This window comes from Thauera sp. K11, from assembly GCF_002354895.1.
In the GTDB taxonomy this organism is placed as follows: domain Bacteria; phylum Pseudomonadota; class Gammaproteobacteria; order Burkholderiales; family Rhodocyclaceae; genus Thauera; species Thauera sinica.
The window spans coordinates 2,293,288-2,521,693 of the sequence record NZ_CP023439.1 but is presented as its reverse complement, the minus strand read 5'-3'; the positions used below and the strand labels follow the sequence as shown (position 1 = coordinate 2,521,693).

At 65.8% G+C, this 228,406-nt stretch carries 203 protein-coding genes, 4 tRNA genes and 4 pseudogenes (2 of these 211 running past the window's edge); 112 read left to right on the top strand and 99 right to left on the bottom strand.

The features are described 5' to 3' along the window. A protein-coding gene (locus CCZ27_RS11015) for an EAL domain-containing protein (protein ID WP_096448150.1) crosses the window boundary here: on the bottom strand, positions 1–2,218 show its 5' portion. Its footprint begins 1,109 nt before the window's first position; only the first 2,218 of its 3,327 coding nucleotides appear in the window; it begins with the start codon at positions 2,216–2,218; its stop codon lies off the left edge, out of view. A 150-nt stretch (positions 2,219–2,368) separates the two neighbouring features. On the opposite strand from CCZ27_RS11015, the gene CCZ27_RS11010 reads away from it, so the two are divergent. Further along, positions 2,369–4,267 carry a SurA N-terminal domain-containing protein gene (locus CCZ27_RS11010; protein WP_096448148.1) on the top strand — a complete coding sequence of 633 codons (1,899 nt, stop codon included), beginning with the start codon at positions 2,369–2,371 and terminating at the stop codon, positions 4,265–4,267. A gap of 96 nt (positions 4,268–4,363) precedes the next feature. Here the strand turns inward: CCZ27_RS11010 and fabI are convergent, their stop codons facing one another. Then, positions 4,364–5,155: an enoyl-ACP reductase FabI gene (gene fabI, locus CCZ27_RS11005; RefSeq protein WP_096448146.1), complete on the bottom strand. Its 792-nt coding sequence runs from the start codon at positions 5,153–5,155 to the stop codon at positions 4,364–4,366. A 218-nt stretch (positions 5,156–5,373) separates the two neighbouring features. On the opposite strand from fabI, the gene CCZ27_RS11000 reads away from it, so the two are divergent. The 4 genes from CCZ27_RS11000 to CCZ27_RS10985 all read left to right on the top strand — a co-directional run bounded on the left by CCZ27_RS11000 (position 5,374) and on the right by CCZ27_RS10985 (position 11,752). Next, positions 5,374–7,548 (top strand): ABC transporter substrate-binding protein, encoded by a 2,175-nt coding sequence (locus CCZ27_RS11000; RefSeq protein WP_232516663.1) that lies wholly within the window; start codon positions 5,374–5,376, stop codon positions 7,546–7,548. Further along, complete coding sequence (locus tag CCZ27_RS10995) at positions 7,548–8,525, top strand: ABC transporter permease (protein ID WP_096448144.1); 978 nt, start codon at positions 7,548–7,550, stop codon at positions 8,523–8,525. Before CCZ27_RS11000 ends, CCZ27_RS10995 begins: the two co-directional genes overlap by 1 nt. Positions 8,526–8,536: 11 nt before the next feature. Continuing rightward, entirely contained in the window at positions 8,537–9,976 is a 1,440-nt protein-coding gene (locus CCZ27_RS10990) for an ABC transporter permease (protein ID WP_096452425.1), read from the top strand. A gap of 198 nt (positions 9,977–10,174) precedes the next feature. Beyond that, entirely contained in the window at positions 10,175–11,752 is a 1,578-nt protein-coding gene (locus CCZ27_RS10985) for a protein adenylyltransferase SelO (protein ID WP_096448142.1), read from the top strand. A 48-nt stretch (positions 11,753–11,800) separates the two neighbouring features. Here CCZ27_RS10985 and smpB read toward each other — a convergent pair whose 3' ends face one another. Further along, entirely contained in the window at positions 11,801–12,247 is a 447-nt protein-coding gene (gene smpB / locus CCZ27_RS10980) for an SsrA-binding protein SmpB (protein WP_096448140.1), read from the bottom strand. 128 nt (positions 12,248–12,375) lie between these two features. Between smpB and CCZ27_RS10975 the strand changes: the two genes are divergently transcribed. Beyond that, the gene (locus CCZ27_RS10975; protein ID WP_096448138.1) at positions 12,376–12,813 is read left to right on the top strand and encodes a type II toxin-antitoxin system RatA family toxin; all 438 of its coding nucleotides are present in this window, start codon (positions 12,376–12,378) and stop codon (positions 12,811–12,813) included. Between the two features lie 2 nt (positions 12,814–12,815). Continuing rightward, positions 12,816–13,136: an RnfH family protein gene (locus CCZ27_RS10970; protein ID WP_096448136.1), complete on the top strand. Its 321-nt coding sequence runs from the start codon at positions 12,816–12,818 to the stop codon at positions 13,134–13,136. A gap of 118 nt (positions 13,137–13,254) precedes the next feature. Here the strand turns inward: CCZ27_RS10970 and CCZ27_RS10965 are convergent, their stop codons facing one another. Continuing rightward, positions 13,255–13,743, bottom strand: a complete 489-nt coding sequence (locus CCZ27_RS10965; RefSeq protein WP_096448134.1) for a DUF4124 domain-containing protein — start codon at positions 13,741–13,743, stop codon at positions 13,255–13,257. Positions 13,744–13,822: 79 nt separating this feature from the next. Between CCZ27_RS10965 and guaB the strand changes: the two genes are divergently transcribed. From guaB to CCZ27_RS10950, 3 genes are all read left to right on the top strand, one after another. After that, positions 13,823–15,286 (top strand): IMP dehydrogenase, encoded by a 1,464-nt coding sequence (gene guaB, locus CCZ27_RS10960; RefSeq protein ID WP_096448132.1) that lies wholly within the window; start codon positions 13,823–13,825, stop codon positions 15,284–15,286. Between the two features lie 74 nt (positions 15,287–15,360). After that, positions 15,361–16,926 carry a glutamine-hydrolyzing GMP synthase gene (guaA, locus tag CCZ27_RS10955; RefSeq protein ID WP_096448130.1) on the top strand — a complete coding sequence of 522 codons (1,566 nt, stop codon included), beginning with the start codon at positions 15,361–15,363 and terminating at the stop codon, positions 16,924–16,926. Positions 16,927–17,223: 297 nt separating this feature from the next. Next, positions 17,224–18,483, top strand: a complete 1,260-nt coding sequence (locus CCZ27_RS10950; protein WP_096448127.1) for a tyrosine-type recombinase/integrase — start codon at positions 17,224–17,226, stop codon at positions 18,481–18,483. Positions 18,484–18,610: 127 nt separating this feature from the next. On the opposite strand, the gene tcmP is transcribed toward CCZ27_RS10950, so the two are convergent. The 5 genes from tcmP to CCZ27_RS10925 form a co-directional block, all read right to left on the bottom strand. Continuing rightward, on the bottom strand, positions 18,611–19,795 hold the full coding sequence (gene tcmP / locus CCZ27_RS10945; RefSeq protein ID WP_157748548.1) for a three-Cys-motif partner protein TcmP: 1,185 nt from the start codon (positions 19,793–19,795) through the stop codon (positions 18,611–18,613). Positions 19,796–19,834: 39 nt separating this feature from the next. Next, complete coding sequence (locus tag CCZ27_RS10940; RefSeq protein ID WP_096448123.1) at positions 19,835–21,109, bottom strand: three-Cys-motif partner protein TcmP; 1,275 nt, start codon at positions 21,107–21,109, stop codon at positions 19,835–19,837. A gap of 8 nt (positions 21,110–21,117) precedes the next feature. Beyond that, complete coding sequence (locus tag CCZ27_RS10935) at positions 21,118–21,864, bottom strand: DUF5131 family protein (protein ID WP_096448121.1); 747 nt, start codon at positions 21,862–21,864, stop codon at positions 21,118–21,120. Between the two features lie 36 nt (positions 21,865–21,900). Further along, positions 21,901–22,353: a LexA family protein gene (locus CCZ27_RS10930; RefSeq protein ID WP_157748547.1), complete on the bottom strand. Its 453-nt coding sequence runs from the start codon at positions 22,351–22,353 to the stop codon at positions 21,901–21,903. A 223-nt stretch (positions 22,354–22,576) separates the two neighbouring features. Continuing rightward, positions 22,577–23,053: a helix-turn-helix transcriptional regulator gene (locus tag CCZ27_RS10925; protein WP_096448117.1), complete on the bottom strand. Its 477-nt coding sequence runs from the start codon at positions 23,051–23,053 to the stop codon at positions 22,577–22,579. Positions 23,054–23,376: 323 nt separating this feature from the next. On the opposite strand from CCZ27_RS10925, the gene CCZ27_RS10920 reads away from it, so the two are divergent. From CCZ27_RS10920 to CCZ27_RS10870, 11 genes are all read left to right on the top strand, one after another. Next, entirely contained in the window at positions 23,377–23,955 is a 579-nt protein-coding gene (locus CCZ27_RS10920) for an RNA polymerase sigma factor (protein ID WP_096448115.1), read from the top strand. 61 nt (positions 23,956–24,016) lie between these two features. Beyond that, positions 24,017–24,862, top strand: coding sequence for a ParA family protein (locus tag CCZ27_RS10915; protein ID WP_096448113.1), 846 nt, complete (start codon positions 24,017–24,019; stop codon positions 24,860–24,862). Next, positions 24,859–26,166, top strand: a complete 1,308-nt coding sequence (locus CCZ27_RS10910) for a ParB family protein (protein WP_096448111.1) — start codon at positions 24,859–24,861, stop codon at positions 26,164–26,166. The genes CCZ27_RS10915 and CCZ27_RS10910 overlap by 4 nt, the downstream gene beginning before the upstream one ends. After that, on the top strand, positions 26,166–26,708 hold the full coding sequence (locus CCZ27_RS10905) for an STY4526/YPO1902 family pathogenicity island replication protein (protein ID WP_157748546.1): 543 nt from the start codon (positions 26,166–26,168) through the stop codon (positions 26,706–26,708). The genes CCZ27_RS10910 and CCZ27_RS10905 overlap by 1 nt, the downstream gene beginning before the upstream one ends. After that, entirely contained in the window at positions 26,705–27,079 is a 375-nt protein-coding gene (locus CCZ27_RS10900; protein WP_157748545.1) for a hypothetical protein, read from the top strand. The genes CCZ27_RS10905 and CCZ27_RS10900 overlap by 4 nt, the downstream gene beginning before the upstream one ends. An 18-nt stretch (positions 27,080–27,097) precedes the next feature. Continuing rightward, positions 27,098–28,513, top strand: a complete 1,416-nt coding sequence (locus tag CCZ27_RS10895) for a hypothetical protein (RefSeq protein ID WP_096448105.1) — start codon at positions 27,098–27,100, stop codon at positions 28,511–28,513. Positions 28,514–28,515: 2 nt separating this feature from the next. Further along, a complete protein-coding gene (locus CCZ27_RS10890; RefSeq protein WP_096448103.1) occupies positions 28,516–29,454 on the top strand; it encodes a PFL_4669 family integrating conjugative element protein in 939 nt (312 codons plus the stop codon). Positions 29,455–29,504: 50 nt separating this feature from the next. Next, the gene (locus CCZ27_RS10885; RefSeq protein WP_096448101.1) at positions 29,505–29,840 is read left to right on the top strand and encodes a hypothetical protein; all 336 of its coding nucleotides are present in this window, start codon (positions 29,505–29,507) and stop codon (positions 29,838–29,840) included. A 119-nt stretch (positions 29,841–29,959) separates the two neighbouring features. Next, positions 29,960–30,400 (top strand): DUF3577 domain-containing protein, encoded by a 441-nt coding sequence (locus tag CCZ27_RS10880; protein WP_096448099.1) that lies wholly within the window; start codon positions 29,960–29,962, stop codon positions 30,398–30,400. Between the two features lie 88 nt (positions 30,401–30,488). Next, positions 30,489–31,082: a RadC family protein gene (gene radC / locus CCZ27_RS10875; RefSeq protein WP_096448097.1), complete on the top strand. Its 594-nt coding sequence runs from the start codon at positions 30,489–30,491 to the stop codon at positions 31,080–31,082. A 134-nt stretch (positions 31,083–31,216) separates the two neighbouring features. Then, the gene (locus tag CCZ27_RS10870; protein WP_096448095.1) at positions 31,217–32,281 is read left to right on the top strand and encodes a DUF932 domain-containing protein; all 1,065 of its coding nucleotides are present in this window, start codon (positions 31,217–31,219) and stop codon (positions 32,279–32,281) included. 470 nt (positions 32,282–32,751) lie between these two features. Here the strand turns inward: CCZ27_RS10870 and CCZ27_RS23515 are convergent, their stop codons facing one another. Together CCZ27_RS23515 and CCZ27_RS10865 are read right to left on the bottom strand one after the other, a co-directional pair. After that, on the bottom strand, positions 32,752–32,982 hold the full coding sequence (locus tag CCZ27_RS23515) for a hypothetical protein (protein WP_157748544.1): 231 nt from the start codon (positions 32,980–32,982) through the stop codon (positions 32,752–32,754). Positions 32,983–32,998: 16 nt separating this feature from the next. Then, positions 32,999–34,861, bottom strand: coding sequence for a DEAD/DEAH box helicase (locus tag CCZ27_RS10865; RefSeq protein ID WP_096448093.1), 1,863 nt, complete (start codon positions 34,859–34,861; stop codon positions 32,999–33,001). A gap of 454 nt (positions 34,862–35,315) precedes the next feature. On the opposite strand from CCZ27_RS10865, the gene CCZ27_RS10860 reads away from it, so the two are divergent. Then, positions 35,316–35,570 (top strand): hypothetical protein, encoded by a 255-nt coding sequence (locus CCZ27_RS10860; protein ID WP_157748543.1) that lies wholly within the window; start codon positions 35,316–35,318, stop codon positions 35,568–35,570. Positions 35,571–35,687: 117 nt separating this feature from the next. Further along, positions 35,688–36,140, top strand: coding sequence for an H-NS histone family protein (locus CCZ27_RS10855; RefSeq protein WP_096448089.1), 453 nt, complete (start codon positions 35,688–35,690; stop codon positions 36,138–36,140). Positions 36,141–36,189: 49 nt separating this feature from the next. Here the strand turns inward: CCZ27_RS10855 and CCZ27_RS10850 are convergent, their stop codons facing one another. Both CCZ27_RS10850 and CCZ27_RS10845 read right to left on the bottom strand, forming a co-directional pair. Then, the gene (locus CCZ27_RS10850; RefSeq protein WP_096448087.1) at positions 36,190–37,023 is read right to left on the bottom strand and encodes a transposase; all 834 of its coding nucleotides are present in this window, start codon (positions 37,021–37,023) and stop codon (positions 36,190–36,192) included. Positions 37,024–37,269: 246 nt separating this feature from the next. Beyond that, the gene (locus CCZ27_RS10845; RefSeq protein ID WP_096448085.1) at positions 37,270–38,175 is read right to left on the bottom strand and encodes a LysR family transcriptional regulator; all 906 of its coding nucleotides are present in this window, start codon (positions 38,173–38,175) and stop codon (positions 37,270–37,272) included. Positions 38,176–38,337: 162 nt separating this feature from the next. Here CCZ27_RS10845 and CCZ27_RS10840 point away from each other — a divergent pair, with 162 nt between their 5' ends. The 23 genes and pseudogenes from CCZ27_RS10840 to CCZ27_RS24825 form a co-directional block, all read left to right on the top strand. Beyond that, positions 38,338–40,026 carry a DUF1302 domain-containing protein gene (locus CCZ27_RS10840; RefSeq protein ID WP_096452423.1) on the top strand — a complete coding sequence of 563 codons (1,689 nt, stop codon included), beginning with the start codon at positions 38,338–38,340 and terminating at the stop codon, positions 40,024–40,026. A 32-nt stretch (positions 40,027–40,058) separates the two neighbouring features. Continuing rightward, positions 40,059–41,414: a DUF1329 domain-containing protein gene (locus CCZ27_RS10835; RefSeq protein ID WP_096452421.1), complete on the top strand. Its 1,356-nt coding sequence runs from the start codon at positions 40,059–40,061 to the stop codon at positions 41,412–41,414. 135 nt (positions 41,415–41,549) lie between these two features. Then, positions 41,550–42,665, top strand: a complete 1,116-nt coding sequence (locus CCZ27_RS10830; RefSeq protein ID WP_096448083.1) for a WD40/YVTN/BNR-like repeat-containing protein — start codon at positions 41,550–41,552, stop codon at positions 42,663–42,665. Then, positions 42,665–45,064, top strand: coding sequence for an efflux RND transporter permease subunit (locus CCZ27_RS10825; protein WP_096448081.1), 2,400 nt, complete (start codon positions 42,665–42,667; stop codon positions 45,062–45,064). The genes CCZ27_RS10830 and CCZ27_RS10825 overlap by 1 nt, the downstream gene beginning before the upstream one ends. Positions 45,065–45,082: 18 nt before the next feature. After that, positions 45,083–46,117, top strand: a complete 1,035-nt coding sequence (locus CCZ27_RS10820; protein ID WP_096448079.1) for a universal stress protein — start codon at positions 45,083–45,085, stop codon at positions 46,115–46,117. A 169-nt stretch (positions 46,118–46,286) separates the two neighbouring features. Beyond that, complete coding sequence (locus CCZ27_RS10815; protein WP_096448077.1) at positions 46,287–47,981, top strand: sigma-54-dependent Fis family transcriptional regulator; 1,695 nt, start codon at positions 46,287–46,289, stop codon at positions 47,979–47,981. Between the two features lie 355 nt (positions 47,982–48,336). Then, entirely contained in the window at positions 48,337–49,266 is a 930-nt protein-coding gene (locus tag CCZ27_RS10810; RefSeq protein ID WP_096448075.1) for a catechol 2,3-dioxygenase, read from the top strand. Between the two features lie 11 nt (positions 49,267–49,277). Next, positions 49,278–49,562 carry a phenol hydroxylase subunit gene (locus tag CCZ27_RS10805; RefSeq protein WP_004252880.1) on the top strand — a complete coding sequence of 95 codons (285 nt, stop codon included), beginning with the start codon at positions 49,278–49,280 and terminating at the stop codon, positions 49,560–49,562. Positions 49,563–49,609: 47 nt separating this feature from the next. Next, on the top strand, positions 49,610–50,602 hold the full coding sequence (locus CCZ27_RS10800) for an aromatic/alkene monooxygenase hydroxylase subunit beta (protein WP_096448073.1): 993 nt from the start codon (positions 49,610–49,612) through the stop codon (positions 50,600–50,602). 9 nt (positions 50,603–50,611) lie between these two features. After that, entirely contained in the window at positions 50,612–50,881 is a 270-nt protein-coding gene (locus CCZ27_RS10795; protein WP_004252884.1) for an MmoB/DmpM family protein, read from the top strand. A gap of 14 nt (positions 50,882–50,895) precedes the next feature. Next, positions 50,896–52,413, top strand: coding sequence for a YHS domain-containing protein (locus CCZ27_RS10790; RefSeq protein ID WP_096448071.1), 1,518 nt, complete (start codon positions 50,896–50,898; stop codon positions 52,411–52,413). Between the two features lie 72 nt (positions 52,414–52,485). Continuing rightward, a complete protein-coding gene (locus tag CCZ27_RS10785) occupies positions 52,486–52,842 on the top strand; it encodes a phenol hydroxylase subunit P4 (protein ID WP_096448069.1) in 357 nt (118 codons plus the stop codon). A 10-nt stretch (positions 52,843–52,852) separates the two neighbouring features. Beyond that, positions 52,853–53,914: an NADH:ubiquinone reductase (Na(+)-transporting) subunit F gene (locus CCZ27_RS10780; protein ID WP_096448067.1), complete on the top strand. Its 1,062-nt coding sequence runs from the start codon at positions 52,853–52,855 to the stop codon at positions 53,912–53,914. A gap of 222 nt (positions 53,915–54,136) precedes the next feature. Next, positions 54,137–55,597 (top strand): 2-hydroxymuconic semialdehyde dehydrogenase, encoded by a 1,461-nt coding sequence (locus CCZ27_RS10775; protein WP_096448065.1) that lies wholly within the window; start codon positions 54,137–54,139, stop codon positions 55,595–55,597. 8 nt (positions 55,598–55,605) lie between these two features. After that, positions 55,606–56,403 (top strand): 2-oxopent-4-enoate hydratase, encoded by a 798-nt coding sequence (dmpE, locus tag CCZ27_RS10770; protein WP_096448063.1) that lies wholly within the window; start codon positions 55,606–55,608, stop codon positions 56,401–56,403. Then, entirely contained in the window at positions 56,400–57,203 is an 804-nt protein-coding gene (gene dmpH / locus CCZ27_RS10765) for a 2-oxo-3-hexenedioate decarboxylase (RefSeq protein ID WP_096448061.1), read from the top strand. Before dmpE ends, dmpH begins: the two co-directional genes overlap by 4 nt. 9 nt (positions 57,204–57,212) lie before the next feature. Next, positions 57,213–57,458: a tautomerase family protein gene (locus CCZ27_RS10760; RefSeq protein WP_385961808.1), complete on the top strand. Its 246-nt coding sequence runs from the start codon at positions 57,213–57,215 to the stop codon at positions 57,456–57,458. Continuing rightward, positions 57,455–58,369: an acetaldehyde dehydrogenase (acetylating) gene (locus CCZ27_RS10755; RefSeq protein ID WP_096448057.1), complete on the top strand. Its 915-nt coding sequence runs from the start codon at positions 57,455–57,457 to the stop codon at positions 58,367–58,369. The genes CCZ27_RS10760 and CCZ27_RS10755 overlap by 4 nt, the downstream gene beginning before the upstream one ends. Beyond that, positions 58,369–59,427 (top strand): 4-hydroxy-2-oxovalerate aldolase, encoded by a 1,059-nt coding sequence (gene dmpG, locus CCZ27_RS10750; RefSeq protein ID WP_096448055.1) that lies wholly within the window; start codon positions 58,369–58,371, stop codon positions 59,425–59,427. The genes CCZ27_RS10755 and dmpG overlap by 1 nt, the downstream gene beginning before the upstream one ends. 79 nt (positions 59,428–59,506) lie before the next feature. Continuing rightward, on the top strand, positions 59,507–60,268 hold the full coding sequence (locus tag CCZ27_RS10745) for an SDR family NAD(P)-dependent oxidoreductase (protein ID WP_096448053.1): 762 nt from the start codon (positions 59,507–59,509) through the stop codon (positions 60,266–60,268). 59 nt (positions 60,269–60,327) lie between these two features. Next, positions 60,328–60,762, top strand: coding sequence for a tautomerase family protein (locus CCZ27_RS10740; protein WP_096448051.1), 435 nt, complete (start codon positions 60,328–60,330; stop codon positions 60,760–60,762). Positions 60,763–60,822: 60 nt separating this feature from the next. Then, complete coding sequence (locus CCZ27_RS10735; protein WP_004252905.1) at positions 60,823–61,137, top strand: 2Fe-2S iron-sulfur cluster binding domain-containing protein; 315 nt, start codon at positions 60,823–60,825, stop codon at positions 61,135–61,137. A 289-nt stretch (positions 61,138–61,426) separates the two neighbouring features. Beyond that, positions 61,427–61,621, top strand: a pseudogene (locus CCZ27_RS24825) (TOTE conflict system archaeo-eukaryotic primase domain-containing protein); the annotation flags it as partial. Between the two features lie 527 nt (positions 61,622–62,148). Here CCZ27_RS24825 and CCZ27_RS24820 read toward each other — a convergent pair. After that, entirely contained in the window at positions 62,149–62,349 is a 201-nt protein-coding gene (locus CCZ27_RS24820) for a hypothetical protein (RefSeq protein ID WP_503660838.1), read from the bottom strand. A 152-nt stretch (positions 62,350–62,501) separates the two neighbouring features. Then, positions 62,502–62,930, bottom strand: a complete 429-nt coding sequence (locus CCZ27_RS10720) for an Xre family toxin-antitoxin system antitoxin (protein ID WP_096448049.1) — start codon at positions 62,928–62,930, stop codon at positions 62,502–62,504. Positions 62,931–63,183: 253 nt separating this feature from the next. Here CCZ27_RS10720 and CCZ27_RS24735 point away from each other — a divergent pair, with 253 nt between their 5' ends. Next, the gene (locus CCZ27_RS24735; RefSeq protein ID WP_096448047.1) at positions 63,184–63,762 is read left to right on the top strand and encodes a TniQ family protein; all 579 of its coding nucleotides are present in this window, start codon (positions 63,184–63,186) and stop codon (positions 63,760–63,762) included. Here the strand turns inward: CCZ27_RS24735 and CCZ27_RS10710 are convergent. The 3 genes and pseudogenes from CCZ27_RS10710 to CCZ27_RS10695 form a co-directional block, all read right to left on the bottom strand. Beyond that, positions 63,758–64,426: pseudogene (locus CCZ27_RS10710) on the bottom strand (transposase); the annotation flags it as partial. The gene CCZ27_RS24735 and the pseudogene CCZ27_RS10710 overlap by 5 nt on opposite strands. Positions 64,427–64,499: 73 nt before the next feature. After that, positions 64,500–65,960: a 2-hydroxymuconic semialdehyde dehydrogenase gene (locus CCZ27_RS10700; protein WP_096448045.1), complete on the bottom strand. Its 1,461-nt coding sequence runs from the start codon at positions 65,958–65,960 to the stop codon at positions 64,500–64,502. Between the two features lie 223 nt (positions 65,961–66,183). Further along, on the bottom strand, positions 66,184–67,269 hold the full coding sequence (locus tag CCZ27_RS10695; protein WP_232516626.1) for a GlxA family transcriptional regulator: 1,086 nt from the start codon (positions 67,267–67,269) through the stop codon (positions 66,184–66,186). Between the two features lie 44 nt (positions 67,270–67,313). Between CCZ27_RS10695 and CCZ27_RS10690 the strand changes: the two genes are divergently transcribed. Next, positions 67,314–68,027 (top strand): NAD(P)H-dependent oxidoreductase, encoded by a 714-nt coding sequence (locus tag CCZ27_RS10690; protein WP_096448041.1) that lies wholly within the window; start codon positions 67,314–67,316, stop codon positions 68,025–68,027. Between the two features lie 70 nt (positions 68,028–68,097). On the opposite strand, the gene CCZ27_RS10685 is transcribed toward CCZ27_RS10690, so the two are convergent. The 5 genes from CCZ27_RS10685 to CCZ27_RS10665 all read right to left on the bottom strand — a co-directional run bounded on the left by CCZ27_RS10685 (position 68,098) and on the right by CCZ27_RS10665 (position 72,419). Continuing rightward, complete coding sequence (locus tag CCZ27_RS10685) at positions 68,098–69,159, bottom strand: NADH:ubiquinone reductase (Na(+)-transporting) subunit F (RefSeq protein WP_096448039.1); 1,062 nt, start codon at positions 69,157–69,159, stop codon at positions 68,098–68,100. Between the two features lie 13 nt (positions 69,160–69,172). Beyond that, positions 69,173–69,529 carry a phenol hydroxylase subunit P4 gene (locus CCZ27_RS10680; RefSeq protein WP_096448037.1) on the bottom strand — a complete coding sequence of 119 codons (357 nt, stop codon included), beginning with the start codon at positions 69,527–69,529 and terminating at the stop codon, positions 69,173–69,175. An 83-nt stretch (positions 69,530–69,612) separates the two neighbouring features. Next, on the bottom strand, positions 69,613–71,133 hold the full coding sequence (locus CCZ27_RS10675) for a YHS domain-containing protein (RefSeq protein WP_096448035.1): 1,521 nt from the start codon (positions 71,131–71,133) through the stop codon (positions 69,613–69,615). A gap of 14 nt (positions 71,134–71,147) precedes the next feature. Next, on the bottom strand, positions 71,148–71,417 hold the full coding sequence (locus CCZ27_RS10670) for an MmoB/DmpM family protein (RefSeq protein WP_096448033.1): 270 nt from the start codon (positions 71,415–71,417) through the stop codon (positions 71,148–71,150). 9 nt (positions 71,418–71,426) lie between these two features. After that, positions 71,427–72,419, bottom strand: coding sequence for an aromatic/alkene monooxygenase hydroxylase subunit beta (locus CCZ27_RS10665; protein WP_096448031.1), 993 nt, complete (start codon positions 72,417–72,419; stop codon positions 71,427–71,429). 100 nt (positions 72,420–72,519) lie between these two features. Here CCZ27_RS10665 and CCZ27_RS24630 point away from each other — a divergent pair. The 5 genes and pseudogenes from CCZ27_RS24630 to CCZ27_RS10640 form a co-directional block, all read left to right on the top strand. Further along, positions 72,520–72,732, top strand: a pseudogene (locus CCZ27_RS24630) (tyrosine-type recombinase/integrase); the annotation flags it as partial. Between the two features lie 253 nt (positions 72,733–72,985). Beyond that, positions 72,986–73,129 carry a tyrosine-type recombinase/integrase gene (locus CCZ27_RS24625; RefSeq protein WP_332460901.1) on the top strand — a complete coding sequence of 48 codons (144 nt, stop codon included), beginning with the start codon at positions 72,986–72,988 and terminating at the stop codon, positions 73,127–73,129. 106 nt (positions 73,130–73,235) lie between these two features. Next, positions 73,236–73,685 (top strand): antitoxin PaaA2 family protein, encoded by a 450-nt coding sequence (locus CCZ27_RS10650; RefSeq protein ID WP_157748541.1) that lies wholly within the window; start codon positions 73,236–73,238, stop codon positions 73,683–73,685. After that, positions 73,682–73,987 (top strand): type II toxin-antitoxin system RelE/ParE family toxin, encoded by a 306-nt coding sequence (locus CCZ27_RS10645; protein ID WP_096448027.1) that lies wholly within the window; start codon positions 73,682–73,684, stop codon positions 73,985–73,987. The genes CCZ27_RS10650 and CCZ27_RS10645 overlap by 4 nt, the downstream gene beginning before the upstream one ends. Continuing rightward, positions 73,980–76,376 carry a TOTE conflict system archaeo-eukaryotic primase domain-containing protein gene (locus CCZ27_RS10640; RefSeq protein WP_096452419.1) on the top strand — a complete coding sequence of 799 codons (2,397 nt, stop codon included), beginning with the start codon at positions 73,980–73,982 and terminating at the stop codon, positions 76,374–76,376. The genes CCZ27_RS10645 and CCZ27_RS10640 overlap by 8 nt, the downstream gene beginning before the upstream one ends. Before the next feature lie 442 nt (positions 76,377–76,818). Here the strand turns inward: CCZ27_RS10640 and CCZ27_RS10635 are convergent, their stop codons facing one another. The 12 genes from CCZ27_RS10635 to CCZ27_RS10580 all read right to left on the bottom strand — a co-directional run bounded on the left by CCZ27_RS10635 (position 76,819) and on the right by CCZ27_RS10580 (position 101,550). Next, positions 76,819–77,445: a class I SAM-dependent methyltransferase gene (locus tag CCZ27_RS10635; RefSeq protein ID WP_096448025.1), complete on the bottom strand. Its 627-nt coding sequence runs from the start codon at positions 77,443–77,445 to the stop codon at positions 76,819–76,821. 551 nt (positions 77,446–77,996) lie between these two features. Next, positions 77,997–78,182, bottom strand: a complete 186-nt coding sequence (locus CCZ27_RS10630; protein WP_096452417.1) for a helix-turn-helix domain-containing protein — start codon at positions 78,180–78,182, stop codon at positions 77,997–77,999. A gap of 479 nt (positions 78,183–78,661) precedes the next feature. Continuing rightward, positions 78,662–79,528, bottom strand: coding sequence for a phage integrase N-terminal domain-containing protein (locus tag CCZ27_RS10625; RefSeq protein ID WP_096448023.1), 867 nt, complete (start codon positions 79,526–79,528; stop codon positions 78,662–78,664). Positions 79,529–80,473: 945 nt separating this feature from the next. Beyond that, entirely contained in the window at positions 80,474–81,901 is a 1,428-nt protein-coding gene (locus CCZ27_RS10620) for a UvrD-helicase domain-containing protein (RefSeq protein ID WP_096448021.1), read from the bottom strand. Beyond that, complete coding sequence (locus CCZ27_RS10615; RefSeq protein WP_198363324.1) at positions 81,888–83,603, bottom strand: ATP-dependent nuclease; 1,716 nt, start codon at positions 83,601–83,603, stop codon at positions 81,888–81,890. The genes CCZ27_RS10620 and CCZ27_RS10615 overlap by 14 nt, the downstream gene beginning before the upstream one ends. Before the next feature lie 17 nt (positions 83,604–83,620). Next, positions 83,621–85,633 (bottom strand): DEAD/DEAH box helicase, encoded by a 2,013-nt coding sequence (locus CCZ27_RS10610; protein WP_096448017.1) that lies wholly within the window; start codon positions 85,631–85,633, stop codon positions 83,621–83,623. Further along, positions 85,630–86,943: a BREX system ATP-binding protein BrxD gene (brxD, locus tag CCZ27_RS10605; RefSeq protein ID WP_096448015.1), complete on the bottom strand. Its 1,314-nt coding sequence runs from the start codon at positions 86,941–86,943 to the stop codon at positions 85,630–85,632. Before brxD ends, CCZ27_RS10610 begins: the two co-directional genes overlap by 4 nt. Next, complete coding sequence (gene pglZ, locus CCZ27_RS10600) at positions 86,940–89,639, bottom strand: BREX-2 system phosphatase PglZ (protein WP_096448013.1); 2,700 nt, start codon at positions 89,637–89,639, stop codon at positions 86,940–86,942. The genes brxD and pglZ overlap by 4 nt, the downstream gene beginning before the upstream one ends. Continuing rightward, positions 89,636–93,331 (bottom strand): DUF6079 family protein, encoded by a 3,696-nt coding sequence (locus CCZ27_RS10595; RefSeq protein WP_096448011.1) that lies wholly within the window; start codon positions 93,329–93,331, stop codon positions 89,636–89,638. The genes pglZ and CCZ27_RS10595 overlap by 4 nt, the downstream gene beginning before the upstream one ends. Before the next feature lie 82 nt (positions 93,332–93,413). Continuing rightward, on the bottom strand, positions 93,414–97,034 hold the full coding sequence (gene pglX / locus CCZ27_RS10590) for a BREX-2 system adenine-specific DNA-methyltransferase PglX (protein ID WP_096448009.1): 3,621 nt from the start codon (positions 97,032–97,034) through the stop codon (positions 93,414–93,416). A gap of 47 nt (positions 97,035–97,081) precedes the next feature. Next, positions 97,082–101,332: a BREX system serine/threonine kinase PglW gene (gene pglW / locus CCZ27_RS10585; RefSeq protein WP_096448007.1), complete on the bottom strand. Its 4,251-nt coding sequence runs from the start codon at positions 101,330–101,332 to the stop codon at positions 97,082–97,084. Further along, positions 101,329–101,550 carry a helix-turn-helix domain-containing protein gene (locus CCZ27_RS10580; protein WP_096448005.1) on the bottom strand — a complete coding sequence of 74 codons (222 nt, stop codon included), beginning with the start codon at positions 101,548–101,550 and terminating at the stop codon, positions 101,329–101,331. Before CCZ27_RS10580 ends, pglW begins: the two co-directional genes overlap by 4 nt. Positions 101,551–101,677: 127 nt before the next feature. On the opposite strand from CCZ27_RS10580, the gene CCZ27_RS10575 reads away from it, so the two are divergent. Then, positions 101,678–101,959 carry a hypothetical protein gene (locus CCZ27_RS10575; protein WP_096448003.1) on the top strand — a complete coding sequence of 94 codons (282 nt, stop codon included), beginning with the start codon at positions 101,678–101,680 and terminating at the stop codon, positions 101,957–101,959. A gap of 1 nt (position 101,960) precedes the next feature. Here CCZ27_RS10575 and CCZ27_RS10570 read toward each other — a convergent pair whose 3' ends face one another. Genes CCZ27_RS10570 through CCZ27_RS10475 form a run of 20 tightly spaced genes read right to left on the bottom strand, consistent with a single transcriptional unit; the run spans position 101,961 to position 120,986 of the window. Beyond that, a complete protein-coding gene (locus CCZ27_RS10570; RefSeq protein ID WP_096448001.1) occupies positions 101,961–104,903 on the bottom strand; it encodes a conjugal transfer protein TraG N-terminal domain-containing protein in 2,943 nt (980 codons plus the stop codon). 27 nt (positions 104,904–104,930) lie between these two features. Further along, positions 104,931–106,403, bottom strand: coding sequence for a conjugal transfer protein TraH (locus CCZ27_RS10565; protein ID WP_096447999.1), 1,473 nt, complete (start codon positions 106,401–106,403; stop codon positions 104,931–104,933). 10 nt (positions 106,404–106,413) lie between these two features. Beyond that, positions 106,414–107,262, bottom strand: coding sequence for a conjugal transfer protein TraF (gene traF / locus CCZ27_RS10560; protein WP_096447997.1), 849 nt, complete (start codon positions 107,260–107,262; stop codon positions 106,414–106,416). After that, positions 107,263–107,661 (bottom strand): hypothetical protein, encoded by a 399-nt coding sequence (locus tag CCZ27_RS10555; RefSeq protein WP_096447995.1) that lies wholly within the window; start codon positions 107,659–107,661, stop codon positions 107,263–107,265. It lies immediately after the preceding gene. Further along, positions 107,658–108,869, bottom strand: coding sequence for a conjugal transfer protein TraN (locus CCZ27_RS10550; protein WP_157748540.1), 1,212 nt, complete (start codon positions 108,867–108,869; stop codon positions 107,658–107,660). The genes CCZ27_RS10555 and CCZ27_RS10550 overlap by 4 nt, the downstream gene beginning before the upstream one ends. Next, the gene (locus CCZ27_RS10545; RefSeq protein WP_096447991.1) at positions 108,866–109,855 is read right to left on the bottom strand and encodes a hypothetical protein; all 990 of its coding nucleotides are present in this window, start codon (positions 109,853–109,855) and stop codon (positions 108,866–108,868) included. The genes CCZ27_RS10550 and CCZ27_RS10545 overlap by 4 nt, the downstream gene beginning before the upstream one ends. Before the next feature lie 2 nt (positions 109,856–109,857). Continuing rightward, positions 109,858–110,556 carry a type-F conjugative transfer system pilin assembly protein TrbC gene (gene trbC / locus CCZ27_RS10540; protein ID WP_096447989.1) on the bottom strand — a complete coding sequence of 233 codons (699 nt, stop codon included), beginning with the start codon at positions 110,554–110,556 and terminating at the stop codon, positions 109,858–109,860. Beyond that, positions 110,540–111,583 carry a conjugal transfer pilus assembly protein TraU gene (gene traU / locus CCZ27_RS10535; protein WP_096447987.1) on the bottom strand — a complete coding sequence of 348 codons (1,044 nt, stop codon included), beginning with the start codon at positions 111,581–111,583 and terminating at the stop codon, positions 110,540–110,542. The genes trbC and traU overlap by 17 nt, the downstream gene beginning before the upstream one ends. Further along, positions 111,570–112,235, bottom strand: coding sequence for a type-F conjugative transfer system protein TraW (traW, locus tag CCZ27_RS10530; protein ID WP_096447985.1), 666 nt, complete (start codon positions 112,233–112,235; stop codon positions 111,570–111,572). The genes traU and traW overlap by 14 nt, the downstream gene beginning before the upstream one ends. Then, positions 112,222–112,776 (bottom strand): S26 family signal peptidase, encoded by a 555-nt coding sequence (locus CCZ27_RS10525; RefSeq protein WP_096447983.1) that lies wholly within the window; start codon positions 112,774–112,776, stop codon positions 112,222–112,224. The genes traW and CCZ27_RS10525 overlap by 14 nt, the downstream gene beginning before the upstream one ends. 17 nt (positions 112,777–112,793) lie before the next feature. Beyond that, the gene (locus CCZ27_RS10520; protein WP_157748539.1) at positions 112,794–113,132 is read right to left on the bottom strand and encodes a hypothetical protein; all 339 of its coding nucleotides are present in this window, start codon (positions 113,130–113,132) and stop codon (positions 112,794–112,796) included. A gap of 23 nt (positions 113,133–113,155) precedes the next feature. Next, on the bottom strand, positions 113,156–115,723 hold the full coding sequence (gene traC, locus CCZ27_RS10515) for a type IV secretion system protein TraC (protein WP_096447979.1): 2,568 nt from the start codon (positions 115,721–115,723) through the stop codon (positions 113,156–113,158). Between the two features lie 3 nt (positions 115,724–115,726). Then, positions 115,727–116,317, bottom strand: coding sequence for a type IV conjugative transfer system lipoprotein TraV (traV, locus tag CCZ27_RS10510; protein ID WP_096447977.1), 591 nt, complete (start codon positions 116,315–116,317; stop codon positions 115,727–115,729). Beyond that, positions 116,314–117,144 (bottom strand): DsbC family protein, encoded by an 831-nt coding sequence (locus CCZ27_RS10505; protein WP_096447975.1) that lies wholly within the window; start codon positions 117,142–117,144, stop codon positions 116,314–116,316. The genes traV and CCZ27_RS10505 overlap by 4 nt, the downstream gene beginning before the upstream one ends. Next, the gene (locus CCZ27_RS10500) at positions 117,131–118,531 is read right to left on the bottom strand and encodes a TraB/TrbI/VirB10 family type IV secretion system protein (protein ID WP_198363323.1); all 1,401 of its coding nucleotides are present in this window, start codon (positions 118,529–118,531) and stop codon (positions 117,131–117,133) included. The genes CCZ27_RS10505 and CCZ27_RS10500 overlap by 14 nt, the downstream gene beginning before the upstream one ends. Continuing rightward, a complete protein-coding gene (locus tag CCZ27_RS10495) occupies positions 118,524–119,261 on the bottom strand; it encodes a type-F conjugative transfer system secretin TraK (RefSeq protein ID WP_096447971.1) in 738 nt (245 codons plus the stop codon). Before CCZ27_RS10495 ends, CCZ27_RS10500 begins: the two co-directional genes overlap by 8 nt. After that, positions 119,194–119,817 (bottom strand): type IV conjugative transfer system protein TraE, encoded by a 624-nt coding sequence (traE, locus tag CCZ27_RS10490; protein ID WP_096447969.1) that lies wholly within the window; start codon positions 119,815–119,817, stop codon positions 119,194–119,196. Before traE ends, CCZ27_RS10495 begins: the two co-directional genes overlap by 68 nt. Continuing rightward, positions 119,814–120,104: a type IV conjugative transfer system protein TraL gene (traL, locus tag CCZ27_RS10485; protein ID WP_198363322.1), complete on the bottom strand. Its 291-nt coding sequence runs from the start codon at positions 120,102–120,104 to the stop codon at positions 119,814–119,816. The genes traE and traL overlap by 4 nt, the downstream gene beginning before the upstream one ends. 12 nt (positions 120,105–120,116) lie before the next feature. Next, entirely contained in the window at positions 120,117–120,413 is a 297-nt protein-coding gene (traA, locus tag CCZ27_RS10480; RefSeq protein ID WP_198363321.1) for a TraA family conjugative transfer protein, read from the bottom strand. A 48-nt stretch (positions 120,414–120,461) separates the two neighbouring features. Then, positions 120,462–120,986, bottom strand: a complete 525-nt coding sequence (locus CCZ27_RS10475) for a lytic transglycosylase domain-containing protein (protein ID WP_232516625.1) — start codon at positions 120,984–120,986, stop codon at positions 120,462–120,464. Between the two features lie 301 nt (positions 120,987–121,287). On the opposite strand from CCZ27_RS10475, the gene CCZ27_RS10470 reads away from it, so the two are divergent. The 8 genes from CCZ27_RS10470 (at position 121,288) to CCZ27_RS10435 (ending at position 132,745) form a co-directional block, all read left to right on the top strand. Further along, complete coding sequence (locus CCZ27_RS10470; RefSeq protein WP_096447965.1) at positions 121,288–122,412, top strand: TraI domain-containing protein; 1,125 nt, start codon at positions 121,288–121,290, stop codon at positions 122,410–122,412. Beyond that, positions 122,412–124,412 (top strand): type IV conjugative transfer system coupling protein TraD, encoded by a 2,001-nt coding sequence (traD, locus tag CCZ27_RS10465; RefSeq protein ID WP_198363320.1) that lies wholly within the window; start codon positions 122,412–122,414, stop codon positions 124,410–124,412. Before CCZ27_RS10470 ends, traD begins: the two co-directional genes overlap by 1 nt. Next, complete coding sequence (locus CCZ27_RS10460) at positions 124,402–125,115, top strand: IncC plasmid conjugative DNA transfer DtrJ family protein (protein WP_096447961.1); 714 nt, start codon at positions 124,402–124,404, stop codon at positions 125,113–125,115. The genes traD and CCZ27_RS10460 overlap by 11 nt, the downstream gene beginning before the upstream one ends. 147 nt (positions 125,116–125,262) lie before the next feature. Next, positions 125,263–125,568 (top strand): helix-turn-helix domain-containing protein, encoded by a 306-nt coding sequence (locus CCZ27_RS10455; protein ID WP_096447959.1) that lies wholly within the window; start codon positions 125,263–125,265, stop codon positions 125,566–125,568. A gap of 42 nt (positions 125,569–125,610) precedes the next feature. Beyond that, the gene (locus tag CCZ27_RS10450; RefSeq protein WP_096447957.1) at positions 125,611–126,639 is read left to right on the top strand and encodes an AAA family ATPase; all 1,029 of its coding nucleotides are present in this window, start codon (positions 125,611–125,613) and stop codon (positions 126,637–126,639) included. After that, complete coding sequence (locus tag CCZ27_RS10445; protein ID WP_096447955.1) at positions 126,617–129,106, top strand: S8 family peptidase; 2,490 nt, start codon at positions 126,617–126,619, stop codon at positions 129,104–129,106. The genes CCZ27_RS10450 and CCZ27_RS10445 overlap by 23 nt, the downstream gene beginning before the upstream one ends. A 28-nt stretch (positions 129,107–129,134) precedes the next feature. Continuing rightward, positions 129,135–130,409: an SH3 domain-containing protein gene (locus CCZ27_RS10440; protein WP_157748538.1), complete on the top strand. Its 1,275-nt coding sequence runs from the start codon at positions 129,135–129,137 to the stop codon at positions 130,407–130,409. 38 nt (positions 130,410–130,447) lie between these two features. Next, complete coding sequence (locus tag CCZ27_RS10435) at positions 130,448–132,745, top strand: PDDEXK family nuclease (protein ID WP_096447951.1); 2,298 nt, start codon at positions 130,448–130,450, stop codon at positions 132,743–132,745. A 1,062-nt stretch (positions 132,746–133,807) separates the two neighbouring features. Here the strand turns inward: CCZ27_RS10435 and CCZ27_RS24295 are convergent. Then, a pseudogene (locus CCZ27_RS24295) lies at positions 133,808–134,284 on the bottom strand (transposase); the annotation flags it as partial. 38 nt (positions 134,285–134,322) lie between these two features. Between CCZ27_RS24295 and CCZ27_RS10425 the strand changes: the two are divergent. Further along, on the top strand, positions 134,323–134,934 hold the full coding sequence (locus CCZ27_RS10425) for a DUF932 domain-containing protein (RefSeq protein WP_096447947.1): 612 nt from the start codon (positions 134,323–134,325) through the stop codon (positions 134,932–134,934). 165 nt (positions 134,935–135,099) lie between these two features. On the opposite strand, the gene CCZ27_RS10420 is transcribed toward CCZ27_RS10425, so the two are convergent. Next, on the bottom strand, positions 135,100–135,966 hold the full coding sequence (locus CCZ27_RS10420; protein ID WP_096447945.1) for a phage integrase N-terminal domain-containing protein: 867 nt from the start codon (positions 135,964–135,966) through the stop codon (positions 135,100–135,102). Positions 135,967–136,800: 834 nt separating this feature from the next. Here CCZ27_RS10420 and CCZ27_RS10415 point away from each other — a divergent pair. The 3 genes from CCZ27_RS10415 (at position 136,801) to CCZ27_RS10405 (ending at position 138,974) form a co-directional block, all read left to right on the top strand. Next, positions 136,801–137,997 (top strand): IS256 family transposase, encoded by a 1,197-nt coding sequence (locus CCZ27_RS10415; RefSeq protein WP_096447943.1) that lies wholly within the window; start codon positions 136,801–136,803, stop codon positions 137,995–137,997. A 70-nt stretch (positions 137,998–138,067) separates the two neighbouring features. Next, entirely contained in the window at positions 138,068–138,271 is a 204-nt protein-coding gene (locus CCZ27_RS23975) for a hypothetical protein (RefSeq protein ID WP_198363318.1), read from the top strand. Continuing rightward, positions 138,261–138,974 carry an IncC plasmid conjugative DNA transfer DtrJ family protein gene (locus tag CCZ27_RS10405; protein WP_157748537.1) on the top strand — a complete coding sequence of 238 codons (714 nt, stop codon included), beginning with the start codon at positions 138,261–138,263 and terminating at the stop codon, positions 138,972–138,974. The genes CCZ27_RS23975 and CCZ27_RS10405 overlap by 11 nt, the downstream gene beginning before the upstream one ends. Before the next feature lie 84 nt (positions 138,975–139,058). On the opposite strand, the gene CCZ27_RS10400 is transcribed toward CCZ27_RS10405, so the two are convergent. The 4 genes from CCZ27_RS10400 to CCZ27_RS10385 are packed head-to-tail and all read right to left on the bottom strand — an operon-like array spanning position 139,059 to position 142,083. After that, positions 139,059–140,075, bottom strand: a complete 1,017-nt coding sequence (locus tag CCZ27_RS10400; protein WP_096447937.1) for a CBASS cGAMP-activated phospholipase — start codon at positions 140,073–140,075, stop codon at positions 139,059–139,061. Further along, entirely contained in the window at positions 140,065–140,499 is a 435-nt protein-coding gene (locus tag CCZ27_RS10395; RefSeq protein ID WP_096447935.1) for a type II CBASS E2 protein, read from the bottom strand. The genes CCZ27_RS10400 and CCZ27_RS10395 overlap by 11 nt, the downstream gene beginning before the upstream one ends. Position 140,500: 1 nt before the next feature. After that, the gene (locus CCZ27_RS10390) at positions 140,501–141,703 is read right to left on the bottom strand and encodes a nucleotidyltransferase domain-containing protein (protein WP_096447933.1); all 1,203 of its coding nucleotides are present in this window, start codon (positions 141,701–141,703) and stop codon (positions 140,501–140,503) included. 17 nt (positions 141,704–141,720) lie between these two features. After that, positions 141,721–142,083: a metal-dependent hydrolase gene (locus CCZ27_RS10385; protein WP_096447931.1), complete on the bottom strand. Its 363-nt coding sequence runs from the start codon at positions 142,081–142,083 to the stop codon at positions 141,721–141,723. A gap of 82 nt (positions 142,084–142,165) precedes the next feature. Between CCZ27_RS10385 and CCZ27_RS10380 the strand changes: the two genes are divergently transcribed. Both CCZ27_RS10380 and CCZ27_RS10375 read left to right on the top strand, forming a co-directional pair. Continuing rightward, positions 142,166–143,395, top strand: coding sequence for a helix-turn-helix domain-containing protein (locus tag CCZ27_RS10380; RefSeq protein WP_198363316.1), 1,230 nt, complete (start codon positions 142,166–142,168; stop codon positions 143,393–143,395). 24 nt (positions 143,396–143,419) lie between these two features. Further along, on the top strand, positions 143,420–143,929 hold the full coding sequence (locus tag CCZ27_RS10375) for a PIN domain-containing protein (protein WP_096447927.1): 510 nt from the start codon (positions 143,420–143,422) through the stop codon (positions 143,927–143,929). 245 nt (positions 143,930–144,174) lie between these two features. On the opposite strand, the gene CCZ27_RS10370 is transcribed toward CCZ27_RS10375, so the two are convergent. Then, complete coding sequence (locus CCZ27_RS10370; protein ID WP_198363315.1) at positions 144,175–145,317, bottom strand: tetratricopeptide repeat protein; 1,143 nt, start codon at positions 145,315–145,317, stop codon at positions 144,175–144,177. Positions 145,318–145,453: 136 nt separating this feature from the next. Between CCZ27_RS10370 and CCZ27_RS10365 the strand changes: the two genes are divergently transcribed. The 7 genes from CCZ27_RS10365 (at position 145,454) to pstB (ending at position 151,949) form a co-directional block, all read left to right on the top strand. Continuing rightward, on the top strand, positions 145,454–145,735 hold the full coding sequence (locus tag CCZ27_RS10365) for a type II toxin-antitoxin system RelE/ParE family toxin (RefSeq protein WP_198363314.1): 282 nt from the start codon (positions 145,454–145,456) through the stop codon (positions 145,733–145,735). A 10-nt stretch (positions 145,736–145,745) separates the two neighbouring features. After that, entirely contained in the window at positions 145,746–146,066 is a 321-nt protein-coding gene (locus CCZ27_RS10360; RefSeq protein ID WP_096447925.1) for a HigA family addiction module antitoxin, read from the top strand. 632 nt (positions 146,067–146,698) lie between these two features. Continuing rightward, complete coding sequence (locus CCZ27_RS23505) at positions 146,699–147,112, top strand: hypothetical protein (protein WP_157748536.1); 414 nt, start codon at positions 146,699–146,701, stop codon at positions 147,110–147,112. 146 nt (positions 147,113–147,258) lie between these two features. Beyond that, on the top strand, positions 147,259–148,290 hold the full coding sequence (locus CCZ27_RS10350) for a substrate-binding domain-containing protein (RefSeq protein WP_096447921.1): 1,032 nt from the start codon (positions 147,259–147,261) through the stop codon (positions 148,288–148,290). A 66-nt stretch (positions 148,291–148,356) separates the two neighbouring features. Then, positions 148,357–149,733 carry a phosphate ABC transporter permease subunit PstC gene (gene pstC, locus CCZ27_RS10345; RefSeq protein WP_096447919.1) on the top strand — a complete coding sequence of 459 codons (1,377 nt, stop codon included), beginning with the start codon at positions 148,357–148,359 and terminating at the stop codon, positions 149,731–149,733. 3 nt (positions 149,734–149,736) lie between these two features. Next, positions 149,737–151,095 carry a phosphate ABC transporter permease PstA gene (pstA, locus tag CCZ27_RS10340; protein ID WP_096447917.1) on the top strand — a complete coding sequence of 453 codons (1,359 nt, stop codon included), beginning with the start codon at positions 149,737–149,739 and terminating at the stop codon, positions 151,093–151,095. Continuing rightward, on the top strand, positions 151,092–151,949 hold the full coding sequence (gene pstB, locus CCZ27_RS10335; protein ID WP_443081558.1) for a phosphate ABC transporter ATP-binding protein PstB: 858 nt from the start codon (positions 151,092–151,094) through the stop codon (positions 151,947–151,949). Before pstA ends, pstB begins: the two co-directional genes overlap by 4 nt. Before the next feature lie 385 nt (positions 151,950–152,334). On the opposite strand, the gene CCZ27_RS10330 is transcribed toward pstB, so the two are convergent. Further along, positions 152,335–155,454, bottom strand: coding sequence for a UvrD-helicase domain-containing protein (locus CCZ27_RS10330; protein WP_096447915.1), 3,120 nt, complete (start codon positions 155,452–155,454; stop codon positions 152,335–152,337). A 199-nt stretch (positions 155,455–155,653) separates the two neighbouring features. Here CCZ27_RS10330 and CCZ27_RS10325 point away from each other — a divergent pair, with 199 nt between their 5' ends. The 20 genes from CCZ27_RS10325 to CCZ27_RS10230 all read left to right on the top strand — a co-directional run bounded on the left by CCZ27_RS10325 (position 155,654) and on the right by CCZ27_RS10230 (position 174,009). Beyond that, positions 155,654–156,607: a DUF72 domain-containing protein gene (locus tag CCZ27_RS10325; protein ID WP_232516624.1), complete on the top strand. Its 954-nt coding sequence runs from the start codon at positions 155,654–155,656 to the stop codon at positions 156,605–156,607. Between the two features lie 136 nt (positions 156,608–156,743). After that, a complete protein-coding gene (gene rpsT / locus CCZ27_RS10320) occupies positions 156,744–157,010 on the top strand; it encodes a 30S ribosomal protein S20 (RefSeq protein WP_096447911.1) in 267 nt (88 codons plus the stop codon). Positions 157,011–157,353: 343 nt separating this feature from the next. Next, a complete protein-coding gene (gene tpiA, locus CCZ27_RS10315; RefSeq protein WP_096447909.1) occupies positions 157,354–158,088 on the top strand; it encodes a triose-phosphate isomerase in 735 nt (244 codons plus the stop codon). A 33-nt stretch (positions 158,089–158,121) separates the two neighbouring features. Next, complete coding sequence (gene secG / locus CCZ27_RS10310; RefSeq protein ID WP_096447907.1) at positions 158,122–158,481, top strand: preprotein translocase subunit SecG; 360 nt, start codon at positions 158,122–158,124, stop codon at positions 158,479–158,481. Between the two features lie 69 nt (positions 158,482–158,550). Continuing rightward, positions 158,551–158,635, top strand: a tRNA-Leu gene (locus tag CCZ27_RS10305). A 97-nt stretch (positions 158,636–158,732) separates the two neighbouring features. Beyond that, entirely contained in the window at positions 158,733–159,107 is a 375-nt protein-coding gene (gene ndhC, locus CCZ27_RS10300) for an NADH-quinone oxidoreductase subunit A (protein WP_096447905.1), read from the top strand. A 3-nt stretch (positions 159,108–159,110) separates the two neighbouring features. Next, positions 159,111–159,587 (top strand): NuoB/complex I 20 kDa subunit family protein, encoded by a 477-nt coding sequence (locus tag CCZ27_RS10295; RefSeq protein WP_096447903.1) that lies wholly within the window; start codon positions 159,111–159,113, stop codon positions 159,585–159,587. A 15-nt stretch (positions 159,588–159,602) separates the two neighbouring features. Further along, entirely contained in the window at positions 159,603–160,208 is a 606-nt protein-coding gene (locus tag CCZ27_RS10290) for an NADH-quinone oxidoreductase subunit C (RefSeq protein ID WP_096447901.1), read from the top strand. Further along, entirely contained in the window at positions 160,201–161,454 is a 1,254-nt protein-coding gene (locus tag CCZ27_RS10285) for an NADH-quinone oxidoreductase subunit D (protein WP_096452407.1), read from the top strand. Before CCZ27_RS10290 ends, CCZ27_RS10285 begins: the two co-directional genes overlap by 8 nt. A gap of 53 nt (positions 161,455–161,507) precedes the next feature. After that, positions 161,508–161,987 (top strand): NADH-quinone oxidoreductase subunit NuoE, encoded by a 480-nt coding sequence (gene nuoE, locus CCZ27_RS10280; RefSeq protein ID WP_096447899.1) that lies wholly within the window; start codon positions 161,508–161,510, stop codon positions 161,985–161,987. Between the two features lie 11 nt (positions 161,988–161,998). After that, a complete protein-coding gene (gene nuoF, locus CCZ27_RS10275; protein WP_096452405.1) occupies positions 161,999–163,303 on the top strand; it encodes an NADH-quinone oxidoreductase subunit NuoF in 1,305 nt (434 codons plus the stop codon). Then, on the top strand, positions 163,297–165,633 hold the full coding sequence (nuoG, locus tag CCZ27_RS10270; RefSeq protein WP_096447897.1) for an NADH-quinone oxidoreductase subunit NuoG: 2,337 nt from the start codon (positions 163,297–163,299) through the stop codon (positions 165,631–165,633). The genes nuoF and nuoG overlap by 7 nt, the downstream gene beginning before the upstream one ends. Further along, entirely contained in the window at positions 165,633–166,682 is a 1,050-nt protein-coding gene (gene nuoH / locus CCZ27_RS10265; protein ID WP_096447895.1) for an NADH-quinone oxidoreductase subunit NuoH, read from the top strand. The genes nuoG and nuoH overlap by 1 nt, the downstream gene beginning before the upstream one ends. A gap of 10 nt (positions 166,683–166,692) precedes the next feature. Continuing rightward, the gene (gene nuoI / locus CCZ27_RS10260; RefSeq protein WP_096447893.1) at positions 166,693–167,178 is read left to right on the top strand and encodes an NADH-quinone oxidoreductase subunit NuoI; all 486 of its coding nucleotides are present in this window, start codon (positions 166,693–166,695) and stop codon (positions 167,176–167,178) included. 33 nt (positions 167,179–167,211) lie between these two features. Continuing rightward, a complete protein-coding gene (locus tag CCZ27_RS10255; protein ID WP_096447891.1) occupies positions 167,212–167,814 on the top strand; it encodes an NADH-quinone oxidoreductase subunit J in 603 nt (200 codons plus the stop codon). A gap of 58 nt (positions 167,815–167,872) precedes the next feature. Continuing rightward, positions 167,873–168,178, top strand: coding sequence for an NADH-quinone oxidoreductase subunit NuoK (gene nuoK / locus CCZ27_RS10250; RefSeq protein WP_096447889.1), 306 nt, complete (start codon positions 167,873–167,875; stop codon positions 168,176–168,178). Between the two features lie 12 nt (positions 168,179–168,190). Further along, on the top strand, positions 168,191–170,206 hold the full coding sequence (gene nuoL / locus CCZ27_RS10245) for an NADH-quinone oxidoreductase subunit L (protein ID WP_096447887.1): 2,016 nt from the start codon (positions 168,191–168,193) through the stop codon (positions 170,204–170,206). 80 nt (positions 170,207–170,286) lie between these two features. Continuing rightward, on the top strand, positions 170,287–171,768 hold the full coding sequence (locus CCZ27_RS10240) for an NADH-quinone oxidoreductase subunit M (protein WP_096447885.1): 1,482 nt from the start codon (positions 170,287–170,289) through the stop codon (positions 171,766–171,768). Between the two features lie 53 nt (positions 171,769–171,821). Continuing rightward, entirely contained in the window at positions 171,822–173,297 is a 1,476-nt protein-coding gene (nuoN, locus tag CCZ27_RS10235; protein ID WP_096447883.1) for an NADH-quinone oxidoreductase subunit NuoN, read from the top strand. A 157-nt stretch (positions 173,298–173,454) separates the two neighbouring features. Then, positions 173,455–174,009: an NUDIX domain-containing protein gene (locus tag CCZ27_RS10230; RefSeq protein WP_096447881.1), complete on the top strand. Its 555-nt coding sequence runs from the start codon at positions 173,455–173,457 to the stop codon at positions 174,007–174,009. Positions 174,010–174,033: 24 nt separating this feature from the next. On the opposite strand, the gene CCZ27_RS10225 is transcribed toward CCZ27_RS10230, so the two are convergent. Further along, complete coding sequence (locus CCZ27_RS10225) at positions 174,034–175,188, bottom strand: GNAT family N-acetyltransferase (protein WP_096447879.1); 1,155 nt, start codon at positions 175,186–175,188, stop codon at positions 174,034–174,036. A gap of 72 nt (positions 175,189–175,260) precedes the next feature. Between CCZ27_RS10225 and CCZ27_RS10220 the strand changes: the two genes are divergently transcribed. Further along, on the top strand, positions 175,261–176,889 hold the full coding sequence (locus CCZ27_RS10220; protein ID WP_385961785.1) for an NAD+ synthase: 1,629 nt from the start codon (positions 175,261–175,263) through the stop codon (positions 176,887–176,889). A gap of 49 nt (positions 176,890–176,938) precedes the next feature. Next, positions 176,939–177,277, top strand: coding sequence for a P-II family nitrogen regulator (locus tag CCZ27_RS10215; RefSeq protein ID WP_096447877.1), 339 nt, complete (start codon positions 176,939–176,941; stop codon positions 177,275–177,277). A gap of 17 nt (positions 177,278–177,294) precedes the next feature. Here CCZ27_RS10215 and CCZ27_RS10210 read toward each other — a convergent pair whose 3' ends face one another. Both CCZ27_RS10210 and trxB read right to left on the bottom strand, forming a co-directional pair. After that, on the bottom strand, positions 177,295–178,380 hold the full coding sequence (locus CCZ27_RS10210; RefSeq protein WP_096447875.1) for a Smr/MutS family protein: 1,086 nt from the start codon (positions 178,378–178,380) through the stop codon (positions 177,295–177,297). A 12-nt stretch (positions 178,381–178,392) separates the two neighbouring features. Continuing rightward, positions 178,393–179,346, bottom strand: a complete 954-nt coding sequence (gene trxB, locus CCZ27_RS10205; RefSeq protein ID WP_096447873.1) for a thioredoxin-disulfide reductase — start codon at positions 179,344–179,346, stop codon at positions 178,393–178,395. Between the two features lie 200 nt (positions 179,347–179,546). Here trxB and CCZ27_RS10200 point away from each other — a divergent pair, with 200 nt between their 5' ends. From CCZ27_RS10200 to CCZ27_RS10185, 4 genes are all read left to right on the top strand, one after another. Then, a complete protein-coding gene (locus tag CCZ27_RS10200) occupies positions 179,547–180,218 on the top strand; it encodes a Crp/Fnr family transcriptional regulator (RefSeq protein WP_096447871.1) in 672 nt (223 codons plus the stop codon). 143 nt (positions 180,219–180,361) lie between these two features. Continuing rightward, positions 180,362–182,653 (top strand): DNA translocase FtsK, encoded by a 2,292-nt coding sequence (locus CCZ27_RS10195; RefSeq protein WP_096447869.1) that lies wholly within the window; start codon positions 180,362–180,364, stop codon positions 182,651–182,653. Continuing rightward, entirely contained in the window at positions 182,650–183,327 is a 678-nt protein-coding gene (gene lolA / locus CCZ27_RS10190; protein ID WP_096447867.1) for an outer membrane lipoprotein periplasmic chaperone LolA, read from the top strand. The genes CCZ27_RS10195 and lolA overlap by 4 nt, the downstream gene beginning before the upstream one ends. Before the next feature lie 11 nt (positions 183,328–183,338). After that, the gene (locus tag CCZ27_RS10185) at positions 183,339–184,706 is read left to right on the top strand and encodes a replication-associated recombination protein A (protein ID WP_096447865.1); all 1,368 of its coding nucleotides are present in this window, start codon (positions 183,339–183,341) and stop codon (positions 184,704–184,706) included. Here the strand turns inward: CCZ27_RS10185 and CCZ27_RS10180 are convergent. Beyond that, positions 184,678–184,941: a hypothetical protein gene (locus CCZ27_RS10180; RefSeq protein WP_096447863.1), complete on the bottom strand. Its 264-nt coding sequence runs from the start codon at positions 184,939–184,941 to the stop codon at positions 184,678–184,680. The genes CCZ27_RS10185 and CCZ27_RS10180 overlap by 29 nt on opposite strands. Positions 184,942–185,207: 266 nt before the next feature. Between CCZ27_RS10180 and serS the strand changes: the two genes are divergently transcribed. Continuing rightward, complete coding sequence (serS, locus tag CCZ27_RS10175; protein WP_096447861.1) at positions 185,208–186,500, top strand: serine--tRNA ligase; 1,293 nt, start codon at positions 185,208–185,210, stop codon at positions 186,498–186,500. A 29-nt stretch (positions 186,501–186,529) separates the two neighbouring features. Here serS and CCZ27_RS10170 read toward each other — a convergent pair whose 3' ends face one another. From CCZ27_RS10170 to CCZ27_RS10155, 4 genes are all read right to left on the bottom strand, one after another. Next, positions 186,530–187,558, bottom strand: coding sequence for a DnaJ C-terminal domain-containing protein (locus tag CCZ27_RS10170; RefSeq protein WP_096452401.1), 1,029 nt, complete (start codon positions 187,556–187,558; stop codon positions 186,530–186,532). Positions 187,559–187,691: 133 nt separating this feature from the next. Then, a tRNA-Arg gene (locus tag CCZ27_RS10165) sits at positions 187,692–187,768 on the bottom strand. A 47-nt stretch (positions 187,769–187,815) separates the two neighbouring features. After that, positions 187,816–187,892: transfer RNA gene (locus CCZ27_RS10160), tRNA-Arg, on the bottom strand. A gap of 262 nt (positions 187,893–188,154) precedes the next feature. Then, entirely contained in the window at positions 188,155–189,075 is a 921-nt protein-coding gene (locus CCZ27_RS10155) for a YihY/virulence factor BrkB family protein (protein WP_096447859.1), read from the bottom strand. Positions 189,076–189,183: 108 nt separating this feature from the next. Here CCZ27_RS10155 and CCZ27_RS10150 point away from each other — a divergent pair, with 108 nt between their 5' ends. Further along, positions 189,184–189,735, top strand: a complete 552-nt coding sequence (locus CCZ27_RS10150) for a DUF2242 domain-containing protein (protein ID WP_096447857.1) — start codon at positions 189,184–189,186, stop codon at positions 189,733–189,735. A 28-nt stretch (positions 189,736–189,763) separates the two neighbouring features. Here the strand turns inward: CCZ27_RS10150 and CCZ27_RS10145 are convergent, their stop codons facing one another. Then, on the bottom strand, positions 189,764–191,377 hold the full coding sequence (locus tag CCZ27_RS10145; RefSeq protein ID WP_232516659.1) for a glycoside hydrolase family 13 protein: 1,614 nt from the start codon (positions 191,375–191,377) through the stop codon (positions 189,764–189,766). A 221-nt stretch (positions 191,378–191,598) separates the two neighbouring features. On the opposite strand from CCZ27_RS10145, the gene CCZ27_RS10140 reads away from it, so the two are divergent. Together CCZ27_RS10140 and CCZ27_RS10135 are read left to right on the top strand one after the other, a co-directional pair. Beyond that, the gene (locus CCZ27_RS10140) at positions 191,599–192,705 is read left to right on the top strand and encodes a glycoside hydrolase family 5 protein (protein ID WP_096447853.1); all 1,107 of its coding nucleotides are present in this window, start codon (positions 191,599–191,601) and stop codon (positions 192,703–192,705) included. A 5-nt stretch (positions 192,706–192,710) separates the two neighbouring features. Further along, positions 192,711–193,934 carry a glycoside hydrolase family 2 TIM barrel-domain containing protein gene (locus CCZ27_RS10135; RefSeq protein ID WP_385961791.1) on the top strand — a complete coding sequence of 408 codons (1,224 nt, stop codon included), beginning with the start codon at positions 192,711–192,713 and terminating at the stop codon, positions 193,932–193,934. Between the two features lie 48 nt (positions 193,935–193,982). Here CCZ27_RS10135 and CCZ27_RS10130 read toward each other — a convergent pair whose 3' ends face one another. The 9 genes from CCZ27_RS10130 to CCZ27_RS10095 all read right to left on the bottom strand — a co-directional run bounded on the left by CCZ27_RS10130 (position 193,983) and on the right by CCZ27_RS10095 (position 200,029). Then, positions 193,983–194,219, bottom strand: a complete 237-nt coding sequence (locus tag CCZ27_RS10130; protein WP_232516623.1) for a hypothetical protein — start codon at positions 194,217–194,219, stop codon at positions 193,983–193,985. Continuing rightward, on the bottom strand, positions 194,206–195,069 hold the full coding sequence (locus CCZ27_RS10125) for a Fic family protein (RefSeq protein ID WP_198363313.1): 864 nt from the start codon (positions 195,067–195,069) through the stop codon (positions 194,206–194,208). The genes CCZ27_RS10130 and CCZ27_RS10125 overlap by 14 nt, the downstream gene beginning before the upstream one ends. Before the next feature lie 46 nt (positions 195,070–195,115). Next, positions 195,116–195,286, bottom strand: coding sequence for a hypothetical protein (locus CCZ27_RS23500; protein WP_157748535.1), 171 nt, complete (start codon positions 195,284–195,286; stop codon positions 195,116–195,118). Between the two features lie 171 nt (positions 195,287–195,457). Then, positions 195,458–195,547 (bottom strand) — tRNA-Ser (locus CCZ27_RS10120). A 46-nt stretch (positions 195,548–195,593) separates the two neighbouring features. Then, positions 195,594–195,944 (bottom strand): carboxymuconolactone decarboxylase family protein, encoded by a 351-nt coding sequence (locus CCZ27_RS10115; RefSeq protein WP_096447851.1) that lies wholly within the window; start codon positions 195,942–195,944, stop codon positions 195,594–195,596. Positions 195,945–196,097: 153 nt separating this feature from the next. Then, the gene (gene folE2, locus CCZ27_RS10110) at positions 196,098–196,907 is read right to left on the bottom strand and encodes a GTP cyclohydrolase FolE2 (protein WP_096447849.1); all 810 of its coding nucleotides are present in this window, start codon (positions 196,905–196,907) and stop codon (positions 196,098–196,100) included. A gap of 64 nt (positions 196,908–196,971) precedes the next feature. After that, positions 196,972–198,834, bottom strand: coding sequence for a 1-deoxy-D-xylulose-5-phosphate synthase (dxs, locus tag CCZ27_RS10105; protein ID WP_096447847.1), 1,863 nt, complete (start codon positions 198,832–198,834; stop codon positions 196,972–196,974). Between the two features lie 23 nt (positions 198,835–198,857). Next, positions 198,858–199,775, bottom strand: coding sequence for a polyprenyl synthetase family protein (locus CCZ27_RS10100; protein ID WP_096447845.1), 918 nt, complete (start codon positions 199,773–199,775; stop codon positions 198,858–198,860). After that, positions 199,772–200,029 (bottom strand): exodeoxyribonuclease VII small subunit, encoded by a 258-nt coding sequence (locus tag CCZ27_RS10095; protein WP_096447843.1) that lies wholly within the window; start codon positions 200,027–200,029, stop codon positions 199,772–199,774. Before CCZ27_RS10095 ends, CCZ27_RS10100 begins: the two co-directional genes overlap by 4 nt. A gap of 128 nt (positions 200,030–200,157) precedes the next feature. On the opposite strand from CCZ27_RS10095, the gene CCZ27_RS10090 reads away from it, so the two are divergent. Continuing rightward, entirely contained in the window at positions 200,158–201,264 is a 1,107-nt protein-coding gene (locus CCZ27_RS10090; protein ID WP_096447841.1) for an aromatic ring-hydroxylating oxygenase subunit alpha, read from the top strand. 493 nt (positions 201,265–201,757) lie between these two features. Here the strand turns inward: CCZ27_RS10090 and ispH are convergent, their stop codons facing one another. From ispH to tsaE, 7 genes are all read right to left on the bottom strand, one after another. Then, positions 201,758–202,702, bottom strand: a complete 945-nt coding sequence (gene ispH / locus CCZ27_RS10085) for a 4-hydroxy-3-methylbut-2-enyl diphosphate reductase (protein WP_096447839.1) — start codon at positions 202,700–202,702, stop codon at positions 201,758–201,760. Positions 202,703–202,729: 27 nt separating this feature from the next. Then, the gene (locus CCZ27_RS10080) at positions 202,730–203,158 is read right to left on the bottom strand and encodes an FKBP-type peptidyl-prolyl cis-trans isomerase (protein ID WP_096447837.1); all 429 of its coding nucleotides are present in this window, start codon (positions 203,156–203,158) and stop codon (positions 202,730–202,732) included. After that, positions 203,155–203,706: a signal peptidase II gene (gene lspA / locus CCZ27_RS10075; protein ID WP_096447835.1), complete on the bottom strand. Its 552-nt coding sequence runs from the start codon at positions 203,704–203,706 to the stop codon at positions 203,155–203,157. The genes CCZ27_RS10080 and lspA overlap by 4 nt, the downstream gene beginning before the upstream one ends. After that, the gene (gene ileS / locus CCZ27_RS10070; protein ID WP_096447833.1) at positions 203,699–206,503 is read right to left on the bottom strand and encodes an isoleucine--tRNA ligase; all 2,805 of its coding nucleotides are present in this window, start codon (positions 206,501–206,503) and stop codon (positions 203,699–203,701) included. The genes lspA and ileS overlap by 8 nt, the downstream gene beginning before the upstream one ends. Continuing rightward, positions 206,496–207,485, bottom strand: coding sequence for a bifunctional riboflavin kinase/FAD synthetase (locus CCZ27_RS10065; protein ID WP_096447831.1), 990 nt, complete (start codon positions 207,483–207,485; stop codon positions 206,496–206,498). Before CCZ27_RS10065 ends, ileS begins: the two co-directional genes overlap by 8 nt. Before the next feature lie 96 nt (positions 207,486–207,581). Further along, on the bottom strand, positions 207,582–208,934 hold the full coding sequence (locus CCZ27_RS10060; protein ID WP_096447829.1) for an N-acetylmuramoyl-L-alanine amidase: 1,353 nt from the start codon (positions 208,932–208,934) through the stop codon (positions 207,582–207,584). Further along, positions 208,874–209,404: a tRNA (adenosine(37)-N6)-threonylcarbamoyltransferase complex ATPase subunit type 1 TsaE gene (gene tsaE / locus CCZ27_RS10055; RefSeq protein WP_096452397.1), complete on the bottom strand. Its 531-nt coding sequence runs from the start codon at positions 209,402–209,404 to the stop codon at positions 208,874–208,876. Before tsaE ends, CCZ27_RS10060 begins: the two co-directional genes overlap by 61 nt. On the opposite strand from tsaE, the gene queG reads away from it, so the two are divergent. Together queG and CCZ27_RS10045 are read left to right on the top strand one after the other, a co-directional pair. Continuing rightward, positions 209,387–210,478, top strand: coding sequence for a tRNA epoxyqueuosine(34) reductase QueG (queG, locus tag CCZ27_RS10050; RefSeq protein WP_096452395.1), 1,092 nt, complete (start codon positions 209,387–209,389; stop codon positions 210,476–210,478). The genes tsaE and queG overlap by 18 nt on opposite strands. Positions 210,479–210,507: 29 nt before the next feature. Further along, positions 210,508–210,708, top strand: coding sequence for a SlyX family protein (locus tag CCZ27_RS10045; RefSeq protein ID WP_096447827.1), 201 nt, complete (start codon positions 210,508–210,510; stop codon positions 210,706–210,708). Positions 210,709–210,753: 45 nt separating this feature from the next. On the opposite strand, the gene CCZ27_RS10040 is transcribed toward CCZ27_RS10045, so the two are convergent. The 8 genes from CCZ27_RS10040 to CCZ27_RS10005 all read right to left on the bottom strand — a co-directional run bounded on the left by CCZ27_RS10040 (position 210,754) and on the right by CCZ27_RS10005 (position 220,448). Continuing rightward, complete coding sequence (locus CCZ27_RS10040; RefSeq protein ID WP_096452393.1) at positions 210,754–211,023, bottom strand: hypothetical protein; 270 nt, start codon at positions 211,021–211,023, stop codon at positions 210,754–210,756. A 195-nt stretch (positions 211,024–211,218) separates the two neighbouring features. Then, on the bottom strand, positions 211,219–212,184 hold the full coding sequence (gene corA, locus CCZ27_RS10035) for a magnesium/cobalt transporter CorA (RefSeq protein ID WP_096447825.1): 966 nt from the start codon (positions 212,182–212,184) through the stop codon (positions 211,219–211,221). Between the two features lie 10 nt (positions 212,185–212,194). Continuing rightward, positions 212,195–215,632 carry a transcription-repair coupling factor gene (mfd, locus tag CCZ27_RS10030; RefSeq protein WP_096447823.1) on the bottom strand — a complete coding sequence of 1,146 codons (3,438 nt, stop codon included), beginning with the start codon at positions 215,630–215,632 and terminating at the stop codon, positions 212,195–212,197. Positions 215,633–215,879: 247 nt separating this feature from the next. Beyond that, positions 215,880–216,515 carry a dienelactone hydrolase family protein gene (locus CCZ27_RS10025; protein ID WP_096447822.1) on the bottom strand — a complete coding sequence of 212 codons (636 nt, stop codon included), beginning with the start codon at positions 216,513–216,515 and terminating at the stop codon, positions 215,880–215,882. 94 nt (positions 216,516–216,609) lie between these two features. Beyond that, positions 216,610–217,683: an AmmeMemoRadiSam system radical SAM enzyme gene (gene amrS, locus CCZ27_RS10020; RefSeq protein ID WP_096452391.1), complete on the bottom strand. Its 1,074-nt coding sequence runs from the start codon at positions 217,681–217,683 to the stop codon at positions 216,610–216,612. Positions 217,684–217,709: 26 nt separating this feature from the next. Further along, positions 217,710–218,279 (bottom strand): AmmeMemoRadiSam system protein A, encoded by a 570-nt coding sequence (gene amrA, locus CCZ27_RS10015; protein WP_096447820.1) that lies wholly within the window; start codon positions 218,277–218,279, stop codon positions 217,710–217,712. Then, on the bottom strand, positions 218,260–219,084 hold the full coding sequence (gene amrB, locus CCZ27_RS10010; RefSeq protein ID WP_096447818.1) for an AmmeMemoRadiSam system protein B: 825 nt from the start codon (positions 219,082–219,084) through the stop codon (positions 218,260–218,262). Before amrB ends, amrA begins: the two co-directional genes overlap by 20 nt. A gap of 101 nt (positions 219,085–219,185) precedes the next feature. Next, positions 219,186–220,448, bottom strand: coding sequence for an MgtC/SapB family protein (locus tag CCZ27_RS10005; RefSeq protein ID WP_096447816.1), 1,263 nt, complete (start codon positions 220,446–220,448; stop codon positions 219,186–219,188). Positions 220,449–220,591: 143 nt separating this feature from the next. Here CCZ27_RS10005 and ispD point away from each other — a divergent pair, with 143 nt between their 5' ends. From ispD to thpR, 3 genes are read left to right on the top strand one after another with little or no spacing between them, the layout of a single operon-like run. Continuing rightward, positions 220,592–221,302 (top strand): 2-C-methyl-D-erythritol 4-phosphate cytidylyltransferase, encoded by a 711-nt coding sequence (ispD, locus tag CCZ27_RS10000; RefSeq protein WP_232516622.1) that lies wholly within the window; start codon positions 220,592–220,594, stop codon positions 221,300–221,302. After that, positions 221,299–221,784 carry a 2-C-methyl-D-erythritol 2,4-cyclodiphosphate synthase gene (gene ispF / locus CCZ27_RS09995; protein ID WP_096447812.1) on the top strand — a complete coding sequence of 162 codons (486 nt, stop codon included), beginning with the start codon at positions 221,299–221,301 and terminating at the stop codon, positions 221,782–221,784. The genes ispD and ispF overlap by 4 nt, the downstream gene beginning before the upstream one ends. Beyond that, on the top strand, positions 221,781–222,329 hold the full coding sequence (gene thpR, locus CCZ27_RS09990) for an RNA 2',3'-cyclic phosphodiesterase (protein ID WP_096447810.1): 549 nt from the start codon (positions 221,781–221,783) through the stop codon (positions 222,327–222,329). The genes ispF and thpR overlap by 4 nt, the downstream gene beginning before the upstream one ends. A 129-nt stretch (positions 222,330–222,458) precedes the next feature. On the opposite strand, the gene CCZ27_RS09985 is transcribed toward thpR, so the two are convergent. Continuing rightward, entirely contained in the window at positions 222,459–222,899 is a 441-nt protein-coding gene (locus CCZ27_RS09985; protein WP_096447808.1) for a host attachment protein, read from the bottom strand. A gap of 264 nt (positions 222,900–223,163) precedes the next feature. Next, the gene (locus CCZ27_RS09980; protein ID WP_096447806.1) at positions 223,164–223,970 is read right to left on the bottom strand and encodes a M90 family metallopeptidase; all 807 of its coding nucleotides are present in this window, start codon (positions 223,968–223,970) and stop codon (positions 223,164–223,166) included. A gap of 155 nt (positions 223,971–224,125) precedes the next feature. Here CCZ27_RS09980 and CCZ27_RS09975 point away from each other — a divergent pair, with 155 nt between their 5' ends. After that, entirely contained in the window at positions 224,126–226,327 is a 2,202-nt protein-coding gene (locus tag CCZ27_RS09975; RefSeq protein WP_096447804.1) for a RelA/SpoT family protein, read from the top strand. Positions 226,328–226,384: 57 nt separating this feature from the next. Here the strand turns inward: CCZ27_RS09975 and ppk1 are convergent, their stop codons facing one another. Next, positions 226,385–228,406, bottom strand: the 3' portion of a protein-coding gene (gene ppk1, locus CCZ27_RS09970) for a polyphosphate kinase 1 (protein ID WP_096447802.1). 60 nt of this gene lie beyond the right edge of the window; only the last 2,022 of its 2,082 coding nucleotides appear in the window; its start codon lies off the right edge, out of view — the gene reads right to left on this strand; the stop codon is at positions 226,385–226,387.

The following is a 228,406-nucleotide window of genomic DNA, read 5'->3' as shown; positions in this document are numbered from 1 at the left end:
GGGCGAGCAGATCCTCGCCGCGGATGCAGTCGGCCAGCCGGCGCGCGACGGCCGCGAGCAGGCGGTCGCCGATCGGATGGCCGAGCGAATCGTTGACCGTCTTGAAGTTGTCGAGGTCGAGGAACAGCACCGCGAGCGCGTCGCCATGGCGCTGGGCCGCGTGCAGGGAACTGCGAGCCCGCTCCTGCCAGGCGCTGCGGTTGGGCAGGCCGGTCAGCGTGTCGTAGTGCGCGAGGTACTGGATCTGCGCCTGGGCTTCGCGTGCGCTCGTCACGTCCTGCGCCGTGCCGCGGATGCGGACGAGGCGGTCCGCGAGCCACTCGCTTTCGACGCGGAATTGCAGGATGCGCGGCGGCAGGCCGCTCACCTTGCAGTCGAGCGTCATGCGGCCGGGCATGTGCGACAGGGATGCGATCGCATTGCCGAGAAATACCCGGCTTTCCGGCGCGACGGCAAGGACGAGATCGTCGATCGTGGCCAGGTCGGCCTCGTCGCAGCCCAGAAGCTGGTACAGCACAGCCGATGCCTGCAGCCCCTCGCGGCCCGATACGGTTTCCCAGCTTCCCAGGCGCGCGATGCGCTGCGCGTCGGCCAGCGCCTCCTGCTCTTCGTGCAGGCGGGCGCCGATGGCCTCCAGTTCGGCGGTGCGCCGTTCGACGAGTGCGGTGATGCGGCGGCGGCTGCCGGTGGTGATCAGCAACAGCGCGCCGAGCATGCCGGTGGCGAGCAGGCCGGCGGCGATCGTTGCCCAGGCCGCCCAACTGCGCAGGGCGTCGAGGTAGACCGGGGTCGCGCGGCTGCGCAGTTCCCAGCTGCGGCCGGCGAAGGTGAGGCGGCTGCGGTGCGTGACCGCACGATCCATCCACGCCGGCGCCTGGCAGCCCGGGGTACCGGACAGCCGGGCGGATTCGCCGCTCGCGCCGAGGTCCGCCAGACAGAGTTCGATGCCCGCGGCAACCGCGCCGCTGGTCGCTGCCGCGAGCACGTCGTCCATGCGCAGGGCGGTGGAGATCACCCCCAGCATGTTCCCGGTGCCGGGCTGGCGCACGGCGCGATAGATCATCACGCCCTGCTGCGATCCGCTTTCCTGGACGAGGCGCAGGGCAGCGGTGGCGGCCGGCTGCCCGGTCGTCCTGGTCTTTTCCAGGGCTTCGGCCGCGGCCGCGAGGGACAGCGGATTCAAGCCGATGACGCTGCGATTGGCGGCCAGCGGTTCCACGTAGATGCTGGGCAGGTACTCCGCGTGCTCGGCGGCCGGGAAGGTACGGCCGTCCGTGTCGCGGTCGAGGATCCCGAACCCCTCCGGCCTCTCGGCGCGCATCCGCGCCTCGAAGGCGGCGCGGTCGTCGTGCCGCACCAGCGGGCTCCAGTTCAGGCTCTGTGTTCCGGGATGCGTCTGCAGCCAGGGGGTGACGTACTCCTTGAAGTCATCCCGGCTGATCTCCTTGCCCACCGCCATCAGGCGCTCGATGGCGAGCAGCACGTCCAGTTGCACATTGAGGCGTCTCTGCATCCGGTCGGCGGCATGCTCGGCATCGCGCGCGAATTGCGATTCGATGCGCAGGTCTTCCCAGTGCATGACCTGGCGGTATGCCAGCGCCAGCAGGACGAGCGCGACCGCCAGCGGTACGATGACCCCGAGGCGGCGGGGTCGCCAGGCGGCCGCCGGCCGGCCGGCGAGGACGAACATCAGCGGCGCGGCGATCAGCACGCCCAGCGTGTCGCCGGTCCACCATGTCCACCAGTTGAAGGCGGCTTCGGCCGGCGGGATGATGCCGGCACGGACGAGGGCGGGGACCGCGATGGAAGGGCTGATCAGCGAGCTCAGTGGCGCGGCGACCGCCAGGAAGAGCACCACCGGGCGCGGCGTGTCCAGCGCGTTCGGGAAGGCGATGAGGCGCCGGGCGAGGAGCGCGCCCGCGACTGCCTGCAAGGTCGCGCCGGCCGGGACGATCAGGGGGCCGAGGACGCTCCAGCCCGGGGTGCCGAGCAGTGGCCAGGCGGCCGAGAACTGCACGAGCAGCGATCCCAGGCAGACCGCCGGCCAGGTGCGCAGGCCGAAGATGAGCAGGGCGGACAGCGCGATGCCGGCAGGTGGAAACGCCGGCGCCGTATAGCCCGGCGGTACCGCGAGCTGAAGCGATGCGAAGCCGGTCAGCCAGTATGCGAGGCAGATTACGAGGCAGACCTGGAGGTTTCGCGGAAGGGTGGCGCGCATCCCGGCAATATATCCCGCGGACAATGCCGCCGAGTGTGACGCACCGCATGCGGACGGCCAGAATGGCGGCACATTGCGCTACACTCGCGCTCTTTGGCGCCCCTCCTCCGGGTCTCGCCGGTTCCTTCCCTGGCTCATACGGAATTCAAGATGTTCGAGGCTGTTCGTAAAAACCAGCGTGTCGCCCAGATCATTCTCGCGTTGCTCATCATCCCGTTCGCATTCTTCGGCATGGACGCCTATTTCCGGGATGCGCCCGGCGGCGGAGAAGTGGCGGTGGTCGATGGTACGCCGATCACCGAAGGGGAGTTCGACCGTGCGCTGCGCGAACAGCAGGATCGCCTGCGCAGCGCGGCCGGCGGGCAGGTTGACCGCGCGATGCTCGAATCCGAGGAATTGCGCCGCGCCGTGCTCGAGAATCTGGTGAATCAGCGGGTGCTCGCGCTGTATGGCATGGAGAGCCGTCTCAACGTGACGCCGGCCCAGCTCCAGCAGACCATCGCCGGCCTCGAGAGCTTCCAGCAGGACGGCCGCTTTTCGCTGGAGCGCTACGAGGCGCTGCTGCGCGCGCAGGGCATGAGCCCGGCGATGTTCGAAACCCGCGTCGCGCACGATGTGCGCATCCAGCAAGTGGCGACGGCGGTGGGCGAGGCGGGCTTCGTGCCGACGGCCTCGGCGAGCCGTTTCCTCGCCGCCCAGCTCGAGGAGCGCACCATCGGCGAGATGCGCTTCCCGGCCGCCCGCCATGTGGCGGACATCAAGCCGACGGACGAGGAGATCAACCAGTTCTACGAGTCCAACGCGGCGAGCTTCGAGCGGCCGGCCCGGCTGAAGGCGGAATACGTGGTGCTCGACCATGCCGCGGTGGAAAAGCAGGTCGCCGTGAGCGAAGAGGAAGTCCGCGCGGCCTACGACAGCAACCCCCAGCGCTTCGGCCAGCCGGAGACGCGCCAGGCGCGCCACATCCTGCTCCAGATCGAGCCCGGCGCCGCTGAAGGAGAGGTGCAGAAGGTGACGGCGCGTGCGCAGGAACTGGTCGCCGAACTGCGCAAGGACCCGTCGCGGTTCGCCCGCCTCGCCAGCGAGAATTCCCAGGACCCGGGCTCGGCCGGCCGTGGCGGCGATCTCGGCTTCTTCGGCCACGGCGTGATGGTGAAGGCGTTCGAAGAGGCCGCCTTCGCGCAGAAGAAGGACGAGATCGGCGACCCCGTCCGCTCGGAGTTCGGCCTGCACATCATCCAGGTCACCGCGATCAAGCCTTCGAGCATCCGTCCGTTTGCCGAGGTGCATGACCAGATCGCGGCCGAACTGCGCACGCAGGCTGCCGGACGCCGGTTCGCCGAACTGGCGGAACAGTTCTCGAACACGGTGTATGAGCAGTCCGACAGCCTGGCGCCGGTCGCCGAAGCGCTCAAGCTGGAAATCCGGCGCACCGACTGGATCGCACGCGGCGCCGATGCGCTCGGCGGCCATCGCAGCGAGCGCCTGATGAACGCGCTCTTCGCCGACGAAGCGGTGAGGAACCACCGCAACACGGAGGCCGTCGAGGTCGGCAACAACACGCTGGTGGCGGCGCGCGCGGTCGAGTTCGAGCCGGCGCAGCGGCTGCCGCTGGAGGAAGTGAAGGCGCGCATCGCCGACCAGTTGCGCAACGAAGCCGCGGCGAAGAAGGCGGTGGAGCAGGGCGAGGCGGTGCTGGCCGCGCTGAACAAGGGCGAATCGGCCACCGGCGCATGGAGCGAGTCCCGCAGCCTGCAACGCGCCGCGCCCGGCCTGCCGGCGGCGGCGATGGCGGCGGTGTTCTCCGCCCCGACGGCGAAGCTGCCGGCCTACGTCGGCCTGGCCGTGCCGGGCGGCGACTACACGATCTATCGCATCGAGGCGGTGAAGCGCCCGGAGCTGGCGAACGACGACCCCCGCGTCGCGGCGGTGGCCGCACAGTATCGCCGGCTGATCGCCGAGCGGGATTTCAGCGCCTTCCTCGCCGAACTGCGCGGCCGCTACAAGGTGGAACTCAAGCTGCGGCCGGCGGCAGGCGCCGCGGGCTGATGCCGCTTTCCGCAGTGCTGCCGTAGACGCGGAAACGCCCGGGATTCCCGGGCGTTTCCGTTTCGATCGGCCGCCGCCGGCACGGCGCGCCTGCGATCAGGGTTGTTCGGCGTTGCCGAGCGCGGTGGTGTTGAAGCCGCCGTCGACGTACATGATTTCGCCGGTGATGCCGCTGGCCAGGTCGGAGCACAGGAATGCGGCGGCATTGCCGACCTCCTCGATCGTCACGTTGCGGCGCAGCGGCGCGTTGTGCTCGTTGAAGGCGAGCAGCTTGCCGAAGTTGCCGATGCCGGAGGCGGCGAGCGTCTTGATCGGCCCTGCGGAGACCGCATTCACGCGCGTGCCCTCGGGGCCCAGGGTGACGGCCATGTAGCGCACCGCCGCCTCGAGGCCGGCCTTGGCCATGCCCATGATGTTGTAGTTGGGCATGGTGCGTACCGCACCCAGGTAGGACAGGGTGAGCAGCGAGCCGTTGCGCCCCTTCATCATCGGCCGTGCGGCCTTGGCCAGCGCCGGGAAGCTGTAGGCGCTGACTTCCTGCGAGACGCGGAAGGCGTCGCGCGACAGGCCGTCGAGGAAGTCGCCCTCGAGCGCCTCGCCCGGGGCGTAGGCGATGGAATGGACGAGGCCGTCCAGCCCGTCCCAGTGCTGCCCGAGCTGCTCGAACAGGCCGGCGATCTGCGCGTCCTCCTGGACGTCGAGCGGGAAGATCAATTGGCTGTCGAAATCCGCCGCCATCTTGGTGACGCGGTCATGGAAGCGGTCGTTCTGGTAAGTGAAGGCGAGTTCCGCACCCTCGCGGTGCATGGCCTTGGCGATGCCGTACGCAATCGAACGGTTGCTGAGCAGTCCAGTGATGAGAATTCGTTTGCCGGCTAGAAAGCCCATGAGTACGACTCCAAATAACAGATCGGCGGATTATACCCAAAGGCGCCGTGGTCAATCTGTCCATGCGGCTGCGGGCGAAACCTGACAGAATCCGGCCTTCGGTCACGATCATCGCCCGCATTCCGCTCCTTCCGCCGATGCGTTTTCCGCCGTCCCGCTCCCGTAGCCGCCGCCGTCCCGACCCGTTCCGCATCGCCGCGCTGGCGTGTGCCGCCGGCATGCTGCTGGGTGGATGCGGACCGGTCTGGAACGACCCTTATCCGGCTTCGGAGCGCGGCCGGAACATCCTGTACACCGCCTTCACCGAGCGGCCGAAGCATCTCGATCCGGTGCAGTCCTACGTCGAGGACGAGGCGACGTTCCTGTACCAGATCATGGAGCCGCCGCTGCAGTACCATTACCTGAAGCGCCCGTACGCGCTGGAGCCGGGCGTGGCGGCCGAGATGCCGCTGCTGCGGCGCTACGATGCCGTCGGGCGCCAGTTGCCGGACACCGCCGATGCGGCGCGCGTGGCAAAGAGCGTCTATGAGATCCGCATCCGTCCGGGCGTGCTGTACCAGCCGCATCCGGCCTTCGCCAGGGCGGAGGACGGCATGCCGCGCTACCTGGCGCTGGCGCCGGAGGATCTGCGCGGCATCCGCGGCGTGGGGGACTTCGCCGCGACCGGCACGCGTGAGCTGGAGGCCGCCGACTTCGTGCACCAGATCAAGCGCCTGGCGCATCCGCGCCTGCATTCGCCGATCTTCGAACTGATGGCGGAGTATCTGCCCGGCCTGAAGGATCTCCAGGTACGGCTGGCCGAGGAAGCGAAGAAGAACCCGGGCTGGCTCGACCTGGCGAAGTTCGAACTGCCGGGCGTGGAGGTGGTCGACCGCCACACCTACCGCATCACGCTGCAGGGCGCCTATCCGCAGTTCCTGTTCTGGCTGTCGATGCCCTTCTTCGCACCGGTGCCGCCGGAGGCCGACCGCTTCTTCGGCCAGCCGGGCATGGCCGAGCGCAACCTGACCCTGGACTGGTGGCCGGTGGGCACCGGTCCCTACATGCTGGCCGAAAACAATCCGAACGCCCGCATGGTGCTGGTGCGCAACCCGAACTACCGCGCCGACACCTATCCCTGCGAGGGCGGGGCGGACGACCGCGGGAACGGCCTGCTGGCCGATTGCGGCAAGCCCGTGCCGTTCATCGACGAGGTGGTGTTCTCCCGCGAGCGCGAGGGCATCCCCTACTGGAACAAGTTCCTGCAGGGCTATTACGACGCCTCGGGCGTGTCGTCGGACAACTTCGACCAGGCGGTGACGATGAGCAGCCAGGGCGAGGTCACGCTGTCGGACGACATGGAAGCGCGCGGCATCCGGCTGCTGACCTCGGTGTCGCCCTCGATCTACTACCTCGGCTTCAACATGCTCGACCCGCTGGTGGGCGGCGGCGATACGAGGGAAGGCCGCGAGCGTGCGCGCAAGCTGCGCCAGGCGGTGTCGGTCGCGCTGGACATGGAGGAGTTCGTGTCGATCTTCCTCAACGGCCGCGGCGTGCCGGCGATGAGCCCCATCCCGCCGGGGATGTTCGGCGCGCGCGAGGGCGAGGCCGGCATCAATCCGGTGATCTACGAATGGCGCGACGGCCAGCCGCGGCGCCGCGGGCTGGACGTCGCCCGTCGCCTGCTGGCCGAGGCGGGCTGGCCCGACGGCCGCAACGCGAAGACGGGCGAACCGTTGATCCTGAACCTGGACACCACGCCCGGCGGGCTGGGCGACAAGTCGCGCTCGGACTGGCTGGCGAAGCAGTTCCGCGAACTCGGCGTGCAGTTCGTGGTGCGGCCGACCGATTTCAACCGCTTCCAGGACAAAGTGCGCCAGGGCAATGCCCAGCTCTTCTTCGTCGGCTGGAACGCGGACTACCCCGACCCCGAGAACATGCTGTTCCTGCTCTACGGGCCCCAGGGCAAGGTGAAGTTCCACGGCCAGAACGCGTCGAACTACGAGAATCCGGAATACGACGCGCTGTTCGAGCGCATGAAGGCCATGCCCGACGGCCCCGAGCGCCAGCGCATCATCGACCGCATGGTGGGCATCCTGCGCCACGACGCCCCCTGGCTGTTCGGCTTCCACCCCAAGTCCTATTCGCTGCAGCATGGCTGGATACATAACCGCAGGCCCGGCAACATCGTGCGCAACACGCTGAAATACCAGCGCATCGACGTCGCCCGGCGGGAGGCGGCGCGCGCCGCCTGGAACCGGCCGGTGCCGTGGCCGCTGGTCGTCGCGGCATTGCTGCTCGCCGCCATCGTGGCACCGGCCGTGCGGCACTGGCGCCGCCACGAGCGCGCCACCGCGGCGGGTGATGCCGCGGGTCCGGCCGGGGCGCTGCGCACCGGCGGGGGAGGGCGCTGATGTTCGCCTACCTGATCCGCCGCGTGCTGTACGCGATTCCCATCCTGATCGGCGTGAATCTGCTGACCTTCGTGCTGTTCTTCGTGGTGAATTCGCCCGACGACATGGCGCGCATGCAGATCGGGGTCAAGCGCGCCACGCCGGAGGCGATCGAGCGCTGGAAGGTGGAGCGCGGCTACGACAAGCCCATGTTCTTAAATTCCGAGGCCGGCGGCACGGCGCGGGTGACCGACACGATCTTCTTCGACAAGTCGCTGCGCATGTTCGCGTTCGACTTCGGCCGCGCCGACGACGGCCGCGACATCGCCCGGGAGATCCGCGACCGCATGGGGCCGTCCCTGGCGATCGCGCTGCCGACCTTCGCACTCGGGCTCTTCGCGGCGATCAGCTTCGCGCTGCTGCTGGTGTTCTTCCGCGCCACCTATCTGGATTTCTGGGGCGTGGTGGGCTGCGTGGCGATGATGTCGGTGTCGGGGCTGTTCTACATCATCGGCGGCCAGTGGCTGGTGTCCAAGCTGTGGTCGCTGGTGCCGATCTCGGGCTATGCGAGCGGGCTCGACGCCGCGCGCTTCCTGGTGTTGCCGGTGGCGATCAGTGTGATCGCGGGCATCGGTTCGAGCACGCGCTGGTACCGCACGATCTTCCTTGAGGAGATCTCGAGGGACTACGTGCGCACGGCGCGGGCGAAGGGGCTGTCGGAACTGCGCGTGCTGTTCCGCCACGTGCTGAAGAACGCGATGATCCCCATCCTGACCGGCGTGGTGGTGGTGATCCCGCTGCTCTTCATGGGCAGCCTGCTGGTGGAATCCTTCTTCGCCATCCCTGGGCTGGGCAGTTACACGATCGATGCCATCAATGCGCAGGATTTCGCGGTGGTGCGGGCGATGGTGTTCATCGGCTCGGTGTTGTACATCGTCGGCCTGATCCTGACCGACATCTCGTACACACTGGTCGATCCGCGTGTGAGGCTGGAGTAGGCGGCATGGGCATGAGCTTTCAGCCGGTGATCCTGTGGACGGATGCGCTGCTCTTCCTGCTGTTGCTGGCCTGTGTGCTCGCCGCGCTGCACGTGCGCGGCACCGAGCCGCTGCGCGACGCATGGCGCAAGGTCGGACGCCGTCCGGCCGGCATGGCGGCGGCGACCGTGCTGCTCGCCTTCGTGCTGGTCGGCCTGCTCGACAGCCTGCACTACCGCCCCCGCCTGCCGGACGTGGCGCCCGCCGCGCAGCCCGTGCAGGGCGCCGGGGGCGAGGCGAACGGCGCGATGTATTCGTCCGAGGTCCTGTCGGTGCTCGATGCGCTGCTGGCGCCGCTGCGGCTGCAGACGGAAAAGACGTATTCGGCCCCCTTCGCGGCCACGCTGTACCAGCGCGAGACGGTCCAGTTGCCCGGCGGCGGCCAGCAGCGAACGTATCCGCGCCTGCTCCATGGCGCCGCGCACCTGGCCGAACCCGATGTCGAGCGCGGCGGCGACGTCGCGCTCCGGATGCTGTCCGCCCTGGGCGTGGCCGCGCTGGGCTGGGCGGGCGCCTTCGTGCTGGTCGCGCGGGGCGTGGCCCGTGCCGGGCGCCTGCCCTGGGGCGAGGCGATGTCCGCGGTGCTGCGGGGCCGTACCGTGCTGGCCTGGCGCGCGGCGCTCGTGACGCTGGCGGTGCTGCTGGCGATCGCCTCTGCGTGGATCATGCTGGCGTCGCACTACCATGTCCTGGGTACCGACAAGGTGGGTCAGGACGTGCTGTATCTGGCCTTGAAGGGCGTGCGCACGGCGCTGGTGATCGGCACGGTCACGACGCTGGTGACGATGCCTTTCGCGGTGGCGCTGGGGATCGCCGCGGGTTATCTGGGCGGCTGGGTGGATGATGCGGTGCAGTACGTCTACACGGTGCTCAACGCGATTCCTGGCGTGCTGCTGATTGCGGCGGCGGTGTTGATGATGCAGGTGGTGATCGACACGCATCCGCAGTGGTTCGATACGGCGGCGCAGCGCTCGGATGCGCGGCTGCTGGCGCTGTGCTTCATCCTCGGCATCACGAGCTGGACCGGGCTGGCGCGGCTGCTGCGCGGCGAGGCGCTGAAGCTGCGGGAGCTGGAGTACGTGCAGGCGGCGCGGGCTTTCGGCGTGGGGACGGCAGCGATCCTGCGGCGGCACATCCTGCCCAACGTGATGCACATCGTGCTGATCGCGCTGGTGATGGATTTTTCCGGCCTGGTGCTGGCGGAGGCGGTGCTGTCCTACGTGGGCATCGGCGTGGATCCGACGACGATCAGCTTCGGCACGATGATCAATATGGCGCGCGCCGAACTCGCGCGCGAGCCGATGGTCTGGTGGTCATTGGCGGCGGCTTTCGTGTTCATGTTCGTGCTGGTGCTGGCGGCGAACCTGTTTGCCGACGTGGTGCGGGATGCGTTCGATCCTCGGCGTTCCTGATTCTTGACTTTGTGTGGATTCTTGATGGGGGCGGGGATTTGACCGGAGCGCGGGGCATTCCCTCCGCCGGCTGCGGAACTCGCCCTCGCTGCGCTCGGTGCTCGGACAGTCCTCGCCGGCTCCGGGAATGCCCCGCGCTCCGGTCAGCGTGGTTTGGAGGCCATGGGCTGTATTCAGACTCGAGAGAATCTTTTTTCCATGAAAGAACTGACATTCGACAACCGCTTCGTCCGCGAACTGCCGGCCGACCCGGAACCGGGCGTGCATGTGAGGCAGGTGCATGGCGCGTGCTATTCGCGCGTGATGCCGACGCCGGTGCGAAAGCCGCAGTTGCTGGCGTGGTCGCCTGAAGTCGCCGCGCTGCTGGGGCTGGAGGAGGCCGATGTCCGCGCCCCGGATTTCGCCGACGTGTTCGGCGGCAATGCCTTGCTGCCGGGCATGGAGCCCTACGCCGCCTGCTACGGTGGCCACCAGTTCGGCAACTGGGCGGGGCAACTCGGCGACGGTCGCGCGATCACGCTGGGCGAGGCGGTCAACGGGCGCGGCGAGCGCTGGGAGCTGCAGTTGAAGGGCGCCGGGTCGACGCCTTATTCACGCCATGCCGACGGCCGGGCAGTGCTGCGTTCGTCGATCCGCGAGTTCCTGTGCAGCGAGGCGATGCATCACCTCGGCGTGCCGACGACGCGGGCGCTGTGCCTGGTGGGGACGGGCGAAAAGGTGGTCCGCGACATGTTCTACGACGGCAATCCGCAGCCGGAGCCGGGCGCGGTCGTGTGCCGCGTGTCGCCGTCCTTCATCCGCTTCGGCAATTTCGAGATCTTCGCCTCGCGCGGCGAAGGGGAGCTGCTCGGCAGGCTGATCGATTTCACGATCGCCCGCGATTTCCCCGGGATCGAGGGCGACGCGGACGAAAGGCGCATGCGCTGGTTCGAGGAGGTCTGCCGGCGCACCGCGGTGTTGATGGCGCATTGGACGCGGGTGGGTTTCGTGCACGGGGTGATGAACACCGACAACATGTCCATCCTCGGCCTGACGATCGACTATGGCCCCTACGGCTGGATCGACGACTTCGATCCGGACTGGACGCCGAACACCACTGATGCGGCCGGCCGGCGCTACCGCTTCGGCCACCAGCCGCAGGTGGCGCACTGGAACCTGTGGCAACTCGCCAATGCCGTGTATCCGGTGATCGGCAAGGTGGAGCCGCTGGAGGCGGCGCTGCTCGGCTATGCCGACATCTACGAGGCGGAGAACCGGCGCATGACGATGGCCAAGCTCGGCTTCGCCGACTGGCAGGAAGGAGATTCGGCGCTGGTGGCGGACCTGCACCGGCTGCTGCGCGATGGCGAGATGGACATGACGATCTTCCATCGCCGGCTGGCCGGGTTCGATGCGGAGCCGGCCGAGGTGCCGGGCGGATCGGCGCTGGCGCTGTTTGCCGATGCTTTCTACAGCGACGATCGGCGCGAGGCGGTGCGTGAAGAATTCACCGCGTGGCTGCGGCGCTACGCGGCGCGTCTGCGGCAGCAGGCGGTACCGCAGGACCGGCGCAAGGTGGAGATGAACCGGGCCAATCCGCTCTACGTGCCGCGCAACTACCTGGCGCAGCAGGCGATCGACGCGGCCGGGGAGGGGGATCTGTCGCAGGTGGAGGAACTGCTCGACGTGTTCCGCAAGCCTTACGAGGAACAGGCCGGCCGCGAGCGCTTCGCCGCGAAGCGACCCGACTGGGCGCGGCATAAGGCGGGGTGTTCGATGCTGTCGTGCAGTTCCTGAAGGAACTGCGCACTCACCACCGGTCGCCGGGGGACGGGGCGGGAGCGCTCAGACCTTCACCCGCATCAGCCGCTGTTTTTCGCGTTCCCAGTCCCGCCTCTTCTCGTCCTCGCGCTTGTCGTACAGCTTCTTGCCCTTGGCCAGGCCGATCTCGATCTTGATGCGGCCTTTCGAGTAGTGCAGGTCCAGCGGGACCAGGGTGAAGCCGGCGCGTTCGACCTTGCCGATCAGCCTGGCGATCTCGCCCGCATGCAGCAGCAGCTTGCGGGTGCGCGTCGGGTCGGCGTGGATGTGGGTGGAGGCGCTGGCGAGCGGCGTGATGTGCATGCCGAAGATGAAGATTTCCTCATCGCGGACGACGACGTAGGCTTCCTTGATGTTCGCCCGCCCGGCACGGATCGCCTTCACTTCCCACCCTTCGAGGACGAGGCCCGCCTCGTATTTTTCCTCGATGAAGTAGTCGTGGTAAGCCTTGCGGTTGTCGATGATGCTCATGTCACGAGAATCCAGTCAGGGCGCATGCCCCGCTGCCCGGCAGCGAACGGGCCGGCTGCATGCGGTAGAATCGCGCATCTTAGCAGTTCGGCACAGGCGCCGACTTCGACTTTCATCCCTCCGTTTACATGGCCGACGTCAAGAAGCTTGTCCTGATCGAATTCACGCCCGAACAGATGTTCGAACTCGTCGACCGCTGCGAGGACTATCCGGGCTTCCTGCCCTGGTGCGGCGGTGCCGAGGTCCATGAGCGCACCGAAACGCTCACATCGGCGACGATCCACATCAACTACCACGGCATCAAGGCCCATTTCAGCACCGAGAACACGAAAGTGTGGCCGCGCGAAATGCACCTGCGCCTGACCGACGGCCCCTTCACCCATCTCGACGGCGAATGGCGCTTCACACCGCTCGGCGACACGGCGTGCAAGGTGGAGTTCAGCCTGCGCTACCAGTTCTCGAGCAAGCTGCTGGAGAAGGTGCTGGGGCCGGTCTTCAACCACATCGCCAACACCTTCGTCGATTCCTTCGTCAAGCGCGCCGCGCAGATCCATGCAAAGGGCTGATCATGGCCGGGCACATCCGCGTCGAAGTCGTCTATGCCCTGCCGCAGCGCCAGGAACTGGTGCAGCTTCAGCTTGAGGAGGGGGCGACGGCACGTGAGGCGGTCGAGGCGTCGGGCCTGCTGCAGAAGTACCCGGACATCGAACTCGACGGCCACAACAAGCTCGGCATCTTCGCCAGGCTGACGAGGCCGGACACGGTGCTGCGCGACCGCGACCGCGTCGAGATCTACCGTCCGCTGATCGCCGACCCCAAGGCGGTGCGCAGGAAGCGCGCGGACGAGGGCAAGACTACGAAGAAGGGCGGCGGGCTCGCCGGGGAATAGCTCCGGGGAACAGGTCGGGGACGGCCCGCGGAACCGGACCGGGACGTACGAAAGTCGCGCCTTCGGCGCTCGCCGGAGCGTTCCGGCGGCAGCACCCGGCGGGCGGCGGGGATGGATCTCAGGGGCAGTGCTGGTCGATCTGCTGCTGCAGGCGGGCGGCTTCCTGCGCGCGCGCGGCGTCGTCGAGGAATTCGCGTTCGCCGGCGGCATTCGGCCGTGCGACGCGCTGGCCCGACTGCAACGCGCTGAGCTGGCTGCGCGCCTGCTGGCAGAAGCGTTCGCGCTCCGTTTCCGTCGCGGCTTCCTTTTCCGCCTTGGCCTGCGTTTCGGCTTCTGCGGTGCGGCGCTGGCGGAATTCCAGGTCGCGGTCGGCGACGGACTTGGGCTTTGCCGTGTCGGATGCGGTGCCGGCGGAAGGCGGCGCGGCGCCGTTGGCGGGCACGGCCGGGGGCGGGGTTCGGCCCGGCTGCAACACCTTCACTTCGCCGCTGGGCGGCGGCAGGTCCGAATACACCGCACGGCCGTCCTTGTCCTTCCAGTTGTAGATCTGTGCGGCCGCGGGCAGGGCGGCGAGGAAGGCGAGAAGCGCGGCGGCGCTGCGTATCATCGATCAACTCCGGGTGACGCCGCTTACACGGCACGGAACGCATCTGTATAATACGGATTTGGTTGAAAGGAAAGAAGCCATGCGAGTGATTCAGAAGGCGCTGACGTTCGATGACGTCCTTCTCGTTCCCGCCCACTCCACGGTCCTCCCACGCGACGTGAGCCTGCAAAGCCAGATCACTCGCCGCATTCGCCTCAATATCCCCCTGGTATCCGCCGCGATGGATACCGTCACCGAAAGCCGCCTGGCCATCGCGCTGGCCCAGGAAGGCGGCATCGGCGTCGTACACAAGAACCTCACCCCGGCCGAGCAGGCGGCCGAAGTACACAAGGTCAAGCGCCACGAATCCGGCGTGCTGAAGGACCCGATCACCGTTCCGCCGACGATGACGGTCGGCCAGGTGATCGCGCTGCAGCGCCAGCACCGTTTTTCCGGCCTGCCGGTCGTGGAAGGCGGCAAGGTCGTGGGCATCGTCACCAATCGCGACACCCGCTTCGAGACCAAGTTCGACCAGCTCGTGTCGGAAATCATGACGCCGCAGGCGCGGCTCGTCACCGTGCGCGAAGGGGCCAGCCTCGACGAGGCGCGCGAACTGCTGCGCGTGCACCGCCTGGAGCGCGTGCTGGTGCTCAATGACAGCGGCGAGCTGTGCGGCCTCATCACGGTGAAGGACATGATGAAGTCCACCGAGCATCCGTCCGCCGCCAAGGACGAGCAGGGCCGCCTGCGCGTGGCGGCGGCCATCGGCGTCGGTGCCGGCACCGAGGAGCGCGTCGAGCGCCTGGCCGAGGCCGGCGTGGACATGATCGTGGTCGATACCGCCCACGGCCACTCGCAGGGCGTGCTGGACCGCGTCGGCTGGGTCAAGAAGCAATTCCCGCAGATCGAAGTGGTCGGCGGCAACATCGCCACCGCGAATGCGGCGCGCGCGCTGGTCGATGCCGGCGCCGACGGCGTCAAGGTCGGCATCGGGCCGGGGTCGATCTGCACCACCCGCATCGTCGCCGGCGTGGGCGTGCCGCAGATCTCCGCGATCGACAACGTCGCCAATGCGCTCGCCGGCACCGGCGTGCCGATGATCGCCGATGGCGGCATCCGCTTCTCGGGCGACATCGCCAAGTCCATCGCCGCGGGTGCCAACGTCGTGATGCTGGGCGGGCTGTTCGCCGGCACCGAGGAGGCGCCGGGCGAGACGGTGCTTTTCCAGGGCCGTTCGTACAAGTCCTACCGCGGCATGGGATCGCTCGGCGCAATGGAGAAGGGCGCGGCCGACCGCTACTTCCAGGAAGAGAACACCAGCAACATCGACAAGCTGGTGCCGGAAGGCATCGAGGGCCGCGTGCCGTACAAGGGGCCGGTGGCCGCGGTGATCCACCAACTGGTCGGCGGTTTGCGCGCGTCGATGGGCTACCTTGGCTGCGCCGACATCCCGGCGATGCACGAGCGCGCCGAGTTCGTCGAAATCAGTTCGGCGGGCATGCGCGAGTCGCATGTCCATGACGTGCAGATCACCAAGGAAGCGCCGAACTACCAGATCAGTTGATCGCGTTCCACCGACGTGTTCCGGGCGGCTGCGAGGCCGCCTTTCCTTTTCTTGACGCTAGAGACGTTCGCGCCATGGTTCACCAGAAAATCCTCATCCTCGACTTCGGTTCCCAGGTGTCGCAGCTCATCGCGCGCCGCGTGCGCGAACAACAGGTCTATTGCGAGCTGCATCCCTTCGATGTGTCGGACGAGTTCGTGCGCGGCTTCGGCGCCCAGGGCGTCATCCTGTCCGGCGGCCCGAACTCCGTCTACGAAGCCGACGACTGGCGCGCACCGCAGGCGGTGTTCGAACTCGGCGTGCCGGTGCTCGGCATCTGCTACGGCATGCAGACCATGGCCAGCCAGCTCGGCGGCAAGGTCGAAAGCTCGGCCAAGCGCGAGTTCGGCTATGCCGAGATGCGCGCCCGTGGGCATTCGAAGCTGTTCGAGGGCATCGAGGATCGCGTCAACGCCGAAGGCCACGGCCTGCTCGACGTGTGGATGAGCCACGGCGACAAGGTCACCGAAATGCCGCCCGGCTTCGGCGTGATCGGCAGCAACGAATCCACCCCGATCGCCGCGATGGCCGACGAGTCGCGCTGCTTCTACGGCGTGCAGTTCCATCCGGAGGTCACGCATACGATCAAGGGCAAGGAGATCATCGCCCGCTTCGTGCACGATATCTGCGGCTGCGGCCACGACTGGAACATGCCCGGCTACATCGACGAGGCGGTGCGGAAGATCCGCGAACAGGTGGGCGACGAGGAGGTCATCCTCGGCCTGTCGGGTGGTGTGGATTCGTCGGTTGCGGCGGCGCTGATCCATCGCGCCATCGGCGACCAGCTCACCTGCGTATTCGTCGACCACGGCCTGCTGCGTCTGAACGAAGGCAGGATGGTGATGGAGATGTTCGCCGGACGCCTTCATGCCAGGGTCGTTCATGTCGATGCGACCGCACAGTTCATGGGCCACCTGAATGGTGTCACCGATCCCGAGCAGAAGCGCAAGATCATCGGCCGCGAATTCGTCGAAGTGTTCCAGGCCGAGGCGCAGAAGCTGCCGAATGCGAAATGGCTGGCGCAAGGCACCATCTACCCCGACGTGATCGAATCAGGCGGCGCCAAGAGCAAGAAGGCCCACACCATCAAGAGCCACCACAACGTCGGCGGCCTGCCGGAGACCCTGGGACTGAAGCTGCTGGAACCGCTGCGCGACCTGTTCAAGGACGAGGTGCGCGAACTCGGCGTCGCGCTCGGCCTGCCGCACGACATGGTGTATCGCCATCCCTTCCCGGGGCCGGGCCTGGGAGTACGCATCCTCGGCGAGGTGAAGCAGGAATACGCCGACCTGCTGCGCCGCGCCGATGCGATCTTCATCGACGAGCTGCGCGCCGCCGGCTGGTACGACAAAACCAGCCAAGCCTTCGCCGTATTCCTGCCGGTGAAGAGCGTCGGCGTGATGGGCGACGGCCGCACCTATGAATACGTGGTGGCGCTGCGCGCGGTCGAAACGCAGGACTTCATGACCGCACACTGGGCCGAACTGCCCCACAGCCTGCTCGGCAAGGTCAGCAACCGCATCATCAACGAGGTGCGGGGCATCAACCGGGTGGTGTACGACATCTCGGGCAAGCCGCCGGCGACGATTGAGTGGGAATGATTCGGCGTCTTTCAGGGTCGATCGGGGTCTATCGAAAATCTCTGCTAAGTGCCTGTCCTGTATAGAGAACGTCTGTCGGGGTCTATCGACATCTATCGGGGTGATGCCTTCCAGTTTGACGGTAAATCTGACGGTAAAGATCTGGCACTGACACCCCCAGAATTTTTTACCGTCAGCGCTTTTGGGTCGTTGACGGTAAAAAAATAGGCCGAAAAATAATACGGAACAAGAACTTAGCGAAGTTGTAGCGGCCAAATCATCGTGACGGTAAAATCCCCCCGAGAGGAGGGACCGCCGATGCTGTCCGATGGCACGCTCAGGGGCATCAAGCCCCAGGCCACCACCTACAAGATCGCCGACCGGGACGGGATGTACGTGACCGTCTCTCCCAAGGGCACGATCACTTTCCGTCTCGACTACCGGCTCAACGGCCGGCGGGAGACGCTCACGATCGGCCGCTACGGGTCCAAGGACGGGATCTCGCTGCTGATGGCGCGCGAGCGCTGCGTGGAAGCGCGCAAGGCGATCGCCGAAGGCCGATCTCCCTCCCAGGAGAAGCAGCGCGAGAAGCTCAGAACGGCCGAGGCCAAGACCTTCGAGGAGTTCACCAAACGCTGGCTGGAAGAGGCCAGGATGGCCGAGAGCACCAAGTCGATGCGCAAGAGCATCATCGACCGGGACATCCTGCCGGCCTTCCGCAACCGCCTGATGGCGGAGATCAGCCCGGAAGACCTGCGCAACCTGTGCGCCAAGGTCAAGGCGCGCGGCGCGCCGGCCACCGCCGTGCACGTGCGCGACATCGTCAAGCAGGTCTTCGGCTTCGCAGCCCTGCACGGCGAGAAGGCGCCGAACCCGGCGGACGAAGTTGGCCCCTCGTCGATCGCGACGTTCGTCGCAAAGGACCGCGCGCTGTCGCCGTCCGAGATCCGCGTCATGCACCGCGTGCTGGACGCCACCGCAACCCTGCCGACCATCCGCCTGGCGCTGCGCCTGATCCTGCTGACGCTCGTGCGCAAGAGCGAACTGATCGAGGCCACCTGGGACGAGGTCGACTTCGAGAACGCCGTCTGGACGATCCCGAAGAGCCGCATGAAGGCTGGCAAGCCCCACAACGTGTATCTGTCGCAGCAGGCACTCGACATCATGGTGGCGCTGCGCACCTGCGCGAGCGGCTCCAGGTTCCTGCTGCCTTCGCGCTACGACGCCGATCGCTGCATGTCGAAGGCGACCCTGAACCGGGTCACCCAGATCGTCGCGGAGCGCGCAAAGGAAGCGAAGCTGCCGCTCGAGCCGTTCACGGTGCACGACCTGCGCCGCACTGGCTCGACCATCCTGAATGAGCTCGGCTTCAACAGCGACTGGATCGAGAAGTGTCTGGCCCACGAAGACGGGCGCTCATCGCGCGGCGTCTACAACAAGGCGGAGTACGCAGAGCAGCGACGTCACATGCTGCAGGAGTGGGCCGACATGATCGACGCCTGGGTGGCGGGGAAGACGCACACGCCGACGCTGCTGCCACCGACGATGAAGGTGGTAACGACGGCAGCGCCGATATGAGTGGCTTCGACGCAACTCTTGGGAGCGGACGCTGCTACGACGCGTTCCCGGTGCACGCGGTCTGGTCGACTGTCGTCAGAAGCAATCAGGTCGACGTTGGCAGGGCCGCCCGTACGTCGGGTTGCTGTCAGCTCTGGGCGAGTTGAAGGCGTTCTGCCTTGTCGAAGTGAAGCGGCTTCGATCGCCTCCTCGAAGCATCGGCGTCCAAATTGCGCACGACTCCTGCCTTCACGAGGCGAACGAGCGAGCTTTGCAGCTCACCCGGAAGCCAGTTCGTGGCCTCAAGAATGTCTGCGAAATCAGCAGTTCCGACACGCCGTTCGCCCGCTGCGAGATACTGGCGCCAGAAGGCATCAACATCATCGGGGCTGCAGCGACCGTCCGCCGGTTTGGGCAGCGCGTCCGTGCCGAACATGTCGGCGACGCCCGTCCTTTGCTGTCGAACGTCGATCTGCTTGGCAGCGCGAACCTGCCGCTGGACGAGGTCCACTCGTTCGGAGATTTCCATGAACTCGACAATGCCCGTTGGATGGCTGGTCAGATACACGAGGTGGTACTTCGTTCGCCGGTGTAAGGGGTCGAGCACTGTGACGTAGGCTGACCGAGCCCGGTAATCAGGGCGGCCAACGGGAACGCATGCCTTGAGGCTATTGCGATACGCGTTGACGAGCGCCTCTTCACGCTCGGCGGGCTGCAGGCCGTCAAGGTTCACAGTCGACCCCAGCAGCTTCGCCATCGCTTCCTGCCAGACTGACATCGACGCTGTGCGATTGATGAAGTTGTAGGCAAAGTTGATCAGGAATTCAGACCGAGGGCGTTCAAGCAACGGTCTCATCATCTCGATCACGATGTCTTTCCAGCCCTTGGGGTCGACGAAGAAGAACGTGAAGGAGCCCGACCCGCACCACGTCAGGATGTCACCTCGCAGGTCTACGAAGTCGCCATGCAGACAAGCCCGATCGACCGAGGGCGGCGCCTTCGAACCCAGATATCTCGCGAGCCGATCGAATGCCCCCTTGTCCTTCTCCACGTACAGGGCGCGCATCGTGGCGTCGACGCCGAGCGTTGCCAACTTCTCCTTGCATGCGGCGAGCGTCTTCAGCGACAAGGAGATCGACGTGCCCTCAAGGTCGTCATCCGGTGCGCCCCAGGGGCCGGCAAAGCAGTCCACGAAGCAGATCTCTGCGCGCCCTGCCTTCTTGGCGCTCATGCCGATGATGAGCACAAGCTTTTCAAGGTAGCTCTTGAGCAGCGCATGCTTCACCAGAGCCTGCTCGCGCCCTTCGTACGTCTCCGGAATGATCGAAGTCAAGTTCAGCGACTCCCGTGGCGACGTTTATCCGCGCAAGGCTCAGACAGCCATGAAGAGTGTGCGCTGCGGTGGCGACATGATCTGGTCGCTGTCCTTGATTTGGGCAGACGATCGGCGCTTGGTGCCGTCGGCTCCAACGATCTCGAGGGCCTGTTCATCGAGGAGTGTGCCGATCGACTGGCGGTAGATTCGCGCCGACGCCGGAGAGCTGTTGCAGGTAGTCGCAAACAGCTCGCCGAAGCTAATTCCAGCGTCGTTTGCATAGACACGCCGCGGGATGTGCTCGTTGAGCGCAGCGATGCTTGCGCGCCGGGCGATATCGTCGAACTCGAACCCTAAGGGCGACTGCTGAAGGTAGTCCGCATCATGCACAGGGTCGTAGCCGACCATCTGGAACATGTCTAGACCCGCGCCGCCGTAGTGGATGAAGTAGTTGTTGTTGGCCCAGTGCACTTCTGTCATCACGTCACGAGCGCGATGATGCTGGGACATGTGGATCAGCCAGTAGTCACCATGTCCACCGCGATTGCGGATGAAGAACGGCGTGAAGTGGCGGGCGCCGCTGTTCTCGACGAGTCGACGGTAGAGCGTACTCTGCAGGAAGAGCCGCCAGTCACGGTCGGAGGCCTTGATCTCCTCAACTGATCGGCCGCCGAAGATGTCCGGTATGCCGAGGCCGTTGAGCAGGTCCTTGACCTGGTCGCCGTCGCTGGCAAAGTTCATGAACGAGTCGACGCCGAATGTCAGGATCACCTCAGCGCTTGGTAACGCAGCAAAAATCTTGCGCAGCAGGTGCGTCGGCACTTCCTTGTAGCCGTATTGATCGAGCGCGAAGATCGAGCGGCCGTTGCGTGGGCTCTTGCGCTTTATGAACTCGATGATCGCGTCGGCTTTGTCTTGGAATCGTGCGTGGTCGATGTAGATGCCGTTTCCGATCCTGTCGCCGTAGCCCGCTTCGCGCAGCACCTTGTCGAGGTGCATGTGCGCGTGGCGGTCGGCCTCGGTGAAGAAGTAGTCGACCTGGAGGTGGACGGGCTTGCGCCGGTCCTTATTGATCAGGAACTCGGCCTCGCGCGTGGCTTCGAGGAAAATGAAGGGCGAACCCTTGACGGGCTCGCGCGTGTCGTTGTGAACGTACAGTCCGCCGCCCGCAAATCCATCAACCAGCGTCAGTTTCAGAACGTCTTGGTTCGGCGAGCTGACGAGGGTGCGGAAGTACGCCGCGAGGTAAGCCTCAAGGATGCGGTGCTTGGCGACGCTGTGTTGCTGGATGAGGTCGGGGCCGTCTTTCCAGTTGTACTGTTTCAGCGTCATGCGTTTATTCAGACGTGGGCGGTCAGTGCTGGCATGTCGTCCCAGGTCCTGCCCCCAAGCAAGCGGCCGTTGGCCTTCTTGGAGCGACGTTTGCCGTCTGCCCCCCAGCCACCCCACTGCTTGAAGAAGAACTGCACTCCCTGGTCGTCACATTGTTGGCGAATATTCTCGACCCATTCCAGTTTCATCGGACGTGCCTTCGGGCCAGACTCACCCCCGACGATCACCCACTGAATGTCGGTTAGGTTGAGTTCGCCGACATCTTCTAGCAGTGGCTCGACGGACAAGAAGCGGATGCGCGCGTCTACCTTGCGCAAGCACTCGATACGAGGCACGCCGTACTTGCGGTCCTCGACGGAGACGCCCATCCAGGCGTTCCTGGGCACGTCGTGCGTCCGGAAGAAGGTGGCCATGCGATCCGCTCGCTTGGTCAGCACTTGGAAGGTGTGCTGAGGGCACTGACTGATCACATCGAAGACCTGGGCGATGTACTTGTCATCCACGCCTTTGTGGAAGAGGTCGGACATCGAGTTCACGAAGTACACCGTCGGCTTCTTGCGCGCGAGTGGTTCCACCAGGCGATCCGGCAAGATCGTGAGCTTGAAGCCGTTCTCGTAGCCCGGCGTGCCCATGGCCTTCAGCCGCCTGGCCATCGACTCGGCGTAGCAGTGCTTGCACCCGGGCGAAATCTTCGTGCAACCCACGGTCGGATTCCAAGTCGCCTCGGTCCACTCGATTCGGCTTGCTTGCGACATGAGGCCCTCCTAGTTCTCAATGGTTTGTGCAGGTGTCTACACCGCGCGTAGCACGCGCGTGACGACACCCCAAATGTGCAGGTCATTCTTATCGCCGATGGGGACATCGGCGAAGTCGGGGTTGCTGGCCTTCAGCAGCCAACCGGTGGCCGTTCGCTTCAAGCGTTTGACAGTCAGTTCGCCGTCGATGTCGGCAATGACGATTCGTCCATTCTCAGCCGCCACACCACGGTCGACCACCAATTCGTCTCCGTCGGCGATGCCAGCGTCCCGCATCGACCAGCCGTCGACTTTCATGACGAATGTGCTGCTAGGGTCGCGCACCAGGTGCCTGCCGAGGTCGACGGCATCTTCTTGGTAGTCGTCGCCTGAAGTGGGTTTACCAGCATGAACTCGGCGCCCGAGGGCAGGCACGACAGCGACGGCTCGAATTGTCGCGATGGGCCTCAGGTCTACGCCGTGAGCGGTACCAGCAGGCGTGCGCTTCATAGCATCCAGGTACCCCACGACCACGGGCAGGAGGCTGTGCGGCACTCTAATGGTCTTGGTGGGCTCGCCGTAGGCGGCCTTTCGCCCGGCACCCGGTCGGGTTCCACCATGGCGAGATTTGGATGGCTGCGGCCGCATGATTTTGTGACGAAATCAAGAGTAACACGCGACACGTGTCAGCGGAAGGCGGTCAGGCCTTGATGGGGCTGTTTTGTTGGTCGTCTTACCCCTTCGCGCTGATCGGCCGGCCTTTCCTCTTTCGAACATCCGGCGCCGGCGCCTTCTTCACCCCGATGCTCCCGGCCGCTCGCCGACTCTGCAGCCAGGCCATCACCTCGGCCAGGTCCCACACCACGCAGCGCGCCGTGAGATAGAACCGCTGCGGGAATTCCCCGCGGCGCTCCAGCTCGTAGATCGTCGAATCCGCCAGCGGGACGATTTGACGTAGCTCGCTGCGGCGGATCGTGCGTCGCAGTCCCTTCGGATCGGTCGGCGCAGCTTTGTACAGATCCCGGATCGCCCGCGCGTCGAACGCGCTCGGCAGCTCGGTCTCGCGTACCGCATGCCGAAGCGCTGCGGCGCCATTTCGGCCGGCATCGCGATCTTCTTCGACGACACCGTCGAGTACGGCAGGCGTCGCCTGCGGCCCGCCGGCTCCGGCCGCCCGCGCCACGTCCGTGAACTGATTCCCGCGTTTCATCCGCCCCCCGTTCTCGGTCCAGGGGCCACCGCGGCGCCTCCGACCGACTCTCGGAACCGTCGACCTCGCGCGCCGCCACTGACTCGGCGGCTCGCGAACCTCGGGGCCCACGCGCGGCGTCCTGGCGCCTCTTGTCATCGATCGCCGGCATTCGCCACCTATCGCGAGGCCCTTGGTCTCCGGATACGGAATCCCACCCAAAAGTGTCGGGACGCGCTTCTCTAGTGCTTCCGCCTTATGCGCTCGACCTAGGTCGTTCGTCGCTCTTTCTGCCCTAGCGCCCGCTCGATCACCTCCCCGTCAGGCAACCGACGGGGAGAGAGATGGTGCTCAAGGCGGGAGAGGGTCTCCAGCGATGGGAGATCGCGGTCACGAAGAAGGTGGTGGGTGAGTTCAGGAGGCGGTCTCGAAGCCTCGCGCGCGAGGAGTTCGACGATCTGATGCAGGAGTGCCTGGCGCACTGGATCGTGGTGCGACGGAAGCTCGCGCCCGATCCTGATGCGCCTCCCGTGGGCTACATGGCGCAGGTCATCCGCAACAAGCTCACGGATCTGATCCGCGAGCGGGCGGCCGACAAGCGCGCCGGAGAGCAGGAGGCGCTGTCGCTCGATGCCGCGCTCGACGGCTCGGACGATGGCCTGACGCTGGCCGACGAGGAGTCGACCCAGCAGGACGAGGCCGGTGCCGTCGACCGCCACCACGCGCGCATCGACATCGGCCGCGCCCTGGCTCGGCTGACGCCGGTCCAGCGGCAGCTGTGCCAGATGCTCGGCGAGGAAGGGCTGTCGATCAAAGAGGCCGCCGAGCGGCTCCAAATCCCCCGCGGCACCCTGTACGAGGAGATCAAGCGCATCCGTCGGGTGTTCGCAGATCAGGGGCTTGGCGACTATTTGAAGGAGTAGCCCGACACTTTTCGACGCGATTCCGTATGCCTGAGGACCGACCTGAATCGGCACGGAATCGATGATCAAGTTCACCATCACCAGCACCAAGGGCGGCGTCGGCAAGACGACGCTCACGGCCAACCTCGGCGCCCTGCTGGCCGACATGGGGCTGCGCGTCCTGCTGGTCGACGCCGACGTCCAGCCCTCGTTGTCGAAGTACTTCCCGCTGGCGGCAGCGCAGCCGGCGGCCGGCCTCACCGAGGTGATCCTGCGCGGCGAGGTCACCGCTGCGTGCATCACGGCGACGGTCTTTCCGAATCTCGACATCGTCGTGTCCGACGATCCCGAGGGACACCTCCCCAACTGGCTGCTCAACCGGATCGACCGCGGATTCCGGCTGCGTTTCGCACTGCAGGCTGCCGTCGTGGCGAACGCCTACGACTGCGTCTTGATCGACACGCAGGGCGCTATCGGCCCTCTGCAGGACGCGGCCCTCATGGCTGCCGACATCCTCGTCTCGCCGATCACGCCGGAGGTTCTCTCCGCGCGCGAGTTCAAGGACGGCACGATGGAGCTGCTGGATCGGCTGGAGCCGGGCAGCGCCCTGGGCGCCACGCTCGGGCCGGTGAAGGCGGTGATCTACCGGCAGGACCGCACGGCCGACGCCCGTCTCATCGCGAGCGGCATCCGCGAGGACTTCATCCGCCTGAAGGGCAGGGTGTCGGTGCTCGACACCGTCGTGCCGCACGCCAAGGCCTACAAGGAGGCGGCCACTCTGCGGATCCCGGTGCACCGGCACGAGCCTCGGAGGGACGGCGTCATGCCGAGCGCGTCCACGGTGATGCACCAGCTCGCCTGGGAACTGATTCCCAGCCTCCAGGGCGTTCACGCCGGCGACTCCGCTGCCGAGGAACGATCGGCATGAGCGGCAAGGTGTCGGTCGACGAGCGGCGGCGACTGGTGGCGGAGTCGTTGCGCGTCGGAAACCCGGGCAACAACGCCCGCGATCTCGCCGGCCAGATCGACCCGCGAGCGGAATCGCAGATCGAGCTCGCGGTCGACGAGATCCAGCCCTACGAGCACAACCCGCGGCGCGCGACGAACGCGAAGTTCGACGACATCAAGGAGTCGATCCGCACCAGCGGCCTGCGAAGTCCGCTCACCGTGACCCGCCGCCCCGGCGAGTCGCACTTCATCGTCGAGGCGGGAGGCAACACGCGGCTGCTCGCGCTGCGGCAACTGTGGACCGAGACGCGCGATCCGCGCTTCCGCAAGCTGGTGGTGCTGTTTCGGCCGTGGCGATCCGAGAGCCACGTCCTCACCGCGCACCTGATCGAAAACGAGCAGCGCGGCGAGATGACCTTCTGGGACAAGGCGTGCGGCATCGTCGCGCTTAAGTCCCGCCTGGAAGCGGAGCAGGGCCGCACCTTGACGCTGCGGCCGCTGGAGGACGCGCTCCACGCGTTGGGCCTGGCGGTGAACACCGCGACTCTCGGTCTCCATCTCTTCGCCACCGAGCGGTTGCGAACCCTCGGCGAAGCAGTGACGGATCTCTCTGGCCTCGACGTCAAGACGATGCAGCCGCGGCTGAACGCGCTGAGGCGCTACGCCCAGGCGCGGAGCTCTATCTCCGAAGACGACCTCTACGCGCAGGTGTTCGAACCCGTCTTTCGACGCATCGCGCAGCAGTACCCGCACACCGGCACGTTCAGCGTCGCCACCACCTGCGAGGCCTGCGAAGTCGGCCTGGCCCATCACCTCGGCGAACCCGTCGAGTCGCTACGTTTGGCACTGAGGTCGAAGGGCGACAGCGAGTCCCAGGTGAACCCGTCGGCGCCGGTGGCCGGCTCCTCCGTCGATGGCGCGGAGGTGGACGAACTGCTGACGCGTGCCAGGCGCTTTGCGGACGCCGTCGGCATCTCCGACGTGATTCAGCCGGAACCGCAATCCCCCGCCGGCTTGCGCATCGCGACGCTCAACGACGGTGACGCGGAAGACCCCGCATGCCATCGCGCCTGGTGCCTGCTCGCGGCGCTCTTCGGCCAGCTCGAGCCGAATGCGGCGCCGATGGACACGGCGGCGCCGGCGTTCCTGCAATGGCTCGTCGATCCCGACGACCCGTCGGCCACAGCGTTCTGGGAGTTGCTGGCTTGCGCCAGGCGGTCGGGCGGCCTTCGCCGGCCGCCCGGCATCGCGGGCGAGGCGGCTTCTGCCTCGGAGGCAGCGTGATGCTGCCGCTGCAAGACGCCCAGGTGCGGCTCGTCCTCCTCAATCACGTCACGGTGCGCCTGGCCGACGCCGCGCAGGACGAGCTCCACGCGGCCGGCATCGAGATGGAGCAGCTGGCCCACCTTCGGCAGCTCTCGGCCGTCGATCTCAGTCGACTTGCCGCGATGCGCAGCCTCACCATTGGCGTCACCTTCGACGGCGGGGCCCTCAAAGCGGGGCTGCGCGCGGTGGCTCTCGTCAACGAGGCCAAGGCGCTGGAGACGTACTTCATCCGGCACGGTGCGTCCACGCACCTGATGAGCGCGCTCTTCAAGCTTCGCCGCAAGCTGACGCTCAAGCGCCGCCGAGACATCGGTGCCCGGCGCCCGGCGGGTCGCGTGCCGCTGCCCGACTACGCGACGCGCGAGCGCATCTACCAGGCGTGGCGGGCCATCGCCGATCCGTCGCCCCGCGTTCGCTACTACCGGCTGCACCAGGAGTTCCAGCACATCCCGATCGCCGTGCTGGAGGCGGTCGTCCGCGAGTTCGAGGCTGACGAATGAACGCTCGCATGGAGAGCCTCGGCATCACGCCGCAGTTGTTGCTCGAAGTCTTCGACATTCCGGTGAGCTTTCATCGCTGCCTGGTGCCGATCACCGGTGGCGTCACATCGGCATTGATGCTCTCGCAGGCGATCTGGACCAGCCAGTCGCTGGAGCCTTCTGCCGACGGCTGGTTCCTCCGCTCCCAGGAGCAGTGGACACAGGAGACCGGGCTCTCGCGTTGGGAGCAGGAGACCGCGCGCCGCGCGTTGCGCCGCTCGGGGCTGCTCGAAGAGCGGCGGGTCGGCATGCCGGCCAAGCTCTGGTTCCGCGTCCGCGCGGATGCTGTCTGGCGCGCGCTGCAGGCCCATGCCGGGGCGGCTGACCGGTGAGCGCCGGAGGAGGCAGCCGTGGCTGAAGACGCGCGCCGGGAGCACGATGAATCACTAGCGGCGGCTGGCGACGACCATACCGCGCCGCTCTCCGTCATCTGGTCGCTGCTGGGCCGTCACATCGCCTTCCATCGGCGGCTGGTGGATCTCACGTCCAGCGTCAAGGCGTCGCTCCTGCTGTCGCAGTCGATCTACTGGACGCGCCACGGTCGGGACATCGCCCGGAACGGCGGCTGGTTCCACAAGACGACGGAGCAGTGGGCGATCGAGACCGGACTGTCGCCGAAGGAACAGGCCAGCGCGCGCGAGGTGCTGCGCAATCTCGCGCTCCTGGACGATCAGCGGATCGGCATTCCCGCCCGGCTGCACTTCAGGTTGAGGCTGGACGAGCTCGGCGCGCGGCTCGCCGATCGGATTGCTGGCCATCCGCAGGCGGTCGACTGGAGCGACCGGCTCGTGCTTGCGGAACTGCTCGGTCCGTCGGTGGCCTTCCATCGGACGCTCGTCGAGGTCGCGGGTGGCGTGCACGGCGGGCTGATGCTGTCGCGCGCGCTGCACCTCACGCGGCTGCAGGTTCGACGTCGTCTGGATCAGTGGATCGTCAGCTCGGCCGCGCGCTGGTTTGAGGAGCTCGGTCTCACGCGGCGCGAACAGGAAACGGCGCGGCGCGATCTCGTGCGTGCCGGGCTCTGGGAGGAGTGCCTGCGCGGCATTCCGCCGAGCCTGGTGGCGCGCATCAGGCTCGATTGCCTGCTGACATTGCTGACCGAAGATGTCTCATCGGCACGGGCCACCGACCTGCGCGGCGTCGATCCAGAGCGTGACGTTGGCGCAGCCAACGATTCACCGAAGAGCGATTCAAGACTGTGGCATCCCCGCAGCCTTGCCACGCCGAATCCGCCACGACAGTTCGGCCCGACCCGCGAACACGGTTCACCCGAAAGCGCCGCTCTTCTTATGAGTCACAGTACAGGTGAATCACTACAACCACAGAACACTGGCTCGCCGACGCCTGCGCCGGCCGCCGTGGATGGTGGTGGGGAGTTGATCTTCCCCGAGCAGATGCTGCCGGACGAGCGCCAGGCAGCACGCGTGCTGCTTCGCCCCTGCGGCGAACACGCCCAGGCTCTGCTCGACGAGCTTGCCGGCCGGCTGCAGATGGGCGGCGTGCGCAGCAGTCCGGTCGCGTACCTGCGCGGGCTCATCGCGCGCGCCGGCGCTGGCAGCTTCATACCGGAGCTCGGTCTCCGCGTGGCGGCCGCGCGTGCGCAGCGCCAGAAGGAGGCCGCTCTGCGTCGCGAACGCGAAGCCGAGGAACGGCGTCTCGCGGCCGAACGCGCCACGCCCGAGTACCAGGCCAGGGCTCGCGCGCAGCGCGAGAAGGTTAGGCAGATGCTTGGCGAGCTCAAGACGCGCATGAACACCGGCAGGTAACCATGAGCACACCGCGCGCCCCCGCCCCGTCGATGCCAGAACACGTCAACACGGAGTCCGCCATGACAGCACAAGACGCGCCGTCCTCACTCGGTCCGGTGCTCGACCCCGCGCCAGCCATCTCCGCGCCTGCGGCGCCAGCACGGCCCGCAGGATCGTCGCTGGGCCAGCTCGTCGATGAGACACCCGATGCGATGACCCTGCACACGCAGGACGCGTACCGCATGTTCACCGGCCGCGCCGCCGATCCGGCCAGCAACGCACCGGCCATTCCGGGCGGGCGGCGCTTCGCGGCGGTGCTCAAGGCGATCTGGTACCTGTCGGCGAACGACAACCCCTACGCCGACTGGATCCTGATTCGCGTCTACCAGTCGCTGTCCGGCATCCGTTCGCAGATGGGCCAGGTCATCGAAGCGCGGGAGGCCGAGTTCGAGCGACTTCGCCGCCGAGGGCTTGCGCTGTCGGTGCTCGCGTCGCGCAGCCCGGTCACGGTGGAGTTGGGGTTTCGCAGTCCGTATGGCTACGCCACGGCCGAGGCGATCGTCGAGTTCGACTACCACGTGCGCATGGTCAAGACCCTCGTCCTCAAGGACCGCATGAGCGACGAGGCGGGCAGGGCAGAGATCCGCGCCATCGGCCGCGGTCTGCGCGCGCTGTTCCTCGAGCCGATCCGCTGGGAGCGCAACCTGTTGCGCGAGGAAATGCTCCCGCTGAGCCGGCGCGATTTCCTACCGGGCGCGGACGAAGCGGCTCGGCAGCGCGTGCGCGCCGCGGTGGCGCTGTTCGGTGAACTCCCGCGCAAGGTGTTCACCGGCGAGGAGGTGCCGCGGCACTCGCAGCGGCGCGTCACCCCGACCGCGGCGGAACTGCGGTTGATGCAGCAGGTCTCGCTCAGCGCGGACGCCGAGCCGCCGCCACCGTCGGCAGGGCAGCTCCTGTGACGACGGGGTTGTGCCAGCCGGCACGGCACCCCAGTGCGCCGGAGTGGGCGATGCTTTGCGTGCTTGCGCGCGAGGCGCTCGCCGTCGCCACGCTGCACGGTGCCGCGCAGCTGTCATTCCGCGGCTATCGCGTCGCTGTCACGCGCCTCTGCGCCGCCGGGGCGGATGGCGCATTCGTCGAGATCACGCTCGCTGGCAATTGCGGCGGCGAGCCGCTCGACCGTGTCCGCATTGCAGTTGCATTCCGATCGGACGAGGGATCAGCATCCCGCATCGATCCCTGGAACACGCCGGCAATTGCCGCGGGTCAGGCCGAGTCTCTCGCTGGCTGTGTCAGCCCGGTTGATGCCCGTTACGCATCGCTCGAAACCGGTCAGATCTCCTGAGAACCGGTGGCCGTAAGGCCCGGAGATTTCGTCAGTGCTTCTACCCAGCCGGGGAGTCCCATCCCCGTACTGGGGACGGTCTCCCCATTTTCATGTGTTCCATGTCATAGGAGGCCATCATGTCCGAGTCATCCCAAGCCAGCAGCCCGTCGTCGTTCTTCAACCTGCACGTCGAAGGCGTCGGCTATCTCAATCGTGTTCGCACCGTGAAGCCGAAGAAGGGCCAGGAGTTCCTGGCCTGCACCGTGGCTGCCCTCCGCGGCAGCGACAGTGACGTCAGCTACACGAAGTTCGACTGCCGTGTCAGCGGTGCTGACGCTCAGGCGATCGTCAAGCGCCTGGAAAACGATGTCGCGGCCGACAAGGCCGTGATCATCGGCTTCCGGATCGCCGACATCTATCCCGAAATGTTCACCTTCGAGAAGGGCGACAGGAAGGGGCAGCCGGGCGTCAGCATCAAGGGCCGACTGCTGCGCATCAAGTTCGCCAAGGTCAACGGCGAACCCATCGATGTGCCGCAACCGGCGCGCGCGGAGGAACGCGAGAGCGTTCCGTTCTGACCGCCGGCACTGTCAGTCTCAATCCATCCCCCGGGGAGCTCGCTCCCTGGGGGAGGAGTTCCCCATTCGTCATACGAAGGAGAACTCCATGTGTCGACCGATCGAGTCGATGTCGGACGCGGCCCTGCTCAGCACGCTGGTGGGACCCCGAACGGCAGCGAACCTGTTGAAAGACGCGAGTGGCAGCCTGTCGCGGCTGCTGAACGCAGACGTAGCGCAGCAAGTCCCGCCGTCCTCCGTCGGAGCGAAGCTGATGGCGGCCAGGGAACTGGTCCGTCGTGCGCTTGCCGAGACGATGCGCGAGCGGGACATGCTGGCCTCACCGGCCGCGGTGCGCGACTACTTGCGGATCATGCTGGCCCAGCGCGACCACGAAGTCTTCATGGTGCTGTTCCTCGATGCACAGAACCGGGTCATCGCGCCCGAGGAAATGTTTCGGGGGACGCTCACGCAGACCAGCGTGTACCCGCGTGAAGTGGTCAAGCGCGCGCTGTCGCTGAACGCTGCGGCGGTGATCCTGGCGCACAACCACCCGTCGGGTGTCGCCGAGCCCAGCCGGGCCGACGAGTTCCTGACCCAGTCGCTGCGCTCCGCGCTGGCCCTGGTCGACATCCGTGTGCTCGACCACATCGTGATCGCAGGCAGCAACGCCACCTCGTTCGCCGAACGCGGTTTGCTGTAGCCCGTGAACCCTGCGCGACACCCGTCGCGCTTCCCATCCGGATCGGGATTCCCCGGTCCGGTTCTTCACCCCAGCGGGGATGTGCAACCCCGCATGGCGGGGGGCCGTTCCTGCAACTTCTCTGGAGTCTCACCATGAAGAGCGGACGTTCCCTCGTCGACCTGGCCCGTGAACTCGAGCGCCAGATCTCCTCGAAGCGCGACCTGGTCGTGCCTTCGTCCTTCCTGCAGTGCCGTACCGATGAGGATGGCAGCCTCAAGCTGATCGTCGACTCCCGCCAGGGAGACGGCGAGTACGGCGTCACGGGTCTGGCGCGTCGGCAGCTCGCCGACAAGCTCAAGATCCCGTTCGCCTACTTCGAGCGCATGCGCACCGAGCAGCCTCAACTGCTCGACCGCAACGTCAACACCTGGCTGCAATCGGACGGCGACCGCCGGATGATCCGCACGCTGGACGGGCAGGTGAGGGCGGTGCTATCGGACCGCTATCGCCGGCTGGACAACTTCGATCTTGCGGAGAACGTCCTGCCGATCCTGCAGCGGCTGGAAGGGGCCCGCTTCGAGTCGGTCGAGCTGACCGAGACGAAGATGTATCTGAAAGTCATCACGCCCCGCGTCGAGTTCGAGGTCGCCCCCGGCGACATCGTGCAGGCCGGCATCGTCATCACCAACTCGGAGGTCGGCTGCGGCACGCTGTCGGTGCAGCCGCTGATCTACCGGCTGGTGTGCAAGAACGGTCTGATCGCATCGGACCACGCGCTGCGCAAGACGCATGTCGGGCGCTCGCTGACCACGGAAGCGGAGTCGGTCAATGTGTTCAGGGACGACACCCTGGCCGCAGACGACCGGGCCTTCTTCCTGAAGGTGCGGGATGTGGTCGAGGCTGCGGTTTCCGAAGCCACGTTCCGCCAGGTTGCGCAGAAGCTGCAGAAGACGCGCGACATCCGTCTGACCGGCGACCCGGTGAAGTCAGTCGAGGTGCTGGCCAACCGCTACACGCTCAACGACACCGAGCGTGCCGGCGTGCTGCGGCACCTCATCGTTGAAGGCGATCTCAGTGCCTATGGTCTGGTCAACGCGGTCACGCACTTCTCGCAGGACGTCGACGACTACGACCGTGCCACCGAGCTCGAGGCACTGGGCGGCAAGCTCATCGAGCTGGCCCCTGGCGACTGGAAGGAGTTGGCCCACGCCGCCTGAGAACCCCCGAAGCACTGCCGTCGGCGGTGCTTCGGGACTGCTGCCCCTGATTGAAGTCCTCCTCCTCGCCCGGTGCAGCCTCACGACTGCCCGGGCACTTTTTTCGTCTGTCAGCAGTGCTGACGGCTGCCTCGGCGATCGCTCGGTGGATCCACCTGCGGAGATCATGGCTCGCGCTGATTCAGTTCGGCGCCTTGGCGGCGGAGTTCAGTTCACATGCCTCCCTACGTATGGCCACTCGCCCCGGCGGGGCGGCTGTCGCCGCCCGCTGCCGACACTCGCGGGTGTTCCTGATCGGCCATGAACTGCCCATCGGGCCGGCATCCTGAGCGACTGGTCGAGACTGATCTGCGACGGTCAATCCGACCCAGAAAGGTGAAAAGGGTGACGCCTGCTGCCGAAAGCGGCCGGTGACGACCTCGACGAATCCGCACGATGCCGAGCCTGCTCGCTACCTTCTCGCTTAGAGGTTAACGGTCCGCCGGCAGCAGCTCGCGGATCTTTTCCAGATCGTCTTCCGTTTTGGTCAAAATGCGCTCGAAGCATTCATCGCAAACCCGACGTGACGTCGAGTAGGCCTGCCCGAGTTGCGGAATCTCGATGCAGCTCGTGCCTTTCGGCAACTCTTTATTGCAGCGATAGCAATGGCTGAGCTTACCGACATCGACGCGCTTCGGGCGGCCGTTGGCTCCGCCGATCAACGATGGGGTTGGACCTCTAGGACTGCTTTTTCTCATAGTCGGCCTTCGCTTTGCGTACTCGCCTGACCAGGACCTGCAACAGTTCTTCCAGGTTGTCGAGCACGTTCCGGAAGTCTTCGGTGGTGGCTGCTGATCGCTCTTTGCCCAGGCGTTTCTCGATTTCCTTGTTCACCATCATCAACGCGCAGACGTAGTTGTTCTTGCCGGTCAGGCCCATCTGGTACCTGTAAACCATCTCGGTGCCGGTCTGCTTCAGCTCGACGTGGTTCAGAAGGATGTTCGCCAATCGTTTCGCCTGCTCCTGTAGGCGCTTGCGTGCTTCTTCCCATTCGCGCTGCGGCTGGACCGCGAACGGTTCCGCCGCGGACCCCTTCCGTAGCGGCGTCCTTTGCGCCGCTCGGACCAATTCCTCGACCTTGCTGTCGTCGAGCCCCAGCAGCTTCATGCGGTCGCGCAGGTCAGCGATGATCTGGGCGTCCTCGACCGACGTGAAATCCTCTTCCCACAGCGAATCGACAATTTCCCCGTGCACGACCACCTGGTCGCCGGCGCGAAGCCGTGTCGTGCCATCGCGCGCAGCTTGCGGCAGTTCCGGCTCCTCGCCGCCGATAACCTTGTCCCAGAACGCCTGATCGTCGTTTTCGAACTGCTTGAATTCCTTCAGCCGCTCATCGAGATTCATTCCCAAATGAGTCACGATATGGCCAACGTTGTCGGGGTGAGCCGGGTCGTTCTGGACGACGACGCGCATGATGCGACCGACAAACTGGATATAGGGCGCTAGCGACCGGAACGGGCGGAAAATGGCTGCTACGCTCAGTTTCGGGTGATCGAATCCTTCACCCAGCATCTGAACCTGGATGATGCAGTCGAGCGTGCCATTGCGCAGGGCGGCCAGAATCGCCGCCCTCTCCTCTTCCATCAGGTTGCTATGGATGACAGCGGCATTGAATCCACGTTCCTGATAGAGCGACCGGATCTCTTTCGCGTGATTGATGGAGCAGGCAACCGCGATTAGCTGGTGTTGTGTGCCGCTCTGCCGTAGCTCTTCGAGCTTCTGCAGGCTGCTATCGACGATGTGCTGATTGCACAGGCGCGCCAGCGCTACGCCGCGGCTAAACCACACCTCTTCCTTGAGCTTCAGCACCTCGTCCAGCGTATAGGAACGACCGCCACTGTCGGAGAAGCCGAGTTCTATCGTCGAGGGGGCCACATAACTGGCCTTCAGGCGTTTGATGTACCCCTTCAGCGTGGCATTGCGGAACGGGTAACGGAACACCAATTCACCGTCAAGCTCCTGGCGATCGCTGCGAAACGGGGTCGCTGTGAGCAGGATGACCTTCGCCTTCGGAAACCGCTCGATGACTTTTTGCCAGCTATCGGCAGCGCTGTGATGCGCCTCGTCGACGATGATCATGTCGAAGAAGTCATCCGGGAACTGCGTCAGCCATTTGTCGACGTTGGTCGCGAGTTGATGGACATTGGTGATGACGATGTGGGACTTCGTGGCAATCGAGATGTTCCCGCTGTCCAAGGTGCACGCCAACGGGCCCGATAGCATCTGGTCATTGGTCAGGACACCTGCCTTCCGCCAGAAGCATTTCTGCCGGTTGGTGATGTCCATCGCCTCGTAAAGACCGTCCTTGATCTGCAGGTTGGGTGCGATGACGATGACGCGACCCTCCGCCAGTCCGAACGGCAACAGTGACGCCAAGCCCGTCTTGCCGCAGCCGACCGGAATTTGCAGGATCGCCTTGTTCTTGCCTGCGCGAAAGAACTCGTACGTGCGTAGGTAGCCGTCACGCTGAGGATCGCGCAGATGGTCGTTCCCTTCGATCGAGAAATCCGAGTCGAGGAAGAACGACTGCTGTAGGTTCACAGAAAAACTGAGAAAACTAACAAATAGTTGCTCAGCTACGGGCGGAAGACAAGATCACGATCGACAAGGGGCGACGGCGACACCGCGGACGCCTCGTCGGCGAGTATGGCCGCAACCCGGTCGAACACGTATTCTCATTCGACTTCATTACGCGAAAGGGCGAGCGGCTCTGTGGGGAGACTCAAAGGGGAATCGCTCGGCGCAAGATGAACGACCGATTGGGGCGTGGCCTCGCTATGCCCGGCTGAGGCAGCCCTGTAAGCGTTGCAGCATACGAGGATCGAATCGCACTCGGGACACACGAAACCCTCGACTCCCTCGCCAGCCACACGCTCATAGCGCTCAAGCGCCACAGGGGCGTGACACGCCGGACAGGTGAGGTGGGTCGGTTGTTTCATCGCATACGCTCCTGCTAAACTGTATTTTCGTACAGCCTTCAGCGAGAAGCAAGGACGTGACCTGCCGCACTGTGGACATCGCGCTTGTCGAACTCGACGAAGCCGCGCTGCTTGCATCGGGCGCGGCGTTGCGGCGCAGCCTGCCCTGGCTCGGTGCCCAGCCGTCCGTCCAGCTGAGCCATGGCCTGCTCGATGCGTTGACGGCGAAAGCCTATCTGCATCGAGACAACCACCTCGAACTGCGTATCGAGGGCACATTCGGCAGCGAACTGGTACTGGTCGTCCCGGACGGCCAATGGTCATGGCGATGAATGCTGATCACGCCGTCCATCACCGATTTCTCTACGACCAAAGACGTAGTTACGAAATGACGCGGGTACCATACGGGCGTGGCACACAGGTGCCGATCCTTCGAACGAGCCCTCTTCATGACCAACCTTGCCGACTACAGTCTCCCCCAGCTCAAGCAACTCCAGACGCGCATCACCAAGGAGATCGAGAAGCGCGAAACTGACACTAAGGCATCCCTGCTGAAGCGTCTGCGCAAGCTTGCCCAGGAGGAAGGCATCAGCCTGGAAGATCTGCTGGGCCGTGACGCTGGCACGATCGCCCCGGCCGCAAAGCGGGGACGTCCCACCGCAAAGTCCGTTTCGGCGAAGAAGAAACCATTGCCAGCCAAGTACTGCAACCCCAACAATCTCGAACAATCCTGGTCGGGCCGGGGACGCAAACCGGGATGGTTCGAAGCTTGGGTGGCCAATGGCGGCAGCATTACTGCTCTGGAGAACGCCGCGACCGTGGCGAACAAGGGACGCCGTGGTGCGCTGGCCATCACCCCCGCCAAGGCCGAACCGGTGCCCAAGGCCCCCGCTGCGGCGTAAGTCACCGTCACGCGCAAACGCGCCACACTGCCTGCCCGGAAGCGGGAAATCAGTTCATTCTTCCGAAGGCCTGCGCCAACAGCTTTACGTTCTTCGATAGGCGCAGCTTGAACAGGTAGGGCTGTGCGCGCGTCTCGAGCTCGCGCATGATGCCGTCCGACCCGAACCCGCAGTCGCCGCGTACCATCTTCGGTCTGTGATGGGCGGGCAGTTCATCGAGGATCGTGAGCAAGCCGGGCAAGGTGTGACTGCCCGAGTGCTCGTTGCCCGCTTTGACCTCGACCCCCATCACCAGGCGCAGCCCGGCCATCAGGTAGGTGTGATAACTATGCGAGGGCCGGCCCGGCTTCTTCGGGTTGTACGACACGACCGCCCCCTCCTGCTTGCCGTACAGCGGCTTGATCGTCGTGTCGATGTCCAGAATCCAGGGCACATCGAGCAAGGGCGCGGTGCTCTGGCGCAGGTGGTCGTCGAGCCAGCTCACCCCTTTGTCTTCGGGAATCGCCACCAGCGCCCGGCGCAGCGCGTCCTCGCTGATCACCTTGTTCATCCCCAGCAGCCCCGGATTGACCCCATCGCAGCGGATCGTCGTGACGTGCGAGTAGCGCCGGTGCCCCGACAGAATCGACAGCAGCCAGGTACCGAGCACATCGGCCTTGGTCGGTGCGTTCGGGCTCGAGTACGACAGCGGGCAGCGATCCTGCCAACACGACCACAACCCGGTCAGTGTCAGAAATTCAATGAAGTAGGCCAGTTGCCCCATCGGCGTGGCCGCACTGTCGGTCTCCCAGCGAACCCGCACGCGACCGCCCGCCGTCTGCACCCCGGCACACGACAAACGCATTTCCTCACGCTGCAAATGCTTCAATTTCGACTCACCCATCGGGTGACTCCCTCGATCAACAGCAAACCCATAGCCTGCCAGCGGTTCGAGCAAGCTGCACATCACCAACTGAGATTTTTAGGATGAATGTGGGAGGGATTGTTCCGCGCGCACGGAGCCTGGAGAAGGACGCCGCTCAGTGACCGGTTACTTACCGAAGTACCGAAGGCTAACTGGGGTATTGGTGGGGTGTCTGCGAAGGACTTGGGGCGCTGAGAACCGCACGCACGCTTGCGCGGCAGTCCCTCAAGCCCGCGCCGTGATGCTGTCGCGCATGTCGTCAACGACACCGAGGAAGGCTTCCAGAATGGGGGCGCGGTCATCTCTTCTGTATATGCAGCTGAGGTCGACTCTCGAATTGGGCGGAAGCTCGGTGAGAGGTCTGTATACGACGCCAGGCAGTGCTAGCGATGTGGCCGACTCCGGCACGAGACACGCGCCGAAACCGCCGGCGGCGAGCGCCACGCCCGTAATTGCGTCGCTGACCTCATGTAGGATTTGAGGCTCGAAGCCCGCTTCATGGCAGAGCGTCATGACCTTGTCGATGAAATTCGGACGCGCTCCGGTCGGGAACAGCACCAGAGGATGCTCCCTGAGCTCCGGGAAGCTCACTGAGCTTTGCGTTGCCAGCGGATGGGAGTGGCTGACCGCAAGCAGCAGATTCTCGGTTACGACCAACTTGGTCTCGATATCCGGCAACGGTGCCACCATTCGGTTGAAACCGACCGTGATCCGCCTCTGACGAAGCGCCTCGATCTGCTCACCCTTGTTCATCGTGTGCAGCACGATCCTCACTTCGGGATAGGCCTGCCGGAACGCGTGCAGCAGCTTGGGGATCGCGTCGAGAATCGCCGTGCCGAAGATGCCCACATCGAGGCGACCGAGCTTGCCTTGCCCCGCCCGTTGAGTGCGTTCAGTGGCCTGCTCCACGATGGCGCGGATGTTGCGCGCCTCCTCGAGGAACAGCGCGCCGGCCTGCGTCAGCTCGACGCCCCTTGGTGTGCGCGTCAGCAGGCGGACGCCGAGTTCCTCTTCGAGCTGCTGGATCTGGCGCGTCAGCGGCGGTTGCGAGATGTGAAGTCTGGTCGCGGCGCGACCGATGTTCTGTTCTTCAGCGACCGCGATGAAGTATTTGAGATGACGCAGGTCCATCCTTACCGCCCGAAATTTGCATGCGATGTGAGCATACCTTAAAGGTATTGATGGGTCCATAAATCGGTATTGGACTGCATTTCGCGCCCTCTATATGGTTCGGACCATCCCGGCAAGCTCCACATGGAATCGGGATTCCAATACCAGATAGAGGAGGAAGGCATGGAAAAAAAAACGCCGCCGCGCTGCCCGGCCAGGATCCGTAGAAGCCTGCTCTGCCGCGCAGTGACCAGCGCATGTGCAGGCTTGGCCGTTTCCGGGACGGCATTGGCATTCCAGATCGACACGGGCAACCCCGACATCAGGATGTCGTGGGACAACACCGTCAAGTACAGCGCGAGCTGGCGTGTGCGGGGTGTGGATGCGGGGGTGGCCGACAACTCGATCGGGCCGCAGGTCAACACCAACGACGGCGACCAGAATTTCGGGCGCGGCCTGGTCTCAAACCGCCTCGACCTGCTCTCGGAGTTCGATTTTCGCTTCAAGCGCAATTACGGCTTTCGCGTCAGCGGTGCGGCCTGGTACGACCAGGTCTACAACGAGTCGAACGACAACCCGGGTGCGCTCGGCGGCGCGCTGCTGAATCAGCGCTCCCGTCCGTACAACGAGTTCACCCGCGACACCGAGAAGCTGCATGGACGCAAGGCGGAGTTCCTCGACGCCTTCGTGTATGGCAGCTTCGCGCCGGGCGGCATGAACCTCAACCTCAAGGCCGGTCGCTTCACCCAGTTGTATGGCGAGAGCCTGTTCTTCGGCTCCAACGGTATTGCCGGTGCGCAGACGCCGCTCGATCTGGCGCGCGCCCTGTCCGTGCCGAACTCGCAGTTCAAGGAGGTTGCGCGTCCGGTTGGACAGGTCTCGGCCACGCTGCAGATCAACGCCGATGTGACGGTGGGCGCCTACTACCAGGCCGAGTGGCGCAAGTCGCGGTTGCCGGCGGCCGGGAGCTATTTCAGCTTTGTCGACTTTGTGGATGACGGCGGGGAGCGCCTCATTCTTGGGCCCGGCGCCGAAGTGTTTCGTGGTGACGACATCGAAGCCAAGGATTCGGGTCAGGGCGGGGTGCAGATCCGCTTCAAGGCGGGTGATTCCGAATACGGTTTCTATGCGGCCCAGTTCCACGACAAGATGCCGCAGTTCTATGTGCGTCCGGGTGTCAATGTGAAGCCGGGAAGCGTCGGTGACTACGTCATGGTGTACGGTGAAAACATCCGTACCGTCGGCGCCAGCTTCAGCACCTTGCTCGGCGAGACCAACGTTGCGGGTGAATTGTCCTTCCGCGACAACATGCCGCTGGTCGGCAGCGGTATCACGATGATCCTGCCGGGCAACACCACGGCCGACGGCGACGACAATGCCGCCTTCCCCAAGGGCCGCACGATGCATCTGAACCTGTCGGCCATCAGCGTCCTTGGTGCAAGCCCGCTCTGGGATGGCGCGAGCTTCGTCGGTGAATTCGCCTACAACCGCCGCCTGAAGGTGACGGACAACGCCGATCAACTGGACCCGCTCGCCACGCGCGACGCCAGCGCGATCCAGTTCGTGTTCACCCCCGAGTACTTCCAGGTGGCGCCGGGTCTCGACCTGCAGGTCCCGATCGGCCTCGCCTATGGCCTGAGCGGTCGCTCGTCGGTGAATGGCGTGCTCTTCCCGTCGGAGCAGGGCGGCAACCTCAGCATCGGCGTCAAGGCCGACTACCAGAAGACCTGGCAGGCGGGCCTGAACTACACCCACTACTTCGGTTCGGGTGGTTCGGTCATCCGTTACAACACGGCGGTGTCCGAGCTCTCCTATGAGAACTTCCATCGCGATCGCGACTTCATTTCGCTGTCGATCCAGCGCACGTTCTGATTCTGCATAACGAGAACCTCCGGAGACGAATGATGATCAAGCACAACATGCTTTGGGCGGCGATGGCTGCCGGATTGCTGGTTGCACAAGGTGCCGGCGCCGCCGTGACCGCCGAAGAGGCCGCCAAGCTCAAGAGCACGCTGACGCCGCTGGGTGCGGAGAAGGCCGGCAACAAGGACGGGAGCATTCCCGCCTGGGATGGCGGCATCACCAAGCCTTTGACGGCAGGCAAGTCGGTGGGCGACATCCCCGGCGAGATCTTTGCTAACGAGAAGCCGGTCTACCAGGTCACCGCGAAGAATATGGCCGAGTACGACAGTCTGCTTTCGGAAGGTACGAAAGCGCTGCTGCAGAAGTACCCGGACAGCTTCCGTCTTGACGTCTATCCCACGCATCGCACGGCGGCTGCGCCGCAGCGCGTGTACGACAACACGGCGCTGAACGCCACCCGCTGCAACACGAAGGATGGCGGCTATTCGCTGGAGAATTGCATCGGCGGCATTCCCTTCCCGATTCCCAAGGAAGGCGTCGAGGTGATGTGGAACTTCCTGCTGCGCGTCGAGGCACCGTCGATCGAGTACCGGTTCAAGAACATCGTCGGCAACGCGGACGGCTCGCACACGCTGGCCACGCGCAACGAGATCTCCTTCCAGTACCCGCCGTTCTACGAGGATGCGACGGTCGAGAAGTGGTCGGGCGAGTACTCGATGTTCCGGTTCAATACCCTTGAGCCGCCGTTCAAGGCCGGCGAGTCGCTCGTCATCCGTGACAGCATCGACCAGAAGAATGCTCGTGCGGCCTGGCAGTATCTGGTGGGTCAGCGTCGCGTGCGCCGGGCGCCGACCGTGTCTTACGATACGCCGGACTTCGTGTCCTCGGGCGCGAACTACTTCGACGAAGTGCAGGGTTTCTTCGGGCAGCTCGATCGCTTTGAATGGAAGCTGGTGGGCAAGCAGGAAATGCTGATTCCCTACAACAACAATGGCTTCGTGGGTGCCAAGCTCGAAGAGGCGCTGTCGAAACATCACCTGAATCCGGACAAGGTCCGTTGGGAGAAGCACCGGGTCTGGGTCGTCGAGGCGACTGTGGCGCCGGGCAAGCGACACGCCGTGCCGAAGCGTCGCTACTACCTGGACGAAGATACCTGGCTGATCGCGCTGATGGACGGCTACGACGCTGAAGGCAAGCTGTGGCGTACGACGCAAGTCACGCCCTTCGTCGTGCCGAAAATCCCGACGACGCTGATGAAGACTGCAACAGTCTTCAACCTGCAGGCCGGCACCATGAGCGTGATTCAGGCACTCAACGACGAAGACTTCAAGGTCGTTACGCCGAAGCCGGAGAAATATTTCACCGGTGACGCGGTGGCCGCCGACGCTGCGCGTTGATCGTATCGGCGTCTCTTGCCACGGCCCTGCACGGTGATGCAGGGCCGGTCGGCGAATTCTCCTCTCTCTCTGGATTTTTCATCCCTGTGCGTCGCGCCAGCGCTTCGCACCGCGGTGAGCTAATGGACAGGCATCATGGTGATCAGGCTCAAGGACCGCAGGCGTGTCGCGGCGGTTGCATTCGCCTTGCTGGCGGCGTCTTCGGCCGCGACGGTGTTCGCAGCGCAGCGGCAGGCGCTGCCCGATTTGCTCGACGCGCCCGCGGCCGCGGACCTGCGGGCACAGATCTCGCCGCAGCTCAGTGTCGCCGTGGCGGGCGAGCGTCTGGTCGGTGTCGGCGTACGCGGGATCGTGCTGCTGTCCGACGACGGCGGTCGGGTCTGGCGCCAGGCGAAGTCCGTACCGGTCAGTGTCGCGCTGACCGATGTGCACTTCGCGACACCGACCGAGGGCTGGGCCGTCGGTCACAGTGGCGTGATCCTGCGCACCCGCGACGGCGGCGAGACCTGGCAGTTGCAGATGGAGGGCCGCCGGCTGGCGCAACTCATCCTCGACGACGTGCAGGCGCGCACGGCCGCGGGGGATGCGTCACTGGGCCGCGCTTTGCGCGACGCCCAGCGTTTTGTCGAAGAAGGCCCCGACAAGCCCTTCCTGGGGGTGCGTTTCGTCGATGCGCGGCGCGGCTTTGCCGTGGGCGCCTATGGCATTGCGCTGATGACCGAGGACGGGGGGGAAACCTGGCAGTCCCTGATGGGGCGCATCCCGAACCCGCGCGGCGTGCATCTGTACTCCATCCAGCAGCGCGACGCCGATGTCCTGATCGCGGGCGAGCAGGGCGCACTGTTCCGCTCGGAAGACGGCGGCCAGCGCTTTGTTGAGCTCGAGACGCCGTATCCGGGCACGTTCTTCGGCGTACTGATCATCGACAGCGACACGCTGCTCGCCTATGGGCTGCGGGGCAACGTGTGGCGCAGTGCCGACCGGGGCGCCAACTGGGAACAGATCGACCTGGGCCAGCCGGTGACGGTGACCAGCGGCAAGGTACTGCTCGATCGCTCGATCCTCCTGGCCGATGAGAGCGGGCGGCTGATGCGCAGCAGCGACGCTGGACGCAGCTTCAAACCCGTCGAAGGCAGCTTTCCGACCGGACTGACCGGACTGGCGCAGGGCAGTGACAAGGCCGTGGTGCTGTCTGGCGTGCGTGGACTGACACGGGTCGATCCGGCTCAACTTGTTGCGGAATCAAGATAATGGCTGTTGCACACACTCTTCCGACCGAAGCGGTCATCGCCGACATCGCAGACTTCGATCACCGCTCGGGTTCCCTTCCGGAACGCCTGCTCTTCAACAACCGGTTCATCGTCGTGGCCGTGTGCCTGCTGGTCACCGTCGTGCTGGCCTACCAGGCGATGGGACTGCGGCTCAATGCCGCGTTCGAGAAGATGATTCCGACGAGCCATCCTTACATCGTCAATTATCTCGAGAACCGCAGCCAGCTCGCCGGCATGGGCAACAGCCTGCGCATCGCCGTCGAGACCCGGAACGGCGACATCTTCAGCGCGGATTACCTGGAAACCGTGCGCCAGCTCAACGACGAGCTGTTCCTGATGCCCGAGGTCGATCGCCCCTACATGAAGTCGCTGTGGGCACCGGCCGTGCGCTGGACGGGGGTGACCGAGGACGGCCTGGATGGCGGTCCGGTCATTCCGGACGACTACGACAAGTCGCCCGAAAGTCTGGAGCAGGTCCGCATCAACGTCGAGCGCTCGGGCGAGATCGGGCAGCTGGTTGCCGCCAACTACCAGTCGAGCATCATCTTAGTGCCCCTGCAGGACCGCATCGCCGAGACCGGCGAGCGCATCGACTACCACGCGCTGTCGCAACGCATCGAGCAGCTGCGGTCGAAGTACGAGTCCGATTCGATCAAGATCCACGTCACCGGTTTTGCCAAGGTCGTCGGCGACCTGATCGAGGGCCTGCAGCAGGTCATGATGTTCTTCGCCGTGGCGATCGTGATCTGTACCGCGGTGCTGTACTGGTACACCCGCTGCCTGCGCAGCACTTTGCTGGTCGTGGCGTGCTCGGTCGTCGCAGTGGTGTGGCTGCTCGGCCTGCTGCCGACACTGGGCTACGAACTGGACCCTTACTCGGTGCTGGTGCCCTTCCTGGTCTTCGCCATCGGCATGAGCCACGGCGCGCAGAAGATGAACGGCATCATGCAGGACATCGGCCGGGGCACGCACCGCCTGGTCGCCGCGCGCTACACCTTCCGCCGCCTGTTCCTCGCCGGTCTGACCGCGCTGCTGGCTGATGCGGTGGGTTTTGCCGTGCTGATGGTCATCGATATCCAGGTGATCCAGGAGTTGGCGGTGACGGCGAGCATTGGCGTTGCCGTGCTGATCTTCACCAACCTCGTCCTATTGCCGATCCTGCTCTCCTACACCGGCGTCAGCCCGGTCGCGGCGACCCGGAGCCTGAAGGCCGAGTTGATGGAGGCGAACGACGCCGAGCACCGCAAGCATCCGTTCTGGGCCTTCCTCGATCTCTTCACCCAGCGCAAGTGGGCGACGATCGCGGTCGCGGTCGGTCTGGTGATGGGGGCGGTCGGGCTGGCCGTGAGCTTCCAGCTCAAGATTGGCGACACCGACCCCGGTGCCCCTGAGTTGCGCCCGGATTCGCGCTACAACCGCGACAACGCCTTCATGACCGCCAACTACGCAGCGAGCAGCGACGTCTACATCGTCATGGTGAAGACGCCTCAGTATGCCTGCGGCCAGTACGACACGCTGATGGCGGTCGATGCGCTCGAGCGCGCGCTGCAGCAGCTGCCGGGGGTCGAGGCGACCAGTTCGCTGGCCGGGCTAGCCAAGGTGGCCAACGCCGGCATGAACGAGGGCAGCCTGAAGTGGCTCGAGATTCCGCGTTCGCAGGACATGCTCAACGCCATCATCACCCGCGCGCCGCGGGAGATGTTCAACCAGAACTGCGACCTGCTGACGGTGTATGCCTACCTCAAGGATCACAAGGCCGACACCCTGGCCAGCGTCGTGAAGGTCACCGAGGACTTCGCCGCCCAGTATGGTTCGGATCAGATCCGGTTCCTCAACGCGGCCGGCAACGCCGGCATCGAGGCGGCAACCAACATCGTCGTGCGCAAGGCCAACGTGCAGATGCTGTTCCTGGTGTACGCGGCGGTGATCGTGCTTGCCTTCATCACCTTCCGCTCGTGGCAGGCGGTTGTGTGCGCGGTGGTGCCGTTGATGATCACCTCGGTGCTGTGCGAGGCCCTGATGGTGTGGCTCAACATCGGCGTCAAGGTGGCGACGCTGCCGGTGATCGCGCTCGGCGTGGGCATCGGGGTCGATTACGCGCTCTACGTCATGACCGTCACCCTCGCACGTCTGAAGGAAGGCATGAGTCTATCGGAGGCCTACTACAAGGCGCTGATCTTCACCGGCAAAGTGGTGGTGCTCACCGGCATCACGCTTGGTCTTGCGGTCGCGACCTGGGTGTGGTCGCCGATCAAGTTCCAGGCCGACATGGGTATCCTGCTGGCGTTCATGTTCGTGTGGAACATGCTGGGCGCACTGATTCTGCTGCCGGCGCTGGGCCATTTCCTGCTCAAGCCGAAGAAAGTGATCGCCGTCTGAAGGCGAAGGAGACAGAACATGTATCAACATCTCTTGGTGCCGATCGACGGTTCCGACTTGGGCGCCCGGCTGGTGACGCAAGCGGTGCGCTTCGCCGCCTCGCTGGGGGCGCGCATCACCTTCTTCACCATGCGCGAGGACTACGGCTCGACCGGAGAAGGGGCGCTGTCGCGCACGCTGTCGCCCGAGGCGTTTGCCGAGGCTTCGCTGGGCGAAGCCAACGCCCTGCTGGCGAAGGCGATTGCCGCGGCAGGGGAGGTCGGCGTCGAATGTGACGGCCTGGCACGAACCGGCGCGCGCGCCTACGAGCAGATTCTCGAGGCGGCGGCCGAGTGTCAGTGCGACCTGATTTTCATGGCCTCGCACGGACGTCGCGGGCTGAAAGCGCTGATGATCGGCTCGCAGACGCAGAAAGTGCTCGCGCATGCCACGCTACCGGTGCTGGTGGCGACGGTCGAGGCCAACGTGCGCTGTTCGGCGGCCGAAGCCGCGGTCACCATCATCAAGGACGAGCATCGGGCGATCGCTGCGATCTGCAGCGGGCTGCGCGAACAGGCCGCCTTGGCCCGTCGGGGAGAGGCGGTCGATTACGGCTTCATCGCATCGATGTTGCATTACCTGCGTGCGTTTCCCGAGCGCCTTCATCACCCCAAGGAAGAGGAATTCCTGTTTGCCAAACTCAGGCAGCGTCACCCCGCAGCGGCGGAAACCCTCGCGGTGCTCGAGCAGGAGCACGAGGAGGGCGGTCGGCTGCTGGCCGAACTCGAGGCGCAGGCGGCGAACCTGGGTGCCGGCGGTGCGTCGAATTCGTCGGGCACGTCTCTGGCCGAGGCCATCGATCGCTTCGTCGACGGGCAGTGGAACCACCTCAACGCCGAAGAGAAGATGATCATCCCGCTCGCGCTCGAGCATCTGAGCGATGATGACTGGGGTGGAATCGAACGCGCGTTTCGCGAGAATGCGCAAATAGGTCGCGGGCACGAGGAGGATGAAGCCTTCCGGAGACTCTTTTCGCGGCTGATGAACATGCGGGTGGGCCGGCAATCGGCGTGACATGGGCGGGTGCATGATCGGGACGTGACGCTATTCAGCGGGGCGTCAGTCGCGTAACGTTTCGCCCTTGGCGCGGCAGATCGTGCCGCCACATGAACAGACCGACCCGCGCCCCTCGTCCACTTGGCGTCGAGCAGGCGCACTTCAGAGTCGGGCGCGGAGCGAAGACATGGCGGAGCAACGACTCATCGAGCAGTTCAACCTGCGCTCGAGGTTGCGTTTCAACATCGACAAAGGCCAGATCTGGCTGGACGAGAATCGGATGCTGCTTTTGCACGCAAGGGCGATGGGGGCCTTGCGCAAGGAGCTGTTCGATTCGCTCGGCCCGCGACGGGCACAAGGCTTGTTGTTGCGGATGGGCTTCATGTGCGGGCAGCAGGATGCCGATTTGGCCTCGAAGTTGTACGGGGTTGGCGACAACTACGACGTTTTTCGCATCGGCCCCGAACTCCACGCCTTCGAAGGGCTGGTCAAGGCCGAGATCACACAGGCTGACATCGATTGGGAGGCCGGTAGTTTCTTCGGCGAGGTCGAGTGGGAAGGCTCATGGGAGGCAGAGTCTCACATGCAGCAGTTCGGCGTCGGGCATGAAGCTTCCTGCTGGACGCTGGTCGGCTATGCCTCGGGCTATGTCAGCCGATTTTTCCGGCGTCCGGTCGTTTTCCGCGAGACACAGTGCATCTGCAAGGGAGACCCCAAGTGCGCCATCGTCGGTAAGCCGGTGGAAGCCTGGGGTGACGATCCCTATGTGTTGCATTTCAACCCCGAGAACCTCGACTGGAAGTTGCAGGAGATGGAGGCGGAACTGGTCGAGTTGCGCGGGCAACTGCGTGAACGGCACGAGCCGGGGAAGTTGGTCGGTGCATCGGGGGGATTCCGTGCGGCTTTCGATCTGCTCTCGAAGGCCGCACGCAGCCCGATCAACGTCTTGTTGCTCGGTGAAACGGGCGTGGGGAAGGAGGTTTTTGCGCGCTGGCTTCATGACAACAGTGATCGCAGTGACCAGCCTTTCATCGCGGTCAACTGTGCGGCCATACCGCATGATCTGCTCGAGTCCGAGTTGTTTGGCGTTCAGAAGGGCGCGTATACCGGTGCTCAACAGTCACGGCCCGGTCGCTTTGAGCGTGCGGAGGGCGGAACCCTTTTTCTCGACGAACTCGGTGAGTTATCGCTGGCAGCCCAGGTGAAGTTGCTGCGTGTCTTGCAGACGGGAGAGGTGGAGCGGCTGGGCGATGACAAGACGCGTAAGGTGAACGTCCGCCTGGTTGCTGCAACCAACGTCAATCTGCAGCAGGCGATTGCCGAAGGGCGCTTTCGATCGGATCTTTATTACCGACTCGCGACCTACCCGGTGACCATTCCGCCGCTGCGCGACAGAAAACCTGACATCCCGCTGCTGGTGGCGTCGATGCTGGAGAAATACGCGCCCCGCTATCACAAGACCATCAAGGGGCTGACCGACCGCGCCATGCAGGCGCTGATGTCCTATGACTGGCCGGGCAACATCCGCGAACTTGAGAACCTGATCGAGCGCGGCGTATTGCTTGCGCCGTCGGGCGGGCAGATCGAGGTCGATCACTTGTTTGCCGGTGGCGCGCCGGGACTTGAGACGAGTGGTGCGGAGGTGGGGCGTGAGGGTGTGGTGGGGGATGTTGTCATGGCAGACCGCGATCGGCTGTGCGAAACCCTGCTGGGTGCGGAAGGCTTCGACCTTGAAGCGCACGAGGCGAGGCTGCTGAATCTCGCCGTCCAACGCTCGGGTGGCAACCTGACCCATGCGGCACGCCTGCTGGGGATCACCCGTCGCCAGTTGGCTTATCGCTTGAAGCAGTGCGACGGCGAGGGAAAACCGCAGAGCAACTGAATGTCTCCGCCTTGAATCGATGAGTTGTATGCAGATGGCCGCGTGATCCGCGGCCATCTGCATTTCTGGCTTCTGCGTCGAGTGCAGCATGCGTGCGAATGACCGACTCGAGGTTTGTGTTGCGCTGCACCGTGACGGTTTTGTAAGGACAAAACGGGGGCCGTACAAAAACGTAAGGTGGTGCTTTGTGAGTGCGGTTCCTATTTTTGATAAAAATCAATAAAAACAAAAGCTTGATGCGTCTGGCACGGCGTCTGCATAAGTAGATGTGAAAGATAAATAAACAGGGTTGATGCTTGACGCTTTTGTACGGTCTGCTCAGCCCACTTTCACAGTCGAAACAGGAGACACCTCAATGGCAATGACTGGAGTGCTGCGCCCCGGGCACGCGCAGGTTCGCGTGCTGGATCTCGAAGAGAGCGTGAAGTTTTATCGCGACGTATTGGGTCTGGTGGAAACCGGGCGTGATGCGCAGGGACGGGTGTATTTCAAGTGCTGGGATGAGCGCGATCACAACAGCTACATCATCCGCCAGGCTGATTCGGCGGGAATCGACTTCTTTGGCTTCCGCGTCCTGGACCGCGCCACGCTCGACAAGCTCGATGCCGATCTTCAGGCCTACGGGCTCAAGACCGAGCGGATCCCCGCCGGCGAGTTGCTCGAAACCGGCGAGCGCGTGCGTTTCGAGCTGCCCTCGGGCCATCTGATCGAACTCTATGCCGAGAAGAAGGCGGTCGGTAACGGTATCGATCTGGTCAATCCGGCGCCGTGGTGTGCCCAGCGCGAACATGGCATTGGCCCGGTCCGGCTCGACCATGCCCTGCTCTACGGCCCGAATGTGGCCGAAGTGCAGAAGATCTTCACCGAGGTGCTCGGCTTCTACCTCGTCGAGCGTGTGCTCACGCCCGATGGTCAAGGCAATGCGGCGATCTGGCTGTCGTGCTCGCACAAGGTGCATGACATCGCCTTCGCCGAGTATCCCGAGAAGGGCAAGCTGCACCACTGCTCCTTCCTGATGGAGACCTGGGAGCAGGTGCTGCGCGCGGGCGACATCATGTCGATGAACAAGGTGCCGGTCGATATCGGCCCGACCCGCCACGGTGTGACGCGTGGCTGCACGATCTACGCCTGGGATCCGTCCGGTAACCGCTTCGAGACCTTCATGGGCGGCTACCAGCCTTATCCGGACTACGAGACGCTGACATGGACCTTCGACAACTTCGGCCAGGGTCTGGATTACCCGCAGCGCAAGCTGCACGAGACCTTCCTGACCGTCGTGACCTGAGCGGTATCGCCATGACTGCGACCGAAAGGGCGACGACGCCCCCCAGCGAGTTCGACACCTCCCGCCGCTTCGTGCGGGTCACCGGCGAGCGGCCGAATGGCTTTGTCGAGTTCGACTTTGCGATTGGCGAGCCTGAGCTGTTCGTCGAGATGATCCTGAGCAAGGCGGCTTTCGAGGAGTTCTGCGCCGCCAATGCGGTGGAAATGCTCGCGGCAGACAGCGAAGAGCATCGGGAGAAGACGCCGGACGACTTCAACTGGCGGCTCGCAGACGCGACCCACACGCGCTTCAGATAAACCGTAAGAAGGGCGCCTCCAGTGGAGGCGTGAAAGGAGACATTTACATGCAGATCGATCTTCGTACCGTCAGCATCCAGCCTCAGCGCAATGCGTTCGACCACCTGGTGCGTCGTTTCGGCGACAAGCCGGCGTCGCGCTACCAGGAGGGGAGCTACGACATTCAGGCCGCCGAGAACCTGCACTATCTGCCGACCTGGGATCCGGAGCAGCAGCTCTACGACCCCAGCATCAGCAAGATCGTGATGAAGGACTGGTACGCGCTGAAAGACCCGCGCCAGTTCTACTACAGCACCTATACCCTGACGCGGGCTCGTCAGCAGGACACCACCGAGGCCAACTTCGATTTCGTCGAGTCGCGCGGCCTCGGCGACATGATGGCGCCTGAACTGCGCGAAGCCGCTTTGCGTCTGCTGGTCCCGCTGCGCCATGCGGCCTGGGGTGCCAACCAGAACAACACCTTCATCTGTGCTTACGGTTTCGGCACCACCTTCACCCAGCCGTGCATGTACCACGCCATGGACAACCTGGGTATTGCGCAATACCTGTCGCGTCTTGGCTTGCTGCTGGGCGACGTCGAGGCGCTGGAAGCGGGGAAGAAGGCCTGGATGGAGGATGCCGCGTGGCAGGCCCTGCGCCGCTACGTCGAGGACAGCATGGTGGTGCGCGATCCGGTCGAGCTCTTCGTGGCGCAGAACGTTGTGCTCGATGGGCTCCTGTACCCCTTGGTCTATGAGCGCATCGTCGATGACTACCTGTCGGTCAAGGGCGCGAGCGCCGTTGCGATGCTCACCCAGTTCATGGCCGAGTGGTTCGACGAAACGCGCAAGTGGGTGGACGCCGTGTTGAAGGTGGCTGCGGCCGAATCCGACGCCAACCGCGAAGTGCTTCAAGGCTGGATCAACGATTGGAGCAACCGTGCTACCTCAGCCTTGCTACCGGTGATCGAGCTGGTGTTGGGCAAGGAGGCTGATGACGCCATTGCCGAACAGGTCGACGCATTCAAGCAGCGCATCCAGAAAACCGGGATCACTCTCTGAGGAGTCGCAATGTCGACCGTATTCATTGCCCTACAAGCCAACGAAGAAACCCGTCCGATCATCGATGCCATCGAGATCGACAACCCGAAGGCCGTCGTCAATCGCCAGCCGGCGATGGTGAAGATCGATGCGCCCGATCATCTCGTGATCCGTCGCGAGACCATCGAGGAGCAACTCGGGCGTGCATTTGATCTTCAGGAACTGCAAATCAACCTGATCACCCTCTCGGGCAACGTGGACGAAGACGAAGACACGCTGACCCTGACCTGGAACAGCTGAGCGAGGAGCGCACCATGGACATGAAAGTTGCCAAGAAGAAGCTGGGTATGAAAGAGCGCTATCGCGCACTGACGCGTGATCTGGGCTGGGAGCCGAGCTATCAGTCGAAGGATGCGCTGTTTCCGTACGTCAAGTACGAAGGCATCAAGGTTCACGATTGGGACAAGTGGGAAGACCCGTTCCGCCTGACGATGGATGCCTACTGGAAATACCAGGCCGAGAAGGAGCGCAAGTTCTACGCCATCATCGACGCCCATGCGCAGAACAACGGCCACCTTAACCTCACCGACGCACGCTATCTGTCGGCGCTGAAGATCTTCCTGCAGGCGATCAGCCCGGGCGAATACGCCGCCCATAAAGGTTTTTCCCGCGCCGGCCGTGAGTTTCCGGGTGTCGGCACGCAGGTGGCGTGTCAGATGCAGGCGATCGACGAGATCCGCCATGCGCAGACACAGATCCATGCGATGTCGAACTACAACCGCTACTACGACGGCTTCCATGCCTTCGTCGATGCGCGCGACCGCATCTGGTACACCTCGGTGGCGCGTTCCTTCTTCGACGATGCGATGTCTGCCGGGCCGTTCGAGTTCATGATCGCGATCGGCTTCTCGTTCGAGTACGTGCTGACGAACCTGCTGTTCGTGCCCTTCATGTCCGGTGCCGCCTACAACGGCGACATGGCGACGGTGACCTTCGGTTTCTCCGCGCAGTCGGACGAAGCACGCCACATGACGCTGGGCCTGGAGTGCATCAAGTTCATGCTGGAGCAGGACCCGGACAACCTGCCGATCGTGCAGGCCTGGATCGACAAGTGGTTCTGGCGCGGCTTCCGCGTGCTGGGGCTGGTCAGCACGATGATGGATTACATGCTGCCCAAGCGCGTGATGTCCTGGCGTGAGGCCTGGGAGATCTACGGCGTGGAGAACGGCGGCGCGCTGTTCCGCGATCTGGCGCGCTACGGCATCCGTCCGCCGAAGGGCTGGGATGACGCCGAAAAGGCGATCGACCACATGTCGCACCAGTTCATGCTGGGCTTGTACCAGTGGAGCTTCGGCACGTCCTTCCACAGCTGGATCCCGCCCGAGGAGGACATGGACTGGCTGTCGGCCAAGTATCCGACCACCTTCGACAAGTACTACCGCCCGCGCTGGGAGCACATCAAGAAGCTGAAGGCCGCTGGTACGCCGTTCAAGAACTTCGGCCTGGCGCGCCTGTGCCAGTGCTGCCAGTTGCCGAGCGTGTTTACCGAGCCCGACGATCCGACGATGATCTGCCATCGTGAAACGGTCTACAAGGGCGAGAAGTACCAGTTCTGCTCCGACGGCTGCAAGGACATCTTCGAGCACGAGCCGGAGAAGTACATCCAGGCCTGGCTGCCGATGCCGGCGCTGTTCAGGGAGTTCGGCGGTGACGTACCCGCGTGGATGGACTGGGTCGGCCTGCGTGATGGCTCGGATAACGGCGATTACGACGGATCGCGGGATCAGAAACACTTCAACGAATGGCGCAACCTCGCCACGTCGAACCGCTGACCCGCATCTGACGGCAGAGCGCGCGCCCTGGACATGGGCGCGCGCTGTTACCAAAAAAATGGAGACTGAATCATGGCTGTGACCGCACTCAAGGAATACATCGGTGTGCCGCGCGATAGCATCGAGCACTTCGGTGGCAAACAGATCGTCTATGCGAGCTGGGATCACCACCTGCTCTTTGCCTCGTCCCTGATGATGTGCCTGCCCATCGACATGCCCTTCGGCGAGATGGTGAATGGGCCGCTGACGGCGCTTGTCGCGCCGGACCCCGACAGCGCTGCGCTGGACTGGAAGAAGGTCGAGTGGATGAAGGACAACAAGCCCTTCACACCGGATTTCTCCAAGAGCCTTGCCGAGAACGGCATCGGACACAAGGATCAGATCCGCTTCCACACCCCTGGCCTCAACTCCTTGCTTAAAGTGGCCTGAGGGCGTAGCGATGAGTTACGAACTGACCATCGAGCCGCTTGGCCAGACCATCGAGATCGAGGAGGGGCAGACGATTCTCGATGCGGCACTGCGCGCCGGCATCTATCTGCCGCATGCCTGCTGTCACGGGCTGTGTGCGACCTGCAAGATTCAGGTGACCGATGGCGAGATCGATCATGGCGAGGCTTCGACTTTCGCCCTGATGGATTTCGAGCGGGATGAAGGCAAGTGCCTGGCCTGTTGTGCCCGGGCAGAGAGCGACCTCGTCATCGAAGCCGAGATCGAGGAAGACCCGGATGCCGAAAATCTGCCGGTGCGCGATTTCGATGGCGTGGTGAGCCGGATCGAGACCTTGACGCCGACGATCAAGGGCGTCTGGATCAAGCTCGATGATCCTGAAGGCATCCGCTTTCAGGCCGGTCAGTACATCAACCTCGAACTGCCGGGCGCAATCGGCAGCCGTGCGTTCTCGATCGCCAGCGTGCCCTCGCAGTGCGACGAGATCGAACTCAACATCCGCATCGTGCCTGGTGGTGAAGCCACGACTTACATCCACGAGAAGCTGCTGGCCGGTGATCGGATGCGCCTCAGCGGACCCTATGGTCGCTTCTTCGTAAAGAAATCGGCGAAGGTGCCCGTCGTTTTCATGGCCGGCGGTTCGGGGCTGTCGAGCCCGCGTTCGATGATCCTCGACCTTCTGGAAGAGGGGTTCGAACTGCCCATTACGCTGGTCTATGGGCAGCGTAATCGCAGCGAGCTCTACTACCACGACGAGTTTCTCGCGCTGGCCGAGAAGCACGACAACTTCCGTTACGTGCCGGCGCTGTCGCACGAGCCGGAGGGGTCTGACTGGAGCGGTTTCCGCGGCTTTGTGCATGAGGCGGCGAAAGCGGCGTTCGACAATGATTTCCGTGGCAACAAGGCCTATCTGTGCGGGCCGCCCTTGATGATCGAGGCGTGCATCACGACGCTGATGCAGGGTCGCTTGTTCGAGCGCGACATCTACACCGAGAAGTTCATCTCCGCAGCGGACGCACAACAGGTCCGGAGTCCCTTGTTCAAAGCGATCTGAGGGCAGATGCACGATCCGGGGCGCCGCGTGCGCCTCTTTTTTTGTCGTGTATACATACCTAATAGGTATTAATGAATCGATAACAAAGTATTAGACGGTATTTCGTGTCTTTTCTAGACTCTTACTCAAGCTGCAGTCAAGGGCCCGTGACACGGTGATTCCAAGCGGTGTTCGACGGAGATCCCGGACGGACTGGCTAACAACTTCATATGTGGGGGGACCATGCGTCTTGTAGAAAACTTCATCGCTGGCGAGTACCAGGCCTCGGTTAGCGGTCGTCGCTTTGAGAAGCGCTCGCCGCTCGACAACCGGGTCATCGCCTCCGTCACCGAGGCGGGCCGTCCTGAGGTCGATGCTGCCGTCAGGGCAGCGCGTGCCGCGCTGCGGGGCGAGTGGGGCGGCCTGACGACCGAGCAGCGTGTCGATCTGCTGTATGGCGTCGCCAACGAGATCACGCGGCGTTTCGAGGATTTCGTTGCCGCCGAGATGGCCGACACCGGTCAGCCCAGCCATGTAATGCGCCATGTGTTCATTCCGCGTGGCGCGGCCAATTTCAAGGTGTTCGCCGACGTCATCAAGAATGTGGCGTCCGAGTCGTTCCAGATGGCGACGCCGGACGGGCGCGGCGCGCTGAATTACGCGATGCGCGTGCCGAAGGGGGTGATCGGCGTCATCTGCCCGTGGAACGCGCCCTTCATGCTGATGACCTGGAAGGTCGGGCCCGCGCTGGCATGCGGCAATACGGTGGTGGTCAAGCCGTCCGAGGAGTCGCCGCAGACGGCGGCGCTGCTGGGTGAGGTGATGAACGCGGTCGGCATCCCGAAGGGCGTGTACAACGTCGTGCACGGTTTCGGGCCGGATTCGGCCGGTGAGTTCCTGACCCAGCACCCGGGCGTCGACGCGATCACCTTCACCGGCGAAACCCGAACTGGTACGGCCATCATGAAGGCAGCCTCGGAAGGCATGCGCGACGTGTCCTTCGAACTGGGCGGCAAGAATGCCGGCATCGTCTTCGCCGACTGCGATTTCGATGCTGCGGTGGAAGGCATCTTCCGTTCGTCCTTCCTCAATACTGGGCAGGTCTGCCTCGGTACCGAGCGCGTCTATGTCGAGCGGCCGATCTTCGAGCGTTTCGTGCAGGCGCTTAAGGCCAGGGCCGAGGCGGTGAAGTACGGGCGGCCCGAGGATCACGACGCGAACTACGGTCCGCTGATCAGCCACGAGCATCGCGAGAAGGTGCTGTCCTACTACCGCAAGGCGGTGGAGGAGGGCGCAACCGTCGTGACCGGCGGTGGGGTTCCCGAGATGGCGGGCGAGCTGGCGGATGGGGCCTGGGTGCAACCGACGATCTGGACCGGCCTGTCTGACGATGCCGCCGTTGTGCGCGAGGAGATCTTCGGGCCGTGCTGCCACATCCGTCCCTTCGACTCCGAGGATGAAGTGGTCAATCTCGCCAACGACAACGTCTATGGTCTGTCGACCACCATCTGGACCACAAACCTGGCGCGTGGTCACCGCATGGCCGCACGCATCGAGGTTGGCATCACCTGGGTGAACAGCTGGTTCCTTCGTGATCTGCGCACGCCGTTCGGCGGCTCGAAACAGTCCGGCATCGGGCGCGAAGGCGGCGTGCATTCGCTCGAGTTCTACACCGAAACGCGCAACGTCTGCGTCAAGCTCTGAGGCGAATCATGGACGACAGCAAGATCAAGCAGTACGGCGACGAGCTTTACGAGTGCTGGCGCGACCGCCGCACGGTCGCTCCGCTACGTGAGCGCGAACCCGACATCACCATCGCCGATGCGTACCGGATCCAGGAGCGATTCGTTGCCCGACGACTGGCGGCAGGCGAAACCATCGTCGGCAAGAAGATCGGTGCGACCAGCAAGCCGGTGCAGGACTTCCTCGGTGTTTACCAGCCCGACTTCGGCATGCTGACCTCGGGCATGGTCTATCAGGAAGGCGACACGCTCGACCTGAGCACCCTGATCCAGCCCAAGGCCGAGGCCGAACTGGCCTTCGTGCTCAAGGAAGACCTGAAGGGGCCTGGCGTCACCGCGATGGATGTAATCCGCGCCACCGACTACGTCGTGCCCTGTTTCGAGATCGTCGATTCGCGCGTCACGGCGTGGAACATCAAGATCCAGGACACCGTGGCAGACAACGCGTCGTGCGGCGTCTATGTGCTTGGCAAGACCAAGGGAGACCCGCGCAAGCTCGACATCACCCTCGCCGGCATGGTGCTGGAGAAGAATGGCGAGGTGTTCTCCACTGGCGTCGGTGCGGCGGTGCAGGGTTCGCCGGCGAACGCCGTGGCCTGGCTTGCCAATACGCTCGGCGAGCTCGGCATCCCGTTCAAGGCGGGCGAGTTGATCCTGTCGGGCTCGCAGTCGGCCTTGGTGCCGGTGGTCGATGGCGACGAGCTGGTGTGCACGGTGGGCGGCCTCGGTAGTTGTCACGTCAAGTTTTCCGGGAGCAGTGCGGTATGAGCATGAACATCACCTTGTCCCGCGAGGACATCGTTCGCCTCTGCGAGCGCGTCGAAGGCGCGCAGACCCGGGCCTACGCCATCCCCAAGCTGACCGACGAATATCCCGGCATGACGATCGGTGATGGGTATGCGGTCCAGAACGAACTGCGCCGTCGCTTCATCGCCAAGGGCCACAAGCTGGTGGGCTGGAAGGCCGGGCTCACATCGAAGGCGAAGATGCAGCAGATGGGGGTCAGTGTGCCGTCGATCGGCTTCCTCACCGATCGCATGGCGCGCCCCGAAAACGCCGCGATCTCGACGTCCGACCTGGTGCATCCGCGCGTCGAGTGCGAAGTGGCATTCGTGATGAAGAAGGCGCTGGCCGGTCCCGGCTGCACGCGCCAGGACGTGCTGGACGCGACGGACTACGTGCTGCCGGCGGTCGAGATCATCGACTCGCGCTTTTCGGGATTCAAGTTCGATCTGGCCAGCGTCATTGCCGACAACGGCTCGTCGGCGCGTTTCGTCGGTGGTGGGCGAGCGCGCTATGTCGATGAACTCGACCTCAGAACGCTCGGCGTGGTGATGGAGAAGAATGGCGAGATCGTCGGCATGGGGGCATCCGCAGCGGTGATGGGCCATCCCGCTGACGCCATCGCCATGCTGGTGAATATCCTCGCCGAGCTCGGCGAAACCTTGCCCGCCGGAAGTTTCGTCATGAGTGGCGGGATCACCGAAGCGGTTGCAGTCAAGCCGGGTGACAGCGTGACTGCCCGCTTCCAGGAACTTGGCAGCGTGTCGATGCGCTTTGTCGAGTAAGCCTCAGGACTGAGTCGGAGACAACACATGCCAATCATTGAAATGCACATGATGCAGGGCCGCACGGGTGAGCAAAAGCGCAAGGTCGCCGCTGCGGTCACCGAGGCGGTGGCGCGCAGCCTGGAATGCAGTCCGGAGACCGTGAGAATGCTCATTACCGAGCACGGCGGCGAAGAGTTCTTCGTGGCCGGAATCACGATGGCGGAACGCGCCGAGCGACAGCGTCGCGCCGCATTGCAGGAGCAGAAACCATGAAGAAGATTCGATGTGCCTTGATCGGTTCCGGAAACATCGGCACCGACCTCATGTACAAGATCAAGCGTAGCCCAGTGCTCGAGCCGGTTTGGATGGTGGGTATCGATCCCAACTCCGAGGGTCTGGCGCGGGCACGCGAGATGGGACTGAAGACCACCGCAGATGGCGTGGATGGGCTGCTGCCCCACGTCCTGGATGACAACATCCAGATTGCCTTCGACGCCACCAGCGCCTACGTGCATGCCGAGAATAGCCGCAAGCTGAACGAGCTGGGCGTGATGATGATCGATCTCACACCGGCGGCCATCGGCCCCCTGTGCGTTCCGCCGGTGAATTTGCGCGAGCACGCCGACCGCGTCGAGATGAACGTGAACATGATCTCCTGCGCGGGCCAAGCCACGATCCCCATCGTGTATGCGGTTTCGAGCGTGCAGGGTGTCGAATACGCCGAGATCGTCGCCAGCCTGGCGTCGAAGTCGGTGGGGCCCGGCACGCGCGCCAATCTGGATGAATTCACCTACACCACCTCGAACGCGATCCAGGTGGTCGGCGGGGCGAAAAAGGGGAAGGCGCTGGCCATCATCAATCCGGCCGAGCCGCCGCTCATCATGCGCAACACGATCTACTGCCTGACCGAGGACGAGCCGGATCATGCGCGCATCACGGAGTCGATCCTGAAGATGATCGGCGAGGTGCAGAAGTACGTGCCGGGCTACAGGCTGGTCAATGGTCCGATCTACGAAGGCAACAAGGTTTCAGTGTTCATGGAAGTGGCCGGGTTGGGCGATTACCTGCCGAAATACGCCGGCAACCTCGACATCATGACCGCGGCAGCGACGCGTACCGCAGAGATGTTCGCCGAGGAAATCCTGGCCGGGAAAATCAAGTTGAAAGCGACGGAGGCTGCGTGATGACCGCAACGAACGCTCTGAAGGGCCGCAAGGTCATCCTGCACGACATGTGTCTGCGCGATGGCATGCATGCCAAGCGCGAGCAGATCAGCGTCGAGCAGATGGTGAAGGTCGCCACCGCGCTGGATGACGCCGGTATCCCCTATATTCAGGTTACCCATGGCGCAGGCCTGGGCGGCAACTCGCTCCAGCATGGCTTCGCGCTGGCGAGCAACGAGGCGTATATCTCTGCAGTCGCCTCGAAGATGAAGCAGGCCAAGGTCTCCGTGCTGCTGATTCCGGGGCTGGGCACGATGAAGGAGCTGCAGGCCGCCTACGATGCCGGCGCGCGCAGCGTGCATGTGGCGACACACTGCACCGAGGCCGACACCTCGCCGCAGCACATCGCCTTCGCACGCAAGCTCGGCATGGACACCACGGGTTTCCTGATGATGGCGCATCTGAACGATGCGGCAGGCATTGCGGCACAAGGCAAGCTGATGGAGTCCTATGGCGCGCATACCGTGTATGTGACCGACTCTGCGGGCTACATGCTGCCGGACGATGTTCGAGCGCGCGTGAGTGCCTTGCGTGAAGTGCTCAAGCCCGAGACCGAGATCGGCTTTCATGGCCACCACAACCTGGGCATGGGCATCGCCAATTCGATTGCCGCGATCGAGGCGGGCGCAACGCGTATCGATGGCTCGGTGGCCGGGCTGGGTGCTGGTGCGGGCAACACGCCGCTCGAGGTGTTCGCGGCGGTGTGCGAACGCATGGGCATGGAGACCGGCGTCGATCTGTTCAAGCTGATGGACGCCGCTGAAGACATCATCGTGCCGATGATGGATCACCTGGTACGCGTCGATCGCGAGTCGCTGACGCTGGGTTTCGCCGGCGTGTATTCCACCTTCCTGCTCCACTCCAAGCGTGCAGCCGAGCGTACTGGCGTGCCGGCGCGCGACATTCTGGTCGAGCTTGGGCGCAAGAAGATGATTGGCGGCCAGGAAGACATGATCATGGATACCGCCATGACCATGGCCAAGGAGCGCGGGCTGATCAAGGACGGCGCAGCCGCTTGAGACCGCTTGCCCCTCGGTGCTAGGGCGCGCCGGGGCCGAGGGGGAGACTGGATCGATACGACGCAAGGTGGAACCAGGCATGAGCTTCGAGAATTGTTCGGAATTGGCGGTCGTCGTTGGCGCGACAGGGGCGTTCGGACAGGAGATTGTCGCGCGCCTTCGTGAGCGACAGCTTGGCGTCATCGCGGTGTCTCGGACGGCGGCGGCGCTGGAAGGCCTTGCAGCCCAGGATGATCGAGTGCGGACCTGCGTCGCGGACATTGCGTCGGACGACGCGATCGAGCGCATCGCCCGTACGCTCGACCGCCCTGTGCGGATGGTGGTGCATGGACCCGGCGTGGCCGTTGCCGGCGGGATCCTGTCCGCGCCGACGGCTGCCGTCGTTGAGGCGGTCAACATCAAGGTCGGAGGCATGCTGAGGCTGGCGCGCGCTGTCGATCAGCGGCTCGTGAAGGGCTCGCGCCTCGTGGCGATCGGCGGGCATTACGGCTTCGAGCCGACCGCCTATGCGGCGGCTGCGGGCATTGCCAACGCTGCGCTGGTGAACCTGATGCGACAGCTCAGTCTTGCCTGTGGGCCGAGGGGCGTTACTGCGCACCTGATCGCACCGGGGCCTGCCGAAACCGAACGGCTGCATCGCGTTGCGGCGGACCGAGCCGCCTTGCTGGGCGTGGCGGTCGAAGAGGTGTTGGCGCAGATGCGGGCCGAGTCCTCCATTGGCGCATTCACGACGCCGGGGCAGGTCGCCTGGGCGGCAGCGATGTTGCTCGACCCCGAAGCGGATGCCATGACCGGCGGAACCTTGATGCTCGACGCGGGGCGCAGGCACGGATTGCCCTGACGCGCGGTGATGATGCGAAGCCGGTCGATTGCGTCGGCTCGAACGGAGGAGAAAAAACGATGCCTGTTGTCAATTTTCACTTGGTGGAAGGCAGGGCTACGCCCGAGCAGGAGGCGGCTTTGCTCAAATCGGCCTCGCGACTCTATTGCGAGGTACTGCGGGCGCCCGTGGATCGGGTTCGTGCCTTCATCACGCACCACGCGCCGCAACGCTTTCTGGTGGCCGGAGAACTGGTCAGCGAGAACAGCCTGCATGCGCCGGTCTTCGATTTCATCGTTCTGGAGGGCAGGCCGCTCGAAGAACGGCAGAGACTGCTCGCCGGGTTTACCGACATCCTCGTCGATGTGCTGGGTGTCGACCGCGAACTCGTGCGCGGGAGCTGCACCCGGGTGCCCCCCGAGGATTGGGCGATTGGCGGCAGGCCTGCCAGTGTGCTGAGAGCTGACGAAGTTCGCGCGAGGGCGGAGCGCGCCTCCAGCGGCGTGGTCTCATGAGTGCCGCAGCGTTCAAGCCGAAGATTGGTGGATGGCCTCAGTGAACATCGGTGAGCTTTCATGCGACACGACATCCTGATTGCGGATACGGGAGAGCACTACCACTGCAGCGATGACGAATCGGTGCTGGAAGGGATGGCGCGTCTGGGACGGCGCGGCATTCCCTTGGGTTGCCGCGGTGGTGGATGCGGCGTGTGCAAGGTACACATCACCGCGGGGCAGTATCATTGCCGCGCCATGAGCAGGCAGCATGTCAGTGTCGACGAGCAGGCGGGTGGTGTCGTACTGGCGTGCCGCGTCCTGCCTGAGAGCGATCTGGTGCTCAGCGTCGTTGGCAAGATGCAGAAAGGGGTGTGCGGTAAGCTTGGCGGGTAACAACGTTGATCGTCCGCCGATGGCGCATCTCCTGCTCCTGCGTCGGCGGTAACGTTGCCCCGGAACGAAAGCGTTCCGGGGTTCTTTTTTGGTGCGCCCGGCAGGGCGCACTCACTTGGAGGTGAAAGTCCTCTACTCGCCCGGCAAGGGGAAGAGTTAGCCGAACGGCAAGGGTGTCGCGGGTAACTGCGAATCTGGAGGAAGCCGAAGGCAAAGCGCTGGCCTGACGAACAGGAAGCGGATACGAGGCGTTACAGCGGGGTGAGGCGGCCAATATCGTCAAAGTCAACTAAGGCTTGAGTCCTATGATCGGCTGTTTCCGAACCAGGACACGATGCCCAAGGGTGGCTTCGGCAATCTGATCGCCTTGCCGTTGCAGAAGTGGCCTCGCGAGCGGGGATGCAGTGTGTTCGTTGATGCCGAGCTGCGGCCGTATCCGGATCAGTGGGCATTTCTCGCGTCCATCCAGCCAATGGCCGCACAGGACATCGAGCCGATCGTCTTGCGGGCCACAGGTGGTGCACATCCGCTGGACGTCACTTTCATCGACGATGAAGATCTGGCCACGCCCTGGAAGCGCGAAAGCACGTCGACCAGACAGTTGCAAGGGCCGATGCCCAAGTCCCTGACGGTGACGCTTGCAAACCTCGTCTATTTTGAGAAGTCGCAGCTGCCGCAAGCCCTGGCCAACCGCCTGATCCGTCTGGCAGCCTTCCAGAATCCGGAGTTCTACAAGGCCCAGGCCATGCGCATGTCCGTATGGGACAAGCCGCGTGTGGTCGGCAATGCGGAAAACTATCCGCAACACATCGCCTTACCCCGGGGCTGCATCGAGGCCGCGCTGGACTTGCTGCGGGAAAACGGTATCTCCTGTGAGCTGCGCGACGAGCGCTTCGGTGGCGAGCCGCTTGAAGTGTCCTTTGCCGGCACCCTGCGCCTGGACCAGGAAGCGGCCGCTTCTGTAATGCGTAACCGTCCGAGCAACCCCGTCCCCCGGCGGTGCCGAGGGCTTCAGAGGTCGACGACGTGCCTGAGCAGTCCGAACGACACGCGCCAGCCGGGCTCGTTTTCGCAATCGACGCTGGCCGTTTTCTGGTTGATGCGCACGATGGTGCCGATGCGCGTCTGCAAGTGGCGGTCCTCGAAGCTGACGCGGTCGCCGACGCGGAAGTCTTCGCGGGTGGGGCGTTGGGCGGGCTTGGCTGTTGGCACCTGAGGCGCGGCGCGGCTGTTGGCAGGGAGTTCGATCGCTGCATAGGGCAGCGTCCAGGTCGCACGGGTGGCGTCATCCTGCACTGTGACCTGAGTGTCCTTCAATAGAGGGGCTTCGGAATGGCTTCGAGCTTCAGTGATTGACTTGGCACTCACGCGGACACGCCGTAGAACAACTGCCACAGCAACTCCTCGACCCGTCGAGCGCCCAACTCGGTCAACGCGACGTCAATAGGCGTGCAATCGCGCAGCATCGGGTGTGGCGCGTGCATGAACGCACGCGCCTCTTCGTCCGAGGCCCAGACGTGAAGCGCGGTTGCGAAAGCGCGTGCCAGACGCTCAGTTTTTTCGGATTCCCCGGAGCTCAGGTGGGCGCTGCGTCGCACGAGCGTAGACTTAGGGACGATGCGATGCAGCAGAGCGTTGCGCTCGTCGGGTCTCAGGCTGACGCGTTCAATGAGGGCTTTTAGTGCCGCACTCGGCAAGCCGTGCGCCACCTGCTCGTCGAGTTCGGCGAAAGAGCGTGGCGTAGGCTCGAGTGCCATGACCGCGCCGATCTGCTCAGGGGTGACAAGAAACATCTCGGGTGCGTGCCTCTGGTTTGACTTGCTGATGCAGCGGGGTGTGGTGGGAATGATGCCCTCTCCTCCAGACGGAGAGCTTGCCGTAATCTAATGAACTTCGGTTGACGGGTGGCACGTGCGGACGCGCCTGTCTGCGGTTCGATCCTAAACCTTCATGGCGAATTGTCGGCAGAGGTGCCTGGCATTAGGGCTCTCTTGACGGGAGTGCGGCCTGCACGTCGTCCAAGGGGCGTCGTGGCGAGAGCCCTGAATGGTCGGGTGCTCGGCACTGTCAGGGCTTGCGTTGGGCGATCGAATGATGAGCGAGCAGGCAGACCTTTTTCCGCGAGCCCCGATCCTCGATTGGCTTCCTGGCGAGACCCTATTCAGTCTTGTCAGCCGCATCCATGGTCTTTGGGGGGCACAGGACGCTGGTCGAACGGCCTCGTTGCTCTTTGGTGACCGTCGTCGCGGCACGCAGCACGATCTGCCTGGTCACCTTGGAGACTTTGTCGCGCGTACCGAAGGGCTCCTGGGCGATGCAGACGCGCTCGCCCGCGAGCGGACTCTTCTGGCTTTCTACCGGCACTTCATGTCCGAGCGTGCCGAGCAGGCCGCCGTGGAGGACATGGTCAGTGGGAATATCGCGCATCTCAAGTTTCGAATGGGATTGCTCACCAGCAGGTTTCGCGCAAATCATCCGCTCAAGGCCTGTGTCGCCTGTATGTCGCGAGACGTCCAGGAGTACGGGTGGGCCTACTGGCACACGAGGCATCAACATCCAGGCGTGTGGTGGTGTCGCGATCACGGCGTCTTTCTCCGCGAGAGCAGGCTGAAGTCCACGGCTTGATCGCTTCGAGTTCGGGCAAGCGCGCCAGCGCCTCGGCTACACGGGCCTCGCGCTCGCGGGCCGCGCGCAGCCGTGCCGCCTGACGAGCCCGATTGGCCTTGCCCGGGTCGGCTTCGAGCTCGGCCTTGAGTTGCTCGACCCGCTCGCGGGCCGCCTCCAGGTAGCCCTCGAGCTTGTCCTCGCGCCGGAACGATCCCGCCCCCGCACTAGCCCGCACCCGCATGCCGTCATGCGCCACCTGGCGCAGCTTCACCACCCCGGCGGCAATGAGCGTTGCCACATTGGCGCTGAGCAACTCGTCGAGCGCCTCGCCGTGATCCTTCCGAAAGTCCGACAGCGTGTGGTAATTGACCTGCACCCCGCCGCACAGCCAACGGTACGCATCATGCGCATCGGTCAGGCGCGCCACCTCGCGCGCGCTGCCCACCCCGTCGAGCGTCGCGTAAAGCCACAGCTACAACAGAATCTCCGGCGCAATCGCCGCCCGACCAACCCCGCCCTCACGCACCCGGATCCGCTCATAGAAGCGCCCCAGATCCTGCCCGGCCACATACGACCACACCAGCCGCGCCCGATGACCTTCCGGCAGCAGCGACTCGAGATCGCTGGCGCGAAACTCCATCTGGGTGCGGTTGGGCAAAATCACGCGTGCGTGAGCTTTCATGGCAGGGTTACGAGATCGTGGCCGGGACGCAAGAATTATACCAAAAGCATTTATCGGAAATCCTCACAGACTCTCAGAGCTTGACGCAGATGTTGCGGGTCTCGGTGTAGAACTCCAGCGAATGAACGCCGCCCTCGCGGCCGATGCCCGATTGCTTGGAGCCGCCGAAGGCGGTGCGCAGGTCGCGCAGGAACCAGCTGTTGATCCAGGTGATGCCGACCTCCACACGCGCCGCGACGCGGTGGGCACGGGACAGGTTCGTCGTCCAGATCGTGGTCGACAACCCGTATTCGTTGTCGTTGGCCAGCGCCACCACCTCGTTCTCGTGGTCGAACGGACGGATGTGGCAGCACGGCCCGAAGATTTCCTCGCGCACGACGGTGGCGGTTTCCGGCAGACCGGTCCAGATCGTCGGTTGCACCCAGGCGCCGTCGGCCAGGTCGGCCGGCACGTCGGGCACGCCGCCACCGGTCACCACGGTGGCGCCCTCTTCCACAGCCTTGCGGTAGTAGGAAAGGACCTTCTGGCGGTGTTCCTGGCTGATGAGCGGGCCGTAATTGGATGCACGGTCGTCCGGACGGCCGAACTTCACGCCTTCGGCCTTCGCCTTCAGCGCCTGCACGAAGCGCTCGAAGATCGGCCGTTCGACGTACACGCGCTCGGTACCCAGGCAGACCTGCCCCGAGTTGAGGAAGGACGAACGGAAGATGCCGTCCACCGCGGCGTCGAAATCGCAGTCGGCGAACACGATGCCGGCATTCTTGCCGCCCAGCTCGAAGGACACGTCGCGCATCCCCTTCGCCGCCGCCTGCATGATGGCCGTTCCGGTGGTGGTCTCGCCGGTGAAGGTGATGGCGTCCACACCGCGGTGCTGGGTCAGGAATTCGCCCGCCGAGTCCGGCCCGAAACCGTGGATGACGTTGAACACGCCTTTCGGCACGCCGACCGCGTTCATCACCTCGCCGAGCAGCGTAGTCGTCAGCGGGGTTTCCTCCGACGGCTTGACCACCACGGTGTTGCCACAGGCTAGCGCCGGACCGACCTTCCACGTCATCAGCAGGAAGGGCGCATTCCAGGGCGAGATCACGCCGACCACGCCCTTGGGCACGCGGATCGAATAGTTCAGCGCACCGCGGCCATCCGGCGTCGGGGTCTGGAAGGATTCGCTCGGCACGTTCTTGACGACGTCGGCGAACACCTTGAAGTTGGCCGCACCGCGCGGGATAAAGGCATGCGTCATCACGTGATGCGGCTGGCCGGTGTCGGCCATTTCGGCCTCGACGAAGTCGTCAAAGCGGCGCGTGATCTCGTTGGCTACGCCATACAGCAGCTCGACGCGCTGGTCGGTGCTCAGCCCGCCCCACTCGCCCGTCAGCGCGGCGCGCGCGGCCTTGACCGCGGCATCCACCTCGGGGCGGCCAGCCTCGGCGATCGACGCGATGACGCGGTTGTCGAGCGGCGAACGCTTGTCGAAACGCTTGCCACTCTCGGCGGCGACGAATTCGCCGTTGATGAAGTTCTGGATGGAACGCATGGATCTCCCCCTCCTGGTTGACTCGGTGCAGCCGAAACCGGCGTTTGCAACCGGCGCTCACCGCCGGTCGTCGTGCGACACGGGCAGGTCGCGAAGTACAGATCACAGTCTAGGAAGATCGAGAGATACCATCTAATACTTTCGATCTTTGTTCTCCATACTCTAGAGGTATCAGAAGCCGCCGCGCATCCCGCGACGTGTGCCTCTTCCCCCCGCGGAAGGCTTATGACGCTCGCCAGCCGGCGCCTGCCGATGCAAACCGGCTGCGATAGGCCGCCGGCGTCATCCCCACCTGGGCGCGGAACAGCCGCGTGAAGGAGCTACCGTTGAGGTAGCCGACGAGGGCGGCGATTTCCTCGATGCCGAGCCTGTCGTGGCGCTCAAGGAGCATCCGGGCGGTGTCCACGCGCAGCTTCTGGAGGTAGGCGAGTGGCGTCGTGCCGAGCACGCTGCCGAAGCGCCGGATCAGCGTGCGTTCGCTGACTGCGAGCGCGGCCGCCAGCGCCGGCAGCCTGACCGGTTCCGCAAGGTGCTTCTGCAGCCAGTCCTGGGCGCGCGCGACCATCGGGTCCCCATGTTCAGTTTCCGCCTGCAGCGGCAGGAAGGGCAGTTGGGTCGTCTGGCTGGTGTCGATCAGCATCGTCTTCGCCGTCAGCCCGGCGACGCCCGGCCCGCAGAAGTGCTCCACCATGCGCACCGCCTGCAACAGGTAAGAGGCCGACGCGCCCGCACAGCACAGACGATCCGCTTCGGTCACCATCGCCCGCAGTTGCAAGTCGATACTCGGAAAGCGAGCGCGGAATAGCCGTTCCAGCCACCACGTCGTCGTGGCTGTCCTGCCCCGCAGCAAGCCGGTCTCTGCGAGCACGAAGGTGCCGGTGCAGTTGGCCGCCAGCATTGCGCCGCCTTGCCATTGGGCGCGCAACCACTCGCGATGCGGCGCGGATGCATCCAGCAGGCGCTCGAATGCGGCGCGCCCTGCGTAATACAGCCCAGGAATGAAAACGAGGTCGAACGCTTCATCGGCAAGCGCCGAATCGACACCGAGCGTCAGACCGTTGCAGGCGGTCACCGGCCTGCCGTCGCGTGCGACGAACTGCCAGGCGAACGGTCTGGCCAAAGCAACGCCGCTCATGCGCTGGTGGCGGTGCAGGTGGGCATTGGCGACCTGCAACACGTCGGCGAAGCCCGCGAGACTGGAGGCGTAGCAGCCGTCGAGGGCGAGAATCGCGGCGCGCCGGGGCGGCATCCTCATGTTGGCAGTATCCGCACAAAGATCGTCATTATCGCCAGTACGGGCGCTGCGCACGCCACTCTACAGTGGGGTCATCTTCCATCGCTTCGGAGCCGTCCATGAATGCCCTGATCGTGCATGCCCACAACGAACCCAAGTCCTTCAACACCTCGATGATGAATCTCGCGGTCGAGGTGCTGCAGGGCGAGGGGCACGAAGTCCTCGTCTCCGACCTGTACGAGATGAAATTCAACCCGGTCGCGAGCGCCGACGACTTCCGTGATCGCGCCAACACCGACCACCTTGTGTACGCACTCGAGCAGCGCCATGCCTTCGCCAGCGGCACGTTCGCGCCCGACATCGCCGCCGAACTCGAGAAGATCAAATGGGCCGATCTCGTCATCTTCAACTTCCCGATCTACTGGTACAGCATGCCGGCGATCATGAAGGGCTGGATCGACCGCGTGTTCGTCTCCGGCTACTGCTACGGCGGTACCCGCATCTACGATCGCGGCGGCCTCAGGGGCAAGAAGGCGATGCTCGCGTTTTCGCTCGGCGGCCAGGCACACATGTTCGGCCCGGGCGCGGTACATGGCGAACTCGAGGTGCTGCTGCAGCCCATTCAGCGCGGCATGCTCGGCTATGTCGGCCTGACCGTCCTGCCGCCCTTCGTCGCCTTCCACGTGCCCTACATCAGCGCCGAGGCGCGCCGGGACTGCCTGGAACAGTATCGCGCGCACCTGCTGACGCTCGAACAGCGCGCGCCCCTCGCGTTTCCGTCGCTGGACGATTTCGACGATCGGCTGCAGCCGAAGGTGGTGGCCGCCTCCTGATACGCGTCACGGCGGCACGGTAAGAACGGAAACGGGGGCTTGCGCCCCCGATTCCATTTCTGTCGCACAGTTAGATCGCCTTGAACAGCGGGCTGCGCACTTGCTGGGCGTCAGCCGCCGACAGGAACTTCTCGGTGTAGATGTCGCGCTCGAACAGCCGGCCCTGCATCAGGGTACTGATGCAGGCGTCGATCATGAGCGGCGGACCGCACAGGTAGGCCTTGTGACCGCGGAAGTCGTTGTCGAAGGCGCTCTTTGCCGCTTCATGCACGAAACCGCGAAAGCCCCGCCAGTCCGAAGCCTCTGGCTCGTGCGATAGCGCCGGCACGTAGCGGAAGTTGGGGTGGGCTTCCGCCAGCGCGAGGAACTCCTCGTGGTAGTAGAGCTCCTCACGCGTCCGCTGGCCATAGACCAGCGTGATCGGCAGCTCGAAGCCCTCGCCGAGCAGGTCGAGGATCATCGAGCGCGGGCTCGACAGGCCGGATCCGCCGGCCATGAAGATCACCGGCACCCGCGCCGACTTCTTGACGAAGAAGCGCCCGTAGGGTCCCGAAACGCGGGTTCGCTCGCCCACCTTCATCCGCTCGTGCACATAGCCGGTGCCCTGGCCGCCCGGCACGATGCGGATGTTGAGTTCGATGTCACCCGCCTGCGAAGGCGCACTGGCGATCGAGAACGCCCGGCTGCCGATCCCGTCCGGCAGTTCTAGATTGACGTACTGTCCGGCCTGGAACCGGATTCCCGCCGGCTCATCGAGCTTGATCCAGACGCCCTTGATGGTCGGCGTCAGGGTCTCGATGCGGGTTACCACGCCGTCGAAATCCCGCACCGGCAGGTTCTCGGCGTCGGGATCGTCCTCGATGTCGGCCTCGATCACAAGGTCGCTCTGCGCGGTAGCGCAGCACGCAAGGCACTTCTGCTCGTCGCGCTCGAAATCCATCAGGGCGAAGCTCGACACCGGGCCGTGCTCCACCTCGCCATCGACGACCTGCACCTTGCAGGTCGCGCACAGGCCGTGGCAGCACGCGTGCGGGAGATAAATCCCGGCACGCAGGGCCGCGTCGAGGATGGTCTGGCCATCCTCGATCTCGATCGTCTGACCCAGTGGCTCGATGGTCAGCTCGTAGCTCATCTGCCCTTCTCCCTTAAGCCGCGTCGCGCAGCGTGTTTAGGCCCGGGGTGCGGAAACGCAGCTGTTCCTTGTGGCCAATACCGTTCTCTTCGAGGCTGCGCTCGAAGTCCGGGGTCCACGGCTGGCCAAGCTTCAGCCACTCTACCTTGCCCCAGTCGACCGCAGCCGCATCTGGATCGGGCTGCATCAGGGCGCTCAGCGGGCCGCGGACGAGCTCGCCGAGCTTCATCTGCGGCTCGACGCAGAACATGAACGGTGCGGCGAACAACATGTGGTAGTCCCACGCCACGTAAACGAGTTGCTTGCCATGGAAATTCTCGACGCGGTCGCGCGAGACGCCGACGTATTCCTTCAAGGCTACTACTGCCATCCTGATTCTCCTTTGCGTTCGATTTTCGAGTAGTCGCGGCGGCGACCATCCCTGCCCCGTCACCGCCGCGCTGTCCTTCGGGCTTATTCGTTTGTAGTCGCCAGGCCACGCCAGGCGTCGAAGTTGCGCTGGTCGTTAGAGCCGACGTAGTCGCCGTTGTCGTGACCATCCTTGAGGTTGACCCAGTCCATCCACGCGCCGAGGTCGCCCCGGATCGGGTCCTGGTGCAGCTGCGGCATCGGCAACCAGGCCTGGATGTACTTCTCGGGCTCGTTCTCGAAGATGCTCTGGCAGCCATCGGAGCAGAAATGGTAGCGCTCGCCCTTGTATTCCGCCTCGCGGTGGCAGATCAGGGTCGGATCGTCGGGCTCGGTGAACACGGTGGGCAGCTGGCAGCACTGGCACAGCTTGGGCAGCCCGTAGTTCTTGTACTGGGTGCCGGCTGCGGCGAGCTTCTTGATGTGCTCCCAGCGCGGGCGGTAGTACTTGTCGAAGGTGGTCGGATACTTCTTCGACAGCCAGTCGAGGTCGTCGTCGGACGGGATCCAGCTGTGGAACGAGGTGCCGAAGCTCCACTGGTACAGGCCGAGCATGAACTGGTGCGACATGTGGTCGACCGCCTTCTCGGCGTCGGCCCAGCCCTTGGGCGGACGAATGCCGTAACGGGCGAGGTCGTTGAACAGCGCGGTGCCGTTCTCGTCACCGTAGATGTTCCACGCCTCGCGCCACGACTTCACGCGCTTGGGCAGCATGTAGTCCATCATCGTGCTGACCAGGCCGAGCACGCGGAAGCCGCGCCAGAACCACTTGTCGATCCAGGCCTGCACGATGGGCACGTTGCCCGGATCCTGCTCGAGCATGAACTTGATGCACTCTAGGCCCAGCGTCATGTGGCGCGCCTCGTCCGACTGCGCCGAGAAGCCGAAGGTCACGGTCGCCATGTCGCCGTTGTAGGCCGCGCCCGACATGAAGGGCACGAACAGCAGGTTGGTCAGCACGTACTCGAACGAGAAGCCGATCGCGATCATGAACTCGAACGGCCCGGCGGACATCGCGTCGTCGAAGAACGAACGCGCCACCGAGGTGTACCAGATACGGTCGCGCTGATCGGCGAAGGCGTGGAAGCCGTCGTAATACTTGTTGTAGTTCGACAAGGCGTGAATCTGCGTCTGGGCGTGGCGGATCTCGTCGATTGCCTGCATCTGGCAGGCCACCTGCGTGCCGACACCGGGGAACTCGCGGCCGGCACGGGCGAAGCCCTTGTGCGCGGCGTATTCGCCCGGGCTGATCGCCTGCAGGAAGATCTTCAGCGCCGACAGGTAGCGTGCGTCGGTTAGGTTGAGATGGCCGTTGTTCTGCGCGTGCGCGTCGATGATGGCGTAGAACTTGCGCTCCTTTTCTGCCTGGTACTTCCAGTAGGCGTCCATGGTCAGGCGGAAGGGGTCTTCCCACTTGTCCCAGTCGTGGACCTTGATGCCCTCGTAGTTCACATAGGGAAACAGCGCGTCCTTGCTGTGATAGGTGGGCTCCCAGCCCAGGTCACGCGTGAGCACACGGTAGCGTTCCTTCAGGCCCAGCTTCTTCTTCGCGACTTTCATATCCATGGTGTTGTCCTCGCTCAGCTATTCCAGGTCAGGGTGAACGTGTCGTCGTCTTCGCTCACGTTGCCCGACAGGGTGATCAGGTTGATCTGCAGTTCCTGCAGGTCATATTCGCGGCCGATTTGCTCCTCGATGGTTTCGCGCCGGATGACCAACCGGTTGGGCGCGTCGATCTTGACCATCGCCGGCTGGCGGTTAACAACCGCGTGCGGGTTGTCGATCTGGATCGCCTCGATGATCGGACGGGTTTCTTCGTTGGTCTGAAGGGCAATGAATACGGTGGACATAAGGGTTCCTCAGAGCGCGATGCCGGTTTTCTGGATGCGCGCCTTGAACACCGCGAGCTGTTCGCCGACCGCCTCGTCCGCGTCCGCACCGAGCGCCAGTTCGACGATCGGCAACAGCGCCGACGCGGCACGACTGCTCCAGGACGCGACCCAGCCCTGCAGCACCTCGCGGTTGTGCTCCGACTCCGCTGCCGCGACCTTCAGCACCGCGTCGATCCACTTGCGCGTTTCGACAGCCCAATCGCTCATGAACTGCGTGAGCATCGCGACCGCCGACGCTCCTTTCGCTGACAGGAAGTCATCGACGATGCGTTCATAGACCAGCGGGTACAGCAGCCCATCGAGGGCGACATTCTGCGCCACGAACAGCTCGAACGGATCGCGCACCATCATGCTGTCTTCAACGTAGCGGCGCAGCGGCTGCCACACTGCATCGTTCAACCACGCTTCCTTGCCGGCATCGAGCGCCGCGAGATCGCCGAGCAGCATGCCCAGGCGCGACAGGTACTGGGCAACGCCGAGGTTGTCCATGGCGTGGTACATGCACGGCTGGGTGAAGGTGGTACCGAAGCCGTAGCCGCAGATGAAGGTGTTGTTCTGGTTGGCGCCCCATGCGGCGTGGCGCAGCGGCACCAGCAGCTTCAGCGCAACGTCGCGCAGCTCGGGCGGCAGCATCTCGCCCAGACCGTGCGATTCCACGAACTCGAAATTGGACTCGGCGGTGTCCTGCTGGCGCGCACGCGCCAGCGTATAGGTGCTGTAGTAGAACTGGCGCGGATCCTTCAGCGCGTACCAGTCCTGCATGATGATCTTGCTGATGCTCGGGTCGTAGAGTTGCTGCTCGGGATCCCAGGTAGGCAGGTAGTGCAGGTTCTCGGCCGCCTGGATGTCGTAGCTGCCCTCCTGATAACGCGACGCGGGCTTGTCTCCGAAACGTCGGGCGAGATGGTCGAAGGTGTTGCGCTGCGGTTCGATGCTGACCGTGCGAAGGTCGATTTGCATGTGTGTCTCCTGTGGTGCTCCACCGCCGGCGGAGCACGATTTTGCTTAGCGGAAGCGGGTCTGGGTCGCGTCTGCGAGACGCCAGTTCCAGTCGTCGGGTGTGCCGTCGCCCGCATTCGTGTCTGGGGATGCAAGAAACTCCACCGCGTTGGTCGCGCAGAATTCCGACCGCAAACACTTCGCGGCGCGCGAGGTCAAGCGCCTGATCACGGCCACCCGACGCAGCCGCACGGAGCTGCGCGACAGCTGCCTCATCCTCTTGATGTTCCGCCACGGGCTACGGGTGTCCGAGGCCTGTGCGCTGAAGTTGCACCAGGTTGATCGCCAGAGTCGGGTGCTGCACGTGGCCCGACTTAAGAAGGGGCTGTCCACGATCCGAACCCGCTTCACGGCGACGATCTGCGGGCCAACAAGGCCTGGCTCACCGAGCGGGTGCGCCGTGCGCCGCCAGGCGACACGTCCTTCGTCTCTGAGCGGCGACAGCCGCTCAACCGCCGGACCGCATGAGTCGCGATCCGGCGTTACGGCGAACTGGCTGAGCTGTCCCTCGAGGCGCACCCCGCAGGCTGCGCCACGCTCGCTGCTACGCGCTCGACGAGCAGGGTGTCCGCACCCGGCTCGTCCAGGACTACCTGGGGCATCGCAGCATCCAGCACACCGTGCGCCACGCGGCAACCAACCCGGCGCCGTTCGAGCAGCTGTGGCGGTGAAGATGCCACCTCGGGAGATGCTTTTTAACTATTGTTTGAGTGTATTTATGTCTAGTAAAATGCAACGCGATCCAGAATTTTGCCAGCCTGCAGAGGGGCCTAACAGATGAGCACGCAAACAATCGACAGCGCGATGGCGCGACGCATGGTCGAGGCTAGTGCGATCCATGGCGCTTCCATCATCGGCCGACCCGGCGGGTGGTCGGTCATGCTCAAGCTGGGCAAGGTAGAGAAACTGCTCGGCACCCAACGCACCGACAAGCCCAGGATGTGGCGCAGCCTGGATACCTGCATGGACTATCTGCGCAACGAGCTGCACATCGTTCGCGTCGACCTGCTCGACGCCACCCACTACAGCGATGGCGACGCCAGCCGCCGACCGCGGCAGGATGCCTCCGAACGCATGAAGCGCGCCCATGAGGCCGCTGCCTATGATGCGTGGTTCCGCGAGCAGGTGCAGGCGAGCATCGACGATCCCCGGCCGAGCATTTCCGACGACGAGGCTCGCGCCCGCTTCGCGAACCGGAAGACTGCGCTTCGACGGCGCGCCCAATGACGAAGCTCGTCTGGCGGCCGATGGCCATGGCCGACCGCGAGGCCATCATTGACTACATCGGGGCGGATAACCCGGTCGCTGCGATCGAGTTGGATGACGCATTCGAAGAAAAGGCCGAACTCGCCCGGCAGCGGCCAACCTTGTACCGACTTGGGCGGATAGCCGGTACCCGTGAAATCGTCGTCCGCCCAAGCTATGTCATGGTCTATCGCATCGAGGACGAGGGCGGCACCGTGGCCGTGATGCGCGTTCTTCATGCTGCGCAACAGTGGCCGCCGCCCGAGTATGGGGTCGATGGGTGATTCGTCTGCTCTTGCCGCCCTCCAGTCGGAGAACGCTCGCCTGATCGCGTTGCTAGACGCGCATGGCATCGAGTGGAGGCTGCCTCAGTCGACCGCCGTGGTAGCTCGAGAGCCGGAGACTGCGAAACTTTCCACCACGGCGAAAATCGCGCTGTTCCGCCGCCTTTTTCGCGGGCGCACAGATGTCTATCCGGTCCGCTGGGAAGGGAAAGCGTCGGGCAAGGCGGGCTACGCCCCGGCCTGTGCCAACGAGTGGCGCGCTGGAGTTTGCGACAAGCCGCGCATCAAATGTGGCGATTGCAACAACCGCCTGCTGATCCCGCTCTCCGATGCGGTGATCTACGACCATCTTGCTGGCGAGCATACGGTCGGTGTCTATCCTCTCCTGGAGGATGACACGTGCTGTTTTCTTGCGGTCGATTTTGACGAGGCGGATTGGCGTGACGACGCGCGCGCCTTCATGCAGTCGTGCGAGGAGTTGGGTGTTCCGGCCGCTCTGGAAATCTCGCGATCAGGCAAAGGTGCGCATGCGTGGGTATTCTTTGCCAATCGCGTTTCTGCCCGTGATGCCCGGCGCTTGGGCACGGCTATCATCAGCCATACCTGTTCGCGGACTCGTCAACTAAGGCTGGAGTCCTATGATCGGCTGTTTCCGAACCAGGACACGATGCCCAAGGGTGGCTTCGGCAATCTGATCGCCTTGCCGTTGCAGAAGTGGCCTCGCGAGCGGGGATGCAGTGTGTTCGTTGATGCCGAGCTGCGGCCGTATCCGGATCAGTGGGCATTTCTCGCGTCCATCCAGCCAATGGCCGCACAGGACATTGAGCCGATCTTGTTGCGGGCCACAGGTGGTGCACATCCGCTGGACGTCACTTTCATCGACGATGAAAACCTGGCCACGCCTTGGAAGCGCGAAAGCACGTCGACCAGACAGTTGCAAGGGCCGATGCCCAAGTCTCTGACCGTGACGCTGGCCAACCTCGTCTATTTTGAGAAGTCGCAACTGCCGCAAGCCCTGGCCAACCGCCTGATCCGTCTGGCAGCCTTCCAGAATCCGGAGTTCTACAAGGCCCAGGCCATGCGCATGTCCGTATGGAACAAGCCGCGTGTGGTCGGCAATGCGGAGAACTATCCTCAACACATCGCCTTACCCCGGGGCTGCATCGAGGCCGCGCTGGACTTGCTGCGGGAAAACGGTATCTCCTGTGAGCTGTGCGACGAGCGCTTCGGTGGCGAGCCGCTTGAAGTGTCCTTTGCCGGCACCCTGCGCCTGGACCAGGAAGCGGCCGCTTCTGTAATGCTGCATCACGACACGGGCGTGCTGTGTGCTCCCACAGCCTTCGGCAAGACGGTGACTGCCGCAGCGATGATTGCGCGCCGGGGCGTGAACACCTTGGTCCTGGTTCATCGAACTGAACTGCTCAAGCAATGGCAGGAACGTTTGCAGGCCTTCTTGGGCGTTGGCAAAGGCGTGGTTGGCACGATCGGTGGCGGTAAGACGAAGCCTACCGGCAAGATCGACATCGCGGTGATGCAGTCCCTCTCGCGCCAAGGTGAAGTCAATCCCTTGGTGGAAAACTATGGCCAGGTGATCGTGGATGAATGCCATCACGTCGGCGCGGTGTCTTTCGACGCCATCTTGAAGCGGACAAAGGCCAGGTACGTACTGGGCCTGACGGCGACACCGATTCGTCGCGACGGTTTGCAACCGATCATTTTCATGCAGTGTGGGCCGATCCGATACACGGCGGCTACGCCGGCCGGTGCGCCTCACGATCTGGAAGTGGTGCCGCGCACCCGGTCTGCAAAGATTGATCTGCCAGCCGAAGCGGGTATCCAGGACGTGTTCCGGCATCTCGCCAACGACCACGCACGGACCAAGGCCATCGCAGAAGAGGTCAAGAGTGTTTATGAGCAGGGTCGTAAGGTGCTCGTCCTGACTGAGCGTACCGAGCACCTTGACTCGATCAAGGCCGCTCTGGGGGATCTGATCCCGGTGCCGTACGTGTTGCACGGCCGTATGTCGAAGAAACAGCGAGCCGGGATACTGGCTGATCTGGAAGAGCTGTTGCCTGATGCACCTCGAATCCTGCTGGCAACCGGTAAACTCGTCGGTGAAGGCTTCGATCACCCGCCACTCGATACATTGGTGCTGGCCATGCCCGTCTCCTGGAAGGGCACGCTGCAGCAGTACGCGGGGCGTCTGCACAGGGAGCACGCGAGTAAGACTAACGTGCGGATCATAGATTTCGTCGACACGGACCACCCGGCGCTGCTCCGGATGTGGGACAAGCGCCAGCGTGGCTATAGGGCGATGGGATACAAGATCGGTGGGGATCAGGCGTCGTTCGTTGACGAGCGATCGAACCCGAAGAGACCATGTGAGTAGCGACCCCGCAGTTCGGTTCGCAGCGAGATCGTGACGCGACTCCCGGGCTTCGAAGTTGGAGCGGAGGTGCGGCTGATGCCGTCGAAGCGCTGCGAAAACGGTCGCCGAGCAGTTTTCGACTTTAGCCCGGGGTAGCGACGGATCTGATCGTCTTGAAACCCAGGAAAATCAGGCTCCTGAGTTTTCGACTTTAATTGCTGAGAACACGAGGCCCTGGCTATTGACCCCAATGACCGCTTGGAACGTCAGGCTACAGCCGGACCCGACCCCGTTGCCGACGTTCGGGATCGAAAGCTACCGTTCGCCGCTTGAAATGAATATTTCAGGGACGATTAGAGTAGCCGTAGGCAGGTACCACCTCGGCCACCACACGAAGGCAGGCCTCGGCTGCACTACCGGCAGTGGCGAGCACAGCAGATGCGCAGTGCCGTGGGGCCTGGGCTCAGCGCTTGCGCCACACGCTCGCCAGCCAGGGCTGTTGCTCGATGGGTAGGCCCGACGGACGGTAGAAGTGTTCCAACTCGTCGAAGCCGGCGGCCATCACCAAGGCACGCCACGTTGGCCAGTCGTGAAATGCGCCGTAACGCTCACCGTTCCAGCCCTCCTGGCCATCGCCGCGCGGGTTGGAGCTGAACAGCACCCCGCCCGGCCGCAGGCAGGTCTGTAGTTGTCGCAGCACCTGCGGCAGTAGCTGACTGGGCACGTGGAACAGCACGGCATTGGCAAATACACCGTCGTAGCGCTGGGCGGGCAGCTCGAGGTGCATGAAGCTCTGCTCCAGCACCTCGCAGCCGCTGTGGGCGCGCGCCAGCGCCGCCGCGCTGGGCGCGCCCTCCAAGCCTACGGCGCGATGGCCCAGCGCCTTGAAGGTGTGCAGGTCGCGCCCGGGCCCGCAGCCGAAATCCAGCAGATCAAAGGGCGGTGACCCGGGAATGTGCTTCAGGAGCGCCGCGATGTTCTGGCTGACATCGTGGTCGCGCGTGCCTTCCCAGTAGCTCTGGGCGTGCTGTTCGTAGTGCGCCAGGGTGCGTGTGGCAATGTTTTGCAGGTCTTCGGAACTCAGTGGCATGCCGTATTATTTCATAAGGCTTCGTCCTGATCCGGAACACCGGTCACCCACAATGGTCTCTCATCGAGTTCAGACCGTTACAGGATGCGCTCTCAAGCCAGGAGTCGCTGCTCGTTGAGCACCAGCGCGACCACCAAGCCGCGCTGAAAGGCCGCTTCGGAGCGCGCTGGCGGAATCACGCTGCCGACCATCAAGCGACGTAGCGGCCGAGAAATTTCGGGCAACGCAAACGGCGGGTAACCTATCCGGGACCGGTCGGCTGCCCATCATCGGACTTAGACAAGTCCTCGGCCTTATGTGGAGCTCCACATAAGGCCGACAAGCACCCGTTGGAAGAGTACAGTCCGTGTCGTACCTTGAAGCCTCCCCCTGATAGCATTCGATCACTAGTCAGTCGCGGAAACGTCGGCGGCAGAATCAGTCCGGCGCAACTATTCTGTGATGACTGTAAGCAATTCCCGACTATTGTGTGACGGTTTGAACAAGGAAGCACACAATAGTCACGTAAGCATCTGAATCTACGAGAGGACTGAATCGCCTATTATGAAGTCCTACAACTGCAGCGGCCGCGCAGAGCGCGCCCACTGATCCAAGCCATCCTTCTCGAAGAGCCACTTCTTCCCGATCTTCTTGGCGGGAATACGCCCCTCCCGGGCCAGCGCGTACAGCGCGGTCTTACCCATGCCCAGATAGATCGCGGTTTCTTCTAACGAAAGCCAGGATTCGGATTCAGCCATGTTCACCACCATTCGATGGCAAATGATAGCAAACGACAGGTAGAGTGGCAAGCAGCGCAAGAAGGAAGCTGCGCAAAGCGAGCGGTTTCCCGCCTTGCTGCGGATCGCCTGTGCAGGCCGGGTGATCCCACCGCCCCGAACCAACGAGTGCCCCGTGCCACCGAGCCGGATACGAGGTCACGCCCCATTGGCAGCTCATGGGCAGATACGCTGACCGTCACGCGGCGCGCCGCTTCCCTCTGCGACCGGCCGCTTGCCAGCCAACAGCTAACGTCCGACGCCGCTGAGACCAACACCGCTTTCGCTGCATTGCAGCCGAACCGCCCGCTCGGTCGAATGACGACAGCGTGGTGGGTGTCGAGTGCTCAGGTCGCCGGACCGACTGATCAGTTGAATCAGATCGCACCTGACAGCACCGAAGCGCGTGGTCGCCGTTGTGGAAGACTGAATCCTGGGCATTGGGTGAGCCAGGCCGGCGGCTACCGGCCCAGGTACACCGCAGTGATCTGCTCCCTCTCGTGCCCCAGTTCTTCGCTGATCGTGAGCCGCGCTTCGCGGTCGGCCGCGCGCTCCGAGGGCGTGAGATCTCTCGAACGCGGCCCGCCGGCCGCCGGCGCGGACCATCCGGTCAGCTCGCGGTAGCGGGTCTGCGCGTACTGGTGGCGATGGCCGTGGATGCGGTGCGCGCCGGCCGCCGCGCACTGATACTCGAAGCGGCGCAACTGCTCGACGTAGCTTCGCTCGGCCGGGATGAGGCTGCCCCTGCCGGCCAGTGCCTTGGCCTCGTCGAGTACCTGGCGCTGCTCCGCGTTGCGGATCGGGATCTCGCGCGGCCGCCCACCCTTGGTCCAGGTGTCCTTGAGTGCCAGCCGGTCACCGCGGTCGGCCCACTCTGGGCGGATCTTGATCGACTCGCCGCGCCGCAGCCCGAAGGCTGCCTGCAGCCGCAGCGACATCGCCGTGTACGGATCCGTGATCCTGGCGAGCTCGCCGCCGGTCAGTTGCCGCGCCTTGCTGACATTGGTGACGTACTGCCGGTTGCCGATGCCGTAGTAGTCGTTGTCGCGGGCGATGACGTTCTGTTTGCCGATCTTCTCGGCCCACCATCGCAGCTCCGCCATCCGGTTCTTGATCGTGCCCACGGCGAGGCCTTCCGACTGCCATCGCTCCACCAAGCCCTCGACGTGCTTGGGCTTGAGGCTTGTTGCGGCCAAGTGCCGGTACCCGAGGTAATGAAGCTGGTTCGCCACCAGGTCAAGCACGCGTTCGCGATCGCGCTGCGTCGCGAAGCTGCCGTCGCGGTTGCGCCGGCACAGCTGCTTCAGCTCGTAGTTCAGGTTGCGCATTCGGTTGCTGCTGTCGGTCTCCGTCGTCGGTTCGGTCGGCTGCCCCTGAGGGCGGTTCGGGTTCGTTGTCGCTGGTGTGTATTCGGTCAGGTCAGTGTTTCTGTCCGTCCCGAACGCCTGGGCGTTGCGGGAACCACGAGGGACACGGGACACCACTCCCGTTTCGTGCCGAGTTACTGCTGGCCGCCGCGGCACGCGGCATTGGCGTCGATGGCGCTTCCTGCGGGAAGGCGATCCATTGGGTGAGCCATTGCCCCAAGGCTCTGGGTGCGCCGGTTGGCGCCATGGCTGACATGGCCCGCGGGGAGCGGGCGGGTGCAGACCGCGTTGCACGGTCCGAGGTTTTGACGCGCCCGGGAGCCCGTCACGTGGGGTCGTCACTTGCGACGGCCCCGGCAAAACGCCCGTGCGCTGGGGCAGCGTGCGCGTCGTCACTACTGGCTGGCGCCGCGTAGTGACGACGCGGTTGGCGCAGAGGTGCTGGGGCAGGGCGCGGGCGTGATTGCAGCAGTTGCGTCTCGGCTGATGCCGCTACGGTCCCGCATGCTCGATTGGGGCAGGGCAGACGCTTCGTCTCCGAAGCCTGACGCGTATCTCCAGACCTTGCGGCCGCCGGTTTTCAGGAGATGAGCCCGGCGTATGCGCCCACGGATGCGGGCAGGGGCGATGCGATGTCGGGCATCAGCCGGGCTGACACAGCCAGCGCAATCGGGAACGATGCTGCGCCAACGCTTTCCGGACCGCAACCGCAATGGTCGACTGCGGCAGGCACACGTCGGCCAGGCAGTCGCCAACGTCGTCAGCACTGCGGACGGCCGGACAGCCCTCGATTCGTGCAGGCGGCTTACCCACCGCCGCGCGAGTCTTGCGTTTGAGGCGCCGATCGCGCGGCCGTGGATAAGCCTCCCAGACCTTCGCGCTACGCGATCGTCCTACCTCCGCGCTTCATCCCCTTGGGTGCAGCACGGGTGATTGCGAACAGATCGTCAGGGCATGAGATCCCCGGGTGATGGCGACATAGAGATTCCGCGCATCCAAGGCGCCCGCGTCGAGGACCACAGCTACTTCTGCTTCTAGCCCCTTCAACAAGAGAGTGCTGCCGACGGCGCGCTTCGGCAGTGGTCGCCCAACAAGTCGGTACTGCTCGCGGGTTCGGATGGCGGCATCGTGGAACGACAACCCGTCAGTGCCACCGCAGAGCTGGAGAGCCTTGATGCAGGCCCTCATGACCGCTGGGCGGTGCGTTCTCACGCCCCCCTCCCGGCCGATTTCGACCAGCAGATCTATTGCGGCACGATAAGAAGGGGCTCGAACGAATCCAAGGGCGGCCCTCTCGGCGTCCGTAGGCGGATTGCGCGCCGTGCCCCTGATCAGCGACTGGACGCGCCGCAATAGGTCGGCGGCACCTACGTTGGTCATCATTCCCTGGGCGAACTCTGCAAGGCGCTCCAATGCATCGGGGGCTGCAAGGTCGAACGTTCGCGCGAAGGAGATCAGGTCTCTAAGGTCCACAGCTTCGACCGTAACGGCGCCTGGTGTCTGGCTGGCGAACTGCCGTTGGCTGTCGGGTTTCGTGCTATCGCCGATGATCAGAACGCAGCCATCGCCGTTTGGCGGTCGCACGCGCGCCGCGACCAGTCGTCTCTGGTGATCCTCGGTGCCGTCGAGTTCCACCCACTTCACAGCGGCAGGTGCCATGCGGATGTCAATGGGCTCGCCGCGCAAAAGCTTTCCGCGCACGTCGAGTAACCACCTTCCCATCGGCTCAGCGTCGGCGTTGATCCATCGCCATGGCGTATCAAGTTCCCCGACTAGCGGGAAATATGCGCAAACCTGCTCATGCCATTTCGCGAGATTGTCGGTCCCGAACCCGAAGATGGCCTGCATCGGGTCGCCGAGCACGCAGGTTGGCAAGGCCTGCGCAGCGTATGCGACGAGGGCGTGCTGACGGATTGAGCAGTCCTGATACTCATCCACGATGAGGCGCGCATAGCTGGCCGCCAGGACATCGTTCACGTGTCCCGCTTTTAGCAGATTGATCGCTGCGACACGAATATTCGGATAGTCCGCACCAGGATTGGCCAACCGTAGGAGGGCGGGGTCATGGGCGCTCCGCGCTGGAAACGTCGAGATCAGCCGCATAGCCCAACCGTCGATGGTAGTAAGCCGGTAAGCCGTAGGCGGAACTCCGGCGCGGTCGAGGCGCCCCCGCAGGGCTACGACGCCCGCGTTGGTGTGTGTCAATACGAGGATCGGCTTAGCACCGGCATGGCGAGTGATGGCCTCAGCGATCAGGTGGGTCTTGCCGCAGCCCGCAGGCGCGGTCACCGTGCCCCGGTCGATTGCCAGGAGATCAATCTCATTCGCTGGCATTACCTGCCCACGTGAAGATCGCTTCAAGGAGTGCCCTGAATCCCGCTTCCGTGTTCGCCAGGTCCGGGCCGACGATGTCCCGGGCGACTTCCTCCATCCAGGTCACGGACTTGAACCACCCCGCTTTCCTTGTTCTCGCAGCTTTGCCGAGAATCAGACGACTTTCCATCGTGATGCCGTCGATCAGCTGCTCCACTTGAATGGCGTTCAGATCCTTTGAGTTCTTCGAGGCTGATCTAATGTGATCGTTGATCAATTCATTGCCGTGCAGCTCGACGGCGCGATCGATTAGCTTGATAACGGCAGCCTCTGACAAGCTTGAGAACAGCTCATCCTCCAGCGTCCGCCCGTTGCGCCAAGTGAACACGTCGCCGCCGTCTGCCACAAGCGCCGCTTCTACACCTTCGGTCGGCTTCTGGTCGTCGTCCCTGACGACGGCGACGCGATATCCCAAAGCACGGAGAGCGGCGGCACGTTTGAACGGCCTATCAGCCTCACCACCGCCGCAGTCGACCAGGGTCGTCCCTCGGGCAAAGATGGCGCGGTGGCCGTTGGCTGTTCGATACTGATCAAGGCCCCGCACTAGCCCGACCTCGCTCGCACCTTCGCACACGATGACCGACAGGGCGAGAAAGGCGTCGGGGTAAAGGCGGATCGTGCTTTGGATGTCATCCGCCGCGCCGACGGCGAGCACGTCGTGCTTGCCGGCTGACGGTCGCGTGACGAACAGCTGACTCCCGGTCAACTCCTGTAGCGCGACAGGCGAGTGAGTCGTCATGAAGACTTGAAGCGGAGGCGGGGTTTCCTTGGCGCCAAGCGAGCCAAGAAGGCGGATGATTCGGTGCGGTTCAAGCCCATGCTCGAGCTCGTCAATCAAGATCGTCCTCGAATGCGCCGCGGCCTTTCGTTGAAGGCCCGCAATGAGCAGTCGGGTCGACCCAGTACCCATTCCTCTTAGCGGTATGCCCTCTTCATCGTGCAATGAGATGGTTCCACCGCCAAAGGACACCGAGTGAGCATCCAGCATGGCCTTGATGTTCTCGCCAATCGGAATGCCAAGCTCTTTCGCCGTGGTTGCGACGATTCTCAACGTTTCGTCGAGCTGGCCCTGCACTTCGTTGCCGAAGGCCGCGCGGGCGTCGCGCGCGGCTTTTGCGAGGGCGGCCGATGCGTCAGCGCGTTGCTCCGAAACGCGGTTCAACACTGAACCGCGTCGCCAGCCGAGGTGGTAATCAGCCATCACACCGATGCGCGTGGGCGCAAGTCGAACGCGATCACCCCAACTGAGACTCCGCTCCAGCCCCTGTGCTTCGGCTCGCTCAGAGACCAATTTCCATGTGGGCTCTAGGTCGCTTGCGACTGTGAGCCTGACCGTTAACACGGTTTCGGCGTCCTTCTCCGGCTCGTCTTCGATCGTTCCGGAGAGCGGGTCAAAGCCTCTGACGTACATGCCATAGGCTTCGAAGTTCTTTAGGCTGTCATCGAGTTCGCCAATAGTCACTGAGATGACGATGGGGGTTGCGACGTCCAACTGATAAAAATCAGCATCAGTGAACTGCAGGTTCCGCCGTGCGCCGAGGCAGAGATCGATAGCGTCGAGTATGGATGACTTTCCGCTGTCGCCGGGACCGATGAGACAGTTGATCCCGGAACTCGGGCACCACGCGAGTTCCCGAATCCCTCTGAAGTGTCTGATCTCCACTTTGCGTATTCTCGGCATCAGCGCACCTCGAAATTCCTCGCCACGATCGTCCGAGAAAGCAGCTCTCGCGGCACGCAGTCGGCAAATTTGATGGCCTCGTGGAAGGCCGCGATCTCGTCTCCCGTCAGGTCGATGCGTTCAGGCAGCGTGGCCGGCAGGGCCGCAATAGGTGCCTGCACGCTCAAGGCATCGAAGCGAATCTTTGCGTTGCCGATCGATGCCTGGCGAGCCAAGGTGCGGTTCGCTCGCGTGCCGGCAAACGTCCAGGTTTGCGCGGGCGCGCCGTCGGACCGAGACATCACGAAGTTCGTTCCCGAGGACATCGGTATCTCCTCGGCCAGCGTCTCCAATGCTGTTCGTGCGCGCCGAGACAAAGCAACGGTGGACGAGGCGCCGTTCGCGAGCACCGTGCGGATGCCCTGACACACCTCGCGGCCCAGGCTGCGTGCGCCACCCATCCAGCGCGCTTTGCCTCCGCCGGCGGCTGGCTCCAGCCACACGATCCGCTTCGACCAGTCGACGTCGGTGACGCGCCAGCTTCTGCCAGCCAGCAAGAGCAGACGTTCGTCGCGCTCGCCGGTCAACACCGTCGGGTCGATGTAGCCGACTTCGGCGGCGCCGTGCCGGCCGGTCAGCAGTTGGGAGCCGCTGAAGGACGCAAGCAGATCGCGGTAGTGGCCGCGCGCGTAATCGCTCTCGGTCTGCGGACCCACCCGCACCACGCCCTCGGAGCGATCCAGGAACTGCTGTGCCACCAGGTGCTCGACGAGCACTTCAATGTCCCCGATGTGCAGTTCGGGGAACGACCCGTGGAGCAGGTCGACCAACTCCCGCGTCGGGAGCTCGCCTCGCTCGAGGCTCAGAACCAACGCCTGTTGCGCGACGATGTGCCATGGCTCTGCAGGCGGCACGGCCGCCTCGACCCAGGCCTCGGACCACTTCTGCGTCACGCCAAGGGCCAGGAGGAAGGCGTTGTCGTTCGTCGTCAGGAAGAGGCAGTTGCGACGGCCACCGGTCCGCCGGCCCGTGCGGCCCATTCGCTGGAGGAACGAAGAGACGCTCGATGGCGAGTCGATCTGGACCACGCGATCGAGATCGCCCACGTCGATGCCGAGCTCCAGCGTCGACGTGGCGACGATGACGCAATCCCGCTCCTCGGAGAACGCAGCCTCGGCCTGCCGTCGTTCCGACAAGCTGAGCGAAGCATGGCTGACGAAAGTCCGGATCGAATGGGTCCGCAACATGCTGCTCAGTTGCTCGGCGCTGCTGCGGGAGTCGCAGAAGACCAGCCGCTTCTCACCGCGGTGCAGCCGCGCGATCACTGTGGCGGCGTTTTCGAGCGAGCCCACGTGGTCGATGGTCACGTCGGCGTCGGTGCTGACGCTCGCACTGCCGACGACGCTTCTGCTTCCGATGGGTGCCAACCAGGCCAGCAGCTCGCTCGGGTTGCTGACCGTCGCCGACAGGCCGATGCGCTGTAGCGGTCGCTCCAAATACTGGTCCAGCCTGTGCAGCACCGATCGCAGGTGCCAGCCGCGGTCGTCGCCCGCGAACGCGTGCAGCTCGTCGACGATCACCGCCTGCACATTGCCGAACCATGCAGGCCGATCGACCCTTGCAGAGATGAGCATGGCCTCGACAGATTCGGGCGTCGTGAGCAGGATGTCAGGCGCATCCTTGAGCGCTCGGTTCTTGCGCGACTGCGAGATGTCCCCGTGCCAGACCTCGACGCGGCGTCCCACGAGGCCGGCGTAATGCGAGAGCCTGGGCTCCAGGTTGTTCAGCAGTGCCTTGATCGGGCAGACATAGAGAACGCTCGTCCCTGGCCAGGCCTCGACGAGCATCCTCGACAGGATCGGGATCGCCGCCGCTTCCGTCTTGCCGCCGGCGGTCGGCGCGAGCAGCAGGCAATGAGTTCCCGCGTGAATCGGCGCGATCGCCGCCAGCTGGGTCGGGCGCAGCGTGCTCCAGCCCAGCGTGTTGACGACGTGGTACTGCAAGGAAGGGTGCAGTTGCTCGAATTCGCTCATGGCAGCTCGATGTCGTCCACCGACGTGGCGCTTGCGGCCGCCCGTTCGACCACCGACATCTCGCTCTCGGCCAGCGTCAGGGTGTAGTGCCGGCGTGGATCGAAGTCCTCGTGCAGATCGACACGATCCAGAATGTCGGCGACGAGTTTCTTCAAGAACAACCGCGGCGCCACGCCGATCTTGCCGCCCAAGCCGCCGGCCACAGCGCGGGCCAGCGTGTCGAGGTAGTTGTCGTCCACGACACTGCGCAGGCGCTGCTCGTGGGGGCGGCCTTCGGCGTAGATGTCTCGGACGCGTCGTCCCACGGCCAGCAGGGCCGTATGGTCGAAGGGTGCCAGGCGGATCTGGACCGCCCGGGGGTTGTCGAAGCGACGGTCGGTGCCGAAGTCGACGTGCAAACGTTGGGCCAGCGGCGCGAGGCGCTGCACGCCCTGGGGGCCGTCGAAGAACGCCGGTGTCCCCGTGACGACCAGATAGAGGCCCGGATACCGCCCCGCATCGATCTCGTCGATCCATTGCCTGAGCGCGTTCAGGCCCTTCTCGCGGGTGTCGGTGCGCATGCGCTGCAGCGTTTCCACCTCGTCCAGCACCATGACCAGACCGGAGTAGCCGCTGTCGCGCAGGATGGTGAGCAGGCCCACCAGGAAGTTCGTGGCGCCGAAATGATCGAGGTCACCCTTGATGCCTGCTGCGCGCTTGACGCTGGCTGCCACGTTCGGCTGCCCCGCCAGCCAGCTGATGAGACCATCCGCCAACATGCCATCCCCGGCCGCCAGAGCGCGCCGGTAGGTGCGCAGCACGGCAGAGAACGCGGGGGCAGTCTTGCTGATGGCGGCGATGCGCGCCTCCATCAGCGCATCGGTGCGCGACAGCAGCTCCTCGGCGTCGTTGGGATCGACCGACGCGTCGGCCAGAACGTCCTGCTCCAGTGCGTAGAACCAGCCATCGACGACACCGCGGAAAGCGCCGCTGGCGCTGTCTGCCGTGCCCAGGTGTTCGACGAGTCGGCGATAGACCGTCTCCAGGCGGTGCAGCGGCGTTTCGGTTTCATTGATCTGGACTTCCGTCGCCGCAAAGCCGCGGGCGCGCGCCCGCTCCTGCAGCCAACGCCCGAAGAAGGTCTTGCCGGTGCCGTACTCGCCGCGTACGGCCTTGAATCCGCCGCGGCCGGCGGCGACCGTGGCGAGCTCCTCGTCGAGAGTGGGCGCGAACGATTCGATGCCCACTGCGAGCGCGTCCAGGCCGCTGCTCGGCACGGTGCCGCGACGCAGGGCACCGACGATGTCTTCCCGCCGCGCGGCGCTGATCATCGTTGACTCCCTGGGCCGCCGACGCGGAACTGCTGGTGCAACAGCGCGATGTTCAACTCCACGGTTCCGGCCGCCTCATCGATGACCAGCACCGGGGCCTGGTCCACGTTCAACATCCGCCTGACCGCGCTCAGCATGCCGCCCAGGCGGATCTCCGGCAGTGAGAGCCGCTGGGCCAGCGCAGCGCGCGAGAGCTTGCCCCCACGCTCAGAGAGCGCGGTCAGCAGCGCTCGCATCTTCTCGTCTGGGAGTGCAACCCGCGCAGCCAGTTGCCTTTGCGACGCGTAGATCGTTCCGCTCAGCAGGGCGCTGATCCAGTCTGGAGCGGCCGGCGCCGGTGCGGTCGGCAACTCGGTCTCCTCGAAGAGCTGAGGCTGACCCACCTGCGCGGTCGGCTTGCGGCCAGCGGGTCGCACAGGTTGTGCGAGCGCGGGCTTGGCTTCTTTCGATTTCGGGATCGGCGGCAGCTCCCACCACTCGGGCTGAGCAGGCGGTGCGGGCGTCCATCCGGGCAGGTTCATGCCCAGGGGCACCATCACGGCGAGCGGCACCGTCACCTCCTGGGGTGACAGCCCACCGTGGTAGCCGTTCTTGCGCCCGCCGTATCGAGTGCTTTCTCCCCAGAGGCACACGACCGTGTTCGAGCCATCGCTTGTCACCACGCGCCCGCCGCTCACCGTCACCTCGTGCGGCGCGCGGCTGTCCGTGCCCGGGCGCCAGCGATCGCTCTCGCTGCCGTGACTCACTTGGGTCGTGCCGTCTTCCAGCAGGTGTCCATGGTCGGCGGTGATCACCACCACGCGCCTTGCTTCCCGCGCTTCACGCAGCAGAGGCAGCAGCAGCCGCAGGTCTTCGAGCGTCCAGCGCTGATGCAGCTGGTCGGGGCCACTCAGGTGATCGTCGACCGCGTTGTAGACCACGCCGATCACGCGCTGATGAGGGTCCGCGATTGCCGCGCGCACCTCGGGGGCCAGGTTGGTCGCGTCGGCCAGATCGCCCTTGTGGAACAACCGGGGCGGTGCTCCGGCGCGGCTGTGCGCAAGCAGCGCCGCATGCGAAGCGAATCCCGATCGCTCCTGCGCGGCGGCTCCCAGCGTGAGCCGCCCACAAAGCAGGCTGGTACGACTGACCTCGGTGACGGTGGGCAGCGCCGCCACCCCGACGAGAGGCTGCCCGAGGTCGCTCGGCACCATCTCGGCCCAGCCATGGCTCGCGCTGCGCGCGAACAGTTCCCGGAAGATGCTGATGCTCAGGCCATCCATCACCAGCAGCAAGGTCGGATGGGCGGCAGCGATTGGCGCCACGACGTGCTCGACTACGGATTCGACCGGCACCAGGCGCCCGTCGATGGACGGCTTGTTCGCGTTCCACTCGATCAACGCCTGGGCGAATGGCTTGGCGAACTTGTTCCGCCGCGCGATCAGCGCTTCGCGGCACGCGCCGTAGGCCTGCGACAGCTCCGGAATCTCGTCGCCGCCGAGCAGACGGAAACGTGCCCAGTCCACGAAGGCGCCTTCGTCCGACTGCCAGGCCACGGCACTCGGCAGCGCCGCCACTGATCGGGGCGCGGTCAACAGCCAGCGGGCAAGACGGCGCGCCATCCCCACGCGCTCAGCGCGCGGCGGCTGGGCCGCCATCAACGTGTGTCTGAGCACGCGGTCGGCCTGCAGCTCCACCTGGGCCAGGTTGGCCTCGGTGGGCTCGGCCACATGCGCCGACAGGGCGAGCGCGAAGTCCTGCATCCGCTGATCCAGCGCAGCGGGAAGCAGATCGCTCAAGTGCGCGAACTCGGCGACGCGCAGGTCCCGCAGCAAGGCATCTGCACGGTCGAGCGTGGCGCGCGCGGTCTCCAACCCGGCTGCCCGCACCACTTGCTCTGCGGCGCGCGCCCAGGCCCGGCCTTCCGGCACGCCGATGTGCTTGTCGTTGACGAACCGCTCAAGGCGGATGGCAGCCTGGCCCAGCGCAGCCTGTCCTTCGCCTTCCGGTGCGAAGACCACGCCGCAAACCAGCCCCAGTGGCAAGGCGTCCGCCGTGCGACCGGCCTCGACGCAGCCCAGGACCATTTCCCCAGCGCTGCCGGCCGCCTCCGAAAGCCAGCGCATCACGTCCGCTCTGGCGGCGGCGGGCAGCTGATCCAGCGTAGCGTCGGCGCCGGTGGTCATCGACCAGGTCAGCAGAGAAACGGCGTCCGGGCGAGCCGCTGGGATCCGAAGAAACCGTTGCAGCACTTCCTGCCACGCCGTCTCCAGGCCGAGAAAGCCATTGGCCACGGGCGGGTAGGGGCCCTGAGCCGCGCCGTCGATCAGGCACTGCGGCATCCAGGCGAAGCGCCCCAGCCGGGCGTCGGTCTCCTTGGCCTGGAACAGTTGACGGACGATGTCCCAGCCCTCGGGCTGAAACACCCGCGCGCGCGCCAGGCGCGCCGCGATGTCCTCGGCGATCTCATGTGTCGCCAACGGTGTGAGGACCACCAGCCCCGCCGTTGCCGTGTCATGCTGCTCCACATCGCACAGCGCCTCGCGGATGGCCAGCGACGACTCGCACCACCGCAGCGCGAACTGCCGGCCGCGCTGGTTCAGCGTCTCGGGCCATGGCTGACGGGCTCTCGCCCGAATTGCCAAGGCCACGGTGGATGGATCGCTCGCCAGCACCCGCTCGAGCTGCGCCGCGATCTGCGGGGTCGACAAGCTCATAGCTTGGTGCCCTTGCGCTCCAGCCGCCAGCTGAGCGTCAGTTCCAGATCGCGGTCGCGTGCGATGCGCGCCTTCAGGTCATCCAGCTCCGCTACTGCGGCGGCGCCGGTCAGATGAAGCGCCTGTTTCTCTTCCACCACCTCCGGGCCGTTGTAGCCCGGCGCGGGTGGCAAGACCGGGGGCAGTGGCGTGGCTGGAGCAGTCCCACCGGGTGCGACCGGTGCAGGTGCGGGTGGCTGCGCGGGCGCAGCGGCCGCGAGCAACTGCATGGCGTCTCGTTCGAGCTCTGCCAGCCGCGACTTGAGCGGGACGACATGCTCGTCGGCGGTCAGTACCTCCGCGAGGCGAGTCATGATGCCGGCCGCTGCATCGCGTCGATGGTCCCCGAGATCGCGCACCACGTCGAACAACTGCCAGTTGCCGTTGGTGAGCGCGTCGGCGCACGCCTGCGCCTGGCCGAGGGTACGGCTCACCGCCGCCTCTGAGGTATTCAGGGTCGCGGTGGCCAGCGATGTCACGACATCGCCTTCCGCGGCCTGCGTGAGCGTGGCCAGCAGCGCTTGCGCAGATTCCGCCGACTGCTGCCGGGCACCGGTGGCGCCCGCTGCATAGCGGTTCGATCGGTCACGGACCTGTGCGACTAGCCGGCCCACTGCTTCGCGCTTGCCGCTGGCCGCTTGCTTCACGTCATCGACCAGGCGGCCGACGTTGGCCGCATTGAGCGTCTGCGCGAGCGTCAGGCCGAAAAGGCTGGAGGCCCGTTGCAGCGCCGTCTGCCAGTCGGCGGCGTTGGGCAGCGCCTGTTCCTTCAACTCCATGTCGTCGGACAGGCTGTCGATGGTGGGCTCGACTGGCCCGCCCCGCAGCGTGAAGCGGCGGTTGGTGGACGCGGCATACGCCAGGATGATCAGGTTCTGCAGCTCGATCGGCAGTCCCATCGGCACCGGGGTGTCGATCCAGCGGCGCAGCTTGGCCACCGTGATCGGTCCGCCGCCGTCGCGCGCGTGGCTCTGCCCGAATCGCGACTGCCAGTGGGGCTCGATCAGCAGGTGGGTCTCGCCCATCTGCCCGAGCTGGCAGGGGTTCACCACGGCGCGTACCAGCTTGCGTGTCGAGCTGTCTTGCACGAGCCCGCGCTGGCCAGGCGATTCGATGGCCTTCTGCACTTCGGGCCAGACCTTCTTAATGACGCTGGCCTTGATCTCGGTGTCGAACTCGGGATGCGCCGGGTACTGGTGGGCAAACAGCTGGCCCAGCAGGCTCTCGAAGGCGCTGCGGAAGTCGGCACCCACGGGAGGGCGCGGCGACAGCGTCGGGTCCAGCGACTGGAACTGCTGGTCTGCCGTGAGCGGATTGCTCACCGCGTCCCGCGGCTCGGTGCTGATACCGTAAGCCACTTCGAGTTGCGAACGGAGCTTGATCCGCAGCTGGTCGAGCTGATTCCTGGCCAGCGCCTTGGCCTGCACGCGGTCGACGAACGACAGGTGCGCAGCGTAGTTGTCGAAGCGGTCGCCTTGCAGGATGTAGTCGAGCACGACCAGGCGGCCGAGGTCGGCCAGCGCCTTGTTGCTGAGGAAGGAGGGCAGCCACACGAGCGTCCGCGTGTCGCCGCCGCGGTACGCGCCCAGGCGCGCCAGATCATCCGCCGGGCCGAAGTTCGCGTCGTCGAACGGAAAGTCAATCACCACCGACCAGGCGCCCGATCGGCCACGCAGGCGGTCGTCGGTCATCTCGCGGACGTTCTCGTACAGCAGCTCGACCTCACGCCGCGTGCCGCGCCAGACAAACTCGTAGGTCGTGAACAACCCGCCGGCGTCCTGAATGCCCAGCTGCTCGAACAGGGTCTCGCGGATCTTCTTGCGCCGATTGCCGGCGTTGTCGTTGGCCTCGGCCGCACGCAGGATCGGCTCGATGTCGACGCCGGTGACCTGGATCGAGATCACCGGGTTCTGGTCCTCGGTGATCTTGATCTCGCCGATCTCGCTGGCCCAGTCGCGGCACTTTCGCAACACGTCCTGCGCCTCGCGCCCGGGGATGGGTGAGCGGAAGGTGCCGTGGTTCAGCGCGGCCAGTCGCTGCGCAGTCAGGCCCTTGAGCGATTCCACCTCGGGCACCAGCGCGCCGAGCAGCAGTGTCTTGAGCAGCCGCGCGTCGTTGCGCAGGTTCTTGGCCGCCGTCGGGTCCGCCTGGCCGAGCTTGATGGCCTCCCAGGTGACCCCGTGGTGGCGCTCCAGCATGGGCAGAAGCCGCTGGTTGTACAGGCGCTTCGCGTTGTCGAAGTGAAGGCGCATGCCTTCCGAGAACGGTTCGTCGCCTTCGGCGATGGCGTCGTACAGGTCGCCTACCGGGATCAGTTGCCCGAGCTCCAGGTCCGCCCGACGGTCCACCAGCAACTGCAGCATCAGCTTCAGCGCGGTGCGCTCGCGCTGCAGCGCCGCCGAGACGGCGATCAGCGTCTGCACGAGCGCCGGGCTGAACGGATAGACCTTGCGGAACATCTCCCGGTCGGCCGTGGTGGTGAGCAAGGTGTCGAGCACGTCCTTGCGCATCTTCATCACGTCGTCGAACGTGGTCTGCAGCGTCTGCCGTGCGGCTTCGTCCACCGGGCGCAGCACGCGCTTCTCGGCGATGGCCGGCAGGTTGCGGTCTTCCAGCGTGATGCGGTGGAAGCGCGCTTCCCAGTGCTTGAGCACATCGCTGAACTGCAACTGCACCGAGCCGGCGAGGTTCTCGCCTACCAGGTCGCGCAGGTCGCGCTGGCGCGCGACGAAGCTGATCAGCGGCACGGGCCGATCCGCGTTGGTGGCCTCCACCAGCTTCACCAGCTTCGTGCCCTCGCGGCTGACGAAGTTGACGTCGGCGGCATGACTCGCAAGCCAGAGCACCAGCTCGTCCAGGAACAGGATGACCGCGTCGTAGCCCAGCGCCTGGGCGTGGCGGCTCATGATGCTGAGCCCATCGTCGAGCGAGACGAACGACTCGCCGCTGCCGGCCAGGCTGCGGTAGGCCGAGAAGTACTGCGTGATCAGGTCGCCGACGAGGCGCGAACGCTCCTCGCCATTGGGCGGCTCCAGCATGGCCGCTTCGAAGCTGGCAGCATCCCAGCCGCTCTCGAACTCGCCCCAGCCGCCACCGCCACCGCCGCCGGCAGCGCCCTTGTTCAACTGGGCGAAGAAGGGCTCATCGCCCATGCGCTCGCGCAGTTCGCGCGCATCCTTGAACAGGCCCTCGGCCAGGTAGAAACCGGGCACCGGCGCCTCAGGGTGCTTCTTGCGCACGAACTCGGCGTACTGGCCGAGGATGGCCGACTCCATGTCTCGCGCGCCGATCATGTGATACGGGACCAGCAGGAACTTGCGCCCATGCGTCCAGCTGTGGCGCGCCACGACATCGGCCAACTCGGGAATCGAGCGTGCCTGCGTGTTGCCGGCCAGCAGCAGGTTGAGCACCGCCATGAAGTGGCTCTTGCCGGAGCCGAAGCTGCCGTGCAGGTAGGCGGCCTTGCTGCTCGCCGTCTGCACGGCCTGCTGGATGAAGCCCAGGGCGTTGCTGAACGCATCGACCAGCTGCGGCGTCACCACGTAGTCGCGCAGCGTCTGCTCCGGCTCGGTGACCCCCTTGGTGAGCTGCAGGACGAAGTCGCCCTGATGCACGCGCTCGGGGATAGTGATCAGGTCTTTCAGCAGCGGCATCAGTGAACTCCTTCCCAAGCCCTCGTTGCGACCGACGAGGGCTTCTTTGGTCTCTTCGCTTGTGGCAATCGGATACGGGCTGTCATGACGGCTGTGCAGCTTTCTTCCGGCCGCGCTTCGCCGCCGTGACAACCGGCTTCCACGCACGGAGGTCGTCAAGGGTGAACGCGAGCGCGCGAGCTTCTTCGTTGACGAAGCCCCGGTAGTACGTGCCCATGCGCTCGCCGTACGCGGGGTCGATCTCGTTGTGCCACTGCTCCAGCCAGGGCACCAGTTCCAGCAGGCCGGCGAGCAGCGGTTGCAGGCGCGCAGGCTCCCAGCCCTCGTTCTCCTTCATCTCCAGGTAGTAGGCTGCCAGGGCGGTGGCCTGCTGCAGATGGTTCCACCCCGCCCAGGCGATGGGTAGGCTGGTATCGGCGCCGCGTTCGCAGCCGGGGTAGCTGACCCAGCGCTCCTTGGGCACGTCCAGACCGCCGCGCAGGCGCCAGAGGTCGGCCTTCAGGAAGTCCTTGCTCTGGTACTTGGGCGGCACCGGGATCTTGCCGACCTTCTCGCCGGCGTCCTCGCGCCGCTGCAGCGCCCAGGTGTCTTCCCACTGCGCGCGCTTGCGCAGACCCGTGTCGGCGTAGCGCAGCACGGGCAGAAAGGGCATAGATTCGCCGGCGACGAGCTCGGCGACGACTTGGGTGGCTTCGAAGCCCGAGTGGCCGGCGTACAGCTCGGCGACCTGCATGAAACCGGCGTCCGAGCGCACCTTGTCGGCCAGCCGGTTGACAGTAGTGAGTTGGGGCGGTTGGTCAGCGCTGGCGGGCCACAGGTGCGCGCCCTCTAGCCGGTCGAGCAGCCAATTGCGAAGCGCAGCGCGCTCCAGTTCTTCCCACGACGAGGTGTTCCAGCGGCGCTTGTACTCAGATCGCTCGATCAGGCCGATGTTGCGGTCGCGCTCGATCAGCTCGATGCGGCGCTGGACAACCTGCCGGTAGTCTTCGGGCCAGTACGAGGGGATGTCGGTGATCGGCTTCGAGCCGTGGCGCACGAACCAGGCGGTTGCTTCTTGACCGGCGGCCACGCGTCGAGCCAACACGATCTCAAAGGCGCGCTCACCCAAGGAAATCTCGGGCGGGGTGGCACATTCGACGCCGGCCGCCACTTTGCCTGGCGGCAGCAGGCCGTACAGGCCATAACACTTCCAGTCCAGTTCCTCCTGCAATGCGATCATCTGCGCGCGTAGCGACGCGGCGCGCGCTCGGGCCGCGTCGAGCGCGGCGCGTCCGGGTAGCGCGGTATCGTTGACAGCTGCCTCCAACAACGCGGCGGGTAGTGTCGCGGCGAGCATGGTGGCGAGTGTGTCGAGTTTGCGACCCAGCTCGATCGGGCGTTGGGCGGTGAGCGGAAAGTCCTTCAAGCCCGTACTCGTGTACTCGTAGAAGTCCTCAAAGGCATCCGTGCGCTGACGAGCGCCGTGCTGGTCTACCGTACTGCCCTTGTTGTGGAAGACTTGCTTCATCCAGAAGCAGGCGGCGGAGGAGTTGAGAAGCCCGAGCTGTCCCAGGTGGTCTTCCTCGCTCGCTCCCGCCGGTAGCTTGATGACAGGCGCCGATTGCTTGAACACCTTGCCGCCCCGGTCAACTACGAAGTGGTTGTGCGTGGCAACGAAGGCGAAGGCAATGCCAATGCGCGCCTTGAACCGCTCAGGAAAGAACATCGAGTGCTCGTACCACCGAAGCCCTCGATCCTCGATGTAGTTGCCGAAGTCGCGCCGCTCTCTCAAAGTTCGTCTATAGGTCCAGAAGTGCTGTTCAAGCTGCCGAGGAAGTGCGTCAAGGACTTGGCATGTCGACTGGTCATATGGGAACAGCGACTGCAACTGCGCCTCGAGTTGAAAATCCCGAATCCATTCACCTTCCACGAGGCCAACTGCGACGTTGCTGAGGCCTTTCCGCTTCGTCCAATCGGGAGGTACAAAGAACACGTTGTCCTCGCCGGTGTGGGTGGTACGGCCAATGACGTCGATGAGTGAGCCAAGACTCGCAGCGGCGGACTCGTTCAGGTGTTCAAGTAGTTCGCTGGCGCCTCCTCCTCCGATGCTCCATGGATGAGTAGCAAAGGTCGCTCTTGGCATGTCCGTCACGCTAACGAACTCGCTCTCCGATCCTGCGCGGTCCACCTGAGCGACGATCGCTGACCACACTTGCCCCTTCGCAGGGTCGTCGGGCGTGCTGGGCTCGCCCTTGATGCCCATCACCGCACGCACGCCGTCACCAACCGGCCCCCGGTGTCGGCCAAACAGGACTACCGTCGGCGTGCCATGCCCCGGGATATAGGCGCCTGCGGTGTCGATGACGTGCGTCAGATCCAACCGCGGCAGTACCTCTTCAATGAGCTTGCTGCCGAACTCGCGCTTCATGAAGCTGTTTGCCGTGATCAGGCCGACGAAGCCCGCCGGTCGCCCGTTGCCCGTGAGCGCCAGATCGAAGAAGCGCTCAGTGAACGGCGCGCCGAGCGAGTACTTCATGTGACAGCTGGCGTAGCGCTGCCGGTAGGCAGCATTTAGCGCGGCGTCCTTGACGACAATGTAGGGCGGGTTGCCCACCACGGCGTGGTATTGCCGGCCGAGGATGCGCTGCACCTCGGCCAGATCCTCGCTCGCATACGCGTGCGCCAGGCCCGTACCCGCGTAGTGCTCGGCGCCCTCGAACATTCCCTCTGTCGCTGTCATGCCGAAGCGCTTGCCGTGCAGCAGGCTATCGCCGATGGCGACGTTCAGCTTGAAGTCGGGCGCTTCGGTCAGACGATGGACACCGCTGACCTTGAGCGCCGCCACCAGCAGCCGGAAGCGCGAGATCGCGACCGCGAACGGATTGAGGTCCACGCCTGCGACGGCGTCCAGCGCCCGCTGCGCGATGTCGCGCGGGTTGCGCGCCGGTTCGTGTCGGACCCATTCGTCGACCAGTCGGCGAAAGCCGCCCAGCAGGAAGTGGCCTGACCCGCAGGTGGGATCGATCATCCGCACGTCGCGGAAGCCGAACTCGCGGATCGCCGGCGTCAGCGTGCGGTCGAGGATGAATTCCTCGACGAACTCCGGCGTCTGCAGCAGCGCGTAGCGCTTGCGCGTGGCTTCCGACAGGTCCTGGTACAGATCGCCAAGGAAGCGCGTGTTCCAGTCGGGGTCGGTGAAGTCGTGCGCCAGCGTGCCGGTGTTCGGGTCCACCTGTTGCCAGAACTGGCGTAGCGCCATCGCCGCGTCGCCGCTGATGCCTAGGCGGAAGACCGGGTTATGCGCCTCGTCGAAGAAGGTGTGCAGGCCTGGCAGCGTGCCGGCCTCGCGGAAGCACGCGAGCAGGTAGTCGCGGTCGCTCTCCAGCGGCCTCTCGCGGAAGTAGGCCTCGTGCCGGTCGCGCGCCAGCGCCAGTCGGTCCGACTCCGGCGTGCCGCCCAGCCAGGGGCGCTCGACCAGTTCGTTGTCCTCGATGAAGCGCAGGAACACGCAGCTCAACAGCCAGTGCACGCCCGCCTGCGTGATGACCTGGTCGGCCCAGCTCTCGAAGGTCTCTGCCGTGCGCTCGGCGTCGCGCGCCGCCTGCCATTCGGCCTGCAGGCCGGCCTTCAGCTCGGCCACCTCAGCGATGCGCTGGCGCAGGTCGTCTTCGAGGCGCTTGAGCAGGCGGGTCAGGTCCGCGAGCAGTTGGGGGGCGTTGATCACTGAGCTGTTCTTTCCGTTGTGGCGTTCGGCATGGCGGCGGTGTGGGTCTACGGGGCGACGCTCGCCCGGTGCTTGTTCTCCACCCAGGCCTGTGCCAGCGCCAACGTGCGGGTGTTCTGGATGTTGTTCACGATCGGCACCGCGACGCCATCGATGACCGGCAGGCCCTGGTGCGTCGTGGGCAGCAGCAACCACACACTGGGCGTGTGGCCTGGACGACCGGCGTGCTCCTCGACCTCGGTGATCAGCGTCATCAGGTCGTAGCGGGCGAGCAGGCCGGCACTGACCAGCAGGATCGGCGCCGTGCCTTGCAGCAGCGTGGCGCGAAGCGTGGGCAGCGCTCTTTGCACGAGCCGCTGCAGGTTGATCCAGTGGCGGCTGCCTCGGTCCGCGGCGTCGGCCTCGAGGACGATATTCCAGTCGACACGGGCGGCCGTTGCCTGCTCACGCAATGCGCCCAGCAGCAGCGCGTCGAAGTTCACGCGCTGCAGTGGAGCGGGCTTGGTGCCAGGCTGCCCGAAGCGGTGCAGCAGTTCAGCTTCTGCCCGGCGCGCGATGCGCGGGTGAACGGTCAGCACCAGAAGGCCACCTTGTTGAAGGCTTCGGGTGAGTCGCTCTTCGACGGCGGTGGCGTCGGCCAGCTCGGCACCGGCGCCGTCGCCGGCGGCCCGCAGGGTGAGCTCGGTGGTGTGACGAGAAAACACCGTGGTGGTGCCGGCCGTCTGCGCGCTGCCCAAGGTGGAGAGCCGGTACGCGCCGGCGCCTTCCGCGGCAGACGGGTCCCAAGTCAGCGGCGCGCCGGCCTCTTCGAGCAGGCGGTCCAGGTCCGGGCGGCCCGGCAACGCTGCGGCCTCGGGGTAGCGACCGCGCACGCGGTCCTGGATCTCGCGCAGGCGCAATTGCGGCGCGCCGATCAGCGCACCCAACGACTGGCGCAGGGCCTGCAACGGCGCCATGCCGCGGGGGTAGATCTCCTGGCGGCTCGACAAGGCCGCCTTTCGCGACGCCGAGGCGGCCAGACGCAGCAGCCGGGTGGGGGTCAGCGCTGCCGTGGGGGCGCCTTCAGCGGCCAGCGCAGGGGGCAGGGGAACGCCTTCCAGCGTTTCGAGCACGCGGGGTGGCGGGAGCAAGGGGTCTGCGAGGGCGCACGCGTCTGCTGCGGCGCCGAGCTGCCGGGCGTAGTCCGCCCAGGCCGAGGCGCTGGCAATCAACGCACAGGGTTGATGGTCGAACGCCTCGAATCGCGGCTGGTCGAGGTGCGACTCCGCTTCGACCGCGGCCCGCAGCACGGCGGTGGCCTGGCGCAGCCGCTCCGCGTCGTCCTGTGCCGCGCAGCCGCGCAGTGCGAGCAGGGCCATGGCGCTCTCGTGCGCGCTCATCACCTGGCCCTGGCTGCGCAGCAGGGTGTCGAGCTGCTGGCGCAGCTCGGTGAAGGCGGGGTTCTTGAGCCAGCGTTCGCGGGCCTTGATGAGCGCGGCGGTCAGCGTGCCCCGGTCGACCTGATTGGCCTGTGCCGACTCGCCAAGGTTGGGCCAGGTGCCGGCCTGCACGCTGTCGTCCAGCCCGAGGTAGTGGGCGAGGGCGGCTTCCTCCGGGCGGTCATCGCCGGCGGGGCGGCGCGGCAGCAACTGAGCGGCCAGTTCGTTGACGCTGACGGCGCCGCCGACTTCCTCGTCCGCGTCGTGCGCAGTGCTGCGGCCCTGTGTGAGGTCGGGACGCAGGCGGGCCAGTTCCTTGGCGGTGAGACGAATCTCCTTGCGGATCTTGTCGCCCACGCCGCGCAGGTAGCGGAATCGGATGCGATCGACGGCCAGCAACTCGCGGGCGTTGTGGATGCCCATGCGCTCCAGGATGTCCTGCGCTTCCAGGCTGTAGCCCAGCTCGGCCATCGTGGTGAGCGGCGTGGCCGTCATGGCGATGGCCGCCAGGCCCTCCGCTGCGCCAGTCTCGCCCGGATGAACCGTCTGGCGAGCGGCAAAGATCGCGCGCCAGGCGCGCAGCATGTCTTCGGCGTTGTCGAAGCGCTCGCGGTAGTCGCGCTTCAGGGCCTTCGAGAAGAACGCGGTGAAGCCTTCGCGCGTGACCGGGTCGAAGACGTCGCTCTCGATGGTGGCCTCGACGTCGAGCATGGCCGGCGAGGTCTGGCCGTCGCCCCAGACCGGCGGCTGGCCGACCGCCATCTCGTAGAGCGTGACGGCCAGCGCGAAGCGCTCGGCGTACAGGTCCCAGCGCGGCGGGCGGCGCAGTGACAGGAACGGGTCGAGGTAAGGGTGCGTGCCGGCCGTGATGTTGTCGGCCGGCGTGCGGCACAGCGAGAAGTCGAACAGCACGAGCTGCAGCTTGCCGGTGCGGTTCTCGGCGATGCCGATGTTCTCGGGCTTGATGTCGCGATGGGCCACACCTTCGGCTTCGAGGTGGTTCACCGCTTCGATCAGCTCCTCGCCGAAGCGCTGGAGCATGTCGAGCGACAGGCGCCCCTCTTCCTTGAGCTTCTCGGCCATCGTGCGGCTACCGGCGCTCTTGAGCAACAGCGCCGTGCGGCCGGCGACCGTAAGCGTCTCGCGGTGGGCGACGATGTTCTGGTGATGCAGCCGCGCAAGGACCTCGCCTTCTGCGGCCAGACGGTCGTTGTGCGCGACGTCGCAGGCGACCTTGAGAACGTGCTCTTCGTCGCTGCCGTCCTTGCGCACCAGCAGCGCGTCGCTGGAGGAGCCGCGCCCCATGCGCTTGATGACAGTGAAGCCGCCGTCCAGGCGATCGCCCGCGCTGGCGACGCTGGGGTCGACAGTGGCTTCCGGGTCGGGGGTGGTGAGCTCGTCCTCGACGCGATCCAGGTCATCGAGGAAGTCCTGAACCGTGTCGTAGCGGGCGAGCACGTCGGGGCAGGTGGCGAACTGGATCAGTTCCTGCTGCCGGGCGCCGCAGCCGTCCATCACGTCCGACAGGCGCAGCCCCTGGCCAACGCGCAGCTTCTCTGCCAGGTCGAGCACCGATTCGGCGGGTGGCTGGCCGCTGAAGAGTTGGTAGGCAATGCAGCCGAGCGAGAACACATCCAGGCTCGGGCCATGGGCAGGGTCGGCGCGGGTCGTCTCCGGGGCGAGGTAGATCATCCCGGGGTCTTCGACATAGTCCTCGACGTGCTGGGTGCCGGTCGTGCGGTGAACGGTGTACGGCGACGCGGACTCACCGACGTTGCGCGACGCGGTCTGCCAGTTCATCAGCCGCAGGTGCAACGCACCGCTGCCGATGCCATGAACGAGGATGCTCTGCGGCCCCAGGGCGCGGTGGTACAAGCGCTTCGAGTGGGCGTACTTCAGCGTCTCGGCGATGTCGCGCACGAGCTGCAGGCGTTGCGTGACCGAGAGATCCTTGCCGTGGTCGCGCAGCAGGTGATCCAGGCGCATGGCCTTGGGGTCGTGATCGAAGATCAGCGCCGGGCCGAGTTCTGTCTCCTTGTAGTCCTTGACCTTCAGGATGCCGGGGTGATCGATGCCTTCGAGGATCTCGAACTCGCGTCGGGCCTGGCGCACGCGTGTGGCACGGGCCTCGGGGGTGGAGGCGGAAGCGACCGTGTAGATGCGGACGCGGCGATGAACCGTGTCGATGCTGACGTGCTGGGCTTCCCAGTCCTGGAACCCTTCACCCTCGGACAGCAGCTTGCCCAGTCGGTAGTCGCCCACCTGGCGGTGCTTGTTGGAGGGGCGGATGCCGGCCTCAGTGAGGCCGCGAGCGATGGCGCGCGCCTGCTGCGAATCGACGGTGGTCACCGATCGGTTGGTGACGCCGTTGGCCAGCGCCCCGACGATCCCCGGGTCGTCCAGGGCACCGGGTCGGCCACGCTGGAAGGTGGCCGACTTGGCCAGCCCTTCGAGCCGACAGGACAGGCTGGTGGACGAGAGAAAGATCGCTGGCTCGACGAAGGGCAGGCGGATCTTGGCCTTGGTGATGGCCGGCTGCCGCTTGAGCAGGCTGGCCAGGCGCTTGGCTTTCCGGTTCGCGAGGATGACCGGGTTGTCGACCGTGGTCGATCGGCCATCGGTGGTCCAGGTCCAGCTGTGCACGTCGCCGGTCAGCACGCCCGGGCGGCTCTTGATCTCGACGAGGAACAGACCCGCCGGCGAGAGCACCAGGGCATCGACTTCGCTGACCTTGCCTTCGTCGTCGATGAACTCGAAGTTGGTCCAGACGTGCCAGGGGTCGCGGTCGGGCAGTTGGCTTCGAAGCCAGTCGAGCGCCTCGCGCTCCCACGCGAAGTTGGACTCGGCGATGACGTGCCAGCGGGCGGCGCCGAGCGTCACGGATTCACCTCGCGACCGTCCTGAACGTACTCGAACAGGTCGCCGACCTGGCAGTTGAACAGCCGGCAGAGCTGCTCGATGGCCGGGAGATCGACCCGCGTGGTCGTCTCCTTGTAGAGCGCGGTGATCGTGCTGCGATTCAGCCCCGTACGCCGCGAAACGTCCGCGATGCGAAGCTTGTCTCGGCCCATGAGTGTGGAGAGGTGGCAGCGGATCATTTTCAACCGTCCGGGGTGCTGCGTAGAATAGCAGAATACTCTGCAACGCATAACCCGTAATCGTTTTCGCCGGAGCTCTGGCCGCACGAACCTGGCCGATCGCTCCGCGATCGATTACCTTTCGTCCATGTCCGCTGACAGCCGATCGCTCCGAAACCGGTGGTCCGACTTCTTCGGCAGCCTGCGCACGCAGATCAGCGCAGCCTTTGCCGTCGGGCTGCCCGCAGACGACGCGCGCGCGCCCGTTGAATCGGGCGCGGGTCAGGAAGGCGACGACGAACTGGGGCCGGCGCGATCGGCCGCCCGCGATTCGGCGGGTCGATTGAGGAATGACGCGCCGGGCTACATGACGCGCAACGGCCTCGGGAGCCTCGAGGTCGGCGCGTTCAGGGATCGAACCGGCGATTAGCTCAGCGCTTGCCGGGCTTGCCGCCCTGGTCGGTTCGTGGGCGACCGTCGGTTTCTGCCGTGGCCGGCTTCGCTGGGGTCTCGGGGTTCGGCGGCGGGCCCATCACGGGCACGCCATCTTTGCCGAAGTGCCATTCGCCGATCGGCTCGACCTTGGGCGGTGTGCCGAGGTTGGGCTGACTCGCGTTGGCGCCGACCGTATCCCAGACCGCTCGGTTCCCGCCGTGGTTGCGGCTGATCTTGCCCGCTCGCACCGAGGCCTTGTAGTCCTCGCTGAGTGTTCCGGCGTCCTGCGCGAGCTGGGTGCGACCCTTGACGATCCTGTTTCTTGCTTCGGCCTCGCCGACGCTGGCGCGGCCGGACACGTCATTGGCCACGGGTTGGCCGGGAACGGCACGCTGTCGAGTCTGGCGCGCGCGGATCTCGGCTTCGTTGGTCGCGCTCTGTTGGCGGAGCGTGCTGCCGTCCGCCGTGCGCGCACTGTCGTCGTACTGCTCCCTGAGCGTTGAATCGGGCCAGCCCATGGCTTCCGGTAGCGGCCGCGACGGACCGAGCGGACTGTCGCTGGGCACGTAGCCCGTTGCCGAGCTTCCGCCGCGGGCGTAGGAGTAGGCGATCTCGGTTACCGCGCGCTGCAACTTGATCGGGTCTTCCTCGCGCAACAACCCGCGCTCGGCGAGACGCCGCGCCGCGTAGTTGGTGAAGTCGGTCTGCGTGCCGCTGCTCCATTCGCGCATGAACTGCGCGGTGCGGGCAAGTTCGCGCGCACGACCATAGGCGCTATCGCTGGAAGTCTGCCGCTCGCTGGCTTCACGGAAGGACGAGTCGTAGTCGGCGGTGGACGTCGTGCGATTCCCGCGGGCCCATTGATAGGCCTCCGAGGCGCGGAAGTCCTTGATCAGCGCGCTCGCCTCCGTGAGCTGCGCGTTCTCGACCGCTCTGCGTGCGAAGTCGTAGGCGCTCTGAAGCATCTGCTGATCGACAGCTCGGCCTTCGGCCCTGGCGTCGGCACCAATTTCCGTCAAGGGAATCTTCGCGCCGATCGAAGCCGCGGCCGTGACGGTCTTGCCGACGGTGGAGTCGTCGCTCAGGCCCAGCCGGCGATTCACGTCGCGGGCCACCGAGTTGAGAGTCTGGAACTGCGTGCTGGTCGAGCCGCCGTCGGACGTGCTCGTGGCGCCCGATCTCTGCTGCGAGCGCTCGTAACTTTCCTGGATGCCGAGTGCTCGGCTCAGCGCCGTGGCCTGGCTGCGCTGCATGGCCTCGCGCTCGGTGCGCGCCAGCGTCTCGGCTTCGCGCGCGCTCTCGCCCAAGGCGTTCGCCTGCCGTTCGCTAAAGGTGAACGTGCTGGCCAGCCGGCTCAGACTGGCCTGGTAGCGGAACACGCCGGCATCCGGGCCGCTGCCCTGGATAGTGGTGCCGTAGGCATCGCTGGTGGTCGACATGAAGGCGGACGATCGTGTGGGAGCCAGCTGTTGCTGATCCATCGAGACCGCGTTCTGGGTGATGCTGCCCTTCGAAGTGGCTGCGGCTTCGCTGGATGCCGCCGACTGGACAGCGCCGACGCCGGTCACCGCCTGGAACGCGACTTCGCCGCCCTTGATGATGGCGGTGGCGATGATGGGGATCGAGATCACCATGTAGCCGGCGATGGCCTGGTCGGAGACCGCGCCGCTGTAGATGCTGGCGGCGGTTTCGAGCGCCAAGCCCTGGGCGGCCGTTCCCATCTTCGCCGCGGCTTCGAGGTTGCGCGCGCTGGCCAGCGTGGCCACGTAGTTGAGGATCGCGTAGAGCGGAGGCCAGAGCTGGATCCACACCAGGCTCATCGCAAAGCTCTTGATGGCCATCGCGAGGCCGCGGCCCTGTGCCAGCAGGAACAACAGGAACACGAACGGGAACACCGCGTAGATGACGGCTTCGATCACGTTCCTGACCAGCGGCAGCGCCTGTTCAGCGATCTTGCCCATGGTGAGGAACGCGGAGTTCACCGACGCGGTGGCGTTGGCGCGCGCGGTGGCGATCATCAGCGCGGCCGGGTCGTTGAGCTTCTGGCCGGCGAGGCTGCGGCTGTCCTGCACCAGGTTGATCATGATGTTCTGGCGCAGCAGGTCCGCGGCGCCCTGGGCCGCGGTGGCGATCTTCGTCTTGTAGTAGGCCTGCTCGATCTGCGCGTCGATGGCCGTGAGGGCGGCGGCCGGCTCCAGCGTGGGGTTCAGCTGGAAGGCGAGGATCGATCTTGCGTGCGCCACTTCGGCCGGCAGGCGGGCGGCGAGGTAGGTGTAGGCGTTCGGACAGGTGTCGACCTGCACCGGGTTGCCGTAGGTGGTGAAGCGCGCCGGGTTGGGCGTGCCCATCAGCGACCAAATGTCGGTGCTGCGCGCGAAGGCGGCCGGGTCGATCGTGCCGTCCTGCAGGTCGTAGACGGTGCAGTTGTGAACGAACGCGATGAGGTCGGTGCGCAACTGCGGGTCGGCAACGTTCGCTGCGCGGGAGGCCTGGATCAGGCGGTTGCCGAACATCACGCCGTTCTTCTGGTACGCGAGCTCGCCCGGTAGCTGCGCATTGGTGGCCGGGATGACCTGGAAGGCGGTCTCGAAGAACCGCGTCATCACGTCGCCGACCTTGCTGGTGGCGTGCCCGAAGAAGGCGACGCCGATTGGCACGTTGCCCACGGCCACCGGCGGCTGGCTGCCGAGCTTGTCGACGATCACCACGGTCGACTTGGGCAGGAAGAGCGCGTAGTAGACGAGCAGGAAGCCCATCAGCCAGCCCCAGCCGTGGAACTTGCCCGGCGTGAAGAGTCCGGCGAAGGCTGCCACCAGCACGCCGGTGATGGCGATCGCCTTGATGAGGCCGAAGTAGTCGGCCCCGCCCATGATGGCGGCGATCGCGTTGAAGACGCCCGTCAGGGTGTCGACGTTGCCGTAGGCGTAGATCTCGAACATGCGGGCGCGAGCGGCTCGTGCCCGGACTCAGGAGCCGCGGGCGCCGCTGCTGGCGCTGAAGTCGAGCATCGACTTCACCGACGAGGGCATCGAGCTCCAGAGCTGGCGCTCCAGCGTCTGCAGATCCTGGGTCATCGAGGAGACCGAGCGCACCTTGGCATAGGCGGCCTGCTTCTCGGCCAGGAGCTGGCGCTGGGCCTCCTGGGCGTTTGCTCGGATCGCGTCGATGTACTGCTGCTCGACGCCGGTGCGCTTGAGCGCCTGCGACAGGGCACGCATGGCCTGACGGATGGCGCGATTGAGGAAAGTCTCCGCGTAGTCGAGCGCGATCACGTCCTTGTAGGTCTCGATCAGCGTCTCGGCGGTGCTCGATCCCGGCACGGCGTTGGCCACAGACAGCATCTTGTAGACCGGCTCGGTGGTGTTGTTGACGAAGCCGATGTCGGCCGGCGCCTGCGGGCTGCGCGTGGCGATGTTGTCCGACATGCGGCGCAGCCGCTCCGACACCAGGCGTGTGAAGGGCTTGGCCGAGACGGTGGCGCGCGTCGGGTTCAGGCACTCCGCGGGCTCGTCGCAGACGTACACCTCGATGTCGACGTTTCCCTCCGTGGCCGAGACGCCGCGGCCGAGCAGCAGGTCGCGCAGGCCCACGATGGTGGGCTCGGCGTAGCGCGGCGTCGCGCCGCTGCCGTCGTCGGCGGGCGGGTACAGGATCACGGTGCCGATCACGCTCATGATCAGCTCCTTCTCCTGCTGGCTGATGCTGCCGCCCACCTGGTTGAGCGCGAGCCAGGTGACATTGCCCTTGACGAAGGTGGCATTGCGCACGTTTGGGTCGGCGCTGTTGGCGGCGGTCTTCACGACAGCGGGCGCGTTGCTGGCGCAGGTGAGCCGGGCCTCAGCCCGGTCGGAAACGCTGCCGAGGTACTGGGAGATGTTGGCGCAGCCGCTCATCACCGAGTTGTCGTACTCGCCCACCACGCCGTTCACCAGCGCCTGCGCGGCTTCGCAGGAGTTGATGTTCATCGCGTTGATCTTGTTGATCTGGTCCTGCAGCTCGGTCAGCAGCTTGTCGATGTCGGGCGAGATCGACTGCAGCGCGAGCTTGAAGGCGTAGCCGACGGCGTTGGCACCAATGTTCTGCAGCAGGGCGATGAACTGCTGCTTGTTGATGAAGGAGAACGCACCGCCGTAGATGTCGATACCGCCGCAGCCGGCCCGCAGGCTGGGCAGTTGCACGGTGGCCAGCGGATAGTTGCGGCCCGGGGCGCGCATCATCAGGCTGCCGCCGGTGTAGAGGTTCATCGCCTGGCCGCGGAATGCGCCCGGCGTGGTGACGTTGCCCAGCGCGCCCAGGTCGTTGAACATCGCCTGCATCTCGGCGTTCAGGTCGGCGGGGTGACTCACCAGCGGTGTGGTGGCCAACGTCACGGCGAGCAGGCTGGCGATCAGGCGTCTGCCGAGGGGTCGGGCCGGGCGATCGTTCGGTTGGCGTGCCATGGTCGGGTCCTCAGGGCTGGCGGGCGCCGGCGGGAGCGTCTTGCGCGAGTGCGGCGATGCGCTCGACCAGGTCGGTCATCGACATCACGCCGAAGCCCACCGGGCGGATCTCGCGGGTGGCGGGCGCGGTGAGGTAGAGCGCCGGCACCGCCGTCGCATTCAGGCGCGCGGCCATGCCGTTGTCGGGCCGGGCGGTCGGGTACTCGGGGATGGCGCGGCCGTCCATGCTGATCGCGAGCACGGTGAACCCGAACTCCTCCTCGAAGCGCTTCAGGATCGGCGCAAAGCGGTGGCAATGCGGACAGTCGCCGCGGAACACGAAGATGAGCCCGTGCGTGGCGGCCAGGCTCTTGATGGTCTGCGCCTGCCGCTCGCGCTGCTGCTCATCGAAGACGTTGATCGCCATTCCGTTGGTGGGCCGTCCGCTCAGGCCGTAGTCGAGATCAGGCACGGTCCACACCAGGCGCTGCCAGCGCTCGGCGAAGTGCTCGGACTTGTTCATGACCATGCGCTGGTAGCGCATGTAGGCCGTCAGGTTGGCGTCGGTGGGGTTCATGACGGCAACGCGCTTCAGGTCCTCCAGCCGCCTCTGCATCGCTTCGAAGTCGGCCAGCTCGCGCGGCGGCTTCGGTGCCGGCGGTGCCGGCCGCCGGACTGCGGCGGGCGGGTCGCGGTACCAGAACCAGCCTTCGCGGTTGCGCAGCCAGTACGCGGCGTCTTGTGGGTCGGCGGCGACCGCCTTCGTGGCATCGTTCGCGCCTTGCGCCCACGACGTGGGGGAGGGAAGCGCCGTGGCCATGACCAGCAGCGCGGCGGCGATTCGCGCGGTCCTGCAGGTCGTCGGAGGCTTCGCACGCATCTACCGCTTCTCCGGAAAACTGCCGTCCCGGCAGAAGCTCACCTGCCAGCGCAGTTCCTGATCGGAGCGCTTGCCTTGCTCCAGCACGTCGCGCTGGCGCGTGGTGACTTCGAGCCTCGCGCAGCCGGGCTGGGGCAGGGCGTGCAAGGTCGCCACGTCGATCTCGATGGGCGCGGTGGCATCGAAGCGGCGACGCATGTACTCGGCGCTGGGGCCTATGAGCACCCCATGCGCGGCGCCGCGCTCGGCGGCGAGCGCCAGCAGCGGCTTGATCTCCGAGACAGGAATGCGCTGTGTCGTCTGTGCCTGGCTCGGCACGGCGAGCAGCGCGCCGAACAGGACCGCTGCGAGCGCGGGTAGACGCGACGGGATGGTCGGGATCGCAGTGATGAAGGTCATGGGCCGAAGTAGCTGTTGACCTTCTGCTGGGCACGCTGCTGCAGGTCGCCGAGGTTGGGCAGCGTGGGCGCGATCTCCGCGTAGAACTCGCTGAGGTCCATGCGCGAGAAGTCCAGCGCCTGGAGCTGCGCGAGTGCGAAGCCGCTGCAGTCGGGGCCCTGGGCGCCGCCCCAGCCGCGGCCGAGTTGCGCGCGACCCTGTTCGTTGATGATGCGCGACAGGCGCGAGTTGAAGCAGCAGTAGGTCTCGGTGGTCTCGATGCAGGTGCGGATGATCGGCAGTCGTGCCGAGCAGTAGCTGCCGACGCCGTGGCACAGGCGGTTGTCGCGCTTCATCGCGAGGACCTGCTCGGCATCCTCGCAGGACAGCAGTCCCGAGAGCTGGATCGCGAGCATCGCGATCGTCCACGGGCCCGGCACCAGCGAGGTCACGAAGGAGCCCACCGACAGGTCGCCGGCGATCAGCCCGGCGAGAGCGGAGGAGCCGCCGCCGGCACCGAACAGCGCCTCGAAGCCGGCGATCACGAGGTCGGGCGCATCGGCCGTGAAGAGGGCGTCGTAGGTGTAGCTCGAACCGATGGCGCCGATGGCCTGGCCGCCGGCGCCGGTGATCAGGCTGAAGGTGGAGAAGAGCGAACCGTCGGTGCCGCCGCCCTTGCAGCAGTTCACCAGACCGAAGAGCTTCTTGCGGCAGCGGTTGTCGTAGCCCTTGAACACTTCCAGCGTGTTCGGGTCCAGGTAGCGACCGGCTTCGCGCTGCGCTTCCAGTCCGGCAACGGCACGCGCGAAGTCCGCGTCCGGCGCGTACCCGGTGTCGAAGCAGCGCCCGTCCAGGCAGAACTGCTGCCCGCCGCAGTTGGTCACCGTCGAGGTGGTGCCCGTGGCGACGCGGCACTGCCAGGTCTGCTCGTAGAGCATGCAGGCGCCCTGGGGGTTCGTGTCCATGCAGCGCGAGTCGACCTGGCTGCAGCCACGGTCGCGCAAGGGCTGGCAGTCGTCCGTGCTGTTCTGCGAGACACAGGTGTAGGACGCGCGGTAGCGCCAGCAGTCCCGTTGCACCGGGTAGCCGCCGATGGTGCGGGTCTCGGGGCCTTCGACACAGGTCTCCGCGGTCTGGTAGCAGTCGGCGGCTATCGCGGGTGCGGACGCGAACAGGCAGAGCGCCAGCGCGCCGCCGGCGATCCATTCGAAGCGCCGGGCGGCTCTCATTGCGAGCGCGCCTCCAGCGTCGCGCACTGGTTGTCCCAGGTGTCGCTGAAGCTGACCGTGGTCGGCATCGCAAAGGTGTTGGCGCCGTAGTAGCTCGTGCCCTGGCAGGGGTTGTAGAACCACGCGCCGATGGTGCAGTTGGGGCCGGCGCAGCTCTGGCTGTAGTAGGTCTGGTAGCAGAAGAAGCCGTCGATCCGCGACGGGCCCGGCGTCTGCGGGATCTGCGTGTTCAGGCTGCCGGGGACGTCTTGCGAACCGAGGTCCATGTAGACTTGGCCACTGCCCTTGTCGATGGTGAAGACGTGCATCGTGTAGCTGTTGGTCCCGCAGCTGAAGTCGAAGGCCAGGTAGTCGATGCAGGCGGGGCAGGGGTCGGCGGTGACGCGGGTGAGGAACTGGCCCGCGGAGCAGCCTGGCGTCTGGATCGGCGTGACGATCAGCACCTTGTCGCAGGTGAGGGTCTCCAGCGTGCGGTACTGGTGGCAGATCGCCGTCTCGAAACGGTCGGGCGTGGTGACGGTCTGGACGGCGCAGCCGCTGTAGGTGCCGGCGATGTTTCCGGCGATGGCCTGCGGGTCGGCGGTGATCGCGCGACCGCGGGTGAGCAGGGGATCGGTCGGCGCGATGCTGAAGCTTGGCCGTTGGCTCGGATTGGTCTGCGAGAACTGCACGGCGGTGCAGGACGGATCGGCGGCGGGGCCGCTCGCGCAGGCACCGGCTCGTGCCGCGGCCTGGGTGCCGAGCCCCGGGCTGCCGAAGTAGCTCGCCTCCGGGGGATTGGTGGTGTAGCTCGGAACGGTGGACTGCGCCGTGCTGCCGCTGATGGTGCCGCGGGCCGCGGCATTGCCAGTCCGGCCGAGTGCCTTGCCCTGCTCGAAGGCCTCACCCTGCGTTGGCGGCGACTGCGCGTAGAGGGACGGCAGCGCTGCGAACAGCGTGGCCGCGAACGCGACGAGCTGGCCGGTGAGTCGACTTGCGGGCCGCATGCTCAGGAGCCTTTCAGCCGCGCGAGCAGCGGCGCCACCAGCGGTCGAGCTTCGGGGCGCTGCCTGGCCAGCGTGTCCAGCGCGTGGTCGAGGCTCACGTCTCCCGACACGCTGACGAAGGCCGGCGGCGTGCGGCAGTCCGTGCCGCAGCTCGTCGCCGTGTCGGCGCGATCGTCGAGACTCAGAACGAAGGTCGGCGCGCGTTCGATGCGATGGCGTGCGAAGGCTTCGGGGTCGATCACCCACGCCACCTGACGCTCGCCGATCAGGCTGGAGACGGCTGCGAGGGTCTCGCGCATCGAGTTCGCCTTCAGGCCCCGCAGCACGAGGACCGCGCCGCTGCGCGCGGCCTGATCGGTCAGCAGCTGCAGGCTCGCGCGTGGCATCTCCAGGGTGATGAAGATGCGAAGCGGGCTCGTAACCGTGGTCTGCGTGGATGGGCTGCCAAGGCGCGCGCCAGACCTGGCAAGCGCTTCGATGTCGGTGGGTGCCGCAGCGGGAGGCAGGTTCACGCGCGGCGGCGCGGGCACCGGTTGCGCACCGAGACGATCGGCTTGCGGGAAGGGGTGGGCCTTCTGTGCCCGCCCGATGTCGCTGGCATCAGGCCAGCGCGGCGCCTGGGCGAGCGCGATACCTGCGGCGAGCAAGCCGAGCGCGCAGACGCACGCGGCGACGGCGCGGATCTCAGTACGCGCCGGCACAGCAGTTCCTCTTGCGGAAGATCTGGTACGCGAAGTCCTCGCCCGAGACCGGGTAGGACTTGCCCGCGCCCCAGATCATCGTCGTGCGGCCGTAGGGCTGGCAGCACTGCCCGGCTTCCTTCGCGGTGGCCGGCACCGGGTAGACCATCTGCAGCTTGTAGTGGGTCTTGTCCATGATCGGCAGCGGGTAGTAGCCGCAGAGCCCCGCCGACCCGGCGCCGGTGAAGGTCACCAGCTGCCGGTGCATCTTCGCGGTCATGCGCTGGGTGATCAGCGTCGAGGCCTGCACGCCGCCGATGTGGGTGGCGACATGGCCACCCATCGGGTAGATCGAGCCCTGGCAGCCGGCGCACCAGAACAGGCTTGCGATCGGCATGCCGGCGGTTGCGGCCACGCAGTCGGCGGCGCACGCGGCTTTCGCGGGTGCGTTGGCGAACAGCACCGCTTCCGGGTTCAGGATGGCGGTGAGCTCGTCGTCGGCCCACAGCGGATCGACCTCGGTGAGATAGGCCAGGTCGAGCGAGCCCTTCTCCAGGCAGGGGAAGTCGAGCAGCACCTCGAGCCAGGTGAGGATCGGGTTGGCGTACCAGTGCGCGTGATAGAAGCTGTTGCGGGTCTGGCTGTCGTGTCCGACGTGGGCGCCGCGCGGCACGTCGAGTCCGGGGTCGAGCGAAATGCCGCCCAGGCCGACCATGCAGAAGGGCGTACGCGTGACGTCCACCATGCGCACCGGCTCCCAGAATCCGATCGACACTCCGATGCGGGGCGGGTTGCTGCAGTAGCAGACGGGCGACGACGGATTGCCGATGTCGGGCTGACCGTCGGAGAGGATCGATGCCGAGCCGATGGTCAGCGGGAACAGGCAGCTCCAGCAGATGTCGGTGATCGGGTTCATGAAGCGGCCGTGGCAGGTGGGGCCGGCCGCGGCGGGTCCGGGCAGCAGCGCGAGCAGCCACAGGGCGAGCGCGAGCCACAGCGCCGCGCGTGGGCGACCTAGCTGCCGGTGGACGGGGCTACAGGAGCTCATCGATGCGCAGCCTTCTGCCGTCCTGGGTGACGAGCGCGGGCACCTGGCGGATGCCGAGCTTCGTCGTGAGGTTGCCCTGCTGGTCGTAGAACACCGGCCGTTGCCAGCGGCGCATCAGGTCCAGGTAGGACCCGCCGGTGAGGATCACCTTCACCTTGCCCTGGCGCTCGTCGATGAGCTTGCGTGCACGCGCGACCTGCTCGCGATCGCGCGCGTCGATGAAGAGCAGCGCCTGGCTCAAGGTCACGGTGTCGAGCGGATTGACCACCGTGCCGGGCAGCACGATGACCCGGCCGTCGGCGTCGCGGATGGCCTCCTGCACGACGATGCTCGGGTCGTGGTGGAAGTGCCGCGGTTGACGGGTGCGCGAGAGCCCCGCCACCGGCGCCGGGTCTTCGACGCCTCGCCTGACCCTTTCCAGCGACTCGCGTTGCAGTCGGGCGAGCGTGCCGTCTTCGCCGGCCGCGCGAAGTTTTCCGAGGATCGCCTCCAGCAGGTTCGGCTCGGCGATCGGGTAGACCGGGCCGATCACGCCGAGATCCTGGGCGTGGGCGGGCACCGTCGTGAACATGACGGCGAAGACCACCGCTGCGAGGCGCAGCGGCCTCCCGCAGGCCGTGCCGCTTGCGATCGCGCGGTCAGAAGAGCGCATCGGCCCGCCCGATGATCTGGGACGCGTGGATCCAGCCGGTCAACTGGTAGCGGGAGTCGAGGCTGTCCGGGTGTCCAGCTTGAACGTAGTAGCGGCCCTCCGGAATGCGGCCGGTGGGACCGGGTTCGAGCGGCTGACCTCTTCGACTCACCGGTTTGGGCACGCCCACCGGAATGCCGTTGAGGTGGAAGCCCTGCGAATCGCGCGTGACCTCGTCGCCGGGCATGCCGGCGAGCACCTTGATGAAGGTGACGCCCGCCGGGTACGGTCCGCCGCCGGCCCAGCGGAAGGCGACGAAGTCGCCTCGGCTCGGCATCTCGCCCTTGTGGATGAGGAAGAGCCGGTGCGGCAGGCTGGGCGAGGCGTTCAGCCCGAAGCCATAGTGGGCGTGAAACCAGAACGCGATAGCGGCGACCGCGACGTAGACGACGGCCCAGTGCTTCAGGTGTTCGACCGAGCGCTCGGCGAACGTGCGCAGCCGGAATCGTCCGCTCGATGCGAAACGGCCGCGCCAACCTCGATGCACGAATAGGGTGCGCATGCGGCCTCCCGGTGCGGTTACAGGCCGAGCCGGCGCCGCACGTCCGGCGTCAGGTCTCGCAGCAGGGGTTCGGAGCCCATCACGGCGCCACGCGCCAGCACGATGCAGCGGCACTCGCTCGGCAGCGCCTGGAGCAGCGTGCTCACCTCCGTGCCGAAGCCCGCGGCGCGACGCAGTGCGCCGGCGCGCTCTTCGTCGCTGGCGTCGCGCTTGACCAGCACCGCGGCCACCTGCAACTCCTTCAGGCGATAGAGCTCCGCTACGTCGAGCACGGCCAGCGCCGGCAGGCGCTCGGGCACGAGCCACAGGTGAACGAATGCGATCAGCGCGGCGCTCACCAGAGCGTTGACGCCCACAAGCAGCGCGGCGGCCCGTGCGTTCACGCGAGCCCCCGTTCGCGCAAGACCGCGTCGATGGCGGCGGAGACGTCCAGGCCCGCCGCGCGCTTGGCGTTGATGGCGTTGAAGTCCTCGGCCCGGCTGCTGAAGAGCAGCAGGCTGTACGGATCGACGATCAGCCGGCCGATGCCGTTGCCGGCAGGCGAGTGGATGAAGACCTCGGAGTAGGCCCCGTGCTCGGTGCGCAGCGACAGCAGCAGCCGCTTCATCGCATCGTCCATCGTGAGTTGACCGAGCTTGTCCATCATCTCGATCGACTCGGGCTTCTGGCGCAGCAGGAACATCCAGTCGGAGTTGTCCAGCGCCGCCTTTGCCGCCGGGTTGCGGTAGTAGTCGTCCACGCCCTGGGTGGCCGACATGAAGGCGCCCTTGTACTTGCGCGCGCGGCGGTAGCCGGCTTCGATGAACTCGGCGGTGGCGCCGCCCGAGAGCAGATCCCAGGCCTCGTCGATGATCACGATCTTCTTGCGGTCGCGAGAGAAGTACATCTCGCGCGTGATGCGGTACATGACGATCAGCAGCACCACGGTCTGCAGATCCTTCTTGGACTTGAGCTCCTCGAGCTCCAGCACGATGAGGTCGGCGCCGAAGTCGATGCTGGCCTCGGAATCGAAGTACTTCCCGTAGGCGCCGTCGCGCGTGTAGGGATGCAGCATCGCGGCGAGGTCCTTCAGCCGGCGGTCGCCTTCGCCGGCGGAGGAAGCGCCATCGTCGTCGAGGCGCCCGGTCGCGAGCAGGTCGTGAATGTCGGTGACGGTCATGGCGCGGCCCTTGACCTTCCAGACCTTCTTGATCGCCGCACCCAGCGTCGAGTACTGAAAGCCGTCGAGCGACTCGCGCGGGGACACCATTTGCGCGAGCAGGGGCTGCAGGAGCTCCATGTCCTCGTCGATGTCCTCGACCAGGGGGAACGGGTTGAGCGAGAGTGCGGCGTCCTCGGTGAACTCGATGAAGCTGCCGCCGAAGTTGCGGCACGCCTTCTCGTAGGAGCGGCCGACGTCGATGATCCAGACGCGCGCACCGGTGCCGAGGTACGCGGCGGCGATCTCGTTCAACAGCAGCGACTTGCCCGAGCCCGACGTGCCGGCGATCGCCACGTTGTAGTTGCCCGCCGGGTTGTCGTACACGTCGATCTGCATGATCTGGCCGCGCCGCCCGCCGAACAGAAGCACCGGCGTGCCCGTGCCCTGCCACTCGGCGACGAGCGGCGCCAGGTGCACCGCGTTCGCCGACGTCTTGGTGGTGACGCGCTTCATGCGCTGCAGATCGGCGTGGAACGGCGCCGAGAGCGTCATCGGCAGCGAGCCGATGAGGGCCTGCGTCATCATCATCGTGTCGCTGGAGAGTTCGAAGCCCCTCGCACGGAAGATGGCGCGCGCCGCCTGTTCGGCACGGGTCACCGCATGCGGCTCGGCGAAGAGCGCGAGCTGCAGGTTGAGATCGACGAGCTGTTGACCGTCGTCCATCGCCTTGAGCACGATGTCCCAGTCGGCCTTGCGCTCCTGCAGGTCGGGCAGGAAGCGCGCCATGTAGCTGGTGGCGTTCGTGGTGGCGCGGGCGGCCTTGAGGAAGGCCCAGTTGCGGGTGGCCTCGGCGTCGAGCACGTGCACGCCCAGCGTGAGCAGGAACGGGCAGGGGTACTGCAGCGTGCCCTGGTAGAGGTCGCCGATCAGGCTGCCGGCGTTCCACAGCGCGAAGCGCGGCGGGAAGGCGCGCACCGACATCAGGCGAAGCTCGGTTTGCACTTCGGCGGCGGGGTTGGCCAGGCCGATGCCCTGGCGGTCGATGCGCAGGCGCGTGGCGCGGTCGATCACCTGGTCGCGCAGCTCGCGCCCATCGTCGTAGGTGAGCGGGATGGCGTCGCCGGTTTGCCGGTGCGGGTCGAGCAGCCTTGAGACCCAGTTGATCAGGTCCTCCGCCGTCCACGAACGGGACGGAAAGCCGGCGGCGTGCAGCGTGGCCCGGATCCCGTCGCGCAGCAGCAGCAACTCCTCCAGGCGCGAGAGATTCTCCGGGCTGCCGGGAAGCGACACGCTGACCACCAGCCGGTAGTCGCGGAAGAGGTAGCTCTGCGCCGACAGCAACGACGTCCGGCTGCCCTGCAGGTAGTGCCCGGCACGACGCCGGGCCATGGTGCGGTGGATGTTGGTGTGCCGGCCGGCGCGGCCGAGGGCGTCGAGCTCCGGCACGACGTCATCGGCGACGCGCAGGTTCGCGTAGCGCGCCAGCGGCGCGCGAATCGCGGGGCTCGCGTATAGGTGGAACTGGATGCCCGTGCCGGGCGGAGAGGCCGCGTAGAGCGCGGTCAGCACGCGCGCGATCTCCTCGTCGGCGCCGGATTGCGGTCGCACTTCCAGGCAGAAGCCCAGCGCATCGAGATTGACGAAGACCTGGCGGTCCGCGATCCAGGCGCGGTACGGCAGCCACTCGGAGAACGCGGCGGCATCCTCGCCGCGCGACGCGGGGCCGGCCTTGGGCACGCGGATCAGGTCCGCGGGCCTCGCGCCCTTCAGCACGGACTCCAGATCGGTCAGCAGGCTGCGCCACATCGCTCAGGGCTCCTGGGTCGCGCCACCACCGGGCAGCAGTCCCGTGCGCGGGGGAAAGCGATCGGGCGTTGTCTCTGTGGACGACGCGGGCTCGCTCGCCGATGCCGGGCCGGAGGCGGGGGCAGCGGACGGGATCGGAGGCCGCACGGCATCGACGCGCTGTCGATTCGCCGGAGTGACGCGCTCGATCAGCCAGCGGCCGGTGTCGACCAGCACGTGCACCACCGAGGCCTCGTGCAGATCGCCGTCGGCGTCCTCCCAAGGCGCGATCCACAGGCGCAGCACGCGCGGCTGGGAGCGGAGTGCCGATGGCGGCGTGCCACGCCCCGGAGCGGCTATGGATGCCGGGGCGGTCGTCGCGGCGGCTGCCGCGCTCTCGGGGCCCTTGGCGGGCTTTGGCAAGTCGGAGACGGGCGGCTGGCCGTGGATCGAGTTCGCGTACACGCCCGAGACCGAGGTGCACTGCGAACCGACCGGGGCCTTGCAGGCGTAGCCGCCCTCGCCGCCGAGGCCGCTCATCGTCGACGCGCAGCCGCCCAACAGCGTGGCGGTCGCGCCGACGAGGAGGGTTACGGTGCGGCGCATGTCCGTCATGGCGCCTTGCCCGTCGCTTGGGCCGCGGGGTTGCCCAGCGCGGGGCCTTCGGCGCTCGTGGTCGAGCGCGACAGCCAGGCGTTGATCTGCTCGGCGCTCGCGGCGCCGGGCAGCACGCGACCGTCGGCGGCGATCAGCGTCGGGGTGCCGGTCACGCCGAGGCGCTCGGCCAGTGCGACGTTGCGATCGACCGGGTGTGCGCAGTCCGCGCTGGGTGGCACCTGGTCGCGGGTCATCAGCGCCTGCCAGGCGCCGAGGCGATCCTTCGCGCACCACACGGCGATGGCCTTCGCGCGCGCCTGCGGGTGCAGGGAGGCGATCGGCATCAGGAAGGTGTGGATCGTCACGTCGGACAGGCCCTTCAACTCGGCTTCCAGCCGGCGGCAGTGCGGGCAGTCCGGATCGCTGAAGATCGCGAGCGCACGGGAACCGCGGCCGCGCACGTCCTTGATCGCGTCGGCCAGCGGCAGCGCGTTGAAGTCGATGCGCGCCAGCGTGTCCTTGCGCTCGGCGGTGAGGTCGCGCTGTGCCTTCATGTCGTACAGGTGGCCGAACAGGAAGTACTGGCCGCTCGCGTCCACGTAGGCGAGGTTGGCGCCCATCGCCACTTCGAAGACACCCGGCCACGGCGTCGGACGGATCTCGCCGAAGCGGGTCGAGGGGTAGAGCGCCTGCAGGCGCCCGATGAGGCTGGTCAGCTCGGGCGTGGTTGGCGGTTGGCTGGGCTGCGCAAGTGCCGTGACGCTCAGGCAGGTGGTCAGCGCCGCGGCCAATGTGGCCTTGGCAGCGAGAGCGCGCAGCGCGAGGCGCGCGTCAGTCGTCTTCATCGTCGTTCCTCCGGAGGGTGCGGGCGCGCTCGGCGAGTTGCGCGAGGTTGTCGGGATCGGTGCCGGCGGCGTCCAGCGTCCCGGGCAGGGCCACGCCCTGCGTGAGGACCACGTCGACGCTGCGGCCCGCGTCGACTTCGATCACCGGGAAGACCTTCTCGGCGAGGCTGATGTAGTACTGGGCGAGCCGGTCGAGCGCCTTGCCCACGCCTGTGCCCAGACCGGCTTCGAGCTGCTTGCCGGGGTCGACGGTGCTGGTGGTGCCCAGCGGCGAGACCGACAGCGTTGTTGAGCTCTGCGTGAAGGCGTGACCGATGCCGCTGGCCACGCCGGCTAGCAGCGCGTTGGCGAGGATCTGCCCCTGCTTGGACACCAGGCGTCCGCGCATGCCGGCCTTGCCGTCCTCTCCCGCCACGTAGCCCTTCACTGGCACGTCGATGGCCGTGCCGTCGCGGGTGACGCATGACAGCGACTCCGTGCGGATGTAGGCGCGCTCGGAACTCACGTCGCCATAGCCGGCGCCGACGATGAAGCACTCCTTCACGCGCGCGCGGAACTGGTTGGGCAGGATCGCGTTGTCCGCGAGGCGCAGCAGGACCGGTTGGGGATTGCGCTGGGCTTGGCCGCCGGTGGGCGCATCCAGGCCGCCGAGGAGGACCGCCCGGGTGAAGGCGCCGCTGGGCAGGTAGCGGCGCGTGTCTCGACTGGCTGGTGCGGCGGCCGCCGCGTCTGCAGCCGGCTTGGCACCCTTGCCCGCTGCGACGTCCCCCAGCACGATGCTGACGATGCCCGTGGGCGTCGGCGCGCTCGGAACGGCGCCGGGCGGCGGTGGCAGACCGGCGCCTTGCACGGCGCCCTGCGGCAAGGGTGGCGGCGGCGGGAAGCGCTGCGGACCGGCGTCCGGCAGCGCGCTCCCCGGGCGATCCGGCCCGAAACTCGGCCGTGCCGCCGGGGCGGTGACGGGCGGAGGCGGCAGCGGCGTGAGTCCGTTGCCTTCGAGCTTCTTCAGCCGCTCGAGCATTTCCTTGCCCTGGCCTTCGAGCTCGGCATTGCGCTGCGCGAGGTCGCGCGAGCGCTGCTCGATCGCCTTCAGCTGCGCATCGGCTTGGCCGCGCCACGCGTCGCGGGGATCGACCTGCGCACCGGGCGCGAGGATGTTCGTCGACTGCGGCTTCGCGGGCGGCGCGTCGTTGCCTTTCGTACCGGTCAGAGAGACCGACAGCAGCGTGCCGGCCACGATCGTGCCGGCGATGCCCGCGAGCAACAGGACCTGGCGGCGCTTGATGGCAGCGGCCGTCGGCTCCGCCGGGGCCGACGGGGACCCTTGCCCCGACGGGTGAGACGTGCCGGTCGGCGACATGCCGGGCGGCAGGACTGGATCAGTCATCGGCGCGGCGCTCCCGGATCACGAAGAGCTGCGTGGTCTCGCCCGGGCGCAGGGCCGCCTGCTCGACGCTCACGGCCATCACGCCGCGCTTGAAGAGATCGCGCTCGGCGAGTTCGAGCGCGGACGCGCCGGTGTTCACGAGCTGGTACTTCTCGCCGACCACGCCGCTGCCCAGCCACTGGCGCTGCAACGTGAGCCTTGCGCCGGGCCAGAGGGTCAGGTCGCGCCCGGGCTCGCGCACCTCCATGTCGTCGGGCAGCGCGTCTTCGGCCATCGCGAGCAGGAGGTTCTTCATCGTGCGCACGTGACGGCCGCTGCGCTCGATGCGTGCGGGTCCGGTCACGGCGTCGCGGGCCTCGCGGATCACGATGGCGTCGCTCGGGGTGTCCACCGGCTGCAGCAGCAGCCCGATGGTCGAGCGCTCCGTGCTGACGAAGAGGTTGATGGGCTTGGTGCTGTCCGGCGAGACCGGCCGAATGAAGACCTGGCCCTTCTCGTCGTCCTTCTCCAGCACGAATTCGCCGGCGTTGCCCGTCACCTTGCGGATGCGGTCCCGCTCGACGGAGATGCGCGTCACCTCCTTGCGAGAGACCTTGGCGAGCACGGTCTCGCCGTCGCGCGCGTCGACGACCTGCAGCGCCAGGGCGGGCTGGGTAGCGAGGCTAGCGGCCAGTGCCAGCAGCAGGAGCCAGGCGGAGCTGGGACTGAGCTTGGATTTCGAGCGGGTCATTGGGACTGGTCTCCCGGAACGCCTTCAGAAAGATCCGGCCGCCGGCGTACTGCAGCTCGATGGCGTAGCCCTTCGAGACCTCGGACACGCGGCGGTCGCTGATGAATGTGGTGAGCAGGCCGCGCACGCCCACACGCTGGGTGCGTTCGTCGACGGCGAGGTCCTGCGCGCTGAACACGGTGGAGGCGCCGTCGCGCTTGACGCGCTCGGCAGCGGTGGCCAGCACGCTGCGCAGCTCCCCGTAGGAGGCCGGCGCGGCGTACTGGAGCAGCACCCGGGACTGGTGGTCGATGCTCTGCGGCGTGACGTTGAGCGTGAGCTGAAGGAGGAAATAGGCCATCTGTTCGAGGTACTCGGCGCTCACGCGCTCGGACTCGACCCAGAAGGTCTTGTTGATGCTGGGCGGCACCACCACAACACGCTCGCGGCCGGCCATGTGCATCGCGAAGGCGGCCAGCGTCACGTTGGCGAGCATCGAGCAGGCGAGCAGCAGCACGAGCAGGGCGCTCGCGCGGCGCGCGCTGGCGATGTCGGCGCGCAGCCAGTCGAGCTTCATCCGGCCAGCTCGCGCAGGTAGGAAGGCGGGGTGCGCTTCAGGCCCGTCATGAAAGCCGGCAGGTGCCAGTACAGCAGGTGCAGCGCGAAGGCCGGGTGCTTGCCAGCCTTCGCGCGACCGTAGGCCGAGGCGAGCAGCAGGCCGACGGCGCAGCCGCTCACGAAGAAGCCCGCGACCATGCTCGCCAGCGCGGCCCCCAGCACCAGCAGGGCCACGTCGATGTCCCACCAGAACATGCGCGGCGGGTCATTGAGGCGACGGGGGATGTCGAGGGACGCATCGATCACGGCATCGCCCCGTCAGATCACGGCGGTCATGATCGAGTCGATGATGGTCGGCACGTAGACCATGAAGAGCGCGAAGACGACGCCGGCGAGCGCCGGGATCGGCGAGGAGCGCGCGATGCCGATTCCCGCACCGAGGATGAAGGCGGCGATCGCGATCGACTTGCCCAGGAAGCCGGTCGCCCAGTTGAGCAGGGTCGTGTACATCGTCTGGAACTCGGTACCGGTGGTCCCGGCCAGGGCCGAGCCGGCGGCGAGCGTCAGGACGATGGCGAGGGGAACGGCGGTGCTGCTGCGGCGGATCAGAGTCATGGTGTGGTGTCTCGTGGTTGGGTGACGGGGAAGTGCTCGGGCGAGCGGTCAGGGCAGGGTTGCGACCACCGGTGCTCGGTGGTCGCCTCGGGTGATGGCGGTACGGGTGGCGCCGTGGCGAGCGCGATGTGCGCCGTCGTCGGCGCTGGGCAGGTGGCGGCGAACTTTGTCGACGTAGGCGCGGCGCAAGGCGGGATTGGCGGCGTTGTAGGCACCGACCGCATCCCACGTGTAGCCCAGGCGCTGGACGTTGCCGGCGAGGATCCAGGCGCCGACGTGGATGCTGGTGCAGGGGTCGAAGAGATCTCGCTCGCCGATGCCGTGGGCGGCCAGCGTGGGCAGCCACGCCGAGTTGATTTGCATGAGCCCGATGTCACGCGTGCCGTTGCGGTTGCGTCCAACGGCCTGCGGGTCGAGTGCCGATTCGGTGCGCGCGATCGCGTAGAGCAGCTCGCTGCTGACGCGGTAGCGCGCGGCCGCCTCGTCCCAGCAAGCGTGGGCGGGCAGGGCCGCGAGCGTGACGATCGCGGTGATCAGTGCTGCCGTCGGTGCCCAGCTCGCTGTCTTGCGCAATCGGAACCCCCTTCACGTTGGCGCGGAAGTGCGGCGCATCGAGCGAGCCGCATTGCGTTGCCATCCTAGGTAGCGAGCACGTGTGAATCAGGCTCCATCGGGACTTCGATGAAGCCCCAAATCCGGCTTGCATCGGCGCGGAATCTCTGCCGCCGATGTGCGACGAGCGGCCGATGCGAGGAGCCGACGCTGCGGCGTGGCTCACGACGAAGCTCGGTCGAACTCGTCAAGAGGACATCGGGTCCTGGTCGAGGCTTCGATCGAAGCTGATGGCCGTCAAGCCGCCCGGAATACTGGTCGAATGACCTTCAACGACACGCCCTCCGGGTCTGGGTCGCCGCGAGCAATCGGGTCGCCAATCGAGTCCGAGTGGCCGGCGCTCTCCGCGCAGGCGATCGTCGATCGCAGCGGGGCGGCGAACCTGATCGTCCTGCTTCGCGTCAGGATGGGGTTTCCGGCGGAGAGCTTCGCGCTGGCGGCGCGGCCACTGATCGACGGCTATGCGGAGTTCGTGCAGCTGCGGCCGATACCGGGCTCCAGTCGATATCGTGGTCCGGGCGGACAACTCCAGCGCGGGCTCGTGACCGCTCTGCGCGCGCTCGATCACCGGCGCGGCCAGATCCTGCCGCGCAATGCGCCACCCGAGATCTTGGGCGCGCTCACGCATCGATGGACCTATGCGGTGTTCGCGGCAGCGCTGCTGCGCGATGCCGGCAGAGCTCAGTCGGACGATTCGGTGCGAATGTTCGAGCGCTGGGTACCGCCGATCGTCCAGGCTTGGTTGGCCGAACATCCTCCGCTGATGGAGGAACTGCGCGCCGTGCTGGCGGGCAGCGCGGAGGCATCCAGCGCGATTGCCGAACTGGTGGAGCGCGCCGTGACCGGCACGCGCTCGGGCGTCGAGGCGACCCTGCCTCCTGCGCAGACGACGTCGATCGCCGGCGCGGTGAAGGCGAGCGTTGAGACGGCGCCAATCGCGCCCGAGGCTGACGGACCCGAATTCCTCGACGGCGTCGACGCGGCGGGTGCCGCGCGACCGCGACGCTTCATGGAGTGGGTGCGGCAGGGGATCGCCGACGGAACCTTGCCGGTGAACGTGCGCGGCGCGCTCGTGCACGGGGTCGAGGACGGCTTGTTGCTCGCCTCACCGGGCATCTTCCGGGCGTTCGTCCGGAGCGATGGCGTCGGCCCGGCTGAGCCCGGCGACGCCGCCAAGCGGCTGCAGCGCGAGGTCCTGCGAGCCGGGTGGCACCTGCGGGCCGATGGCGGCGTGAACCTGCATGGCTATGCGTGGAAGCAGGACGGGCGCGCGGCCGCTCGCATCCACGGCGTCGTGATCCTTGCGCCGGGCCGATTCTTCGATCCGGTACCGCCGATCAACCCGGCGCTCGTGCGCGTCGGTGGCTCCGCGCCGGCCGCGGAGTGATGGCCTATCCGCTCGAAGGCCGGCTGCGGCCGGCGCACGAACTCGGCGCGGCCTCGGTGTCGGCACTGGGCGCGGCCCTGGTACTGAGCAGCCCGGGGCTCTTTCTGGTCTCTCCTCCCTGGCACCTGGCGCTTGCCGGCCTGCTGCTGGGCCACGCGGCGTGGCGCGGCGCGGCCGGACTGAGCACGCTGCGCTATAGCGCCAACCTGCGCCGCCGGCGGCGCTACGAATTGCACTCCGCCGACATTCCCTGGTCGGCGGATCGGCTCTTTCTGGGGCGCGGGTTTCGGTGGGACCAGCGTCACACCCAGCGCTTGTTCGAGGCGCGCCTTCCAGCGAACCAGCCACTGCTGCACGGCCGAGGCTTCGCAGCCGCGTTGGCGGCGTTCGTGCCCGCAGAGGAAGGCACCGGTAGCGTCGGCGGGGACCCCGCGATCCACGGTGTCGAGCCCGCCGAGACCGAGATCTGGATGGACCTGGAGGATCGAGTCGGGCACACGCTGGTGCTGGGCACCACACGCGTCGGCAAGACGCGCCTGGCGGAGTTGCTGATCGCCCAGGACATCCGTCGCGGCGAGGTGGTGATCGTCTTCGACCCGAAGGGCGACGTCGATCTGCTGCGCCGTGTCTTCGCGGAAGCCGAACGGGCGGGGCGGGGCGGCGAGTTCTTCATGTTCCACCTCGGGCATCCGGACATCTCTGCGCGCTACAACCCGGTGGGCAGCTTCTCGCGCATCACCGAGGTCGCCACCCGCATTGCGGGCCAGTTGCCGTCGGAGGGCCAGTCGGCCGCCTTCAAGGAGTTCGTCTGGCGATTCGTGAACGTGATGGCCCGCGCGCTCGTGGCGCTCGGTCGCAAGCCCGATTACCAGGAGATCAACCGCTACGCGTCCGATGTCGAGCCGCTGCTGATCGACTACTTCGAGTACTGGCTCGACCGGGAGCCCGCCGCCGCGGGCTGGCGTGAGGAGCTGCGATCGCTGGCCATCGACAAGAGGAATCTCGACAAGGGCCTGCAGTCGCGCGGCGCGCGTGCGGTCAGCCTCGTGGAATACGCGCGGCGCAAGAAGCTCTACGACCCGATCGCCCACGCGCTCGCATCGACGCTCAACTACGAGAAGAGCCACTTCGACAAGCTGGTGGCGTCGCTGCTGCCCTTGATGGAGAAGCTCACCACCGGTCGCACCGCGTCGCTGTTGTCGCCGGAGCTCGACGATTCGAGCGACTGGCGTCCGGTCTTCGACTGGACCTCGGTGATCCACCTGGGCGGCATCGTCTACGTCGGGCTGGATGCGCTCTCCGACTACGAGGTGGCCGCGGCGGTGGGGAACTCCATGTTCGCGGACCTCACGAGCGTGGCCGGCAGCCTCTACAAGTTCGGCGCCGGTCGCGGACTGCCGGGCGAGGTGACGCCCCGGCGGATCGCGATCCACGCCGACGAGTTCAACGAGCTGATCGGCGACGAGTTCATTCCGCTGCTGAACAAGGCGGGCGGTGCGGGCTTTCAGGTGACGGCCTACACGCAGACCTGGTCGGACGTGGAAGCGCGTATCGGCTCGCCCGCGAAGGCCGGACAGATCGCCGGCAACTTCAACACTCTGATCATGCTGCGGGTCAAGGAGCTCGCGACCGCCGAGCTGTTGACCAGCCAGCTGCCCGAAGTGCACGTGGTCTCGACCGTCGTGTCGTCGTCGGTCTCCGACACCAACGATCCGGTCGACTTCGCGGACTTCGCCAGCCGCAACGAAGACCGCATCGCTCCGGAAGCCGTCCGGATGCTCGAGCCGACCGATCTCGTTCAACTGCCCAAGGGCGAGGCCTTCGCGCTCATTCACGGCGGCCAGCTGTACAAGATCCGGATGCCGCTGCCTTCGGCGTCGAGTGATCCGCTGATGCCGACGAGCCTCGCCGCGATCGGCGAAACACTGCATGCCCGCCTCGACGGGCCCTGGAATCAGCCGGAGGACACCTCCGAACCGGAGGGTCGGCGTGTCGTCTAGGAGTGCGGCCTTCCACGACGGCGCCCTGGCCGGGGTGCTGTTGAGCCCGCTGAAGCTGGCCTTCTCGCTGGCCTTGGGTCTGGTCGCGCTCCTGCTGTGCGCCTGGATCGTCGACTGGGTGTTCGTGTTCAAGGTCTGGCCACAGGGGGTCGAGCGACTGCGCGAACTCCTGGCTCACGATCTCGCACGAGGCATCGCGCTCGCCGCGCAGCAGCGCACCGGCGCCGGCGTCATCACCGCGCCGGCGAATGCCCTCTACTCGATCGTGTTCGAGGCCACCGGCATCCACGACATGGGCACACAGTTCGCCAACGGGTCCGCGCTGTCGATCCCGGACACGATCATGCGGCGCAGCTACGTATCGCACCGGGAGGGCATCGAGGCGGCGATGGTCGGCACCCAGCTGCTCGGCGTGCGCGCGGCGATCCTGGCGCGCTTCGCGCCGCTGCTCCTGCTTCTGTATGCGATCGGCGCCGCCGATGGGTTCACCCAGCGTGCGATTCGCCGGGCGTGCGGCGGACGCGAGTCGGCTAGCCTGTACCACCGGGCGAAGTACCTGCAGTTGGCGGTGCTGGGGCTGGGCGGGGTTGCCCTCTTGATGTGGCCAGGGCCGGTGCAGTGGGAGCTGTGCGTGGTGCTGGGCGCGCTGCTGACCGGCGGCTTGGCGAGTGTGCAGTGGGCGTACTACAAGAAGCACATGTAGTGTGGTCCGGCTCCTCGCGCTTTCGTCGACGGCGCTTCTCAGCAAACAGAGCTTCCTCGGCGATTTCACTGCTGGTAAAATTTCGGAAGGCTAAGGCGGGCTGTTGGAGCACCGTTTCCTGGGCGATTCAGCGGGGGGTAGTGCGCAATGGACGTGGGAAATGCTATTCGCCTCTGTCGGAAGCGGCGCGGCGTGTCTCAGACCGATGTCGCGATGCGTGCCGATTGCTCGGTGTCGTACCTGTCGATGCTGGAGAACAACAAGCGCGACCCGACGTTGTCGATGATCACGAAGATCGCCGAGGCGCTTCATGTGCCTGTTGGAGCGCTCTTCGTGATGGCATCCGAAGAGAAGGAGCTGGGGAACATCGATAGTCGGCTGGCCGGGAGACTGCAGCGCGCGGCCATGTCATCGATTCTGTCGGCGAACGACGCGGGGGCGGTCCGTGGCTGAGGGGTCTTTCGGCCATCGGTATCGCGGGAGCGGAGGATAGAGATGGCTAGCGCGGATCAACTGAAGGCACTGGTCAAGTCCCACATCAGTCGGGACGACAACCAGTTCTATTCCGTCGCCATGCAGGTCGCTGCGCATGAGGCGAAGGCCGGACACGGCAAGCTCGCCGAAGAGTTGCGCGACATGATTGATGCCGCCAAGACGCGCAGCGTCTCAGGCGAGCCCGGAAAGCTCGTCCCCCTGGCGCGGCCGCGCGGCGAACTGGCCAACCTGCTTGACGTCAGTTATCCCAAGAATCGCTTGGCCGACATGGTGCTCGATCCGGTCGTCCTCGAGCAGTTGCAGCGAATCATGAAGGAACAGCGCCTCCATGCCCGCATTCGCGAGCACGGCTTGTCGCCTCGACGCAAACTTCTGCTCGTGGGTCCACCTGGCACAGGCAAGACGATGACTGCAGCCGTACTTGCCGGCGAACTCGGCGTTCCGCTGTTCCTTGTGCGTTTGGATTCATTGATCACCAAGTTCATGGGCGAGACAGCCGCGAAGCTGCGACAGGTCTTCGATGCCGTCACGGACGTGCGCGGGGTCTATTTCTTCGATGAGTTCGATGCCATCGGGTCACAACGCGGCTTGGCCAACGACGTTGGAGAGATTCGGCGCGTGCTCAACAGTTTTCTGCAGATGATCGAGCGCGACCAGTCGACCAGCCTGATCCTGGCGGCTACGAATCACCCAGAGATCCTCGACTACGCGTTGTTCCGTCGTTTCGACGATGTCATCGAGTACCACCTGCCGACGCCAGAGCAGGCCATGGCTCTCATCCGGTCTCGTCTCGGCACCTACGCGCCCAAGCCATTGCCGGCCAAAGCATTGGCGGCGAAGACCGTTGGTCTGAGCTTTGCTGAGATCCGCCGTGCTGTCGACGAGTCCATCAAGGAGGTCGTCATGCATGAAGGAGGGCGAGTGGATGCGGATGCTCTTGGCCGGGCGCTCCTGGAGCGTCGCAGGTTGAGTGAGAAGCTGGAGAAGAACAACAAGCCAGTGAACCATGCCGGATCCAGCAGCCGATAAGCGCGCGCACCTTCTCCTTCACGGCACGTCGCAACCGCACGCCTTCACTGCGCACAGTCCGGGCGGCGGAAAGAAGAAGCTGCCTGAGCGCGATCGCCAGGCGCACGGGCAGGCCCTGCGGGGGCAGCTGCAAGAGCTGGAAGCGGCAGCGGAAACCGCGGCTGCGTCTCAGCGTGAGCTTGCGCTCGAGAGCGGACTCGGCCTACAGATTGAGTTTGTCGGTCAGCCCGACGTGGAATTGGCTTTCCAGAGCCTCGCTGACGATCGGAAGAAGATCGAACTGCTGAGCGTGCGGAGAGAGGGTGACGTCACCTACGCCAACGTCTTCGTGCCGGATGGAGGGCTCGATCATTTCGAGCGCTACGTCGCGGACTACCTGGAGGAAAAGAAGGGCAAGAAGGGGCAGGCGCTGGATCACAAGGCCCTGCTGAACACGATCGCGTCGATCCGCGTCGCTGAGCTGCGTGCTCTCTGGACCGACGATCCAGGTCTACTGCCGGAGAATCCAGATGAGGCGTTCTGGTGGGAGGTCTGGTTGCCGGTGCGATCAGCGCGGCAGGCCGTGGTCTCAGATTTCAGAAAACTCGCCGAGCGTGCGGGCTGTGTCGTTAGCGAACACCAAGCCGAGTTCCCCGAACGGACCGTCCTGCTGATGTACGGGTCGCAGGGTCAATTCACACAGTCTGTGATGCTGCTGAACTGTGTTGCCGAACTGCGCCGCGCCAAGGACACCGCCGAGTTCTTCGATGCGATGGGTGTCGAAGAGCAGGGACTGTGGATGAACGACATGCTGGCAAAAGCGCAGTTTGCCCCAGCGGGGACGGACGCGCCGCATGTCTGCTTCCTCGATACGGGCGTCAATCGAGGCCACCCGCTACTTGAGCCCTTGCTAGCCGAGCCAGATCTGCACTCGGTTAATCCCGCGTGGGGAGTCGACGACACGGCGAACCATGGCACTGGCTTGGCGGGTCTTGCCGCCTATGGAGACCTGACGCACGTCTTGGGCGAGACCGGTGTGGTGCAGGTCGCGCACCGGCTCGAATCGGTCAAGCTGACGCCAGACGAGGGGTCGAACGAAGGCGACAGCAAACACCACGCCTATCTGTTCGCCGAGGCTGTCAGCCGACCGGAGGTCACTGCTGCAGATCGACGACGGGTGTTCGCATCCGCCGTCACCGCCTCTGACTACCGCGACCGCGGTCGCCCGTCGTCATGGTCTTCCATGGTCGATCGGATGGCAGCAGACGTCGACGACGCCGGCCAGTATCCCCGGCTGTTCGTACTCGCGGCCGGGAACACGCGGGATCACGGGGCCTGGATGACGTATCCAGACAGCCTCTCGACCAACCTCGTTCACGACCCGGGGCAGGCATGGAATGCGATAACCGTGGGCGCCTGCACGAACAAGATCGACACTGAACATGATTCGCTCGTAGCAATCGCTCCCGATGGCGGCTTGAGCCCTTACACCACCACGTCCATGACCTGGGATCCCGCGTGGCCGCTTAAGCCCGACGTTGTATTTGAAGGCGGGAACGTCGCCAAGGACCAGCAAGGGGCGACGGGGATGTCGAGCCTGAACCTGCTCACGACAAACCACCGACCCAACGAACGGCTGTTCACGACGACCAACGCCACCAGCGCCGCCTCGGCGCAGTGTGCGCGCATGGCTGCACAGATCATGGCTGCCTATCCGCAGCTACGCGCCGAGACAGTTCGTGCACTGATCGTTCACTCCGCCAGGTGGACACCGGCAATGCGGCAGATGTATCTGCCCGCCAATGCCAAGCCGACCAAGAAGGACTATGTCAATCTCATCCGGCACTGCGGCTGGGGGATGCCAGATCTCGACCGGGCACTCTGGAGCGCGGGCAACTCGCTGACGTTGGTGGTCGAAGACCTGGTTCATCCCTATGGCAAGGATGACAAGCGGGGTGTCGTCAGTCGCGACATGAATTTGCATGCACTTCCTTGGCCGAAGGAAGAGTTGGAGGCCCTCGGCGATGCCGAGGTGCAGTTGCACGTCACGCTGTCGTACTTCATCGAGCCCAACCCTTCGGCGAGAGGCGTGTCGTCGAAGTTTCACTATCCGTCGCACCGCCTCCGGTTCGACGTCCAGCGGCCGCTCGATGCTTCAACGGAGGATTTCATCGCACGAGTGAACGCCGCCGCCCAGCGCGAAGACGAAGGCGATGCGGTGAACCCGAAGGACACGGATTGGTACCTGGGGGAGCGGCAGCGTCACCGTGGGTCGCTTCATCGCGATGTCTGGCAAGGCACCGCGGCGGACTTGGCCAGCAGGGGATTCATCGCGGTGTATCCATCGGCTGGCTGGTGGCGTTCGCGACCTGCGCTCGAGCGGTACGCCCTTCCTGCGAGATACAGCCTCGTCGTGTCGATCCACACCGAGCAGACCGAAGTGGACCTGTACGCCGTCATTGCCAACAAGGTTGCCATCGTGGTCTGAAATTGTGCCGAGCGACGCCCTGAAGACCTTGGAACTCGACAAGATAGGTAGCTTGTTGGGCGGCAGTGTGTCCAGTGAACTCCGCAGAATGGAACTGGAGCGCGCCTCTTGGATGGCGGCCATGGCCCAAAGCCACAGCCTCGCAGAGCAGATGAAGAAGCTGGTGGGAGACACGTCTCTTGCGGCCCAGATGAGTAAGCAGGCAAAGGAGCTGCAGGCCTACTCCTTGCCAGAACAGATGAAGCTGCTCATTCCTGAGAATTCGCTGGCTGTCCAGATGGCAAAGCGATGGCAGGAAGTCCAGAGGACCGAACAAGAGAGCATCAGAAGAATGCTCGAACCCCTTCAGGACATTCGCAGTTCGCTTCTGAAGGACAGTGCGATCCAGCGGATGCTGGAGGACCTCGCAAAGCCGCTTGCCGCCTCGGAGCAGTTTGCCAAGCTAATCGAGCAGGCCACAGGATCCAGTGCCGTGCTGAAGGCCATGCACGCGGACATCGAGGGCTCGATCGAGAGCACCCGGAAGATCCTTGCGGATGCCTCGGTCAGTAGTGGCATCGGGCAGCTCATGAAGAGCTTCGAGGAGGCCAACAAGCGCTGGATCGTTCCTCAACCCCTGCTCGACTCGATTGGCGCGTTGCAGGCGCTGCAGGAGCGATTGGGCAGGCTGTCGTTGCCTGTCATCGATGCAGCGTCTGCTGCCACGCTTGCCAAGGTGCTGGGGCCGGAGGGCATCAAGGCGCAGCTCGCCGCCATGGGCATCAACGCCGATGGCTCAGTCATCGTCCAGTTCGTTCAGCAAGAAGACGGGCTCGGTCTCAGCCGCAAGACCTTGGAGTTGATGGCACTATTGGGTTTCATCCTGGCAGTACTGATCCCGCTCTACCAAGAGCTCAGCTCTTCACGCTGGCAGGCAGCGACCGATAGAACACTCGCAGGGCAGACCGAGAGGATCGAGGCGCTTGGCACCAATCTGGAGGCGCAGCGAAAGACGATCGATGCCCTCACGAAGTTGGTGGAGAGGGCCTTGGTGCAAGAAGCCAAACGGCAGGAGGAGCGATTCGTCGTTTTGGATCGCGTGGCCCTAGTTCGGTCCAAGCCGGAGCACGGGTCGGCTGTTCAGGGCAAGTTGCTGCCACGAGAGGTGGTCCGGCCGATCTCGGAACGCGGCAAGTGGATCGAGTTCGAGTACTACCACTGGCTCTACCAGGAGCATCGCACTGGCTGGGCACTGAAGAAGTACTTCCAGCGCGTGCCCGCCAACTTCGAGAAGCCCGGCAAAGAAGAAGCGACGACCCCATGATCGTCTCTCACTGAATCGCCGATGCCGGTTATCCGATCATGGTTCAGCGCGCGACGAATTACTACGACGACCTGTTCGTTCGCTTGATCGGCGACGGTGTTTCGCAGCGGATCGCCGTCGAGCGAGTCGGGACCGCCTACCTCGACGGAAAGCCGTTACCCGTTGGCAAGAGGAAGCTCACAAAGAAGGAGCGCGACAGCCTCTTCTGGTCTAGCGACGTTGTGAAAGGCTGCCCTCCCGACGCGTGGGGCGCCGAAGCGATGTCGCTCGCCCTGGCGCGGTACCTCGGGCAGGAGCCTGTCACTGCCGATCGATTGGTGACGCGGGTCGCGCGCGAGGCGCCCGAGGCGTTGATACGCGCGGTCAGGCATTCCGGGCTCGTTCTGAACCCGCACTCTCCACGACGATCCGAGGTGGACGAGGCGGCGTCCGAATGCGAAGCGGTGGCCGAGTTGTGCGGTGTGCTCGACGTGTTTACCGGGGCGCACCGCGAACGGGTCGCGGCGCTGGAAGCACAGAAGGCGCAGCTCGCGGCGTTGTCGGTCTTCGAGCTCTTGCTATACGCCAGCCTCTACGCCTTCGAAGTGCTCGTTCCAAAGGACTTCAACGTAAAGGCGCCCGCACCGTCCTCTGGGGCTGATGTCCAGGTCACCTGGGATGCACTCGGCGATCTGCTCGCGTGGAAGCTCGCAGAGGCCGGCACCTCATCCCTAAAGCTGACGGACGACAACATCGGGAGGTCGCTCGCGCGGCATCTTCGACCGATCCTCTTCGAATCCGGCACGGCGAGCGCGGGCGAAGCCCTTCGGAACCTGCGCGCCTTTCACGCGCTCATGGACGCGCAGATCGAGTTGAACGAGTTCATCTCCAGGTCCTCCGACGCGTTCAGCTACGACGATGGCATTCGGTTCGAGCGGCGGGGCAATCGGCTTGAGATCGTCGAGGTCGATCCGGCGGCGCGGGCCGCGTGGCAACGCGACGGACTGAAGCTCGAGCGCCTGCATGGCTATTGGTTCCACCGTGCCCTTGACACTTACGTCGAGCAGGTCGCCGCCGATCCCACTACATGGAAGATCGGTCGACCGGAAAGCGCTGAGGCAAACCGGCTGGCATGGCTGCGGGCGCTGCAAGCGCAGCTTCGACTGCGTGAGGCATACGGTGTCGCCGACGAAGTGACGTGCGATTCCGGAGATACGGTCGATCTCTTCCGGGCGCTGCTGTCGCTCAACCTGATGTCGGTGTTCTTCCAGCAGGACTTCCTGGCAGCCTTTGCAGAGCGCTTTGATGCATCGGGGGACTGGGTCGCAGCGCTGCAGCGTCTGACCATGGACGGGCTGCGCGAAGGGCTCCAGAACCGAATGCCACTCACCTGGTCGAGCCGAGACTCGAAGGTGTCCAACATTACCGGCTGGACGGTCACGAAGTCGGAGCCCGCGGGCAATCCAAGGATGGCATCCGCGATCCTGGACTTCTGGACCTACGACATGGTCGCGACGGCAGAGCGGCTTCAGCGCAATGAGCCCGGCCTTCAGCCCCACCTGTTCGAGCGGCCCGTCCTCAAGTTCGGGGCGACGCTGGTGCAGCTGCCGTGGGTCGTCGGGATGCAGAACAACAGCACCGCGGCGATCAACAACCTGAGGCGGCTCGGCGCTCGCCGCGGGCAGGCTCGCGACGAGGCGCAGCGGATCGAAGCCGGGCTCGCCAGGCTGCTCGAGAAGCGCGGGTTCAGGACGCTGCTCAATTGGGTGCCGCCGCGCGGCCCGGATGACGCCGGCGAGGTGGATCTGATCGCCGTGCTCGGCGGGCATTTGTTCGTCATCGAGGTGAAGTCGACGTTCATGCGGCGATCTCAGCGGGACGCGTGGTTGCATGCGACCACAACGCTTCGCAAAGCCGGACAGCAGCTTCGCCGCAAGGTCGAAGCGGTATCGGTGGCCATCGCCTCGGATCCTGGGTTTCGCGCGGTGCTGGGGTTGTCCGAGTGGCTGATTCCGACCCGACAACACGCGTGGATCGCCGACACATGCATCGAATGCGACCACCAACGGTTCGGCGGCTTCCTGAAGGTCTCCGTCGAAGAGCTGCTTATCGCGCTTCGCGACGATCGTCACCTGCTGAACGATCCTGCAGGACTGCTTTCCGGGAGCTACGGAGTCGACGAGGCGCGTGAAGCAGATGCAAGCGAGTCCGGCTGGAGTCTGTACCCCGACGGCTTCAGCGCGGAACGCTTCGCCGAGGTCATTGAGACGGAGGCTGTGTGGGATGTGCGGACCGCGACGCGTGGAGGTCGCACTCTGCAGTTGGCGGATTCCCAGAATGTTGCGAGTCGCGAGTAGTGCTTTGAGCAGTACGCAGTCGTGCTGTCACTTCAACGCGGACGGAAGTTGCCTTGGCCTGCTGATGCGTGGGAAGCTGAAGGACAATCGCCAGTGGCGCTGCGTTCGTACGGAAACGCAGTGACGGTAAAAAATCTGCCCTAAAGGCTCGATGCGACAACAACCTAAGGCGTTTGATGCCGGCGCCGTCTTGATCTCTTCACGAGGAGCAAGGGGTCTGCTCACGCCTTCGGGGAACGCATGCGAGGACGCGATAGACCTCGATAGATCTCGAAAGCTGGCCATCGTGGAAGCGCCGACTGTCCTCGATAGATGTCGATTGATGGTGAATGCTGCGCTTGGGGATCCCAGTCAAAATGACGGTAAGGATGACGGTAAAACTCGGGCGCTACGAGCTGAGCATCAAGCCAGACAACGACTTAGCGAAGCTGTTGATGATTGAGTGGGAGTAGGTCTCGATCGATCGGGGTCTATCGAGAACTATCGGAAACGGGACGCAATGCATTGATTCAAGGCGTAAATGTCTGTCGAGGTCTATCGAGATCTATCGCTGGGATGCCCTGCAACCTGACGGTAAATCTGACGGTAAAAAGATCACGTCGAGTTCCCGGCAGACATTTACCGTCAGGTCGACTTTCGAGTTGACGGTAAATCTTGATTGCGAAGTCCAGCATCGATGCGTGTTTCCGGGCGATGGACGGATTTGACGCGATGACGGCAAATCTCCGCGCTCCCTGGCAATGAGGTGCAACCGTGCGTCGCTCGGCCCCAGCAAGGGAATGAAAGGGCAGGGGATGCGACGACTCGCCTGTCGTTGATTTGTGGAACCTCATCATCAACGGCGAGTTCTCCGGGCCTCGATCCAGCCGGCGAGAGCGTCGGAGATCGCCGGCCCTGGCGACCGCTCATTCCCGAGCCGTAAGGCGCCGTCGGCCACTGCGTATTGAATGCCCGCACTGCGTTGACAGCGGCCGCACGGGCGAGCCAGATGGCGGGCAAGACCCGGCCATCTCCGGCCTTTCGCGCGCTCCTGACATGCCATTCCGAACGACCGGTGGAGCCGACGTCGTCGTACCGTTCACGCACCGGCCACTGCGCCTTCGACAGCGAGGTCACGACGAAGCGCGGGTTGGCCTTGTCGCCGGTGTGCTCGGCCTTGGCCACCACCCGCCGCCGGCGGCTCCAGCTGTGCCGTGTGCGGTACGTCAGGTCGCGGAACCGCCGCGCCGGCCGGTGACTGCGCTGCGAGGCCTGCTTCGCCTCGCGCAACTGCCGCCCAATCGCCCGCCGCAGACGCGCGTTGCGGGCCAGTCCGAACACGTAATCCACCGCGTTTTTCTCACACCACGTCATCAGCTCGTCGCGCGCAAAGCCCGAGTCGGCACGCAGCACGATCGCAACCTCCGGCCAGCGCGCACGGAGCACCGTCACGATCCGCTCGATCTCCTCTCGCGCCCCGGCACTCGCGTCGATGCTCGCGCGCCTCAGCTTTGCGCACAGCAGATGCTCGCCGCAGAAGATGTACAGCGGCAGGTGACAGTCCCCGCTTCGAATCGGTCGAGCTGACCGAGACGAAGATGTACCTGAAGGTCGTGACGCCCCGCGTCGAGTTCGATGTCGCCCCCGGCGACGTCGTGCAGGCCGGGATCGTCATCACCAACTCGGAGGTCGGCTGCGGCACGCTGTCGGTGCAGCCATTGATCTTCCGGCTGGTGTGCAGGAACGGTCTGATCGCGTCGGACCACGCGCTGCGCAAGACGCACGTCGGGCGTGCGCTGACGACGGAAGCGGAGTCGACCCAGGTGTTCAGGGACGACACCCTCGCCGCCGACGATCGGGCCTTCTTTCTGAAGGCGCGCGACGTGGTCGAGGCGGCAGTCTCCGAAGCGACGTTCCGGCAGGTCGCGCAGAAGTTGCAGAAGACGCGCGACATCCGTCTGACCGGCGATCCGGTGAAGTCCGTCGAGGTGCTGGCCGACCGCTACACGCTCAACGACACCGAGCGTGCCGGCGTGCTTCGGCACCTCATCGTCGAAGGCGACTTGAGCGCCTACGGCCTGGTCAACGCCGTCACGCACTTCTCGCAAGACGTTGACGACTACGACCGTGCCACGGAGCTCGAGGCGCTCGGCGGTAAGCTCATCGAGCTGGCCCCCGGCGACTGGAAGGAGGTGGCCCACGCCGCCTGAGCCGACCGAAGTGCTGCCGACGGCAGCGCTTCGGGACGCCAGCCCCTGATCGAGATCTCTCCCCTTCGCCCGGCGCAGCCTCACGGTTGCCCGGGCGCTTTCTTTTCTGTCAGCAATGCTGACGGTTGGGCCCGACTGATCGGCCGCTTCGTGCCGGCGGAAGGCTTACCGGCCGAGATACACCGCGGTGATCTGCTCGCGCTCGTGGCCCAGCTCTTCGCTGATGGTGAGCCGGGCTTCGCGGTCGAGCTCGCGCTGCGAGGGCGTGAGGTCTCGCGACCGCGGTCCGCCGGCTGCTGGTGCCGGCCACCCAGTCAGCTCGCGGTAGCGGGTCTGTGCGTACTGGTGGCGGCGGCCGTGGATGCGGTGCACGCGGGCCGCCGCGCATTGATACTCGAAGCGCCGTAGCTGCTCGACGTAGCTGCGCTCCGCCGGGATGAGGCTGCCCCTGCCGGCGAGCGCCTTGGCCTCGTCGAGCACCTGGCGCTGCTCTGCGTTGCGAATCGGGATCTCGCGCGCCCGTCCGCCCTTGGTCCACGTGTCCTTGAGCGCCAGTCTGTCGCCGCGATCGGCCCACTCCGGCCGGATCTTGATCGACTCGCCCCGCCGCAGCCCGAAGGCCGCCTGCAGCCGCAGGGACATCGCCGTATAGGGGTCGGTGATCCTCGCCAGCTCGCCGCCGTTCAGGTCGCGCGCCTTGCTGACGTTGGTGACGTACTGCCGGTTGCCGATGCCGTAGTGGTCGTTGTCGCGCGCGATCACGTTCTGCTTGCCGATCTTCTCGGCCCACCATCGCAGCTCCGCCATCCGGTTCTTGATCGTGCCGACGGCCAGGCCTTCCGCCTGCCAGCGCTCGACCAGGCGCTCGACGTGCTTGGGCTTGAGGCTCTCCGCGGCCATGTGCCGGTAGCCCATGTCGTGCAGCTGACTGGCCACCAGGTCGAGCACGCGCTCGCGGTCGCGCTGCGTCGCGAAGCTGCCGTCGCGGTTGCGTCGGCACAGCTGCTTCAGCTCGTAGTTCAGGTTGCGCATTCGGTTGCTGCTGACGGCATCGTTCCTCGTCCTGGCGGTTGCCCCTCGATCGCCATCGTTCGTTGTCGCTGGTGTTCGTTCAGTCTGGTCAGTGTTTCTGTCCGTCCCGGGCGCCGAAGCGCTGCGGGAACCGCGAGGGACACGGGACACCACTCCCGTTTCGTGCCGAGTCATTGCTTGCTGCCGCGGCACGCGGCGTTGGCACCGATGGCGCTTCCTGCGGGAAGTCGATCCGTCGGGCGAGCCCTTGCCCCAGGGCTCGGGGTGCGCCGGGCGGCGCTCTGGCTGATGTGGCCCGCGGGGAGCGGGCAGAGTGCGGACCGCGTTGCACGGTCCGAGGCTTTGACGCGCCAGGGAGGCCGTCACGTGGGGTCGTCACTTGCGTCAGCCCCAACAAACCGCATGTGCGCTGGGGCAGCGTGCGCGTCGTCACTACTGGCTGGCGCCGCGTAGTGACGACGCGGTTGGCGCAGCGGTGCTGGGGCAGCGCGCGGCAGAAGTTGCAGCAGAGGCTGCTCGGTTGATGCCGCTACGGTCTCGCAAGATCGGCTACGGCAGTGCAGGCGCTTCGTCGCCAATGCCTGACGCGTATCTCCAGGCCTACTCGGCCGCCGGGTTTCAGGAGATGTGGCCGGCTCTGGTGCCCGCGCGAGCGGACTGGGGGGGGGGCGGCTGACGTCCCGGGAAGTGGTGTACGAGCAGGAGCCGGCTGATTCGCCGTGCCGGCCGGGGGCGTAGCCCCCGGCCGGCACGGCGGGCGCGATCAGCGGCCATCGTGGGTTCTCGGTTAAGGTCGGGTTACCACACCTTGCCTTGACTGAAGGAAGCACCACGATGACCAAGCCGACTATCGCACTCGCCGACCTCGTCGAGAAGGGCGCCGACGCCGACCTCCTCAAGCAGATGATCCAGCACGTCGTCGAGCGCGTGATGGAGTTCGACGTCGAGAACCTCTGCAACGCCGCCTACGGCGAGCGAACGCCTGAGCGCGCCAACAGCCGCAACGGCTATCGCGAGCGGCTCTGGGCGACGCGCGCCGGCGCCGTGAACCTGAAGATCCCGAAGCTGCGCTCGGGCAGCTACTTCCCGCCGTTCCTGGAGCCCCGCAGGACCGCCGAGAAGGCACTCGCCGCGGTGATCCAGGAAGCCTACGTGCAGGGCGTCTCGACCCGCTCCGTCGACGAGCTGGTCAAGGCGATGGGCATGAGCGGGATCTCGAAGAGCCAGGTCAGCCGGCTGTGCAGCGAGATCGACGAGCGCGTGCATGCGTTCCTCGATCGGCCGCTCGAAGGCGACTGGCCGTATCTGTGGATCGATGCGACCTACGTGAAGTGCCGGGAGGCCGGCCGGATCGTCTCCAAGGCCGTGATAATCGCCGTGGCCGTGAATACCGAGGGCGTGCGCGAAGTGCTCGGCATGGCCGTCGGTCCCAGTGAAGCCGAGCCGTTCTGGACCGACTTCCTGCGCTCGCTGACCCGGCGCGGCCTGCGCGGCGTGAAGCTCGTGATCTCGGATGCACATGAAGGGCTCAAGGCTGCTGCGGCCAAGGTCCTCGGCTCGACCTGGCAACGCTGCCGCGTGCACTTCCTGCGGAACGCGCTCGCGCACGCCGGCAAGGGTCAGCGGCAGATGGTGCTCGCCGCGATCAACACCGCGTTCGCCCAGGAGACGTTCGAGACCGCGAGCGCGCAGTGGCGCGTCGTCGCCGACCAGCTGCGCGCCAAGTTCCCCAAGCTCGCCGAGTTGATGGACACCGCCGAGGCGGACGTGCTCGCGTTCATGGGCTTCCCCAAGCCGCACCGCGCCCAGATCCACAGCACCAACCCGCTCGAGCGGCTCAACGCCGAGATCAAGCGCCGCACCGACGTCGTCGGCATCTTCCCGAACGAAGCCGCCGTGGTGCGCCTCGTCGGCGCACTGCTGCTAGAGCAGAACGACGAGTGGCAGCTGCAGCGCCGCTACATGTCGCTTGAGCCGCTGCGCGCTCTCGTCGACAATCAAACCGCTCGGCTGGCGGCCGTCGTCAACTGAGCACGAGTCCGACCGAACCAGAACTCACGACTCGTACACCACGCGCCGGGACACGATCCCGACCGATCTCGTGCAGCTGCCCAAGGGCGAGGCCTTCGCACTCATTCACGGCGGCCAGCTGCACAAGATCCGCATGCCGCTGCCGTCGGCAGCGCGCGATCCGCTGATGCCTACGAGCCTGGCAGCGATCGGGAAGACGCTGAGAGAGCGACTCGATGGGCCGTGGAATCGGCTGGACGAAGGCGTCGAGGCGGAGGGCCGGCGTGTCGTCTAGGAACGCCGCTTTCCACGACGGGGCGCTCGCGGGCGTGCTGCTGAGCCCGCTGAAGCTGACCTTCTCGCTGGTGCTGGGGTTGGCCGCGCTCCTGCTGTGCGCCTGGATTCTCGACTGGACGTTCGTGTTCAAGGTCTGGCCGCAGGGGATCGAGCGCCTGCGCGAACTGCTCGCGCACGACCTCGAGCAGGGCGTTGCCCTTGCCGCCCGCCAGGGTGCCGGCGCCGGCGCCATTACCGCGCCCGCCAACGCGCTGTACTCGATCGTGTTCGAAGCCACCGGCGTCCACGACATGGGAACGCAGTTCGCCAACGGGGCGGCGCTGTCGATCCCCGACACGGTCATACGGCGCAGCTACGTGTCGCACCGGGAGAGCATCGACGCAGCGATGGTCGGCACCCAACTGCTAGGGGTGCGCGCGGCGATCGTGGCCAGGTTCGCGCCGCTGCTTCTGCTTCTCTACTCCGTCGGCGCCGCCGACGGCTTCACCCAGCGGGCGATCCGCCGGGCCTGCGGCGGACGCGAGTCGGCCGGCCTGTACCACCGGGCCAAGTACCTGCAGGTGGCCGTGCTGGGGCTGGGCGGCGTCTGCCTACTGCTTTGGCCCGGGCCGGTGCGGTGGGAGCTGTGCGTGCCGCTCGGCGCGGCCCTCTTGGGCGGGCTGGCCAGCGTGCAGTGGGCGTACTACAAGAAGCACATGTAGGTCAGTCGTGCGTCGCTGCTTTGGCCGACGCGTCGTCGCTGCCCGCGAATGTCCAGCGTCAGGACTGCCCGACACGGGAGGCGATCAACGACGCGGGGCGGAGTCGTTCACATCGGCCGGTACGAACGGTTCGGCGGGCGTGTCCAGGAAGTTCGCCTGCAGAGTTGGCAGAGCGTCCCGTGCGCAGCTCGCTCCAAGGCCTCGCAGGCGGTCGATCATCTCGACGCGGTCCAGAGAGAACTTGCCTGCCGGAACAGCGACCTGTTGCCGGAAGTACCGCGGGGCCGCCTCGGTATGGCCGCTGAGAAGCTTCGCCGTTCCCGCCGCCGCCCGGGACTGTCCGCGCATGAACAGCTCACTCGACTTCAGCAGCAAGCCCTTGTATCCGGCCGAGATCGGGACATCGAAGAATTCTTCGGTGCATCCCAGACTGAGTATGAAGAGGTCGTCGTCCTTCCAGCCCAGGATGCTGCGCGCTTCAACCGCGGCGACGCCCGCTGGGTTGTTGGCCCAAATGCCACCATCGATCAGCGGCGCACCGCTCGGCATGACATGCGCCCGGAAGTAGGTTGGTGCAGCCGCCGTCGCCAGAGCAACATCGACGGCTCGTTCCCGCCAGTCCACCTGCAATCGAGGATGGTGACGCGTCTTGAAGACGTAGAGATCGTCTTTGTCGCCGTGGTAGGCGGGAATCACGAGGCGGAGCCTGCTCTCGCCGAGCGTCTTCGATCCGAACGCCGCCGTCAGCGCAACACGAAGGTAGTCTGGCTCGTACTTCGGCCACGCGAGCTGTTGGCCTCGGCGCCTCCACTTGCGCAGCATGGCCGCACACCGCTGCGCAATGCCGTTCGCGCCGATCGGTTCGGCCTGATCGAAGATGCGCGGCCCTTCCCGAACGTAGAACTCGACGATGTCGCGCGCGGATAGACCGAGACCAAGCCCCAGCGCGATGATGCCCCCGGTTGACGTACCGGCGATCAGGTCGAAGTGGTCCGCGATCCGCTTTCCGGTTGCGGTCTCGACAGCATCGAGGAACGCCGCCTCGAGGACGCCTTTGATCCCTCCGCCATCGAGAGCAAGGATTCGTCGTCTAGGACGCATCGCGTACCTCCGGATGACGCCCGCCGCCCTTCCACTCGTCGCTGACGAGCCACTCTTCGAAGTAGAACAACCACTCGTAGGTCCACGGCACGATCGTGTCGGCAATCGCGGCGCCGGGTGACCATTCCGCGGTCTGCGGATCGAAGAGACACAGCCGCACTGGTTTCGTCGAGTACACGTGCGGCAGAGGGCGGCCGTCCGCCAACTCGTTGAGGTCGGGTGAGACGACCACAACTTCCGGCGTATCGGCACGGCGGTAGCGAATACGGACCTTGTACAGGCGGCCCAAGGGCGAAGGTCTGACTTCGAGATTCCAGATCAACTCACCCCGCTTCACGACGCCGTGGCCACGGCTCACCAAGCTGGCCCGAAGACGCAACCACTGCTGTTCCGGGCTGAGCCAAGGATCGCGGACCTTCCGCAAGCTACCGGCCGAAGAAGGTGTGCGGCGGAACGGTCACACGCCCGACGGCGGGCGAGGTGACGAGTCCCAAGCTGGGCGCGACGAGCAGGGAGCCCGCCGCACGGGCATTGCCGACGGTCGTCGCAAGCGGCGCCATTGCAGCGCGAACGGCCTCCTGGCTCGCGCCGAAGGACTTCTGAAGCGCCTCGCCGAGTCGGTCCTTGCCTTCGAGGGCGATCAGCCCTTCGAGCATGGCGACCGCATCCCTGTGCCAGCCGTAGAAGGCTCGGGGGAGGCGCGGATCGAGATTCCACTTGTCTGCGAAGTTCTCCCCGGTCGTGGTCTCGTTCTCGATGAAGTAGAACGGCCTTCCGTTCCGCTCGCCGACCTGGATGAACTCCGGCAGGCGGCGCACGACATCGAGGATCAGCTCGTAGGTGTCCGCGTAGACGAAGCGGGTGATGCAGTCTGCATAGGATCGCGCCGCGAGCGTCGTCAGGATGACGCTGATCGGCGCGAGCTCGCTGCGTCCAGGGGCGGCAAACGACACATCTCTATGCCGCTTCAGAAGTTGCACGATCCGCTTCAACGGAGGCTTGCGCATCTCCTGCTCGGGAAAATCTTCAACGTCTGCACGCTTGGCAGCGATCGCGGCCTCGCGCAGGGTCAACCTACGCCGCAGGGCTGCGTACTGCTCGAAACGGGCCGCATATCCCTTTGGGTTGGTGGGCTTCCACGCCGCCAGCGCCCTGTCGGGCACCAGCTCGCCGCCGTTGCCGCATGCCGGATTGGGAATCGAGGGCGTGATGTCCAAGTGGAACTCGTTCGCATAGCACAGCCGCCAGCAGCGCTGCTTCTCTTCGAGCATCGATGCGTAGGTGGCGTGAGCCCTGAGTCGATCGCCGATCAATGCCTTGACCGCGGCGGGATTGGAGGTGGCGCCGACGGAGGGCAGGTGGCAAACGAGGTCAACGTCGAACTCGGCGCGGCCGATCGGCTTGTTGGCGGTGCCCACCGCGATCGATCCCTGCGCGTAGATCGCGGCGTCCTGTAGAAACGGTGATTCGCCTTCGGCGAGCCAGGCGCTGACGGCTTCGTAGCGAGCCTTCGCCGTCTCGTACTGGCTGTCGGTCAGGTCGATCTGCGCGAACAGCGCGTCGAGAATCCCGACCAGCATGCGCCGCTTGTGCGTGGCGAATTCGATCAACCTGGGGTCAGCGTGCATTTCCGTGCTCCAAGGCGCTACCGCCCGACCAGCGGAAGCGAACGCGCGGTGAGCGCATCGAGGGCGAGGTGGCAGAGGTAGGCGCCGGCTCCGATCATCGCGACCTTGCGCCAGAAGCGGCCTTCCTCGGACTGCGGCTGCCACTCGTGAAGAGCCTTCCAGCCGGCCGTCACCAGGGCCGCGCAGGCGACGCTGTGAAAGAACTGGCGGTGATGCGGATGGACCGCCGGTTCGAGCACATCGGGCAGTTTCGTCAGCAGGGCGGCGAGTCCGCCACCGGCCAGGGGCCACGCGGTGGCCTCGCCGCGCTCGACCTCGCCGGAATGCAGGACGGCCCCTACGGCGAGGGCGGCGGTCCACTGGTGGGTGGCAGCGTTCATGTCAAATTTCCTTTCTGATCATCCGTTTCTTGACAAGTATAGCAAGAAAAGACATCATAGTTCAAGCCACATGGGGGTGCGCATGGGACTGACCCGAGAGGAGCTGGGGCGGCGAATCCGGTCCGCCAGGGAAACCTGCGGCCTTACGCAGGAGCAGTTGGGCGAGTTCGCTGACCTGAACCGGGTTGCGGTCGGCCAGATCGAGGCTGGAACCCGGTCCGTTTCCAGCCTGGAGCTGGACCGAATCGCTCACGCCGTAGGGCGCGACATCAAGTCGTTCTTCGCCGAGTCCTTCGTCGAGCGCGACGCCCTCGCAGCGCTGTTTCGCTCCGACGCCCAACTCGCAGAGCAGGCTGACCTGCTGAAGGCGTTGCAGGACAGCTTGGCGCTCGGCCACGAGTTGACCAACCTCGAGCGCCTGCTCGGCATCGATCGGGTTCAGCTGCTCACCGCGTCGTACGAACTCCCCGCCCCGAAATCGCGCTGGGACGCCATCCAGCAGGGACAAAAGGTGGCCACCGAGGAGCGGCAGCGGCTGGGGCTCGGCGTGGCGCCGATCGGTGACCTGAGCGATCTGCTGGAGGCCCAGGGCGTGCGCACCGGCGCCGTCGCACTCCCCGAGAACATCTCGGGGCTGACGCTCGTCGACGGAACGATCGGCGTCTTCGTGGTCATCAACGCGAAGCACGCAGCCGTTCGACGACGCTTCTCTCTGGCTCACGAGTACGGCCACGTCCTGCTGGATCGAGGCCGGGCCGGCGCTATCAGCCGGGCAGAGAACCGATCGGATCTACTGGAGGTCCGGGCAAATGCCTTCGCCGCGGAGTTCCTGATGCCGGCGGAGGGTGTGGAGCAGTTCGTGGTCGCGTTCGGCAAGGGCGGCGCAAGCCGCGCGCAGATCGCCGTGTTCGACGAGGCCGAGGCGGTGCAGGTCGAGCAGCGCGCCGCGCCGGGATCTCAGGACATTCAGCTCTACGACGTCGCATTGCTCGCTCACCACTTCGGGGCGAGCCGAATCTCGGCGCTGTATCGGATGAAGAACCTGCGCCTGATCGACGAGCGCGAGTTCCAGCGCCTGAAGGGCGACGAAGACAGTGGGGCAGGTCAGGCGCTCGCGAACTTCCTTGCGGCGCCGGAAGCGCCGCAGGAAGACACGTCGCGCGAGGATTTCCGGCGGCGCTTCCTTGCCCTCGCCCTGGAGGCTTATCGGCGTGAAGAGATCACGCGCAGCAAGCTCACGGAGCTCGCGGCCATGGTCCACCTCGGTCGGAACGACCTTGCGGATGCGCTCGCCTCGGCGAAGCTGGATTGATCCGTCGCGGCACGAGCGCATCCCATGGCTACGAAGGCCGAGACAATCGTCGTCGTCACCGACGCGAACGTTCTCATCAATCTGATTCGGATCGGTCAGTTGCCGCTTCTCGGCCAACTCGACGGCTATCGGTTCCTCGTGCCAGCGGAAGTGGTGAACGAGATCACCGAGCGGGACCAGAGGGAAGCCCTCTCTGGAGCGCTGGCAGGGGGCTATCTCGAACAGCCGGTAGTCGACACGATGGAGTCGCTCCAACTGTTCGCCGAGTTGCGCGACGTGATGGGCAAGGGCGAAGCAGCGTGCCTCGCTCTCGCTGCGACCATGGGGAGTCACATTGCTTCGGACGAGAAGAAGCGGTTTCGCCGGCGCGCCGTGGAACTGATCGGCGAGCAGCGCATCGTGCGTACGGAGGGCATTCTCCTGGCTGCAATTCGACAAGGGCGCATCTCGGTTGCCGAGGCCGATAGCTTCAAGGCAGTGCTCGCTGCGAACCGCTACGCGATGTCGTTCGGCAGCTTTTCCGAGCTCCTGTAGCTGCTTGCCGGGCACCGAGACTCGATCGGTATCGGAGCTGCGTGGCCGCCCAATCTTCACTGAACAGCAAATATCGCCATCTCGTCGAATACCGGATGCAGCACCGCCCCGAGGCCGGGCAATGAACGTTGCGTTGGCACGCTAACAGCAGCGATGTTGTCGTGCGGGCAGCGCGTTATTGGCGAGGCGGATGGCTGCGGCGGTCACGCGTGGTGCCGCGGCCATCGCAGGTATGGGATTCAAGATCACGAGATCGTTCGTGTCCCCAGCGACGCGGCGATGAGGTCCTTGGCGGTCGATCGGGGACCGGCGACCAGCGCGCGGATTCGCCCCTCGGTTTCATCGACGCATCCGCCGTTCCTGGCGGCATCAAGGGTGCTCGAGCAGGCAGCGAGCACGTCCATGCCCGTGATCTCGTAGCCGTAGCCGGCGGCGATCCAGCGTAGGGCGGCCAGACCCGCCTCGACGGCGAACCGGGGTTTCGTGGCGGCGAAGTCGCGAGCGGCCCGAGTCAGCGTGCGCGGGTCGCACGGCGTTCGCTGGGCGAGGGCGATCGCCTCGTCGTACAGCCCGGCATCCTTAGCCGCGGCGAACCACTTGCCTTCCTGACCCGGCGTGCTGGCGACCAGATCGTCGAGGACCTTCGCGGGCGCCTGGGTCGGGTACTTCTTCGCGATCGCGCGGAAGGTTGCGAGGAACGTCGTTCCCTGGTTGGCCGCGATCGCGTATCTCGTGTACGCCTCTTCGGCGAGTCCCGACGAAAGCAGGATCTCCTCGCAGGCGCGTGCGATCGCGATCGGGTTGTCGTTCAGCCCGCGGCTGGCTTCGGCGTAGCGGATCGCCTCCGCCTTTCGGCCCATGGCCGCCAGTGCCCTGACGCCCCACTCGCGGTAATGCCACAGCGAGGTGGGCGCCTTGTCGAGGAGGGCGAGCAGTTCCTCGTAGCGCCCGGCGTGGAGGAGTGCGCTGAGGCTGGCGATCGTGCCGTGGAAGTAACCGCCGGGCTTACGGTTCAAACTCCATGCTGCCTCGACCGTGCCGATCAGGCGATCCGCCCACGCAGACGCACGTTCTCGGGACGCGCACAGTTCGCCCCAGTGGCTGGCCAGACGCTCGATGTAGGGAATCTCGTCGTTCTGATGCGCCTCCCAGAGCCGCTCGAGCCACTGATCGCGCGTTCGGTCATCGGCCGCTGCGGCGGCGATGATCGTCGCGCAGGTCTCGATCGCGTGATTGACCGCGGTGCCGATGGCGCCGGAGGAACTGTCGACCTGCTCGAGCGCTGGCGACACCTTCTCGAGGAACTGGACCGCACCGACCGCGCCCAGCGCCGGGGCCTTCTTCGCGACCTTCTGGATCTCGGCCACAGCTTCCCGCACGCGCTGCACGGCGGGCTGCGAGCGCCACGGGCCAGCCGAAGGCATGGCGGCGAAATCGCGGCGCGAAGGCCCACTTGTGCGCGACGGGTCGGGTCATCGATAATCACGCTTGACGTTAATCACGCAACGCAATACTATTCTGCCAGTGGCGATCAGGACGTTCAAGTGTGCCGACACCGAAGCGCTGTTTCACTTGCGTCGGGTGCCGCGCTTCGCCAACATCGAGCGCCCGGCGCTGCGTAAGTTGAAGCAGCTCGACCTCGCGCGACGCATCGAAGACCTGCGCGCGCCGCCGGCGAACCGGCTCGAGCAGTTGAAGGGCGATCGCGCGGGTCAGTGGAGCCTGCGGGTGAACGACCAGTTCCGCATCTGCTTTCGCTGGACGGGCAGCGATGCCGAAGACGTCGAGATCGTGGACTATCACTGAGGCAGACGAGATGACCAGGAAACTCAAGCCGGTGTCGCCCGGCGAGATGCTCGCCGAGGAGTTTCTCAAGCCCTTGGGCATGAGCAACTACCGTCTGGCAAAGGAGATCGGCGTGCCCGCGCAGCGCATCGGCGAGATCGTCGCAGGCAAGCGCGCCATCACCGCCGACACCGATCTGCGGCTATGCCGCTTCTTCGGCCTCTCCGATGGCTGGTGGCTGCGCCTGCAGGCGGACTACGACACGGAGGTCGCGAAGGCGAGCCTTGCGAAGACGCTCGCGAAGATCAGACCATGGAAGGAAGCCGCGGAGCAGACGGCGGATGCGCACTGACTTTCCGCTTTCGAGCGGGAGCGTCGTGACGGTAAAAAAATCGTCCCAAAGACTCGATGCGACAACAACTTAAGGCCTTTGATGCTGGCGTTCCCTCGATCACCTCATGCCGTGCGAGGAGTCGCGTCACGCCAGAGGAATCGCGTGCGAAGACGCGATAGATCTCGATAGACCTCGACAGCTGGGTATTGTGGAAGCGCCGACGGTTCTCGATAGATGTCGATCGATGGTGAAAGCTGCGCGAGGGGATCCCACTCAGAATGACGGTAGTTCTGACGGTAAGCGTGAAGGCGTTGCGGCTTCTGCATCAAGCCGATCAACGACTTACCGAAGCCGTTGATGATTGAGTGGGAATAATTCCTGTGCCTTCGTGGTCTATCGCCGTCTATCGAAAATATTTGATGGTTTATTGAAATTTAAAAAAACAATCCAAGGCTATCGCCATCAATCGCTGGGAAACGGATCGAGATGGCGGTAAGTCTGACGGTAACCAGAAAGACTCCTGATGCACTACTTTCTTTGCCGTCAGCCTGTTCTTGGCGTGTGACGGTAAAAAATCTGGCGGAGCGCGAGATTTCATGCGGGCTTCAAGCGGGTGTGTAGTTTGAGGCGAGGGTGACGGTAGCCCCGCCGTGGCGCTGAACCTAGAAGCGATCGCACGCACCCTGCACACCATCGTGCGCCGCCTGCTGGTGCGCCGGGGCCTGCTGGTCGAGAACGAAGGCACGCCGTATCTGAGCGAACTTCCCGATGTGGGCGATGAACGCCTTGTGCGCTATGTCGCCCGCCCGGTGCTGGCCAACGAGCGCGTGAGTTACGACGAAGGCATGGGCCGCGTCACCCTGCATCCTTGCGGGGACTATCTGAGACTCACTCTAACTAGCTGTTCTGAAGAAATAACCTTCTCGCTGCCTATCGCCGTCTATCTATCGAAGGCGAAGCGAAGGATCTGCCCTCGCGCTGTCTGCAGTCATCGGTCAGGAGAATCGCCGGCTGGATCCCGGCCGCAGCCTGATCGCCGATCGCGCCGGCGCTGGTTTGCATGAAAGGTCACGGGAATGTCATCTGTGGCCGCGAAAATCGATCTCGTGTGAAGCTTGCAACCAAGGCCGGCCCTGCCTGGTTCCAGATCGTCGGCCGCCGGGCGCTTTCCTCGCCCGTTCCCATTCCTTCACTTCAGCGAGGTGCATTCATGATATCCATTCGGCCTTCGATCCTGACGCTTGCGGCCTCGGCGGCGGTCGTGTTCAGCGTGCCGGCGGCGGCACGTGACACGATCCAGATCGCCGGTTCGTCGACGGTGCTGCCGTTTTCCTCGATCGTCGCTGAGGAGTTCGGCAAGACCTTCAAGCAGTTCAAGACGCCCGTGGTCGGTTCGGGCGGCACGGGCGGCGGCCTGCGCCAGTTCTGCCAGGGCGTCGGCGAGAACACCATTGACGTCGCCAACGCCTCGCGCCCGATCACGCCGGCCGAGATCGAGAACTGCGCCAAGAATGGCGTGACCAAGATCATCGAGGTGCAGATCGGCTATGACGGCATCGTCTTCGCGTCGCGCCGCGACGGCGGCAAGTTCGCCCTCGAGCCGCACCACATCTTCCTGGCGACTGCCAAGGAAGTGCCGCAGGACGGCAAGCTGGTCGCCAACCCGTACACGCGCTGGTCGCAGATCGACAAGTCGCTGCCGGACCAGGAGATCGTCCTCGTGATCCCGGGTTCGAATCACGGCACGCGCGAGGTCTACGAAGAGAAGACGGTGCTGCCCGGCTGCCGTTCGTTCGCCGAAGTCAAGCAGATCGCCGACAAGAAGGCGGCCGATTCGGTGTGCAAGGCGACGCGTGGCGATGGCCGCGTGATCGAGGTCGCCGGCGACTACACGGAAACGCTGGCCCGGCTGGATGCGCAGAAGACGGCGGTCGGCGTGTTCGGCCTGAGCTTCTACGACCAGAACCGCGACCGGTTGCAGGTGGCGACGGTCGCCGGCGTGATGCCCACGCAGGAGACGATCGAATCGGGCAAGTATCCTGTGTCGCGCCCGCTGTACTTCTACATCAAGGATGCGCATGTCGGCGTGGTTCCTGGATTGCTGGAGTACGCGCAATTCTTCCTGTCGCCGGGGGTTTCCGGCACGGGCAGCCCGCTGGAGAAGGCCGGTCTGATTCCGCTCAACGGCAAGGAGCGAGCCCAGGTCCTCGGTGACATCAAGGCGCGCAAGAGCGTGAACTGATCGGGCGATGACAGGGGCGGGGTCCTCCGGCCCCACCCTCGCCGTTTGCGGAAGAGATATCGGTCGATGAACAACCTGACGGTTGCCGCCGCGTTGCTGATCCTGGCCGGCTTCGCCTATCAAGTCGGCCTGATGCGCAGCCGGCAGGTAGCCACCGGCACCGTCGAGCGCATGCACTCGCGGCCGAGCTATCACGGCCTGCTGGCGGTGCTGCGCGCGGCGTTCCCGGCGCTGGGCGTCTACTTGCTGTGGCGGATCTTCGGCCAGCACGCGATCGAATCGCTGGTGCTCGGCGCCATACCGGCGGAGAACGTTCCCGCCGATCCGCTGCAGCAGCGCGCGCTGTTGCAGCGGATCGGCAACCTGGCCAGTGGCTTCGGCCTGCTCGGCGAGGCCAAGCCGTTCGAGCAGGCGGCCGCGGCGCACATGCGTCGGCTGGCGGTGACCGGACAGGCGTTCGTCGCCGCCCTGATGGCGACCGTCGCCGCCTTCGGCGTGTTTTGGTCATGGCGGCACACGACGGTGCAGACGCGCGCCCGCAACAAGGTCGAGAAGGCGCTGCAGATCGGCCTGATCGCCTGCTCGGCGGTGGCCATCTTCACCACGGTCGGCATCGTGCTGTCGATGCTCGGCGAGGCGTTCCGCTTCTTCCATCTCGTCAACCCGCTCGATTTTTTCTTCGGCACGACCTGGAATCCGCGCTTCGTGCATGTCGGCACGGAGGGGCAGACCGGCTTCGGCATGCTGCCGCTGATGGCAGGCACGCTGCTGATTTCGGTCATCGCCATGCTCGTCGCCGTTCCGCTCGGGCTGATGACGGCCATCTACCTGTCGGAGTACGCGGCGCACCAGGTGCGCGCGGTGGCCAAGCCGGTGATCGAGGTGCTGGCCGGCATCCCGACCATCGTCTACGGCTTCTTCGCGCTGGTCACCGTCGGCCCGTTCCTGTCGGCGCTCGGCGCGTCGGTCGGCCTGACCATCCGCGCCACCTCGGCGCTCACCGCCGGCCTCGTGATGGGGATCATGATCATCCCCTTCATCTCGTCGCTGTCCGACGACATCATCACCCAGGTGCCGAAGGCGATGCGCGACGGCTCGCTGGCACTCGGCGGCACGCGCTCGGAAACGGTGATCCGCGTCGTGCTGCCGGCGGCGCTGCCGGGCATCGTCGGCGCTTTCCTGCTCGCCGTCAGCCGCGCCATCGGCGAAACGATGATCGTCGTGCTTGCCGCCGGCAACGCGCCGGTGCTGACCGCCAATCCCTTCGAGGCGGTGTCGACGGTCACGGTATCGATTGTCAACCAGCTCACCGGTGACGCCGACTTCGCCAGCCCGCAGTCGCTGGTCGCCTTCGCGCTCGGGCTGACGCTGTTCGCGATGACGCTGGTGCTCAACGTCATCGCGCTGGTCGTCGTGCGCAAGTATCGCGAACAGTACGAGTAGCCGATGGATTACGACGACAACGGCAAGCGGGGCTACGCGGCGGTCGAGACGCAGGTGGTCGCGTCGCTGAAGCGGCGCCGACGCGAGGAACTGCGCTTCCGCGCGCTCGGTATTGCAGCGGTGGCGGCCTCGCTGTCGCTGGTGGCGATCCTGTTCGTGTCGATCATGTCGAAGGGGATTCCCGCCTTCTGGCAGGCGACGTTCGAGATGGAGGTGTACTTCGACCCGGAGGTGGTCCAGGTCGGGCCGCGGCCGGTGCGCGAGCCGAGCGAGACGCCGGCGCAGTTCCAGGACCGCATGACGGCATGGCAGACCGAACTCGGTTTCGTCGACTTCAACCAGTTGATCCTCGACGCGCTGGCCAAGGCGCTGCCGGAGACGGCCGACCGGCCGCGCGACGCGCTGCGGCTCGTCACCAGCGGCGAGCGGTTCGCGCTGCGCGACCTGCTGGCCGACGACCCGAGTCTCGTCGGCAGGACGGCTAGGGTGAAGCTGCTGGCCGATGCCAACGTCGATGTCTGGCTGAAGGGCAACATCGATCGCAGCCTGCCCGACGACCGCCAGCAACTGCCTGCCAAGACCCGCGAATGGGCCGACAAGCTCCACGAGATGGGCGTGATCAAGAACCGCTTCAGCACCTCGCTGTTCACGAACACCGACTCGCGCAGCTCGCTCGCCTCGGCAGGCCTGGCCGGGGCGTTCATGGGCTCGCTGATGATGATGATCATCGTGATCCTGCTGGCGGTGCCGATCGGCGTCGCTTCGGCAATCTACCTGGAGGAGTTCGCGCCGCAGAACCGCTGGACCGATCTCATCGAGGTCAACATCAACAACTTGGCCGCCGTGCCGTCGATCGTCTTCGGCCTGCTCGGCGCGGCCGTGTTCATCATCTGGTTCAAGCTGCCGCTGTCGGCGCCGATCGTCGGCGGGCTGGTGCTGACGTTGATGACCCTGCCCACCGTGATCATCGCCACCCGGGCGACGCTGAAGGCAATTCCGCCGTCGATCCGCGAGGCGGCCCTCGGCGTCGGTGCCTCCAAGGTGCAGGCGATCACCGACCACGTGCTGCCACTGGCGCTGCCCGGCATACTGACGGCGACGATCATCGGCGTAGCGCAGGCGCTGGGCGAAACGGCGCCGCTGCTGCTGATCGGGATGAGCGCCTTCGTCGCCAGCGTGCCGTCGACGCCGTTCGACCAGTCCACCGCGCTGCCGGTGCAGATCTACCTGTGGCAGGCCAACGAACTGCGCAACTTCTTCGAGGGCCGGACGTCGGCGGCGATCATCGTGCTGCTGGCGTTGATGCTGACCCTGAACGCGCTGGCGATCTGGTTGCGCAAACGTTTCGAAACGAGATGGTGATGTCACACGATCCGGCAATCAGCAAGGTGGCGCCCGCAGCGCTGACCACGATGGCAGGGGCAGTGGCCGCGAAGCGCAGCGCAGTGGCCGCCGCGGACAAGGTCAAGCTGAGCGCGCGTGAAGTACGCGTGTTCTACGGCGCCGCCGAGGCGCTGCACGGCGTGACGATGGACATCATGTGCAACGAGGTGGTCGCCTTCATCGGCCCTTCCGGCTGCGGCAAGACGACCTTCCTGCGCTGCTTCAACCGTATGAACGATACGGTGGCCGGAGCACGCGTCACCGGCACGATCACCATCGACGGCAACGACATCTACGACTCGAAGATGGACGTCGTGCTGCTGCGTGCCAAGGTCGGCATGGTGTTCCAGAAGCCGAATCCGTTTCCCAAGTCGATCTTCGAGAACGTCGCCTATGGCCCGCGCCTGCACGGGCTGGCGCCGAACAAGGCCGCGCTGGAGCAGATCGTCGAGCAGAGCCTGCGCCACGCCGGCCTGTGGGACGAGGTCAAGGACCGGCTCGACGTGCCCGGCACCGCGCTGTCGGGCGGCCAGCAGCAGCGGCTGTGCATCGCCCGTGCGATCGCGGTGAGCCCCGACGTGATCCTGATGGACGAGCCGTGCTCGGCGCTCGATCCGATCGCCACCGGCATCATCGAGGATCTGATCACCAGGCTGAAGCAGGACTACACGATCGTCATCGTCACGCACAACATGCAGCAGGCGGCGCGCGTGTCGGACCGGATCGCGTTCTTCCATCTCGGCGACCTGATCGAGATGGGCACGACCGAGCAGATCTTCATGCTGCCGAAACAGAAGCGGACCGAAGACTACGTTACGGGCCGTTACGGCTAGGCAGCCGGCGCTCGGGTGCGCCGCGCGCGCCGGAGAGCGCGTGGTGCTCGCGCGGGCAGGCCCGGGTGTGTGAGGATTTTCGCGATCACGGCGGGCTCTTGGAGGGCAGCGATGATCTTGAGTCGCCCGCCACAGTCTGGGCACTGCTCGATGTCGACGTCGAATACGCGTTTCAGTAAGCGCGCCCAATTCATGCGCGCCGATTTGCCGCACGCGCGCTCTTCTGCGGGTTCGCTTGTCTTGTGCCCTGGATCGGGCACGATCGCAGCGCGCAGTTTGGCGTGAGGGGCGAGCACGCCGTGGAAGCGGATCAGGTGCAGGCGCGGGCGTGGTCCGTGGAGCAGGCTGGCGGTAAAGCCGGCGGCACGATCCGATAGGGCGCGCTTCAGAACAGGCTGTACTGCTGCTGTTCCGCGCGTGCCTTGCGCGGCGGCGCGTCCTGCACACGCAGCAGTTCCGGTGCGATGTCGCGCAGGAAAGGCGAGGGCGGCAGCGCGCGGCGTTGGCCGCGCCAGGCGCGCTCGCGGGCGCGGGTGAGGAACAGCCGGTCCCTGGCGCGGGTCAGGGCGACGTAGAACAGGCGGCGTTCCTCGCCCGCCGCGCCTTCGTCGGCGGGGGCCGCGTCTGCGGTTCCCCACGAGAAGGGTGTCAGCCCGTCTTCCACGCCGACCACGAACACCACCGGGAACTCCAGCCCCTTGGCGGCGTGCATGGTGAGCAGCGAGACGCGGTCGGCGCGGGCGTCCCAGAAATCGGCCTCGGTGGACAGGGCGACCTGTTCGCGCAATTGCGTTTCATCCGCCGTGCCGGTGGCGAGTGCGCCGAGCCAGTTGCGGGCCTCGGCAAGCGTCGCCTGGCCGGCGGCATTCTGTTCCGGGCGCAACTGCTCGGCTGCGGCAACGATGCGGGCGGGCAGGGCGGTGGCCCGTCGTTCGGCGCTCTGCCGGGCCAGGGCATCGAGCAGCGCTGCCACCAGCGGCTGGCCGGCGATGGGCGCGGGCGAGCTTTTCTTGTATGGGATGCCGGCGCGGTCGAGGGCATCGCGCAGCGCGGCGGCCTGCGCGTCGGTGCGGTAGAGCACCGCGAAGTCGGCAAAGCCGAGCGGCCTGTCGCCATCGTGGGCGGCGCCTTTGCGGCCGGCGGCGAGCATGTCGTGGCCGCCGAGCAGGCTTTCGATCGTGGTGGCGACGAATTCGGCCTCCGCCCGTTCGTCCGCCGCGGCGTGCAGGGTCAGCGGCTCCCGCATCGGCCGGGTGATGTCGTCCGGCGTGCCGTCGCCGATCACCTGTGCAGCGGCGCTGACGATGCAGCCGGTGGAGCGGTAGTTGCGCCCGAGTCGCAGCGTGCGGGCGCCGGGAAAATCCTGGCCGAAGCGGGCGAAACAGGCAGCGTCGGCACCGCGAAAACCGTAGATCGCCTGGTTCGGGTCGCCGATCGCGCAGATGCTGGCGGCGGAGGGCGAGAGCAGTTGCAGCAGCCGGTACTGGCGCGCGTCCACGTCCTGGAACTCGTCTATGCAGATGTGGCGGAAACGCTGACGCCAGCGCGCCGCGACGGCCGGGGCGCTTTCCAGGATCTCCACCGGCAGGACGACCAGATCGTCGAAATCCACCCACTTGCCGGCCTGGCCGAGCCGGCGGCTGGCGGCCAGCGCTGCGGCGCTTTCCTCGTCGGCCGGCGGCGCGCCGGTGCGCTTGAGCAGCGAAACGGTCTTCAGCAGGCGCATCGCCCTGGCGTGGCTGACATCGAGGTCGGCGGCGAGTGCGGTGGCGCGTTCCCGCTCGTCGGCGATGCGGAAATCCGCCGTCAGGCCGGCTGCCGGGCCTTCGGCGTGGAGGAAGGCCAGCCCGAGGGAATGGAAGGTGTGGATCGCGCATTCGCCCGCGCCGGCCGGAATCAGCGTGGCCAGCCGTTCGCGCAGCTCTTCGGCGGTGCGGCGGGTGAAGGTGATGGCGAGGCAGGCTTCCGCCGGCTCGCCGCATTCGAGGATCAGGTGTGCGAGGCGATGGGTCAGCATCCGCGTCTTGCCGGAGCCGGGGCCTGCGGCGACGATCAGCGGGCCGTCCACCTTTGCTGCGGCGTGAGCCTGGTCGGCGTCGAGTCCGGCGAGCAGGCCCGCATGGCCGGAGGGCGCGGGTGTCGGCCGTGGAGAAAGCGGCTCTGGCGGGGGTTCCTCTGCTCGGGGCAAAGGCGGGGTTGCGGCTTGCGGACGCTGCGGCAGCGGCGCATCGAACAGCAGGTCGCCGCGGGTCAGGCGGTCGAGTTCGCCGTCCTCGAACAGGCGGATCACGCCGTATTCGCCGTCGTAGCCGGCCTGCCGGATCACGCGGCCTGCGCGCAGCCGTTCGATCGCTTCGCCGAGCAGCGGGTTTGCCCGGCGGATGTCTTCGACGGGCGCCTCGCCCAGGATGGTGAAATCCGGCCCGAGTTCGGCCGAGACGCGGTCGTAGGCGCGCCCCACACCCTGTGAGGCGACGCCGCTGCCGAGGATCTCGGCCAGCATCTCGGGCAGCGGCACGAGGCTTGTCACCGTGCCGGCTGTCGGCGGTGGAACGCCGGTCCTGCGGTCGGCCAGGGTCTCGACCCGGTGCGCGACGCCGACGGTCAGCGGCTTGCCGCATACCGGGCAGCGCCCGCCGTGGGCGATGGTTTCCACCGGGTCGAAGCGCACGCCGCAGGCGCGGTGGCCGTCCATGTGGTACTTGCCTTCTTCCGGGAAGAATTCGACGGTGCCAACGTAGCCGTCGCCGGTTTCCAGCGCGTGGCGCATGGCGAGGAAATCTGGCGCGCCGGTGAAGCGCGTCGCCTCGCGGCCGAGCTTGGCCGGGGAATGGGCGTCGGAGTTCGAGACCAGGCGGTAGCGGTCGAGCGAGGATACCCGCCAGTTCATTTCCGGGTCGGACGACAGGCCGGTTTCCACCGCGAAGATGTGGCCGGCGAGGTCGCCGTAGCACTCCTGGATCGAGTCGAAACCGGACTGCGAGCCGAGCGCGGAGAACCACGGCGTCCAGATGTGCGCCGGTACGAGATAGGCATGGGGCCCGGATTCCAGCACCACTTCCAGCAGATCGCGCGAATCCAGGCCGAGGATGGGCCGGCCGTCGGAGGCGATGTTGCCGATCCGCCCCAGGCTGGCTGCCAGCCGGTCGACGGTGGCGAAGTCGGGGGCGTAGACCACGTGATGGACCTTGCGTGTGCGCTCGCCTTTCTTGTAGATGGTCGAGATCTCGGTGGACAGCATGAAGCGCACCGGCGCCCGGCAGGCCGACGGCAGGGTTCTCCAGACCTCGGCTTCGATGTCCGGCCGCAAGGCGAACAATCCGTTGCCGGTCGGCACGAGCTTGTCCTTCATTTCGGCCAGCCATGCCGGATGCACGCAATCGCCGGTAGCGACCACCGCGATGCCCTTGCGTGCCGCCCACCAGGCGAGGTGTTCCAGGTCCAGGTCGCGGCTGGTGGCGCGGGAATGGTGGGAATGCACGTGCAGATCGGCGTGGAACGCCATGACGGGTCTGGCCTTGCCTCTATACAATTGCCGGAATTATATAGGGACCGGTTCGCCGAGTTGCCCCAAGCTGCCATCCCGGGAGCTTCCTTTCCCCTTGCGTGAGAGAGGCTCGTCCGGAGGCTGTGAGGTGCCTGTCGGTTCCCCATCAATCATGCAGAACTCGCTATTTCCCGATGCCGCGGAGGCTCCACCGCCCGTGGTCGAAGCAGCCCCGCCCGACCCGGCGCTGTGCGACCTCGCCGCCGCCTTGCCGGCGAGGCTGCGTTTCGGCACCTCGTCCTGGAACTACCCCGGCTGGGCCGGCATCGTGTGGAAGCGCGATTACCCGGATGCCGCGCTGTCCCGCCACGGACTGGCGGCGTATGCGCAATACCCGCTGTTCCGCACCGTCGGCCTCGACCGCAGCTTCTACCGGCCGCTGAGTGCGGCCCAGTTCGCGGCCTACGCTGCGCAGGTGCCGGCGGATTTCCGCTTCGTGGTCAAGGCGCCGAACAAGGTGACGGATGCGCTGCTGCGCGACGAATCCGGCCGCGGCCGGCAGCCAAATGCGGATTTCCTGGCGCCCGGTCCGGCCATGCGCGACTTCGTCGAGCCCGCGCTGGCCGGACTGCGGGAGAAGCTTGGTGCGCTGGTGTTCCAGATCAGTCCGCTTCCGCCCGTCTGGCTGGGGCGGATGCCCGAACTGATCGCCAGGCTGCACGTCATGTTGTCTGCCATCTCCGATCTGCGCGCTGCGGCGCCCGACGGCGTGGTGGCTGTGGAAGTGCGCGATCCCCAGTGGCTGATGCCGGCCTTCACCCAGGCACTGCGCGACAGCGGCGCGACCTACTGCATGAGCCTGCACGCCAAGATGCCGCGCATCGCCGAACAGCTTCCCGTCTTGCGCGCGCTGTGGCCCGGGCCGCTGGTGTGCCGCTGGAACCTCAACCCGCTGCACGGCGCTTTCGGTTACGAAAAGGCGCGTCGGCAGTACGCGCCGTATGACCGGCTGGTGGACCCGGACCTGGAAACGCGCGCCGAGCTGGCGCGCGTGATTGCCGGCACCGTGGGTGCGGGCCGGAATGCCTTCGTCACGCTCAGCAACAAGTCGGAAGGCTGTGCGCCGCTGTCGGTGGTGGAACTGGCGCGGGCGGTGCATCTGCGCTCCTGATTTCAGGCGGATCACCTGCCGCGGGTCCGGAAAGTCCATGGGCTCTCCACGGGGGAGCAAAATCGCGCTTGCACGGCCATTTGCCGGCGGATATACTTACGCGTTTTCGAAAACCCACCAATTCAGGAATCACGTTATGGCCAACTCGGCTCAAGCCCGCAAGCGCGCCCGCCAGGCAACCAAGGCTCGCGCTCACAACGCCAGTCTTCGTTCGCGCCTGCGCACCGCGATCAAAGCCGTTCGCAAGGCTATCGCGGGTGGCGACAAGGCGGCGGCTCAGTCGGTCTTTCGCACCTCGATGAGCACCATCGACAGCATCGCTGACAAGAAGATCATCCACAAGAACAAGGCCGCTCGCCACAAGAGCCGCCTGTCGGCCGCCGTCAAGGCGATGGCTGTCTGATCGATCGGCGCCGCTCGCCGCAGGCCATGCCTGCAAGAGGAAAAGCGACCTGCGGGTCGCTTTTTTTGTCTGGTTCGCCGCGAAATAGGTGTTGCGGATGCAGGCTGCGCTGCAAGTTGCTTCGCCCTCGGTTGCCGATAAAGCGTGGAGTGTCGTCGCGTGAGTGCGGTCGGCATGTCGTGCGATGGCGCGGATTAGGCGGAAGAGTGTGGCGATGAACCCGTGCGTCGCGTGCCGGTGACGCTGCTCGTCCGATGCGGTCGATGCCTCGGGCCGAGATTTGCGGGTGTTGCGGGGCCGCCCTATAATCGTCCGGTTTAACGCTCAGGGCACGGAAGCCGTCGTGAAGAAACTCGTTGCCGGAAACTGGAAGATGAACGGCGGGCTTGCGTCGAACCGCGCGCTCCTGGATGCGCTCGGGCCCGTTTCCGGAGTGAACGTGCTGGTCTGCGTCCCCTACCCCTATCTTGCGCAGGCACAGCAACGGGACCCGGCAATCGCCCTGGGCGCACAGGACGTCTGCGAGTATGCCGCGGGCGCCTATACGGGGGAAGTCAGCGCGGCGATGTTGCGCGAGTTCGGCTGCTCGTACGCCATCGTCGGGCATTCGGAACGGCGGGCCCTGTTCGGGGAGGATGACTCCATGGTGGGGCGAAAGGCATCGGCTGCGCTGGCGGCCGGAGTGACCCCCATCGTCTGTGTGGGCGAGACGCTTGCCGAGCGCGATGCCGGCCGCGTCATGGATGTCATCGGCGCCCAGCTCGCCGCGGTGCTCGACGCGCTCGGACCGGAGGCGATGGGGCGGATCGTGCTGGCCTACGAGCCGGTCTGGGCCATCGGGACGGGCCGTTCGGCCACGGCCGAGCAGGCGGGCGACGCGCACGGCGCGATCCGTGCATGGCTGCAGCGCCATGGCGTCGATGGTCGAGCCGTGCCCATCCTCTACGGCGGTAGCGTGAAGCCGCAGAACGCGGCCGAACTGTTCGCGACGGCAGATGTCGACGGCGGGCTCATCGGGGGGGCATCGCTGGTTGCGGAAGACTTCGTGGCCATCTGCCGCGCCGCTGCAAACGCTTGAAACGGAACACATATTTTCTTCTGAAGGTTGGCAATGACAAATTTTCTTTTCCCTTTCGTCCTCACGGTTCACGTGCTCGTCGGCCTCGGCGTCATCGGTTTGGTTCTCATCCAGCACGGCAAGGGGGCCGACATGGGGGCGGCCTTCGGCAGCGGCGCTTCCGGCAGCCTGTTCGGTTCGTCGGGGTCTGCCAACTTCCTGAGCCGTACCACGGCCGTGCTTGCCACGGTCTTCTTCCTGACCAGTCTCGGCCTGAGCTATCTGGCGAGCAACAGGTCGACGGCTCCTGCCAGCGTCATGCATGGCGTGCAGTCCCAGCCCGCCCAGGATGCAGTGCCGGCTCCGCCCGCGGCGCCCGCGGACGACTCGAAGGCCCAGGCAATCCCCAAGTGAGCGGCCGGTCGAAGTCTTTGCGCACCGCGCAAATCGTCGTATAATCCACACGCTTAAATGAACGTTGAAGCCGACGTGGTGAAATTGGTAGACACGCTATCTTGAGGGGGTAGTGGCGAAAGCCGTGTGAGTTCGAGTCTCACCGTCGGCACCAGATCATGGATGGCGCCCGCGAAAGCGGGCGTTTCCATGCAGCGCGGAACAAAAAAATAATGCGGCGGAAAGCCGCCTTAATTGGGGGTCAATGAGCCATGCTGGAAAACTATTTTCCTGTTTTGATGTTCATTCTCGTTGGTCTCGGCATCGGCGTTGTTCCGGTCCTTCTTGGGCGCCTCCTGGCGCCGTACCGGCCTGATAGCGAAAAGAATTCCCCGTACGAATGCGGCTTCGAGGCATTCGAGGACGCCCGCATGAAATTCGACGTCCGCTATTACCTGGTTGCAATCCTCTTCATTCTTTTCGATCTTGAGATCGCGTTCCTCTTTCCTTGGGCGACGGTTTTTCAGGAATTCATCGCAGCCGGGCAGAATGCTATGTTCGTCTTCGGTTCGGTAATGGTCTTTCTCGCCATTCTGGTTATCGGCTACATCGTCGAGTGGAAAAACGGCGCACTCGACTGGGAGTAACGCATGAGCATTGAGGGCGTATTTCGCGAGGGGTTTGTCACGACTTCCCTGGATGCGGTCATCAACTGGACGCGTACGGGTTCGCTGTGGCCGATGACGTTCGGTCTTGCGTGCTGTGCGGTGGAGATGATCCACGCGGGCTGTGCGCGGTATGACCTCGACCGGTTCGGCGTGGTGTTTCGCCCGAGTCCGCGCCAGTCCGACCTGATGATCGTCGCGGGTACCCTGTGCAACAAGATGGCGCCGGCACTGCGCAAGGTCTACGACCAGATGTCCGAGCCGCGGTGGGTGATCTCGATGGGGTCCTGTGCCAACGGTGGTGGTTACTATCACTATTCGTATTCGGTGGTTCGAGGTTGCGACCGGATCGTGCCTGTCGATGTTTATGTTCCAGGCTGTCCCCCGACTGCCGAGGCGCTGGTGTACGGCATCATCCAGTTGCAGAACAAGATCAAGCGCACCAGTACCATTGCGCGCTGACAGGTATCTCCTCAAATGAGTCCAAAGCTTGAACGCCTGATCCAGGCTCTGAAAGATGTATTCGGTGAATCGCTGCAATCACTGACTGCAGATCGGGGTGAAATTACAATCGAAGTCGCTGCTGCGGATTATCTGCGAGTTGCACGCACGCTGCGTGATCACGCCGATCTGCATTTCGAGCAGTTGATGGATATCTCGGGGGTCGATTTCTCGACCTACGGAAACGGTGCATGGAGCGGGCGGCGTTTCGCTTCCTGTGCGCATCTGCTGTCGGTTCGCCACAATTGGCGCGTTCGTCTGCGTGTCTTTGCGGAAAGTGACGAATTCCCCGTTCTGGATTCGGTCGTCGATATCTGGCCGAGTGCGAACTGGTACGAGCGCGAGTCGTTCGACCTGTATGGAATCATGTATTCCGGCCATCCCGATCTGCGGCGCATCCTGACCGACTACGGTTTCGTGGGGCATCCGTTCCGCAAGGATTTTCCGATTTCGGGCTATGTCGAAATGCGTTACGACCCGGAGCAGGGCAGGGTCGTTTATCAGCCCGTTACCATCGAGCCGCGAGAGAATACGCCGCGCATCGTGCGTGAGGAAAGCTACGGGGATGTCGGTCATGGCTGAAATCCGCAATTACACGATCAACTTCGGCCCCCAGCATCCGTCCGCGCATGGCGTGCTGCGGCTCGTCCTGGAACTCGACGGCGAGGTCGTGGAACGCGCCGACCCGCACATCGGCCTGCTGCATCGCGGGACAGAGAAACTGGCGGAGACGCGGACCTGGGTCCAGTCGGTGCCGTACATGGACCGTCTCGACTACGTGTCGATGATGTGCAACGAGCACGCGTACTGCATGGCGATCGAGCGCCTGCTCGGCGTCGAGGTGCCGCTCAGGGCGCAGTACATTCGCGTGATGTTCGATGAAGTCACCCGGGTCCTCAACCACCTGCTGAACATCGGCACGCACGCGCTGGACATCGGCGCAATGACGATGGTGCTCTACACCTTCCGCGAGCGCGAAGACCTGATGGACGCCTACGAGGCGGTGTCGGGGGCGCGGATGCATGCGGCCTACTATCGCCCCGGCGGGGTGTACCGCGATCTGCCCGATCGCATGCCGAAATACGAAGTCAACAAGTTCCGCAACGCCAAGACCGTCGCCGAGGTGAATGCTGCACGCGAAGGATCGTTGCTCGACTTCCTCGAGGACTTCACCAACCGCTTCCCCACCTATTGCGACGAATACGAAACCCTGCTGACAGACAACCGCATCTGGAAGCAGCGTACGGTGGGCATCGGCGTCGTTTCGCCCGAGCAGGCGCTGGCGTGGGGGTTCAGCGGAGCGATGCTGCGCGGGTCGGGGGTGGCCTGGGACTTGCGCAAGAAGCAGCCCTATGAAGTCTACGATCGCCTGGATTTCGACATCCCGGTCGGGAAGAACGGCGACTGCTACGACCGTTATCTCTGCCGCATGGAAGAAATGCGGCAGTCGAACCGGATCATCAAGCAGTGCATCGACTGGCTGCGCAAGAATCCGGGGCCGGTGATCACCGACAATTACAAGGTCGCCCCGCCGTCGCGCGAGTTGATGAAGTCGAACATGGAAGAGCTGATCCATCACTTCAAGCTCTTCACCGAGGGAATGCATGTTCCGAAGGGCGAAGTCTATGCCGCGGTCGAGCACCCGAAGGGCGAGTTCGGCGTCTATGCGATTTCGGACGGTGCGAACAAGCCTTACCGACTCAAGCTCCGTGCGCCTGGTTACGCGCATCTTGCGGCAATGGACGACATCGCCCGCGGCCACATGATTGCCGACGTGGTGGCGATCATCGGCACGATGGATGTCGTGTTCGGCGAAATCGACCGATAGGCGCGTCAGGACGACAGCCAGTTTCAGCAGGCAACCCGGAAGACGAAAACGAAATGCTGAGCCAGGAATCGCTGCAACAGATTGATCGCGAGATCGCCAAGTATCCGGCAGACCAGAAGCAGTCTGCCGTGATGGCCGCCTTGCGTATCGCCCAGGTTGAGAAGGGGTGGCTGCGAAAGGAAGTCATCGAGTTCGTCGCCAGCTATCTCGGCATGCCTGCGATAGCGGCGTACGAGGTCGCGAGTTTCTACAACATGTACGATCTCGAGCCGGTCGGGCGGCACAAGATCACGGTCTGCACGAATCTGCCCTGTGCGCTCTCCGGCGGCGTGCACGCCGCCGACTACGTCAGGAAGAAGCTCGGGATCGGCTTCAACGAGACGACGCCGGACGGAAAGTTCACGCTGAGGGAAGGCGAGTGCATGGGTGCCTGCGGCGACGCACCGGTGCTGCTGGTGAATAACCACCACATGTGCAGCTGGATGACCACCGAGAAGATCGACCAACTGCTCGCCGAGCTGGACAAGAAATGAGCACGCAAGGAATGATCCTCGCCGGCTGTGACGGCGACCGCACCTGGCGGCTCCAGGATTACGTGGCACGTGGGGGCTACTCGGCGCTGCGCCGGATTCTGTCCGAGAAGGTCTCGCAGGATGCCATCATCGCCGAGCTGAAGACCTCGGTTCTCCGCGGGCGTGGCGGTGCGGGCTTCCCGACCGGTCTGAAGTGGAGTTTCATGCCGCGCGCCTTCCCGGGCGACAAGTATCTGGCGTGCAATTCGGACGAGGGCGAGCCGGGGACGTTCAAGGATCGCGACATCCTGCGCCACAACCCGCACTCGGTCATCGAGGGCATGGCGATCGCCGCATACGCGATGGGCGCGGCCCGCGGGTACAACTACATCCACGGCGAGATCTTCGAGGTCTACGGGCGCTTCGAGGAGGCCCTGGACGAGGCGCGGGCCGCGGGCTTCATCGGGCAGAACATACTCGGTTCGGATTTCTCGTTCGAGCTTTTCGCGCATCATGGCTACGGCGCCTACATCTGCGGCGAAGAGACGGCGCTGCTCGAATCCATCGAAGGCAAGAAGGGGCAGCCGCGCTTCAAGCCGCCTTTCCCGGCGAGTTACGGCCTCTACGGCAAGCCGACCACCATCAACAATACGGAAACCTTCGCATCCGTCCCGTTCATCATGAACATGGGTGGCGAAGCATTCCTGAATCTCGGCAAGCCGAACAACGGCGGCATGAAGCTGTTCTCGGTCTCCGGTCACGTCAATCGGCCGGGCAACTACGAGATCCCGCTTGGCACCCCCTTCGCCGAATTGCTGGAAATGGCCGGCGGCATGCGTGGCGGCCGCAAGATCAAGGGGGTCATCCCCGGCGGCTCGTCGGCGCCGGTGGTGCCCGGTAGCGTGATGATGGACTGCACGATGGACTACGACTCGATCTCCAAGGCGGGATCGATGCTCGGCTCCGGCGCCGTCATCGTCATGGACGAGACCACCTGCATGGTCAAGGCGCTCGAGCGTCTGTCGTACTTCTACTTCGAGGAGTCCTGCGGCCAGTGCACACCGTGCCGCGAAGGGACGGGCTGGCTCTATCGCGTCGTCCATCGCATCGAGAACGGCCTGGGGCGCCCCGACGATCTCGAACTGCTGAATTCCGTCACCGCGAACATCATGGGCCGCACAATCTGCGCGCTCGGCGATGCCGCTTCGATGCCTGTGCAAAGTTTCATCAAGCACTTCGGGGCGGAGTTCGAATATCACATCGAAAACAAGAAGTGCCTCGTGCCGCCTGAAGTGCAGCACGCAGGAAGTCAAATCTACGTGAGCCCGTCATGCTAGAGATCGAAATCGACGGCAAGCAGGTCCAGGTCCAGGACGGCAGCACCGTCATGGATGCTGCGGCGGCTGCAGGTGCGTACATTCCGCACTTCTGCTACCACAAGAAACTTTCCATCGCGGCAAACTGCCGGATGTGCCTGGTGCAGGTGGAGAAGGCGCCCAAGCCGCTTCCCGCCTGTGCGACGCCGGTCACCAACGGAATGAAGGTGTGGACGCATTCCGAGCAGGCGGTCAAGGCGCAGAAGGGCGTGATGGAGTTCCTCCTGATCAACCACCCGCTCGATTGCCCGATCTGCGATCAGGGCGGCGAGTGCCAGTTGCAGGACCTTGCCGTGGGCTACGGGGCGAGCGCCTCCCGCTACGAGGAAGAAAAGCGCGTCGTCTTCAACAAGAATCTCGGCTCCCTGGTGGCGACGGACATGACGCGGTGCATCAATTGCACCCGCTGCGTTCGCTTCACCGCCGAGATTGCCGGGGAGATGGAACTCGGACAGGCTTTCCGCGGCGAGCACGCGGAGATCATGCCCTTCATCGAGAAGACCGTCGATTCGGAGCTTTCAGGAAACATCATCGACCTGTGCCCGGTCGGCGCCCTGACTTCGAAGCCCTTCCGCTTCGCGGCGCGGACGTGGGAGCTGTCGCGCCGCAAGTCGGTGAGCCCGCACGATTCGCTCGGCTCCAACCTGATCGTCCAGACCAAGCATGACGTGGTGAAGCGCGTGCTGCCCCTCGACAACGAGGAGATCAACGAGTGCTGGCTGTCGGACAAGGACCGTTTTTCCTATGACGCGCTGAACGGCGAGGATCGCCTGACGACGCCGATGATCAAGCAGGGCGGGGAATGGAAGCCGACCGACTGGCAGCGTGCGCTCGAATTCGTGGCGACCGGTCTGCGTGACGTCGCCCGCGATTTCGGACCGTCCTCGATCGGCGCCCTCGCGTCGCCGCACTCGACCGTCGAAGAGCTTCATCTGCTGCAGAAGTTCGTCCGCGCCCTGGGCTCGGACAACGTGGATTTCCGTCTGCGGCAGTCGGACTTCAGCGCCGACGGCGGCCGCAAGGGTGCGCCGTGGCTGGGCATGCCGGTTGCGTCGGTGGGAGAACTGAACCGTCTCCTGGTCGTCGGCAGCTTCCTGCGCAAGGATGCGCCGCTGTTGGCGCAACGTGTGCGTCAGGCGGCCAAGCGCGGCCTGCATGTGAGCGCGATCGGCCCGAACGCCGAAGAGTGGCTGATTCCCGTGCGCCACCGCTCGCTCGTCGCGCCGTCGCAGATGGTGCCGGTGCTGGCGCAGGTCGTCGTGGCGCTGGCTGCGGAAAAGGGCGCGGAGCCTGCCGAATCCGTGCGTGCGATGCTGCCGCAGACGGTTTCCGACGATGCGCGCGAGATCGCGAGAAGCCTGGCCGGCGGCAGCAAGGTTGCAGTGTGGCTGGGGAATCTCGCCTCGCAGCATGAGCAGGCGGCCCAGCTCGAACTGCTCGCCCAGGAGATCGCCCGCCTGGCCGGCGGCAGCGCCGGTACGATCGGCGAGGCTGCCAACAGCATGGGCGGTTATCTCGCCGGCGCCGTGCCGACGGCGGGCGGGCTGAACGCGCGGACGATGATCGAACAGCCTCGCAAGGCTTACGTTCTCCTGGGTCTCGAGCCGGACCTCGATCACGCGAATCCCGCGGCGGCAATGAGCGCGCTGTCCTCGGCACAGTTGGTCGTCGCCTTGACGGCTTTCGCGTCGCCTTCGCTTCGCGAGGTGGCCGACGTGCTGCTGCCGATCGCGCCCTTTACGGAGACGTCCGGCACCTTCGTGAATTGCGAGGGTCGGGCTCAGAGTTTCAATGCCGTCGCACGGCCGCTCGGGGAAAACCGGCCTGGATGGAAAGTGCTCCGCGTGCTCGGCAATCTGCTGCAGGCCGAAGGGTTCGAGTACGCCGATTCGGAATCCGTGCGAGCCGATGCGCTCGGTTCCGATTTCGCTTCTAGGCTCGACAACGGCCTGGAACTGGCCTCGCCTTCGGTACCGGCCGTACCTGGCAACGGGTTGGAGCGGGTTGCCGACGTGCCCATCTACTTCGCCGATCCGCTGGTGCGTCGCGCGCCGGCCTTGCAGAAGACGCGTGACGCTGCAGCGCCGTCGGCCCGCATGGCCGGCACGACGCTGGCCGGGCTCGGCCTGTCGGCGGGCGACAGGATTCGCGTCAAGGGTGCGGGGCAGATCGAGATCGTCGCCGTGGCCGACGAGGGCGTGGCGCCGGGCTGCGTCCGGATCGCCGCGGCACACATCGCCACGGCAGCGCTCGGACCGATGAGCGGCCTACTCAGCGTGGAGCGTGTCTGATGGAAGCATTGCTGCAACCGGTTGCCGAACTCTTCGGCCCGTCCTGGCCGGCCGTCTGGACGCTGATCAAGATCATCGCGATCGTCGCCCCGCTGATGGGAGCGGTGGCCTATCTGACCCTCGCCGAGCGCAAGGTCATCGGCTACATGCAGGTCCGGATCGGCCCCAACCGGGTCGGTCCCAAGGGCCTGTTCCAGCCCATCGCGGATGGCGTCAAGCTGCTGCTGAAGGAGATCATCGTTCCCCACGGAGCGAACAAGGGGCTGTTCATCCTGGGGCCGATCCTCGCCATTGCGCCCTCCCTGGCCGCATGGTCGGTAGTGCCGTTCAGCGACGGGCTGGTGCTGGCCAACGTGAATGCGGGCCTGCTGTTCCTGCTGGCCATCACGTCGATGGAAGTGTATGGCGTGATCGTCGCCGGCTGGGCTTCGAACTCGAAGTATCCGTTCCTCGGCGCGATGCGCGCGGCGGCGCAGATGGTGTCGTACGAAGTGTCCATGGGTTTCGCGCTGATCTGCGTGCTGCTGATCTCGGCGAGCCTGAACCTGTCCGACATCGTGCTTTCGCAAGGGCAGGGGCGCTTCCATGACATGGGCCTCTCGTTCCTGTCGTGGAACTGGCTGCCGCTGCTGCCGATGTTCGTGGTGTATCTGATCTCCGGCATCGCCGAGACCAACCGCGCGCCGTTCGACGTCGTGGAGGGCGAGGCGGAAGTCGTGGCCGGTCACATGGTCGAGTACTCGGGCATGGCCTTTGCGCTGTTCTTCCTCGCCGAATACGCGAACATGATCCTGGTCTCCATTCTGACCTCGGTGCTGTTCCTGGGCGGCTGGCTGTCTCCGTTCGGCTTCCTGCCCGACGGCTTCCACTGGCTCGCGCTCAAGACGGCGATGATCCTGTTCGTGTTCCTCTGGGCGCGTGCGACCTTCCCGCGGTTCCGCTACGACCAGATCATGCGTCTAGGCTGGAAGGTGTTTATCCCCGTCACCCTCATTTGGGTGTTCGTGGTGGCGGTGTGGATGATGTCGCCGCTGTCGATCTGGAAGTGAGGATTTGAGCATGGGTGGCAAGGATTTGATCGGTAGCCTGTTCCTGAAGGAACTGGTGAAGGGAATGGCGCTGACCGGACGCCATTTCTTCCAGCGCAAGATCACCGTCCAGTTCCCGGAGGAAAAGACTCCCCAGAGCAACCGCTTCCGCGGCCTGCATGCGCTGCGCCGGTATCCGAACGGCGAGGAGCGCTGCATCGCCTGCAAGCTGTGCGAGGCAGTCTGCCCTGCGATGGCGATCACCATCGAATCGGAGCAGCGCGAGGACGGTTCGCGACGCACCAGCCGCTACGACATCGACCTGACGAAGTGCATCTTCTGCGGCTTCTGCGAGGAAGCCTGTCCGGTCGATGCCATCGTCGAGACGCGAGTGTTCGAGTACCACGGGGAGGAGCGGGGCGATCTCTACTACACCAAGCAGATGCTGCTGGCCGTCGGCGATCGTTACGAGGCCCAGATCGCGGCCGACCGCGAGCAGGACGCGAAGTACCGCTAATCGGAGGGCGCTCACGCGCTGCGAGTCAGGAACATGGAATTCAAGACCTTCGTCTTCTACTTTCTTGCCGTGATCATGGTGTTCGCGGCACTGAGGGTCATCACGGTGCGCAACCCGGTCCATGCCGCGTTGTTCCTTGTGCTGACGTTCTTCAACGCGGGCGGCATCTGGCTGCTGCTGCAGGCCGAATTTCTGGCGATCACCCTCGTCATGGTGTACGTCGGCGCGGTCATGGTCCTGTTCCTTTTCGTTGTCATGATGCTCGACATCAACCTCGACCGCATCCGCGAGGGATTCTGGAGCTATCTGCCGGTAGGGGCGCTGGTCGGCATCCTGATGCTGATCGAGATGGTGATGGTGCTCGGCGGCCGGTATTTCGGCCTCGATGCCATGCCGGTGCCGCCCGCTGCGCAGGAAGGCTTCAGCAATACGCGCGAGCTTGGCCGTGTGCTCTACACCGATTACGTCTATCCGTTCGAGCTTGCCTCACTCGTGCTGCTGGTGGCGATGGTGGCGGCCGTGGCCCTCACGCTGCGCAAACGCAAGGGCATCAAGTACATCAATCCGTCCGACCAGGTAGCGGTCAGGCGTGAAGGCCGCGTCGAGCTGGTGAAGATGCCGGCCGAGAAAGAGTAAGACGATACGCGAACAAGAACCGCGCCGGGCGTTTGCCGGCGCGACCAGGGAGTCATAGATGCTTTCGCTTTCCCATTACCTCATTCTGGGCGCGATCCTGTTCGCGATCAGCGTGGTGGGCATCTTCCTGAACCGGAAGAACCTGATCGTGCTGCTCATGGCCATCGAGCTCATGCTGCTCGCGGTCAATCTGAACTTCATTGCGTTTTCGCACTATCTCGGCGACATCGCAGGGCAGGTTTTCGTTTTCTTCATCCTCACGGTGGCCGCGGCGGAATCCGCGATCGGCCTGGCGATCCTCATCGTCATGTTCCGCAACATGCGGACCATCCATGTGGATGATCTGGACAGCCTCAAGGGTTAAGGAAGCGCCGCGATGACGGACATGCAGAAGCTCTATCTCCTCGTGCCCCTGGCGCCGCTGGCGGGTGCGATCCTCGCCGGTCTGTTCGGCAAGACCATCGGCCGCGCCGGTGCCCACATCGTCACCATTCTCGGTGTGGCGATCGCCTTCGCGGCGTCGGTGCTGGTCTATCAGGACGTCCAGGCCGGAAATACTTTCAACGGCACCGTCTATACGTGGATGCAGGCGGGGGGCATCGAGTTCGAGGTCGGCTTCCTGATCGACTCCCTGACCGTGATGATGATGCTCGTGGTGACCTTCGTGTCGCTGATGGTGCATATCTACACGATCGGCTACATGTCCGAGGACCCCGGCTACCAGCGCTTCTTCAGCTACATCTCGCTGTTTACGTTCTCGATGCTGATGCTGGTGATGTCCAACAACTTCCTTCAACTGTTCTTCGGCTGGGAAGCCGTGGGCCTGGTGTCCTACCTGCTGATCGGCTTCTGGTACGACCGTCCGACGGCGATCTACGCCAACCTCAAGGCATTCCTGGTCAACCGCGTCGGCGACTTCGGCTTTCTGCTCGGCATCGGCTTGATCGCCGCCTATGCCGGCAGCCTCGATTACGCCGAGGTGTTCGCCAAGGCGCAGGAACTGTCGGTGACCGAAATGGCCGTCACCGGCTGGCCGCTCATCACCGCGATCTGCATCTGCCTGTTCATCGGCGCGATGGGCAAGTCGGCCCAGGTTCCGCTGCACGTCTGGCTGCCGGACTCGATGGAAGGTCCGACCCCGATCTCGGCGCTGATCCACGCGGCGACCATGGTGACCGCCGGCATCTTCATGGTGGCGCGCATGTCGCCGCTGTTCGAGCTTTCCGACGCCGCGCTTTCCTTCGTGCTGGTCATCGGCGCGACGACCGCGCTGTTCATGGGTTTTCTCGGCATCGTTCAGAACGACATCAAGCGGGTGGTCGCATATTCCACGCTGTCCCAGCTCGGCTACATGACGGTGGCGCTGGGCGTGTCGGCATATTCCGCGGCGGTGTTCCACCTGATGACGCACGCCTTCTTCAAGGCCCTGCTGTTCCTCGGCGCGGGTTCGGTGATCATCGGCATGCATCATGACCAGGACATGCGCAGCATGGGCGGCCTGCGCAAGTACATGCCGATCACCTGGATCACGTCCCTGCTCGGATCGCTGGCGCTGATCGGCTTCCCGTTCTTCTCCGGGTTCTACTCCAAGGATTCGATCATCGAGGCCGTGCATGCCTCGACCATCCCCGGGGCGGGCTATGCGCTGTTCTGCGTGATGTTCGGCGTTTTCGTGACCGCGTTCTACTCGTTCCGGATGTACTTCCTCGTTTTCCACGGCGAGGAGCGCTTCGGGAAGGCGCATCACGATCATGAAGGCGATCACGATGACGAAGAGCCCAGTTCGAATCACCATCACGGTCTTGCTCCGGGCGAGAAGCCGCACGAATCGCCCTGGGTCGTGACGCTTCCGCTGATCCTGCTGGCGATCCCGTCCGTCGTCATTGGCTTCATGACGATCGAGCCGATGCTGTTCGGCGAATGGTTCAAGGACGTGATCTTCGTCGCCGAGACTCACGCCGGCCTGAAGGAACTGGCCGCCCACTTCCACGGCCCGACGGCGATGGCGCTGCATGGCCTGCAGACGGCTCCGTTCTGGCTCGCGATGGCGGGCGTGGCGCTGGCCTGGTTCTTCTACATGGTCAAGCCGGGTATCCCGGCGGCGATCCAGCGCAGCTTCAAGCCGCTCTACGTGCTGCTGGACAACAAGTACTACTTCGACCGCATCAACGAGATCTTCTTCGCCGGTGGTTCGCGGCTGATCGGCAAGGGACTGTGGAAGATCGGCGATCAGGGCGTCATCGACGGGGTGGCGGTCAATGGATCGGCGAAATTCGTCGGCTGGGTGGCGCAGATATCGCGCCTGTTCCAGACCGGCCACCTGTACCAGTACGCGTTCGTGATGATCATCGGCGTGTTCGTGCTGCTGACCTTCTGGTTCAACCGTGGTTGAGCGGTGTGTCCCGGCACGGAAATCGAAATAGATAACAAGATGGAACGCACCCCGCGGGGTGCATAGAACGGAAAGCAACGATGACGGACATTCCTTTCCTCAGTCTCGCGATCTGGGTGCCGATCCTTGGGGGATTGCTGGTGCTCGCCACCGGCTCGGATCGCAACGCTCCGCTGGCCCGGGTACTTGCCTTTGCGGTGGCGGTGGCCGGCTTCGTCGTGGCGATTCCGCTCTACACGGGCTTCGATACCGGTACCAGCGCCATGCAGTTCGTCGAGCTGCAGTCGTGGATTCCTCGCTTCAACATCAACTACCACCTGGGCGTCGATGGAATCTCGATGCTCTTCGTCCTTCTCAACGCCTTCATCACCATCATGGTGGTGATGGCGGGCTGGCAGGTGATCGAGGAAAAGGTGGCTCAATACATGGCCGCGTTCCTCATCATGTCCGGCCTGATGAACGGAATCTTCTCTGCGCTCGACGGCGTGCTGTTCTACGTCTTCTTCGAAGCGTCGCTGATCCCGCTCTATCTGGTGATCGGCATCTGGGGCGGCCCGAACCGGGTCTATGCGGCGATCAAGTTCTTCCTCTATACGCTGCTGGGTTCCCTGCTGATGCTGATCGCGCTGCTTTACCTCTTCATGCAGTCGGGCGGCAGCTTCAGCATCCTCGACTGGCATCAACTGCCGCTGCCGATCGAGCCGCAAGTCCTGATCTTCTTCGCTTTCCTGATCGCGTTCGGGGTGAAGGTGCCGATGTGGCCGGTGCATACCTGGCTGCCCGATGCGCACGTCGAGGCGCCGACCGGGGGCTCGGTGGTGCTGGCGGCGATCGCGCTGAAGCTCGGTGCGTACGGTTTCCTGCGTTTCTCGCTGCCCATCGTTCCCGATGCGTCGCAGCAACTCGCGCCCGTGGTCATCGCGCTGTCGCTGATCGCCGTGATCTACATCGGGTTCGTCGCGCTGGTGCAGACCGACATGAAGAAGCTGGTGGCGTATTCGTCGATTTCGCACATGGGCTTCGTCACCCTCGGTTTCTTCATGTTCAACCAGCTCGGCATCGAAGGTGCCCTGGTGCAGATGATCTCGCACGGCTTCGTGTCCGGAGCGATGTTCCTTTGCATCGGCGTTCTCTACGATCGCGTGCATTCGCGGCAGATCGCGGACTACGGCGGCGTCGTCCATACGATGCCGAAGTTCGCCGCCTTCTTCATGCTGTTCGCGATGGCCAATTCGGGACTGCCGGCAACCTCGGGCTTCGTCGGCGAGTTCATGGTCGTGCTCGGCGCCGTCAAGTACAACTTCTGGGTTGCCTTTGCCGCGGCGGTGACGCTGATCCTCGGCGCCGCCTACACGCTGTGGATGTACAAACGCGTGGTTTTCGGGAAGGTGGCCAACAGCCATGTGGCGGAACTCGAGGACATCAATGCCCGCGAGTTCGCCTTCCTCGGGATACTCGCCGTCTGCGTGCTGGCAATGGGCCTCTATCCCTTCCCGTTCACCGAAGTCATGCATGCCTCGGTGGACGAACTGCTGCGGCACGTCGCCGTGAGCAAGCTCTGAGTGCGGATGCACGACGCGAGCAAAGCCGAGACACTTAACGGACTGGTCAGAAGATGAACTTTGTCGTCCCCGACTTCTACCCCGCAGCGGCCGAGATTTTCGTGGCCGTGATGGCACTCGTGATCATGCTGGCGAGCACCTTCGCCCGCAGCGTGCGATGGCTGGGATATGCGCTCACCCAGCTTACCCTGATCGCCGCGGCCGTCATCACGATATACACGATATACAGAACGCAGGGGGAGGTGAGCTACACGTTCAGCAACCTGTTCGTCAGCGACCTGATGGGCCAGTTCCTGAAGCTGGTCATTTACTTCTCGATGGCGGTGGCGCTGCTGTACGGGCGTGGCTATCTGGCGGACCGCAACATCGACAAGCCCGAGTATTACCTTCTTGCGCTGCTGATGACGCTCGGCATGATGGTCATGGTCACTGCGAACCACATGCTGCCGCTCTACATCGGCCTGGAGATGATGTCGCTCGCGCTGTACACGATGGTGGCCTTCGATCGTGAGTCCCCGCGTTCGACCGAGGCCGCGATGAAGTATTTCGTGCTTGGCGCGCTCGCCTCCGGCCTGCTGCTGTATGGCATGTCGATGGTGTATGGCGCGACCGGCACGCTCGAATTCTCGGGCATCGCTCAGGTTGTGTATAACCAGGCCGCGAATCAGACGGTATTGCTGTTCGGCCTCGTCTTCCTCGTCGCCGGCATCTCGTTCAAGCTCGGCGTCGTCCCGTTCCACATGTGGGTTCCCGATGTGTACCAGGGCGCGCCGACGGCGATCACGCTGGTGATCGCGACTGCGCCGAAGCTGGCGGCCTTCGCGATGGCCATCCGGTTGCTGGTGTGGGGGCTGTTCGACCTGGCGGAACAGTGGCAGACCATGCTCATGCTGGTTGCCGTCGCTTCGATCGCGCTGGGCAACCTTGCGGCGATCGCGCAGCAGAACATCAAGCGCATGCTTGCGTATTCGGGCATTTCGCACATGGGCTTCATGCTGCTCGGGCTGCTGGCGGGCGTGGTGGAAGGCGATCGCCATTTCGCGCTCAATGCGTACAGCTCCGCGATGTTCTATGCGGTTGCCTATGTGATCATGAGCCTGGCCTCGTTCGGCATGATCATCCTGCTGTCGCGCGCCGGTTTCGAGGCGGAGAACATCGACGATTTCAAGGGGCTGAACAAGCGCAGCCCGTGGTTCGCGCTGATGATGATGTTCGTGATGTTCTCGATGGCGGGCATTCCGTTCTTCGTTGGCTTCTTCGCCAAACTGTCGGTGCTGCAGGCGGTCGTTGCAGCCGGGTATTTCTGGCTTGCCGTGGTCGCGGTGATCCTGTCGGTGATCGGGGCGTTCTACTATCTGCGCGTCGTGAAGGTGATGTATTTCGATGCGCCGGACGACACGAGCGTGATTCGCGCACCGGCTGAATTGAGGGTGTTGTTGTCGGCGAACGGGCTGGCCATCGCCGGACTCGGCCTGGCGCCGCAGATGCTGATGTCGCTGTGCGCATATTCCCTTCTGGCTTCTCTTTGATTCACCATCGCAGATTCTTGCGGCAGCCGGACATGTCGGCAGGGTAGGGGATTCCGGGAGGACGAGGGCAGCCTGCCGTCGCCGTGCCCATCCTCCCCGGCTCTTGCCTGCCGGCGGCTGCGTCGTTATCGGCCGGTAGGGCCAAGGGAAGGAAATCTTGACTGACGACCCCTTGCACGAGGCGGAGATCGACAGCGAGTCGGTCTTCGAAGGCGCGCTGCTCAAGGTCCGGCGTGACAGGGTGCAGCTACCGGACGGCACCCTCGCTTACCGCGAATACATCCGTCATCCGGGCGCCGTCGTGATCGTGGCTTGCCTCGGTGACGGCCGCCTGATCTTCGAAAGGCAGTTCCGCTACCCCTTGCGTCGGGCTTTCCTGGAGCTGCCGGCGGGGAAGATCGATCCAGGCGAGGACATCGCCGGCTGCGCGCGCCGCGAACTGCGGGAGGAAACCGGCTACGAGGCGGAGCGCTGGCACCACCTCGGCGTGATGCATCCTTGCATCGGTTACTCGGACGAACGCATCGAGATCTTTCTCGCGAAGGATCTGAGGCACGTCGGGCATGCCTGGGACGAGGGGGAATTCCTCGAGGTCCATCTGCTCGGCGTCGACGAGGCGGTCACGGCGGTGCACGACGGCCGCATCACCGACGGGAAGACCATCGCCGCGCTTTTTCGTGCACTGCCCCTGCTGCAGGAATCGGCCCGATAGCCAGCGGCGCGCTCCGGCCGCCGCTCAGCGGGAGGGAGGCTGCAGCCGGAAGGGCGTCCTCTCCGTGAGTTCGTCGAGGTAGAGCTCCACGCCGGCGGTTTCGCGCGCCAGGTAATCGTTCACTGCGTGGCGGAAGCGTGGATCGGCAATCCAGTGCGCCGAGCGCGTGGTGACCGGGAGCAGGCCGCGGGCGAGCTTGTGTTCGCCTTGGGCGCCTCCTTCGAAGATGGCGAGGCCGTGCCGGATGCAATACTCGATCGCCTGGTAGTAGCACAGCTCGAAATGCAGGAAGGGCAGATGCTCGATGGCCCCCCAGTAGCGCCCGTAGAGCGTACGCCGGTCGCACAGGAAGAAGGCCGAGGCGACCGGCTGTCCGGCACGCGCTGCGATCAGCAGGCGAACGGTCTCGGGCTGGCGGCGCGCAAGCCCGGAGAAGAAGCGGGCGTTCAGGTAGGGCGTCGAGCGGTGGAGCGCGTAGGTCGTGGCGTAACAGCGAAAGAAGAATGCCCAGTCATCGCTGGAGGCGGTATGCCCGTCCAGCCAGCAGAGGTCCAGGCCATGGGCCGCGGAGCGGCGCCGTTCCTGGCGGATCTTCTTGCGCTTTTCGTGATTCAGCCCCACGAGGAAATCGTCGAAGTCGCGGTAGCCGGTGTTCGTCCAGTGGAATTGCACGCCCTGGCGTATCAGCAGGCCGGCGTCGCGCAGCCAGCCCGCTTCCTCGTCGGTTGGCAGCAGCAGGTGGAACGATGAATGCCGGCTGTCGCGGACATGTTCCAGCACCGCATGCAGGAGGGCGCGCCGGGCTTCGGTGTCGCGGCCGAGCAGGCGCCGTCCGGGGAGGGGTGTGAACGGCACCGCGGCCAGCCACTTCGGGTAGTAGGGGAGGCCGTGGCGCGCATAGGCTTCCGCCCAGGCCCAGTCGAAGACGTATTCGCCGTAGGAGTGCTGCTTTTCGTAGAGAGGCATGGCGGCCGCCAGCCGGCCGTCGCACCAGAGTGTGGCGTGACGAGGCGTCCAGCCGGTGCCGCGGCCGACGCATCCCGTGTCTTCGAGGGTGTGGAGAAAGGCGTGCGACAGGGCGGGGGCGACCACGCCGTCGTCGCGCGCCAGCGCGTCCCACTCTGCGGCGTCGATGCCGGACAGGCCGTCGACGAGGAGGAAGCCGTCGCGGCCGGTCATGGACGGCGGCGGGCAGGAGCGTCGCAGGAAGGGCCGCGCCGCAGGTGCGGCGAAGCGGTATAGTCTCGCCTCATGATGAACACGCAGAACACATCGATCTCCATTGCGGTCGTCCAGGGCAATTTTACCGTCGGCGACCTGCAAGCCAACGCCGACAGGGTGATTTCGGCCATCGAACAGGCACGGGCGGCCGGCGCCGACCTGCTGTTGACGCCGGAACTGGCTCTCTCCGGCTATCCGCCCGAGGACCTGCTGCTGCGCCCCGACTTCTACCGCGCGTGCGCACGCGAGACCGGGCGCATCGTTGCCGCCTCCAAGGGGATATGCGTGGTGCTGGGACATCCCGCAGAGGCGGACGAAGGCTACTTCAATGCCGCATCGGTCATCATCGACGGCCGGCTGGAGACGACCTACCACAAGCATCTGCTGCCGAACTACGAGGTATTCGACGAGGAGCGCTATTTCGAGGCCGGCCTGGTCCCCTGCGTCTTCGAACTCAAGGGTACGCGCTTCGGTGTCACGATCTGCGCGGATCTGTGGGAAGCAGCCCCCGCCGCGCTGGCACGAGCGGCCGGCGCGCAGGCCATCCTGTCGCTCAACGCGTCGCCTTTCCACATGAACAAGCAGCAGCGCCGGCATCAGGTGCTGCGGGACCGCGTGGGCGAAAACGGCTTGCCGATTCTCTACTGCAACATGGTCGGCGGGCAGGACGAACTGGTGTTCGACGGCGCTTCGTTTGCCATCAACGCCGACGGCGGCTTGGCGTACCGGAGTGCGTCGTTCGAGGAGCGGCTCGACGTCGTTCGCTTCGAGGATGGCCGCTGGGTGTCCGACGTCCGCACGGAGCCCCGGCCGCTGGAAGCGGAGGTGTATGAGGCGCTGAAGTGGGGCGTGCGCGACTATCTGGGCAAGAACCGCTTTCCGGGTGTGATCATCGGCCTGTCGGGGGGCGTAGATTCGGCGCTGACGCTGGCGATCGCCGTGGATGCCCTCGGCGCCGACCGGGTACGCGCGGTGATGATGCCTTCTCCCTATACTGCGCAGATGAGCCTCGATGATTCGCGCGAGATGGTGCGACGACTGGGGGTCCGGTACGACGAAATCCCGATCGAATCCGCCATGAAGGTGTTTGCCGATCTGCTCGCGCCGCAGTTCAAGGGGCTGCCGGAGGATACGACGGAGGAAAACCTGCAGAGCCGGATCCGGGGCATGATCCTGATGGCGCTGTCGAACAAGACCGGCGCCATCGTCCTGACCACCGGCAACAAGAGCGAAATGGCCACCGGCTACGCCACGCTCTACGGTGACATGGCGGGCGGCTTCGCGGTACTAAAGGATCTCTACAAGACCTTCGTGTATCGCCTTTCGAGCTGGCGTAACGGGGTCGGCGGGGTGATTCCGCAGAACATCATCGATCGCCCGCCGTCGGCGGAACTCAAGCCGGGCCAGAAGGACCAGGACAGCCTGCCGCCCTACGAGGTGCTCGATGCCATCATCGAAGCGTACATGGAGCGGGACGAGTCGCCGCGCGAGATCATCGCCGCTGGCTTCCCGGAGAACGACGTCCGCCGGACGGTAGCGATGCTCAAGCGCAACGAATACAAGCGACGGCAGGCGCCTGTGGGCATCCGGGTGACCCAGCGCGGGTTCGGCAGGGATTGGCGATATCCGATAACATCCCGCTATCAGGACGAGTTCTGAGCATGAAGCGGCGCAGGTTGCGCGCGATACCCCCGATCAGGAGACATGGATGAAGAAGATTGAAGCGATCATCAAGCCTTTCAAGCTGGACGAAGTGCGCGAGGGGCTGTCCGAGGTGGGCATCACCGGCCTCACCGTCACCGAGGTGAAGGGGTTCGGCCGGCAGAAGGGGCACACCGAACTTTATCGCGGCGCGGAATACGTCGTCGATTTCCTGCCGAAGATCAAGGTGGAGGTCGTGCTGGCGGACGACATGGTGGAGCAGGCCGTCGAGGCGATCGTGAAGGCTGCCCATACCGGCAAGATCGGCGACGGCAAGATCTTCGTGATGCCGGTGGAACAGGTCGTGCGCATCCGTACCGGCGAGACCAACGAAGCGGCGATCTGACCGGCGCCCGTCCCGTTTCAGTCGCGGGACGCGTTCTGCGCCCGCATCAGCACCAGCAGCGCTCCGGCGCCGCCATCGTGCGGCCCGGCCTGGCAAAAGGCGAGGATCTCCTCGCGTTGCGCTAGCCAGCCGCGCGAAAGCTGTTTCAGCACGGAGATCCGTCCGGGAGATCCCAGCCCCTTGCCGTGGATGACGCGGACGCAGCGCCGCCCCTGCTGAAGGCTCGCGGTGAGGAAGTGCCCGAGTGCCTCGCGGGCCTCGTCCCGCGTGAGGCCGTGCAGGTCGATCTGCCCCTGGAGCACCCACCGTCCGCGCCTGAGATCGTTCAGTACGCGTCGAGGCAGGCCGGGGCGCAGGAATGCCGCCTCGTCGCCCATGTCGAGGCGATCCTCGAAACTCAGCGGCGCGCTCAGTGATTCGCCGAGTGCGGCCTGCTCGTCCGCTTCGCGTTTGATCGGCGCCGGAGCGGGGGCAGGGCCTTCGAGATGCACGCGATTGCGGATTTCGAGCGGCTGGGTGCCCCGCATCGCGTGACGGAAGAGCGCCTCGGGATCGTTGAGGTCGATGGCCGGAGGCAGCTCCGCTGCGTTCGTCCCGGGACCGTCTTCCCGGTGCGTATCGGCAACCCTCGCGCGATGGCGCGCCAGCGTATCGAGTTCCACCCTCCCGGTGTCCCGCAGCGGCGTGACGTCTTCGTAGGCTGCTTGCAGCGGGTCGATGGGAGCGCGGCGGTGTTCCGGTTCCGGCTCGTCGCCAGCGGCCGTCTTCCGCCTGGGGAGCGGCTCGGGGCGGGGACGTTCGATTTCGCACCGGCCATCGGGCCTCAGCGGCCGGGCACCCGCATTTGCCTTGTGGAACAGGGCGAGATCCTCGGCGCCGATGTGCTGGGCGTTGCCGGCAGGCCGTCCTGGGGCCGGTGGCCGGCCGTTGCGAGCCCGGCGGGTGCTATCGCCGGTGCCGGCCCCCGTCGGCTCCTGCCGGTCGTTCCTGAGTGCCGCCAGCGCTGCAAAGGGGCTTGCCGATCTGGGCGCGGCGGCGCCGGTCGCCTGTCCCGCGCGCGCCTGTGCAGCCCGGGCGGTGGCGGCACGTGAGCGACGGGACATCGGCGGGGCTCCTCAGCCGCCCAGCGCGTCGAGATAGCGCTCGGCGTCGAGCGCAGCCATGCAGCCGGTCCCGGCGGAGGTGACGGCCTGGCGGTAGACGTGATCCTGCACGTCGCCAGCGGCGAACACGCCGGGAATGCTTGTCTGCGTTGCATTGCCGTTGCGGCCGCCCTGCGTGACGATGTAGCCGCCTTCCATCTCGAGCTGGCCTTCGAAGATATCGGTGTTGGGCTTGTGGCCGATGGCGATGAACACTCCCTGCTGCGGGATGTCGCGCTTCTCGCCGGAATCGACGCTGCGGATGCGCATGCCGGTGACGCCCGACTTGTCGCCGAGGACTTCGTCGAGGGTGGCGTTGAGTTCGAGTACGATCCTGCCGGCGGCGACCTTCTCCATCATCTTGTCGATCAGGATCTTCTCGGCGCGGAATTTTTCGCGGCGATGAACGACGGTGACCTTGCTGGCGATGTTGGCGAGGTAGAGAGCCTCTTCGACCGCGGTGTTGCCGCCGCCGATCACCGCCACTTCCTGATTGCGATAGAAGAAGCCGTCGCAGGTCGCGCAGGCCGACACGCCGCGTCCGGCGAACTCTTCTTCCGTGGGCAGGCCGAGATACTTCGCCGTGGCGCCGGTGGCGATGATCAGCGCATCGCAGGTGTATTCGCCGGCGTCGCCGATGAGCCGGTAGGGCTTTTCCTGCAGCTTCACCGTGTGGATGTGATCGAAGATCATCTCGGTGTTGAAGCGCTCGGCGTGCCGCTGGAAGCGGGACATCAGGTCGGGACCTTGCACACCGTCGGCATCGGCGGGCCAGTTGTCGACATCCGTGGTCGTCATCAACTGTCCGCCCTGGGCGAGTCCGGTGATCAGGACGGGGTTCAGGTTGGCGCGCGCAGCGTATACCGCGGCGGTGTAGCCGGCAGGGCCGGAGCCCAGGATCAGCAGGCGGGCGTGCTTGGTGGTCATGACTTGAAATTCCGGCAAATCGGGAAGGAGCGCCATTATAAGCGAGCCTTTTCGGCTGCCAGCCCAATCGGAGCGATAGCGGTCGGCAATGAGGTGGTCTCGTTGGGCAGCGTTGTAATCATCGTTCTTGCGGATATTCGTTTACACTGGTGAAAAGTTGTCACGACATGTCTACGTAGTCCGTGTTGCCCGGAGACAGCATGAGTCAGCCAACGGTCGTATCCCCCATCGCCCTCAAAACCTTCCCGCTCTTCCACGGCCTGTCGGACGAAGTGCTCGCAGCCGTGGCCCGCGTTGCCATGATGCGTCGCATTCCGCGCGGACAGACCGTCGTCAACGCGGGAGATCGTCCCGACTACGTCTATTTCGTCCTGACCGGTAGCCTGAAGGTCGTCGTCAGTGACGAGGACGGACGCGAGGTCATCCTTTCCATCCTCGGCCAGGGGGAACTCTTCGGCGAGATGGGCATGTTCGACGAGCAGCCTCGCTCGGCCTCGGTCATCGCGGTCGTCGCCTCGGACCTGGTGATGATCTCCAAGAACGAGTTCCGCCAGATCATGCACGACAACTTCGAGATCGCATGGCGCATCATGTGCAATCTCGCGGAGCGTCTGCGCAATGCCGACCGCAAGATCGAGAGCCTGGCCCTGATGGACGTCTACGGGCGCGTGGCGCGCCTGCTGATCGAGATGTCGGAGGACGTCGATGGCAAGACCGTCGTGGTCCGCAAGATCTCCAAGCAGGACATCGCCAAGATGATCGGCGCTTCGCGCGAAATGGTCAGCAGGGTGATGAAAGACCTCGGGCAGCAGGGCCTGATCGAAGAGACTGCGCGCGGAATCATCCTGCGCGACCGCCTCAGCGAGGTCTGACGAGGCACCGGAAGGCGGCGGGTTGACGCTCGTTGCGGCCGGGCCTGCGCGGCCGGCCGCCGACACCCGCGGACGGCGATGACGGGGGATCGCATATAATCCTTCCTTCCGTTGTGTCCTTCCGGCCTTCCTGCCGCTTCTCCATGCTGTCTCGCTCGTCGCACCGTTCCCAGCCCCTCCCCGAAAAGATTTCCCTGCTGCTGCAGGAGGCACGCTGGCTGATTCTGGGCGTCATGTCGCTGTACGTCGGGCTGGTCCTGCTGGGCTACAGCAAGACCGATCCGGGCTGGTCGCATGCCTCCTCGGTGGAGCGCGTCGCCAACCCGGGCGGGCGCTTCGGTGCCTGGCTGGCCGACCTCCTGCTGTATCTGTTCGGAATTTCGGCGTGGTGGTGGGTGGTCTTCCTCGCCTACGGGCTGATATGGGGATTCCGCCGGCTGAAGAATCGCCTGACGCTGGACCGCAGGTCGTTCTTTTTCGTCCTGCTCGGCTTCTTCGTCGTGCTGCTTGCCAGCAGTGCGCTGGAGTTCCTTCGTTTCCACAGCCATGGCGGCGCGGTTCCGCTCGCGCCGGGCGGTCTGATCGGGATGGAACTGGGGCAACTGATCCAGCGCTATTTCGGCTTCACCGGCGGCACCTTGCTGCTCCTGGCGGCGCTGGCTTCCGGTTTGTCGTTGTTCACCGGCGTGTCCTGGCTCGCGTTCGTCGAGCAGGTGGGGCTGGCGCTCGAGCAGGCGGTAGCGGCCGTGCAGGAGGCTTGGCAGCGCTGGCAGGACAGGCGGGCCGGGCGGCAGGTCGCGCAGCGGCGCGAGGCGGTCGTGGAGACGCGCCGGCGCAAGACCGAGCAGGCCGCCCCGGCGCCGCTTCGCATCGAGCCGCCGGTGGCCGCCGTGCCGAAATCCGAGCGTGTGGAGAGGGAGCGCCAGCAGCCCCTGTTCTCCGACGAGGCGGTGGGAGCGATCCCGCCGGTCGCGCTGCTCGATCCCGCCTCGTCCGACGTCGAGCCGCCGTCGGCCGAGGCGCTCGAATTCACCTCGCGCCTGATCGAGACCAAGCTGGCCGATTTCGGTGTCGAAGTGAAGGTCATCGCCGCCTATCCTGGCCCGGTGATCACCCGCTACGAGATCGAGCCCGCGGTGGGCGTGAAGGGCAGCCAGGTGGTCAACCTGGGCAAGGATCTCGCTCGCGCCCTGTCGCTGGTGTCGGTGCGCGTCGTCGAGACGGTGCCCGGCAAGTCGTGCATGGCGCTGGAACTGCCCAACTCCAAGCGGCAGATGGTCCGGCTGTCCGAGATCGTCGGCTCCAAGGCGTACCACGACATGAGTTCGCCGCTCACGGTGGTGCTGGGCAAGGACATCGGCGGGCAGCCGGTCGTCGCCGACCTGGCCAAGATGCCGCACCTGCTCGTGGCCGGTACGACCGGCTCGGGCAAGTCGGTGGGCATCAACGCGATGATCCTGTCGCTGCTGTACAAGAGCGAGCCCGAGCGGGTGCGCCTCATCATGGTCGACCCGAAGATGCTGGAACTGTCGATCTACGAAGGCATTCCCCATCTGCTCGCGCCCGTCGTCACCGACATGAAGCACGCGGCCAACGCGCTCAACTGGTGCGTGACCGAGATGGACAAGCGCTACAAGCTGATGGCAGCGGTCGGCGTGCGCAACCTGGCGGGGTTCAACAAGGCCGTGCAGGAGGCGCGCAAGGCCGAGGCGCCGCTGACGAATCCCTTCTCCATCAGCCCCGAGAACCCCGAGCCGCTCGAACCGCTGCCCTACATCGTCGTCGTCGTTGATGAGCTTGCCGACCTGATGATGGTGGTCGGGAAGAAGGTCGAGGAACTCATCGCCCGCCTGGCGCAGAAGGCGCGCGCGGCGGGCATCCACCTGATCCTCGCGACGCAGCGTCCGTCGGTGGATGTGATCACCGGCCTCATCAAGGCGAACGTGCCGACGCGGATCGCTTTCCAGGTTTCGTCCAAGATCGATTCGCGCACCATCCTCGACCAGATGGGGGCGGAAGCGCTGCTGGGGATGGGCGACATGCTGTACCTGGCCCCCGGCACCGGCCTGCCGATTCGCGTGCATGGCGCCTTCGTGGCGGACGACGAGGTGCACAAGGTGGTGGACCACCTGAAGCGCGTCGGCCCGCCGGACTACGTGGATGGCATCCTTGCGGCGGCGGAGGACGACCTCGACGGGGCCATCGGCGCCGGCGGGGAGGGCGGCGACGGCGAGGCCGATCCGCTCTACGACCAGGCGGTCGAGGTCGTCGTGAAGACGCGCAGACCGTCGATCTCGCTGGTGCAGCGCCATTTGCGGATCGGTTACAACCGCGCAGCACGTCTCATTGAACAAATGGAGCGCGCCGGGCTCGTATCGCCCATGGGAAGCAATGGAAACCGCGAAGTGATCGTGCCCGCCAAGGAGAGCGAATGAATGCAAGGCGCAGGAATCCGGCCTGGTCCGTCGCCCGCCGTGTGCTGCCAGGCGTCGCGATGATCCTGGTCGCCGGTGCGGCGGCAGCGGCCGACGCGGTTGCGCAGTTGCGCCAGTTCGTCTCGGTGACGCGCAGTGCCGAGGGCGAGTTCGAACAGATCGTGACCGCGAAGTCGGGCCGCAGGCCGCAGCAGTCCGCCGGCCGCTTCGCCTTCGCCCGGCCCGGCAAGTTCCGCTGGGAATACGAGAAGCCCTATCCGCAACTGCTCGTCGGTGACGGCGAACGCATGTGGACGTGGGACCGCGACCTGAATCAGGTCACCGTGCGCCGGATCGGCGATGCCCTCGGCGCCACGCCGGCGGCGATCCTGTTCGGGAGCGGCTCGCTGGACGACAATTTCGTGCTGACCGACGCCGGCAGCGGCGATGGCCTGAGCTGGGTGGAGGCGCGGCCGAAACGCGCCGAAGGCGCCTTCGATTCCTTGCGCATCGGCCTTTCCGGCAGCGAACTCAAGCGCATGGAGATGCAGGACAACTTCGGCCAGATCACGCTGATCAGCTTCACGCGGCTGCGTCCGAACCCTCCGCAGGACGAGGGTCGCTTCCACTTCGTCCCGCCCGCCGGCGCTGACGTGATCGGTGAGGCATCCGACCCGGCCGCGCAGCCGCGCTGAACGTTTCGTCCATGACCGATCTTTTCGAGGACCTGGAACCGCCGCGCGTACCGCTCGCGGAGCGCATGCGCCCGAAGAGCCTCGACGAAGTCGCCGGCCAGGCGCATCTGCTCGGCCCCGGCAAGCCGCTGCGGCTCGCGTTCGCGGCGCGCAAGCCGCATTCGATGATCCTGTGGGGGCCGCCCGGGGTGGGCAAGACCACGCTCGCGCGGCTCATGGCGCAGGGATTCGATGCCGAGTTCGTGGCGCTGTCGGCGGTGTTCTCCGGCGTGAAGGAGATCCGCGAGGCCATACAGCAGGCCCAGGCGGCCAAGGCGCGCGGACGGCACACCATCCTTTTCGTCGACGAGGTGCATCGTTTCAACAAGGCGCAGCAGGACGCCTTCCTGCCTTTCGTCGAGCAGGGGCTGGTCACCTTCATCGGCGCCACCACCGAGAATCCGTCCTTCGAGGTCAATTCGGCGCTGCTGTCGCGTGCCGCCGTCTATGTGCTCGAGCCGCTCGATACGGAGGCGATGACGCTCCTGTTCGAGCGCGCCTGCGCGCTGGCCTGCCCCGCGCTCCACTTCGACGAAGGTGCGCGCGACCGCCTGATCGGCTTTGCCGACGGCGATGCCCGGCGGCTGATGAACATCATCGAGCAGGTGCAGACCGCGGCGGAAACCGCCGGGGTGGACCCGGTCACGCCGGACTTCGTCGACGATGCGCTGTCGCGCAACCTGCGCCGCTTCGACAAGGGCGGCGAGGCTTTCTACGATCAGATTTCGGCGCTTCACAAGTCGGTGCGGGGTTCGCATCCCGATGCCGCGCTCTACTGGATGTGCCGGATGCTCGACGGGGGAGCGGATCCGCATTATCTCGGACGGCGCCTGGTGCGAATGGCGGTCGAGGACGTCGGACTGGCCGATCCGCGAGCTCTCGAAATCGCGCTGAACGCCTGTGCCACCTACGAGCGCCTGGGTTCCCCCGAAGGCGAACTCGCGCTTGCCGAGGCAGTGGTGTTCCTTGCCTGCGCGGCGAAGTCGAACGCGGTGTACAAAGCCTACAACGCGGCGCGTGCGTTCGTGCAGCAGGATGGATCGCGGCCGGTGCCGCTGCATCTGCGCAACGCCCCGACCCGCCTGATGAAGGAACTCGGCTACGGCAGGGCCTACCGCTACGCGCATGACGAATCCGACGCCTATGCCGCGGGCGAGCGCTACTTGCCCGAAGGCATGGCGGAGCCCGGCTGGTATCAGCCCGTCCCGCGTGGGCTGGAGATCCGGATCGCGGAAAAACTCGCGCGCCTGCGCGCCCTGGATCGGGACGCAGACGCGCGTTGCAAGGGAGATGCAGCGAGGGACGAGCCGGTCAGTGGGGAAGCGGATGATCGGCCATGAATTGAGCGCATAACGACCTGGCCCGGTCGGCCTTGGCTTGATCGCCTTCCTCGTCGGCCCGTTCGATCAGATCCAGCATGTAATTGGTGATGAGAAGGACACCTTCCGGTGTCTGCACGAGGCCGCATGCCACCTGGGCGGCGGCGACGTCGGGGATTCCCTCGTGTTCCGCAATGAGTTCAACTTCTTCGTCAGTCAGATCGCAATAATCAAGGCAGTCGCGAATCGAAAGCATAGATACCCTCCACCTCAGGTTCCTGCCGTCTGGAGCGGCATTGATGATGCCCTCCTCTAAGAATATGTGGGGAAATGGAGATGGCAAACTAAATTTCCCCCTTTGGATTTCACAAGCCATTGATTTGAATAATCAAACTGTTGCCGTCCGGCGAGCGCACCCATCGCCGATAGTCGTTGTCAACCAATGGCTTGGCAGGCCCGGTGCAGATGTATGATGAACTTTCTCCAATAACCCGCTGAACCATCTACGTTTCAGGATTCCCCATGCTCGACGTCCTACTTCTTCGCAATCAGATCGACACGGTCGCAAGCCGGCTCGCCAGTCGTGGTCTCGAACTCGATACCGCCGCCTTCGTGGCGCTGGAGGAAGAGCGCAAGGCGCTGCAGACCCGTACGCAGGAACTGCAGGCGCGCCGCAACGCGCTGTCCAAGCAGATCGGCATGCTGAAAGGCAAGGGCGAGGATGCGTCGGCGGTGCTGGCCGAGGTCGGGCAACTGGGCGAGGAACTCAAGCGCTGCGAGCAGACCTTGCCGCTCCTGCTCGAAAAGCTGGACGACTTCCTGCTCGGGCTGCCCAATCTGCCGCACGAGAGCGTACCGGTCGGCGACGACGAGACCGGCAACGTCGAAGTGCGCCGCTGGGGCACGCCCGCCGGCTTCGATTTCGAGGTGCGCGACCACGTCGAACTGGGCACCGGGCTGGGCCTGGACTTCGACACCGGGGCCCGGCTGTCCGGCTCCCGCTTCACCTTCATGCGTGGCAAGGTTGCCAGGCTGCATCGCGCACTCGCCCAGTTCATGCTCGACGTGCAGACCGGCGAGCACGGCTATACGGAGTGCTACACGCCCTACATCGTCAATCGCGAGATCCTCGTGGGCACGGGCCAGTTGCCCAAGTTCCGCGACGACATGTTCTGGGTGCTGCGCGGCGGCGACGAGGAATCGACCGAGCAGTACCTGATCTCGACCTCCGAGATTTCACTGACGAACAGCGTGCGCGAGCAGGTGCTGGCGCTCGATGCGCTGCCGGTCAAGCTGACGGCGCACAGCCCGTGCTTCCGCTCCGAAGCGGGCAGCGCAGGGCGCGATACGCGCGGCATGATCCGCCAGCATCAGTTCGACAAGGTCGAGATGGTGCAGATCGTTCATCCGGAAAAAAGCTACGAGGCGCTCGAGGAGATGGTGGGGCACGCCGAGGCGGTGCTGCAAAAGCTCGGGCTGCCCTACCGGGTGGTCGCGCTGTGCACCGGCGACATGGGATTTTCGTCGGCGAAGACCTACGACCTCGAGGTCTGGCTGCCGGCGCAGAACACCTACCGCGAAATCTCGAGCTGCTCCAACTGCGAGGCTTTCCAGGCGCGGCGCATGCAGGCGCGGTTCAAGAACGCCGGCGGCAAGAACGAACTCGTGCACACCCTGAACGGCTCGGGTCTCGCCGTGGGCCGCACCCTGGTGGCGGTGCTCGAGAACTATCAGCAGGCCGACGGTTCGGTGGTGGTGCCCAAGGCGCTGGTGCCGTACATGGGCGGCATCGAGGTGCTGGAACCGGCGCTCTGAGCGAAGCGCGGCATCTTCCCGGCAGCCGGTCAGGTACGTCCCGGCTGCCGGGAAGGTAGCCAGTTCGTTTCCCACTCGGCCAGTTCGGGGTAATGCCGTTTCGCCTTGCGCGAAAGCTCGGCGTCCAGTTCCTCCAGGACCTGCCTCTGATGCTTGTCGCAAGCTTCGGGTGCCACGGGCCGCAGTTCGACGATCAGGGCGCCGGCGGGCTGGCCGCGGCCAGCGGGAAAACCCGCGCCGTCGACACGCAGTTCGCGCGGTGCCGCCTTGCCGGCTTCCACATGCAGGCGGACCGAGCCTCCGGGCACCGGCACCTCGATGTCGCCGCCGGCGAGCATGCGCAGAGCGCCGACCGGCCGCGACACTCTCAGATCGCGCCCCTCGAGGCGATACAGGTCGTGCGCCGCGATGAGCACCCGCAGCCTGAGATCGCCGCTCGCTCCGTCCGGATGGGGCGAAGGTTCTCCCGCGCCGGCGATGCGCAATTCGTCGCCGCCCAGCAGTCCCGGCGGAACCTTCACGGCGAGGGTACGCCACGCCTGCGTGCGGCCGCTGCCCTCGCAGTCGGTACAGGTGCGCTGCGTCCTGTAGCCCCGTCCGGCGCAGACTTTGCAGCGCTCCAGGTTGCCGCCCACCCGGACGCGGCCCGATCCGTGGCAGTCCTTGCACAGCTGCGTGTGGGCAAGCGCTTCCTCGCCGCTGCCGCCGCAGGTGGCGCACTCCGCCTCGCGCGCGATCTTCACCGGCTTTTCGCACCCCAGCCAGGCTTCCTCTATCGTCAGTGACAGATCCTGGCGGCGGTCCGCGCCCGGCGACGCATCGCCGCCGGCGGGATGGGTGTCCTGCGGCGCATCGGTCCCGGTTTCGGCGGCGGGGCCGGACTCGGCGCTGGCCAGCAGGCGCTCGTAGGCGGCACGCAGGGCCTTGAAATGCTCCAGCGCAGCGGGGTCGGGATTCCGGTCGGGGTGCCATTGCATGGCAAGCCGCCGGAATGCCCGCTTGATGTCCTTCTGGGCGACGCCCGGATGCAGGCCGAGGAGGGTGTATGCGTCGTTCATTGCGGGCAGGCGCAGCCGGGGCGTGGTGTGCGGACGGTACCACGACAACATGGGCCGGAGGTGCGCAATGCGCAATCCGGCCGGTCAAAGCAAAAAGCCCAGTCGAAAGGACTGGGCTTCACGCCGTTCTGGTTGGCGCGCCCGGAAGGATTCGAACCTCCTACCCCCTGGTTCGTAGCCAGGTACTCTATCCAGATGAGCTACGGGCGCTCCGATGCAACAAGACTCGAGACCCTCGGGTGGAGAGACTCTGAAACTGGCGCGCCCGGAAGGATTCGAACCTCCTACCCCCTGGTTCGTAGCCAGGTACTCTATCCAGATGAGCTACGGGCGCGTTGTGTTGCAACAACGAAGAGGCAGAATTATAGCCGAAAAAGATTCCTCTTCAACACCTGATTCGATCGGATCGCGGGAATTTTTTCCCCCGCCGGGCAGGCGCTTCATTTCCGCCCGGCGGAAGCATCATAGCCGCCACGCTTCCGTCTCAAGGCGCGCGATTCTACACGTCGAGGCCGGGAATGCAAGCAGTCCCCGCTCGGCATGGATCGAGGCCATGCCGGCTTTCCTCGTGGAGGGGCTGCTGCGCATCGGCTCCTTTACACCGGCGGGGCGGCTTCCTCTTCGACGAGTTGGCGGTGCATGCGGATCGCCGTCATCCGCGGCCGGACCAGCCGTCCCTGCGCTTCTACGTTCGCGCGGGTGAAGGCGGCGCCGAAGAGCAGGATCAGCGAAGAGTAGTTCACCCACATCAGGAGCAGCACCAGCGAGCCGGCGGCGCCGTAGGCGGAGGCGGTCGCGGTCGTCGACAGGTAGAGCGCGATCAGGCTGCGGCCGAGGCCGAAGAGCAGGGCGGTGACCAACGCACCCAGCCAGACGTCGCGCCAGCTCAGGATCACGTCCGGCAGTACGCGGAAGATCGTGCCGAACAGCAGGCTGATCACGGCGACCGATACGAGGGTGTCGACACCCAGCAGCAGGGTGGGCGGCACCGGCAGCCATGCCTGGGCGAAGACGATCAGCGTGCGGACGGCGAGGCTCAGCAGCAGCGATACCAGCAGCACGAAGCCGATCGCGAGCACCACCGTGAGGGACAGCAGGCGCGTCTTCACGTAAAGGAAGATGCTGCTTCGGGTGGGGCGGGGCGCCACGCCCCAGATGGCGTTGAGCGCGGTCTGCATCTGCGCGAACACGGTGGTGGCGCCGAACAGCATCGCACCGAGTCCGGCCAGTGACGGCAGGATGCCGCTGCGCTCGATGCGGCTGCCCTCGACCGCGGTCTGGATCGCGGTGGCGGCCTCGGTGCCGATCGTCGATTCCAGTTGCTGCGCGATCTGCCCTTGCGCGGCCTGCTCGCCGAGCGCCAGGCCGACGATCGTCACCGCCACGATGACGACCGGCGCGACCGAGAACAGCGTGAAGAAGGCGAGCGCCGCCGCATGCATGAAGGACTGTGCCTCGAGCCAGATGCGCACGGTGTCCTTCAGCACGCCGAGCCAGTATTGAGCGAATCCGCGCATCGATCTGCATCCTGTTCGACCGGGGCCCGCCGGCTGCAAAAGAGATGCGCAAGCGGGGCCGGGGATGTTCTACCATTCACACTTCAGTCTCAGCAGTGTGCCGCTCCGATGTCCCGAGTATCAAGCCGCCTGTTCCCGATGGTCTGCGCCGGGCTGACCTTCGCGGGATGTGCGTCGCCGCCGCCCCCGGTCTATCGCGGCGAAACCTTCCAGCCGGATTCGCCGTTCGTGACCTGGATCGCGCGCGACCCCATCGGCGCCTGCGAACTGGGCAAGCGCGCCCTGCTCAGCCAGGGCTACCGCATCGACGATGCAGATCCGACGCGCATCCGCGGCGAGAAGTTCTTCCAGCCCAGGTCGGACCGCGGGGTGACGCTGGGCATCACGCTGTTCTGCCTGCCCAGCAGCCTCGGTGCCGCGGTATACGCCAACGGGCTGGAGACGCGCTACGAACTCAAGTCGGCGGCCAGCAGCACCGCCGTCAACGTCGCAGGCATAGGCGGCATCTCGCTTCCCTGGGCGTCGGACAAGGAGGCTCTCGTCAAGGTGGGCGAGGAGACGATCTCCGATGCCGGCTTCTACAAACGCCTGTTCGGACTGATCGAAGGGCTCGCCAGCGGCACGATGCCTTCGCCCACGGAGGACGCGGGCGGCGGCTAGCCCGGCGGGCCGGCCGCGCGAGGGACGCTCACGCGGCATCGATGCGATAGACGCGCGCCTCGAAGGGCCGCAGCACGCACCGGGTGATGGCCGGATGGGCGGGCACTTCGTGGTTTGCCAGCACCAGTGCGTCGTGCCGCAGGGGCAGGCGGTGGTGGCGATAATGCGCTTCGCGGCGCGTCAGGTTGCACAGGATCAGGAAGCCTCGCCCGTCCAGCGTGCGCGTGTAGGCGTAGATCTGGCGGTTCCTTTCCAGCAGCAGCGCGTATCGGCCGTGGATCAGTGCCGGCTCGGCGGCGCGCAGGGCGATCAGGCGGCGGTAGAAATGCAGCACCGAGTCCGCCGCGCCACGCTGGCGGGCGACGTTCACTTCGCGGTATTCCGGATTGACAGGCAGCCACGGCGTCGCCGGGCTGAAGCCGGCGTTGTCGCCGTCGCTCCACGGCATGGGGGTGCGCGAGTTGTCGCGGGCGGTGAGGGCGAGTTCGGCCAGGATGTGGTCGTCGTCGCGCCCCTCGGCCCGCATCTGTGCAATGCGGTTGCGCGCGAAGACGTCGTCGAATTCGGCCAGGCTGTGGAACACGGTGTTGGCCATGCCGAGTTCCTGGCCCTGGTAGATGAAGGGCGTGCCTTCCATCAGGAAATACATCGTCGCCAGCGCGGTGGCGCTCGCGAAACGGTGGTGTCGCGGGTCGCCCCAGCGCGACAGTACGCGCGGCAGGTCGTGGTTCTCCAGGTAGAGCGCGTTCCAGCCGCGGCCGTGGAGGGCACGCTGCCAGCGGGTGAAGATGCGCTTGACGGCGACGACGTCGAGTTCGGCATGCGGGTCGCGCGACCACAGCGTCCAGTGCTCGAACTGCAGGATCATGCTCAGCCGCCTGCGCGCGGCGCCCACCCACTCCACCGCCTCGTCCGGCGACACGCCGTTGGCCTCGCCGACGGTCATGATGTCGTAGTGCCGGAAGGTCTCGCGCGACAGCTCATCGACGAAATCGAGCACGCCGGGCCGGTTCATGTGCATCGGGTAGGAGGGCACGTAGCGCAGCCTGTGCGGGTTGGGGAGGTCGGGCAGGCCGGGGGCCTTCTTCAGGTGGCTGATCGCGTCGATGCGAAAGCCGTCGATGCCCTTGTCCAGCCACCAGCGCACCATGTCGTACATCGCCCGGCGCAGCGCGGGGTTTTCCCAGTCGAGATCGGGCTGGCGCGCGGAAAACAGGTGCAGGTAATACTGGCCGGTCGCCGGGTCGAGCGTCCAGGCGGAGCCCTCGAAGATGCTCGCCCAGTTGTTCGGCTCGCGTCCCCTGCGGCCGTTGCGCCAGATGTACCAGTCCCGGCGGGGGTCGTCGCGCGACGAACGCGACTCGATGAACCACGGATGCTCGTCGCTGGTGTGGTTGAGGACGAGGTCGAGGATCACCCGCATGCCGCGGCGATGCGCCTCGGCGAGCAGGCGGTCGAAATCGGCCATGGTGCCGAATTCGGCCATGATGTCCTGGTAGTCGCTGATGTCGTAGCCGTTGTCGTCGTTGGGCGAACGGAAGATCGGGCACAGCCAGATGACGCCGATGCCCAGCCACGACAGGTAGTCGAGCCGCGCGGTGATACCGCCGAGATCGCCGATGCCGTCGCCATCGGAGTCCATGAAGCTGCGCGGATAGATCTGGTAGACCACCGCTTCCTGCCACCATCGCCGTTCCACGCTGTGCCCTCCGGTCTGCCTGGTTCGCGGGATTCTAGTGTGTCGTGACCGATGTCGGGCAATCAGGGGATGACCCGGGGGATAATCGATCGCACATCCGGCATGCGTCGCACCAACGGCGCAATGGATGTTCCAACGGATGCAACCGTTACGGGAGGCGAGCCATGAAGGAAAAAAGAACGAGTCTTCGCGGGGTGAATCTGGGCGGATGGCTGGTGCTCGAAAAATGGATGGTCCCGAGCATGTTCGAGGGCCTGGCCGCGACCGACGAAACCACCTGGTGCGCCGAGATGGGCGCCGCCGCCGCGGAGCGCCTGCGGGCGCACTGGAACGGCTTCATCACCCGCGAGGATTTCCGCTGGATCGCGGAGCGCGGCCTCAATGCGGTCCGCATTCCCTTCGGCCACTGGATCTTCGGCGCCGGCTATCCGTACCACCGCAGCTACGGCGACAATCGCCATCCCTTCGTGACGGGCGGCATCGAGGTGCTGGATCGGGCCATGGCGTGGGCGCACGAGTTCGGCCTGCGCGTGGTCCTGGACCTGCATGCCGCGCCCGGCTGCCAGAACGGCTTCGACAACGGCGGCATCAAGGACGTGTGCGAGTGGCACACGCGGCCCGAATATCGCGAGTATTCGCTCGAGGTGCTCGAACGCATGGCGCAGCGCTACCGCGACCATCCGGCGCTGTACGCGATCGAGGCGCTCAACGAGCCGCGCTGGGACGTGCCGACCGACTACCTCAAGGACTACTATCTCGATGCCTATGCGCGCATCCGCCGCCACTGCCCGGCCGAGCGCGTCGCGGTCATGTTCCACGACGGCTTCCGTTCCTTCCGCGAATACCAGGGCCTGCTGACGGGGCCGGGGTTCGCCAACGTGATCTTCGACGTGCATCGGTACCAGTGCTTCGCGCGCGAAGACATCGACATGGACATCTACGGCCACATGCGCAAGGCGATGGACGAATGGCGCCGCGAGGGCGATGCGATCGAGGCCGAACTCGGGCTGCCCAGCATCTGCGGCGAATGGAGCCTGGGCATGGACCTGCAGGAGGTTTCGCTGTGGGCCGCGGGCCCGTACAACAGCGCGCTCGACGGGCTCGACGCCTTCCAGCGCATGGTCGCCTTCCGCGGCTACGCCGCCGCCCAGCTCGCCGCCTTCGAGAACCAGCTCGGCTGGTTCTTCTGGAGCTACCGGACCGAGACCACCTCGGCCTGGTGCCTGCGCGAAGCCGTCGAGCGCGCCTGGCTGCCCCCGTACTTCGGCTGATGAAGATGATGCACCCGTCCCGCACCTGCAGATTCCGATCGCTCATCGCCGGCCTGATGCTGTCCATGTTCCTGGGCGGCGTGCTCCCGGCGGCGGCGCAGCCGCAATGGCAGGGCGCCGCCTTCGAAGGCGACCGCGCCGCGCTGGAGAAACTTGCCGCCGCCGGCGCGAAGGTCGTCAGGGTGTATAGCGAGTCGCATGCCTGGGTGCTCGACGAGGCGCACCGCCTCGGGCTCAAGGTGGTGATGGGGCTGTGGGTGGGCCATCCGCGGGTGGGTTTCCGGCTCGATGACCCGGAGGCGGTGCGCAGGCAGGAAGAAGGCATCCGCCGCTTCGTGCAGCGCCACAAGGCGCATCCGGCCCTGGCGGCGTGGGGCGTGGGCAACGAGGTCGAACTCGGCCTGGCCGACCCGCTGCCGGCGTGGCGCGAGGTCGATCGGCTGGCCGGCATCGTCAAGGCGCTCGATCCGGCGCATCCGGTGATGATGACGGTGTCGGACAACAGCGACGGGAACCTGCGCTTGCTCGCGGCTTGCTGCGCCAACGTCGACATCCTCGGCATCAACGTCTATTCCGGCGGACTGTTCGAGGTCCTGCCGCGTCTGCGTGCCGCTGGCGTTTCGGTGCCGGTGGTGGTCGCCGAATTCGGTCCGCTTGGCCAGTGGCAGGCCGGGCGCAAGCCCTGGGGCGCGCCGGTGGAGCCGACGAGCAGCGAGAAGGCGGCCTATTTCCGCGACGCGCTGGCCTTTCTGGCGCGCCAGCCGGACGTGGCGGGCGCCTTTCCCTTCCTGTGGGGGGCGAAGCTGGAGCAGACCGAGACCTGGCACGGATTGTTGCTCCCGGACGGCAGCCTGACGGCCATGACCGACGCCTTGAGCGCGGCATGGGGCAGGCCGGTTGCGATGCCGGCGCCGGCGATCCGCGGCATCGGCATCGCCGCGGACGAGTTCACGCCGGGGCAGGAGATGTCGGCCGGCGTGGACGCGGTGTCGTTCGACGGTTCGCCCCTGCAGACCGAATGGAAGGTGCTGACCGAGAGCGTCGGCCGCCGCCCCGATTCCGACTACGAGCCGCCGCCCGACTTCGTGCCGGTGCGCATCCTGCACGCGGACGCGGCTACCGTACGCTTCGTTGCACCGCAGCGCCCCGGTGCGTACCGCCTCTACATGACGCTGCGCGACCGCAACGGCAAGGCCGCGACTGCCAATCTTCCCTTCCTCGTGCGCTGAAGACGCCCGGGCCGCCCGCCTGTGACGGAAACGGCCGGGCTTCCCCGCTTAGTGGATCACCATCAGCGTGAACGGATACACATAGGCTTGCAGCGTCACGAAGATGCTCATCAGGCAGGCGAGCGCGATCGAATGGAAGAAAACGTAGCGCAGGATGTCGCCCGCGCTGTTGGCCGCGCCCATCAGGTTGGGCGACAAGCCGAGCTGTTCCGCCGCTATTTTCTGCATGCCGGCGCGGCGGAGCCTCGGGTAGCCCCGCTGCGCCGAACGATCAGTTGCCTGCACTTCTTATCCTACTGGCAACGTCACCGGTGCTCATAGCGGCTGTTTTTTGATCGCTTGCTTCCGCTGACTTCATGAGTTGTGCATCAGGGTGGCACTGCACAAGAAAATCCATCATGGCAGCAGCATTGCGAGTGACGTAGAAGTCAACCATCTTCTCGTTGAACTCTTGAGCACGGGCAGCAGGGATGCTTATGGCGTCCATGCCATTACTCATGAGCACCCCGTTCATCATCATTCTGGAAGTGCGCTTGTTGCCATCAAAAAAGAATTGCTGAAGCGCTCCAAACAAGAAGAAAGCCATACCTCTTTCCAATGGGTCGGGCAACTGTTCCAGTTGTGCCAGCCCATCGGAAAATATCCTGTTGAGATCAGAAGCATTGGGTTGCGTTTCTGGCGGGATGTAATCGCCGGCTTCACCAAGACCCACATGGGGAGTGTAGTGCTGCTCCCCGCCTTCGCCGCGGAAATGCCCCCATTCAAGAGCTTCCTCTCTGGCGACCATGGCGTGCAATGCAGTGAAGGTGTCCTTGTCCAGCTTGAAGCTTCCCGTCTTCACCAGACGCAATAGTTCTTTCGTGCTCGCAGCCAGGTTTCTGACCTGATCCTGATCCGAAAGTCTGTGACCACCAACCGTGATGCCGTCAAGAATCGTTTTGACTTGGGGATAGGTGAAGGGATTTCCTTCCAGAACGACGGCATCCCATACATACTGTGCCAGCATTTTCTGCAAGCGAAAGCATGCACGATTGACGTCATGGACAGGTGCATTTTGAGGAATAGCCTCTCGATTCCATTGAAAGCCCAAGGAATTGAAAAGATCAGTGCTTTTTCCGGAGCCAGGATTATTCATGATGCACCTATTGATTCTTATGGTTCTACCAGCCACTGATTGTAAATCAAGAAAGTGACTCATAAAGAGCCACCGCAATATCAGTCAAGAGATTGGCAACGGCTCTGTTGAGGTAGTCCATCGAGATGGCCCGCTGCTGTTCTTGTTTGCGAACAGCCATTGTCCCGGGGAGGCATAGGGTCTTGAAGCGGGCTTCCTGCGGGTTCTTGGTGCGCAAGGAGATCCGCTTCTCCCGGGTGGCCCCTGCAATGCGGAAGGTCAGGCGGAAGTGGAAGGCGCCGTGGCGAGGTGCGAAGGCGGGTGCAAGACAAGTGACTCCAAGAAAGTGGGACACCTGTCGCGTGGCGCAAAGAAAAAGCCCTTGATCAATCAAGGGCTTGTGTATGAGTGGCGGAGAGGGTGGGATTCGAACCCACGGTAGGCTTGCACCTACGCCTGATTTCGAGTCAGGTACATTCGACCACTCTGCCACCTCTCCGCTCGAAGGTCGGCATTATAGGGCAAGTTCCGGAAAAGTGAACTGTTCATTCCTTCTCCGGAAGCATTTCGTCGTAGGCGCGCACGGCTTCGGCGGCGTACATCAGGGCGGGGCCGCCTCCCATGTAGGTGCATACGCCCAGCGTCTCCATCAACTGCGCACGCGTGGCGCCCAGGCGGATCAGCGCCTTGACGTGGAAGCCGACGCAGGCGTCGCAGCGCTGGGTGACGGCGATGGCGAGTGCGATCAGCTCCTTGTGCAGCTCGGTCATCGCGCCATCCTGCAGCGCGCCCTTTGCCATCACGCTGAAGCCCTGCATGGTGTCGGGGATCTCCTTGCGCAGGGTGCCCAGCGCGCGGGAGACGTCGGTGGTGATCTGTACGAAGGATTTGGACATTTCAGTATTTCAGTATTTAAGGAAATACTGATTATAAGGTGGCAGCCGAGGCATGGAAAGCATCGGCGTGCCGGCCCTCGCGGTGCCCGGAAGCACTGCGGCGGCAGGCGCCGTGAGCGCGTGCCGCCGCAGGATGGTGAGTCCGGGTGCCGGTCAGGCTTCGATGCGCTTGTCGCGCGTGATGAGCGCGTAGGCCGAATGGTTGTGGATGGACTCGAAGTTCTCCGACTCGACGACGTAGGCGTCGATGCGGTCTTCCTTGTTCAGCAGGCCGGCCACGTCGCGCACCATGTCCTCGACGAACTTGGGATTGTCGTAGGCGCGTTCGGTCACGTACTTTTCGTCGGGGCGCTTCAGGAGGCCATAGACCTCGCAGGACGCCTGGCTTTCGACCAGTTGCACCGCTTCCTCGATCCACAGGTGGTCGTTCAGCACGGCGGTCACCGTGACGTGGGAGCGCTGGTTGTGCGCGCCGTAGTCGGAGATCTTCTTGGAGCAGGGGCACAGGCTGGTGACCGGCACGACCACCTTCATCGTGAATTCGTATCCGCCGCCCGCGCGGATCTCGCCGGTGAATGTGACTTCGTAGTCCATCAGGCTCTTGACGCCGGAGACTGGCGCGGCCTTGCCGATGAAGTAGGGGAAGGTCATCTCGATGTGCCCGGTCTCGGCTTCCAGGCGCTCGACCATCTCGCGCAGCATCGGCTCGAACGACTCCACGGAGATCTCGCGCTCGTTGCCGTTGAGGATCTCGATGAAGCGCGACATGTGGGTGCCCTTGAAGTTGTGGGGCAGGCCGACGTACATGTTGAAGCTGGCGACGGTGTGCTGGACGCCGCCGCTCTTGTCGACGACCTTCACCGGGTGGCGGATCGACTTGATGCCGACCTTGTTGATCGCGATCTGGCGACTGTCGGCGCTGTTCTGCACGTCGGGCATCGCGTTGGCCAGGGGAGCGTTCATGGGCGTGTTCTCTCTGTTCTTCGGGAATCTCGGCCGACGATCCTAACGTTCCCGACAAATCCACTCAACTATTATGCGCATTGACCCGCTCAATGGCCGCCAGGATGCCGGTCTTGTCGAGGCCCACCGAGGCCAGCAATTGCGCCTGATCGCCGTGATCGATGAAGCGGTCGGGCAGGCCCAGCCGAAGCACGCGCGGATGCGACGGCAGGCCGGCGACGATGCGGGACACCTCCGAACCCGCTCCACCGATCACCGCATTCTCTTCGACGGTCACGAGCAGCTCGTGGTTCGCGGCCAGTTCGGCGATCAGCGCTTCGTCCAGCGGCTTGACGAAGCGCATGTTGGCGACCGTCGCATCGATCGTCCCGGCCACCTCCAGCGCGACATCGACCAGGCTGCCGAACGCCAGCAGGGCGACGCGCCGGCCCTGCCGCCGGATCTCGCCCTTGCCGACGGGCAGGGCGGTCATCTCCTTCTGCGGCGCCACGCCGCGGCCGCCTCCGCGCGGATAGCGCACCGCGGCGGGGCCGTCGTGGCGCGCGGCGGTGTAGAGCATCTGGCGGCACTCGTTCTCGTCGGCAGGGGCCATGACGACCATGTTGGGGATGCACGCGAGACACGACAGGTCGAAGGCGCCGTGGTGGGTCGCGCCGTCCGCGCCGACCAGGCCGCCGCGGTCGATCGCGAAGACGACCGGCAGATTCTGCAGCGCGACGTCGTGGATCAACTGGTCGTAGGCGCGCTGCAGGAAGGTCGAGTAGATCGCCACCACCGGCCTGAGCCCTTCACAGGCGAGGCCCGCGGCGAAAGTCACCGCGTGCTGCTCGGCGATGCCGACATCGTAGTAGCGGTCGGGATATTCCTGCGCGAAGCGCACCAGGCCCGAGCCTTCGCGCATGGCGGGGGTGATGCCGACGATGCGCTTGTCGATGGCCGCCATGTCGCACAGCCAGTCGCCGAACACCTGGGTGTAGGTCGGCTTGCCGCCGCCCTTGCCGCTCTGGATGCCGGCCGTGTGGTCGAACTTGGACACGCCGTGGTAGAGCACCGGGTCGGCCTCGGCCAGCTTGTAGCCCTGGCCTTTCTTCGTGATCACGTGCAGGAACTGCGGCCCCTTGAGCTTCTTCAGGTTCTGCAGGGTGGGAATCAGCGCATCCAGGTCGTGGCCGTCGATCGGCCCGTAGTAGTGGAAGCCGAATTCCTCGAACAGCGTGCCGGGCGTGATCATGCCCTTGGCGTACTCCTCGACCTTGCGGGCGAGTTCGGCGACCGGCGGCGCCATGCCCAGCACCTTCTCGCCGACCCTGCGCGCGGTGTTGTAGGTCGAGCCCGACATCATGCGCGCGAGGATCTTCGTCAGCGCGCCCACCGGCGGCGAGATCGACATCTCGTTGTCGTTGAGGATGACCAGCAGGTTGATGTCGCCCATGTCGCCGGCGTTGTTCAGCGCCTCGAAGGCCATGCCGGCCGACATCGCGCCGTCGCCGATCACCGCGATCGCGTGGCGGTTCTCGCCGCGGCTGCGCGCCGCGACCGCCATGCCGAGCGCGGCGGAGATCGAGGTCGACGAATGCGCGGTGCCGAAGGTGTCGTATTCGCTCTCGCAGCGCCGCGGAAAGCCCGAGATGCCGCCCCAGTGGCGCAGGCCGCTCATCGCCTCGCGGCGGCCGGTGAGGACCTTGTGGCCGTAGGTCTGGTGTCCCACGTCCCACACGATGCGGTCCTGCGGGGTGTTGAAGACGTGGTGCAGCGCGATCGTCAGCTCGACGGTGCCGAGATTGGAGGATAGATGGCCGCCGGTCTTGGAGACCGATTCGATCAGGAAGGCGCGCAGTTCGTCGGCGACGGTGCCGAGTTCGCGGCGTTCGAGTGCGCGCAGGTCGGCGGGTGAGCTGAGGCGTTCCAGATACGGGTAGCGGGACATGGGAGGTCCGGAGATGAACGGGGTCAGAACGTGCGATGCACGATGTAGTCGGCCAGCGCGCCGAGGCGGGCTGCGCGCGGGCCCAGCGGCGCGAGGGCCGCGTGCGCGTCGGCCAGCATTTCGCGCGCCAGGCGCCGGGCGTCCTGCAGTCCGAGCAGGCTGACGTAGGTCGGTTTGTCGTTGTCGGCATCCTTGCCGGCTGTCTTGCCGAGCGTGGCGGTATCGGCGACGGTGTCGAGAATGTCGTCGACCACCTGGAAGAGCAGGCCGACCAGCTTGGCGTAGTGGTCGAGGTGGCGCAGATCCTCGTCGGCGATCGGGTCGCCGGCACGCGCGCCGAGCAGCACCGATGCGCGGATCAGCGCGCCCGTCTTGTGCACGTGCATGAATTCGAGTTCTTCGCGGCTGAGCTGCTTGCCGACCGATTCGAGGTCGATCGCCTGGCCGCCCGCCATGCCGCGCGACCCCGACGCCGAGGCGAGCAGCCCGACCATGGCGAGCTGGCCGGCCGGGCTGTCGGCCACCTGGGCATCGGCCAGCACCTGGAAGGCGAGCGTCTGCAGGGCATCGCCGGCCAGCAGCGCGGTGGCTTCGTCGTATTCGACATGCACCGTGGGCTTGCCGCGGCGCAGCACGTCGTCGTCCATGCAAGGCATGTCGTCGTGCACCAGGGAATAGGCGTGGATGAATTCCACCGCGCAGGCGAGCCTGTCGAGCCGTACGGGCGCCGCGCCCGCCAGTTCGCCCGCCGCGTGCACCAGCAGGGCGCGCACGCGCTTGCCGCCGCCGAGCACGGCGTAGCGCATTGCCGAATGCAGGCGCTGCGGGGAGATCGATGCGTCCGGCAGCAGGGCGGCGAGGGCGGTTTCGGTGCGCTGCTGGATGTGTCCCATCCAGTCGGTGAAGCCGCCGTGGGCGGATTCGGCGATGGCGATGCTCATGCTTGCTCCCCCTCGTCGCCGGGCAGCGTGCCCTCGGGGTGGAAATCGATCAACTGGTCGCCTTCGAGCTGCCTGACCCGCTGGTCAGCCCGGGCCAGCGTCTCCTGGCAGAACTTCAGCAGGCCCATCCCGCGCTGATAGCGCGCGAGGGCGTCTTCGAGCGAAAGGCTGCCCGCTTCCATGTCCTGGACGATGGCCTCGAGTTCGGCCACCGCAGCTTCGAATGACTTCGGAGAGGATGCCGGCTTTGGCATGGATCGATATCGACGCGGCTGAAAAACGAGGAAAATAACCGATGCCATGTCTGGCGGTCAAACGCGGGCTGCCTTAAACTAACCCGTTTATTTTTCCGGCTTTCTGGTCGCAGAGAGGAGGTTCGGGGATGTCCGACATTGCTTCCAAGACCCATCTGGCTCAGGCAGTCTCGCAACTGCCGGTGTCCTGGTACTTCGACGAACAGGTTTTCGAACTGGAGAAAAAGCTCCTCTTCGATGCCGGTCCGGGGTACGTCGGCCATGAGCTGATGGTACCGGAGGTCGGAAACTACCGCTCGCTCGAATGGCTGGACCACTCCAAGCTGCTGTTTCGCACCGAAGCGGGCGTGCACCAGATGTCGAACATCTGCCGCCATCGCCAGGCCATCATGCTGCAGGGCAGCGGCACGACCGAGCACGTCGTGTGCCCCGTACACCGCTGGACCTACGACCGGCAGGGGCAACTGATCGGCGCGCCGCATTTCGCCGAGAAGCCCTGCCTCGGCCTCAAGCGCGACGAACTGGAAAACTGGCACGGGCTGCTGTTCAAGGGGCCGCGCTCCGCGGCGGCCGACCTCGCCGGCATGCAGGTCGCCCCCGATCTCGATTTCTCAGGCTACAAGCTGGACCGGGTGCAGATCCACGAGTGCAACTACAACTGGAAGACCTTCATCGAGGTCTATCTCGAGGATTACCACGTCGTGCCCTTCCACCCGGGACTGGGCAAGTTCGTCACCTGCGACGACCTGACCTGGCAGTTTGGCGACTGGTATTCGGTGCAGCGCGTGGGCATCACCTCGCTGGCCAGGCCGGGCTCGCCGACCTACGCCAAGTGGCACGAGGCGGTGCAGGACTACTACGGCGAGAAGAAGCCGGCGCACGGCGCGATCTGGCTCACCTATTACCCCAACATCATGGTGGAGTGGTACCCGCACGTGCTGGTGGTGAGCACGCTGATCCCGACGGATGTCCACAAGACGACCAACGTGGTCGAGTTCTACTACCCGGAAGACATCGTCGAGTTCGAGCGCGAGTTCGTGGAGGCGGAGCAGGCGGCCTACATGGAAACCGCGATCGAGGACGACGACATCGGCGAGCGCATGGATCGCGGCCGCCTGGCGCTGCTCAGGGAAGGGCGCAACGAGGTAGGCCCGTACCAGTCGCCGTACGAGGACGGCATGCAGCACTTCCACGAGTTCTACCGCCGCATCGTGGAGCCGCACATCGGCGCGTGACGGCGCAGTGCGCCGGCCGGAGGGTGGTTCGGCCGGTCGTGCGGTGAGAGGGGCTGTTTCGCGGCGGGTTGAACAGGCTGTGTGGCGCGGTTGCCGATGGCTGGTCGGGTGCTGGCGGGCGGGTGGTTCGGCTGGTCGCGCTGCGCGGGGAGTTTGCTCTGCGGGCTGCGGAACTCGCTCGCGATGCTCGCTCAGACAGTCCTCGCCCGCGCCGCAAACTCCCCGCACATCGCTCCGGTGATCGGGGCTCGATCGCCAAAGAAAAGGCAAAAAAGCAAACCCCGGAGGCCCTTGGCTCCCCGGGGTTTGCCTTTGGAAGTCCCCACAACGCCCAAGCGATATGCGGGGTATTCGTGGAATCGGCGAGGACTGTCTGAGCCCGAAGGGCGAGTTCCGCAGCCGATGGAACGAATACCCCGCGTAGCGCGTTTGCCGCCACTAAGGCGAGGGTGTTGAATCCCTTCTTCCAATACCGCGCCCAGCGCAGAAAAACTCAGCGAACGTCCTGCAGTTCCCTGGGCAACGGAAACGACACCTTTTCCGGCACACCATCCAGACTCCGCACCGACCCGCCGCTCAACTCCTTCAATCGCGCGATGACCTCCGCCACCAGCACCTCGGGTGCCGAGGCGCCGGCGGTGACGCCGATGCGGCGCTTGCCTTCCACCCAGGCGGGATCGATTCCGGCGGCGTTGTCGACCAGATAGGCCGGCACGCCGCGAAGTTGGGCGACCTCGCGCAAGCGGTTCGAATTCGAGCTGTTCTTCGAGCCGACCACGAAAACCACGTCGGCGTGCGGCGTCATGAACTTGACCGCATCCTGGCGGTTCTGCGTCGCATAGCAGATGTCGTCCTTCTTCGGGCCGACGATGTTCGGGAAGCGCGCGCGCAGGGCGTCGACGATGGTTGCCGCATCATCCACCGACAGCGTCGTCTGCGTGACGTAGGCGAGCCTGTCCGGATCGGCCACCTGCAGGCTGGCGACGTCGGCCGGCGTCTCGACGAGATGGATGCCGCTCTTCACCTGGCCCATCGTGCCTTCCACCTCGGGGTGGCCCTTGTGGCCGATCATGACGATCTCGCGCCCCTGTTCGCGCATGCGGCCGACCTCGAGGTGCACCTTGGTCACCAGCGGGCAGGTCGCATCGAACACCCGCAGGCCGCGGCGTTCCGCTTCTTCGCGGACGGTGAGCGAGACGCCGTGGGCGGAGAAGATGACGGTGTTGCCCGCCGGTACCTCGTCCAGTTCCTCGACGAAGATCGCTCCCTTGCCGCGCAGGTCGTCGACGACGAACTTGTTGTGCACCACCTCGTGGCGCACGTAGATCGGGGCGCCGAAACGCTGCAGCGCGCGCTCCACGATCTCGATGGCGCGCTCCACGCCGGCGCAGAAGCCGCGCGGGTTGGCGAGCAGGATTTCGCTCTGTTTGTCGTTCATTGCAGCTCTCTGTTGGCGCCGGCGGCGTCAGACCACGCCGATCACTTCGACCTCGAAGCGGACCGCCTTGCCGGCGAGCGGGTGATTGAAGTCGATCAACGCCGATTCCCCGTCGATCTCGCGCACCAGGCCGGAGTAGCGCGAGCCGTCGGGAGCGGTGAATTCCATCACGCTCATCGCCTCGATCTCCTCGTCGGGCATGTGCGCCCGCCTGACGCGTTCGACCAGTTCTTCGCGGTGAGGTCCGAAGGCGTTCTCGGGTTCCAGCTCGAAGACGTGGCGGGTGCCGGCGGCAAGGCCGACCAGCAGCTTTTCCATGGCGGGCAGCATCTCGCCCGCGCCCAGTTGCAGCGTGGCGGGCGTCGCTTCGAAGGTGCTGATCAGCGGCTGGCCATTGGGCAGCATGATGCGGTAGTGCAGTGTGACGAGGCTGCCGGGCTGGACGGTGTGGCTCATCTCGGGTTCTCCGGTGTCGGCTCGGCCTTGGCTTCGCCGTTGCTGTGGAACTGGCCCCACAGCATCAGGCCGACGCCCAGCGTGATGGCGGCGTCCGCGAGGTTGAAGGCCGGCCAGCCGTAGCGGCCGGCATGAAAGTACAGGAAGTCGACCACCGCGCCGTGCATCAGGCGGTCGATGACGTTGCCCAGCGCTCCGCCGATGATCAGCGCGAAGGCCGCGGGCAGCAGGCGTTCGCCGCGGTGGCGGTGCATCAGCGCCAGCAGCCAGCCGCAGATCACGACGGCCAGCCCGGTGAAGAACCAGCGCTGCCAGCCGGAATGATCGGCCAGGAAGCTGAAGGCCGCGCCGCGGTTGAACACCAGCACCAGATCGAAGAAAGGGGCGACGGGGATCGCCTGCCCGGGGTGGAGGCTGCCCAGCACCCACTGCTTGGTGAGTTGGTCCAGCACCGCGACCAGCGCTGCGAGCCCGAGCCAGGGCGCCATCGCGGCCGCGGCCGGTTTCCCGGCTCCGCCGCGACGATTGGACGGATTCGACTCAGGCATGCGTGCGCGTCTCTCCGTCGCCGAACAGGTTGCCGACGCAGCGGCCGCACAGGGCCGGATGTTCGGCATGGCTGCCCACGCTCTCGACGTAGTGCCAGCAGCGCTCGCACTTCTGCGCGTCGCGCGGGCTGGCGACGATGCGCTCGTCCTCGGCGGCGGCCACCTCGGACAGGGTTGCGGCCGAGGTCATCGTCACGAAGCGCAGATCCTCGCCCAGGCTCGCCATCGCGGTGAACTTGTCGGAGGTGAGGCACAGCGCCAGCTCGGCCTGCAGCGACGAACCCACCTTGCCGTCGGTGCGCAGTTGCTCGATCACCTTCAGGCCGTCGGCGCGCACGCCGCGGATCGTCTCCCAGCGCGCCATCAGGCCGGCTTCGCCCTCCTGCGCCGGCAGGGCGTGGAAGGTGTGCAGCATCACGCTGTCGTCCTTGCCGGGGTTGATCACGGCCCACGCCTCTTCGGCGGTGAAGGACAGGATCGGCGCCATCAGCTTCAGAAGCGTCTGCGTGACGTGCCACAGCGTGGTCTGCGCGGCGCGGCGCGGCAGGCTGCCGGCGGCGGTGGTGTACAGGCGGTCCTTCAGGATGTCGAGGTAGAACGCGCCGAGATCTTCCGCACAGAACACCTGCAGCGCCTGCACGATGCGGTGGAATTCCATCTTCGCGTAATCGGCTTCGGCCTGCTGCGCCAGCCGGCGCGTGACGGCGAGCGCATAGCGGTCGATGTCCAGCCACTGGTCGAGCGGCACGGCGTCCTTCTCGATGTCGAAGTCGGCCGTGTTGGCGAGCAGGAAGCGCAGCGTGTTGCGGACGCGGCGATAGACCTCGACCACGCGGTCGAGGATCTCCTTGCTGATCGACAGCTCTCCCGAATAGTCGGTGGACGCCACCCACAGGCGCAGGATCTCGGCGCCGAGCTTGCCGGTGACTTCCTGCGGCACGACCACGTTGCCGAGCGACTTGCTCATCTTGCGGCCCTGGCCGTCCACCGCAAAGCCGTGCGTCAACAGGCTGCGGTAGGGCGCGTGGCCGTCGATCGCGCAGCCGGTCAGCAGCGAAGAGTGGAACCAGCCGCGGTGCTGGTCCGAGCCTTCGAGGTACATGTCGGCGCGCGGCCCTTCGGGGTGGCCGTCGTCGTGCGAGCCGCGCAGTACGTGCCAGTGCGTGGTGCCGGAGTCGAACCAGACGTCCAGCGTGTCGCCGATCTTGTGGTAGAGGGCCGCCTCGCTGCCGAGCAGTTCGGCGGCATCGAGCTTGAACCACGCCTCGATGCCTTCCTTTTCCACCCGCTTGGCGACTTCTTCCATCAGTTCGACGGTGCGCGGATGCAGTTCTCCCGTTTCCCTGTGCAGGAAGAAGGGGATGGGTACGCCCCAGTTGCGCTGGCGCGAGATGCACCAGTCGGGGCGGTTGGCGATCATCGCGTGCAGGCGCGCCTGGCCCCACGCGGGATAGAACTTGGTGGACTCCACCGCGCGCAGCGCGCGCTCGCGCAGCGTGGAGCCGTCGGCGGTGGGCTTGTCCATGCCGACGAACCACTGCGCGGTGGCGCGATAGACCAGCGGCGTCTTGTGGCGCCAGCAGTGCATGTAGCTGTGGGTGATCTTGCCGCTCGACAGCAGGGCGCCGGCTTCGGCGAGCTTGTCTACGATGGCGGCGTTGGCCTTCCAGATGTTCATGCCGCCGAAGAAGGGCAGGTCCGAGACGTATTCGCCGCCCGCCATCACCAGCGACAGGATCTCGTCGTTGCTGCGGCCGTAGGCGCGCCACGAGTTGAAGTCGTCCACGCCGTGCGCCGGGGCCGAATGCACGATGCCGGTGCCGGCGTCCACGCCGACGTAGTCGGCCAGGTAGACCGGCGAGACGCGATCGTAGAACGGATGGCGGAACTCGATGCGGTCGAGCGCGCTGCCCTTTGCGGTGGCGACGACGGTGCCTTCCAGCTTGTAGCGTTCCAGCGCGCCGGCGACGAGATCCCGGGCCAGCACCAGCAGCCGCGCGCCGACGTCGACCAGCGCGTATTCGAGATCGGGATGGGCGTTCAGGGCCTGGTTGGCGGGAATCGTCCACGGCGTGGTGGTCCAGATCACCGCGGCGGCGGGCTTGACCAGGTCGGCCCTGCCGAAGGCCGCGGCCAGCCGGTCGGCATGGGCGTCGGTGACCGGAAAGGCGACGTCGATGGTCGGCGAGACCTTGTCGGCGTATTCGACCTCGGCTTCTGCCAGTGCCGATCCGCAGTCGAAGCACCAGTTGACCGGCTTCAGGCCCTTGAACACGTAGCCGTTCTTCGTCATCTCGGCCAGGGCGCGGATCTCGTTGGCCTCGTTGGCGAACGCCATCGTGCGGTAGGGGTCGTCCCAGTCGCCGAGCACGCCGAGGCGGATGAAATCGGCCTTCTGGATCTCGATCTGCTCGGCGGCGTATGCCCGGCACAGCTCGCGCACCTTGTCGGCCGGCAGGTTCTTGCCGTGGGTCACCTCGACCTTGTGCTCGATCGGCAGGCCGTGGCAGTCCCAGCCCGGCACATAGGGCGCGTCGAAGCCGGCCATGGTCTTCGAGCGCACGATGATGTCCTTCAGGATCTTGTTCAGCGCATGGCCGATGTGCAGGTTGCCGTTGGCGTAGGGCGGGCCGTCGTGCAGCACGAACTTCGGCCGGCCGGCGCTGGCTTCGCGGATGCGCTGGTAGAGCTTCGTCCGCTGCCATCCGGCGATCCAGTCCGGCTCCCGTTTGGGGAGGTCGCCGCGCATCGGGAAGGGGGTGTCGGGGAGATTGAGCGTCTTGCGGTAGTCAGCCATGGCGGGGTGTTCTTTCAGCCTTCGCGGCCATCGGGGTGCTTGGGCGGGGTCGGATGGGATTGCCGGCGAGCCACGCGCGGGCGGCGTCGGCATCGTGGCGGATCTGCGTCTTCAGGGCGTCGAGCGACTCGAACTTCCGCTCGTCGCGCAGCTTGTGCAGGAAATGCACCCGCAGGTGCGCGCCGTAGCATTCCTGCTGCCAGTCGAACAGATGGACCTCGAGCCGCGGCCGCGGAACGTCGGTGGCGGTGGGGCGGACGCCGATGTTGGCCACGCCGCCCACGTCCTGCGCGCCGAGCCCTTCGACGCTCACTGCGAACACGCCCGACAGCGCGGGGCGGCGATGCTTGAGCTGTACGTTGGCGGTGGGAAAGCCCAGTTGGCGGCCGAGCTTGTCGCCGTGGACCACGCGGCCGGCGATGCTGTAGGCGCGGCCCAGCAGGCGTGCCGCATGCTCCAGGTCGCCTTCGGCCAGCGCGTCGCGCACGGCGGAACTGGAGACGCGCTCGCCTTCCACGCTCAGCGTCGTCATCGATTCCACGCCGAAGCCATGCGCGCGGCCGGCTTCCTGCAGCATCGCGAAGTCGCCCTGGCGCCGGGCGCCGAAGCAGAAATCGTCGCCGATGAAGAGATGGCGCACGTCGAGGCCGCGCACCAGGATGTCGTCGATGAAGCCTTGCGCCGGCTGCGCGGCGAAGGTCGCGTCGAAGCGGCACACATGCACGCGGTCCACGCTGCTGGCCTGGAGCAGAAGCAGCTTTTCGCGCAGGGAGGCGAGGCGGGCCGGCGCCTCCGCCGGGGCGAAGTATTCGCGCGGATGCGGCTCGAAGGTGAGCACGACCGCCGGCAGGCCCATCGCGTGCGCCTTGTCGGTGAGCAGCTTGAGCAGGGCCTGGTGGCCGCGGTGCACCCCGTCGAAATTGCCGATGGTGAGCACCGCAGGTTCGTCGGCCTGCGTCGGAATCCCGCGTACGACCTGCATGACCGCCTGAAAAAAGTCGAAATTATAACGGCAAAGCCGGCCGCTGCGGTTTCAGGCGGCACATCGCCGGCCGCGGGCAGCCGGCCCGGCGGCCGCTCAGCCGAGCTGGGCGACGCGCGTGCGGTTGACCGGCGGGTTGGCGTCGAAGTAGCGCTTGATGCCGCGCGTGATGGCGCTCGCCATCTTTTCCTGGTAGCCGTCGTCGTTCAGCCGCCGCTCTTCCTCGGGGTTGCTGATGAAGGCAGTCTCCACCAGCACGGAGGGAATGTCCGGCGCCTTCAGCACGGCGAAACCGGCCTGCTCGACATCGTTCTTGTGCAGCTTGTTGATGTCGCCGATCTCGCCGAGCACCGCGCGGCCGAGCTTCAGGCTGTCGTTGATCGTCGCCGTCTGCGACAGGTCGAGCAGGGTGCGGGCGATGTGGCCGTCCTGGCGCGCGAGATTCACCCCGCCGACGAGGTCCGCATCGTTCTCCTTCTGCGCCAGCCAGCGGGCGGCCGAACTCGACGCGCCGCGCTCGGACAGCACGAAGACCGAACTGCCGCGCGCCTCGGGGCGCACGAAGGCGTCGGCGTGGATGGAGACGAACAGGTCGGCCTGGACGCGGCGCGCGCGCGCCACGCGCTGGCCGAGCGGCACGAAATAATCGCCGTCGCGCGTCAGCACCGCCCGCATGTTGGGGTGCGAATCGATCTGACGCTTGAGGCGGCGGGCGATCGACAGCGTGACGTCCTTCTCGTAGCTGCCGGCGGCGCCGACCGCGCCCGGGTCCTCGCCGCCATGGCCGGGGTCGAGCACGATCGTGAACAGGCGGTCGGCCTGCGGCGGATTGGCGCGGCGCGAGGCGCGGGGCGGTTCGCCGACCGGCGGCTGCGGATTGACGGAAGCCTGGCTGACGGGGCCGTTGCCGGTTTCGCCCATCGCCGCGTCCATCGGCGAATCCTTGCGGATCAGGGCCAGCAGCGGATCGCTCGGGTTGGTCGGATGCAGGTCCAGCACCAGGCGGTGGCCGTAGCTGCCCACCGGCGCGAGCGTGAACACCTGCGGATTCACCGGGTTCTTCAGCTCGACGACGACGCGCACCACCCCCGGGCGGTTCTGCCCGGCCCGGATGACCTTGATGTGCGGGTCGCTGTCCAGCACCTTGGACGGCAGCGACTGCAGCACGCTGTCGAGCTGCACGCCCTCCAGATCGACGACCAGGCGCTCCGGGTTCTGCACCACCATGTGGGTGAATTTCAGTTCCGAGGAGCCTTCCAGCGTGACGCGCGTGTATTCGTCCGCCGGCCAGATGCGTACCGCCACCAGGCTGGCCGGCGCCGCACGCCCCACCGGGCTGACGAGCAGCGCAAGCGTGGCGCCTGCGAACTTCAGCACCTGCCTGCGGTTCATCCCGGAACGGGCCCCGGGGTCGCGCCCCGCAATATCTTCGCCAGTTCGATCAAACATGCTTGCCCCGCATCCGTATGTCCGATGATGTCGGCACGCCGTCCGTCGGCCTCGGGCCGAAGGACGATTTCGAGGTCGGGTGGCGGAAGGTGGGGAAGGGCCTTCTCCGGCCATTCCACGAGGCACACCCCGTCCCCGCTCAAGTATTCGTCCAGGCCCGCGTCGAGGTATTCGTCCGGCGAGTTGAAACGATAAAAATCAAAGTGATATAAGTCTAATCTAGAAACGGTGTAAGGTTCAATCAAGGTGTAAGTGGGGCTTTTCACCTTGCCGTCGTGTCCGAGGGCACGCAGCACGCCACGGGTGAGGGTGGTCTTGCCGCTGCCGAGGTTGCCCTGCAGCCAGATCTTCAGCCCCGGCTGCAGCGCGAGTGCCAGCGCCGCGCCCAGGGCCACGGTGTCGGTTTCCGCCGGCAAGTGCGCCGTCAGTCGCGCCTCGCTATCATCGGCGGGGTGAATGAAGTCGATCATGAAAACCTCTCGTTGAAGGCGGACGGCGGCGTGGCGCTCGTCGGGTGCATCCGGCAGTGGGCGGCCGAACTGGGCTTTTCCGCGGTCGGTGTGGCGGGCGTCGATCTCGGCGACGCTGAAGAAGGGCTTGCGGCATGGCTGGAAGCCGGCTGCCACGGCGAGATGGATTATATGTTGCGGCACGGCATGAAACGCGCGCGGCCGGCCGAGCTGGTGCCCGGCACGCTGCGGGTCCTCAGCGCACGCATGGACTACTGGCCGCAGGCGATGCCGGGCGAAGAGGTGCTGGCCGACGGCACGCGCGCCTACGTGTCGCGCTACGCACTCGGGCGCGACTACCACAAGGTGCTGCGCAACCGGCTGCAGAAGCTCGCCGAACGCATCGCCGAGGTGGCGCCGCACGGCTACCGCGTCTTCACCGACTCCGCGCCGGTGCTGGAAGTGGAGCTGGGCAGCCGCAACGGGCTGGGCTGGCGCGGCAAGCACACGCTGCTGCTCGAGCGCGGCGTCGGCTCGTGGTTCTTCCTCGGCGAGATCTTCACCGACCTGCCGCTGCCGGTGGATGCGCCGGTTTCCGCGCATTGCGGCACCTGCCGCGCCTGCCTGGACGCCTGTCCGACGGGCGCCATCGTCGCGCCGTACCGCGTCGATGCGCGGCGCTGCATCTCCTACCTCACGATCGAACTCAAGGGCTCCATCCCCGAGGAACTGCGTCCGCTGCTCGGCAACCGCATCTACGGCTGCGACGACTGCCAGCTCGTGTGCCCGTGGAACCGCTTCGCCCGTATCAGCCGCGAGCCGGACTTCGCGCCCCGGCACGGCCTCGATGCCGCCCGCCTCGTGGAGCTCTTCGCGTGGACCGCGGCCGATTTCGCCGAACGCACCGCCGGCAGCGCGATCCACCGCATCGGCCATGAACGCTGGCTGCGCAACATCGCCGTGGCGCTGGGAAACGCGCCGGCCTCCGCCGAAGTCATCGACGCCTTGAACGCGCGCGCCGACGACGATTCCGCCCTCGTGCGCGAGCACGTGGCATGGGCGCTTGCGCGCCACGCACGGGCCGCGGCCGGCTAGAATCCCGCCGCCTGCAACCGGATGCCGCGATGGAAGACCGCCTCGAACACCTCGAAACCAAGATGATGTCCGCCGAGGACCAGCTCGACGAACTCAACCGCACGGTCTGGCGGCAGCAGCAGGAGATCGAACTGCTGCGCGAGCATCTGCGCCAGCTCGCGCAGCAGTTGAAGACCTTGCAGCCGGGCGGCCCCGGCCGGCCGGAAGACGAGATCCCGCCGCACTGGTAACGGGTGACGACGAAGGCCCGGCGCTGCCCGTCAGCGCGAAGGCATTCAGGCTGCGGCCACCTCGTGCAGGCTGCATTTGGCGACGCCGAACTCCGTTTCGACCAGCAGTGGATAGCTCGCGCCGCAGAAACGGCCGAAGCGGCTGATGTTGTAGCCGACGACGGCCCCCGGGATACGGCCGATGCGCACCCGGCGGCCGATGCGGAAACCCGCCCTGATCGCGCAATCCACCGACTGCTCGACGCCGCCGTGCCAATGCTCCGCATGGCCGTTGGGCCGTCCACCTTCAACGAGAAAAAGCGCGTTCGTGCTCATGATGACCTCGATGGGCCGGCCACAGATCCCGACCTGCAACAGTCTTAACGGCCATGCTGACGGGTGCTTGACCGCGTGGCGAGCGGCGCCTGCCCGCCATCGTGAATCGCATCACGGCAGAACGGGGCGCGTTCTCAATCAACGAATTCGCGGGCCGGGTGGTTGCCGGGCTTCATGCGGCGAACGCGCCCGCGGCTACAGCCAGCGGGCCTTCTTGAACTGCCAGTACAGCACGCCGCTCAGGGTGGCGATGATGCCCAGTGCCATCGGGTAGCCGTATTCCCACTGCAGTTCGGGCATGTGGGTGAAATTCATGCCCCAGATGCCGGCGCAGGCGGTGGCGACGGCGAAGATGCCCGCCCAGGCGGCGAGCCGCTTGCCGATCTCGGTCTGGTCGATGGCGACCATCGACAGGTTGACCTGGATGGCGGTGGCGATGGTGTCGCGGATGCCGTCGAGCGTCGTGTTGAGCCGGCTGAGGTGGTCGTAGACGTCGCGGAAATAGTGCCGGCTGCGCACGCACACCTCGGGCACGCGGCCACTGTGCAGCTTGCCCGTGGCATCCATCAGCGGGGTGACGGCGTGCTTGAGCTGGGTGACCTTGAGCTTGAGCCGGTACAGGCGGCGGATGTTGGAGCGCGCGGCGCCCTTGGTGAAGATGCGCTCCTCGAGCGCTTCGAGTTCGGTTTCGAGCTTGTCGATGATGGGGAAGTAGCGGTCGACCACCGCGTCCATCAGCGCGTACAGCACGTAGCCCGAGCCTTGCGCCAGCATCTTCGGTTCGCGCTCGCAGCGGGCGCGCACGCCGAGGAAGTCGCGCTTGCTGCCGTTGCGCACCGACAGGATGTAGTTGTGCCCGGCGAACACATGCACTTCGCCCGCTTCGAGCTTGCCGTCGCGCTCGTCGATGAGGTGCATCACGACGAAGAGTTCGTCGTCGTATTCCTCGACCTTGGGCCGTTGATGACCGTGGTTGGCGTCCTCGACGGCGAGTTCGTGCAGGCCGAACTCCGCCTTCATCTTCGCCAGTTCTTCCGGGGTGGCGTCCTTGAGCGCGACCCAGACGAAGCAGTCCGGTTTGGCCAGGTATTCGCTGATGTCCTCGACGGGAATGTCGGCGAGCTTGTGGCCGCGCTGGTAGGCGACGCAGTTGATCAGCATGGATGCCTCCTCAGGCTTTCACCGCGTCGAGCAGATCCCTGACCGCCTTCACCCGCTGCGGCAGGTCCGGCAGGCTGGCGCGGCGCACGAGCTTCTCGGGGCCGCTCATCCGCGTGTTGCGATCCTTCTGGATCAGCATGATGACCTTCACCGGGTCGATCGGTGCGTCCTTGGCGAACTGCACGGTGATCTGCGCGTCCGAGGCATCAAGTTTCTGCACGCCGTAGTCTTTCACCAGCAGGCGCAGGCGGTGGGTTTCGACCAGCGCCAGGGTCTGCGGCGCGAGTTCGCCGAAGCGGTCGATCAGTTCCTCGCGCAGCGCGCGCAGATCGTCCTCGGAGTCGCAGTTGGCCAGGCGCTTGTACAGCGTCAGGCGCTCCTGCACGTCGGGGCAGTAGTCGGTGGGCAGCAGCGCGGGGGTGTGCAGGTTGATCTCGGACACCACTTCCAGCGGCTGCGACAGGTCGGGCTCCTTGCCGGCCTGCAGGTCCTTCACCGCGCGCTTGAGCATCTCGGTATAGAGGCTGAAGCCCACCTGCTGGATTTCGCCGGACTGATTCTCGCCCAGCACCTCGCCGGCGCCGCGGATCTCGAGGTCGTGCATCGCCAGGTAGAAGCCGGAGCCCAGCTCTTCCATCATCGCGATCGCCTCCAGGCGCTTTTGCGCCTGCGCGGTGGGCTTGGCGTGCGCGTCGGTGAGCAGGTAGGCGTACGCCTGGTGGTGCGAGCGGCCGACGCGGCCGCGCAACTGGTGCAACTGGGCCAGCCCGAAGCGGTCGGCGCGGTTGATGATGATGGTGTTGGCCGTCGGGATGTTGATGCCGGTCTCGATGATCGTCGTGCACAGCAGCAGGTTGGCGCGCTGCTGGGTGAAGTCGCGCATCACGCGTTCGAGTTCGCGTTCCGGCAACTGGCCGTGGCCGACGACGATGCGCGCCTCGGGGAGCAGTTCTTCGAGGTCGTGGCGCATGTTGTCGATGGTGTCGACCTCGTTGTGCAGGAAGTACACCTGGCCGCCGCGCTTGAATTCGCGCAGCACCGCCTCGCGGATCACGCCGCGGCTGGAGGGCTGGACGAAGGTCTTGATCGCCAGCCGCTTCTGCGGCGCGGTGGCGATCACCGAGAATTCGCGCAGGCCCTCCATCGCCAGGCCCAGGGTGCGCGGGATGGGGGTCGCCGTCAGGGTCAGGATGTCGACTTCGCTGCGCAGGGCCTTCAGCGCTTCCTTCTGGCGCACGCCGAAGCGGTGTTCCTCGTCGATGACGACCAGCCCCAGGCGCTTGAACACCACGTCCTTCTGCAGCAGGCGGTGGGTGCCGATGATGATGTCGACCTTGCCTTCGGAGAGCTGCTGCAGCGCCTCGGCCTGCTCCCTGGCGGACTTGAAGCGCGATAGTTCGGCGATCTTCACCGGCCAGTCGGCGAAGCGGTCGGCAAAGGTCTGGTAGTGCTGTTCGGCCAGCAGCGTGGTGGGGCACAGCACGACCACCTGCTTGCCGTCCGACACCGCGATGAAGGCGGCGCGCAGCGCGACTTCGGTCTTGCCGAAGCCGACGTCGCCGCACACCAGGCGGTCCATCGGCAGGCCCGATCTCATGTCGGTAAGCACCGCGTCGATGGCCGTCTGCTGGTCGGGCGTGGTTTCGAAGCCGAAACCCTCGGCGAAGGCTTCGAGATCGTGCTGGCGGAAGTCGAAGCGGTGGCCGGGGCGCGCGGCGCGCTGCGCGTACAGCGCCAGCAGTTCGGCCGCGGTGTCGCGCACCTGCATCGCCGCCTTCTTCTTCGCCTTTTCCCACTGGCCGGAGCCGAGCCGGTGCAGTTCCACCGCTTCCGGGTCGGCGCCGGCGTAGCGGGTGATCACGTGCAGTTGCGATACCGGCACGTAGAGCTTGTCGCCGCCGTTGTATTCCAGGTGCAGGAACTCGGTGTCGCCCTCGCCGAGGTTCATGTGCAGCAGGCCGAGGTAGCGGCCGATGCCGTGCGACACATGCACCACCGGATCGCCGACCTTGAGTTCGGAGAGGTCGCGCAGCCAGCCCTCCATCGTGGCGGCCTTGCGCCCGTCGCGGCGGACGCGGCTGCGGGCGGTGGCGGCGTAGAGTTCGGTCTCGGTGACGACGGCGAGCCCGGCCCCGGGCAGCACGAAACCGCCGGCGAGCGGCGCGACGCCGAGGGCGAAGCGTTCGCCCGAGTCCACGAAGGCGGTGAAATCGCTGCCGGCCACCGGCCTGAGGCCGTATTCGGCCAGGTATTCGGCCATCGTCTCGCGTCGGCCGGGGGAGTCCGCCAGCAGCAGCACGCGGCCGTCGAAGGCATCGCGGAAGGCTTTGAGCTTGTGCAGCGGGTCGGTGGCCTTGCGTTCCACCGCCAGTTCGGGCAGCGGGGCGGCGAGGGCGTCGCCGGTGCCTTGGTTCAGCGTCAGGCGCGGCCGGTCCTTGAGCGCGACGAAGAAGGCTTCGTCGGTCAGGAAGAGCTGCTCGGGCGGCAGCACCGGCCGCGTGCGGTCGCCTTTGAGCAGGTCGTGGCGCGAGCGCGTGTCGCGCCAGAATTCGGCGATCGCGCCCGGCACGTCGCGGTGCAGCAGCACCGGCACGTCGGCGGGCAGGTAGTCGAACAGCGTGGCGGTTTCGTCGAAGAACAGCGGCAGGTAGTACTCGATGCCGGCCGGCGCGATGCCGTTCGACACGTCCTTGTAGATGGCCGCGCGCGTCGGGTCGCCCTCGAAGGTTTCGCGGAAGCGGCTGCGGAAATGCGCGCGGCCCTTGTCGTCGAGCGGGAATTCGCGCGCCGGCAGCAGGCGGATCTCCGGCACCGGATACACCGTGCGCTGGGTGTCCGGATCGAAGGTCTTGATGCTCTCGATCTCGTCGTCGAAGAGGTCGATGCGGTAGGGCAGCGGCGAGCCCATCGGGAACAGGTCCACCAGCCCGCCGCGCACCGAGAACTCGCCCGGGCTCACCACCTGGGTGACGTGCGTGTAGCCGGCGACCGCCATCTGCGCACGGAACTGGTCGACGTCCAGCCGCCTGCCCTGCTGCAGGAAGAAGGTGTACGCGGCCAGGTAGGAGGGCGGCGCCATGCGGTACAGGGCGGTGGAGGCGGGCACCAGCACCACGTCGGCTTCGCCGCGGCTGATCGCGTACAGCGTGGACAGGCGCTCGGAGATGAGGTCCTGGTGCGGCGAGAAGCTGTCGTAGGGCAGGGTCTCCCAGTCGGGCAGCAGGTGCAGGCGCAGGCCGGGCGCGGCCCATCCGATCTCGTCCTGCAGGCGCTGGGCGTCGAGCGGATTCGCGGTGACGACCAGCAGCATCCGCCCCCGGCTGGCGAGCTGCGCGATGGCCAGCGCATCGGCGGACCCCGCCAGCGGTGGCAGGTCGAAACGGGCGCCCGGCTTGGGCAGTGCGAGGAGGGCGAGAGAGGGCAGCAGCGAATCGAGCGGGGATGGCATGGAGCTTCGGGACAGGAGGGTACGGACGGTGCGAGCCCGAATTATAGGCGAACCGGCACCGGGCGCCTTGGCACGCGCCCGGCGCCGGGCGCGGACACGTCCATCGGATCACCCCGGTGCTGCGAGGGCCGACGCAGGGCGACCATGCGCCGCGCTTGCCGATCGAGTGGGGCGAAAGGGGAGCAGGAGGGGCGAGATCCGCTGCCCGTTCGGGATGCGGCCGGGGCGCCGGGCGGGATGGATGCCGTCAGGCGGGGCCCGTCACCGGCAGGTGCGAGGCCAGCCATTGCGCGGCGGCGATGGCGGCCGGGCGCGGATCGTCGGCGGGTACCTCGTGCCAGTCCGCCACCGTCCGCGGTATCAGCGCGAAGGCGTGTCGGGCGATCGAGGCGTGGGGGTCGGCGGGGCTGACGATGAAGCGGGTCGGCACGGTGAGTGCGCGCAGCGGCGCCGCGCCGGCGAGATCCGGCCGGCCAGCCAGGCACACCATCGCCGCGATGCGGTCGGGGACGCTGCCGGCGGCGCGGATCAGCGCACCGCAGGTGGTGCCGCCCGCGACCAGGCCGAGGGGCTGGCCGGCCAGCGGCGGCTGATGCTCGATCCAGTCGATGGCGGCAAGCAGGCGGGTGGTGAGCCTCGATACGTTGAAGCCGGCATCCGGGTCGCGGGCCGCTTCATGGCGCGTCAGCAGGTTCAGCGTCATGGTCGCGAAACCGGCTTCGTGCAGCGCGGCCGGCAGCCGCGAGCCCTCGACGTTCGGCGGGTGGTAGCCGTCGGCGGCGGGCAGCAGCGCGAGGCCGCGCACATCGGGGGCATGCGCGAGCCTGCCGTCCAGCCAGACGCCCGAGGTGGGGATGCTGATCAGGGTATTGCGCAGCTTCACGATGCCATGCCTGCCGTCGTTGCGTTCGTTCCAGGGCCGATTGTACAGAGCCGTCCTGCGGCGGGGCGCCTGCGGGGCCGCCCTTGCGCCGCCGTCACAGGCCGCGGTGGATGGCGACGGGAACGCGCTGCGCGCCGAAGGCCGGACCGTAGCGGCCGAAGCGGCCGGCCAGCGCCGTGCCGCAATCGGGACAGGTGCCCTGCGGCGTGACCCGGTAGTCGCGGATCTCGTACCAGTCGCGCACGATCAGCGGCTTGCCGCAGCCGGTACAGAAGGTGGTGCCGCCTTCCATGTCGTGGACGTTGCCGGTGTAGACATGCCTGAGGCCGTTGGCGAGCGCGATGCGGCGCGCGCGGGTGAGCGTGGCCGGCGGCGTGGGCGGGATGTCGTCGAGCTTGAAGTCGGGGTGGAAGGCGCTGAAGTGCAGCGGCACCTCGGCGCCCAGTTCCTTGTGCACCCAGCGCGTCAGGGCTTCGAGTTCGGCATCGGAGTCGTTGTGGCCGGGGATCAGCAGCGTGGTGATCTCGACCCAGACGCCGGTCTCGCGGCGCAGCCACATGAGGGTGTCGAGCACCGGCTGGAGGTGCGCGCCGCACAGCTTGACGTAGAAGTCGTCGGTGAAGCCTTTCAGGTCCACGTTGGCGGCGTCCATCCCGGCGTAGAAATCGCCGCGTGCGAGTTCGGTGATGTAGCCCGCGGTGACGGCGACCGTCTTCAGGCCGAGGGCATGGCAGGCGTCGGCCGTGTCCATCGCATATTCGGCGAAGATCACCGGGTCGTTGTAGGTGAAGGCGACGCTGGCGCATCCATGGCGCGCCGCCGTGTCGGCGATCTCCTGCGGCGAGGCGGCGTCCATCAGCCGGTCCATGTCGCGCGACTTGGAGATGTCCCAGTTCTGGCAGAACTTGCACGCCAGGTTGCAGCCGGCGGTGCCGAACGAGAACACGCTGGTGCCCGGGTAGAAGTGGTTGAGCGGCTTCTTCTCGATCGGATCGATGCAAAAGCCGGAGCTGCGGCCGTAGGTGGTCAGCACGATGCCGTCGCCTTCGCGCATGCGCACGAAACAGGCGCCGCGCTGGTCGTCGTGCAGCTTGCAGTAGCGCGGGCACAGGTCGCACTGGATGCGGCCGTCGTCGAGCTTGTGCCAGTAGCGCCCGGGGTAGTGCATCGTGCGCGTTGCCGAGGTCTGTTCCATCATGCCTCCCTCACGGCTTCCTCCCATTTCTCGACGGCGTAGCGTGCCGCCATCAAGCCGTCCACCGGCCGTTCGGCCGGCATGCCGGCCTTGCGCTTGAGCGCGGCGAGGAAGTTCCGCGGCTCGGGCAGTTGCTCCCACACCTGCGGCAGGAAGGTTGCGCTGCCGCAGCCGGAAAACAGGATGAGTCCGTCGTGGTGCGGGCGCAACTGGCGCAGCAGGTCGGCCTCGTCGGTGAAATCGATGAACTCCGGTTCGGAAAGCAGCGACACGCCGACGTGCACATCGTCGAACTCGCCCGCCGGCAGCGGCGCAAAGCGCGGGTCCTCGCTCGCCGCGGCGACGGCGTTGGCGACGACGTCCTCGCCCAGCGGCCGCTGGCGGCGCAGGCTGCCGATGCAGCCGCGCAGTTCGCCGTCCAGGGTGAGCGTGACGAAGGTGGCGCCGCGCGCGTGCAGCCGGGGGTCGTCGCTAATCAGGGGCGCCGGGCCGAGGCCGAGGTGGTGCGCGATCGCCTGGCGCGCGAGCGTCAGCAGGGTGGCGCCCAGGTCAGTGCTGTCTCGATTCATGCGGAACCTGTTCGAAGAAGGCGATGCTGGTGTAGCCGACCACGCTGTCGCGCGGGCCGGCGGTGTCGCCGGAGTTGCGCAGGTCGAGCAGTTGGGGCCGCAGTCCGTGGCGGCGCGCGACGCGGACCAGGCCGTTGATCGGCGTCGCGCCGCAGGCTTGCTCATGGTCGAGCGGGCCATCCAGCCGGAGCAACTGGTCCACGGTGGCGCCGTCCAGCGAACGCGCGTCCCGGTAGGAGTGGAAGTGCGACAGGTCGGAACTGATGACGATCAGCGTCTCCGGCCCGCCCCACAGGCTTTCGAGCACCTCGGCGACGGCCTGGTCGCTTGCGCCGCCCACCAGCAGCGGTACCAGTCGGAAACTGTCGAGCACCGTCTGCAGGAAGGGCAGTTGCACCTCCAGGCAGTGTTCCATGGCGTGCGGACGGTCGTCGGCGACGACGTCGGGCCGGGTCTGCAGTTCGGCCCAGTCGGCCTGGCAGACCGGCACCTCGCCCAGCGGCGTGGCGAAGGTCTGCGCCACCGGCAGGGCGAAGCCGGCCACCGCCATGCGGTGCGCGGGGCCGAGCAGCACCACCCGCCGGATGCGGTCGCGCAGCGGCGCGATGCCGGCGTAGGCGGTGGCGGCGACCGGGCCGGAGTAGATGTAGCCGGCATGGGGAACGATGATCGCCTTGGGCGGCATCACGCTCTCGAGCGGAACGGCGGCGGACAGCATTTCCGCCAGTTGGGTGCGCAGCACGCGGTGATCGCCGGGATAGAAGAATCCGGCGACGGCGGCCGGACGGATGGGTGCATTGGCCATGGCAGGTGCAGACAGGACGGATGGGTGAAGCCCCGGGAAGCGGCCCCCGGGCGCGCTGCGAACGTGCACCGGAGAAACCTCGGAAATCATTATAGGCGGCCTCAACCGAGCATGCGCCATGCCACGCCCAGGCCCAGGCCGAGCGCCACGGCGGCCAGGCCCGGCAAGGTGCGCCAGCCCAGCCCGCGACCGCCGATCGCGAAGGTCATCGCCGTCTTGAAGCCGAGGTTGGCGACCATGCCCAGCACCACGGCGATCACCGTGGGCTGGAGCACCAGCTTGTCCAGCGAGTACAGGCGCAGCGTGGACAGCGTGATCGCATCCACGTCGGTCAGGCCCGAGACCATCGCGAATACGTAGAGGCCGCTGTTGCCGGCGCGGTCCGACAGCCAGGCGGAGCACAGCAGCACGAGTGCGTAGACCGCGCCGAAGCCCAGGGCGGTGCGCAGTTCGGTCGGGTTGCCGGTGGCCGGCAGGACGAGTTCGCCGCCTTCGCCGAGGCGGCGCCAGTACCATGCGACGGCGCCCAGCCCGAGCACCAGCGCCAGCAGCAACGGCGTGGACAGCATCCCGATCACCCCGGGTGCGACCACCACCGCGATCACGGCGACGCGCACCACCATGACCAGGTTGGCGAGCAGGATGACGAGTGCCGCGACCGAAGCCATTTCCGGCTGGGCCCGTGCCTCGCGCGAATACACCATGGTCGTCGCCGTGCTGGAGGCCAGCCCGCCAAAGACGCCGACGAAGGCCGTGCCGTATCGCGGCCCGACCAGTTGCAGCGCCGCATAGCCGGCGAGGCCGACGCCCGAGATGAGGACCACCATCCACCACAACTGATACGGGTTCAGCGCGCCGTAGGGGCCGAATTCCCTGTTGGGCAGGATGGGCAGGATGACGAGCGACAGCACGCCGAACTGCAGGATGGAGATCCAGTCGCGCGGTTCGAGCCGCGTGGCCACCCCGCGCAGTTGCGCCTTGAAGTACAGCAGGACGGTGGTGCCCACGGCGAGCATGACGGCAAGCTCGGCGAAACCCAGCCAGGTGGCTGCGCCCAGGCAGTAGCAGATGAGCAGGGCGGCGACCGAGGTCGTGCCGGGGTCCGACGGGTCGGGGTGGCGGAGATAGGCCGCGATGATGGTGGCGCCCACGATCAGCAGGCCGGCGGCGAACGGGGCGACGCTGTCCAGGTGCTGCCCCAGCAGTGCCGACAGCGCGCCGAACATGCCGATGAGGCCGAAGGTCCGCAGGCCGGCGCGCGCCGACGGAATGCGTTCGCGCTCGAGTCCGATCAGCATGCCGATGCCGATCGCGATCAGGAAAGCCTCGATCTGGTCCGTCACCACCGGTGTCGAGAATGGCATGCGCGCGTCCTTTGGCGGGCTCGGGGACCCGGCCGGCCCGACATGTCCGGGCCGGCCGGCTACGGCGACAACTATACCGCGGCGGCGCACCGGGGCCGGCCGGGTGCGCGGCGATGCGGCGCGGGGACGCTAGAATGCGCGCCATGCAGACTTTCCATCCTCGCCATTTCGCCATCGTGCCGGCGGCGGGCAGCGGTTCGCGCATGGGTGCGAGCCGGCCCAAGCAGTACCTGCCGCTGCTCGGCAGGCCGCTCATCCATCATGCGCTGTCGGTACTGTGCGAGGCGCCGGACATCGATCGCGTGTTCGTGGTGCTGTCGATAGACGACACCGAATGGGCGCGCCACGACTGGCGCGGGCTCGGCGGCAAGCTGGTGCCGCTCTTCTGCGGCGGCGCGACGCGTGCGGACAGCGTGCTCGGCGGCCTGCGGGCGATCGCCGGCGAGGCGTCGCCGTCCGACTGGGTGCTGGTGCACGATGCGGCGCGTCCGTGCCTGGCGCCGTGGCACGTCGACAAGCTGATCCGCGAACTGGCGGGCGACGAGGTGGGCGGCCTGCTGGCCGTGCCGGTGGCCGACACCCTGAAGCGCGCCGACGCCCAGCGCCACGTGGCGGCCACCGTGCCGCGCGACAGCCTGTGGCAGGCGCAGACGCCGCAGATGTTCCGCTACGTGATGCTGCGCCGCGCGCTGGAAGGCGCCAGCGCCGTCACCGACGAGTCCAGCGCCATCGAGGCGGCTGGTCTGCGCCCGCGCCTGGTGCAGGGCGATGCGACCAATCTGAAGGTCACCTATCCGCTCGACCTGCACCTGGCCGAGTGGATACTCACGAACAGGGAGGGCATCGGGGCATGAACGTGCCGTTTCGCATCGGACAGGGGTTCGACGTCCACGCGCTGGTCGCCGGCCGGCCGCTGATCATCGGCGGCGTGGCGATTCCCCACGAACGCGGCCTGCTCGGCCACTCGGACGCCGACGTGCTGCTGCATGCGCTCACCGACGCGCTGCTCGGCGCGGCCGGGATGGGCGACATCGGACGGCTGTTCCCGGACACCGACCAGAAGCTCGCGGGAGCCGACAGCCGGGTGCTGCTGCGCGAAGCCTGGGCGCGCGTGCGCGGGCAGGGCTGGAAGGTGGTCAACATCGACGCGACGGTCATCTGCAAGGCGCCCAGGATATTGCCGCATGCCCCGGCGATGGCGGCGAACATCGCGGCCGACCTCGGCATGGACGCCGGCGCGGTCAACATCAAGGGCAAGACCACCGAGAAGCTCGGCTTCACCGGCCGCGGCGAAGGCATCGCCGCCCAGGTCGTGGCGCTGCTGGCGCGCGCATGACGGAACGGCAGCGCGTGTTTTTCGCGCTGTGGCCGGATGCCGCGGTCGCGGCCGCGCTGTACGGCGCGGCACGCCGCATCCACGCGCAGACGGGCGGCCGCCTGATGCGCCGCGACGGCCTGCACCTGACGCTCGCCTTCCTCGGCGAACAGCCCGCCGGGCGGGTGGAGGCGCTGCGGCGGCTGGCGGCGTCGATGACGGGCGAGGCGTTCGAGCTGCTGCTGTCGCATGCCGGCGCCTGGCAGCGGGGGCGCATCGTCTGGAGCGGGCCCGGGGCCGCGCCGCCGGCGCTGGCCGCGCTGGCCGAAGGGCTCGCCGGGGCACTGCGTGCGCAGGGTTTCGAGGTCGAGCGGCGGCCGTTCGCCGCGCACGTCACGCTGGTACGCAATGCCCTCGCGCCACCGCCGCCGGAGGTCGAGCCGCCCGTCCGCTGGCTGGTGGGCGAATTCGCGCTGGTGCGCTCGCATGTGGGGACGGACGGTGCGCGCTACGAGGTCATCGGCCGCTGGCCGTTGCCCGCGCCGGACGGCGATGCGGCAGGGTGAGCATCGCCGCGGAGAGTCCCGCCATCGTTCCCCGGCGGCGGACGTGAAAGCGGGGCGCCAAGCGCCCCGCGGCTCCCTGGGGCGGCAGATGCCGACCCCGTCGTCTCCTGACGGGAGACGCTTGAGGAATCAGAGATAGATCGCCGAGGCGAGCCGTTCGCTCAGCTCGGGTTCCGGCGTCTTCGTGTAGTCCTTCTCGAAACGGTCGCTGATCAATTGGGCGGTGGGCCCGTCGATCACGCCGTTGAGGACGCCCATGAACGAGGGCGGGGCGACGAGGATGGCGCGCTTGAACGCGTTCGAGGCGCGCCCCTGATACAGCGCCTGGGCGATCTCCTGGGCAAATACCTTTGCTTCGTGCTGCTTGGGCTCCGTTTGCGGCCTCATCGTGCCGCCGCCTGTTCCGTTGGCCCCCATGCTGCCGGGGCGGTCGCTGACGAGATCGGAATTCTTCTGCCGGCTTTCCGGATGGATCAGTTCCTTGACCAGCTGCAGGCCCTTGTTCGGGCCCAGGTTCGCGTAGAGCTTCGCCAGGCTGGCGTTGGCAACCAGAATCCAGGTAATGGCCATGAGACACCCTCCGTTCCGCATTGAGGAAAGTCGCCGCCTCGGGCCTCCCGCCCCAGGCAGCACCAATTGAAGCTTAGCCACTAGGGTTTACTCTGCCAATGAGCTTTGTTGCCGCAATGTGAAAAGCTCTTGCACGAAAAGTTCACAATTCCCGCGGCGCTTTCGGCGGCGCGGTTCCGCGCCGCAGGGCCGGTGCGGATCGGAAGATCCACAGCGCGATGCCGGCGGCCATCGCCTCGCCGAGTCCGCGTGCCGCGGCCCTGTTCAGCGGCCCCGCGGGGCGTGCGCCGGCGGCGATGCCCGCGCCGCCAGCCGGCGTTCGCCCGCGGCCGGGTCGGTGCCGTAGAAGGCGGCGAGCTGCGCATACACCGCCGGGTAGATTCGCTCCAGCAGACCCGGCGTTTCGAAGAAGGATTCGGAGGCGACGGCGAAGAACTCGCCCGGGCTTTCCGCCGCGTAGGGGTCGAGCACGGTCTCGCGTCCCGCATCTACGTCCTCGCAGAAGTCCTCGTAGGCCGACGAGAAGGCTTGCGCCCAGGCGGCGCGGGACATCTGCGCCGGCAGCCGCGGAAAGCCGTCGGCGCCGCCGTTCTCCATGTCCAGCTTGTGCGCGAATTCGTGGATCACCACGTTCACGCCATCGGGCAACGCGGGCCCGGGCAGCCACGACAGCACCACCGGCCCGCCTTCCCAGGCTTCGCCCAACACCTCGTCGTCGTATTCGTGCACCACGCCGTCATCGTCCATTTCGTGGCGCGGGATGACGAAATCGCCCGGATACACGATCACCCCCACCCAGCTCCGGTAGGCGTCGAGCCCCTTGTGCAGGATAGGCAGGCAGGCCTGCAGCGCGATCGCGAGCAGCATCTCGTCGGTGAGATGCAGCCCCTGCGCGCCATGGAATTCCTTGCCGGCGAGGAAGCCCCGCGCCAGCTCGCGCAGGCGCGTGCGCTCGGCGTCGCCGAGAAAGGCGAGGAAGGGCAGGGACGATTCGACCCTGCGCCACAGGGCGTCCGGGACGGCGGCGGGCGGGCGGCCCAGGCCCAGCCACTGGCGAAGCTTGTGGAACATCGATTCGGTCTGCGTGCTGCTCTGGCTACGGTGGTTCCCGGATCATCGCACAGGGCGGGACGGGCTCCACAGCGCCCGCCCGCCGGGCGCTGAGGTCCGGAAGGCGCCGCCGCGGGGTGGCGGTAGGACAATCGGCGATGTGGGATAATCCGGCCATGGTTTCCGTCACGCACGCAATCTCCCAGGGCGATGCCGCCCCGCCCATCGAACTGCTGTCAGAAGGCTTGTCGGATGCCGAGGGCAGGCTGGTCGAAGATGCACTCGATTTCGCCGCCGGACTGTATGCCGGCAAGATGCTGGGGACCGGCGAATCCACGTGGACGCACGCCCTCGGCTCCGCGCTGATCATCTCCTCGCTGAAGCTCGATGCCGAGACCCGGATCGCCGCCCTGCTGTTTGCGGCGTGCGCGTACCGGGACGATGCGCTGGAGGCGATCGCCTCCCGTTTCGGCGAGGGGACCGCGCACCTGGTCGATGGCCTGAACCGCCTCAACGGCCTGCGCGTGGTCACCCGCATGACGGCGATCGCCGCCGCGCCGGAGATCCGCGCGCAGACCGAGGTGCTGCGCAAGATGCTGCTGGCGATGGTGGAGGACATCCGCGTGGTGCTGGTGCGGCTGGCCTCGCGCACGCAGACGCTGCGCTACTACACCGACGTCAGGGACGATGCGCGCATCGACGTGGCGCGCGAGAGCCTGGACATCTACGCGCCGCTCGCCAACCGGCTCGGCGTGTGGCAGTTGAAGTGGGAACTGGAGGACCTGTCCTTCCGCTTCATCGAGCCCGAGACCTACAAGCGCATCGCGAAGATGCTCGACGAGCGCCGCGTGGAGCGCCAGGAGTTCATCGAGAACGCGATCGCGCGGCTGCGCGGGGAAATCGAGGCGGTCGGCATCGGGGCCGAGATCTACGGCCGGCCCAAGCACATCTACAGCATCTACAACAAGATGCGCGCCAAGCGGCTGGACTTCTCCCAGCTCTATGACATCCGCGCGCTGCGCGTGCTGGTCGACGAGGTCAAGGACTGCTACACGGTGCTCGGCATCGTGCATCAGATCTGGCAGCCGATCACCAAGGAATTCGACGACTACATCACCAAGCCCAAGGGCAACGACTACCAGTCGCTGCACACCGCGGTGCTGGCCGGCGACGGCCGCGCGCTGGAGGTGCAGATCCGCACCCACGACATGCACAAGCATGCCGAACTCGGCGTCGCGGCGCACTGGCGCTACAAGGAGGGCGGCCACAAGGGCGGCGACTACGACGAGAAGATCGCCCTGCTGCGCAGCCTCTTGTCGTGGCGCGACGAGGTGGCCGATTCCGCCCACTGGCTGGAGCAGTACCGCCGCGCTTCGCTCGACGACACGCTGTACGTGCTGACGCCGCAGGGCAAGGTCATCGACCTGCCGCGCGGCGCCACCCCGGTGGATTTCGCCTACCGCCTGCACACCAGCCTCGGCCACCGCTGCCGCGGCGCGAAGGTGGACGGCCACCTGGTGCCGCTCAACACCCGCCTCGAGAACGGCCAGACGGTCGAGATCACCGCGCCGAAGGAAGGCGGCCCGTCGCGCGACTGGCTGGACGTGCGCCAGGGCTACGTCGCCACGTCGCGTGCGCGCACCAAGATCAAGCAGTACTTCGCCCAGATCGATGAAGAAGAACTGCTCGCCCGCGGGCGCAGCTTCGTCACCAGGGAGATGCAGCGCGACGGCCATGCGCAGGCCAACATCGACGGCCTGGCCGAGCGCATGGGCTTCAAGAATGCCGAGGCGCTGTTCCTGGCGGCGGGGCGCGGCGAGGTCGGGCCGCGCTCGGTGCAGGTCGCGCTGCGCGAGGGGAGCGCGCCCGCCGAGCCCGAGGCCGAACCGGAGATCGTCGTCGGCCGCAGCCGCTCGGGCGACAATTCCGACAAGATCCTCATCGCCGGCGTCGGCAAGCTGATGACGTCGCTGTCGCGCTGCTGCAAGCCGGCCCCGCCCGATGCGATCGAGGGCTTCGTCACCCGCGGCCGCGGCATCTCCATCCATCGCGTGGACTGCCACGACTTCCAGCAGCTTGCGCTGCGCCATCCCGAGCGCGTGATACAGGCCGAATGGGGCGACCGCGCCTTCGACAGCAAGCAGGCGCTGTACCAGGTCGACATCGCCGTCGAGGCCGCCGACCGCCAGGGCCTGCTGCGCGACATCTCGGAAGTGCTGTCACGCGAGAAGCTCAACGTCATCGCGGTCAACACGCTCACCAAGCGCGGCACGGCCTACATGCGCTTCACGATGGAAGTCGGCGGCGTGCAGCAGATGCAGCGCGCGATCACGCTGATCCGCGAGGTGCCGGGGGTGATCGACGTGCAGCGGAAGTAGGTTCGCCCGGGGCGTGCCCGCGTGCGGCGGCCGGTCCGCGCCGGCCGCCCGCTCGCCTCAGGTGCCGGCGGCCAGTTCCTGCAGCAGGCCGAGCTGCGCCGCGCGCCGTGCGCCGCGCGGCGTCTTGCGGCGGTAGCAGCCGTTCGGCAGCATTTCCCAGGCTTGCGAGTTGTCGGCGATGTAGGGGCGCAGACCTTCGCGGATGATGCGGCGCTTGATGCGGGCGTCGAGGATGGGAAAGGCGATCTCGATGCGGCGGAAGAAGTTGCGGTCCATCCAGTCGGCGCTCGACAGAAAGACCTGCTCGTCGCCGTCGGCGCGGAAGTAGAAGATGCGGTGGTGCTCGAGGAAGCGGCCGATCACCGAGCGCACGCGGATGTTGTCGGACAGGCCGGGGACGCCGGGGCGCAGGGCGCAGGGGCCGCGCACGATCAGGTCGATGTCGACGCCGGCCTGCGAGGCGTCGTAGAGGGCCTCGATGGTCTCGGGTTCGAGCAGCGCGTTCATCTTTGCGATCACCCGCGCCTTGCGGCCTTCGCGCGCGATCCCGGCCTCGCGCCGGATGGCGGCCACCACCTTGGGCTGCAGCGTGAACGGGGCCTGCCACAGGTGGCTCAGTTCGGTCGCCTGGCCCAGCCCGGTGAGCTGCTTGAAGATGGTGGCCACGTCCTCGCCGATCTCCGGATTGCAGGTGAGCAGGCCAAAGTCGGTGTACAGGCGGGTCGTGCGCGGATGGTAGTTGCCGGTGCCCAGGTGGGTGTAGTGGCGCAGGCCGTTCTCCTCGCGCCGCACCACCATCAGCAGCTTGGCGTGCGTCTTGTAGCCGAAGACGCCGTAGACGACGTGGGCGCCGACTTCCTCCAGCCGGTTCGCCCAGGTGATGTTGGCCTCCTCGTCGAAGCGCGCCATCAGCTCGAGTACGACGGTGACTTCCTTGCCCTTCTGCGCCGCCCGCACCAGATGTTCCATGAGGACGGAGTCGGTGCCGGTGCGATAGACGGTCATCTTGATGGCCAGCACTTGCGGGTCGTCGGCGGCGGTGCGCAGCAGGTCGATGACCGGGGCGAAGCTCTGGAACGGGTGGTGCAGCAGGATGTCCTGCCTGCGGACCGCGTCGAAGATCTCCTGCCGCTTGTCCAGCCCCCTGGAGGTGCCCGGGGTGAAGGGCTGGTACTTGAGCTCGGGGCGGTCCACCCAGTCCGGCACCTGCATCAGCCGCACCAGGTTGACGATGCCCGGCGTGCGGTAGAGGTCTCCGCGCTCGAGGTGGAAATGCTGCACGAGGAAGTCGGCCATGTCCTCGGAGCAGTTGTCCGCCACCTCCAGCCGCACCGCGTCGCCGAAGTGGCGCTGCTGCAGTTCGCCCTTCAGCGTGGTGCGCAGGTCCTTGACTTCCTCCTCGTCCACGAACAGGTCGGAATTGCGCGTCACGCGGAACTGGTAGCAGCCCAGCACCTGCATGCCGGCGAACAGTTCGCCGACGTGGGCATGCAGCACCGAGGACAGGAAGACGAAGGTGTATTCCTGCTCGCAGATCTCGCCCGGCAGGCGGATCACCCGCGGCAGCGCGCGCGGCGCCTGCACGATGGCGGCGCCGGAATCGCGGCCGAAGGCGTCCAGGCCGTCGAGTTCCACCGCGAAGTTCAGGCTCTTGTTGAGCACCCGCGGGAAGGGGTGCGCCGGATCGAGGCCGATCGGCGTCAGCACCGGCATGACTTCGCGCAGGAAATACTCGCGAATCCAGTCGCGCTGGGCTTCGGTCCACAGGCTGCGGCGCAGGAAGGTGACGCCTTCCTGCTCCAGGGCGGGGAGGATGTCCTCGTTGAGCAGCGCGTACTGCTCGGAAATGATCTTGTGCACCTCGTCGCTGACGCGCCGCAGCAGGTCGGCCGGCGAGATGCCGTCGATGCCGCTCTTGCGGTTGCCGATGCGGATCTGCTCCTTGATGCCCGACACGCGGATCTCGAAGAACTCGTCGAGGTTGCTGGAAACGATGCAGATGAACCGCAGCCGCTCGAGCAGCGGTACCGAAGGGTCCGCCGCCTGCGCGAGCACCCGGCGCTGGAACTGCAGCAGGGA

Bases quoted from the DNA above. Each gene is read 5' to 3' on its own strand.
- nuoL (WP_096447887.1), top strand. From the start codon at position 168,191: ATGACGGACATGCAGAAGCTCTATCTCCTCGTGCCCCTGGCGCCGCTG.
- lolA (WP_096447867.1), top strand. From the start codon at position 182,650: ATGAATGCAAGGCGCAGGAATCCGGCCTGGTCCGTCGCCCGCCGTGTG.
- CCZ27_RS10090 (WP_096447841.1), top strand. From the start codon at position 200,158: ATGTCCGACATTGCTTCCAAGACCCATCTGGCTCAGGCAGTCTCGCAA.
- CCZ27_RS10855 (WP_096448089.1), top strand. From the start codon at position 35,688: ATGACCAACCTTGCCGACTACAGTCTCCCCCAGCTCAAGCAACTCCAG.
- CCZ27_RS10060 (WP_096447829.1), bottom strand. From the start codon at position 208,934: ATGTTTGATCGAACTGGCGAAGATATTGCGGGGCGCGACCCCGGGGCC.
- CCZ27_RS10470 (WP_096447965.1), top strand. From the start codon at position 121,288: ATGACCTTCAACGACACGCCCTCCGGGTCTGGGTCGCCGCGAGCAATC.
- CCZ27_RS10915 (WP_096448113.1), top strand. From the start codon at position 24,017: ATGATCAAGTTCACCATCACCAGCACCAAGGGCGGCGTCGGCAAGACG.
- CCZ27_RS10775 (WP_096448065.1), top strand. From the start codon at position 54,137: ATGCGTCTTGTAGAAAACTTCATCGCTGGCGAGTACCAGGCCTCGGTT.
- CCZ27_RS10910 (WP_096448111.1), top strand. From the start codon at position 24,859: ATGAGCGGCAAGGTGTCGGTCGACGAGCGGCGGCGACTGGTGGCGGAG.
- secG (WP_096447907.1), top strand. From the start codon at position 158,122: ATGACAAATTTTCTTTTCCCTTTCGTCCTCACGGTTCACGTGCTCGTC.
- CCZ27_RS10720 (WP_096448049.1), bottom strand. From the start codon at position 62,930: ATGTTTCTTGTCACCCCTGAGCAGATCGGCGCGGTCATGGCACTCGAG.
- CCZ27_RS10825 (WP_096448081.1), top strand. From the start codon at position 42,665: ATGGCTGTTGCACACACTCTTCCGACCGAAGCGGTCATCGCCGACATC.
- nuoG (WP_096447897.1), top strand. From the start codon at position 163,297: ATGCTAGAGATCGAAATCGACGGCAAGCAGGTCCAGGTCCAGGACGGC.
- CCZ27_RS10610 (WP_096448017.1), bottom strand. From the start codon at position 85,633: ATGAGCGAATTCGAGCAACTGCACCCTTCCTTGCAGTACCACGTCGTC.
- pstC (WP_096447919.1), top strand. From the start codon at position 148,357: ATGAACAACCTGACGGTTGCCGCCGCGTTGCTGATCCTGGCCGGCTTC.
- guaA (WP_096448130.1), top strand. From the start codon at position 15,361: ATGGTTCACCAGAAAATCCTCATCCTCGACTTCGGTTCCCAGGTGTCG.
- corA (WP_096447825.1), bottom strand. From the start codon at position 212,184: ATGCTGATCAACTGCGTCGCCTACCAGCGCGGCCACAAGCTCGCCGAC.
- CCZ27_RS10435 (WP_096447951.1), top strand. From the start codon at position 130,448: ATGGTTCAGCGCGCGACGAATTACTACGACGACCTGTTCGTTCGCTTG.
- ispF (WP_096447812.1), top strand. From the start codon at position 221,299: ATGAACGTGCCGTTTCGCATCGGACAGGGGTTCGACGTCCACGCGCTG.
- CCZ27_RS10970 (WP_096448136.1), top strand. From the start codon at position 12,816: ATGGCCGGGCACATCCGCGTCGAAGTCGTCTATGCCCTGCCGCAGCGC.
- CCZ27_RS10040 (WP_096452393.1), bottom strand. From the start codon at position 211,023: ATGAGCACGAACGCGCTTTTTCTCGTTGAAGGTGGACGGCCCAACGGC.
- CCZ27_RS10215 (WP_096447877.1), top strand. From the start codon at position 176,939: ATGAAGAAGATTGAAGCGATCATCAAGCCTTTCAAGCTGGACGAAGTG.
- rpsT (WP_096447911.1), top strand. From the start codon at position 156,744: ATGGCCAACTCGGCTCAAGCCCGCAAGCGCGCCCGCCAGGCAACCAAG.
- CCZ27_RS10350 (WP_096447921.1), top strand. From the start codon at position 147,259: ATGATATCCATTCGGCCTTCGATCCTGACGCTTGCGGCCTCGGCGGCG.
- CCZ27_RS10690 (WP_096448041.1), top strand. From the start codon at position 67,314: ATGAATGCCCTGATCGTGCATGCCCACAACGAACCCAAGTCCTTCAAC.
- nuoK (WP_096447889.1), top strand. From the start codon at position 167,873: ATGCTTTCGCTTTCCCATTACCTCATTCTGGGCGCGATCCTGTTCGCG.
- CCZ27_RS10330 (WP_096447915.1), bottom strand. From the start codon at position 155,454: ATGGCGTTCCACGCCGATCTGCACGTGCATTCCCACCATTCCCGCGCC.
- CCZ27_RS10555 (WP_096447995.1), bottom strand. From the start codon at position 107,661: ATGACCTTCATCACTGCGATCCCGACCATCCCGTCGCGTCTACCCGCG.
- mfd (WP_096447823.1), bottom strand. From the start codon at position 215,632: ATGCCATCCCCGCTCGATTCGCTGCTGCCCTCTCTCGCCCTCCTCGCA.
- dxs (WP_096447847.1), bottom strand. From the start codon at position 198,834: ATGTCCCGCTACCCGTATCTGGAACGCCTCAGCTCACCCGCCGACCTG.
- CCZ27_RS10295 (WP_096447903.1), top strand. From the start codon at position 159,111: ATGAGCATTGAGGGCGTATTTCGCGAGGGGTTTGTCACGACTTCCCTG.
- ispD (WP_232516622.1), top strand. From the start codon at position 220,592: ATGCAGACTTTCCATCCTCGCCATTTCGCCATCGTGCCGGCGGCGGGC.
- CCZ27_RS10525 (WP_096447983.1), bottom strand. From the start codon at position 112,776: ATGCGCACCCTATTCGTGCATCGAGGTTGGCGCGGCCGTTTCGCATCG.
- CCZ27_RS10950 (WP_096448127.1), top strand. From the start codon at position 17,224: ATGCTGTCCGATGGCACGCTCAGGGGCATCAAGCCCCAGGCCACCACC.
- tsaE (WP_096452397.1), bottom strand. From the start codon at position 209,404: ATGATCGACTTCATTCACCCCGCCGATGATAGCGAGGCGCGACTGACG.
- CCZ27_RS10815 (WP_096448077.1), top strand. From the start codon at position 46,287: ATGGCGGAGCAACGACTCATCGAGCAGTTCAACCTGCGCTCGAGGTTG.
- amrA (WP_096447820.1), bottom strand. From the start codon at position 218,279: ATGAATCGAGACAGCACTGACCTGGGCGCCACCCTGCTGACGCTCGCG.
- CCZ27_RS10650 (WP_157748541.1), top strand. From the start codon at position 73,236: ATGAGCACGCAAACAATCGACAGCGCGATGGCGCGACGCATGGTCGAG.
- CCZ27_RS10985 (WP_096448142.1), top strand. From the start codon at position 10,175: ATGAAAGAACTGACATTCGACAACCGCTTCGTCCGCGAACTGCCGGCC.
- CCZ27_RS10975 (WP_096448138.1), top strand. From the start codon at position 12,376: ATGGCCGACGTCAAGAAGCTTGTCCTGATCGAATTCACGCCCGAACAG.
- CCZ27_RS10820 (WP_096448079.1), top strand. From the start codon at position 45,083: ATGTATCAACATCTCTTGGTGCCGATCGACGGTTCCGACTTGGGCGCC.
- CCZ27_RS10005 (WP_096447816.1), bottom strand. From the start codon at position 220,448: ATGCCATTCTCGACACCGGTGGTGACGGACCAGATCGAGGCTTTCCTG.
- CCZ27_RS10920 (WP_096448115.1), top strand. From the start codon at position 23,377: ATGGTGCTCAAGGCGGGAGAGGGTCTCCAGCGATGGGAGATCGCGGTC.
- CCZ27_RS11000 (WP_232516663.1), top strand. From the start codon at position 5,374: ATGCTGCTGGGTGGATGCGGACCGGTCTGGAACGACCCTTATCCGGCT.
- CCZ27_RS10065 (WP_096447831.1), bottom strand. From the start codon at position 207,485: ATGCAGGTCGTACGCGGGATTCCGACGCAGGCCGACGAACCTGCGGTG.
- traD (WP_198363320.1), top strand. From the start codon at position 122,412: ATGGCCTATCCGCTCGAAGGCCGGCTGCGGCCGGCGCACGAACTCGGC.
- dmpG (WP_096448055.1), top strand. From the start codon at position 58,369: ATGACCGCAACGAACGCTCTGAAGGGCCGCAAGGTCATCCTGCACGAC.
- CCZ27_RS10145 (WP_232516659.1), bottom strand. From the start codon at position 191,377: ATGGACTCCGATGGCGACGGCATCGGCGATCTCGGCGGTATCACCGCG.
- CCZ27_RS10680 (WP_096448037.1), bottom strand. From the start codon at position 69,529: ATGGCAGTAGTAGCCTTGAAGGAATACGTCGGCGTCTCGCGCGACCGC.
- CCZ27_RS10080 (WP_096447837.1), bottom strand. From the start codon at position 203,158: ATGAGCCACACCGTCCAGCCCGGCAGCCTCGTCACACTGCACTACCGC.
- CCZ27_RS10780 (WP_096448067.1), top strand. From the start codon at position 52,853: ATGAGTTACGAACTGACCATCGAGCCGCTTGGCCAGACCATCGAGATC.
- CCZ27_RS10495 (WP_096447971.1), bottom strand. From the start codon at position 119,261: ATGACCCGCTCGAAATCCAAGCTCAGTCCCAGCTCCGCCTGGCTCCTG.
- CCZ27_RS10625 (WP_096448023.1), bottom strand. From the start codon at position 79,528: ATGCGCAACCTGAACTACGAGCTGAAGCAGCTGTGCCGGCGCAACCGC.
- CCZ27_RS10400 (WP_096447937.1), bottom strand. From the start codon at position 140,075: ATGCGTCCTAGACGACGAATCCTTGCTCTCGATGGCGGAGGGATCAAA.
- CCZ27_RS10185 (WP_096447865.1), top strand. From the start codon at position 183,339: ATGACCGATCTTTTCGAGGACCTGGAACCGCCGCGCGTACCGCTCGCG.
- CCZ27_RS10575 (WP_096448003.1), top strand. From the start codon at position 101,678: ATGTCCGCTGACAGCCGATCGCTCCGAAACCGGTGGTCCGACTTCTTC.
- CCZ27_RS10640 (WP_096452419.1), top strand. From the start codon at position 73,980: ATGGGTGATTCGTCTGCTCTTGCCGCCCTCCAGTCGGAGAACGCTCGC.
- CCZ27_RS10845 (WP_096448085.1), bottom strand. From the start codon at position 38,175: ATGGACCTGCGTCATCTCAAATACTTCATCGCGGTCGCTGAAGAACAG.
- CCZ27_RS10965 (WP_096448134.1), bottom strand. From the start codon at position 13,743: ATGATACGCAGCGCCGCCGCGCTTCTCGCCTTCCTCGCCGCCCTGCCC.
- CCZ27_RS10385 (WP_096447931.1), bottom strand. From the start codon at position 142,083: ATGAACGCTGCCACCCACCAGTGGACCGCCGCCCTCGCCGTAGGGGCC.
- CCZ27_RS10630 (WP_096452417.1), bottom strand. From the start codon at position 78,182: ATGGCTGAATCCGAATCCTGGCTTTCGTTAGAAGAAACCGCGATCTAT.
- CCZ27_RS10450 (WP_096447957.1), top strand. From the start codon at position 125,611: ATGGCTAGCGCGGATCAACTGAAGGCACTGGTCAAGTCCCACATCAGT.
- CCZ27_RS10505 (WP_096447975.1), bottom strand. From the start codon at position 117,144: ATGAAGACGACTGACGCGCGCCTCGCGCTGCGCGCTCTCGCTGCCAAG.
- CCZ27_RS10900 (WP_157748545.1), top strand. From the start codon at position 26,705: ATGAACGCTCGCATGGAGAGCCTCGGCATCACGCCGCAGTTGTTGCTC.
- CCZ27_RS10095 (WP_096447843.1), bottom strand. From the start codon at position 200,029: ATGCCAAAGCCGGCATCCTCTCCGAAGTCATTCGAAGCTGCGGTGGCC.
- CCZ27_RS10995 (WP_096448144.1), top strand. From the start codon at position 7,548: ATGTTCGCCTACCTGATCCGCCGCGTGCTGTACGCGATTCCCATCCTG.
- CCZ27_RS10665 (WP_096448031.1), bottom strand. From the start codon at position 72,419: ATGCAAATCGACCTTCGCACGGTCAGCATCGAACCGCAGCGCAACACC.
- CCZ27_RS10425 (WP_096447947.1), top strand. From the start codon at position 134,323: ATGTACCTGAAGGTCGTGACGCCCCGCGTCGAGTTCGATGTCGCCCCC.
- serS (WP_096447861.1), top strand. From the start codon at position 185,208: ATGCTCGACGTCCTACTTCTTCGCAATCAGATCGACACGGTCGCAAGC.
- CCZ27_RS10565 (WP_096447999.1), bottom strand. From the start codon at position 106,403: ATGGCACGCCAACCGAACGATCGCCCGGCCCGACCCCTCGGCAGACGC.
- CCZ27_RS10155 (WP_096447859.1), bottom strand. From the start codon at position 189,075: ATGCGCGGATTCGCTCAATACTGGCTCGGCGTGCTGAAGGACACCGTG.
- amrS (WP_096452391.1), bottom strand. From the start codon at position 217,683: ATGCACTACCCCGGGCGCTACTGGCACAAGCTCGACGACGGCCGCATC.
- amrB (WP_096447818.1), bottom strand. From the start codon at position 219,084: ATGGCCAATGCACCCATCCGTCCGGCCGCCGTCGCCGGATTCTTCTAT.
- CCZ27_RS10930 (WP_157748547.1), bottom strand. From the start codon at position 22,353: ATGAAGCGCACGCCTGCTGGTACCGCTCACGGCGTAGACCTGAGGCCC.
- CCZ27_RS10445 (WP_096447955.1), top strand. From the start codon at position 126,617: ATGCCGGATCCAGCAGCCGATAAGCGCGCGCACCTTCTCCTTCACGGC.
- CCZ27_RS11010 (WP_096448148.1), top strand. From the start codon at position 2,369: ATGTTCGAGGCTGTTCGTAAAAACCAGCGTGTCGCCCAGATCATTCTC.
- CCZ27_RS10500 (WP_198363323.1), bottom strand. From the start codon at position 118,531: ATGACTGATCCAGTCCTGCCGCCCGGCATGTCGCCGACCGGCACGTCT.
- CCZ27_RS10220 (WP_385961785.1), top strand. From the start codon at position 175,261: ATGATGAACACGCAGAACACATCGATCTCCATTGCGGTCGTCCAGGGC.
- CCZ27_RS10390 (WP_096447933.1), bottom strand. From the start codon at position 141,703: ATGCACGCTGACCCCAGGTTGATCGAATTCGCCACGCACAAGCGGCGC.
- CCZ27_RS24735 (WP_096448047.1), top strand. From the start codon at position 63,184: ATGGTCGGGTGCTCGGCACTGTCAGGGCTTGCGTTGGGCGATCGAATG.
- CCZ27_RS10790 (WP_096448071.1), top strand. From the start codon at position 50,896: ATGGACATGAAAGTTGCCAAGAAGAAGCTGGGTATGAAAGAGCGCTAT.
- CCZ27_RS10125 (WP_198363313.1), bottom strand. From the start codon at position 195,069: ATGAATAATCCTGGCTCCGGAAAAAGCACTGATCTTTTCAATTCCTTG.
- CCZ27_RS10255 (WP_096447891.1), top strand. From the start codon at position 167,212: ATGGAATTCAAGACCTTCGTCTTCTACTTTCTTGCCGTGATCATGGTG.
- CCZ27_RS10135 (WP_385961791.1), top strand. From the start codon at position 192,711: ATGATGCACCCGTCCCGCACCTGCAGATTCCGATCGCTCATCGCCGGC.
- CCZ27_RS10810 (WP_096448075.1), top strand. From the start codon at position 48,337: ATGGCAATGACTGGAGTGCTGCGCCCCGGGCACGCGCAGGTTCGCGTG.
- traC (WP_096447979.1), bottom strand. From the start codon at position 115,723: ATGTGGCGCAGCCTGCTGACCGATCTGGAGTCCGTGCTGAAGGGCGCG.
- fabI (WP_096448146.1), bottom strand. From the start codon at position 5,155: ATGGGCTTTCTAGCCGGCAAACGAATTCTCATCACTGGACTGCTCAGC.
- CCZ27_RS10570 (WP_096448001.1), bottom strand. From the start codon at position 104,903: ATGTTCGAGATCTACGCCTACGGCAACGTCGACACCCTGACGGGCGTC.
- CCZ27_RS10940 (WP_096448123.1), bottom strand. From the start codon at position 21,109: ATGACGCTGAAACAGTACAACTGGAAAGACGGCCCCGACCTCATCCAG.
- trxB (WP_096447873.1), bottom strand. From the start codon at position 179,346: ATGACCACCAAGCACGCCCGCCTGCTGATCCTGGGCTCCGGCCCTGCC.
- nuoH (WP_096447895.1), top strand. From the start codon at position 165,633: ATGGAAGCATTGCTGCAACCGGTTGCCGAACTCTTCGGCCCGTCCTGG.
- ileS (WP_096447833.1), bottom strand. From the start codon at position 206,503: ATGGCTGACTACCGCAAGACGCTCAATCTCCCCGACACCCCCTTCCCG.
- folE2 (WP_096447849.1), bottom strand. From the start codon at position 196,907: ATGAACGCTCCCCTGGCCAACGCGATGCCCGACGTGCAGAACAGCGCC.
- CCZ27_RS10755 (WP_096448057.1), top strand. From the start codon at position 57,455: ATGAAGAAGATTCGATGTGCCTTGATCGGTTCCGGAAACATCGGCACC.
- CCZ27_RS10890 (WP_096448103.1), top strand. From the start codon at position 28,516: ATGAGCACACCGCGCGCCCCCGCCCCGTCGATGCCAGAACACGTCAAC.
- CCZ27_RS10675 (WP_096448035.1), bottom strand. From the start codon at position 71,133: ATGGATATGAAAGTCGCGAAGAAGAAGCTGGGCCTGAAGGAACGCTAC.
- guaB (WP_096448132.1), top strand. From the start codon at position 13,823: ATGCGAGTGATTCAGAAGGCGCTGACGTTCGATGACGTCCTTCTCGTT.
- CCZ27_RS10580 (WP_096448005.1), bottom strand. From the start codon at position 101,550: ATGATCCGCTGCCACCTCTCCACACTCATGGGCCGAGACAAGCTTCGC.
- CCZ27_RS10375 (WP_096447927.1), top strand. From the start codon at position 143,420: ATGGCTACGAAGGCCGAGACAATCGTCGTCGTCACCGACGCGAACGTT.
- CCZ27_RS10925 (WP_096448117.1), bottom strand. From the start codon at position 23,053: ATGAAACGCGGGAATCAGTTCACGGACGTGGCGCGGGCGGCCGGAGCC.
- CCZ27_RS10420 (WP_096447945.1), bottom strand. From the start codon at position 135,966: ATGCGCAACCTGAACTACGAGCTGAAGCAGCTGTGCCGACGCAACCGC.
- CCZ27_RS10840 (WP_096452423.1), top strand. From the start codon at position 38,338: ATGGAAAAAAAAACGCCGCCGCGCTGCCCGGCCAGGATCCGTAGAAGC.
- CCZ27_RS10170 (WP_096452401.1), bottom strand. From the start codon at position 187,558: ATGAACGACGCATACACCCTCCTCGGCCTGCATCCGGGCGTCGCCCAG.
- nuoE (WP_096447899.1), top strand. From the start codon at position 161,508: ATGCTGAGCCAGGAATCGCTGCAACAGATTGATCGCGAGATCGCCAAG.
- CCZ27_RS10905 (WP_157748546.1), top strand. From the start codon at position 26,166: ATGCTGCCGCTGCAAGACGCCCAGGTGCGGCTCGTCCTCCTCAATCAC.
- CCZ27_RS10645 (WP_096448027.1), top strand. From the start codon at position 73,682: ATGACGAAGCTCGTCTGGCGGCCGATGGCCATGGCCGACCGCGAGGCC.
- CCZ27_RS10240 (WP_096447885.1), top strand. From the start codon at position 170,287: ATGACGGACATTCCTTTCCTCAGTCTCGCGATCTGGGTGCCGATCCTT.
- nuoI (WP_096447893.1), top strand. From the start codon at position 166,693: ATGGGTGGCAAGGATTTGATCGGTAGCCTGTTCCTGAAGGAACTGGTG.
- CCZ27_RS10415 (WP_096447943.1), top strand. From the start codon at position 136,801: ATGACCAAGCCGACTATCGCACTCGCCGACCTCGTCGAGAAGGGCGCC.
- CCZ27_RS10795 (WP_004252884.1), top strand. From the start codon at position 50,612: ATGTCGACCGTATTCATTGCCCTACAAGCCAACGAAGAAACCCGTCCG.
- traW (WP_096447985.1), bottom strand. From the start codon at position 112,235: ATGCGCTCTTCTGACCGCGCGATCGCAAGCGGCACGGCCTGCGGGAGG.
- traA (WP_198363321.1), bottom strand. From the start codon at position 120,413: ATGACTCTGATCCGCCGCAGCAGCACCGCCGTTCCCCTCGCCATCGTC.
- CCZ27_RS10745 (WP_096448053.1), top strand. From the start codon at position 59,507: ATGAGCTTCGAGAATTGTTCGGAATTGGCGGTCGTCGTTGGCGCGACA.
- CCZ27_RS10700 (WP_096448045.1), bottom strand. From the start codon at position 65,960: ATGCGTTCCATCCAGAACTTCATCAACGGCGAATTCGTCGCCGCCGAG.
- CCZ27_RS10870 (WP_096448095.1), top strand. From the start codon at position 31,217: ATGAAGAGCGGACGTTCCCTCGTCGACCTGGCCCGTGAACTCGAGCGC.
- CCZ27_RS10285 (WP_096452407.1), top strand. From the start codon at position 160,201: ATGGCTGAAATCCGCAATTACACGATCAACTTCGGCCCCCAGCATCCG.
- CCZ27_RS10200 (WP_096447871.1), top strand. From the start codon at position 179,547: ATGAGTCAGCCAACGGTCGTATCCCCCATCGCCCTCAAAACCTTCCCG.
- CCZ27_RS10455 (WP_096447959.1), top strand. From the start codon at position 125,263: ATGGACGTGGGAAATGCTATTCGCCTCTGTCGGAAGCGGCGCGGCGTG.
- nuoN (WP_096447883.1), top strand. From the start codon at position 171,822: ATGAACTTTGTCGTCCCCGACTTCTACCCCGCAGCGGCCGAGATTTTC.
- CCZ27_RS10830 (WP_096448083.1), top strand. From the start codon at position 41,550: ATGGTGATCAGGCTCAAGGACCGCAGGCGTGTCGCGGCGGTTGCATTC.
- ispH (WP_096447839.1), bottom strand. From the start codon at position 202,702: ATGAACGACAAACAGAGCGAAATCCTGCTCGCCAACCCGCGCGGCTTC.
- CCZ27_RS10785 (WP_096448069.1), top strand. From the start codon at position 52,486: ATGGCTGTGACCGCACTCAAGGAATACATCGGTGTGCCGCGCGATAGC.
- CCZ27_RS10850 (WP_096448087.1), bottom strand. From the start codon at position 37,023: ATGGGTGAGTCGAAATTGAAGCATTTGCAGCGTGAGGAAATGCGTTTG.
- CCZ27_RS10210 (WP_096447875.1), bottom strand. From the start codon at position 178,380: ATGTCCCGTCGCTCACGTGCCGCCACCGCCCGGGCTGCACAGGCGCGC.
- CCZ27_RS10140 (WP_096447853.1), top strand. From the start codon at position 191,599: ATGAAGGAAAAAAGAACGAGTCTTCGCGGGGTGAATCTGGGCGGATGG.
- CCZ27_RS09985 (WP_096447808.1), bottom strand. From the start codon at position 222,899: ATGGCCATTACCTGGATTCTGGTTGCCAACGCCAGCCTGGCGAAGCTC.
- CCZ27_RS10360 (WP_096447925.1), top strand. From the start codon at position 145,746: ATGACCAGGAAACTCAAGCCGGTGTCGCCCGGCGAGATGCTCGCCGAG.
- CCZ27_RS09980 (WP_096447806.1), bottom strand. From the start codon at position 223,970: ATGTTCCACAAGCTTCGCCAGTGGCTGGGCCTGGGCCGCCCGCCCGCC.
- radC (WP_096448097.1), top strand. From the start codon at position 30,489: ATGTGTCGACCGATCGAGTCGATGTCGGACGCGGCCCTGCTCAGCACG.
- CCZ27_RS10180 (WP_096447863.1), bottom strand. From the start codon at position 184,941: ATGCTTTCGATTCGCGACTGCCTTGATTATTGCGATCTGACTGACGAA.
- CCZ27_RS10880 (WP_096448099.1), top strand. From the start codon at position 29,960: ATGTCCGAGTCATCCCAAGCCAGCAGCCCGTCGTCGTTCTTCAACCTG.
- traE (WP_096447969.1), bottom strand. From the start codon at position 119,817: ATGAAGCTCGACTGGCTGCGCGCCGACATCGCCAGCGCGCGCCGCGCG.
- traF (WP_096447997.1), bottom strand. From the start codon at position 107,262: ATGCGTGCGAAGCCTCCGACGACCTGCAGGACCGCGCGAATCGCCGCC.
- CCZ27_RS10290 (WP_096447901.1), top strand. From the start codon at position 159,603: ATGAGTCCAAAGCTTGAACGCCTGATCCAGGCTCTGAAAGATGTATTC.
- CCZ27_RS10935 (WP_096448121.1), bottom strand. From the start codon at position 21,864: ATGTCGCAAGCAAGCCGAATCGAGTGGACCGAGGCGACTTGGAATCCG.
- lspA (WP_096447835.1), bottom strand. From the start codon at position 203,706: ATGCCTGAGTCGAATCCGTCCAATCGTCGCGGCGGAGCCGGGAAACCG.
- CCZ27_RS10990 (WP_096452425.1), top strand. From the start codon at position 8,537: ATGAGCTTTCAGCCGGTGATCCTGTGGACGGATGCGCTGCTCTTCCTG.
- smpB (WP_096448140.1), bottom strand. From the start codon at position 12,247: ATGAGCATCATCGACAACCGCAAGGCTTACCACGACTACTTCATCGAG.
- dmpH (WP_096448061.1), top strand. From the start codon at position 56,400: ATGAGCATGAACATCACCTTGTCCCGCGAGGACATCGTTCGCCTCTGC.
- CCZ27_RS10805 (WP_004252880.1), top strand. From the start codon at position 49,278: ATGACTGCGACCGAAAGGGCGACGACGCCCCCCAGCGAGTTCGACACC.
- CCZ27_RS10115 (WP_096447851.1), bottom strand. From the start codon at position 195,944: ATGTCCAAATCCTTCGTACAGATCACCACCGACGTCTCCCGCGCGCTG.
- CCZ27_RS10885 (WP_096448101.1), top strand. From the start codon at position 29,505: ATGCTTTGCGTGCTTGCGCGCGAGGCGCTCGCCGTCGCCACGCTGCAC.
- nuoF (WP_096452405.1), top strand. From the start codon at position 161,999: ATGATCCTCGCCGGCTGTGACGGCGACCGCACCTGGCGGCTCCAGGAT.
- CCZ27_RS10620 (WP_096448021.1), bottom strand. From the start codon at position 81,901: ATGCCAGCGAATGAGATTGATCTCCTGGCAATCGACCGGGGCACGGTG.
- CCZ27_RS10635 (WP_096448025.1), bottom strand. From the start codon at position 77,445: ATGCCACTGAGTTCCGAAGACCTGCAAAACATTGCCACACGCACCCTG.
- CCZ27_RS10550 (WP_157748540.1), bottom strand. From the start codon at position 108,869: ATGAGAGCCGCCCGGCGCTTCGAATGGATCGCCGGCGGCGCGCTGGCG.
- CCZ27_RS10195 (WP_096447869.1), top strand. From the start codon at position 180,362: ATGCTGTCTCGCTCGTCGCACCGTTCCCAGCCCCTCCCCGAAAAGATT.
- CCZ27_RS10835 (WP_096452421.1), top strand. From the start codon at position 40,059: ATGATCAAGCACAACATGCTTTGGGCGGCGATGGCTGCCGGATTGCTG.
- CCZ27_RS10740 (WP_096448051.1), top strand. From the start codon at position 60,328: ATGCCTGTTGTCAATTTTCACTTGGTGGAAGGCAGGGCTACGCCCGAG.
- CCZ27_RS10380 (WP_198363316.1), top strand. From the start codon at position 142,166: ATGGGACTGACCCGAGAGGAGCTGGGGCGGCGAATCCGGTCCGCCAGG.
- CCZ27_RS10735 (WP_004252905.1), top strand. From the start codon at position 60,823: ATGCGACACGACATCCTGATTGCGGATACGGGAGAGCACTACCACTGC.
- CCZ27_RS10150 (WP_096447857.1), top strand. From the start codon at position 189,184: ATGTCCCGAGTATCAAGCCGCCTGTTCCCGATGGTCTGCGCCGGGCTG.
- traV (WP_096447977.1), bottom strand. From the start codon at position 116,317: ATGACGGACATGCGCCGCACCGTAACCCTCCTCGTCGGCGCGACCGCC.
- traU (WP_096447987.1), bottom strand. From the start codon at position 111,583: ATGAGCTCCTGTAGCCCCGTCCACCGGCAGCTAGGTCGCCCACGCGCG.
- CCZ27_RS10685 (WP_096448039.1), bottom strand. From the start codon at position 69,159: ATGAGCTACGAGCTGACCATCGAGCCACTGGGTCAGACGATCGAGATC.
- CCZ27_RS10595 (WP_096448011.1), bottom strand. From the start codon at position 93,331: ATGCCGCTGCTGAAAGACCTGATCACTATCCCCGAGCGCGTGCATCAG.
- dmpE (WP_096448063.1), top strand. From the start codon at position 55,606: ATGGACGACAGCAAGATCAAGCAGTACGGCGACGAGCTTTACGAGTGC.
- CCZ27_RS10045 (WP_096447827.1), top strand. From the start codon at position 210,508: ATGGAAGACCGCCTCGAACACCTCGAAACCAAGATGATGTCCGCCGAG.
- CCZ27_RS10800 (WP_096448073.1), top strand. From the start codon at position 49,610: ATGCAGATCGATCTTCGTACCGTCAGCATCCAGCCTCAGCGCAATGCG.
- CCZ27_RS09975 (WP_096447804.1), top strand. From the start codon at position 224,126: ATGGTTTCCGTCACGCACGCAATCTCCCAGGGCGATGCCGCCCCGCCC.
- pglZ (WP_096448013.1), bottom strand. From the start codon at position 89,639: ATGAGCTTGTCGACCCCGCAGATCGCGGCGCAGCTCGAGCGGGTGCTG.
- CCZ27_RS10670 (WP_096448033.1), bottom strand. From the start codon at position 71,417: ATGTCCACCGTATTCATTGCCCTTCAGACCAACGAAGAAACCCGTCCG.
- brxD (WP_096448015.1), bottom strand. From the start codon at position 86,943: ATGATCAGCGCCGCGCGGCGGGAAGACATCGTCGGTGCCCTGCGTCGC.
- thpR (WP_096447810.1), top strand. From the start codon at position 221,781: ATGACGGAACGGCAGCGCGTGTTTTTCGCGCTGTGGCCGGATGCCGCG.
- pstA (WP_096447917.1), top strand. From the start codon at position 149,737: ATGGATTACGACGACAACGGCAAGCGGGGCTACGCGGCGGTCGAGACG.
- ndhC (WP_096447905.1), top strand. From the start codon at position 158,733: ATGCTGGAAAACTATTTTCCTGTTTTGATGTTCATTCTCGTTGGTCTC.
- CCZ27_RS10225 (WP_096447879.1), bottom strand. From the start codon at position 175,188: ATGACCGGCCGCGACGGCTTCCTCCTCGTCGACGGCCTGTCCGGCATC.
- CCZ27_RS10100 (WP_096447845.1), bottom strand. From the start codon at position 199,775: ATGAGCATCGCCATCGCCGAATCCGCCCACGGCGGCTTCACCGACTGG.
- CCZ27_RS10545 (WP_096447991.1), bottom strand. From the start codon at position 109,855: ATGCGGCCCGCAAGTCGACTCACCGGCCAGCTCGTCGCGTTCGCGGCC.